The following is a 229516-nucleotide window of genomic DNA, read 5'->3' on the forward strand; positions in this document are numbered from 1 at the left end:
GGACCGGCTGTCCCGCGCGCTGGAGCGGGCCGTGCCGGGAGAGCCCGGGACCACGCCTCCCAGCCTGTAGTGGATGCCCGGCCGTGAGGAGAGAACAGGCGCGGGTTGTGTGTCGGAACCGTGTATTTCCTATGCCGCGTCAGCTGTCGTGGTGAAGGGCGGAATCGGGCGGGACCCGAATGGAAAGACGCTGCCGAACGTATGCGCGCGCACATTCCGCCGGGTTATTCAGGGTGTACCGGTTAAGGCTCCGAATTGCGTTCGAAGGCGTTCGGAACACGGCGCGTGATCCTCATGTGAGGCGCGGAGTTCCACCGAAACGCGTGTCGTGATCCTGTGACAGAGATGTGACCGGCGGGGGACGCGTGACGCATGGTGGCCACCCGGGCTTCCACCGTCGGGTCGCGGAGCCTAACGTGGCGGTCATGGCACCCATTCACCCCTCGCGTCCAGAGCCGCAGGACAGTCCGGAGAGCTATGTCGGACTGGAGGTGAGCCGCGCCGAGGAACGCGCGCGGGAGCACGGCTGGTCCTCGGTGCGCTCGCTGCCCCCCGGCGCGGTCATCACCATGGAGTACCTCGTGGGACGGCTGAACTTCGAGGTCAGGGACGGCACGGTGGCCCGCTGCTGGAAGGGCTGACCGCCCGGAGCGCGGCGCCTCGGGCCCCCCTCCGAAGAGGATCCCGAGGCGAACCCACCGGACGGGCGAAGGCCCCCTGCTCGATGAGCCGGGGGCCTTCGCTGTGCGGGGTGAGGCTGTGCGTACCGACCCCGCAGTCCTCAGCCGCCCGTCAGGGGACGGGCCGAGGTGGTCGTCGTCGCCGGGCGGGCCACCCGGTCGGCGTGCGGCGGCCGACGGCTGCCCGCCGGCGTGACGGGGGTGCGCTCCGAGCGGGCGGTGTGCGGGCCAGGAGCCAGGTGGACCGGCGCTCTGGCCGGACGGGACCCGGTGGCGCCGCGGGCAGGCATCTCGCCGCCGTCCGTGGGGGAGGGCCGCGTGGCCATGACCGGCGCGCCGACCGGCGCGGGTGCCGGAGCGGGCGCGGTGCCGCCGGCACGGGAGCGCAAGCTGTCGCGGAGCGCGAAGATCCAGGCCTCGGCGCGGGCGATCAGCGGCTCGAACCAGGGCAGCGCCAGCAGGATCAGCAGGCCCGCGGCCCAGCCCAGCAGGACGTCGCTCAGCCAGTGCGTACCCAGGTACACGGTGGTGAGGCCGACGCCCAGCGAGGTCACGGCGGACAGGGCGGAGAGCCAGCGTCTGGCCCGCGGGGTCGACGCCAGATACGCCAGGATTCCCCAGGTCACCACGGCGTTCGCGGTGTGGCCGGAGGGAAATATATCGCCGCCGAGGCCCATCTCGTTCGAGCCGATCGTGATGGCGTAGTGCGGGCCGAGACGGCCCATGCCGATCTTGGCGGCGCCGACCGTGATGTTGAGCAGCAGCAGGGACGCGCCCAGCGTGATCAGCGGGCGCAGGGTGTGCTGCCGCCAGGAGCGCCAGCCGAGCCAGGCCGTGACCATCACGGCGGTGGGGCCGCGCTGGCCCAGCACCACGTAGTAGTCGAGGAAGGCGTGGATCTCCGGCCACTGCTGATAAGGCCGGAAGAACATGACCTGCCAGTCGAACCGGACCAGCCACGACGTGATCGAGACGGCCCACACGATGGCCAGGTAGAAGGCCAGAGTCGCCGTGAAGAGCACGACCCTGTGCCGACTCATCCTGGAGACATCGATGTGGGCCGGCCGTTCCGGCTCACGGTCGAGCCGGGCGAAGACCCGGTCCAGACGGGTGAGGTTTCGTTCGGTACGCACCCAATCGACGTTACAGCGAGTGAGCTGCGTTCCAGGCCGATTCACTCTCTTTGTGATGACGATGTGATGTGGGATTCCTCTCAGGATCATGTTCATTTCCAATGAATCTCTAATCCGTGGAGTGCGGAGCCTTCAATTCCTTTGGTCATCGTCGCCTCCGGTTATATAGCGCTTATGTATTCGTTCACCGAATGATGGTGCGGAATTACCCCGCCGCTCACCGACCGCACACGGGCGGCCGGCCCGCGGCTCACGGGGGCCCGAGCCCGTCGCCGCAGGTCCGCGGACCCGCGGCACCACCGCCGTACCCCCGGGATCAGCATCGACCTGGATGGACGCACCCGGTCGGGGCCGGCGCGGTGCGGCGGCGGAGGGGAGCGGTCCGGCGCGCCGCGACGGCGCCGCGGAAGCGTGGCCGGGGGCTCCGGAAGGCCCGGATCCGGCGGGTCTCGCCCCGCCCGGCGAGCGTGGCGTACGCCACACGCCCACCGGAAGAACGTGAGAGGTCCGCCACGTGTCATCGACGGGAACTCGCGTACGCTGACGCCTCACTCGCCTTTGTTGCGTGGGCCCGGGATTCGCGGGCCGCAGCCCCCAGGGAGTCCCCACCCTGGCGGATCCGCCGAACGCGAGGGAACCTCTGGAGGTACGTACATGTCCGGGACGACCACGGCCGCTGCGCGATGCCGTCGGGAGACCGGGGCCGGTGCCAACCGCTGGGTCGTCCTCGTCGTGCTGTGCGTCAGCCTGCTGCTGGTCGCCCTCGACGCCACCGTGCTCCACGTGGCGGTGCCCGCCGTCACCGAGGACCTCAAGCCCGGCGCCATGGAGCTGCTCTGGATCGTCGACGTCTACCCGCTCGTCTGCGCCTCGCTCCTCATCCTCTTCGGCACGCTCGGTGACCGCATCGGCCGCCGCCGTGTCCTCCTCCTCGGCTACGCCCTCTTCGGCGTCGCCTCAGGAATCGCCGCCCTCGCCGACAACGCCCAGGTCCTGATCGGCGCCCGCGCCCTGCTCGGCGTCGGCGGCGCGATGATCATGCCCGCCACTCTGTCGATCCTGCGCCAGGTCTTTCCGGACCGGCGCGAGCGGGCCCTCGCGATCGGCATCTGGAGCGCGGTGGCTGCCGTCGGCGCGGCGATCGGCCCGCTGCTCGGCGGGTTCCTCCTCGAACACTTCTGGTGGGGATCGGTCTTCCTCGTCAACATCCCTCTGATGATCGTCAGCCTGCCGATCGGACGGCTGCTGCTGCCCGAGTCGCGCGGCGACGGCGACGGTCCCTGGGACGTGGTCGGCGCGCTGATGGCCGCCGCCGGCCTGTTCGGACTCGTCCTCGGGGTGAAGCGCCTCGGCGGCGGCGAGGCGCCCTTCAGCCCGTTCACCCTGGCGCCGCTGCTCGTCGGGGGCCTGATGATGGCCGGGTTCGTCCGGCGCCAGCGGCGCCGCAAGCATCCGCTGGTGGACCTGCGCATGTTCTCCCGGCCCGCCTTCAGTACGTCGGTGGGGTGCATCGTCCTCGCGATGCTCGCCCTCGTCGGGCTCGAACTGATCGCCGCGCAGTACCTCCAGCTCGTCCTCGGGCTGTCCCCGCTGGAGACCGGGCTGCGGCTGCTGCCGCTGACCGTCGCGGCGATGGCCGCCGGCCTCGCGGGCGCGAAACTGCTGCGGCGGTTCGGCCCGCGCACGATGGTCTGCTTCGGCTTCTGCCTCACCGCGGCCTCCGTCGTCACGCTCACCGCGATGGGCACACAGGACAACACCGGGCTGCTCCTGGCCGGCTTCCTCCTGCTCGGCTTCGGTCTGGAGACCACGCTCTTCGGCGCCTACGAGTCGATGCTCAGCGAGGCGCCGCCGGCACAGTCCGGCGGGGCGGCCGCGATCGGCGAGACCTCGTACCAACTGGGCGCCGGCATCGGCATCGCCCTCCTGGGCAGCGTGATGAACGCGGCGTACACGCCCGGACTGTCCTCCGTCCCCGGCGTCCCCTCCGCCGACTCGAAGGCCGCAGGTCACTCGCTGGGGGAGGCGTACGAGGTCGCCGCGCGACTCGGCGGACCGGCGGGCGGCGCGCTGCGGCAGGCCGCCCGGAACTCCTTCGTGCACGGACTCCATGTGACCTTGCTGGTGAGCGCGGCCCTGCTGCTGCTCGGCGCGGTGATGGCGCTGCGCCTGCCCCGGGTCATGGACTGCGGGCCCGCCACGGCGGCAGCCGCCCCGGACTCCGGCCCCGGCGCGGACTCCGCCCCGGGCCCGACGGACATCCCGGCCCCACGGGAAGTCGCCGAGACCCGCGTCTCCGCCTAGGGCCTGCCATGGGGACGCGGCCGGACTCGCGAAGTGCGGCCCCGGTCCTCGCGACGTGACCCGCTCGACGGGGAAGCACCCTGGACTTGCGGGACACTGCGTCGTAACGTCGGGCCGAGATCATTAACTAGCGGTGCTAGTTATCACCCCTGTCGGAGGCTGTCGTATGTCCGCGTCCTCGAAGCTCCCGCCCCTCGATCCCGCCGATCTGCTCGGGATCGACGACCTGCTGGACGCGGAGGACCTCGCCATCCGCGACTCCGTGCGGGCCTGGGCCGCAGACCGGGTGCTGCCCCACGTGGCGGACTGGTACGAGAAGGGCGAGCTGCCCGGCATCAGGGAACTGGCGCGGGAACTGGGCGGCCTCGGCGCCCTCGGCATGTCGCTTCAGGGCTACGGGTGCGCGGGCGCCAGTGCGGTGCAGTACGGCCTCGCCTGTCTTGAGCTCGAAGCGGCCGACTCCGGTATCCGCTCGCTCGTCTCGGTGCAGGGCTCCCTCGCCATGTACGCCATCCACCGGTTCGGCAGCGAGGGGCAGAAGCAGGCCTGGCTGCCGGGCATGGCGGCCGGCGAGATCATCGGATGCTTCGGACTCACCGAGCCCGACCACGGCTCCGACCCCGGCTCCATGCGGACGTACGCCAAGCGCGACGGCGGCGACTGGGTCCTCAACGGGCGCAAGATGTGGATCACCAACGGTTCCGTCGCCGGTGTCGCCGTCGTCTGGGCGCAGACCGACGACGGCATCCGCGGATTCGTCGTCCCCACGGACGCCCCCGGGTTCTCCGCTCCCGAGATCAAGCACAAGTGGTCCCTGCGGGCGAGCGTGACCAGCGAACTGGTCCTCGACGACGTACGGCTGCCCGCCGACGCCGTCCTGCCCGAGGTCGTCGGCCTCAAGGGTCCGCTCAGCTGCCTCTCGCACGCCCGCTACGGCATCGTGTGGGGCGCGATGGGCGCCGCACGGGCCAGCTTCGAGTCCGCCGTCGCCTACGCGAAGACGCGTGAGCAGTTCGGACGTCCCATCGGCGGCTTCCAGCTCACCCAGGCCAAGCTCGCCGACATGGCCGTCGAGCTCCACAAGGGAATCCTGCTCGCCCATCACCTGGGCCGCCGCATGGACGCGGGACGCCTCCGTCCCGAGCAGGTCAGTTTCGGCAAGCTCAACAACGTGCGCGAGGCCATCGAGATCTGCCGCACCGCGCGCACGATCCTGGGTGCCAACGGCATCTCCCTGGAGTACCCCGTGATGCGGCACGCCACGAACCTCGAATCGGTGCTCACCTATGAGGGCACCGTCGAGATGCACCAACTCGTGCTGGGCAAGGCGCTCACCGGACTCGACGCGTTCCGGTAGAGGCCCGTTCCCGGGACCCCGGTAAGGCAGGGCCGGTGAGCGGCCCTGCCTCAGCTCTGGTTGAAGAACCCGTCGGTCTGCCGGCCGGCGGCCTCGCCGCTGACGATCTCCGTGTTGGCGGGGGTCAGCAGGAAGACCCGGGTGGCGACCCGCTCGATGGTGCCGCGCAGGCCGAAGGTCAGGCCGGCCGCGAAGTCCACCACGCGCTTGGCGTCGGAGGGCTCCATGGCCGTGAGGTTGATGATCACCGGGACGCCGTCCCGGAAGAGTTCGCCGATCCCGCGTGCGTCCCGGAAGCTGTCCGGGGTGACCGTGCCGATCCGGCGGCCCTTCTCCTCCGCCGTCTCGGAAGCGACCTTCACGCGCGGGTCGGTGACCCAGGCCTCGCCGGCGGTCTCCTGACCCTCGGCGTAGTCGTCGTCGTAGTAACGCTCGTCATCGTTGTCGTCGACGAGGCCAAGCCAGGCACTCGCCTTGCGCACCGATCCCATGGACGCCTCCTCTCACAGCGGTCTTTCGTGCTTCCGCATACCCATGGTCGTCCATGATGCGGATGTCGCGCCAAGTGGATAGACGCCGCGCGGGGGTTTCGTGACGGTACTGGTGCACAGCCAATCCGTCGAGAGCCCGCGCCCCCCAAGGGTCCTGTGCCGTACGGCTGCTGACTGAGAGTGAAATATGATTTCTCACGGCGATCGGGTGACGGCCGGGGCGTACGGGTGAACGGGGTGGTCGATACGATGCCGCAGCCCAACGTCGTACGTGTCACGGGGGAGTGTCGTGTTCGGAATCGTCAGGCCCTGCAGTCATCGCCTCGGTGAGGGACTCAAGACGCAATGGATGGCGCATCTGTGCGGGCTGTGCCTCGCACTGCGCGGGGACCACGGCCAGTTCGCACGGGTCGTCACCAACTACGACGGCCTGCTCATATCGGTTCTGACGGAGGCTCAGGCCGAGCGCGCCACGGGATGGCGGCGCACGGCCGGGCCCTGTCCGCTGCGCGGCATGCGCACCGCCTCCGTCGCCCAGGGCGAGGGCGCCCGGCTCGCCGCGGCCGTCTCGCTGGTCCTCGCCTCGGCCAAGGTGAGCGACCACGTCGCCGACAGGGACGGCCTCTTGGCGCGCAGGCCGGTGGCGCTCGCCGCTCGCCGGGTCGCGGCGAGCTGGGCGCGGGCCGGTGCGCGGACCGGTTCGGACGTCGGGTTCGACACCGCCCTGCTCGTCGACGCGGTGGACCGGCAGACCGGGATCGAGGCGCTGGCCGGCCCCGGTACCTCGTTGCTGACCGTGACGGAACCCACCGAGACGGCCACCGCGGCGGCCTTCGCGCACACCGCCGTCCTCGCCGGCCGACCCGGCAACGCCGTTCCCCTGGCCGAGGCGGGCCGGCTCTTCGGCCGGCTCGCCCATCTGCTGGACGCCGTGGAGGACAGGGAAACTGACGCCGCGTCGGGTGCCTGGAACCCGCTCACGGCCACCGGGACCCCGCTCACCGAGGCCCGTCGGCTCGCCGACGACGCCCTGCACGGCATAAGGCTCGCCCTGCGCGAGGCCGAGTTCACCGACGGCAGGCTCGCCCATGTGCTGCTCGCCCACGAACTGGGCCGCTCCGTGGACCGCGCGTTCGGTACGTCGGGGTGCGGGCACCCCGCGGACGGCTCGCACGAGTCGGGTGATCTTCACGGTGTTCCCGGTACCCCCGGAGTTCCGGGTTCACTCGGACCGGCCGTCCTGCTCGGCCCCGAGGGCGCCTTCGGGCCGCCGCCCCAGCACGGCGGAAACCCGTACGTCGGCGGCGGCAACCCCTTCGGTGGCGGTCCGTCCGTCCAGCCTCCGAACCCCGGCAAGCGCGGATTCTGGGCGGGCTGCGCCGCCGCCGTCGGGCTGTGCTGCACCTGCAAGGTGTGCTGCGCCGACGAGTTCGAGGGCCCCTGGTCGCGCAAGAAGCGCGAAGGATGCCTGAACGACTGTGACTGCGACTGCGGTTGCTGCGAGGCGTGCCAGTGCTGTGAATGCTGCGAGTGCTGCTCGTGCTGTGACTGCGGGCTCTGAGCCCTTTCCCTGAGTGGGGTGTTGGCGCGGCGCACGGCCGGGAGTCCGGCCGTGCGCCGCCCGGGGGGTGGCGGGCGAGGCCCCGGCCCGGCGGGGGGCCCGTCGGGGGGGGGGGGGGGCCGCGGGCGGGGGCTGGTTTCGTTTGTTGCAGGGTGGGCGGGGTGTGGGGGGGGGGGGGGGCGCGGGCGGGGTGGGGGGGGGGGGGGGCGGCGGCGGGGGGGGGGGGGCGGGGCGGGCCCCCGCCGTCGTGTTCGCGGTCATGGCCCGGAACGGGCGTGAGCCCGTTCCGTGGTGCGCGAGGAGGGGAGGGGTGCGCGTGTGAAGGCGGGGGGAAGTGAGGAAACGCTGCGAAACGCCGGCGAACGCGGCGGGCGCCCGCCGGTGACGGGCGCGCAGAGGGGTCAGCTCAACAGGAAGAGGACCACACGCGACCGAAGTCGATGTAGGAGCGCTTGACCAGCCACTGCTGTGGATGCATGGGCCAAGTGGAACAGGCATCCGAGGGCACGTCAACCGACGTGAGACGGACCGCTCACAGTGCGGACACCCTTGACACGGAGGGGAAACGCCGCCGTACTCTCGTGCCACGGCCCTGCTGAGGGGCTCGGCCGTGCGGCGCCCGAGGGCGTCCGGCGCGACCTGTGTGAAGGCACCCGTGCTCGACTCGACGCATCACGGAGCCTCCGCATGTCCTCCGACACCCCTGCCCTCTCCACCCCCGCGCCGGACGAGCCGGTGTCCCCGCCCGCTGCCCCCCGGCAGCCCGGTCCCGTCGTACCGGCGCACGTCCCCGCCGCGCGGGTCCCGTTCGCGGGGGACCGGGGCGCGTCGACCGCCGGGCGCCCCTCGCTGGTGATCGTGGGAGCCGGGCCGCGCGGGACCGGACTCCTGGAACGGATCGCGGCCAACGCACCCGAGCTGTACGCCGGTTCGGGGCTGGACATCCATGTCGTGGACCCGTATCCGGCGGGTGCCGGACGTATCTGGCGCACCGAGCAGTCGCCGCTGCTGTGGATGAACTCGGAGGCGCAGGACGTCACGATGTTCACCGACGAGACGGTCGACATGGCCGGACCCGTGCTCGAAGGCCCCACGCTGGACACCTGGGCGGGCCTCGAAGGGCGGACGTTCGCCGGCCGGCCGCGACAGGGCGCCTATCTCCGGTGGGTGTACGAGAGAACGGTGGCCGCTCTGCCGCCGGGCATCCGTGTGCACCGGCACGCGTGCCGTGCCGTGCGGGTGAGCGGATCCCGCGAGGGCCGCCAGCAGGTGTGGCTGGAAGGCCGGCCCCGTCCGATCCTCACCGACACCGTCGCCCTGACCCTCGGCCACCTCGACGCCGAACTCGACCCCGAACAAGTCGCGTTGGCCGCGTACGCACGCGAGCACGGGCTGGTCCACCTGCCGCCGGACTTCACCGCCGACAGCGACCTGTCCGCCCTCGCGCCGGGCGAGCCCGTCCTGGTGCGCGGCTTCGGGCTGGCCTTCGTCGACCTGATGGTGCTGCTCACCGAGGGCCGCGGCGGCCGGTTCGAGGGCGACCGCTACATGCCGTCCGGGCGGGAGCCGATCCTGTACGTCGGCTCCCGGCGCGGCGTCCCCTACCACTCCAAGATCGGCTACGACTGGGAGGGCGAACGGCCGCCGCTGCCACGGTTCTTCGGGCCCGCCGAGGTCGACGCGCTGCTCGCCCGTCCCGACGGCCACGACTTCCGGCGGGACGTGTGGCCGCTGATGGAGAAGGAGCTGGGGTTCGCGCACTACCACCGGCTGTTCGCCGCCCACCCCGAACGCACCCGGACACCGTGGACGGACTTCGAGGAGATGTACGCCGCCGGCACCGGGGACGAGATCAGGGCGCTGGTCGCGGACGCCGTGCCCGACCCCGCCGACCGCCTCGACCTCACCGCGCTCGACCGGCCGCTGGACGGCGTGCGGCACACCTCGTACGACGATCTCCAGCGCGGACTGCGGACGTACATCGAGGACGATCTGGAGAGGCGGCACGACGCTTCCCGCAGCCCCGACCTGGCCGTCTTCCTCGGACTTCTCTCGGTCTACGGACAACTGGTCCGGCTCGGCGACATCGGCCCGTGGTGGCACGGGTTCTTCAGCTACCTGGCCTCCGGACCGCCCGGCCCCCGGCTGCGGCAGATGCTCGCCCTGTCCCGGGCCGGCATCCTGAGATTCGTCGGCGCGGACATGACCGTCACCGCCGAGGACGGGGTCTTCCGGGCGGCCGGTGCCACCGTGCCCGGCGCGGTCGTCGAGGCCCGCGCGCTCGTCGAGGCCCGGCTGCCGCACCCCACCGTCGAGCGCACCCGGGACACCCTGCTGCGCGAGCTGTACGCCGACGGAGCCGCCGCGACCCCCGAGGGACTTCTGGCCGTCGACCCCGCCGACGGACGGATCCTGGACCGCAACGGCACCCCGCACCCCAGACGCTTCGCGCTCGGGCCGCACACCGACGCGCGGGGCTCCGGCGCGTTCACCCGGCCGCGCACCGGCGGGCCGGCCTTCCGGCAGAACGACGCGACGGCCCGTGCCGCGCTCACGTTCCTGCGGGCGCTGTCCTGCCGTATCGCGGCCTGACGGCCCGTGACACGGACGTGGACCAAGGGCCGCACGGTGCGTCGCGGTCCGACGGTCCCGCGCCGTGCGCCCGCGCCGCACGGAATACACGGACACCACGGCGCGCTCGCACCTCGGGTTGGCCGAGTGCGTATGGAAGGGTTGATCACATGACGACGGACGCACCCGAGGACTGGAAGCACTGGCAGGAGCATCGCGAGGCAGCGGTCTCCGCGCCGTACGGACCGCTCTCCCTCACCGGCACCCACTGGGTCGAGGACTATCCGGAAGGGCGACTTCCGGACATCCCCGGTCTGTGGGGCGTGAAGGACGACGGGGTGGTCCTGACCGCGGTGGCCGAGGAGGGACTGACCCTCGACGGCGAGCCGTTCACCGGCGAGATCGTGCTGGGCGCCGACCACGGTCCGGCCGACGGGGCGCGGGTCGGACACGGCGACCGCCGGTTCGTGGTCCTGGTGCGCGAGGAGATGTGGGGGGTGCGCCGCTACGACCCCGCCGCGCCCGCCCGGAAGGCCTTCGCGGGCATCGAGGCGACCCCCTACGACGCGCGCTGGTCGCTGCCGGGACACTTCACCCCGTACGGCGAGAGCCGCACCGTCCGGGTCGAGAACGCCGACGGTGTCCCACGCGGACTCCCCATCGGCGGCATCCTCGCCTTCACCCTCGACGGGCAGGACCTCACCCTCCAGGTGTCGGTCGAGAGCGACGGCTCGCTGTGGGCCGTCTTCTCCGACGCCACCAGCGGGGACGACAGTTACCGCTTCCGGTTCCTGCGTCCGGCGGCGCCCGACGCCGAGGGGCGTACGACGGTGGACTTCAACCGCACCGTGCTTCCACCGTGCGCGTTCGCGGACCATTTCCTCTGCCCCTTCCCGCCGCCCGGAAATACGCTGGGCGTGGCCGTCGCCGCGGGGGAGCGCCGACTGCGCTGAGGCCTCCGGGACTCCCGAAGACGCGTGGGGATTCCGGGGCCTTCGGTTCTCTGTCGATCAACCTCCTTGGGACGTACGTAAGTTGAACGCTGCACGGCCGAAAGGCGCCCTTGCGTCCGTCGGCCGTGCCGCCGAATACTCCCCCTCAGCGCTTGTCAGGAGCACGGCTTGTCCGGAATCCGGACAGGCGGCTCCCGGCTGCGCCTCACGGGCCCCACCACCCCACGAAACGGGGGGCCCCTTACTTCCCTTCGGAGGAACGAAACGTGAGGATCAAGCGCACCACCCCCCGCAGCGGCATAGCGAGACGGAGTCGGCTGATCGCCGTCACCACCGGACTCGTCGCCGCCGCAGCGTTCGCGGTCCCCAGCGCGAACGCGTCCGACGCCCAGACGTTCAGCTCCACCCAGCTGGGCAGTGCCAAGCAGTCGGTCCTCAAGTCCGACGTCGCGGGCACCGCCTGGGCGGTCGACGCCAAGACGAACCGCGTGGTCGTCACCGTCGACAGCACGGTCTCGAAGGCGGAGATCGCGAAGATCAAGGAGGAGGCGGGCGGCAACGCCGGCGCCCTCACCATCAAGCACACCCCGGGCACCTTCAAGAAGCTGATCTCCGGTGGCGACGCCATCTACGGCGGCGGCTACCGCTGTTCGCTCGGCTTCAACGTGCACAGCGGGAGCACCTACTACTTCCTGACCGCCGGTCACTGTGGTGAGGTCGCCTCCACCTGGTACTCCAACTCGGGCCAGACCACGAAGCTGGGCACGAACGTCAGCTACAGCTTCCCGACCAACGACTTCGCGCTGGTCCGTTACACCAACACCTCGGTCGCGCACCCCAGCGCGGTCGGCAGCCAGACGATCAGCAGTGCGGCCACGCCCAGCGTGGGCACCACGGTCTACCGGCGCGGCTCGACCACCGGCACGCACAGCGGCCGGGTCACCGCCCTGAACGCCACCGTCAACTACGGCAGTGGTGACGTCGTCTACGGCATGATCCAGACCACGGTCTGCGCCGAGGGCGGCGACAGCGGCGGCCCGCTGTACGGCGGCAGCGTCGCCTACGGTCTGACCTCCGGCGGCAGCGGCAACTGCAGCTCCGGCGGTACGACCTTCTTCCAGCCGGTCACCGAGGCGCTGAGCTACTACGGCGTGAGCGTCGGCTGACCACCGCCCGACCGATGGACCGGCCCCTCGATCGACTCGTCGCCTGACGGAACCGGCACCCCCCACACCGCTTCCGCACGACAGAACGACCGCGCTTCGCACGGCGGAGCCCCCAGCACACGGACGAGCCCCCGCACGCAACCGGCGTGCGGGGGCTCGCCCTTGTTCCGTCGCCGGAGTTACCTTCGAAGCACACGCTGTGCACACGCCTGCTACGCCCACGTCGGACCCTGGGGGGCCGTGATGGTCGAGGAACTGGTGGTGGCGGGAGTCTCCGTCGCGTCCGTGGGGCTGGTCTATGTGATGGCCGGGGCCCGCGTCGTCAAACAGTACGAACGGGGCGTGGTGCTGCGGCTCGGCAGGCTGCTCCCGGAAGTGCGAGGTCCCGGGTTCACGATGACCGTTCCGTTCGTGGACCGGCTCCGCAAGGTCAACATCCAGATCGTGACCCTGCCCATCCCGGCCCAGGAGGGCATCACCCGCGACAACGTCACGGTCCGCGTCGACGCGGTCGTCTACTTCAAGGTGGTGGAGGCGGCCGACGCGATCATGCAGGTCGAGGACTACCGCTTCGCGGTCTCGCAGATGGCGCAGACGTCCCTGCGCTCGATCATCGGCAAGAGCGACCTGGACGATCTGCTGTCGAACCGCGAAAAGCTCAACCAGGGACTGGAGTTGATGATCGACAGCCCGGCGATCGGCTGGGGCGTGCAGATCGACCGCGTCGAGATCAAGGACGTGTCCCTGCCCGAGACGATGAAGCGGTCCATGGCCCGCCAGGCCGAGGCCGACCGTGAGCGGCGGGCCCGGATCATCAACGCCGACGCCGAGCTGCAGGCCTCGAAGAAACTCGCGCAGGCCGCCGAGGTGATGTCGGAACAGCCCGCCGCCCTCCAACTGAGGCTGCTCCAGACCGTGGTGGCCGTCGCCGCGGAGAAGAACTCCACCCTCGTCCTGCCCTTCCCCGTCGAACTGCTCCGCTTCCTGGAACGCGCCCAGCAGGGCGTGTCTCCCCAGCAGCCGGACCAGGCACGGCGGTCGGCGCCCCGGCAGTCCGCGCAGCCGCCGAGTCCGGACGAGCCCCGGCAGGTGGGCGAGTCCGGAGTGCCGGCCGCGCCGCCGCAACAGGCCTCCACGGCACCGTGGTCGGCCGTGCCCGAACAGTCCGCGGGAGTGCGCGAGCCGCTCGCTTCGTCCTCGGACGAGCCTCCCGAGGGGTCGAAAACAAGACAGGACTAGTCCTCACAGGCTGCATCTTCGCGATCCGCGGACAGTGTTTGCAGGGGGGATCAACACGTCGTGACCATGGGCGGTCACGACGTAGGAGGTGTACGGCGGTTGTCGTACGCGCGTCCTGAAGTCGACCTTGTGTGTCCCCTGTGCGTCTCGGAATAGTGGGCCGCAACAACTGGCATGGACGCGTCGAGACGAGAATTTCAATCGTTTCGCGGGCTCATGTCCGTACGCCTTCCGGTCCTGGAGGTCCCCACAACCTCCCGGTCCGACCCCCCACAGGAGGACGTGAGTTGAAGCACCGACGCATAACCCGGCGCCGTGCCGTCATGACGGGCGCGGGCATCGCCGCACTGGTCACCGCCGGCGTCACCTTCCAGACTGCGAACGCGAGCGAGGCCCCCACGACCTCGACGCCGCACACCCTCTCCGCGGTGGCGGCCGGAAAGCTCGCCTCGACCCTCGGCAAGGACCTGGGCACCGACGCGGCGGGAACGTACTACGACGCGTCGTCGAAGCACCTCGTCGTCAACGTGCTCGACGCGAGCGCGGCCGACGCGGTCACGGCGGCCGGCGCCAAGGCCAGAATCGTCGAGAACTCCCTCGCCGAACTGAAGGGCGCCCGTACGACGCTCAAGAAGGACGCGACCATCCCCGGTACGTCCTGGGCGACCGACCCGGCGAGCAACAAGGTCGTCGTCACCGCGGACCGCACGGTCTCCAAGACCGAGTGGGCCAAGCTCACCAAGGTCACCGACCAACTCGGCAGCAAGGTGGAACTCCGGCGCACGAAGGGGGAGTTCAAGCCCTTCATCGCCGGTGGTGACGCCATCAGCGGTTCCGGCGGGCGCTGCTCGCTGGGCTTCAACGTGGTCAAGGGCGGCCAGCCGTACTTCATCACGGCCGGGCACTGCACCGAGGCCATCTCCACCTGGTCGGACTCCAGCGGCAACGAGATCGGCACGAACGAGCAGTCCAGCTTCCCGGACAACGACTTCGGTCTGGTCAAGTACACCGGCAGCACGGCGCACCCGAGCGAGGTCGACCTGTACAACGGTTCCTCGCAGCCGATCACCAAGGCCGCCGAGGCGACCGTCGGCGAGAAGGTGACCCGCAGCGGCTCGACGACCCAGGTGCACAGCGGCACCGTCAGCGGCCTGGACGCCACCGTGAACTACGGTAACGGCGACATCGTCAACGGGCTCATCCAGACCGACGTCTGCGCCGAGCCCGGTGACAGCGGCGGTTCGCTCTTCGACGGCGACTCCGCGATCGGTCTCACCTCCGGCGGCAGCGGCGACTGCACCGCGGGCGGCGAGACCTTCTTCCAGCCGGTCACCGAGGCGCTCTCGGCCTTCGGTGCCCAGATCGGCTGACGGCCTCCCCGATCGGGCGGAGCCCCGCTCCCGCGCACACCGCGCGGGAGCGGGGCTTCCGGCGTTCCTGACGTCGTCGCTCCTGGCTCCCGGAGCGCACCGCCGCCCGCCCGGACCCGGCGAGGAAGGGGCGGGGACCGACGCGGTGTGCGCCTACGAGGGATCCGGGACCGCGGTCCCGGAGCGAGTGGCGGTGCGGGGCCCGGCGCGGAACGCGGCGGCGAGCAGCGTCACCGCGCTGCCCACCACCGCCCACGACGAGAGCACCAGCATGGCGCCGGTCATGTCGTTGCCCTTGAAGTACGCGATCGAACGGGCCGCCCAGGTGCCCGCCCCCGGCGGCAGGGCCGGTCCGATCGCCTTCCAGAAGGGCGGCAGCATCGGCAGCGGGAAGGCGCCGCCCGCGCTCGGGTTGCCCGCGATCACCACCAGCAGGATGGCCAGACCGATGCCGACGACCCCGAACAGGCCCTGCAGGGCGAGGGTGGCGGCGCCCACCGCGAAGGTGATCAGGGCGCCGAGCCCCCAGAAGGCGCAGACGGGTCCGGGCAGGGCACCCAGGATCGGGCCGACGATCACCGCGCCGCCGAGACCCCCGACGATCGCGACGAGGGCCATCACGAGGAGCCGGATCACCGCCCGTCGCGGGGTGGCGGGCCGGGCTCCCGCGCTGATCGCGAGGATCGAGGCGCAGAGGTAGCCGCCCACGCACCAGCCGACCACCAGGTAGAAGGACGAGAGACCGTCGAAGTCGTGGGCCGAGGCCCGGGCCACGTCGACGGTCCGCACCGTGCGCTGTTCGGTCGCCTCCACCGTGGTGACCAGCTTCTCCAGGGTGGTGGCGAGGACGGTGCCGCCGCCGGAGGCGACCAGCAGCGTGTCCGTGGAACTCCGGGGATCGACGATCAGGGCACCGTCGATCTCCCGGTTCAGGATCTGCTCGCGTGCGGCGGCCGCGTCGGAGACCGTCCGCGGGTCCAGCGGCTCACCCTTGACCCCCTCCAGCCGGGTGACCGTCCGCTGGGCCACCGCCTGCGGGGCGACCACTCCGAACGGGACGTCCTTGGGTTTCGGGTCGTGGAGCGCGCCCACGTAGGAGGCGATGAAGAGCAGCTGGAGCGCGATCACGCCGACGACGAGCAGCGTGGCCCTGGGGGTGACGGCGTCCTTCGCCTCGGTCAGGAAGGACGGGCTCGGGGCGGCGTCGCCGGCTGTCTGCGTCATGTCCCCACGGTCCGAGCCGGCGGGTGTTCGCGCAGGTGGGGCGGGTCCGAACGGATGTCGCACAAGAGTTCGAAAATTGGTCTATGGTGGAGACGAGGTAGTTGGGAACTAGTGTTCGAAAGTCTGTAGGGACTCACAGGTCGGGAGGTGTGCGTGCCGGGATTCACGCATCTGCACACCGCCTCCGGATTCTCCCTGCGGTACGGGGCCTCGCACCCGGAGCGCCTCGCCGCGCGCGCCTCCGAGCGGGGCATGGACGCCCTCGCGCTCACCGACCGGGACGGCCTCGCGGGCTCCGTCCGGTTCGCCAAGGCCTGCGCGAAGGCGGGCGTCCGGCCGCTGTTCGGCGTCGACCTGGCGGTCGGGGAGCCCGTACGGAGGGAGCGGCGGCGGACCCCGGTGCGCGGCGGTGCCTTCGTCGACGAGTCGGCACCCCGCGTGACCTTTCTCGCCCGGGACGGCGCGGCCGGCTGGGCCGACCTCTGCAGAATCGTTACGGCGACGCATGCCGACGCCGGGCGGAGCGGCCCCCCGCTGCTGCCCTGGCCGGACAACCACGGCGACGGCCTGACCGTGCTGCTCGGCCCCGCCTCCGACGTCGGCCGCGCCCTCGCCGCGGGCCGCCCCGACCGCGCGGCCGAACTGCTCGTGCCCTGGCGGGAGATCTACGGCGACGCGCTGCGTCTGGAAGCCGTCTGGCACGGCCGCCAGGGCACCGGTCCCGGCTCCCTGCGCCTCGCCGCCCGCACGGTCGGCTTCGCCGCCGAACAGCGGGTGCGTCCCGTGCTCAGCAACGCCGTCCGCTACGCCGACCCCGGCCTCGGTCCGGTCGCCGATGTCCTGGACGCCGCCCGCCGGCTCGTCCCCGTCGACCCCCGGCGCGAGCTGGACTCCGGCGAGGCCTGGCTCAAGGACGGGGCCGCCATGCTGGGCGCCGCCGAACGGATCGTCGAGGCGGCCGGCTTCCGCCGCGACACCGCGCACCGGCTGCTCGAACAGACGGCGGACACCGCCGCGGCCTGCCGTGTCGACCCCGAGGACGACCTCGGCATCGGCAGCGTCCACTTCCCGGAGCCGCGTCTCGTCGGCGCGGACCGGCGCACCGCCCAGCGCGTCCTGGCCTCCCGGGCGGCGGCCGGCATGGTGCTGCGCGGCTACGCGGGCCGGCACGCCTACTGGGAGCGGATGCACCACGAGCTGGACATCATCGCCCACCACAACTTCGCCTCCTACTTCCTGACGGTCGCTCAGGTAGTGGACGACGTGCGGGAGATGGGCATCCGGGTCGCAGCGCGCGGGTCCGGGGCCGGCTCCCTGGTCAACCACCTCCTCGGCATCGCGCACGCCGATCCCGTCGAGCACGGGCTGCTCATGGAGCGCTTCCTGTCCAAGCGCCGCCCGGTGCTGCCCGACATCGACATCGACGTGGAGTCCGCGCGCCGGCTGGAGGTGTACCGCGCGATCATCGGCCGGTTCGGCACCGAGCGGGTCGCGACCGTCTCCATGCCCGAGACCTACCGGGTCCGGCACGCCGTCCGTGACGTCGGCGCCGCCCTCTCCCTGGACCCGGCCGAGATCGACCGGATCGCCAAGGCCTTCCCGCACATCCGGGCCCGCGACGCCCGCGCGGCCATGGCCGAACTCCCCGAACTGCGCGAGCTGGCAGGGGAGAAGGACCGGTACGGCAGGCTGTGGGACCTGGTCGAATCCCTCGACGCCCTCCCGCGCGGCATCGCCATGCACCCGTGCGGGGTGCTCCTCTCCGACGCCTCCCTGCTCGCCCGTACGCCGGTCATGCCGACCAGCGGCGAGGGCCTGCCCATGTCGCAGTTCGACAAGGAGGACGTCGAGGACCTCGGGCTGCTCAAGCTCGACGTGCTGGGGGTGCGGATGCAGTCCGCGATGGCGCACGCGGTGGCCGAGGTGGAGCGGGCGACGGGGGACCGGCCGGACATCGACGCGGCGCCGCCGGGCGACCCGGCGACGTACCGGCTCGTCCAGTCCACCGAGACCCTGGGGTGTTTCCAGATCGAGTCGCCGGGCCAGCGGGACCTGGTCGGACGCCTGCAGCCGGCGACCTTCCACGACCTCGTCGTCGACATCTCGCTCTTCCGCCCGGGGCCGGTCGCCGCCGACATGGTGCGGCCGTTCATCGAGGCGCGGCACGGCAGGGCGCCGATCCGCTATCCGCACAAGGACCTGGAGGGGCCGCTGAAGGAGACGTACGGAGTCGTCGTCTTCCACGAGCAGATCATCGACATCGTCGACATCATGACCGGCTGCGGACGCGACGAGGCGGACCGGGTGCGCCGGGGGCTCTCCGACCCCGAGTCGCAGGGGCGGATCCGGTTCTGGTTCGCCCAGCACGCGACCGCGAAGGGGTACGACGTCGAGACCGTCGCGCGCACCTGGGAGATCATCGAGGCCTTCGGCTCGTACGGCTTCTGCAAGGCGCACGCGGTCGCGTTCGCCGTCCCGACGTACCAGTCGGCGTGGCTGAAGGCCCATCACCCGGCCGCCTTCTACGCCGGGCTGCTCACGCACGACCCCGGGATGTACCCGAAACGGCTGCTGCTGGCGGACGCGCGGCGGCGGGGGGTGCCGATCCTGCCGTTGGACGTGAACCGGTCGGCGGTCGCCCATCGGATCGAACTGGTGTCTGAATCTGGTGAGTCGGTCTCCGGCTCGGGCTCCGGCTCGGGCACCGGCATCGGCCCGGACCCGGTCGGTTCCGTCCCGGACTCCGGCCCCGGCCCGGGTTCCGGCGCCGTCGGCCGCTGGGGCGTCCGGCTGGCGCTGTCCGACGTGCACGGCATCAGCGAGGCCGAGGGAGCGCGGATCGCGGAAGGCCGGCCGTACGCCTCGCTGCTCGACTTCTGGGAACGGGCCCGGCCGAGCCGGCCGCTCGCCCAGCGGCTCGCGCAGGTCGGCGCGCTGGACGCGTTCGGCGCCAACCGCCGCGACCTGCAACTGCACCTGACCGAACTGCACCGCGGCTCCCGGGGAGTCCGCGGCGGCCAGCTCCCGCTGTCCGGCGGACGGAACACCGCCTCTGCCGGGCTGCCCGACCTGTCCTCGGCGGAGCGGCTGAGCGCCGAACTCGGCGTGCTCTCGATGGACGCCTCCCGCAACCTGATGGACGACCACCGGTCGTTCCTGGACGAGTTGGGCGTGGTCACGGCCCGCCGGCTGCGCTCGGCGCGGCACGGCGAGACGGTCCTGGTGGCCGGCGCCAAGGCGGCCACCCAGACCCCGCCGATCCGCTCCGGCAAGCGGGTCATCTTCAGCACGCTGGACGACGGGACGGGCCTGGTCGACCTCGCCTTCTTCGACGACTCCCACGACGCCTGCGCCCACACCGTCTTCCACTCCTGGCTGCTGCTCGTCCGGGGCGTGGTGCAGCGCCGCGGCCCGCGCAGCCTCAGCGTGGTGGGCGCTGCCGCCTGGAACCTCGCCGAACTGGCCGAACTGCGCGCCGAGGGCGGCCTCGACGTGGTGGCCGCGCGACTGGCCGAGCCCGCGCCGAGGACGCCGGGCGGGCGGCAGGAGCCGGGGGAGTCCCGGCAGCCGGGAACGTCCGGCGCATCAGACGACGGAGGTCCGGCCGGGAGCCGGACGATCCGGATGTCCACGGGGTACGAGATGCACCCCTGGGCCGATCTGCGCCCGGCGGGCGAAGGGCCCGCGGGGGGAAAGAAGTTGTGGCACCAGAGTCCGGGGAGTGCGGGATGACCATCCTCTGCGTACGTTTCCAACTGCCTCCGACCCACGAGGCCGCCCTGCCCCGCCTCCTCGGATTACTGGAGGAGTTCACGCCCGTCATCGAGGCGCTGCCGCCCGACGGCGCGCTGCTCGACCTGCGCGGTGCCGAGCGGTACTTCGGCCGTGGCCCCGTCGAGTTCGCCTCGCTGATCCGGGTCCGGGCGCTCGCCCTGCACGGCGTCGACTGCGTCATCGGCGCCGGTCCCGGACCGATGCTCGCGCGGATGGCGCTGCGCGACGCCGTACCCGGAGCGCCTCAGATGGTGCCCGCGGACGCGGACGCCGTCACGGAGTTCCTCGCCGACCGGCCCGTCACCGCGCTGCCCGGCGTCGGCGGCGCCACCGCCCGCACCCTGTGCGAGTACGGCCTCGACACCCTCGGCAAGGTCGCGGCCGCACCCCTGTCCACGCTCCAGCGCCTCACCGGCGCCCGGGCGGGCCGCGAGCTGCACGAGAAGGCCTCCGGAGTCGACCGCGGCCGGGTCGTACCGAACGCCGCCTCCCGCTCCCTCGCCACCGAACGGCCCTTCCGGCATGACGAGTTGGACCCCGAGCGGCATCGCCGTGCACTGCTCTCCACAGCCGAGGAACTCGGCGCACGGCTGCGCGCCCTGGAGAAGGTCTGCCGCACCCTGACCCTCACCGTGCGCTACGCCGACCGCTCCGCGACCACGCGCAGCCGCACTCTCGGGGAGCCGACCGCGCACTCCTCGACCCTGACCGGCACCGCGTACCGCATGTACGAGGCGCTGGGCCTCCAGCGGGCCCGGGTCCGCGCGATCGCGCTGCGCGCCGAGGGGCTCACGCCTGCCGAACAGGCCTCCCACCAGCTGACCTTCGACCCGGTGGACGAGAAGGTCCGCCGTATCGAGGAGGTCGCGGACCGGGCGCGGGCGAAGTTCGGCCCGCATGTGATCGGCCCCGGGACGCTGGCCGCGTGACGCCCTGAAGCGGGAGGAACGGCGGTGCGCCAGGCCCTAGTTGGCCCAGGGCGGAGTGAGGACCGAGCCGTCGGCCAGTTCCGCCCGCAGGCCGACGGAAGTGGTGACCCAGGCGGTGGCCGGCCGCCCGGAGGTGTTCTCGATGCCGAGCGCGGTGCCCGGGTTGACGATCACGGTGTCACCCGCGGTGACCTGCTCGGTCATGCCGTCGAGGGTGATCAGCAGGTCGCCGGTGAGGAGGTGGAGGATCTCCTCGCGGTCGACGGTGTGCACGGGGGCGCGGAGCCCGGCGGGGATCTCCGTGCGCCAGGCGCACAGCTCCTTGCTCCCGCTGCGCGGAGCGGCGTACGAGACGAACCGGCCGCCGTGGATCTCGTGGACGACGGCTTCCGAAGAGCGGACGACGGGCATGGGGTGCCTCCTGGGTCGGATCGGTCGGTGGGGATCGGGGTCGGCGCCGGGTCCGGACGCACGCGGGACGCGGCGAGGCCGGCCCCGGTCCGTACGGTCGGGCGGACGCCGCACATGGTCAAGCAGCTTGACTATGCGCGTTGACCTAATAGTCAAGCTGCTTGACTGATTCGTCAAGGGTGTTTCAATGCCTGCGTGCAGAACTCCGAGGCCATGGCCCTGTCCGCCGCCCTGCTCGCCACCGCCGGCGAGCTGACTCGACGCATCAACGAGGGTGTGGTCGCCCGCGGATTCGAGGACGTGCGACCCGCCCACGGATTCGCCTTCACCCGCCTCTCGGCGGAGGGGGCGACGGTCACCGACCTCGCCACGCATCTCGGGGTGACCAAGCAGGCCGCCAGTCAGCTCGTCGACGAGCTGGTCCGCAAGGGGTACGTCGAACGCCGGCCGCACCCCGAGGACGCCCGTGCCCGGCTGATCCTGCTGACCGAGCGGGGACGGGCGTGCACCCGCGCGGCGGAAGACGCGGCGGCGGACGCCGTCCGGGCGTGGGGCGAACTACTCGGTGAGGGTGACATGCGCGCGTTGTATACGCGTCTGCTGCGCATCGCGCCCTACGGTCCCATCAGGCCCGCCTGGTGACGGTTTGAAGGACCGCGACATCCTCCACCGCCTACCACTGAAAGTTTTTACTGACGCGTAACTTCACACGTGAGCTACTCGCTCGTAACTTGACGAGTGAACAGCATCCTCGTGATCCGGATCACAGGGCGTACGCCGTCGCAACTCCCTTGAGCCGCAAGGAGATCACACGATGCTGCCCTGGAACCGAGTGCTCAGACCCCTGGCCGCCCTGCTCCTGGCCTCCGCCGTCGCGGTCGTCCCCGCCGCCACGGCCCAGGCCGACTCCGCCCCCAGCAGTGGCTGGAACAACTACTCGTGCAAGCCGTCCGCCGCACATCCCCGCCCCGTCGTCCTCGTCCACGGCACGTTCGGGAACTCCGTCGACAACTGGCTGGCCTTCGCGCCCTACCTGACCAGTCGCGGGTACTGCGTCTTCTCCCTCGACTACGGCCAGCTCCCCGGCGTCCCCCTCTTCAACGGCCTCGGCCCCATCGACAAGTCGGCCGCGCAGCTTCAGGTCTTCGTCGACAAGGTGCTCGCCGCGACCGGCGCCGCCAAGGCCGACCTGGTGGGCCACTCGCAGGGCGGCATGATGCCCCGCTACTACCTCAAGTTCCTCGGCGGAGCCGCCAAGGTGAACACCCTCGTCGGCATCGCCCCCGACAACCACGGCACGACCCTGAGCGGCCTGGCCAACCTGCTCCCGTACTTCCCCGGTGCCGAGGACCTGCTGTCGTCGGCGACTCCCGGACTCGCCGACCAGGTCGCGGGCTCGGCGTTCCTGACCAAGCTCAACGCCGGCGGCGACACCGTCCCCGGCGTCCACTACACGGTCATCGCCACCAAGTACGACGAGGTGGTCACGCCGTACAACTCGCAGTTCCTGAGCGGGTCCGACGTCCACAACGTCCTGCTGCAGAACCTGTGCGGCCTCGACCTCTCCGAGCACGTGGCCATCGGGATCGTCGACCGGATCGCCTACCACGAGGTGGCGAACGCGCTCGACCCCGCCCACGCCTCCGCCACCACCTGCGCGTCCGTGTTCAGCTAGCACACAGCCGGGGGCTGACCGGCCTGAGCCGCCGGTCAGCCCCCGGAGTCCAGCGTCCTAGCGGCCGTGCCGGCCGCCCGGGGTCGCCCGGCGCCGCACCGACGCGAACAGCGTCGCGGCGCCGAGCGCCAGGACGGCGGCACCGCCGACAGCGATGTACGGGGTGGTGGAATCTCCGCCGGTCTCGGCGAGGTCGGCGGAGGCACCGGCGGCCTCGGGCCGGTTCGCCGCGGCGTCCGCCGTGGCCTCCGTGTCCTCGGCGACGCCGGCCGCCTTCGCGCTCGCGGTCGGCTCTGCCGACGTACCGGCGTCGTCGTCGCCGTGACCGCGGTGCTCCACCGTCGACTTGTCGCTGCCGTCCGCGATCTGCTCGTCCGAGGGCGCGGAGGCGGTCGGCGCCGGAGTGGTGCCGCCGCCCGCGCCGGTGCCGTCACCCGTGCCGCCGCTGCCGCCGAACGCCACGTCGGAGCACGAGTAGAAGGCCTCCGGGCTGTCCGAACGCTGCCAGACGGCGTACAGGAGCTGCTTGCCGGAACGCGCCGGGAGAGCACCGGAGAAGCTGTAGAAACCGTTCGAGGCGGTCGGATCGGTGGCCGTCGCGACGGGGTGCGTGAGGTCGAGGTCGGCCCAGGCCAGCGGCTTGGACGCGTCATAGCCGGACTTCGTGATGTAGACCTTGAACGTGCCCTTGTGCTGAGCCGTCACCCGGTACCTGAAGGTGTACGCGCCGCTGCTCACGCTCGTCGCCGGCCAGTCGGCGCGCGCCAGGTCGAGCCCCTTGAACTCCTCGCTGTTGGCGCTGCACAGCTTGCCGTCCGGGATCAGTGCCTGGTGCTGTCCGTTCGCGTCACCGATGCGGATGCCGTTCCAGTCGTAGAGCGCCTGCGTGCCGCCCGCGGCGACCGCCGCCTTGCAGGCCGCCGACTTCGGGTTCTCCGGACCCTCCGCGTAACACTGGGACACCCGGCTCACGGGGTCCCCCATCGTGCCGTGCGCCGACGCGGGCGCGGCGGCCAGCGCGGACAGGGCGAACGGGGCGATGCCGACGGCGGCGACAGCGGCGGCCTTGCGGCGTGCAGACATGAGGGAACTCCTCGAACGATCCTGATACGTGGGGCGAGCCCCGCACGCCATTGCGTGCGGGGATCCCGTGGGGGTGATCAGAAACTAGCCCCGGAAATCCGTGAAATCGCCTGCTGGGGACGGCCGATGGGGATCCTTATGGCGCTGTTAAGGCGGGGCTAACGGGGGGCTCAGGAAGGGGGGTCGGGGGGCATCGGCGCATCGGTGTGCCGGGGACCGACGGGCTGTGGGTAGCGTGCGGGGCATGACGGAGATGCCTGTGGAGCCGGGGGAGCCCGGAAGGCGTGGAGAGCGCCTTGCGGCGTTCGGGGTGCGGCGTGCCGCTGTCGGTGACGTGCCCGTCGTGCGAGCCGTGATCGACGCCGCCTTCGAGCCGTACGTCGAGCGCATCGGGGTCGTGCCCGCGCCCATGGAGGCGGACCACGCGGCCAACGTCGCGGCAGGCCGGGTGTTCGTCACGGGGGAGCCGGTGACCGGGCTGGTGGTCGTCGAGGAGCGACCGGACCACCTGTACCTCGACACCGTCGCCGTGCGGCCCGACGCCCACCGCCGGGGCGTCGGGGGACGGCTGCTGCGGTTCGTCGACGCACACGCGCGTGCCCTCGGCCTGGACGAGGTCAGGCTCTGCACGAACGCGATGATGTGGGAGAACCGGAAGATCTATCCGAAGCTCGGGTACGAGGTCGTCGAGCGGCGCGTGGACGGGCCCTACGACCGCGTCCACTACCGCAAGCGTCTCGGCTGACGGCGGCCGCGCGCCTGTCCGGCGAGGAGGCTCAGCCGTCCGGCCACCAGGTGCGCGCGATGTCCTTGCGGATCTCCGGGCGCCCGGCCGGACGTTCCTCGGCCTCGTCCCGTACACGGCGGGAGTCCGACTTCCTCAGGGGCTTCTGCACGGTCGCACGGCGCATCGCTGCCTCCTCGCGTCTACCGGATCCCGATGGTGTACGGAGGTAGACCTTTCGGGGGAGAGTTCCTCATCGGTGGCGATCTGTCTGTGGCGCCGGTCACGTCCCGCCCCGTCCGACCGCCACGGCGGGCCCCGCCGGACTGTCAGTGGCCGCTGACACGATGGGACGCATGGTGAGCGACAGCGTGACGAATCCAGGGGCGGGCGTCGACTGGGACGCGGAGTCCGCCACGTTCGACGAGGAGCCCGACCACGGCCTGCGCGACCCGGCGGTCCGCGCGGCCTGGGCGGCCCGGCTGCGGACCTGGCTGCCGGACCGGCCGGGAGACCTGCTCGACGTGGGCTGCGGCACGGGCAGCCTGTCCCTCCTCGCGTCCGAGGAGGGACACCGGGTCACCGGAATCGATCTCTCGACCCGCATGATCGACCTCGCCAGAGCCAAGCTGGCCGGCCGTGACGCGGCGTTTCTCGTCGGTGACGCGGCGACACCCCCGGTCGGCGAGCAGCGCTACGACGTCCTCTTCTGCCGCCATGTGCTCTGGACCCTGCCCGCCCCCGGGCGCGTGCTGCGGCACTGGCGCGGGCTCCTGCGTCCCGGCGGGCGGCTCGTCCTCGTCGAGGGCGTCTGGGGCACGGTGCACCCCGTCGGTCTGTCCGCCGACCGGCTGGCCGCCCTGCTCCGGCCGCTGGCCGCCGAGGCGGGCGAGGGAGCCGCGCTGCGCGTGGAGCCGTTGTCGGACGACGCACGGCTGTGGGGACACGAGGTCGACGACGAGAGGTTCGCCGTGGTGGCCACCTTCTGATCCCGGCCACCTGCCGTCACGCGCCGCCCGGCGGACCCGCGTCCGGCAGGCCGCCGGGTCGGAGCCCCTCGAGGGGCCGCCGGTGTCGGCGGAAGCCGCCTACTCCAGCAGCGCTTCGAAACCGCCCTCGCGGGCGAGGTGTTCGAGCTCGTCCAAGGCCTTCTCGGCGGCGGCCGCGGCCGCCGGGTCGGTGGTCGCCAGACCGCTCTCCGCGAACTCGTCCTCGTCCAGCCGCAGGACATCCGTGCCGTCGGCCGAGCGCCACAGGTCCAGGTCGAGATCCTCGACCACCAGCCGCCCCTCGGAGACGGTGGCGGGCCGCGTGACGTCGCAGTACCAGCCCTTCCGTACGCCCGCGGCGTCCCGGACCTCCTTCACCGCGTACCACCGGTCCCGCCAGTAGTACTCGGTGAAGACGTCGCCCCGCTCGAACCGTACGAAGCCGAAGTCCCGGGCGGTGTCTCCCGCCCACGGGGCGCGCACCACCACCCGCGTCCCGTCGTCGGCGAGCAGCTCCGCCGGGTAACTGATCTTCGTACGGCCCGCCTTGACGAGCACGATCTCCACCGTGTCAGGCGCTCCCGCCGAGTTCGTGGACATACTTCACCTCCGTGGCGCACACGTCGTAGCCGAACCACTTGTTGATCGCGAGCATCGGTCCGTTGCCCGTGTCGTTGCCGGTGAACGCCTCTCGGTAGCCGGCCGCGCGGGCGCGGTGCAGGGAGTGGTTCTTGGCGAGCTTGGCGAGACCGCGGCCCCGGAAGGCACGGGCGGTTCCCGTCATCACGGTGCCGTAGCGGGTGCCGCCGTCGGTGCGGGCCGCGCTGAACGCCGCCGGGCGGCCGTCCACCAGGGCGACGGAGGTCAGCTCGTGGTCGAGGAGCGGATGATGCCAGGTCTCCTCCAGCCAGGCCTCGTAGTCCGTGAACTCCCGCTCGACGTCGCTGGGTTCGTCGAGGAGCGTCTCCGCGTCCAGGGTGAACAGCGGGCGCGGGTCGTCCGCGAAGTCCGCCCCCGTGCGCAACTCGACGCCGGGGGGCGGGGACTGGAGCGGCGGCAGGGTGCCGTTCGCCAGGTCGAGGCGGAGGAAGTGCGCGGAGCGGGCCGAGCGATAGCCGCGCTTCTCCGCGAAGTCGCGGTTCGCCGGTGCGTCCAGCACCCAGGCGAACAGCCGGGTCGCGCCCAGGGCGGCGAGCCGCTCCTCCGCGGAGCGCACCAGCAGCGAACCCGCACCGCGGCCCGTCCGCTCCGGGTGCACATAGACGTTGACGTAGGCCTGGCCGGGCTCGGGGCTGTCGTACACGAGGCCCACCTGCGCGGTGCCGACCGGCTCGCCGTCCTCCAGGGCCAGCAACGGCTGGTAATGCGCGTCGGGATGGGCGTGCTCGACGTCGTAGACGATGGACTGCGGGGTGAAGAGCATGAAGGGGAGAGCCTCGTGACGGATACGCGCGAAGCTCGCGGCGTCCACCGGGTCCCCGCGACGCACCTCACGGATGATCAGTGTCATGGCAGCGCACGCTACGGGGAGGCCGCGTGCGGGTGCCTCTCATTTTTCCCGGGGTGCGGGACAATCGCCGGGTGACCCTGAAGATCCACATCGCAGAGGGGGCCGCGCCGTACGAGCAGGTGCGCGCCCAGATTTCCGAGCAGGCCAGGTCCGGCGCGCTGCCGGTCGGCCACAAGCTGCCCACGGTGCGGGGGCTGGCCGAGTCGCTCGGCCTCGCGGCCAACACCGTCGCCAAGGCCTACCGGGCCCTCGAGTCGGACGGGGTGATCGAGACGCGCGGCCGCAACGGAACGTTCGTGGCCGCCGCCGGGGACGCCGCGGCGCGCGAGGCGGCGTCGGCCGCGCAGGCCTATGCCGACCGGGCGCACCGCCTCGGGCTGACCGAGACCGCCGCGCTGGCCGCCGTACGGGACGCCCTGCGCGCGGCGTTCGAGAAGAACCACTGAGGCCGCCGGGACCTCCCCGGACTGCGGAGGACCGGCCGGCGTCCGGACGCCCCGGGAGCGCCGGGGTGCCCGGACGACCCAGGACTGTCCGTACCTGCGTACCTGCGTACCCCGGACTCGGCGTCCCGGAGGGGCGACGGCCGGGAGCCCCCGGGGCTGCTACAGGTACAGCCCCGCGTCCGCGCCCTCGCGCTGGTCCGGGACCGATGTCGGCGTCGTGCCCCGGCGCAGCGCGTACAGCTCGGCGAGGGTCGCGCCCTCGCGCGGGACGCCCTCCTCGGTGCCCAGCCAGCCGACCGACTCCCGGCGCGTCAGCGGTCCGACCTCGATACGGGCGAGGCAGCGGCCGGGGCGGACGACGGCGGGGTGGAGACGCTCCAGGTCCTCGTTCGTCGTGACGCCCACCAGGACGTTGCGGCCCTGGCCGAGCAGGCCGTCGGTGAGGTTGAGCAGCCGGGACAGGGCCTGGCCCGCCGTGTGCTTCGCCTCGCCGCGGATCAGCTCGTCGCAGTCCTCCAGGAGGAGCAGCCGCCAGCGTCCCTTGCCCGTGCCGTCCTCCTCGCCGATCGCGATGTCCATCAGATAGCCGACGTCGGAGAAGAGCCGCTCGGGGTCCAGCACACAGTCCACCTGGCACCAGTCGCGCCAGGAGCGGGCCAGCGTGCGCAGGGCGGACGTCTTGCCGGTGCCGGGCGGGCCGTGCAGCAGCAGGAGCCGGCCCGCGATCTCCTCGGGGGTCGTCTTCATCAGGCCGTCCATCGCGTCCGCGACCGGCGCCGTGTAGTTGGCGCGGACCTCCTCCCACGTGCCGGCGGAGATCTGCCGGGTGGTGCGGTGCGGGCCGCGGCGCGGCGACACGTACCAGAAGCCCATCGTCACGTTCTCCGGCTGCGGCTCCGGCTCGTCCGCGGCGCCGTCCGTCGCCTGGCTCAGCACCTTCTCGGCCAGCTCGACACTGGTCGCGGTCACGGTGACGTCCGCGCCTCTGTTCCAGCGGGACACCAGAAGGGTCCAGCCGTCGCCCTCGGCGAGGGTCGCACTGCGGTCGTCGTCCCGCGCGGAGCGCAACACCCGGGCGCCCGGCGGGAGCAGGGTGGCTCCGGACCGTACACGGTCGATGTTCGCGGCGTGCGAGTGCGGCTGCTCGCCCGTCGCGAAGCGACCGAGGAACAGCGCGTCGACGATGTCCGACGGCGAGTCGCTGTCGTCGACGTTGAGCCTGATCGGCAGCGCGTCGTGTGGGTTCGCAGACATGCCGCCATGATCCGTCACGCGGGCGTCCCATGCACCCGGTTTCCGCACTGCGTCGCGTGTGTCGCGTGGGGCCCGCTCTTCCGGTGTATCCCTTCCATCCTGTTACAGGGCTGTACGGCGGCAGACCTGTCGCGCGCCCGATTCCCCCCGTTACTGTTGCCCATGATGGGACGTCATGGGTGGAATTCGGGGGAACGACGGTGGCGCCTGACCGCGCTGCTCGGCGTGGGCGCGGCCGTACTCGCCCTGGTCGTGACGCTGCTCAACACCCTGCCGGGGGACGGCAGGAGCACCGCGGGCACGACCCGCGACGGGGACAAGGTGCACGGCACACCGGTGACCCCGCCCCAGACGCCCCGCCCCGATGTGGGCTGGGGGTTCACCCACACCCAGTACAGCGCCGACGAGGGCGACGACGCGGCCACCGAGCGGGTCGAGGGACTGCTGGGCCGTGACGAGGTGTCGCTGCCGCAGAACCAGCACATCATGGGCTGGGGAGCGGGCAACCCCGAACCGGCCGAGGGGCGTTACGACTTCTCCGAGATGGACAGCCGCATCGACTTCGTCCGCAGGTCCGGCGGCACCCCGGTCGTGACCCTGTGCTGCTCCCCGGACTGGATGAAGGGCGGCAAGGCCGGGGCGGACCGGACGGACTGGAGCCAGGCGTCCCTGGAGACGGCACCGGAGCCGTCGCACTTCGCGGACTTCGCCGCCCTCGCCGCGACGGTCGCCCGGCGCTACCCCGACGTACGCCACTTCATCGTCTGGAACGAGTTCAAGGGCTTCTGGAACGACAGCGAGGGCCGCTGGGACTACGAGGGCTACACCAAGCTCTACAACCTGGTGTACAAGGCGCTGAAGAAGGTGGACAAGGACATCATGGTGGGCGGCCCCTACCTGGTCATGGACAGCTTCGACCCACGCCAGACGCAGGACGCGTCCACCACGGTGAAGGGGACCTGGGGCGCCATGGACCAGCGGGTCCTCGACGCCTTCGCCTACTGGAACGAGCACAAGGCGGGCGCCGACTTCGTCGTCGTGGACGGCTCCAGCTACACCAACGACGACGAGACGCTGCCCGACGAGTTCGCGGCCACCGACAAGTTCACGGCCGTCAGCAGATGGCTGCGCGCGCAGACGCACGGACTGCCGCTGTGGTGGGCCGAGTACTACGTCGAACCGGCCGACTCCAAGGACGAGCGCAAGGGCTGGTCCGAGACCCACCGCGTCGCGGTCCAGGCGAGCGGGATGATCGCGATGGTCAGGGGCGGAGCCTCGTCCGGCTTCTACTGGAACCCGGAGAAGGAGAAGGGCGCCGGCTGCCCCGGCTGCCTGTGGACGCCGACCGACACCGCCGGCGGCGGCGGGGACCTGCCCATGTACGACCTGATCTCCCGCTTCGGCAAGGCGTTCCCGCCGGGCACGGCCTACGAGAAGGTGTCCGTCGCCGCCGACGACGTGCCGAACGTGCGTGTCCTCGCCACCGACCGGACCGTCCTCGTCGTCAACACGCGGGACCGCTCGATCAGCGCGAAGGTCGACGGGAAGCGGTTCGAGCTGGGCGCGTACGCGGTGAAGTGGCTCAGCCGCTGACCGGGCCGGCCGACGGCACCGCGACGTGAGGAAGTGGCCCGGCCGTCGTACCGGCCGGGCCACCTCACCCGCGCGCACCGCTCCCGGGCTCCTACTTCATCGTCAGGAACCGCTGCACCAGTGAGGCCAGCAGGACCGCCAGCAGCGGCAGGGAGAACCAGAAGCTGCTCTGGATCCACCGGAGTTGCCGCACACCGGGCCGCACCGCCACCCGTACGACCTCCCGTGCCGTCAGCAGCACGATGAGCGCGACCGCGGCGAGACCGCCGACGACCGACCACGGCGTCCACGTCACCTGCGGCCCGATCGGACCCGGTTCGGCCCGCGGGACCCTGCCCTCCGGCCGCTCGCGGAGCGCGTACATCGTGACGTCGTCGTTGACCAGGACCTTCCTCAGCTCCGGCCGCTCGTCGAGGTGCGTGATGAGCCGCGACTCCCACGTCGCCGAATAGCCGACGTCCAGCTGGAGGTAGACCACCTGACTGCGGTTGATCATCAGGTACGAGTTCGGGCCCGCGTCCTTGAGCGACTTGACGAGTCCGGACACCAGCACCGGGTCGGCGGGCGCGAGCGTGGGAACGTACTGCACCTTCTCCATGTCCTTGGCGCCCCACGGCATCGCGGGCGTCACGTTGTCGAGCGTGTCGTTGCTCAGCCACAGCAGCCGGGCCGTCGGATCGTCGTGCGCGTACACGTAGTTCATGGCCGTGACCTCGCCCGGCCGGATCCGCTCGAACGACTCGTTGCCCCAACGGGCCACCAGGAAGCCGCCCATGAGGAGCAGGCCCGCCAGCAGCGCGGCGACCGGGGCGAGACTCATCCGGTCCTTCTCCCGCTCCTTCGCGGTGACGCCGGTACGCGGGAACAGGGCGAGTCCGGCGAGCAGGGCGGCACCCGGCACGGCGAACATGAAGACCCGCAGCGCCATCTCGCCGCCGTACGACTGCATGCCGAAGCCGAGGAACGGGACGAAGGTCAGCACGAGCAGCGACCGCTCGCGGTACCGGTGCTCGCGCCGCCGCCACCATCCCCAGCAGGCGAAGGCCATCATGCCGCCGGCCAGCAGCACCCGCGTGTACAGCACGAGCTTGTGCGTCGAACTGCCGCCCTGGATACGGCCGGAGACCGACGTCGACACGTTGCTGCCGACGCCCCCGACACCTCCGAACAGGTCGTCGAAGTGGCCCGACCAGTACGGCTCGGCCATGAATCCGACCCAGGCCGCGACCAGGACGGCGAACAGGATGGGCAGACCGCGCAGTTCGGAGCGGCCGACGAGGACGAGGACCGCGAGCACGCCCAGCATCACGAACGGGGTGAGCTGGTGCGCCGGCACCGTGGCCGCGAACAGCCCGATCAGGACCATCAGGAGCACGGCCTGCTGGCGCCGGTCCGTCGGCTCGACCTCCGCCTCGCCCGGCCGCCGCTTCGTCCACAGCACGCGCGGCGCCCGGAACCACACGAGCAGGATCGCCACGAACACCAGGTACAGCAGGTAGGTGAAGCCCTGCGGCGAGAAGTAGTCCTGGCCCACCCAGCCGCACAGCGTGAAGAACCAGATGCCCGTCCACTTGGCGCGCCAGCTCGCCCGCATCGACCGGACCAGCAAGAACATCGGCGCCAGATAGAGGAGTTGGATGGTCATCGGCCACCAGCGGATGACCTCGGACAGATCGGAGACCCCGCACGCCTTAGCGACGAAGGCGGCCACCGCGAAGAAGCCCGGCCAGCTCCAGCGGGCGTCCAGGTCCGGCACGGCGGACCCCGTGCGGTCGATGTAGTCGAGGAAGCCGAGATGCTGCCAGGCGGTCGCGAACCGCGGATCGGTCTCGATGACCGCGGGGAGCGCGTGCAGCGACACCACCGTGGCGAGCAGCGTGACCAGCAGCAGACCCCGGTGCTCGCGTTTCATCCAGAGCAGCGAACTGAACACCGTGACCAGCAGGGCCGCCCCGATCAGCGTCGGCGGCGGGAGCACCGAGATCAGGCCCAGGCCGCCCATGTCCGTCAGCGAGTCGTCGTCGAGGCCGAACGCGGGGACCCAGTAGAGAAGCAGCGCCGAGATCAGCAGGAAGCCGAGGACGACGCCGGGCCTCGACGGACGCAGGACGCGCTCACGCCAGGACAGCGGAGGGTCGTCCGGTGGCTGCCGGTCCTCCTCCGCCCCGTCCGCCGCGACCGGGTCGGCGGCCGACGCGCCCTCCGCGGAAGCGGCCCGTACCCCGGACGCGGCACCGCCGGGTCCCTCCGTCTCGAACGGGGCGTCGACCTCCGGCACCTCCACCGGACCCAGCGAGGCCTCCGAACCCGGCTCGCGCGCCTCCACGGGCAGCCCCACGGACGGCTGCCGCTGCGCCCACGCGGGGCGGCGCTCCGCGCCCGTCCCGGTGCGCACCGCGGGTGTGCCGGTCGGCGGCGTGCCCGGCCCGGGGCGTACGTCCGGACGGCGTTCCAGGTGGTCGAGATCGATGTGCAGGCCCAGAGCCAGGGTGTCCGAGTCGAGCGGCCGGGCCGGGCCCCGCTTCGGCTCGCGCGCCGCGGCGACGTCGCGCGCCCCCAGGTCGGCGAGGTCCCCGTCCGGCGCCGCGTCCGCCGGAGGTTCGGCGGGCGGCGCGGTCCGCACGATCCTGAACAGCCTGGGTGCGGCGATCGTCACGATCACCGCGAGGCTGGAGATCTCCGCGACACCCGCGCCCGTCAGACCCATCCGGGGCAGCAGGATCACCGTGAGGCCGAGCACCAGAAGGCACAACAGGCCCTGCAGGTAGGCGAGTCCGGAGGTGCGGCTCTGCGCGCGCAGTACGGCGAAGTAGGTCTCCATGACCACCCGCAGCAGCGCTCCGACGGCGAACCAGCGCAGCAGCGGTGTGGCCGCGTGCGCGTACCCGGCGCCGAAGACGTGCAGGATGTACGGCGCGCCGAGGAACAGCAGTCCGCACACCGGCAGCATGATCCGTGCCATGCGCCTGAGCGCGGCCCGGGTGTTGGCGGCGAGCCGCGCCGGATCGTGCGACCCCTCCACCGTCAGCGAGGCACCCATGTTGATGGCGAGCAGGTTGACCGTGCCGCCTATGGTCGTGGTGATGTAGAAGTACGCGTTGTCGGTGGAGCTGACCTGCGAGGCGACGATCACCGGGACGAGATAGACCACGGCGAGCGAGAACAGCGACCCGGTGTAGTCGCCGGCGAGGAACCGGCCGATCTCCTTGAGGGAGGGCGGCTTGGTCTGGTTCTCCGTCGCCTTCACGTGCCGGGGGACCAGCCGGCGGAACACCAGGATCCCGAGCGGCACCACCGACAGGGCGATCGCCGCGACCCAGGAGACGAAGACGCCCGAGGTGGGGATGGCGGCGGCGAGGCCGATCAGCAGTGCCAGCTTCACCGCGGAGAACACCGTGTTGCCCACCGGCACCCACAGCGCGTTGCGCAGTCCCGTCAGCACCCCGTCCTGCAGGGTCAGCACCGACCAGGCGACCACCGCGAGGACGAAGCCGATCCCGTGCAGCGGGCCGTGCAGGAAGCGGTACGAGGGACCCCACAGGTTCAGGGTGAGCAGGAAGATCCCGGCGGCCAGCGCCACGACGACCGAACTGCCCGCGTACGTACGCAGAATGAGCCGGCCCGTCGCGCGCCCCGCGACGGGGATGAAGCGGGCGAGTGCTCCCGTCAGGGTCACCGCGGTGATGCCCGCGAGGAGTTTCATCGCGGCGATGGCGGCCGAGCCCTGGCCGACCGCCGACTCGGTGTAGTAGCGGGCGGCGATCAGCCAGTACCCGAGGCCCAGCACCGCGGAGATCCCGGTGTTGAGCATCAGGGCGTAGGCGTTGCGGAACAGGGGGCTGCCGCCTCCGCCGCCCGTGCGGCCTGTGCCGGGCAGACGAAGGCGGCGGCCCGGCCGCCGCTCGGGTGCCTCGGGCGCGGTGGTCGAGGCCTGGGCTGTGGTGGTCGTGTCAGACACGGGAACGGATGGCCTTCCGGCGGACCTGTCGTGCTCTTCGGACCATGGCGTACCCCTTGGTGAGGGCGCGGTCCCGGGCGAAGGTGCGGGCGATCGAACGGCCCTCGACCAGCCGCTCGAACTCCTCGATACCGGTCGTGCGGCGCACGGTCACACGTTGCAGGGCGTAGGGACCCTGGCGGCGGCGGGCGAGACCGTTGCCGACGGCGAGCGACTGGGCGAACCCGGCCGCACGCACCGAACGGCGCACCCGTGCGCTGGAGTAGCCGTACGGGTACGCGAACGAGACCGGCAGCGAACCCAGTTCACCGGCGATGATCTCCCGGCAGCTCCGCAGCTCGGACCGGAGCGCGTCGTCCGCGATCTGGTCGAGCTGCGGATGGGTGTGGCTGTGACCGCCGATCTCCACCTGCTCCCCGGCGAGTTCGCGTACCTGGTCCCAGTCGAGCATGGTGTCGAGCCCGCCCCCGGTGTCGTACGCGCCCCTGATCCACCCCGTGGAGACGAAGAGGGTGGAGGCGAAGCCGTACTTGGCGAGGGCGGGCAGCGCGTGCCGGTGCACGCCCTCGTAGCCGTCGTCGAAGGTGATGAGGACGGGGTGTGCGGGCAGCGGGGCGCCCGAGCGCCAGGCCGCCGCCAGCCGGACGGTGTCGACGGGCGTGAACCCGCGGTCGTCGAGCAGCGCCATCTGCTCGGCGAAGGCCTCGGGCGCGACGGACAGCGCCCGGGTCGCGTCGTTCGGCGTCCGCGCGACCGAGTGGTACATCAGGATCGGTACCGGTCCGTTCATGCCGCCGCCCCCTCGTCGTCCGCCCCCTCCTCGTCCGCCGCCTCCTCGACCGCCGCGACGGGGACGACCGAGAAGACGGCGCCGCTCCGGCGGGCCCGGACGCTCCCCGCGACATACCCGCCGGCCGCCGTCAGTACCCCGGCGACGATCGCGCCCGCGCGGCCGGCGCCGCCGGGACGGGCCAGGGCCGCGTCCCGCAGCCCGCGCAGCACGCCGACGGGCAGCACCCGGGTGGTGTAGCGGCGTTCCGACTCCAGTCCCTTGCCGGCGCCCACACTTCGGGCGACCAGGGCCTTGGAGAGACCTTCGGCGTAGGCCCGGGTGCGGAAGTAGCCGAACTGCTCGCGGGCCGCGGGCACCCGATGGTGGATGACCGCCCGGTCGTCGATCAGCAGGACGGCGTCCGGCCGGGCACGGGTGAGCCGGATGCACAGCTCCGTCTCCTCGCAGCCCAGCGGACGCTTGTCGCCGTCGCGGCCGATCCCGGTCGCGAAGCCGCCCGCCGCGTCGAACGCCGTGCGGCGGAAGGAGGCGTTGCCGCCGAGGACGTTGCGGACCCGGACCCGGCCCGGTGGCAGGCCCTTGTACGTGCAGCCCACCACCCAGTCGAACTCCTCGGGGAACCAGGCCGGCCGGCGGCCCGACGCCCAGACGGGCATCGTGCGGCCGCCGACGGCCATCACCCGCGGGTCGGCGTAGCCCTCGGCGAAGTGCCGCAGCCAGTCCCGCTCGGCGACGGCGTCGTCGTCGAGGAAGGCGATGACGGAGCCGTGCGAGGCGGCGATCCCGGTGTTGCGCCCTGCGGACAGACCGCGGGGACCCGCGTTGGCGAGCACCCGCACCCCTTCGGTCTCCTTGTACTCCCCGGCCAGCCGCTCCAGCAGAACGGCGTTGTGGTCGACGACCAGCAGTGTCTCCAGGGCGGGCAGGGACTGCGCCCGCACCGAGGAGACCGCCGCGAGGATGTCCTCCCAGCGGTCCTCGGTGTACACGCAGATCACCACGGAGATGTCCCGCGTTCTCAAGACACCTCTCCCCGGCCGGAGTCGAGCTGATGGGCGTGCGGTGTCCGGCGCAGCGCACGCCGGTTGGACCGCTCCTTGAGGATCACCTTGAGCACCCGGATCCCGTCCCGCACGGCGCGCAGGTTGCTCGAGCCGTGGATGCGGAGGTACTCGTGGCTGGGTATCTCCTGCACCTTGAGGCCCGCCTTGACGACCCGGATGTTCATCAGGGTCTCGACCTCGAAGCCGGTGCAGTCGAGTTCGATCTTGTCGAGGCAGTGCCGCCAGAACGCGTTGTAGCCGTAGCAGAGATCGGTGTAGCGGGCGCCGAACTTGGCGTTGACGGTCGCGCAGAGCACACGGTTGCCGAGCTTGCGGATCGGAGTCATGTCGGACGTGCCGCCGCCGTTGGCGAACCGCGAGCCCTTGGCGAAGTCCGCCCCGGACACCAGCGCGGAGACGTACGAGACGATCTCGTGTCCGTCGGCCGAGCCGTCCGCGTCGACCATGACGATGATGTCGCCGGTGCACGCCGCGAATCCGGTGATCAGCGCGTCGCCCTTGCCCCTGCCGAGCTGCTTGACGACCTTGACGTCCGGCCACAGCTCCCGGGCGACCTCGACGGTGTTGTCGGTGGAGTTGCCGTCCACGAGGACCACTTCGTGGATCCACGACGGCAGCGTCTTGAAGACGTACGGGAGATTCTCCGCCTCATTCATGGCGGGAATCACGACACTCACCGGTGGCGCGATGGCCAGGTGAGAGGAGATCGGCCGGTAGTTCGCGGCCACTAACGGATCGTCGCCCGAGATGGCTGGGCGCAGGACTGAGCTCATGAGTCTGGTCCCTCTCGTCCGGTGGACCGCCCGCCCCTGGGCGGTCCGTCTCTTTGTCCGGTTCGAAAGGGGGGTTACTCACTGACGGCATGCCGGAATGGATCTCCGTCCATGCCGGGTGAGCTGGCAAAGCTTGCCGGCTCCGAACTGAGGAGCAGGCTGCGCGGCCCGACTCGGCATACGTCTGGTCACCGAGAACGGCACCCCCCAACCGCGCCCCGCGCCGGCTTCCATCGCGGTCCTGAGCCCTCCCCTGGAGCCGCTGATGATGGACCGATGCGGGTGAGATGTACGACGGTATTGACGAATGCGTCTGTATGGCAAGACCTGGAACGAGGCCTCACCTTTTTGTTGGTTTGACCGTTACCTTGCACCTCGAACGGATTTTCCCCATCCGTTTGAGGGTCCTCGGGTGCGCCGCCGGCGCACGAGCGTGAGCAGCAGAATCAGTGAACTGAGCGCCGTCACGGCGACGATGCCGCCGGGCACCGACCAGCGGTGCACGGCGAGCATGCCCTGGGCCACCAGCATGTTCAGGACGACGGCGCCCGCGACGGACGTGAGGACGCGGCCGAACGGGTCGAGCCCGCGCAGCGCGGCCCCGATCGCGGCCGACGGCGCGGCGAGCAGGAAGAAGAGCGTGAACGGCCCGCGCAGCGGTGAGTTGGCGTCGGCGAGCGCGAGGACCGCGCCCACGGCCCCCACCGTGGTCGCGCCGCCCGCGAGCAGTGGCAGCAGGTCCCTCCCCGGGTGCTGCCGCGGCCCCTTCGCGGTGTCGGATGAGGATGTCTTGATCCGTAAGGTCTGCATTGGCGACTTTGCCCCCCGACGCGCCGGATGCCGGGCTTCAATGTGGCGCAGCGTGTCCCGGGCCGTCAAGGCGTGAAGGGGGCGCGTTCGCGGGTCTCCTGACGCAGTGGCGCAGAAGTTTTGGCATGAACACTTCCTGTCAATGCGCGTAGCTGGTACCAAAGTTGTGGCAGAGATCCTGCTAAAGGGAGGTTCCATGAGACGTTCCCGAATTACGGCATACGTGACCTCACTCCTCCTCGCCGTCGGCGTCACCCTCACCGGGGCGGCCACGGCGCAGGCACGAACGGCCGCCGCCACCGGCTATGTGGCCCTTGGCGACTCCTACTCGTCCGGTGTCGGCGCCGACAGCTACATCAGCTCCAGCGGCGACTGCAAGCGCAGCACGAAGGCCTACCCCTATCTCTGGGCGGCCGCGCATTCACCCTCGTCGTTCGACTTCACCGCCTGCTCGGGCGCTCGTACGGGTGATGTCACGGCGAACCAGCTCGGTCCCCTCACCTCCTCGACCGGCCTCGTCTCCATCAGCATCGGCGGCAACGACGCCGGCTTCTCGGACGTCATGACGACCTGTGTCCTGCAGTCCGAGAGTTCCTGCCTCGCGCGCATCGCCACGGCGAAGGCGTACGTGGCCTCCACCCTCCCCGGCAACCTCAACTCCGTGTACTCGGCGATCCGGGCGAAGGCGCCGTCCGCCCACGTCGTCGTCCTCGGCTATCCCCGCTTCTACAAGCTCAACGGCAGTTGCCTGACCGGACTCTCGGAGACCGAACGGTCCGCCATCAACGGCGCGGCCGACTACCTGGACAGCGCGATCGCGGCCCGCGCGGCCGCCTACGGATTCACCTTCGGTGACGTCCGGGGCACCTTCACGGGCCACGAGATCTGCTCCAGCAGCGTCTGGCTGCACAGCCTGAACTGGCTGGACATCGGGGAGTCCTACCACCCGACCGCGGCCGGACAGTCCGGCGGCTACCTCCCCGTCCTCAGCGGAGCGGTCTGAGCTCTCCGCCTTTCCTAAGGTGATGCGGAAGCGGAGGCTCCGTCAGTCGGGGTCTCCGTCGCACACGTGATCGTGAACGGCACCGCGTCGGACGTCGTACGGACCGGGCTCCGGACCTCCACGCTGATCTTGTTGGCGAACGTCCCGCTCGTGTCGTAGGTCGTCGCCACCACCGTCGTCTGCCGGGTCCTGCCGCCGCCCGCGGGGAACGAGAGCGTCTTCCAGCTCTTGTCGGTCACCTCGCCGGTCTCCGTGACCCATCGGTACTCGACGTCCACCGGTACCCGGCCCACCGTGAAGGTCGCCGTGAACGAGGGCGCCTCCGTGCCGGGCGGCGGGCAGGATCCCGTGTAGTCGGTGTGTCTGCCCGACACCGTCACCCGTACCGACTGGGCGGGCCGGGCGCTCGTCGCCCCTCCGCCCGTGGGCGCGCTCGCGGAGGAACTCCCGCTGCCGGTAGGGCTGGTGGCCCCGCTCCCGCTGTGGCTCGTCCCGCCGTCCGAGGCGCCGCCGTTGCCGCTCCCGCCCCCGTCGGTGGCGCTCTGTCCGCCGTTCCCGCCGCTTCCGCCGTTCCCGTCGTCATGGTTGAGCAGCGCGTACGTCAGTCCGCCGACGGCGAGCGCGAGCGCGGCCACACCGGCGATCAGGACGAAGGCCGCCGGGCGGCGACGGGCCGGCTCCGCGGTGGGGCCCGTCGAGGACGTCGTCACCGGAGGCGGACCGAATCCTCCCGACGGCGTCGGCGGGCCGGGCGGCGGCTGGTGGAACGCGCCGATCGTGGGTGTGTCGGAGGGTGGCAGCGGGCCGACGGCCCGCGTGGGGGTCCTGCCGCCCTCGGCGACCGCGCGCAGCTCCTGCTCGGCCGCGGCGGCGTTCGTCCGCGCGGCCGGATCCTTGGCCAGCAGTCCCTCGATCACGGGGGTGAGGGGCCCCGCCCGGCGGGGCACCGGCAGCGGCTCGTCGACGATGGCCCGCAAGGTGCTCAGCGGAGTGTTCTGCCGGAAGGGCGAGTTGCCCTCGACCGCCGCGTACAGCAGCACGCCGAGCGACCAGAGGTCCGACTCCGGTCCGGGCGTACGCCCCAACGCCCGCTCCGGGGCCAGGAATTCGGGCGATCCGATGACCTCGCCCGTCATGGTCAGCGCGGAACTGCCCTCGACGGTGGCGATGCCGAAGTCGGTCAGCACGACCCGTCCGTCGTTCGACATCAGGACGTTGGCCGGCTTCACGTCGCGGTGCAGCACTCCCGCCGCGTGCGCGGCCCGCAGCGCGGACAGCACCGCGGCGCCGATGCCGGCGACCCGCCGGGGCGCCAACGGCCCCTCGGCGTCCAGCAGATCGGACAGCGCGATGCCCCGGACCAGCTCCATCACGATCCAGGGCCGGCCGTCCTGGGTGGCCACGTCGTACACCGTGACGACGTTGTGGTTGGAGATACGGGCGGCCGCCCACGCCTCCCGCTCCAGACGGGCGTACATCCGCTCGATCTCGGACCCGGCAAGTCCGGCCGGGGCGCGGACCTCCTTGACGGCCACCTCGCGCTGCAGCACCTCGTCGCGAGCGCGCCACACCGTTCCCATGCCGCCCTCGCCCAGGGGCGAGAGCAGGCGGTAGCGACCCGCGATCACACGTTCACTGCCCGGATCTTCGGACACGTGCGTCCCCCATTCGCATCCGCGCGATATCTCCCCAAAAGTAGCTCAGCCGAGTACGGATGCCGCCCCCTTGAGCACCAATCCGGCCCCGAGAGCCACGACGACCGCCGCGGACCCCAGGGGCGCGGTCCGGCGGACGAACCGTACGACCCGTCCCTCGGCCCAGCGTGGACGCCTCGCCAGGGCACGGTTCATCCCGCTTCCGAGCCGGACGACGGCGAAGCCCGCGGCCGTCAGCGTCAGGGCCAGTCCGACGCCGTACGCGAGAACGAGCAGGAGGCCGAACCAGGCCTGCCCGAGGGCCGCGGCCCCCACGAGCACGACGACCGCCGACGGACTGGGCACGAGCCCACCGGCGAACCCCAGCAGGATCGTTCCGCGCAGGGTCGGGGCGATCTCATGGGTGTGGGTGAAGCCGCCGTGGGTGTGTTCGAGGGCGGGGGAGGGGCCTTCGGGGGAACGGCGGGCACGGGATCGGGGGGTGGGCGCGGACGGATGGTGGTGCTCGTGGTCGTGGTGGTGCGCGTGGTCGGGGCTCGCGTCGTGCGGGTGCGGGTGGGGCTGCGGTGCGGTCGTGACCGGGGAGTCTGCCCGCGGTGCCGCGGCGGCGTGTGCCAGAACCAGCGGGCGTTCGGGACGGCCGGCGTGCCGGTCCCGGGCGTGGGTCTCCGCTTCCAGGAGGGCGGGCTCCCGATCGTGCCGACGGGTGCGGGAGTGGACCGGGGATTGTTCATGAGCGTGCTCGTGGTCGTGTGGGTGCTCCGACCCGGGCTCGTGGGCGTGGTCGTGACCGTCCGGGTGCTCCTCGCCGACGGCGTGCCCGTGTCCGTGTCCGTGCTCCCCGCCGTGCGGGTGCGGGTGCCCGTCCGTGTGGCTGTGGGTCCGGTCGTGTCCCGGCGATCGGTGGGGCCAGGCCCTGCGCAGGAGGGTGACCCCCGCGAGGGTAACCAGGACGCCGCTCGACACGCCCAGCCAGGCGATCACGGACGGAGCCGCCGCCGAACCCGCGGTGACCAGCAGGCCGAGCGCGACGACCCCGAGGGTGTGCGTGACCGTCACCGACGCGGCCAGCGGCAGCACGTCCTTCAGCCGGGCCCGGCCGCCGCGCGCCGCCGCCGTCGCGGCCATCAGGGTCTTGCCGTGGCCCGGCGCGAGGGCGTGCATCGCGCCCAGGCCGACGGCGATGACCAGGGCCAGCGCGGCGAAGCCGAGGGTGAGGTCGTGCCGGGCCACCAGGTTGTTCAGGGCCTCGGTCCAGCGGTCGGCGCCGCGCGGCAGCACGGAGGCGGCCGGAGCGTTCCGGCGGCCCTCGACGAGGGCGGGTCCGCCGGGACGGATCCGCAGCGAGGCGGTGGCGGTGTCGGCCGGGGAGGACAGCAGGGCCTTCGGGTACGTGGTCAGCTCCGCGGACACCGACGAGCGCGGTACGTCCGACGAGGTCAGCGTCATCCGGTCGCCCCGGGCGGTGATCTCCCGCCAGCCCGGCCCGCGGTCGGCGCCCGCGCTGTGGAAGCGCACCGAGAGGCCGGCGTCCTCGCCACGGGGGAGCGGTGCGGTCGACCGGCACTCCACGCGCAGGGTGTTCAGCCCCGCCTGTCCCGGCCGCGTACGCGCGTGGCTCGCGCCCGGGGTGAGCGCGACCTCGTGCCCGGCGACGGTGACCCGGCTCCCGCGCGCGGCGCTCTCGCACCGTCGCCGGGCCCACTCCGTCATGCCGAGCCTGGCGATGTCCGGCTTCGCCTGGGTCGCGGGTATCTCCGCGAGGTCCTCGACATGGTCGACGCGCAACTCCCCGGGGGCGGCGACGAGTCCGTCGTACCGGTTGACGGTGAAGTTGCCCAGGGGATGCGCGCCCGCCGGTCCGGCGGGGATCAGGACGAGCGCGCAGGCCGCGGTCAGGGCCGCCCCGCACGCGGCGAGCAGCCGACGCGCCCTCACCGTGCCGCCTTCAGTGCGGCGCGGGCCTCTCGGGCGCCCAACGGGGAGAAGCTCGGGTTCAGTTCCAGGGCCGCCTCCAGCGAGGCGCGGGCCGCCTTCGTGTGGCCGGTGGCCCGTTCGATGACACCGCGGTGGTAGAGGAAGGACGCGTTGCGATAGCCCGTCGCCGTGGCCTCCCGGGCGTGGGGCAGGGCCTCCTTGTCGCGGCCCGAGACATGCAGGGCCCAGGCGAGCGCGTCCGCGGTGTGCACGGTGTGCCGGCGCGCCCACTCGTCGCGGGCCGCCTTCAGCGCGGCCCCGTGGTCTCCGTGGTCGGCGGCGGCCAGCGCGGTGTCGAGGTCGGCGTCGACGCCGTTCGCGCGGGCGAGGGAGACCCAGGCGTTCACCAGCGCGTACTGGTCGCGGGCCTTCTGCGCGTCACCGGTCCTGCCGCGTGCCTCGTACAGCTCGCCCAGCTCGACCAGGGGCTGCGGCAGCGGATAGCGCTGGACGACCTGCTCCATGCCCCTGATCGCCGCGGCCCGGTCGCCCCGTGCCGCCTGGGCGCGGGCCCTGCCCTCGAGCGCGGGCAGGTAGCTGTCGTCGGCCGCGAGCGCCCGTGCGTAGGAGGTGAGAGCGGAACCATAGTCGCCCTGGTTCCAGGCGAGTTGACCGAGTGCGGTCGCCACGTACGCGATGTCGCCGCGGCTCGTCGCCGTGGTGAGCGCCTGCTTCAGCACCCGTCGGGCGGTCGGCACGTCGCCGCGCAGCTCGTGGACGTAGGCGTACCGCGTGAAGACGGGAACGCCCGGCCGCCTGGAGTCGGCGAGATCGGCGGCCTTCGACGCCTCGGCGTAGCGGCCGAGTTCGACGAGTGCGTCGATCCGGGAGCAGAGGGCGCGCTCGCTGTACGGGTTCTGCTCAAGGGCGAGCTGCGCGTACTTCAGGGCGCCGGTGAAGTCGTGCCGGGCGGCGGCGAGCGCGGCCCGTCCGGCGAGCGCCGGGTCGTAGTGGGGACGCATCTTCAGGGAACGGTCCAGCGCCTGCTGCGCCTGCGGGTAGCGGGAGGGGTCGCCCTTGGTGCGGGCCTGTTCCACATAGGCCAGACCGAGTGTGGCCCAGCCGCCGAAGTCGGCGGGCTGCGTGCGGAGATGGGCCTGGAGAGAGGTGATGCTCGCGTCGAGATCACCGCTCGCCAGCAACTGCGGCGACGCCCCGGCCGCCGCCGCGGCGACGGCGGGTGTCGCGCCGCCGTCCCGGAGGGCGCCGACGCCCACCGCCCCGGCCGTCAGGGCGACCGCCAACGCGGCCGCGCAGAAGCCCAGTCGGGCCGCCCGCAGGCGGCTGGGGGAGGCACTGTTCCCGGCCGGTGCGGCCCCCACGGCGCTCGCCTCGGGCGCGGCCCTGTCGGCGTCGGGCGTCGCGTTGTCGTTCGTACCCGGGGACATGCCCTCTCCTCAAAGTCCGTGATGGAACGGGTCGTTGCTGCAAATAGGAAGGGGGGAGGCGCGGCCCGCACCGTGGGGGGTCGGTACGTGCGGGCCGCGCCGGTCGGGAGGCCGGGTCAGTAGGCCCGGTCGTACCGTCGCCGCCACCAGCGCAGGCCGGTGCCGAGGAGCAGGATTCCGGCGGCCCCCGCCGCCGCGGAGCCCGCGACGAGCACGGTGTCGGTCCCGCCGCCGGAGGCTCCGGCGGGCTGGAGCGCGTCGCCCAGCTGGCTGCGCACGTCGGTCCCGTCGGTGGTGCCCTTGGCGAGGGCGCCGCGCGAACCGGAGGTGGGCTCGGCCACGTACGGGAAGTACTTCTCGAACTTCTTGTCGTTCTTGTCGACCGCGTCGCCCAAGTCGTTCTTCGAGCCGACCAGTTCACCCTCGACGACCTGGAGCGAGGCGTCGATCACGTCGTCGGTGAGCCGCCGCCCGTTGGGGAAGCCCGCGTTGTCGCCGTCGAGCACACCGAGGCGCTTGGGGTGCATGGCCGGCTTGACCGAGGTGTTGAGGCGCAGTTCCTCCGCCGGGCGCACGTGGGGCGGCTGGTTGAGGCCCTTCACGCCCTTCAGGAACACGTCCACCAGGTCGTTGCGGGGCTCGGCCGGCGCCTTGATCTTGTAGATCCCCTCGATGAGCTTCGGCAGCTCCGGGTTGGTCACGTTCTTCAGGAACTGGGCGTCGTTCCAGGGCGCCGACGCGTTGAACTTGTCCTTGTCCTTCTGCGGGTTGACGACCTCGTTCACCAGCGGCATGCCGAGCCGGGAGACCTGCCGGTAGCTGCCGCGGGCGTCCCTGCGCTGCGTGGTGGACCAGATGCCGACGACCGGCTGTCCGGCCGACTCGCGGATCATGTCGTTCGGCACCTGCAGGGCTATGGAGTTGACGTTGTAGCCCTTGAGCGTGTCCCGCCCGACCTCGGTCAGGTTCCCGCCGTAGAGCAGGTCGAAGACGCGCAGGTCCAGGAAGAACGGGTCGTCCGCCTGGCCGGCGAACGTCGTGGAGCCGCCCACCAGCTTGTGCACGGCCTGCCCGCGCAGCTTCGCGTAGTCCGGCATCGACGCCTTGCCGACGTTCGACGGCGCGACCGGCACGTCGTCCGCGACCTTGGTCCGCGACACCAGCTTCTGGTCGTGCAGCCGCAGCAGGTCGATGTCGTACGTCTGCGTGATGTTCAGGTCGGGGTCGTCGAGGCTGGTGACCGGACCCGTGTTGTACAGGAACGTGTCGCCGTTCTTGCGGTGCGTCCTGAAGGTGTAGCGGTAGATCAACTCGCCCTGTGCGTCACCGTTGTTGTCGATGTGCAGGTCGTACTGGGCGTCGTCGGCGAACGTATAGAAGTTCGGCCCGCCCGCGGGTTCCTCGAAGGGGATCCAGTTCGCCACGATGGTCGTCGTGTCGGGCTTGTCCGGGCTCACGAACGCGTACACGTCGGTGTTGTCGTACTGGGGAGTGCCCGAGATCAGCGGGGCCTCCCGGTGGCTGGAGGCGGAGGCCGCCCCCGGTTGCAGCGCGGTCACGCCGGCGGCTGCGAGCGCACCGGCGGCCAGCGCACCGCATACGAGGGTCGCGAGAGTCCTGCGTCCCCCGCCGCTCCTGGAGATAGGTGTCATGCCGTCCGTCCTCAAGTCCAACTTGCCTGACGCACGCCATTCGGAGCGGTCGCGGGGGCGGATTGGTCGAATCTCAAACGTGTTTGCGACGGCCTGTTTCTGCGGACGGTCGAACTGCTCGGCGCCGGACTCGCGTTTTCGGCTCCCTGATCCGTAACCCATCCGGAGAGACGTTCGCTGCGAACAGGTAGGGAGGGTGCGGACCGTGCACGTCCGGAGAGGGGGACGCGTGGAGGCTGACGAGCTGCTGATACGGGTGGCCGGAGGCGACCAGAGGGCGTTCGAGGATCTGTACGCACTGGTCTCCGGACCGGTGTTCGGACTGGTGCGCCGCGTGGTGCGGGATCCCGCGCAGTCGGAGGAGGTGTCGCAGGAGGTGCTGCTCGAACTCTGGCGCTCCGCCGCGCGGTTCGACCCCGGGCGCGGCACCGCCCTGTCCTGGATCCTCACCCTCGCGCACCGCCGCGCGGTCGACCGGGTGCGCAGCGCCCGCGCGGCCACCGAGCGCGAGCAGCGGGAGGGCCGGCGCCATCACCACCCCGCGTTCGACCAGGTGGCCGAGGAGGTCGAGGCGGGACTCGAACGCGAGTGGGTCCGCCGCTGCCTCGACCGGCTCACCACCCTGCAGCGCCAGTCCGTCACCCTCGCCTACTACGACGGCTACACGTACCGGGAGGTCGCCGAACGGCTCTCGCTGCCCCTCGGCACCGTCAAGACCCGGATGCGTGACGGCCTGACCCGTCTGCGCAACTGCCTGGGAGGTGCCGCGTGAGCGTCCTCGACAAACTGCTGGGCCGCGACCTGCACTCCCTCGCCGCCCCCTACGCCCTCGACGCGCTGGAACCGGACGAGCGGCGCCGCTTCGAACGCCATCTGAGGAGCTGCGAGCGCTGCGCTGACGAGGTGCGGGCGCTGACCGAGGACGCCGTACGGCTCGCCTGGTCCACCGCGGCGGCCCCGCCGGCCGCGCTGCGCGAACGGGTCCTGTACGCCGTGCGCACGACCCCGCAGGAGCCGGCACCCCGCGACCGGACCGCACGCGCACGGACCGCCGAGCCGCCCACCCGGGCACGCTCACCCCGCTTCCGCCCGCTGCTCGCCCCCCTCGCCACGGCCACGGCCGCGGCGGCCCTCGTCGTCGCCTCCCTGTTCGCCGTGCAGGCGGCGCAGACCCGCGAGAGCCTCGACCAGGAGCGCGCCCAGGCACGTGAGATCGCCCACGTTCTCGCCGCACCCGACGCCCGGGCCACCGGTCAACGGGACGCGCGGGGGAGAGGGATCGGCGTCGTGGCGTCCGCCACGGAGCGGCGCGCCGTCGTGACACCGAGCGGACTCGGCACCCCCTCCGGAGGCCGCGTCCACCAGCTCTGGCTCATGCGCCCCGAAGGGAAACCACGTTCTCTCGGTCTCTTCGACGGCGACACGCCCCTGATCGCCGAGGGACTGAACCAGGACGCGACGTCACTGGCTGTGACCGTCGAACCTCACGGAGGGTCAGTGCAGCCCACCAGCCAGCCGGTTGTCCAACTCGCCCTGGAAACGCTTGGATTCGGAGAGTAACCGTCAACCTCCTTACAGAGAAGGTGAATCCTGTGACCGCGATACACGAGTGCCGCGAGGGAGCGATAGGGTTAGCCTGCCCGGGCCGGGTGGACTCGTACGGGTGGGGAGTGACATGGAACAGATAACAGTGCGCAGCAGGGCACGTGTCCCTGCGATCACGTGCGGGAGCAGCGCGACCAGTTCGCGCCTCGACCGCCATCTCGCGGTGCTGGGCGGTCCCGCCATACCGCAACGCGAGACGGCCGAGGCGACGTCACTGATGCGTGAGCTCACGGCGCGTGACACCGCGCACGACAGCGGCTCCAGGAGTGCACGCGTGCGGCGGGTCTCGCTGTTCGCGCCGCTCAGGCGGCTGAGCCGCTCGCTGTTCGGCGGCCGCTGAGCAGCCGTCGGCACCGGCGTTCCCCGACCCGCGCTCCGGTGACCCACCGACCCGCGCAGCGCTGCCCTTCCGCGTCCGTCATCCCCACGGCAGGCAGCGGCGCCCGGTGGTCACCACGGCCGGAGCGCGGGTCACCCACGTCCTGAGCCGTACGGTCAGCGCACCACCCCGTCCCGCCGCAGCCCGGCGACGTCCGACTCCGTCATGCCCAGCCCCCGCAGTACCACGCCCGTGTGCTCACCCAGCCGCGGGACGGCCCCCATGCGCGCCTCCTCCCCGCCCGGCAGCGTGATCGGAGGCAGCAACGCCCGCAGCGGCCCGGCCGGCGAGTCCACGTCCCGCCAACGGTTCCTGGTCGCCAGCTGCGGATGCTCGGCGACCTCCCGCACGTCCCGCAGCCGCGCGCAGGCGATGCCCGCCGCGTCCAGGCGGGCCACCGCCTCGTCGGCGCCGAGCGCGCCGAGCGCCTTCGTCACCAGGGTGTCCACGCGTTCCCGGTTCGCCACGCGCGCGGGGTTCGTCGCGTACCCCGGATCGTCCGCCAACTCGGGTGTCCCGAGGACCTGTTGGGCGAGCCGGCGCCACTCCCGGTCGTTCTGCACCGACAACAGCACCCGTCCGCCGTCCGCCGTCGAATAGACGTCGTAGGGAACGATGACGGAGTGCGCGAGACCCGTGCGCTCCGGCGGGGTGCCGCCGTGCATCGCGTGGTGCAGCGGATGGCCCATCCACTCCGCCAGCGCGTCCAGCATCGACACCTCCACCGGACCGCCCCGCCCGGTCGTGCCGCGTCGTACCAGCGCCGCGAGGACACCGGAGAACGCGTACATGGCCGCCGCGATGTCGGCCGCCGGGACCCCGGCCTTCACCGGCTGCTCGGGCGTCCCGGTGACGGACACGAGCCCCGCCTCGCACTGCACGAGCATGTCGTACGCGCGCTTGCCGGCGTACGGCCCGGACGGCCCGTATCCCGAGATGTCCACGGCGACCAGCCGTGGATGCTCGGCACACAGGGTCGCCGCGTCGAGGCCGAGCCGGGCCGCCGCCCCCTGGGCGAGGTTCTGCACGAACACGTCAGCGTCCGCGACGAGCCGGCGGACCACATCGAGCCCGCGGGGGTCCTTCAGATCGACGGCGAGGGATTCCTTGCCGCGGTTGCACCACACGAAGTGCGAGGCCAGACCCGAGGCCGCGGAGTCGTAGCCGCGGGCGAAGTCCCCGCCGTCGATCCGCTCGACCTTGATGACGCGGGCCCCGAGATCGGCGAGCTGACGCGTCGCGAAGGGAGCCGCGACCGCTTGTTCGACGGCGACGACGGTGATGCCTTCGAGGGGCAGAGGCTGTGACTGCATGCGGTGGATCATGGCTCCTCGGGAGCACCTTTGTCATGCGCCGGTGCCGACCGGCCGGACGGCACGGACCGGGCCGTGCCGTGCCGTCCGGCGTTCTCACCGCTCCCCGGCCGCGTACCGGCAGACGGCGAGCGGGAGGAACACGGCGAGCAGCACCCCGCACCAGAGCAGCGCCCCGGCGACGGGATGGGTCACCGGCCATGCGGAGCCGTGCGGCACCCGGCTGTTTCCGAACAGCTCGCGCAGGGCCGCCGTCACCGCGCTGATCGGGTTCCACTCGGCGAGCGTGCGCAGAGCGCCCGGCAGATTGCCCGTCGGGATGTACGCGTTGGACAGAAGCGGCAGCATGAACGTCACGCTGCCGAGCTGGCCGGCCGCCTCCTCGCTCCGGGTCAGCAGGCCGAGGAAGATGCCCGTCCAGGTCGCCGCGAACCGGAAGAGCAGCAGCAGGAGGACCGCGGCGAGCGCGTGCAGGGCCGAGCCCTCCACGCGCCAGCCCACCGCGAGCCCGACGAGCAGGAACGGCACGGTGCCGGCGGCCGTCACGAGCAGATCCGCGACGGCCTGTCCGAGGGGCACGGCGGCCCGGCTCATCGGCAACGTGCGGAAGCGGTCGGCCACCCCGCGGTGCGTGTCCTGCGCCGCCTGGAACATCCCGGTCATGACCCCGTTGGCGGCGGTCGCCACCAGCAGTCCGGGAACCAGGAAGGACCGGTACTGCGGCCCGGGCATCGCGAGCGCGCTGCCGAAGACGTAGCCGAAGAACAGCAGCATCGTGATCGGCATCGTCTGGGTGAGGACGGTGAGCCCCGGGCTGTTGCGCACCCTGCGCAACTGGCGGCCCAGCATCGCGCCGCCGTCGTAGGCCAGTCCGCTCATGCCACGCGCTCCTTGTCGTCGGCGGGGTCCCCGGTCAGCCGGAGGAAGACGTCGTCGAGTGTCGGCTGCCGCAGCCGCGCGTCGAGCAACGGCACGCCCGCCGCGTCCAGTTCACGTACCAGACCGGGCAGGGTCAGGGCCGGATCGGTGGCGGCGACTCCCACCGTCCCGCGTACGGCGTCCAGGACGGCTTCTCGGCCGGTCAGCCGGTCCAGGACGGCGGCCGCCGCGGAGAGCGCCTCGGGGTCGGCGACCACGACCTCCGCGTACGCGCCGATCAGTGCCTTGAGTCCGGCGGGCGACCCGGTGTGCGCGACCCGGCCCCGGTCCACCAGCGCGATGTCGTCGGCCAGTTGGTCGGCCTCCTCCAGGTACTGCGTGGTCAGCAGGACCGTCGTGCCCTCCTCCTTGAGAGCGCGCACGGTCTCCCAGACGCGGGTGCGGCTCATCGGGTCGAGCCCGGTGGTGGGTTCGTCGAGGAACAGCACGGCCGGCCGGCGGACCAGGCTCGCGGCGAGGTCGAGCCGCCGCCGCATCCCGCCCGAGTAGGTCGCGGCCGGACGGTCGGCGGCCTCGGTCAGCCCGAGGCGGTCGAGGAGTTCGGCGGCCCGGGCCCCGGTGTCCCGTATCCGGTGCAGCCGGGCGAACAGCCGCAGGTTCTGCCGCCCGGTGAGGTCGCCGTCCACCGACGCGTACTGCCCCGTGACGCCGATGCTCCGGCGGACCGCCGCGGCCTCCCGGACCACGTCGTGCCCGGCGACACGCGCGGACCCGGCGTCGGGCCGCAGCAGGGTGGCGAGCAGCCGGACGGCCGTGGTCTTGCCCGCGCCGTTCGGCCCGAGCACCCCGCAGACCGCGCCCTGAGCCACCGCCAGGTCCAGCCCGCGCAGGGCGTGGACATCACCGAACCGCTTTTCCAGACCTTCACTAAGTACACCGTACGTAGTAGCCATGGGGTGACCATAGCGCACTACGTACGGTGTACGTAACTAGGATGGTCGCGAGGTGATCGACCAATGGCAGGGCGCAACGCCGTACCCGAAGTGATCTGGGCCCGACCCGAGCGGGCGGGCCGCGGACCCCGGCCCGCGTTCCGCCGGGCGGACATCGCGGACGCCGCCGTGCGGATCGCGGACGCCGAGGGGCTGGACGCGGTGTCGATGCGGCACGTGGCGGCCGGCCTGGGCTGCGGCACCATGTCGCTCTACAACTACGTGCCGCGCAAGGAGGATCTCCACGAGCTGATGGTCGACGCCATCAGCGGCGAGCACGACATCCAGGAGCCCTCCGGTGACTGGCGCGCCGACATGCTGCGGGTCGCCCACCAGACCCGCGCCCTCATGCACCGTCATCCCTGGCTGCCCCGGCTGATGTCCCCCGTGTACGGCTTCAGCCCCAACGCCCTGCGGTATCTGGAGCACTGCCTGGTCTGTCTCGACCCGCTCGAAGCGCCGTACGGCACCAAGATGGAGCTGGTCGCGATGCTCAACGGTGTGGTCACGACCTACGTCGGCAACGAGCTGGCCACCGTCGAGCGGACCCGCGCGCTGCCCTGGACCGAGGAGCAGGAGAACGCGGCCCGGATCGCCTATCTGGGCGGCCAGGTGGCGTCCGGTGCCTATCCGCGGATGGCCGCCGCCTTCATGGAGGACGCCGGTCCGATCGACCTGGAAGCGGTGTTCGAGCGGGCGCTGGGCCGGGTGCTGGACGCCTTCGAGCCGAAGACGTGACGGGACGATCCGCCGGGCGTGCCCGCGGATCGTCGTGATGCAGGACCGGGCCCGCATGCCCTAGAGCAGCGCGAACTGCCCCTCCGGGCCCTCCTCGTGGTGGTCCAGGACGGAAGCGGGGCGGCGGGCGGTCGCCGGGGCCGGCAGGATGCCCGCCGTGTCGAGCTCGGTCCGGGTGATGGGGGAGTGGAGGCTCAGCCCGGCCTGCCGGGGGCGCAGTTCGGCGAGCAGGGCGAGCACCGTGACGAGTTCGAGGAGTTCGGACGTCCAGCCCCGCGGCCACGCGGTGGGGCCGATCGCCTCCAGGGTGCCCGCCCCGGACACCCCGGTCCTGGCCGTGAACCACTGCTCCAGCACGCGGACCCCGCCCACCTCGAAGTCCCAGGCCTCGGGCGGCACGGGGGAGATCCTGCCCTCGCCGAGGAGCAGGGCCTCCTCGGCGCGGTCGTAACGCGGGTCGAGGAGGAGCGTCCCTCCGGGGCGACCCGTGTCCGCGTGGGGAAGGCCGGTGAGCGGTACGCGGACGTACGGGCGCCGGCCGCCGGGGAGTTTGGGGCGCTCGCCGTCCCGGCACATCAGCCACAGCATCCGCTGCCCCAACTCGACGCCGTACGACCACACTTCGGGATCGGCGGTGAGCGGGACCAAGCAGCCCTCGCGGCCGGGCCGTGCGACCGCGACCGTCCAGGCCAGGACGTCCCGGGGGGCGGGGGAGTGGCCGAGCCGTGCGCCGAGGTGCTCCAACAGGCCGGGCGCCAGGTTCGGTTCGACGCCACCGGGACGCCGGTACAGAGGGCGCACCCGGCCGCCGCGGCCGGCGGCCAGCGGCAGCACGGAGGTGGCCAGCAGGGCCGGCCCGGGCGACTCCGGCACCACCGTCTGCTCGACCGCGAACACCTGGCCCTCGCCCGCCACCCGCCACAACTCGGGGCGCGCCGCGTCGATCAGCCGGTGGTCCGGGAGCAGCCAGTGCTCGTCGAAGGGCGCGGTCAGTACCCGGACGGGCTCCGGGCACGGGCCGACGTCGCGGACCAGACGGCCCGTCCCGCTCGACTGGCCCGGCAGCTGGGTGACCGCCGAGTGCGTCGTGCGCGAGCGCGTCGGACCGAACAGCGCCTCGCGGTCCGCCCCTTCGGCCTTCGCGAGGACGTCCCACCGCGCCTTCAGGGACGCCGCTTCGGGGGCCGTCGGCCACCCCCGGCCCAGCCTCGGCGGTGCGACGGACCACGGCATGAGGTCCGCGAGCAGCGGTGCGGCGTCGTGCGTCACGCTCGGCATCGTACGACGTGGGCGTCGCGCGGCGTCCTCGTACCGCATGCTCAGTGGGCGTCGAGGGTGACCGTGAACGAGAAGCGGTCGCCCCGGTAGTGGATGACGGCCACGTCCAGCGCGCGGCCGTCCTGGTCGTAGGTGACGCCGGTGTAGCGCAGGATCGGGCTGAGCAGCGGGACCTGGAGCAGACGGGCCGTCTCGGGGTCCGCGAGCCGGGCCTCGACGGTATCGGTGATCCTGCTGATGGCGACCCCCAGCACGTCGCGCAGCACCTTCGTCATCGGCCAGCGGATCAGGTCCTCCCGGTCGATGCGGTCGGCCAGGTCCGTCCTGAGATAATTACGCGCGTGGTTCGTCGGCTCGCCCGTCGCCTCGTCACCGCGCAGCCGGTGGTACGTCGCCACCTCGTCCACGTCCGGGAAGAACTCCACCAGTTCACCCGGGACCGGCCCCTTCCCCTCGTCCAGCAGCTCGGTCGACATACCCGACTGCTGGGCCACGATCGCGTCCACCGAGCCGAGCAGCCGCACGGGCGCGCCGCGCTGCGCGCTCGGCTCGATGAACGTGCCCCGCCTGCGGTGCCGGGTGATGAGTCCCTCCTCCTCCAGTTCCTTGAGCGCCTGCCGCATGGTCAGCACACTCACCCCGTAGTGGCCCGCCAACTGCTCCTCGGTGGGCAGACGGAGGGGGTCCTGGGGGGCGCGGCCGAGTATCGAGGCGCGCAGGGACTGCGACACCTGATACCAGAGCGGCAGCTTGCGGTTCAGGACGATCGAGTCCGGAGCGAAGGAGGTCACGAGGGTATCCGTACCGGTCGCGGGCGGGGAAGGCAACGGCCGGTGGCCTCAGTCGCGCGTGCGGAAGTGCCGCTGGAGGCCCCGCCACACGTCGTCGTACCCCCGCTGGAGGTGCTCGGCCCGGGCCGCCTGGGCCGTCGCGGTCACCGGCCAGCGCGTCTCGAACATGAACGCCAGCCCGTCGTCGATCTTCTGCGGCTTCAGTTCCGCGGCGCTCGCCCGCTCGAAGGTCTCCTGGTCGGGGCCGTGCGCCGACATCATGTTGTGCAGCGAACCGCCGCCCGGCACGAAGCCCTCCGCCTTCGCGTCGTACGCGCCCTCGATGAGCCCCATGTACTCGCTCATCACGTTCCGGTGGAAGTACGGCGGCCGGAACGTGTCCTCGCCCACCAGCCAGCGCGGCGCGAACACCACGAAGTCGACGCCCGCGAGGCCCGGGGTGTCGGACGGCGAGGTCAGCACCGTGAAGACCGAGGGGTCCGGGTGGTCGTAGCTGATGGAGCCGATCACGTTGAAACGGCGCAGGTCGTAGACGTACGGCACGTGGTTGCCGTGCCAGGCGACCACGTCGAGCGGCGAGTGGTCGTACGTCGCCGTCCACAGGTTGCCGCAGAACTTGTTCACCACCTCGACCGGGCCCTCGGCGTCCTCGTAGGCGGCGACCGGGGCGAGGAAGTCGCGGGCGTTGGCAAGGCCGTTGGCCCCGATCGGACCGAGGTCGGGCAGCCGGAACGGCGCCCCGTAGTTCTCGCACACGTAGCCCCGGGCGCCCGCGGCCGCTCCGCCCTCCGGCGCGCTGTCCAGCAGCTCCACCCGGAAGCGCACCCCGCGGGGAATCAGCGCGACATGTCCCGGCTCCACACCGAGCAGCCCGAACTCCGTGCGCAGCAGCAGACCGCCCCGCTCGGGGACGATGAGCAGCTCGCCGTCGGCGTCGCTGAACACCCGCTCCATCGAGGAATTGGCGTGATAGAGGTGGACGGCGACGCCGGAACGCCGTGCCGCGTCGCCGTTGCCGCCGAGGGTCCACAGGCCCGCGAGGAAGTCGGTCCCCGCCGGAGGCTCCGGCAGCGGGTTCCAGCGCAGCCGGTTCGGGTCGGGCACCTCCTCCGTGAAGGGCGCCGTACGCAGCGCGCCGTTGCCGGTGCGGGTGAACGCGGGGTGCGCGGCCGACGGACGGATCCGGTACAGCCACGAGCGCCGGTTCGACGCCCTCGGCTCGGTGAACGCGGTGCCGCTGAGCTGCTCCGCGTACAGCCCGAGGGGCGCGCGCTGCGGCGCGTTGCGGCCGTGCGGCAGTGCCCCCGGGACCGCCTCCGAGCTGTGTTCGTTGCCGAATCCGGTGAGGTAGGTCAGCCCTTCGGCCGTCTTCCTCGCGTCCCCGCTCATGATCGCTCCCTCGCGCCTGATTCCTATGCATCACCGTAGGATTCGTCGCGCGCCCGCGCAAGAGGGCGGCCCCGGGCACCGAACGGGATCGGCCACCCCCGCGCGCCGGACCGGCCGCGCCGGCGACCTTCGCCGGACGTAGTCCCCAGGACCTGCCCGCGGAGCCAAGAACCCGACTTCAGGGGGATCCGGCTGTCGGAGCCTTGTTCTACGCTCCCCGTCATGCGGTGGACGCGTGGACTGCTCACCGCACTCGCGGTCTGCGCCCTGTTCGGCGGACCCGCGGGCTGCGGCACCGGTGATGCGCACGGGCGGGAGGACGGAGTGTCGGCCTCACCCGTGGGCACGTTGCTCGACGAGGCGGACGAGGAGGGACGGTTCTACCGTGACGTGGACGAGAAGGGTGCGCCAGAGGTCGGGATCGAGATCCAGCCGGACTCCGCCGACAGCTGGGACGTGCGCCTGACCCTCCACAACTTCCGCTTCTCGCCGACGGGTGCGCGCACCGTGCCGGTCGCCGGACGAGGCACCGCCCGTCTCTACGTCGACGGCAGGACGGTCGCCCGGCTGCGCTCCACCGAGTACCACCTGGCCGGCCGGCTGGTGCCGCGCGGCACCCACCACGTCACCGCGCGGCTGTACGCGGACGACGGCACGGTGTGGGCCGTGCACGGCGAGGCCGTCGAGAGCACCGCCGACGTCACGGCGTCGACGCCCGGCTCGACACCGGATCCGGCCGGCTCGACACGGGATCCGGCCGGTCCGTCACCTGACGGGGCCGCGTCGTACCCGGGCTCCTCCTCGCCGCCGGCGAGCCCGGACGCGCGAATGAGTGGCCAGGGCACCGAGGTACGTAGTGATGAGGGAGGTTCACCGGACCCCGGCGGAAAGGCATCATGAAGAGCGTGCCCCATGCGACCTCGCTGCGCAGAGCGCCCGTACAGCGGCGCAGCGCAGAACGACTGACCCGGATCCTCGACGCCTGCGCCGACCTCCTCGACGAGGTGGGCTACGACGACCTGAGCACGCGCGCCGTGGCCCAGCGGGCCGGCGTGCCCATCGGCTCCGTCTACCGCTTCTTCGGCAACAAGCGCGCGATGGCCGACGCCCTCGCCCAGCGCAACCTGGAGCTCTACACCGAGCGCGTCACCCTGCGCCTGGAGGAGTCGGACGGGCAGGGCTGGCGGGCCGCGATGGACGCGGTGCTCGACGAGTACCTCGCCATGAAGCGCACCGCCCCGGGCTTCTCGCTCGTCGACTTCGGGAACCAGATCCCGGTGGGCGCCTCCCACGCCGAGCCCAACACCCGGGTCGCCGACCGCCTCACCGAGCTGCTTTCCGGCTATCTGGGCCGCACTCCGGACGAGAACCTCCGCCGCTGCTTCCTGGTCGCCGTGGAGAGTGCCGACAGCCTGGTGCATCTGGCCTTCCGGGTCGCGCCCGAGGGGGACGAGGGGATCATCGCGGAGACCCGCGAACTGCTGCGCGCCTACCTCGGTCGCGTCCTCGACTGACCGGGATCGCCCCTCCCCACCATGCGTACCGGTCGGTATGCTCGGCGGTGTCCGCGTGCCGTCGACGTCACCGCCCTCCGGGAGGACCCGTGTCCCGCACCTCCGGCAGTACCCCCGACTCCCGTACCGCCGTACGCGTCTGCCCCCTCTGCGAGGCCACCTGCGGGCTCACGCTGACGATCGAGGGCACCCGGGTCACCGGCGCCCGCGGTGACCGCGACGACGTGTTCAGCAAGGGGTTCATCTGCCCGAAGGGCGCATCCTTCGGAGCGGCCGACGGCGACCCCGACCGGCTGCGCACCCCTCTCGTCCGCGAGGACGGCGCACTGCGCGAAGCCACCTGGGAGGAGGCCTTCGACGCGGTCGCCGCCGGGCTGCGCCCCGTGATCGAGCGGTACGGGCCGCACGCGGTCGGGGTCGTCCTCGGCAACCCGAACGTGCACACCATGGCCGGCGCCCTCTACCCGCAGGTCCTGCTCGGAGCGCTGCGCACCCGCAGCGTCTTCACCGCCTCCACCGTCGACCAGATGCCCAAGCACGTGTCGAGCGGCCTGCTGTACGGCGACGCCAACGCGATCCCCGTTCCGGACCTGGACCGCACCGACCATCTGCTCCTCATCGGTGCCAACCCGCTGGAGTCCAACGGGAGTCTGTGCACCGCCCCCGACTTCCCCGGCCGGCTCCGGGCGCTGCGGGCCCGCGGCGGCACGCTGACGGTCATCGACCCGCGCCGCACCCGTACGGCCAAGCTCGCCGACCGTCACGTGGCCATCCGCCCCGGCACCGACGCGACCCTCCTCGCGGCGATGGCGTACGTCCTCTTCGAGGAGAAGCTCGTCGACCTCGGGGCACTCGCCCCGCACGTCCTGGGGGTCGACGAACTCCCGGACCAGCTCCGGGACTTCACCCCCGAGGCGGCGAGCGCGGCCTGCGACGTCGACGCCGGCACCATCCGTGAACTGGCGCGCGAGCTGGCTGCCGCGCCCACCGCCGCCGTCTACGGCCGGATCGGCAGCTGCACCGTCCCGCACGGCACCCTCGCCAGCTGGCTCGTGGACGTGCTCAACATCCTCACCGGCAACCTCGACCGGCCCGGCGGCGCACTCTTCCCGCTGGCCGCCACCGACCGGGCACCGCGTCCGGCGGGTCCCGGCCACGGCTTCGCGCTCGGCCGCTGGCACAGCCGGGTGAGCCGGCACCCGGAGGCGAAGGGCGAACTGCCGCTGGCCGCCCTCGCGGAGGAGATCGACACCGCGACGCCGGAAGGCAGCCCGGTCCGTGCCGTCATCGCCGTCGCCGCCAACCCCGTCCTGTCCGCGCCCGACGGACTCCGCCTCGACAAGGCGCTCGGCTCACTGGACTTCATGGTCAGCGTCGACCCCTATCTGAACGAGACCTCGCGCCACGCGCACGTCGTCCTGCCGCCGCCTCCGCCCTCCCAGGGAGCGCACCACGACTTCGCGTTCAACACCCTCGCGGTCCGCAACCAGGTCCGCTACAACCGGCCCGCCGTCCCGCTGGAGGAGGGCCGCATGGCGGAGACCGAGATCCTCGCCCGGCTCGTCCTCGCCGCCACCGGCATGCACGGCGCCGACCCGTCCGCAGTCGACACGATGGTCATCGACAACACCCTCGGCAAGGCGGTCGGCGACACCGCCGCCCCGGTGCACGGCCGCGACCCGCGCGAACTCGCCGGGGCGCTCACCGGCGAGAACGGCCCGGAGCGCCGCCTCGACATGATGCTGCGCCTCGGCCCGTACGGCGACGGCTTCGGCGCCCGCGAGGACGGTCTGACCCTGGACAGGCTGCTCGCGCACCCGCACGGCATCGACCTCGGACCGCTCGCGCCCCGGGTGCCGCAGCGGCTGAAGACCCGCAGCGGAAAGGTCGAGCTGCTGCCCGAACCGATCGCCGCCGACCTGCCGCGCCTGCGCGCCGCGCTCCGCGAACGCCCGGCCGCCGTCGTGCTCGTCGGCCGCCGCCATCTGCGTTCCAACAACAGCTGGATGCACAACGTGCCCGCCCTGACCGGAGGTTCGAACCGCTGCACCCTGCACATCCACCCGGACGACGCGGCCCGTCTCGGACTGGCCGACGGCGCCGCCGTACGCGTCAAGGGCGCCGGGGGAGAGGTGACCGCCCCGGCGGAGATCACCGACACGGTACGGCGCGGCGTCGTGAGCCTTCCGCACGGCTGGGGCCACGACCGGCCCGGCACCCGGATGAGCCACGCGGCCCTGGACCCCGGCGTCAACGTCAACCAGCTCCTCGACGGCTCGCTGCTCGACCCGTTGTCCGGCACGGCGGTGCTCAACGGCGTCCCCGTGGAACTCGCGGCGTGCCCATCGCTGTGACCTGGACTTCTGCGCTTATTGCTCGCGTGTCAACATCTTGTTAACGCTTTCGGGCGCGACCTAACGTCGTCGGACCGCCGGCCCTGGTGGGAGTTCAAGGGCGAACGTTAGGTGTCCATTCCATGCTGACCATCCTCGGCTTCAGCATGATCGCGACCTTCCTGGTCCTGATCATGCTGAAGAAGATGTCGCCGATCGCGGCGCTCGTGCTGATCCCGGCACTCTTCTGTGTCTTCGTCGGGAAGGGCGCCCACCTCGGCGACTACGTCCTCGACGGCGTCACCGACCTCGCGCCCACCGCGGCGATGCTGATGTTCGCGATCGTCTACTTCGGCGTGATGATCGACGTCGGCCTCTTCGACCCGATCGTCCGGGGAATCCTCAGGTTCTGCAGGGCGGACCCCCTGCGGATCGTGATCGGCACGGCGCTCCTCGCCGCCATCGTCTCGCTGGACGGCGACGGCTCGACCACTTTCATGATCACCGTCTCGGCGATGTACCCGCTCTACAAGCGGCTGAAGATGAGCCTCGTCGTGATGACCGGCGTCGCCGCCATGGCCAACGGCGTGATGAACACGCTGCCCTGGGGCGGCCCGACCGCCCGCGCCGCGACCGCGCTCAAGGTCGACGCGAGCGACATCTTCGTCCCGATGATCCCCGCCCTCGCCACCGGACTCCTGGGCGTCCTCGTGCTCGCGTACGTCCTCGGCCGCCGCGAGCGCACGCGGCTCGGCGTCCTGACGCTGGACGAGGTGCTGGAGCCCCACGAGGCCCACACCGAGACGGTGCTCGTCGGAGCGGGCGGCTCGGACACCGTGCCGGGCGCGGCGAAGGGCCGCACCGGAGCGGGCAAGGGAGCGGTGCGCGGCGGAGGTTCGGGCCTCGGCTCCGGCAAGGCGGGCGCTGGCGAGGGAGATACGGACCCGGGGACCGGTGAGGACCTCCAACACATGGACGAGGACGACGACTTCCAGGGGCTCGACCCGCGGCGTGCCACCCTGCGGCCCCGGCTCTACTGGTTCAACACGCTGCTCACGGTCGGCCTGCTCACCGCCATGATCATGGAGTGGATGCCGATCCCGGTCCTGTTCCTGCTCGGCGCGGCCCTCGCCCTCACCGTCAACTTCCCCCACATGCCCGACCAGAAGGCCCGCATCGGGGCCCACGCCGAGAACGTCCTCAACGTCTCCGGCATGGTCTTCGCCGCCGCCGTCTTCACCGGAGTCCTCCAGGGCACCGGCATGGTCGACCACATGGCGTCCTGGCTGGTCGACAACATCCCCGACGGGATGGGCCCGCACATGGCCCTCGTCACCGGCGTACTGAGCATCCCGCTCACGTACTTCATGTCCAACGACGGCTTCTACTTCGGCATTCTCCCGGTGCTCGCCGAGGCCGGCCACGCCCACGGCGTCTCCACCCTGGAGATCGCCCGCGCCTCCATCGTCGGACAGCCCCTGCACATGTCGAGCCCGCTCGTGCCCGCCGTGTACGTCCTGGTCGGCATGGCCAAGGTCGAGTTCGGCGACCACACCCGCTTCGTGGTCAAGTGGGCGGTGCTCGTCTCGCTGGTGGTCCTCGGCGCCGGCGTCGTGTTCGGCACCATCTGACCCGCCCGCACACGACGGCCTCACGCGCGCGCTCCCCCGAGGCCCGGAAGGACATCACCATGAGGCCCGGCGGGAACCGCGTCCGGCGTCCGGCGCCGGACCCGCTGGTCCGGCGGCCTCGGGGACGCTGTCCGGATCCGACCGGTAGACGATCGTCCGTTTCCGCCCGTACCGAACCGGCCCGTCCGATACCGGTAGGTGTCTTCCCTCAGGCATGCGCGGTCCGTTAGCTTCCGTGACTCATACGTCCCGTACGACTCGGGCGGGACGACCGACCGCGGAGCACCAGCGCCTTGCACGCCCCCGGGGGCACTTGTCATGACACGCGCCATCTCCCTGCACCACGTCAGCAAGTCGTACACGCGCGGCGTCCGCGTGGTGGAACGGCTCTCGCTGGACATCCGGCCCGGCGAGTTCCTCGTCCTGCTCGGCCCCTCCGGCTGCGGCAAGTCGACCGTGCTGCGGATGATCGCCGGCCTGGAAGAGGTCACCGAGGGCGAGATCCGGCTGGACGGGGAGTACGCCAACGAACGCGCGCCGTCCGGACGCGACATGGCGATGGTGTTCCAGAACTTCGCGCTCTACCCGAGCATGACGAGCCGCGACAACATCGGCTTCCCGCTGCGCATCGAGTCACCCGGCGAGGACCCCCGGGCCCGGGTGGACGCCACGGCCCGCATGCTCGGCATCCAGGACCTCCTCCACCGCTTCCCCAGCCAGCTCTCCGGCGGCGAGCGGCAGCGCGTCGCGATGGGACGGGCCATCGCGCGACATCCCTCCGCCTTCCTCATGGACGAGCCGCTGTCCAACCTCGACGCCAAGCTCCGCAACCACCTGCGCGCCGAGATCTCCCGGCTCACACGGGAGTTGGGCGCCACCACCGTGTACGTCACCCACGACCAGGCCGAGGCGATGTCGCTCGGCGACCGGGTCGCCGTGCTGCGCGGCGGAGTCCTCCAGCAGGTCGGCACGCCCCGCACGGTCTACGGACTGCCCGCCAACGTCTTCGTTGCCGCCTTCATCGGCACCCCCCGGATCAACCTGCTGCGCGGTGTCGTCCGGGCCCCGCTCGACGGGGCGATGACGATCAGCCTCGGCAAACAGTTCCTGCGGCTGCCCGAACCCCTCTCCCTCGACCACCAGTTGCTCCGGGTGCAGCAGGGCCGTGAGGTGATCGTCGGGCTGCGCTCCGAGGCGATCCGGCTCGCCAGGGCGTCCGACGCGCGGGCGGGCGAGGTGGCGATCACCGGCCTGGTCGAGCACGTGGAGTTCCAGGGGCACGAGGTCCTGGTCCACTTCAACACCGGGTCCCGGCCCGCCCTCGTACCGGATCTGGAGTCGCCGCGCCCGGCCCGCGGGACCCGGAGACGGCGCCGCGACGGCACCGTCCTGGACCGGCTGCGGGAGCGTGCGGGGGCGCTGAGAGCCGGACCGGTCGTGGTCCTCGACCCGCCCGGCGAGGGGGACGAGGATCCCGATCTGCCGGGACGGACGCCGCCCGAGGGCAGGCTCCCCGGCGACCTCGTCGTGCGCACCACGCCCGACATCGACCTGCGGCACGGGATGCAGGTCCCGCTCCTGGTCGACCTCGCCCATCTCTTCGTCTTCGACCGGGGAGGCGAGCGGATCTGCCCGGCACCGGCACGGCTGCCGGACCTGGACGAGTGAGGAGACACGTGAAGAGACGCCTGAAGAGCTGAGTCCTGCTCCCCCGGGGCCGTGGACCGTCGTCGGCATCGGGGTCTCGGGCGGTGCTCCGACCTCCCGGGCCGCCCTTCTGGTGGCGGGTCCCCCTGGCGCCGCAAAACTATCATCGCTAGTTTAGGGCCCGGACGACGCTGCCCCGCCCGGGAGGAACACGATGAAGGCACACGACGGCATGTACATCGACGGGGCGTGGCGCCCCGCCGCCGGACGGGACACGATCGAGGTCGTGAACCCGGTCGACGAGCAGGTGATCGGCCACGTCCCGGCCGGCACGGCCGAGGACGTCGACGCCGCCGTGCGCGCCGCCCGCGCCGCGTTCCCCGGCTGGGCCGCGACCCCGCCAGCCGAGCGGGCCGCCCGGCTGGCCGCCCTGCGGGACGTCCTGGCCGCCCGCAAGGACGAGATCGCCGAGACCGTCACCGCGGAGCTCGGCTCACCGCTCGCGTTCTCGCAGGCCGTGCACGCCGGCGTCCCCGTCATGGTCGCCGGTTCCTACGCCGACCTCGCGGCGACGTACGCCTTCGAGGAGAAGGTCGGCAACTCGACCGTCCACCAGGAGCCCGTCGGCGTCGTCGGCGCGATCACGCCCTGGAACTACCCGCTGCACCAGATCGTCGCCAAGGTCGCCCCCGCCCTCGCCGCGGGCTGCACAGTGGTGCTGAAGCCCGCCGAGGACACCCCGCTGACCGCCCAGCTCTTCGCCGAGGCGGTCGCCGAGGCGGGCGTCCCGGCCGGCGTCTTCAACCTGGTCACCGGCCTCGGCCCGGTCGCGGGACAGGCCCTCGCCGAGCACCCGGACGTGGACATGGTCTCCTTCACCGGCTCCACGGCGGTCGGACGGCGGATCGGCGCCACCGCGGGCGCCGCCGTCAAGCGCGTCGCCCTGGAACTCGGCGGCAAGTCCGCCAACGTCATCCTGCCGAGCGCCGACCTCGCGAAGGCGGTCAACGTCGGTGTCGCCAACGTGATGTCCAACTCCGGCCAGACGTGCAGCGCCTGGACCCGCATGCTGGTGCCCGCCGAGCGCTACGACGAGGCGGTCGAACTGGCGGCGACGGCCGCCGCGAAGTACGGCGACCGCATCGGTCCCGTCGTCAACGCCAAGCAGCAGGCACGGGTGCGGGGATACATCGAGAAGGGCGTCGCCGAGGGCGCGCGGCTCGTCGCGGGCGGCCCCGAATCCCCGCGCGACCAGGGCTACTTCGTCAGCCCCACGGTCTTCGCCGACGTGACGCCGCAGATGACGATCGCGCAGGAGGAGATCTTCGGCCCGGTCCTGTCGATCCTGCGGTACGAGGACGAGGAGGACGCGCTGCGCATCGCCAACGGCACCGTGTACGGGCTCGCGGGCGCGGTGTGGGCGGGCGAGGAGGCCGAGGCCGTCGCCTTCGCGCGCAGGCTCGACACCGGTCAGGTCGACATCAACGGTGGCCGCTTCAATCCCCGGGCCCCCTTCGGGGGGTACAAGCAGTCGGGCGTGGGGCGTGAACTCGGCGCCCACGGCCTCTCCGAGTACCTCCAGACCAAGTCCCTCCAGTTCTAGGAGCGTTCACGTGGTTCGCGCCGCAGTCCTTTCCGCCGTGGGTGCCCCGCTGGAGATCGCCGGGATCGAACTCCCCGACCCCGGACCGGGCCAGGTCCGGGTCCGGCTGGCAGCCGCCGGTGTCTGTCACTCCGACCTGTCCCTCTCCAACGGCACCATGCGGGTGCCGGTGCCCGCCGTCCTCGGCCATGAGGGCGCCGGCACGGTCGTCGCCGTCGGCGAGGGCGTCACCGAGGTCGCGCCCGGTGCCGAGGTCGTCCTCAACTGGGCTCCCTCCTGCGGCACATGTCACGCCTGCTCGCTGGGTGAGGTGTGGCTGTGCGCCGACGCGCTCACGGGCGCCGGGAACGTCTACGCCCGCCGCGCCTCCGACGGCAGCGACCTGTATCCCGGCCTGAACGTCGCCGCCTTCGCCGAGGAGACCGTGGTGCCGGTCTCCTGTCTGCTGCCGGTGCCCGAAGGCATTCCCCTCACCGACGCGGCCCTGCTCGGCTGCGCCGCCCTCACCGGCTACGGCGCCGTCCATCACTCCGCCCGGGTCCGGGCGGGCGAGACCGTCGCCGTGTTCGGAGTCGGCGGCGTCGGGCTCGTCGCCCTCCAGGCCGCCCGGATCGCGGGCGCCTCGAAGATCGTCGCCGTCGACGTCTCGCCCGAGAAGGAGGCGCTCGCGCGCGCGGCGGGCGCCACCGACTACGTCGTCGCCTCCGACACCACCGCACGCGAGATCCGCGCCCTCACCGGCAAGCAGGGCGTCGACGTCGCCGTCGAATGCGTCGGCCGGGCCGTCACCATCCGCACCGCCTGGGAGTCCACCCGCCGCGGCGGCCGCACCACGGTCGTCGGCATCGGCGGCAAGGACCAGCAGGTCACCTTCAACGCGCTGGAGATCTTCCACTGGGGCAGGACCCTCGCGGGCTGCGTGTACGGCAACTCCGACCCGGCACGCGACCTCCCGGTGCTCGCCGAACACGTCCGCGCGGGCCGTCTCGACCTCGCGGGCCTGGTCACCGACCGGATCGCCCTGGACGGCATCCCGGCGGCCTTCGACAACATGATCGCCGGAAAGGGCGGCCGGGCCCTGGTGGTGTTCTAGGAACTCACCGCCCCGGAGCGCCGGGACGCGCTCCGGGGCGGGTGTCAGCCCTCCTCGGGGCAGGACTTCGCGGCGGACTCCTCGTCGCACGCCGACGTCGCACGCGCGCCGGTGCCCGACGGAGCCGTGGGCGTGGCGGCCGCCGGCGTCGTCGTGCCCCCGCGCGCAGCCGCCCGCGCGGACGCCGGAACCGCCGCGGGACCCGACACCGCCGCTCCCTCCGGCACGGTCGCCGCGGTCGCCGCCGAACGCGGCCGGGACCGGGACACCGCCACACCCGCCAGGCAGAGCACGCCGCCCGCCAGCGTCAGCATTCCCGGCACCTCGTCGAGGAGCAGCCAGGACATCAGCACCACGAGGGCGGGCACCGCGTACGTCGTCGCGCCCATCCGGCTCGCGCTCGTGCGGGCCAGGGCGTACGCCCAGGTCGTGAAGGCCAGCGCGGTCGGGAAGACGCCCAGGTAGACCATGTTGAGCGTCGCCGAGACAGGAGCGTCGGCCGCGTCGTGGACGAGCTGACCGGCGAACGGCAGGCAGACCACGGCCCCGATCAGACAGCCGTACGTCGTCACCTGGAGCGCGCTCGCCCGCCCGAGCGCCGGCTTCTGCGCGACCACCCCGCCCGCGTACGCGACGGCGGCGAGCAGGCACAGCGCGACGCCGAGCACCGAGGACCCTCCGCCGCCCGACATCGACAGGCCCACGGCGACCGCGCCCGCGAACGACACCGCCATGCCCGCCAGCAGCCGGGGCGGCATCGCGTCGCCCAGCAGCCGGGAGCCGAGCAGCGCGATCAGGATCGGGCCGACGTTCACCACCAGCGCGGCCGTACCGGCGTCCACCTGCTGCTCACCCCAGTTCAGGGCCACCATGTAGAAGCCGAACCACAGCACGCCGGACACCGCGATCCCGCGCCAGGCGCCACGCGGCGGCAGCCCCTCGCGCCGCACCGCGCAGACCGCCCCGAGCACCAGCACCCCCGAGAGCAGTCGGCCGAGCGCCAGCGCGCCCGGTGCGTACGCGTCGCCCGCGCTGCGGATCGAGACGAAGGCGGAGGCCCACAGCCCGACGGTGACGACCGCCGCGGCCGCGGCGAGCAGACCCTCACGGCGATGGGGCGAGGCGGACGATCCGGCGGGGGAGGCGTTCATCATGCTCCTGAGACTAGGCGTGACGCGGTCGTCGGTCTCGCGGATATCGGACGCGGAGGCCGAGGACGGCAGAGGACGCGGCGCCGCTCCCGTGAGCGCGGGCCGCAGGGGGTTGGCGCAGTTCAGCGGAGTGCGGTCGCCCCGATGCCGAGGAGTTCCGCGAAGGCGCGCTCGCCGTCCGGGGTCACCTTGACCGCCCGGTCCGAGCCGATGCGGACGCACCAGCCGGCGTCCAGGGCGTGCCGGCACAGCGCCGCGCCCGCGGTACCCGCGAGGTGCGGCCGGCGCTCCGTCCAGTCGAGGCAGGCGCGGGCCAGCGGCCGCCGCCCGGTGCGTTCCAGGGAGATGCCCGCGCCGCCGAACCAGCGCAGACCGGCGTCGGTGAGGGCGAACCCGGTGTCCTGGCGCAGCAGTCCGCGTCCGGTCAGCGCGTCGGTGAGGGCGATGCCGAGCCGTCCCGCCAGATGGTCGTAGCACGTACGCCCGCGCGCCATCGCCGAGCCGGCGCTCGACTCCCGCAGCGTGCGCGGCCGTTCGGCGGGGCGGGGCCCGACGTGCGCCACGAGGTCCTCGACGAGCTGGGCGACCCGGGCGTCGGCCAGCCGCACATAGCGGTGCCGCCCCTGCCGTTCCTCGGTGAGCAGGCCGCCCGCGACCAGCTTGCCGAGGTGTTCGCTCGCGGTCGACGGCGCCACCCCCGCCTGCCGGGCCAGCTCACCGGCGGTCCACGCCCGCCCGTCGAGGAGGGCGAGCAGGAACGCGGCCCGCGTCTCGTCCGCCAGCAGCCCGGCCAGTGCCGCGAGCCCCGGTCCCACCGGATCGTTCGACCTCGTCATGCCGTCCAGCATGCGACACGGACACTTCGGCGGCGGCCGAAAGATCACGAGGAGCCGGCGCCGGACCGGCGGCGCACCGGGCCGAGAGGGCCACCGGGGCGCACCGGACCGGCGGGTCAGGCCTCCGGTGCCCGCCGCGCGTACTGCACCGCGAGGCCGTCCAGCAGCGCCCCGAGCCCGGTCTCGAAAGCCCGCTCGTCGATCTTGTCCTGCTGGTCGGCGAGGAGGTGCGCCTGACCGAGGTGCGGGTAGTCGGCGGGATCGTACGCGCTCTCGTCGTCCACGAAGCCGCCGGCGAACGAGCCCAGCGCGGAGCCCATGATGAAGTACCGCATCAGCGCGCCGATGGAGGTGGCCTGCGCGGGCGGCCACCCGGCGTCGACCATCGCCCCGAAGACGGCGTCGGCGAGCCGGAGTCCGGCGGGCCGCCGGCCGGGCCCGCGCGCGAGCACGGGGACGATGTTCGGATGGTCGCGCAGGGCCGACCGGTAGGAGACGGCCCAGTCGTGCAGCGCCGTCCGCCAGTCGCGGCCGTCCTCGAACATCGACAGGTCGACCTGAGCGCTCACCGAGTCCGCGACCGCCTCCAGGATCTGGTCCTTGGTGCGGAAGTGGTTGTAGAGCGAGGGACCGCTGACGCCCAGTTCCGCGGCGAGCCGGCGCGTCGAGACAGCCGCCAGGCCCTCGGCGTCCACCAGGGCACGTGCCGTCTCGACGATGCGGCCGGTGCTGAGGAGGGGCTTGCGCGGTCGGGCCATGGCGCACATAGTAGGGCTGCGTCAGGAAACTAGCAGTGCTAATTTAAATGTACGGCTTTCACGGGCCGCTATCTGTGGGGTGACTCGGCATGAACCTTGGTCTCAGCGACGAGCAGACCGCCGTCCGGCAGCTCGCCAGGGACTTCGTGCAGCGTGAGATCGCCCCGCACGTCGTCGCGTGGGACCGCGCCGAGGAGGTCGACCGCTCGATCGTGAAGAAGCTCGGCGACGTCGGTTTCCTCGGCCTGACCGTCGACGAGGAGTACGGCGGCAGCGGCGGTGACCATCTCGCGTACTGCCTGGTCACCGAGGAGCTGGGACGCGGCGACTCCTCCGTGCGCGGCATCGTCTCCGTCTCGCTCGGACTCGTGGCCAAGACGATCGCGTACTGGGGGGACGAGGAGCAGAAGCGGCGGTGGCTGCCGGGGCTCACCTCCGGCGAGTACGTCGGCTGCTTCGGCCTCACCGAGCCGGGCACCGGTTCCGACGCGGGGCAGCTGACGACCCGGGCCGTGCGCGACGGGGACGACTACGTCATCAACGGCAGCAAGATGTTCATCACGAACGGCAGCTGGGCCGACGTCGTGCTGCTCTTCGCGCGTTCCACCGACGCCCCCGGCCACAAGGGTGTCTCCGCCTTCCTGGTGCCGACCGACACCCCCGGTCTGACCCGCCGCACCATCCACGGCAAGCTCGGGCTGCGCGGCCAGGCCACCGCCGAACTCGCCCTCGAGGACGTGCGGGTGCCGGCGAGCGCCATGCTGGCACCCGAGGGCAAGGGCTTCGCGGTCGCCATGTCGGCACTGGCCAAGGGGCGGATGTCGGTGGCCGCCGGCTGCGTCGGGATCGCGCAGGCCGCGCTGGACGCGGCGGTGACGTACGCGACCGAGCGCGAGCAGTTCGGCAAGACCATCGCGCACCACCAGCTCGTCCAGGAACTGCTCAGCGACATAGCCGTCGACGTGGACGCGGCGCGCCTGCTGACCTGGCGGGTCGCCGATCTCATCGACCGCGGGCTGCCGTTCGCGACCGAGTCCTCGAAGGCCAAACTCTTCGCGTCCGAGGCCGCCGTGCGCGCCGCCAACAACGCCCTGCAGGTCTTCGGCGGCTACGGCTACATCGACGAGTACCCGGCGGGCAAACTCCTGCGCGACGCCCGCGTGATGACGCTCTACGAGGGCACCAGCCAGATCCAGAAGCTGGTCATCGGGCGCGCCCTGACCGGAGTCTCGGCCTTCTGATCCCGCCCCGGTTCGCGCCGTCCGGCTTTCGTCGGCCGGCGGCGCCCTCGCGGGTCTGAGTACGCCTCTGAGTACGACGGCGGATGTGGCCGCGGCCGCGTCCGTCGATCCTTCTCTCATGAGTGAGACACCGGTCAAACAGCAGAACACGGCCGCCTTCTACGGACAGGCCGTGGCGTCCTTCTCCGTCGCGATGGCCGCGACCGCCCTCGGCATCTTCAAGCTCCACGCCGACGCCTGGGTGCGGGCCTTCCTGGCCATCGCCGTCCTCTACCTCGTGACGTCCGCCTTCACGCTCGCCAAGGTGATCCGGGACCGCCAGGACGGCCAGCGCGCCGGCGGCCGGGTGTACGACCCCTTCGAGAAGCTCTGACCCCGCAGGTCCGGGACCGGGCGCAGGCACTAAGCGCTCGCTCAGGTTCGGGGGTATGGTGTTCACCCTGACAGTGGAGAAGGGGCGAACAGCGATGAGTACGGCGCAGGAGACGCCCGGCGGCGAGACGCAGCCGTGGGCCGAGGTCACCCCGGACGCGGCACGGCGGCTGCTCGTCGCCGCCGTGGAGGCCTTCGCCGAGCGCGGGTACCACGCGACGACGACCCGCGACATCGCGGGCCGCGCCGGCATGAGTCCGGCCGCGCTCTACATCCACTACAAGACGAAGGAAGAGCTGCTCCACCGGATCAGCCGGATCGGCCACGACAAGGCGTTCGACATCGTGCGCTCCGCGGCCGAGGGGCAGGGCACCGCCGCCGAGCGGCTCTCCGACGCCGTGCGGTCCTTCGTGCGCTGGCACGCCGGGCAGCACACGACGGCGCGGGTCGTGCAGTACGAACTCGACGCCCTCGGGCCCGACGCGCGCGCCGAGATCATCGCGCTGCGCCGCCAGGTGGACGCCGAGGTCCGCGGCATCGTCGAGGACGGCGTCGCCGCGGGCGACTTCGACGTCCCGGACGTCCCCGGCACCACGCTCGCGGTGCTGTCCCTGTGCATCGACGTGGCGCGCTGGTTCAGCGTCGACGGCCCCCGGACGCCGGACGAGGTGGGCGCTCTCTACGCCGACCTGGTCCTGCGGATGGTCGGGGCCAAGGAGTAGGACCCGGCGGACGCGTGTCCTCCGGGTCCCAGGTGCCCGTTCCTTTTCGGCGGGGTGCGGACCGGCTTCCCGGATCCGGGACGGTCCCGCGGTCTCAGAGGTAGTAGCGCGAGACGGACTCCGCCACGCAGACCGGCTTGTCGCCGCCCTCGCGCTCGACGGTGAACGCCACGGTCACCTGGACGCCACCGGTCACGTCGTCCACCGAGGTGATCTTCGCGGTGGAGCGCAGCCGCGAGCCGACCGGCACGGGGGCGGGGAAACGGACCTTGTTCGTCCCGTAGTTGACGCCCATCTTCACGCCCTCGACCGCGATCAGCTGCGGCCCGAAGAGCGGCAGCAGCGACAGGGTGAGGTAGCCGTGCGCGATCGTGGTGCCGAACGGACCCGACGCGGCCTTCTGGGGGTCGACGTGGATCCACTGGTGGTCGCCGGTCGCCTCCGCGAAGAGGTCGATCCGCTTCTGCTCGATCTCGACCCAGTCGGTGTATCCCAGCTGCTCGCCCACGGCGCTACGCAACTCGTCGACCGTAGCGAACGTCCTCGGCTCTGCCATGTCCCTGGCCTCCCGCATCTCATAGTCTAAGCGACTGCTTAGCATGCTCGGGCGGGCGGCGCATGTCAACGGACCGGGCGTGTGACGCGATGGGTAGGTTGGAAGGGTGCCCCAGATCCCCGAGAAGATCCACGAGCTGACCGTCGGCCAGCTGTCGGCCCGCAGCGGCGCCGCCGTCTCCGCCCTGCACTTCTACGAGTCGAAGGGTCTGATCAGCAGTCGCCGGACCACGGGAAACCAGCGCCGCTACCACCGCGACGCGCTGCGCCGGGTCGCCTTCGTGCGGGCCGCCCAGCGCGTCGGAATCCCGCTCGCCACCATCCGCGAGGCGCTCGCCGAACTGCCCGAGGAGCGCACCCCGAACCGGGAGGACTGGGCCCGCCTCTCCGAGGCCTGGCGCTCCGAACTCGACGAGCGCATCAAGCAGCTCGGCCGGCTGCGCGACCACCTCACCGACTGCATCGGCTGCGGCTGTCTCTCGCTGGAGAACTGCGTGCTCTCCAATCCCGACGACGTCTTCGGCGAGCGCGGGACCGGTTCGCGCCTCATGGTCGAACGCCCGGACGGCCAGGAGGCGGCGACGGCGAGGGGCCGGGCGTCGGACGGTGGGTCCGCACAGCGGGAGGAGCCGGTGGGGGACTGCCGCTGAACGTGCCGTCCCCCACCGCCTTCCGCCTCTCCTACTCGTACTCCGTCCCGCCCTTGCGGGTCAGGTAGGCCGGGCTGAGGGCCTTGGCCACCGCCCGTCCGCCCGTCACCGGGCTGTACCGCTCGACGGCCGGGCGGATCACGACCCCCTCGCGCAGGTGCAGCTCGCGGCCGGACACCGTCTCCCGGCCGGAGGCGATCTCCAGGACGCGCCCGATGGCGTACGGGCCCTCGTACAGCCTTGGCACGAGCGGGAGTTCACCTGTCAGCAGCTCCTCCGCGTCCAGCCAGCGGACCTCGCCGTCGATCTCCGCGGACACGTCGAACACGGCGTATCCGATGGCCTCGCGGCGGCCGTCGGCACCGTACGACAGGTCCTGGACGCCCGCCCCGTACACCTCGCCGAAGATGCCGACGCGGCGCGCGCCGAGTCGTTCGGCGAGCCGGGCGGCGGCCTCCGGGACACCGTGACCGCGCACGGCACGCCAGTACAGGTTGCGCGGATTCTCCTTCAGGGCGAGGGACTTGGCGCCGAAGCCCTTCGAGGAGACGTGCACGCGGTCCTCGTCCGCGAGGTAGGTGAGCAGGCAGGCCGAGCCGTGCAGCTTCTCCGTCAGGACGACAGGCTCGCCCTCGGTGAAGATGCCCGGGTACCGCTGGATGTTCTCGATGTCGACCCAGGGCAGCAGACCCGGCGCCGACTCGACGTCGCCGTCCATGGTCGGCGGGATCGGAGGCACCCATTTCACGATGCCGAGCGTCCCCGAGAAGTCCGTGCCCTCCTCGGCTGCGCGCGCCAGGTCCGTGTCCGCCAAGGCCTGCGGGCGGCACACGATGCCCTGGGACAGTTCGCCCCGCAGCCGGACCGCCCTCACCCGGTCCGCCGCGGAACCCGCGAGCCGCCCGGTCAGCCCCAGCTCCTCGATCAGGGCCGCGGGCAGCACGGACTGCTCCGGGATGTAGACGGCGTGCTCGCCGGTCCGGAACGCGTACTTGGCGACCACGGCCCGGTACAGGCCCACCTGGGCCAGTTCGAGCGCGTCGGCGTTCGGGTGTTCGTGGACGGTCAGTACTTCGGCGGTGACGCGCAGCGTCGACATCGGTTGGCTCCTCGGATCGCTCAGCCGGGTCTCATCGCCCCCAACTGTCCGTGCGGGAAAGGGCTGGAACCACCGGATTCACGGCTGCTACGGTCGCCGGCCGACCCTTCCCGAAGAGCCCGCCGTCTTCCGGGGATCTCCGCGACCGGCCCGCCCCGGCCGAGGGCGGGCCCCGACCGAGGCCGGCCTACGGCCGGACCCGGGACGCCTCGTACTGCCGGAGCCCCTCCGTCACCAGCCGGCCGTTGGACTCCGCCCGCTCCCCGTCCGGGAGTTCGAGGGTGTCCTCCAGGCCGATCCGGGTCGCGAGCCCCAGGCGTCCCGCCAGACGCAGCACCGGCCAGGCGCCGCCGTCCTCGCCGTGCAGCAGGACGGGCCGCGCGGGCCTGCCGAGCACGGCGAGCAGAGCACGGGCCGACGCCTCGGCCGTGTGCGCGGAGGTGTCCGTCACCTCGGCGAGGACCCGCAGGACCCGGGGCGAGAGCGGCGATGCCGCGAACCGGGCGGCGCCGTCCGTGCCGGACCAGATCCCCGCCTCCACGCCGATCCCGCGCTCCAGGAGGGCGGCGGCGATCTCCTCGGCGCCCGGCTCGTGCCAGTTGACCGACGCGTGGTCGGGCAGCACCGTCCACGAGCGGATCCGCTCCGCCCGGTGCGCCGGATCGGGCTCCGCCCAGGCCCCGGTGGTCACGCCGACGGTGACGCCGACCCGGGACCGGATCGCTTCGAGCGTCATCGCCAGCACCCTCGGGGACAACGTGTCCTGCCCGCACGGGGTCTTGGGATGGACATGGATGTCGGAGGCGCCGGCCGCCACCGCCTCGGCGGCGGAGCGGGCCATGGCCTCCGGATACATCGGCGCGGCGGTGCCGTCGGCCGGACAGCGCGCTCCGTTCAGACAGACCTGCACCATGCGTCCGATGATGCCGGACGGCAGGGGCCTACGGAGGATCGGGCTGCCGGACAGTTGTGGCACCGGCGACTTCCGGACACCGGTGTGACCGGGGAACCGGGTGCCTCACCGCCGATGCCGGGCACGGCGGCGCACCGGCGGACAGCACGGCCGATGTCCGCGGCGGCGGACACGGCCGACCGTCGTCGCCGGCGATCGGTCGCCGGCGTTCATGGACGCCGGCGGGGTACGGACAGGGGGTTGTCGGGAACGTGCCGGCGCCGGTTCTCCCGGCGCCGGGAACTGCGCGCCCGGCCACGGACGGTCCGCGGCCGTCGGCTCACCCGCAGTTCCCGCACCCGCCGTTCAGCCCGGCGGCGTCCCTGCCGCCCGGCCCGGCGGGGGACTCACGCCGACACGAGCAGCCGGCCGCGCCGGGCGCCGGCCAGGGCTTCCGGGGTCAGGACGGGCCGGGGCACCACGATGCCGCAGCTCGTGCAGACGGGGCCCGACGAGGGTTCGTGGGCCAGGTCGTACATCCACAGGAGGTGGCCTCCGGCGCACACCGGACAGACAGCGCCCGGCTCGCGCTCCAGCGCGGCGATCAGCCGGCGCAGCACCTCGGCGAGGGTTTCATGAGGGTGGACACGGGGGTTGTCGCACCAGGCGACGCCGAACCCGCCCCAGGTCAGCCGGTGCCAGTCGTCGACACTGCCCGGCCTGCGCAGTCCGTCGTGCTTCTCCTTCTTGCGACGCTGCGCGAACTCGACCTCGTAGGCGAGCCAGACGGAGCGGGCCTCCTCCAGCTCCTCCAGTGCGGCCACGAGCCGCACCGGATCGGGGGAGCGGTCCTCGGGACCGAACCCGGCCCGGGAACACAGATGGTCCCAGGTCGCCCGATGCCCGTAGGGGGCGAACCTTTCCAGGCACTTGCGCAGTGAGTACCGCCGCAGTGCCAGATCACACCTCGGATCTCGCACCTGTCTCGCCAGACTCCGGAAACCGGCCATCGCCTTGCACCTCCGTCACACCTTCACCTGTACTCCGGTCACTTCGGCGCCGTCTCGTACGGACGTCGCCGAATAGACGTATCGACACGCGATTCGGCTCCATCCGTTTTTCGATGACTGCCATAAGCCACCCGCCGAGTGCCCTCGGCCTGCCTCCCGTTGCTGTCAGCCGCCCGGGGGCGGCGTCCACGGTCGCGATGAATGCTCAAAACTGACGCATGTTCATCTTCAAACTCGGGGATACCGGCGGTAACGTCCGGCCCACCCCAGTCGGTAGGAGCTGACATGCCACCGAGCACCCCACGCACCACCCTGGACAGACTGAGAACTCCCCGCAGATTCCCCAAGTTCCTCAAGGCCGCTTCCCTATGCGTGCTCATTGCCGGTCTTTTGTCGCCGCTTTCCCCGGCGGTCGCCGCCGACACCTCGGCGGCCGCGACGAACGACTACTGCGGCGGTCGGTGTTCGGACATCCTGCCGCCGGGCGAGAACGGCAACGCGACCCTGGCGCAGATCCTGCTCAACCAGGCCTTCGGTACCCAGCCCGGCCACGCGGAGGACCAGCTCACTCCGTACGGCAACCTGGCCTCCGGCTACCCCGCGCTCACCGACACCAAGATCAACGACTTCTTCAACGACGCGTCCTTCGGTGTCGCCCCGGGCCAGGTCGCCTCGACCACCAAGCCCGGCGGGCGCAGTGACGTGACCATCGTGCGGGACAAGAAAACGGGCGTTCCGCACATCACGGGCACCACGCGGTACGGCACCGAGTACGGCGCAGGGTTCGCCGCCGCCCAGGACCGGCTCTGGCTCATGGACGTGTTCCGCCACGTCGGACGCGGCCAGCTGACCGGCTTCGCCGGCGGCGCCCCCTCCAACCAGGGCCTGGAGCAGGAGTTCTGGCGCAACGCGCCCTACACCGAGGCCGACCTGCAGGCCCAGATCGACAGCGCGACCAGCAACGCCGGAGCGCGTGGCGTCCAGGCCCTCGCCGACGCGAAGGCCTACCTCGACGGCATCAACGCCTACATCGACGCCTCCGACAGCGGTCGCTACTTCCCCGGTGAGTACGTTCTGACCGGCCACAAGGACGCCATCACCAACGCCGGCACCATCGACCACTTCCAGCTCACCGACCTGGTCGCGCTGGCCTCCGTCATCGGCTCGCTGTTCGGCTCCGGAGGCGGTGGCGAGGTCAACAACGCCCTCTCGCTGCTCGCCGCCCAGTCCCGGTACGGCGTCACCGAGGGCACCAAGGTCTGGGAGTCCTTCCGCGAGCGCAACGACCCGGAAGCGGCCCTCACCGTGCACGACGGCGAGAGCTTCCCGTACGGCGGCAAGCCGGACAGCGCGCAGGGCCAGGCCCTGCCCGATCCCGGCTCGGTCACCCAGGAGCAGCTCGTCTACGACCGCACCGGCAGCGCCACCGCGGCGAGCGCGACCGGTGCCTCCACCACCGCGGCGAAGACCTCGCTCACCTCGGCCAAGCGGGGAATGTCCAACGCCCTGGTGGTCAGCGGCAAGCACACGGCGAGCGGCCACCCGATCGCCGTCTTCGGCCCCCAGACCGGCTACTTCGCGCCACAGCTGCTCATGCTCCAGGAGATACAGGGCCCGGGCCTGAGCGCCCGCGGCGCCTCCTTCGCGGGCCTGAGCATGTACGTCGAGCTGGGCCGCGGCCAGGACTACTCCTGGAGCGCGACCACCTCCGGCCAGGACATCATCGACACCTACGCCGTCGAGCTGTGCCAGGACGACTACCACTACCTCTACCACGGCACCTGCACGGCGATGGACAAGGTCGAGCGGAGCAACTCCTGGAAGCCGACCGTCGCGGACGGCACCGCCGCCGGCTCGTACCGGATGCAGGTCTACCGGACCAAGTACGGCCCCGTGGAGTACCGCGCGACCGTCGGCGGCAAGAAGGTCGCCTACACCACCCTGCGCTCGTCCTACCTGCACGAGGCCGACTCGATCATCGGGTTCCAGATGCTCAACGACCCGGACTACGTGAAGAGTCCGGCGACGTTCCAGAGCGCGGTGCAGCACATCAACTACACCTTCAACTGGTTCTACGCCGACTCCGCGCACACCGCGTACTACAACAGCGGGGACAACCCGGTGCGGGCCGGTGGGGTCGACACAGAGTTCCCGGTGTGGGCGCGGTCCGCCTACGACTGGCAGGGCTGGGATCCGGCCACCAACACCGCCGCCTACACCCCCGCCTCCCAGCACCCCAACTCCGTGGACCAGGACTACTACGTCTCCTGGAACAACAAGCAGGCCAAGGACTACACGACGGCCTCCTGGGGTGACGGCTCGGTGCACCGCGGCGACCTGCTGGACGACCGGGTCTCCAAGCTGGTCGCGGCCGGCGGCGTGACCCGGACCGCTCTGGTGAAGGCCATGGCCGACGCGGCCCTCGCCGACCTGCGGGCCGAGGACGTGCTCCCCGACCTGCTCAAGGTCGTCAACAGCTCCCCGGTCACCGACCCCACGGCCGCCGCGGCGGTGGGCAAGCTGAACGCCTGGCTGACCGCGGGCGCGAAACGCACGGAGACCTCGGCCGGCTCGCACGCCTACGCCGACGCCGACGCGATCCGCATCCTGGACGCCTGGTGGCCGCTGCTGGTCAAGGCGGAGTTCCAGCCGGGGCTCGGCAACGACCTGTACACCGCCTTCGGCAGCAACCTGCCGATCGACGAGGCCCCGTCCGCCGGACACGGGCCGACCGGCTCGCACGCCGGAAGCTCGTTCCAGTACGGCTGGTGGAGCTATGTCGACAAGGACATCCGGGCGGTGCTGGGGGAACCCGTGCAGGGCGGTCTGTCGCAGAAGTACTGCGGCGGCGGCAGCCTCAGTGCCTGCCGGGACGCCCTGGTCGGCACGCTGAAGGAGGCGGCGGGCAGGACCGCGGCCGTCGTCTACCCCGGCGACGACCAGTGCTCGGCCGGCGACCAGTGGTGCGCCGACTCGATCGTCCAGCGGGCGCTCGGCGGCATCAAGCACGGCAAGATCACCTGGCAGAACCGGCCGACCTACCAGCAGGTCGTCGAGTTCACCGGACACCGGTGAGCCGGGGACCGCGCCGATAGGCGCGGTCGCACCGGACCGGGGGCGGACCGCGGAAGCGGCCCGCCCCCTTGGGCGTCATACCGACCGTCTCCCCGGACCGGCGGCCGACCGGCCCGGCCGAGAACGCGGTCACCTGTAGAGCAGGTACTCCTTGCGCGTCCGGCGGAACGCGCCGAGTTCGTCCTGCCAGGCGGCCACGACCTCGTCCGTGCTCGCGCCCGCGTCGATCATCGTGCGCACCTGCGTGGAGCCCGTCAGCTTGTCGATCCAGTTGTCGGAACGCCAGGCGAAGCCGTTCCAGACCTTCCGGGCGGTCACCAGGAGCGCGATCCCCGTGCGGACCGGGTCGTACGCCGCACGGTCGTGCACATGGATCTGGACGCCCCCGACGGTCTTGCCCTCGAACTTGGAGAACGTCGGCGCGAAGTACGCCTCTCTGAAGTACACGCCGGGCAGCCCCAGTTCACCCGCCGCCGCGGCCCAGCGCCCGTCCACGCCCTCCGCGCCGAGCAGCTCGAAGGGCCGGGTCGTGCCCCGCCCCTCCGACAGGTTCGTCCCCTCGAAGAGACATGTCCCCGAGTACACGAGGGCGGTGTCGGCCGTCGGCATGTTCGGGCTCGGCGGCACCCACGGCAGCCCCGAGGCGTCGTAGAAGTCGCTCCGCCGCCAGCCCGACATCAGCACGGTGTCCAGCTCGACGGGCTTCGCGAGGAACTCCCCGTTGAACAGCCGGGCCAGCTCCGCCACCGTCATCCCGTGCGCCTGCGCGATCGGCTGCCGGCCGACGAAGGTCGCGAACTCCTTGTGCAGGACCGGCCCGAGGGCGGCCCGGCCGGTGACCGGGTTCGGCCGGTCGAGCACCACGAACCGCTTCCCGGCGAGGCGGGCCGCCTCCATGCAGTCGTACAGCGTCCAGATGTACGTGTAGAACCGCGCCCCCGCGTCCTGGATGTCGAACACGACCGTGTCCACGCCGGAGGCCGTGAAGACGTCGGCGAGGGGCTGCCCGCTCTTCAGGTACGTGTCGTAGACGGGCAGCCCGGTCGCCGGGTCGTCGTAGCGGCCCTCGGACCCGCCCGCCTGCGCGGTGCCGCGGAAGCCGTGCTCGGGCCCGAAGACGGCGGTCAGGTCAACCCGGTCGTCGGCGTGCATGACGTCCACGATGTGCCGGACGTCGCGGGTGACCCCGGTCGGGTTGGTGACCACGCCGACGCGGCCGCCGCTCAGCGAGGCGTACCCGGAGGCGGCGAGCCGCTCGAATCCCGTGCGGAGCCGGTGGCCGGGGTTCGTGGCCGGCACGGACGCCGCGGCGGGCAGCGGGGTCAGGGCCGCGGCGGCGGTGCCGGCCGCGAGCAGTGACCGTCGGGACATGCGCATGGTGTGACCTCCGTGATCGCGGAAGGTTGGCACGTGCACGCTAAGCGTTCGCGGCTGAAGTTCGTAGACCGCCGTTCCGTTTCTCCCGTCGTGGCTCGTCACGCGACCGTCGGCGCGCGCCGGGAGCCCCTTCCCTAGTCACATACCGACTGGTTAGTCTGGCGTCGCAGCAGTGCCGTGTCGCGTCGAAGGAGACCGATGGTGGGAGCCGTGCAGAGTGCGGGAGTGGTCGTCACCGGAGCGGGAGGTGGCATCGGAGCCGCGCTGGCCCGACGCTTCGCCGCCGAGGGGGCGCGGGTCGTCGTCAACGACCTCGACGCCGCGAAGTCGAAGGCCGTCGCGGACGAGATCGGCGGGATCGCGGTGCCCGGGGACGCGTCCCTGATCATCGAGGAGGCCCGCGACGCCCTCGGCGGCAGCGTGGACGTCTACTGTGCGAACGCCGGGGTCGGCTCGGGCGGTTCCGAAGCGGCCGGCGAGGACGTCTGGGCCCTCGCCTGGGACGTCAACGTCATGGCCCATGTGCGCGCCGCCCACGCCCTCCTGCCGGACTGGCTGGAGCGCGGCAGCGGCCGGTTCGTCTCCACCGTCTCCGCCGCGGGCCTGCTCACCATGATCGGCGCCGCGCCGTACAGCGTCACCAAGCACGGGGCGTACGCCTTCGCCGAGTGGCTCTCCCTCACCTACCGTCACCGCGGGGTGAACGTGCACGCGATCTGCCCGCAGGGCGTGCGCACCGACATGCTCGCCGCCACCGGCAGCGCGGGCGACCTGGTGCTCAGGCCGACCGCCATCGAGCCCGAGGGTGTCGCCGACGCGCTGATGAAGGGGATCGAGGAGAACCGCTTCCTGATCCTGCCGCACCCCGAGGTCGCCGGGTACTACCAGGCACGCGCCGCGGACCCCGACCGCTGGATGACGAACATGAACCACCTCCAGCAGAAGTGGGAGACCACCGAGTGACCAGCTACGCCGACCGGCCCTGGGTGGCCCTGCTCAACGACGCCCAGCGCGCGCCGGTGCACCCCGCCGACACCCTGGTCCACGCCCTCCGGGACGCCGTCGCGCACACCCCGGACCGCACCGCCCTCGCCTACTTCGACGGGCGGCTGAGCTACCGCGAGGTCGACGAGCTGAGCGACTCCGTCGCGGGGCACCTCGCCGGGCGCGGCCTCCGGCGCGGCGACCGGGTGGCCGTCCTGCTCCAGAACTCCCCGCAGTTCGTCCTCGCCCTGCTCGGCGCCTGGAAGGCCGGCGCGACGGTCGTGCCGGTCAACCCGATGTACAAGGCGGGGGAGGTCCGGCACGTCCTGCACGACGCCGAGGTGACCGCCCTCGTCTGCTCCGACCGCGCCTGGGACACGTATCTGCGCGAGACGGCCGCCGACTCGCCCGTGCGGATCGTCCTGACCGCCTGCGAACTGGACCTCCAGACCCGGGGCGACACCCGCGTGCTGTCCTTCGAGCGGCTGCCCCTCGACGCGGGCGCCGACGACCTCGTGGCCGTCGCCCGGCAGGGCCACGCCGCCCCGGAGGACCGCGACCTCGGCCCGTCCGACATCGCCCTCATCAGCTACACCTCGGGCACCAGCGGCACCCCCAAGGGGGCCACCAACACGCACGGCAACATCATGTACAACGCCGAGCGGCAGCGGACCGGGCTCGCCCTGCCCGAGGCGCCCGTGTACTTCGCGATGGCACCGCTGTTCCACATCACCGGCATGGTCTGCCAGCTCGCGGCCTGTCTCAACAGCGAGGGCACGCTCGTCCTCGCCTACCGTTTCGAGGCGGGTGTCGTCCTCGACGCCTTCACCGAGCACCGGCCGCTCTACACCGTGGGGCCCTCCACCGCCTTCATGGCGCTGGCCGCCCACCCCTCGGCCACACCGGACCACTTCTCCTCGTTCGTGAACATCTCCTCCGGCGGCGCGCCGCTGCCGCCCGCCCTCGTCGAGAAGTTCCGCGCCGGCTTCGGCCCGTACATCCGCAACGGCTACGGGCTCACCGAGTGCACCGCGCCCTGCGCCTCCGTGCCGCCCGACCTGGAGGCGCCCGTCGACCCCGTCTCCGGAACGCTGGCCGTCGGTGTGCCGGGCCCCGACTCGGTCGTCCGCATCGTCGACGACCTGGGCCAGGACGTCCCCTTCGGGGAACAGGGCGAGATCCTCGTGCGCGGCCCGCAGGTCGTGCCCGGCTACTGGCGGCGCCCCGACGCCACCGCCGAGACCTTCCCGGACGGCGAACTCCGCACCGGTGACATCGGCTTCATGGACACCGACGGCTGGCTCTACGTCGTCGACCGCAAGAAGGACATGATCAACGCGTCCGGGTTCAAGGTCTGGCCGCGCGAGGTCGAGGACGTCCTCTACACCCACCCCTCGGTCCGTGAGGCGGCCGTCGTCGGGATCCCCGACGGCTACCGCGGCGAGACCGTCAAGGCCTACATCAGCCTGCGGCCGGGCACCTCCGAGGACCCCGACGCGCTCGCCGCCTGGTGCAAGGAGAGACTGGCCGCCTACAAATATCCGCGGCTGGTGGTGATCCTGCCCGAACTGCCGAAGACGGCGAGTGGGAAGATCCTGCGGCGGGAACTGCGTTCCCGCACGGAGGACTCCCAGGACTCCCCGTAGTCCGCGGGGCCGACGGCTCCCGGGGAGCCCAGCGCTTCCCGGGAACGCCCCGAGGACGACAGCGATCGATGTGAACGTACGGAAGGCAGGTGGCGGCAGTGCCCAGGACGACGGACGGTGACGGTACGCCCGTCCCGCAGCGGCTGCTGGCCGCCGCCACCCGGCTCTTCGCCGAGCAGGGCTACGACCGGACCTCCGTGCAGGAGATCGTCGAGGCGGCGGGCGTCACCAAGGGGGCGCTCTACCACTACTTCGGCTCCAAGGACGACCTGCTGCACGAGGTCTACGCGCGCGTGCTGCGTCTCCAGCAGGAGCGGCTCGACGCCTTCGCGGACTCGGACGCGCCCGTGGAGGAGCGGCTGCGGGGCGCGGCGGCCGACGTGGTCGTCACCACCATCGACAACCTCGACGACGCCTCGATCTTCTTCCGCTCCATGCACCACCTCGGCCCGGAGAAGCTCAAGCAGGTGCGCTCCGAGCGGCGCCGCTACCACGAGCGGTTCCGTGCGCTGATCGAGGAGGGCCAGAAGAAGGGCGTCTTCTCCACGGCCACCCCGGCCGACCTCGTCGTCGACTACCACTTCGGCTCGGTCCACCACCTGTCGACGTGGTACCGCCCGGACGGCCCCCTCGCCCGCCAAGAGGTGGCCGACCACCTGGCGGACCTCCTGCTCCGCGCCCTGCGCCCGTAACGAGGTCTCGCGCCGGACGGTCTGGAACCAGCCCCTCCGACGGCTGAGGAGCGGGGCTGCGGGCGCGGTGCCCCCAAGTGCACGACCGGCGGGGCGGGGCGAGAACTCCGCCCCGCCCCCGGCCGCGTCACGCGTACTTCTTGATCTCCCGGTACGCCAGCGAACGCTGGTGGACCTCGTCCGGCCCGTCGGCGAGCTTCAGCGTCCGCGCGCTCGCCCAGAGCTCGGCCAACGGGAAGTCCTGGCTCACCCCGCCCGCACCGTGCAGCTGAACAGCCTTGTCGAGGATGTCGACGACCGTGCGCGGAGTGGCGATCTTGATGGCCTGGATCTCCGTGTGGGCGCCCTTGTTGCCGACGGTGTCCATCATCCAGGCGGTCTTCAGGACCAGCAGACGCAGCTGCTCGACGGCGACCCGCGCGTCGGCGATCCAGTTCTGCACGACGCCCTGCTGGGCCAGCGGCTTGCCGAACGCCGTACGGGACACCGCCCGCCGGCACATCAGCTCGATGGCCCGCTCGGCCATGCCGATCAGCCGCATGCAGTGGTGGATCCGGCCCGGACCGAGGCGCGCCTGAGCGATGGCGAAACCGCCGCCCTCCTCGCCCACCAGGTTGGCCGCCGGGACCCGGACGTGGTCGAAGACGACCTCGGCGTGCCCGCCGTGCGAGTGGTCCTCGTAGCCGTACACCTGCATGGCACGGCGGACCTCCAGGCCCGGTGTGTCCCGCGGGACCAGGACCATCGACTGCTGGCGGCGGATGTCCGAGCCGTCCGGGTCCGTCTTGCCCATCACGATGAAGATCTTGCAGTCGGGGTTCATCGCCCCGGAGATGTACCACTTGCGGCCGGTGACGACGTACTCGTCGCCCTCCCGCTCGATGAGCGTGGTGATGTTCGTCGCGTCGGAGGAGGCGACCTCGGGCTCGGTCATCGCGAACGCGGAGCGGATCTCACCGGCCAGCAGCGGCTCCAGCCACTGCTTCTTCTGCCGCTCGTCACCGAACTGCGAGAGCACCTCCATGTTGCCGGTGTCCGGCGCGGCGCAGTTCAGCGCGGTGGGCGCCAGGTGCGGGCTGCGGCCGGTGATCTCGGCGAGGGGCGCGTACTGGAGGTTGGTGAGGCCGGCACCGTACTCGGAGTCCGGCAGGAAGAGGTTCCACAGGCCCTGCCTGCGCGCCTCGGCCTTCAACTCGCCGACCACGGCGGGCGTGTCCCACGGCGAGGCCAGCAGGGCGCGCTGCTCCTCGGCGACGGCCTCCGCCGGATAGACGTACTCGTCCATGAAGGCGAGCAGCTTCTGGCGCAGCTCTTCGGTGCGCGCGTCGAATCCGAAGTCCATGGCGGATCAGCCCTCCTGAAGGGTGGTCAGGCCGTGCTCGATGAAGACGGGCGTCAGTTCGCCGATGCGGTCGAAGCCCGCGCCGACCGTCTGGCCCTTGGTGTAGCGGTAGTGGATGCCCTCCAGGATCACGGCGAGCTTGAACCAGGCGAAGGCCGTGTACCAGGAGACCGCGGACACGTCGCGCCCCGAGCGCGCGGCGTACCGCTCGACGATCTCGGCCGCCTCCGGATGCCCGGCGGCCGAAGCGGTCGTGCTGATGGGGGAGTTCGGCAGTTCCAGGCGCGTGCTGTACATGACGAGCAGCCCCAGGTCGGTGAGCGGATCGCCGAGGGTGGACATCTCCCAGTCCAGGATCGCCCTGATCCGGTCGTCGGGCCCGATCAGCACGTTGTCGAGCCGGTAGTCGCCGTGCACGACCGTGGCCGCGGGGGAGACCGGCAGTTCGCGCCCGAGGGCCGCGTGCAGTTCGTCGATGCCCGGCAGCTCGCGGTTGCGGGACGCGTCCAACTGCTTTCCCCAGCGCCGCAGTTGCCGGTCGAGGAAACCCTCCGGTCGGCCGAAGTCCGCGAGCCCGACCTCGGCCGGGTCCACCGCGTGCAGTTCCACCAGCGTGTCCACCAGGCCGAGCACCGCGTCGCGCGTGCGCTCCGGGCCGAGCGGGGCGAGCTGGTCGGCGGTGCGGAAGGGTGTGCCCTCCACGAACTCCATGACGTAGAACGGGGCGCCGAGCACCGACTCGTCCTCGCAGAGCAGCAGGGCGTCCGGGACCGGCACGGCCGTCGGGTGCAGCGCGCTGATCACCCGGTGCTCGCGCTTCATGTCGTGCGCGGTGGCCAGCACATGGCCGAGCGGGGGCCGACGTACGACCCACCGCGAGGCGCCGTCGGAGACCGCGTAGGTGAGGTTGGACCGTCCGCCCTCGATCAGCCGGCCGGTCAGCGGGCCGTTCACCAGCCCGGGCCGCTCACGGTCGAGCAGGTCGCGCAACCGGTCGAGATCGAGACCTGGCGGGTGGTCCGGACTCATCTTTGCTCCTCAGCACACGGAAACGGGTCGTGACCATGATGCCGACCAGTCGGTATGTCGTCCAGCGGCTGTGCGAAACGTGATCGGCGTCTCCCCCGGAGTGTCCGGAACCGGGGGAGACGCCGTCGGAGCGCAGAGGTCAGTGGTCGTCCCAGTGGCCCTCGTGCTCGGCGTGCCGGTGACCCTCGTGCAGGTAGTCGACGTGGTCGCGGTGCGGGACGGCCGGGTGTCCGCAGCCCTCGCCGTGCTGGTGGGAGTGGGTCTCGTGCGCCACGTGGCCGCTCGGCTCGCACTCGTCCCAGTGACCCGCGTGCTCGCGGTGCAGGTGCCCGTCGTGCGCGTAGTCGACGTGGTCCCCGTGCCGCACCTCGGAGTGACCGCAGTCCGGGCCGTGGGTGTGCTGGTGGGTGGGGTGCTCCTGGTGAAGGGTGGTCATCGTGCTCACCTTCGGCTGGCGTGAAGTGGGTGGTCCGTCCGTCTCCGGAGCGGGGCGGAACGACACCTCAGGCTATCGCCGCGAAGGGGTGCGTATCGGGTCATTGACGTTCATTGCGAACCATGTGGCGTCCGAGGGACTGACGAACACCCGAGCCGCGTCGCGTACGCCCGCGGGGCCGGAGACCGCCTACGGTCGGCGCCCGATCCGGACGCCGGCGCTAGAACACCAAGGCGACCGCGCACACCGCGAGGACGAGCGTGCACGCCGCGGTGGCCACCGCGTGCCGGGGGGAGAGAAGGGCGGGGCCGGCCGGGCCCGCGAGGGCCAACGTCCGGATGCGGCGGTGGGCGAGAGCGAGGAAGCACAGCCACAGGACGCAGGCGACCGCGCACGCCGCGATCCCGGCCGTCGAGTCCCTGTCCTGAAGCGCCGCCTTCGCGGCGAGCACGGCGACCACGGTGCTGGACAGGGTCGTACGCCGCCAGGCGAGCCGGGTGCGTTCGGGCTGGAGACCGGGGTCCCGCTCCTCGCGCGCCGGCGGGGTCATCCGGCCCAGCCGGCGAGGACCACGACGATCATCGCGACCGCGACGACCGCCACGGCGATGCTGAGCACCGCCGGGAACCCCGACACCGGCAGATCCTCGCCGCGCCGCATCGCCCGCTCGCAGCGCACCCAGTGGTTGACGGCCCGCAGGGAGCAGAGCACCCCCGCCGCCAGCAGTGCGAGAGCGAGGCCCGCACGCCAGGCCCAGCGCAGATCCGGCAGGAACTGGTCCACCGCGAAGCCTCCGCCGATCAATGCGAGGGCGGTGCGCAGCCAGGCCAGAAAGGTCCGCTCGTTGGCCAGGGAGAACCGGTAGTCCGGTGTCCCGCCCTCCTCCCGGATCTGCTGGGGCGCGAACCACAGCCGGACATTACGCACGAGTTCGATCACGCCCAGGACCCTACCGGGAGTCCGCGACGCGCCGGTGTCGGTGCCGCCCGCTACCGTCCGGGGCCATGGACGATCCCCTGTCGCCGCCCGGCTTCGCCCCGCCCGGCTTCACCGTCGCCCCGGCCGAGCACCTGCTGCGCCTTCCCGGCTTCTGGCCCGCCTACTACGGGCCCACCTGGGACGCCTTCGCGGACGAGCCGGAGCTGTTCGGGGCGGACGGCGCGGACGTCGACGCCGCCGCGGACGCGCTGTACGGGCCGGCGGACCCGTGGCCCGCGTACCGGCTTCCCCTGGAAGGCGGCCACGTCCTGTGGATCGTCCACAGCAACCACCCGGACGACTCCAGCACGGACTACCTCATCACCCATCCCGCGTGGTCCCGCCCCGGCCACCTGGCCTCGATCGAAGGGCACTTCAGCGGACCCGGGCTGTCCTGGACCGAACTGTCGGCCGTCGCCGGCTCCGCCCCGCCGGGCGCCGAGGGCGTGCTCGACCCGGACACGCGGCTGCTGCTGTTGCTCCCGGCGTTCGGTGACGCGGGAGCGCCGCCCGAGGCGGCGGTGCGGCGGATCACCGACGCGCTGACGTCGGCAGGCATGGCCGCCGACGAGGCACGGGCCGCCGCCGGGCGATTCCTGGACCACCCCTACTGGGACGGCCCCACCTGGACGGTGCAGGGCAGGAGCCCGCTCAGCGGCACCACCGCGGAGCCGAGCCCGCTCCCGCTGTGCGACGGGCCGCGCAGCCCGCGCACCGTCCCGCTCGCCCGGGGCATCACCGCGGACCAGGAGCGCGCCCTGGCCGCCGTGCTCGCCGGCCGGCACCCCGCGGTGGGCCCGGGACGGCCGGACGGTCAGTCCATCGCCCGGTAGTCCCTGAGCCGCTCGTGGGCCGCGAGGCCGTCGGGAACCCAGGTCCAGTCCTCCAGCCTGGCCTCCACCTCCTCGTCGGTGAGGAAGTCGTGCCAGGCGACCTCCTCCACCTGCGGGTCCACCGGCAGGTCGCAGAGGACCTCGTAGACGGCGGACCACCACGTCCGGCCGGCCCCGTCGTCGTACAGGAACCGGAAGAGGGGGGTCGGCCGGGGGAGCCCGGAGACGCCGAGTTCCTCCTCGGCCTCGCGCAGCGCCGCGTCGTCGTAGGACTCGCCCGCGCCGACGACCCCGCCGACGAACATGTCGTAGAAGGAGGGGAACACCAGCTTGGTCGGGGTACGCCGGTGGACGAAGACCCGGCCCCGGGCATCCCGCGCCTGGATGAACACGCACCGGTGACGCAGCCCGCGCTCGTACGCCTCCCCCCGCCGGGACTGCCCGATGACCTGGTCGTTCTCGTCCACGATGTCGAGGATCTCGTCAGCGGCACTCATGGGCCCCATCCAAGCAGCCCCACCGCGCCGCCGGACGTCGCCGCGGTGGGGCAGAGGCACGCGTGTCCACGGCGGGGCGCGTCAGTGCGGCTGGAGGTCCCGAGAGTGCTCCGGCTCGGCCGTGCCCGAGGGCATCGCCGGGTGCATCCCGAGCAGGATGATCCCCACCACGACCCCCGCCAGCCCCGCGGCCTGCCAGGCGAGGGCGCCCGCGTCGGTGCGGAGCTGGTCGCCGAGGAAACCCACCCCGCAGACGATGCCGGCCAGCGGCTGGGCGGCGGTGAGCGCGGGCAGCGACATCCGCAGCGGAGCGGTCTCGAAGGCGCTCTGGACCAGGATGAGCCCGGTCACGCCGAGGACGAGCACCGTGTACGGCTGCCAGCCGGTGAGCAGCTCGGACCAGCCGCCGTCGCCGAACCGCTGGCCGCTCACCCGGGTGAGCGCGTCCTGCAGGCCGTACAGCAGGCCGGCGGCGGTGGCGAGCAGCACGGGTCCCGCGCTCAGCCGGGAGCGTTTCGCGTAGGTGGTCAGCAGCAGGGCGAGTCCGACCACGATCCCGATGATCAGCCAGTGCCGCAGCGGGTCGTCGATGGCCTCGCCGCCCTGCGGCTGCCCGGCGACGATGAACGCCGAGACACCGCCCGCGAGCAGGAGGAGCCCGGCCCAGCCCTGCCGGCCCAGCGGCTGTTTGGTCTGGTGGCGGGAGAGCGCCAGCGCGAAGAGGAGATTCGTGGCGAGGAGCGGCTCCACCAGGGAGACCTCGCCCTTGCCGAGCGCGATCGCGCCGAGCACCATGCCGCACACCATGAGCCCGATGCCGCCCAGCCAGCGCGGGACCCGGACGAGGTCCAGCAGGATGCGGGGGGAGAGGAAGTCACTCAAGGGGGCGTGCGAGGCGGCGTTCTGCTGGAGCACGAACCCGAAGCCCAGGCAGCAGGCCGCGCTCACTGCGAGGACCAGAACGAGAACCGACACGCTGGGTACCTCGATACATCGGGGTCGGGGGGCCACGGTGCGTTTCCCGCCGACTTTAGTGCCATGGGCCGGGGCCCGCCCCGGGAGTCCCGAGAACCAGGCGGTTGACTCGGTCACCTTTCTTGCCGAAGGATCTGACCGATCAGTAACAACGGCTGGTCGCCCGTCGTGGCCGACCACCACACTTCCAATGTCTCATCAACCAGCGACGCTGCCGATCGGTTCGTGACAAACGTCATCAAGTCGTCCCCGGGCGCCGATCCGATCCGACCAGTCGGAATGCCGAGAGGACGGGCCCATGGCCTACGACGCAGATGTGATCGTCATCGGAGCGGGCCTTGCGGGGCTCGCGGCGACCGCCGAGCTCGTCGACGCGGGCCGCAAGGTGATCCTCCTCGACCAGGAGCCCGAGCAGTCGATCGGCGGACAGGCGCACTGGTCGTTCGGCGGGCTCTTCTTCGTCGACTCGCCCGAGCAGCGCCGCCTGCGGATCAAGGACAGCCACGCCCTCGCCCTCCAGGACTGGATGGGCACGGCCGGCTTCGACCGTCCGGAGGACCACTGGCCGCGCCGCTGGGCCGAGGCGTACGTCGACTTCGCGGCCGGCGAGAAGAGGTCCTGGCTGCACGGTCAGGGCGTGCGCTTCTTCCCGGTGGTCGGCTGGGCCGAACGCGGGGGCTACGACGCCACCGGGCACGGCAACTCCGTGCCGCGCTTCCACATCACCTGGGGGACCGGACCCGGCCTCGTCGCGCCCTTCGAACGCCGGGTGCGCGAGGGCGTCGCCCGCGGCCTCGTCGAGCTGCGGTTCCGCCACCGGGTCACCGGTCTGTCCCGTAGCGCGGGCTCCGTCGACACCGTCACCGGCGAGGTCCTGGAGCCGTCCGGCGTCGAGCGCGGCAAGGCCAGCGGCCGCGACGTCACCGGCGCCTTCGAACTCCGCGCCCAGGCCGTGATCGTCACCTCCGGCGGCATCGGCGGCAACCACGACCTCGTCCGCGCCAACTGGCCCGAGCGCCTCGGCACCCCGCCCGAGCGGATGATCTCCGGCGTGCCCGCGCACGTCGACGGCGCGATGCTCGGGATCGCCGAGGAGGCGGGCGCGCGCCTCATCAACCGCGACCGGATGTGGCACTACACCGAGGGCATCCAGAACTGGAACCCCATCTGGGACAAGCACGGCATCCGCATCCTGCCGGGACCGTCCTCCCTCTGGCTGGACGCGCGCGGCAAGAGGCTGCCGGTCCCGCTCTTCCCCGGCTTCGACACGCTCGGCACCCTCGAACACATCATGCGCACCGGCCACGACTACACCTGGTTCGTGCTCGACCAGAAGATCATCGGCAAGGAGTTCGCGCTCTCCGGCTCGGAGCAGAACCCCGACCTGACCGGCAAGTCGATCCGCGACGTCATCGGGCGCGCCCGCGCCGACGTGCCCGCCCCGGTGAAGGCGTTCATGGACCACGGCGCCGACTTCGTCGTGGAGAAGGACCTCGCCGCCCTGGTGCGCGGGATGAACGCCCTCACCAAGGAGCCGCTCATCGACGAGGCAGAGCTGCGCCGCGAGATCGTGGCGCGCGACCGGGAGATCGCCAACCCGTTCACCAAGGACCTCCAGGTCATGTCCATCCGCGGGGCCCGCAAGTACCTGGGGGACAAGCTGATCCGCACCGCGAGTCCGCACCGCATCCTCGACCCCAAGGCGGGCCCCCTGATCGCCGTCCGCCTCAACATCCTGACCCGCAAGACCCTCGGCGGCCTGGAGACCGACCTCTCCTCGCGCGTGCTGACCGAGGGCGGCGACGCGTTGCAGGGCGTGTACGCGGCCGGTGAGGCCGCCGGGTTCGGCGGCGGCGGTGTGCACGGATACCGGTCCCTGGAAGGCACGTTCCTCGGTGGGTGCCTCTTCTCCGGCCGGACGGCGGGCCGCGCGGCGGCCGGGGCGGTCGGCTGAGCGGGAGCCCGCGCGGTGGGCAAGTACAGAAGCCCGCGCGGTGGGCCGAGTACGGAAGGCAGAGCGGTGGGCCGAGTGTGACACCCGTACGGAGGTCGGACATCGAGGGACGTCCGACCTCCTGAGGACGCTTCGGGACGATGGGGGCGGTGGGGGTCAACTCCGCCGCACGCCACGTCAGTTGACACGTGTAGCGAATTGGCCGGCTCTTGACTTGAACTCTGGCTGAGGGTTTGCTGTCCGTGATCACTCTCTGACGAACCGCGCCTGTGAGGTTGAGCAGCGGTGTCACCACCCCCGCCACCCCTGGGCCGCGGCCGCAAGCGTGCGGCCCAGTCGTTCGACGCCGCCCTCGACGACGCCGAACTCGTCGCCGCCCGCGCCTCGTTGAGCCAGGGTCGGTGGACCGCCGTCCGGGCCCTGCTCGCCGGGACCGGCGAGGACTGGGACCGCCGCGGACACCGCCTCACCGTGCTCGCGCAGGAGTCCGCCACCCTCGCCTGGGCCCGTGACTGGCAGCTCGCCGAACCGGAGTCCCCCGACGCGGCCGTCCTGCTCGGCTGCGCCACCGTCGAGCGCGCCCTGAACGGCAAGGAGCGCCCCGAACGCGCCCGCGACGCCTGCCGGGCCGCGGCGGCGCTCGCCCCCGCCGACCCCACGCCCTGGCTCGGCCTGCTCCTCCTGGAGCGCTCGCTCGGCGCCGAGGAGGACGTGGTCCGGCTCTTCGACGAGGTGCGCCACCGGCACGCCGACCACCACCACGCGCACCACCTGATGGTCGCGCGCCTCGCCGAACGCCGCGCGACCGCCGGCCAGGACCCGCTGCACGAGGTCTACGACTTCGCCAACTGGGCCGCCGAGCAGGCCCCCGCCGACTCGCCGCTCGCGATCCTCCCCGTCGTCGCGCACGCCGAGCGCTTCCGGGTGCTCGCCGCCGCCGGGAGCGAACCCGCCGATCCGGTGGCCTCCGGGCACTGGGTCGGACGCCGGGCCCGGCAGGTGATGAAGGCCGCCTTCGACTGGTGGCTGGAGTGGGAGCGCGACGACCACCCGCGGCGCCTCGTCGACCTCAACTTCCTGGCCCACGCCAAGACCTGCGAGGGCCGGGGCGCGGAGGCCGCCGCCCTTTTCCACCGCATCGGCGAGCACGCCACCCCGGCTCCCTGGTCCTACCCGGACCGTGATCCGTACACAGCCTTCCGTACCGCACGCGACAGCGCGCTCGGCACGGTGTGAACGCCCCCCGACGACCTGACATCCGAAAGGACGACCCCGCGATGACGACGGGCAGTTCGAGCACATCGAGTACGTCGAGCACGGGAAGACCGGCCGCCGACGAGGCCGGCATCAGCACGTTCAAGGGACAGGACCGCGCCCTGCGCGCCGGCCGCCTCGGCACGGGGGGCCTGCTGCTGTCGGTCCTCGCGGCGACCGCCCCCCTCATGGTCGTCGCGGGTGTCATGCCCACCACATTCGCGGTGATGGGCATCGTCGGACAGCCGCTGCTCTTCGTCATCCTCGGTGTCGTCCTGGTGCTCTTCAGCATCGGGTACGCCGAGATGAGCCGGCACGTCCACAACGCGGGCGCCTTCTACGCGTACATCTCCCGCGGACTCGGCGGCACCCCCGGCGCTGCCGCGGCGGCGGTCGCCCTGGTCGCCTACAGCGCGCTCCAGGTCGGCATCTACGGACTCTTCGGCTTCGAGGTCTCCGGCCTGTTCGCCACCTACCTCGACACCGAGCTGGTCTGGTGGATCCCCGCGCTGGCCGCCGTCCTCGTCGTCGGCGCACTGGCCTGGCTGAAGATCGACGTCAACGCCTGGGTGCTCGGCGTACTGCTGGTCATCGAGGTCGCCCTCGTCGTCGTCTTCGACATCGCGGCCGTCGCGGACCCCGCCAAGCAGGGACTGTCGCTGCACGCGTTCAACCCGGACACCCTCACCGGAGCCGGCGTCGGCACCGCGCTGTGCTTCTGCATCGCGGCCTTCACCGGCTTCGAACAGGCGCCGGTCTACGCGGAGGAGACCAGCCGCCCGCACATCCTGGTCCCGCGCGTCATGTTCCTCGCGATCGGCTTCGTCGCCGTCTTCTTCGCGATCAGCTCCTGGGCGCTGACGGTGGCCACCGGACCCTCCGCGATCGTCGGGACGTCCCAGAAGCAGAGCGCCGGACTGCTGTTCTTCCTCACCGAGTCCCGGCTCGGCACCACCTTCACCGACGTCCTGCACGTGCTCTTCGTGACCGGCATGTTCGCGGCGCTGCTCAGCTTCCACAACGTCGTCTCGCGGTACGCCTTCGCCATGGGCCGCGAGGGACTGCTGCCCGCCGCCTTCGGCCGGACCACGGAGTCCAGCGGCGCCCCCGGCACCGGCTCGCTCCTGCACACCGTCGTCTCCCTGGTCGTGGTCGGCGGCTTCGCGCTGGCCGACGACAAGCCGACCGGCGACCCGACCGCACCCGTGCTGCACCTCTTCACCTGGGGCGGCAACGTCGGGGCGCTCGGCGTCATCCTCCTGATGGCGGCCGCCTCGCTGTCGGTCATCGTGTTCTTCGTCCGCCGCGGCGCCGCCCGCGCCCAGGCCTGGCGCCTGGTCACCTCCGCCGTCGCCGGCGTCGCCCTGCTCGTCATCGTGGTCTACACCGTCAAGGACTTCGACGTCCTGGTCGGCACCGGTCCGGGCTCCACCCTCAGCTGGCTGCTGCCCGCCGTCATCGGGGCGGCCGCGATCGTCGGACTGGTCCAAGGGCTCGTGCTGCGTTCCCGCAAGCCCGAGACGCACGGCCGGATCGGCCTCGGCAACGAGGCGTTCCAGTTGGACAAGGCGGCCGAATCCACCTCCTGAGGCGGCCCGCACGTCCTGTTCGGAGCCCCGTGCTTCGAACAGGACGTGAGAAGAGATGACGGAACGCTGACGAGCACCCGCCACCGCTGGCCTTTTGGGGGTCGCGGGTGCTCGAATCAATGAGTGAACACTGAACGGCCCGGCGAACCGGACCCCGAGCGGCCCGACGAGCCCGCCCGTCCCGAGGAGCGCGGCAAGCCCATCGGCCGACGCGTGCTGCTCGGCACCCTCGGACTCGGCGCTCTCGGCGTGCTGACCGCGCCGACCCTCCAGCGCACCATGGAGTCCTTCCTGGCCGGCGCGTCCGAGAAGGACCCCACGGGCCTGACGGGACTGCTGCCCAACGGCGGTGGCTTCCGCTACTACTCGGTGACCTCCTCCGTCCCGCACAAGAACGAGACGAACTACCGGCTCACCGTCGACGGCCTGGTCGACCACCCCGCCTCCTACACGTTGGCCGACCTGCGCGCCCTGCCGCAGACCCGGCTGGTCCACGACGTCCAGTGCGTCACGGGCTGGCGGGTTCCCGGTACTCCCTTCGAGGGTGTCCGCCTGTCCGACCTGCTCGACGCCGCGGGCGTCCGCGCGTCGGCCGGGGCGGTCCGCTTCACCTGCTTCGACGGCGCCTACTCCGAGTCCCTGACGCTCCGCCAGGCGCGCCGCCCGGACGTCCTGGTGGCCACGCGCATGCAGGACAAGCCCCTCGGCCACAACCACGGCGGCCCCGCCCGCCTCTACGTCGCGCCGATGTACTTCTACAAATCCGCCAAGTGGCTCTCCGGCATCACCGTCACCGAGGACGTCCGTCCCGGGTACTGGGAGGACCGGGGGTACGACGTCGACGCCTGGGTCGGCCGTTCGAACGGACGCGACGATGAACCCACGAGCTGACGGCGCCCCGGACGTGTCCGCCGCCCCCGCCCCGTCCCGCCAGGTCCACCGCTTCACCCGGGCCGAACACTGGGTGCACCGTGTCACGGCCCTGCTCATGGGCGTGTGCGTGGTCACCGCGGCCTGCCTCTACGTTCCCCAGCTCGCCGAACTCGTCGGCCGCCGCGAACTCGTCGTCCGCGTCCACGAATGGGCCGGCCTGATGCTCCCGGTCCCGGTCGTCGCGGGCCTCGCCTCCCGCGCGTTCCGCCGCGACCTCGGTCATCTCAACCGCTTCGGCCCGCACGACCGCATGTGGCTGCGGGCCGCGCTGCGCCGCGACAAGCACCGGGACTCCCGCCCGGCGGCCAAGTTCAACGCGGGGCAGAAGGTCTACGCCGCCTGGATCGCCGGCGCCACGCTCGTCATGGTGGGTACCGGGCTGCTGATGTGGTTCACCCACCTCACCCCGCTGATGTGGCGCACCTCGGCGACCTTCGTGCACGACTGGCTGGCCCTGACGATCGGCATCGTCCTCGCGGGTCACATCGGCATGGCGCTGGGCGACCCGGAGGCCCGACGGGGTCTGCGCACGGGCTCGGTGAGCCGCGAGTGGGCCGAACGGGAACACCCCCTGTGGCGTCCGTGATCCGTACGGGACCCGCCCGGCGGCCGTGAGCCGCACGGCAGGACGCCGCCGCGGCTGAGGAGGGCCCGCCGGGCAGGGGGCGGGGCCGGAAGTCCGGACCCGCCCCCTGCGCCGGGCTAGACGACGAGGGACAGCAGCAGCACCAGGCTGCCCGCCACCACCGAGATGATCGTCTCCATGACGGACCAGGTCTTGATGGTCTGGCCGACGTCCAGGCCGAAGTACTCCTTCACCAGCCAGAAGCCCGCGTCGTTGACGTGGCTGAAGAAGAGCGAGCCCGAGCCGATCGCGAGGACCAGCAGGGCGGTGTGCGTGGTCGACATGTCGGCCGCCAGGGGTGCCACCAGACCGGCCGCCGAGATGGTCGCGACCGTCGCCGAGCCCGTCGCCAGCCGGATGATCACGGCGATCAGCCAGGCGAGCAGCAGCGCGGGGATCGACCAGTCCTTGGAGATGTCCAGGATCATCTGGCCCACGCCGGAGTCGATCAGGGTCTGCTTGAAGCCGCCGCCCGCGCCCACGATCAGCAGGACACCGGCGATGGGGGCGAGGGACTTCTCGACGGTCGTCGAGATGCGGTCCCGGGTGAAGCCGGCCGCGCGGCCGAGGGTGAACATGCCCACGATCACGGCGGCGAGCAGCGCGATGAGCGGTGCTCCGACGATGTCGAAGACGCGCTGCGTCATGTTCGCCGGGTCGTCGACGACGATGTCCACGAGCGCCTTGGCCAGCATCAGCACGACGGGCAGGAGCATGGTGGCGAGCGTGGCGCCGAAGCTGGGGCGCTTTTCCAGGTCCTCGGAGGCGCGCTGCGGGATCATGCGGTCGGGCGCCTGGACGTCCACCCAGCGGGCGGCGTAACGCGAGAACACCGGGCCGGCGATGATCACCGTCGGGATGGCGACCAGGACACCGAGCGCGAGGGTGATGCCGAGGTTCGCCTTGACCGCGTCGATCGCGACCAGCGGACCGGGGTGCGGCGGGATCAGACCGTGCATCACCGACAGGCCCGCGAGGGCCGGGATGCCGATGCGCATCAACGAGTAGTTGCCGCGCCGCGCGACCATCAGGACCACCGGGATCAGCAGCACGATGCCGACCTCGAAGAACAGCGGCAGGCCGATCACGGAGGCGATCAGCACCATCGCCCACGGCATGGCGCGGCCGCCCGCCTTCGCCAGGATGGTGTCGACGATCTGGTCGGCGCCGCCCGAGTCGGCGAGCAGCCGGCCGAGTATCGCGCCGAGGGCGATCAGCACGCCCACGCCGGCCACGGTCGACCCGAGTCCGCCCGAGAAGCTGACGATGACCTTGTCGAGCGGGGCTCCGGCGAACGCGCCGAGGGCCAGCGAGCCGATGGTCAGGGCCAGGAAGGCGTGCAATTTGAACTTGGTGATGAGCAGGACGATGACGGCGATGCCCGCCAGCACGGCTATGCCCAGTTGAGCGTGGCCCGCCGAGGTGATCGGTTCGACGGTGTCCGCTGCCAGCATCTCGACACTGAGTCTGGTCACGGTGATTCCCTTGCTTGTGGAAGGTCGCGGGGGAAGGTGGTGCGAGGTGCCGCTCCCGGGAGGAGGCAGCGCTGAGTCCGTCGCCGACGCTTCGCGCGCGAGGTGATGCGGCGAAGAGGAGGCGCCCGACGTGAAGGGGTGTGGTTACTGCGGCGGTGCGAGGTGCGCGAGCGCGGCCACGGTCCGCTCGGTGATCTCGGTGGGGTCGCCGGAGACGTCCACCTCGACTCCCGCCTCGTCCGCCGCCAGCGGCTGGAGCGTGGCGAACTGGGAGTCCAGGAGCGCGGTGGGCATGAAGTGGCCCTTGCGGTGCGACATCCGGTCCTCGATGAGCTCGCGGTCACCGGTGAGATGCACGAAGGCGACCCCGGGGGCGGCGGCACGCAGCCGGTCCCGGTAGCCGCGCTTGAGCGCCGAGCAGCTGACCACGCCGCCGAGGCCGGCCCGGTCGTGCGCCCACCGGCCGATGGCGTCCAGCCAGGGCGCCCGGTCGTCGTCGGTCAGCGGCGTCCCGGCCGACATCTTGGCGATGTTGGCCTGCGGGTGGAAGTCGTCGCCCTCGGCGTACGGAACACCGAGCCGGGCCGCGAGCAGCGGACCGATGGTGGTCTTGCCGGTACCGGCGACGCCCATGACCACAAGGACATGAGGGGTGGGACTGTGCTGCATCGGGCTCTCGCTGTCTTCGTCGACATCTGATGTCGACGCCACTGAAACGCATTAGGTACGACAAATTCAAGAGTCTGTGACGTATAAGTCTGACTTTTTGATTGTGGCGTCCGCCTCGTACGCTGACTTCATGACCACACGGGGCCGGGGGCTGCACGGACATGTACTGGAATCCCTCGGGCCGGCCATCACGGCGGGCGACTACCCGCCGGGAAGCGTCCTACGCACCGACGAACTCGCCCAGCGCTTCGAGGTGTCCCGCTCCGTGATGCGCGAGGCGGTCCGGGTCCTCGAGTCCATGTACCTGGTCGAGTCCCGCCGCCGCGTCGGCGTGACGGTCCGCCCCAAGTCCGAGTGGAACGTCTTCGACCCCCAGGTCATCCGCTGGCGACTGGCCGGCGCCGACCGCCCCCACCAGCTCCGTTCCCTCACGGTGCTGCGCTCCGCCGTCGAACCGGTCGCCGCCGGACTCGCCGCCCGTTACGCCACCGCCGCACAGTGCGCGGAGCTCACCGAATGCGCGCTGGGCATGGTCGCCACCTCACGCGGCCACCAACTGGAGGGCTACCTCCTCCACGACGTCGCCTTCCACCGCGTGATCCTCAACGCGTCCGGCAACGAGATGTTCGCCCGCCTCGGGGACGTCGTCGCGGAGGTCCTGTCCGGCCGGACCCACCACGAGGTCATGTTCGCGGACCCCGACCCCGCCGCCGTCACCCTGCACGTCAAGGTCGCCGAGGCCGTCCGCGAGGGCGACGCCACGCTCGCCGAGCAGCTCACGCGGGAGATCACGGTCGGCGCACTCCAGGAACTGGACATCCTGGCGCCCTGACAGGCCGGCCCCGACGGTCAGTCGAGGAACTCCCCGTCCACGTACACCCAGGCGCCGTCGGCCCGCTCGAACCGGCTGCGCTCGTGCAGCGAACCGCCCCGGTAGGAGGCGCGGAAGGTCACGGTCCCGGTCGTGTGGAACGCCGAGCCCTGCTCCGCGCCGAGGATCTCCAGGCCCGTCCACCGCATCCCGGGGTCGAACTCCACCCGGGCCGGACGCGTCCGCGGATGCCAGGTCCGCAGCAGATAGGCCTCGTCCTCCTGGACGAAGGCGCAGTACCGCGACCGCATGAGGGCCTCGGCACTCCGCGCCGCGGACTCACCGCGGTGGAAGCGCCCGCAGCAGCGCGCGTACGGCTCGGCGAGCCCGCAGGGGCAGGAACGGCTGGTCATCGCGTCATTCTCCCCGGACCCGGGCCGAGTCGGCGTTCGTGGGCGGATAGCTCGGCCGGGCCGGCAGCTGCGCGGCGGGCGGGGGCAGCGGCGGGAGCGCCCTCTCGTACAGCCACGCCGTGAAGAGGTCGTCCAGCGGCTCGGCCGCGTAGCGCGCGACGTGCCTGGTGAACACGGACGTGGTGACCACGCCGCTCCGGTGCAGGGCGGTCCAGCCGCGCAGCATGCGGAAGAACGCCTCGTCGCCCAGCGCGCAGCGGATCGCGTGCACGGTGAGACCGCCGCGCTCGTAGAGCCGGTCGTCGAACATCAGCTTGCGGCCCGGGTCGGACAGCAGCAGATCCTGCGGCTGCGCGGACAGCTTGCGGTGCGCGGCCGTCGCCAGCCGGTGGGCCGTGCGTCCGCCGGAACGCTCCGACCACAGCCACTCCGCGTACTTCGCGAGACCCTCGTTCAGCCAGATGTGCCGCCAGTCGGCGATCGACACGCTGTTGCCGAACCACTGGTGCGCCAGCTCGTGCGCGATCAGCCGCTCCGAACCCCGCGCGCCGTCCACGTGGTTGGCGCCGAACAGCGACAGTCCCTGCGCCTCGACCGGGACGTCGAGCTCCTCCTCGGTCACCACCACCGCGTACTCACCGAACGGATACGGCCCGAAGAGGTCCTCGAACAGTTCCATCATCGCGGGCTGCCGCGCGAAGTCCCGGGAGAACTCAGGGAGCAGCCGCGCGGGCAGATGCCCGGACTGGGGTACGCCCACGAGGCCCGGATCGCCGAGCAGTACCGTCTGGTACTTGCCGATCGACAGGCCGACCAGATAGCTGGAGGTCGGCGCCGCCTGTTCGTACACCCAGGTCGTCGTGGAGGCCTTCGTCGTCCGCGTCAGCAGACGTCCGCCCGCCACCACCGCGTACGCGGACGGCGTGGTGATCGAGATCTGGTACGCGGCCTTGTCGGCCGGCCGGTCGTTGCACGGGTACCAGGACGGCGCACCGACCGGCTGGCTCGCCACCAGCGCCCCGTCCTCCAGCTCCTCCCACCCGATCCCGCCCCACGGGCTGTTCACCGGCTTGGGGTTGCCCGACCACTGCACCTCGACGGTGAACGCGGCACCGGCCCGGACCGGCTTCGGCGGACGGACCCGCAGCCGGCCGCCGCGGTGCGTGTAGTGCGGCGCCTTCCCGTCGACCCGGATCCGGCCGATCCGGAAGTCCGCCAGGTTCAGCTGGAACTCGGTGAGCGCCGAGCGGCCCGCTATGGCGTTGAGCCGCGCGGTGCCGGAGAGCCGGTTCGGGGCGGGGCGGTAGTCCAGCGCCAGTTCGTACCGGTGCACCCGGTAACGGGGATCGCCGTTGGCCGGGAAATAGGGGTCCGGTCCCGCTGTCTGCTGAACGCTCACTGCTGCGACTGCTCCCTGCCCTGTGCTCGGCGTACCGCTGTACCGCCCTTCGCAGCCGACCGGCCGACGTCGTCCTCTACGAACGCCAGGCCTCGATCGGGTTGCCCAGCCAGCGGGTGTCGTCGGGAACGGACTCCGCCGCCATCACGAGCGACGCGGGACCCAGGGTCGAGCGGGCCCCGACGGTGCTGCCGGGCAGGACGATTCCGCCCGGGCCCAGGGTGGCGCCCTCACGGAGGACCACAGTATCCGTCCGCAAGATCCGGTCGTGGAAGAGGTGGGTCTGCAGGACACAGCCCCGGTTCACCGTGGTCGCGTCCTCCAGTGTGACCAGGTCCGTCTCGGGCAGCCAGTAGCTCTCCACCCACGTACCCCGTCCGATCCGCGCGCCGAGAGCGCGCAGCCACGCCGTCATCAGCGGCGTACCCGGCACCGAACCGGCCAGCCACGGCACGGCGACGACCTCCACGAAGGTGTCGGCCAGTTCGTTGCGCCACACGAAACCGCTCCAGAGCGGGTGCTCACCGGCACGGTGCCGGCCCACCAGCAGCCACTTCGCCACCACCGACACCAGGCCCCCGAGCACACCGGCAGCCAGCAGCACCGCCCCCGGGAACACCCACGCCCAGGGACCCAGCGCGCACAGCGCGGCGACGGTCAGGACCGCCAGGGCGGCCGAGCAGAACACCGGCACGATCCGGCACGCCTCCACCAGACCGCGCGCCCACAGCAGCCGGGCCGGCGGGTCGTACGTGCGGCTCTGGTCGCCGCCCTGCGCAGAGCGCGGCAGCTTCACCGGCGGCAGACCCAGGTACGAACTGCCCTTCTTCGCCTTCTTCGGCGTCGCAGACAGCACACCGACCAGACCGCCGTCCGGCACGCTGCGGCCCGGCGCCGTCATCCCGGAGTTGCCGAGGAACGCCCGGCGGCCGATCTCGGCCCGCCCGATGCGCATCCAGCCGCCCCCGAGCTCGTACGGCGCGGTCAGCGTGTCGTCGGCGAGGAAAGCGCCCTCGCCGACCGTCGTCAGACTCGGCAGCGCGAGCACCGTCGAGATCTCGGCCCCCCGCCCGATCCTCATGCCGAGCAGCCGCAGCCACACCGGCGTGATCAGCCCGGCGTACAGCGGGAACAGCGTCTCGCGCGAGCGGTCCATCAGCTGCGTGACCGTCCACGCCTGCCAGCCGATCCGGCTGTGCGTCGGATGCGTGCCCTCCCGCAGCCCGAGACTCAGCAGCCGTACGAGGACCAGGAGCAGCAGCGCGTACGCCAGACCGAAGGCCAGCGTCGCCGGCACCAGTGCGATCGCCGCACCGCGCAGCGCCGCACCGAACCCGGCGTCCGCACTCACGAAGACCCGCGCCACGAGCAGCGCCGCGAGGGCGGCCAGCACCGGAAGCGCCGTCAGAGCGAAGCCGCTCGCGCCGTACATCACACGCCAGTACGTGCCGCGCCGCGGCCGGTCCTTCGGCCACGCCCGCTTCGCCTTGCCCAGCTTGCCCGCCGGGGCACCCGCCCAGCGCTGCCCGGTCGGGATCTGCCCCGCGACCGCCGAACCCGGCGCCACCTCGGCGCGCTTGCCGACCCGGGCCCCCGGGAACAGGATGCTGCGCGTCCCGACGACGGCACCGGCGCCCACCTTCACGGCACCGATCTCCAGCCGGTCGCCGTCCAGCCAGTACCCCGACAGGTCCACCTCGGACTCCACGGCGGCACCCCGGCCCAGCTTGAGCATGCCGGTCACCGGCGGCAGCGAGTGCAGGTCCACGTCCTGGCCGACCCGGGCGCCCAGCGCGCGGGCGTACCGCTCCAGCCAGGAACCCGTCAGCGAGGTCGCGCCGGTGAACTCGGCGAGCCGCTCCGCCGTCCACAGCCGCAGATGGACACCGCCACCGCGCGGGTACCGGCCGGCCTTCAGACCGTGCAGCAGCAGCCGCGCCCCGCCCGCGGCGATCGCGAGCCGTCCCGGCGGGCTGAACAGCACGAGGGCTCCGGCACCCACCAGCCACCACGACGTGCTCGGCGCCCACGGATACGGGCCGAACCAGTGCAGCACGTTCCCGAGCGCGGCCAGCGCCACGGTCCAGCGCAGCCCGAGCAGCGTGAACAACGGCACCAGCACGAGCAGCTGGATCACCTTGGCGCGCATCGGCACCGGTGCGACGGTCCGCCCCGTGCCGTCCTCCTGGACGGACTTCTCCAGGCGCCGGGCCAGCTTGCGCAGCACGGGCTGCTGGTAGATGTCGAGCACCGCGGCACTCGGATAGCGGGCGCGCAGCCGGGTGGTGAGCTGGGCCGCCGCGAGACTGTTGCCGCCGATCGAGAAGAAGTCGTCGTCCGAACCGCCGACGGGGATGCCGAGCACCTCGCTCCACTGCTCGGCCAGCCACGCCTCGGTGCCGTAGAGCTGCTCCTTGGTGCCGCCGGTCTCCAGACCCTCCAGCGGCCAGGGCAGCGCGTTCCGGTCGACCTTGCCGGACGTCCGGGTGGGCAGGTCCCCGACCGGGGCGAGCAGCGGCACCAGCGCGGCGGGCAGTTCGGCCCGCAGCTTCTCGACCGCGGTCGCGTGGTCCCAGCCGTCCTGCGTGACGACATAGCCCACGAGGAGCTGGTTGCCGCCGCGGGCGGTCCGTACGGCGGCGGCGGCGCCCGCGACACCGGGCAGCGCCTGGAGCGCCGCGTCCACCTCGCCGAGTTCGATCCGGCGCCCGCCGAGCTTGATCTGCTCGTCCGCGCGCCCGAGGAAGACCAGCCCCTCCGGTTCGGCCCGGACCAGGTCACCGCTGCGATACGCCCGCTCCCAGCCCAGGGAGGCGAGCGGCGCGTACTTCTCCGCGTCCTTCTCGGCGTCGAGGTACCGGGCGAGCCCGACCCCGCCGATCACCAGCTGGCCGCTCGCGCCCATCGGCACCAGCTCGCCGGCCTCGTCGACGACGGCCAGCTCCCAGCCGTTCAGCGGCAGCCCGATCCGGATGGGCTCCTCGCCGGTCAGCAGCGAGGCACAGGCCACGACGGTCGCCTCGGTCGGCCCGTACGTGTTCCACACCTCGCGGCCCTCGGTCACCAGGCGCTGGGTCAGTTCGGGCGGGCAGGCCTCACCGCCGAAGATCAGCAACCGGACCTCGTTGAGGGCCTCCGGCTCCCACAGCGCGGCGAGGGTCGGCACGGTGGAGACCACGGTGATCTCCTGCTCGACCAGCCAGGGCCCCAGGTCGGCGCCGCTGCGCACCTGGGAGCGCGGCACGGGCACCAGACAGGCGCCGTACCGCCAGGCGAGCCACATCTCCTCGCAGGAGGCGTCGAAGGCGACGGACAGGCCGGCCATGACCCGGTCACCGGGCCCGATCGGCTCCTCGGTGAGGAAGAGGCCGGCCTCGGCGTCGACGAACGCGGCGGCGCTGCGGTGGCTCACGGCCACGCCCTTGGGCTTGCCCGTGGAGCCGGAGGTGAAGATGATCCACGCGTCGTGCTCGACGCCGGGCCGGCCCGCCGGCAGCTCGGAGCGGCTCCCGGCGGTCAGCTCGTGACCGGCCCCGACGACCGCGCGCACCCCCGCCTCCCCGAAGACCAGCTCGGCCCGCTCGTCCGGGTCCTCCGCGTCCACCGGGACATAGGCGGCACCGGCGGCGAGGACGCCGAGGATCGCGACGTACAGCTCGTTCGTGCCGGACGGGACGCGGACACCGACCCGGTCGCCGAGCCCGACCCCGGCCTGCGCGAGCCGCCACCGCATCGCCTCGACCTCGGCCGCCAGCTCACGGTAGGTGAGCGCGCGCCGCCCGTCGTCGAGAGCGGGCTCGTCGGGATACGCCCGTACGGAGGCGTCGAGGATGTCGACGAGCGTGCGCGGCGAGGCGGCCGGAGCGGCGGAGAAGCGTGCCTGGTCACCGAACTCCGCACGCACCTCGTCGTCGGACAACGCGACTGCGGGGCCTTGCTGGAGGGCTGCCATCGGGTCCTCACGTGTCGTTCCCGGGAGAGTCCGGGGCGCTGGTGGGCCCGCAGGTACGCCTGGGGATATTCCGGTCCAGCTCCGAGCAAGCCTGGAATTTTAGTACGACGCTAGCCCCGCGCCTGGTCATCAGCCATGCGAGGCCCTCTCCCGGGCCATCGGAACCTCTGATTCCGGTGCCCTGACGTGGAGGTATGTCAGCGTGACGAGATCTGCCCCACATCTGTCCGTGACACGGCGGACACACCGAGCGAGGGCTCCCGGCCGAGGGCCCGGCGCAACGAGTGAGGGCCCCGACCTGACGGTCGGGGCCCTCACTCCTTTGTGTCCGAGGGGGGACTTGAACCCCCACGCCCGTTAAAGGGCACTAGCACCTCAAGCTAGCGCGTCTGCCATTCCGCCACCCGGACAAGGTGTTTGTCGCGCGGGTTTCCCTCGCGGCGACAGAGAAAACATTACCAGGCTTTCCAGGGGCCCCGATCACCCCCCGTCGCCGCGTGAACGGCGTGTGACGGGCCTGGACCTGCCTTGGGGAGAGAGGGGTGGGAGAGGGAGGATGAGGGGGACCACCAGCGGCGACAGCGGGAGGAAGCAGCGTGAGCGACACCGGCACGACCAGCAGCGTCACGGGCCAGGACGAGGTCGTGGACCTCTGCCGCGAGCTGATCCGGATCGACACCAGCAACTACGGGGACCACTCCGGCCCGGGTGAGCGCAAGGCCGCGGAGTACGTCGCCGAGAAGCTCGCCGAGGTCGGACTGGAGCCGCAGATCTTCGAGTCCCACCCGGGCCGCGCCTCCACGGTGGTCCGCATCGAGGGCGAGGACCGCTCGCGGCCCGGGCTGCTCATCCACGGCCACACCGACGTCGTCCCCGCCAACGCCGCGGACTGGACCCACGACCCGTTCTCCGGCGAGATCGCCGACGGCATGGTGTGGGGCCGCGGCGCGGTCGACATGAAGGACATGGACGCGATGACGCTGGCGGTGGTGCGCGAGCGGATGCGCGCCGGCCGCAAGCCCCCGCGCGACATCGTCCTCGCCTTCCTCGCCGACGAGGAGGCGGGCGGCACGTGGGGGGCCCGGCACCTGGTCGACAAGCACCCGGACCTCTTCGAGGGCGTCACGGAGGCGATCGGCGAGGTCGGCGGCTTCTCCTTCACGGTCAACGAGAAGCTCCGGCTGTACCTGATCGAGACCGCGCAGAAGGGCATGCACTGGATGAAGCTGACCGTGGACGGCACCGCCGGCCACGGTTCGATGATCCACAAGGACAACGCGATCACCGAGCTGTCCGAGGCCGTCGGGCGGCTCGGCCGGCACAAGTTCCCGGTGCGCGTGACGAAGACCCTGCGGCACTTCCTCGACGAACTGGGCGACGCCCTGGGCACCGAGCTCGACCCGGAGAACATGGACGAGACGCTCGCCAAGCTCGGCGGCATGGCCAAGCTCATCGGCGCCTCCCTGCAGAACACCGCCAACCCGACCCAGCTCGGCGCCGGCTACAAGGTGAACGTGATCCCGGGACAGGCCACCGCCCACGTCGACGCCCGCTACCTGCCGGGATACGAGGAGGAATTCCTCGCCGACCTCGACCGCATCCTCGGCCCGCGCGTGAAGCGAGAGGACGTGCACGCGGACAAGGCCCTGGAGACCAGCTTCGACGGCGCCCTCGTCGACGCCATGCAGACCGCGCTCTCCGCCGAGGACCCGATCGCCCGCGCGGTGCCCTACATGCTCTCGGCGGGCACCGACGCCAAGTCCTTCGCGGACCTCGGCATCCGCTGCTTCGGCTTCGCCCCGCTGAAGCTGCCGCCGGAGCTGGACTTCGCCGGCATGTTCCACGGCGTCGACGAGCGGGTGCCGGTCGACGCGCTGCAGTTCGGCGTGCGCGTGCTGGACCGCTTCATCGACGCGTCGTGACGTTGACGCCGACATTCGCCCGCCCGTACGAAGATCGCCCGGCACGGGTGAATGTGACCATCAGCTCGTAGCTCTACTACTCCTTCCTCGTTACAGGTGTTGCGATCAGCTACTTGGGATCGCATTTGCCTACAAGGAGGAATAATGATCAAGAAGGTCGTCGCCGCTGCGGCTGCCACTGGTGGTCTGGTTCTCGCGGGTGCGGGCCTGGCTGTCGCCGACTCCGGTGCTCAGGGTGCCGCCGTGCACTCCCCGGGCGTCGTCTCCGGCAACGTCATCCAGGTGCCCGTTCACGTCCCCGTGAACGTCTGCGGCAACACGGTCTCCGTGATCGGGCTGCTGAACCCCGCCTTCGGCAACACCTGCTTCAACAAGTGACGTCGTGCCCCGTCTCCTGACGGGGCACCCCATGGGGTCATCTCATGAGGGTCACTTCGTGAAGGTCTGAGCTCGTCGGCCCCGGAGTGCGCGCCATGCGCTCCGGGGCCGACCTGCTTCCCGCGCACACGTCTCGTGGGCGTGCGCGTGTTCTGGATGGTCCACGTCCCAAGGACTGAGGCAGGGATACAGCTATGCGACAGGTCACCCGCAAGGGCCTGATGACCGTGGCCGCGGCGAGTGGTGTGATCGCCGTGACCGGCGTGTCCGCACACGCCGACTCGGGCGCGATCGGCTCGTCGTCGGATTCGCCCGGCGTGTTGTCGGGCAACACGGTGCAGGTACCGGTGCACGTGCCGGTCAACGTCTGCGGCAACACGGTGAGCGTGGTCGGGGTGCTCAACCCGGCCGTCGGCAACACGTGCGCGAACCTGAGCGGCCGCGGCGGCTCGTCCGGTGGCTACGGCGGATCCCACTCCGCCGGTGGCTCACAGGCCGGCGGCCACGCGACCCGGTCACCCGGCGTCGGCTCCGGCAACCACGTACAGGTGCCGGTCGACGCCCCCGTCAACGTGTGCGGCAACAGTGTCAACGTCATCGGGATCGGCAACGCGACAGCCGCCAACGGCTGCGCGAACGACTCGTCCGGCGGTCACTCCTCCAACCCGCCCGGCGGCGGCCACCCCGGCAACCCTGGTACGCCGGGCCACCCCGGACACCCCGGACACCCCGGACACCCCGGCCACCCCGGCCACCCGGGTACGCCCGGTCACCCGGGCCACCCCGGCAATCCGGGTACGCCAGGCCACCCCGGCAATCCGGGCCAGGGCCACCCCGGGCACCCGGGTCATGGGGGTCATCCGGGTACGCCGGGCCATCCCGGTCAGCCGGGTCATGGTCACCCCGGGCACCCGGGTAAGCCGGGACACCCCGGACACCCCGGACACCCGGGTCACGGGCACCACGGCCACGGTCACTCGGGCCACCCCGGTCAGCCGGGCCATGCCGGAACCCCTGGTCAGCCGGGTACGCCGGGACAGACCGGCGGTACGTCCGGGTCGGGCGGCGGCAAGCACCGGGGCGGTGTCTCGCAGGTGACGCACCTGGGCGCGCGGTCCACGGTCCAGACGCCGCAGAACGGCCCCGCGCAGCTCGCGCACACGGGCAGCGAGATGCCCATCGGTGCTGTCGTCCCCGCCGGAGCGGCCGCGCTGCTCGCCGGCGCCGTGCTCTTCCGCCGGGCGCGCTCGGCACGGGTGTGATCCCGTACGGCACAAGTGTGACCAAGACGCCACGACCTTCCCCGGTGGCGTCGCGACGGAGCGGGCCCCGCCATGGCGGGGCCCCTCCCGTTCCAGCGGTCCTACGTCACCACGTCGCCCGCACCTGGCGGATGATCCGTCGGCGCAGCCGCACCCTGCGGCTGCCGTCGCGGAGCAGACTTAGGCGGTCCAACTCCCAGTGTCCGTACTCGGCATGGTCCGTCAGCAGACGTGTCGTCTCCTTGCGGGAAACCCCGCGAGGCACATACACGTCGACAAATTCGTATTCCGGCATCGCATCTATTGTGCGGGCAGAGGCCCGGTACGGATAGCGTCTGCACTATGTCTGATGCTGTGCAGCCCACCGCTGCCGAGGTACGAGCCGCCGCCGAGGCGGTCAAGACCGCTCTCGACCGTCACCTGGCCGCGGTCGAGCGCAGGACGGGCGACGACGACCCGGCCGTATACGAAGCGTTCAACGAGCTCGCCGCCGCGGCCGAGGAGTACGACGAGCTCCTCTACGACCGATATGACGAGGTCACGCCCTTCGAGATCCCCGGCAGCGACGACACGCTGCCGCCGTACACCGGTCCGGAGGAGCCGAACGCGCTGAGCGTGGTGATCCGCCGGGACTACTCCGTGGTGGAGCCGCAGCGACTGCTGGCACAGGCCCAGCGCGTGGAGGCCGTCGAGGAGGACGGCGCCACCGCCACCGAAGGCTTCGACGCGGCGTCCGGCACCCTGCACGGGGCGCTCGGGGTTCTGTTCGGCGAGTTCGAACCGGACGAGATCGCCTCCCGGCACAAGGAGTTCGGGCTGGAGGAGGGCGACTCCACCCTGTGGGTGACCGCCGCCGACGAATCCGCCGAGCCCGGCGAATGGCTGGAGGCCCCCTTCGAGGCGATCGACCCGCAGCGCGTCGTGTGCCGCTTCGACGTCAGCGCGGTGTTCGACGACGAGTCGGACGACGAGGACATCGAGGACATCGAGGACGACCTCGAAGCCGACGCGGAGCTGGAGCCGTCGGACCCGCAGGACGCGGATCGCTGACGCCCGCCCCGGCACAGGCCTGAGGGCGGCACCTCACCGACAGGTACGGGGGTGGCGGTCACCGAACACGGTGACCGCCACCCCCGTTTCCCTGAGCTGAGCTGAGCCGGCCCGGTGACTTCTGGTGCGCCGCCGCCCGCGAGCGGGCGCAGGTCCGACGGTCACCCGGGCCGGATCCGACGGGGTGGCCGGCCCCCCGACCGAGTGGCCGCCAGGACTGGGCCCATGCGGGCCCATGCAGGCCCACGCCGGCACGACGCCCGCGTGGGCCGTCCGGTCAGCCCGCCGTCGTCGCCGGTGTCTGGGCCTTCAGCAGGGCCGGCAGACGGGTGGTGCGCGGCTTCTGCGGGACCTCCGCCACGGCGTGCTGCAACGCCTGCTCCACGCCGTGCACGACGGACAGATGGCGTTCCGCCCGTCCGAAGGCCGTGTACACCCACGGGCGGGTCAGAGTCGCCGCCGCGTCGCCCGGCAGCACCACGACCGTGGCGGGCCAGCGCAGTCCCACCGCCTGGTGCGCGGTGAGCGCCCAGCCGTGCCGCACGGTCTGCTCCACCCGCTCCTTCGGTACGACGACGGGTCCGCCCGCGCACTCCAGGTGCAGTCCGTCGGCGTCGGCCTTCACCACCCGGCCCTGCAGGACGCGGCCCGGTGTGGGGGAGTAGGCGATCCGGTCGTCCGGGTCGAAGCCCCCGAAGCGGCCGGGGCCGGGGTTCAGCCGCTCCTTGAGGGCGGTGTTCAGCGCGCGGGTGCCGACCGCGCCGCCGTGCCCTGGCGTGATCACCTGGGTCTGCTCGGTGGGGATGCCGATCGCTCGCGGCACCGAGTCGGCGACCAACTGCACCGTGCGGTGCACCGCCTCGCCGGCGTCGCGCACCGGGACGATCACGACCTCCTTGCCGGGCGCCTCCACCTGGTTGAGCTCGCCGATGCCGACGCCCGAGACCAGCTCTCCGACGGGCCCGGGGTCGGGCGTCCGGGAGGCCACCTGCGGGCAGGCGCGGGCGGCGGTCAGGTCCGCGAAGACCCGTCCGGGCCCCGCCGACCACAGCACTCCGGGGTCACCGCTCAGCACGAGGCGAGCCCCGTCCGGCAGGGACTCGGCGAGCACGGCCGCCGTCTCGACGTCGAGCTGCGGCGCGTCGAGGACGACCAGGACGTCGAGGTCCAGAGCCCCGTCAGCGTCGCGTCCCGGACCCTCGGTGCCGGAGAGCAGCCCCTCGACGGTGGCGGTGCGGGTGGCTTCGCCGTGGCCGGCGGCCTCCTGCTCGTGCCCGGCGAGGAGGTCCGCGAGACGGTCACGGCCGTCGGCGGTGTGGGCGGCGGCCCAGCCGCGCAGACCGAGGCCGCGTGCCGCGTGCAGCAGCGCCGCGACCTCGGACCGGGAGGCGTCGCCGCCGGTGTGCAGCACCAGGCCGTGGGCGGCCGCCGCGCGGATCAGCTCGCCCGCCGAACGGGGCGCGGCGCCGGCGGCCTCCTCCCAGCCGGCGGCCGAACCGTCCGCCTTGGGAACCGAGTTCATGATCCGGCCCAGTCCGTCGGAGAGGCTCTCCTCGGCCAGCGCGTACCGCTCCAGTCCGATGAGGATGCGCACCGGGCGCTCCTGCGGCTCCTCCGTGTCGTCCTGCGGCGCGGCGGGTGCCGGGTCCAGGGCGTCCTGGAAGACCAGGGCGTCGCCCTCCGCGAGCGCGGCCTGCACGGCGGCGTCCGGATCGGGCACGGCGCGCTGCGCGAGCGCGGAGATGAGCGCGGGAGCGTCCAGGGCGGTGTGCCCGGCCACGGCCGCCTGCTCCAGGAGCCACACGGTCAGCGCCCGGCCCCGACGCTCGTCGTCCGGGCCGCACTCGGCGCCGAGCAGCGCCCGCGCGAACCCGTCGGCCGGTTCGGGCCGGACCCCGGCTACTCGCAGCAACTGCCAGGGATCTTCCCGCAGTTGGCTGTCGGCGCCCTCACCCAGCGCGGCGACGACCTGGGCCGCGAGCGTCTCGGGCGCGCCTCCCTCGGTCAGCACGGCCCGGACGGCGTCGACGGCCTCCGGGGCGGCGGCGCCCGGCTGAGCGGGCTGGGCGGTGACGGGCTGCGGTCGCGGCACCGGCTCCTCGACGACCCGGCGCGGCGGGGGCGTCGACTCGCGGAAGGCGGTGGCAGCCGGCTTCTCACCGCTCTCCACGGCCCGCACGGCCGCGAGCAGGTCCGCCGCCGTGCCACTGAGCTTGGTCCCGGCCTCGATCGGCGTCTGCTTCTCGGCCTTGCGCCGCTCGATCCGCTCCCGCTCCAGCCGCTGGGCCGCCAGCTCGGCCGCCGCCTCGGACACCTGGGCGGCGGCCTCGGCCTCCGTGGGGGCTTCGGTCCCGGTGGCAGCCTCGGTGCCGGGTGCCGTCCCGGCGTCCTCGCCGTCGCCGTCGTCGCCGCCGTCCTCGCCCGCCTCGGCGTCGGCCTCCGTGTCCGTCCCCGTCCCGACGTCCGGCCCCGCGCCTTCGGGCGCGGTCCCGTCCCCGTCCCCGGAGCGCGTGCCCGCGTCGCCCGCGTCCGTGTCCTGCGGGTCGCCCGCGGTCGAGTCCGCGCCCGGCGCCTCCGGCTCCGTTTCCTCCGTGGTCTCGGGCTCCGTGCTCACAGCGTGCTCCAGTCGTGATCGGGATAGTGGTGCACCGGGGCCGACACGTCGTCGAGCGCCCGGCAGATCTCGTCAGGAAGACTAAGGGTCTCCACTGACAACGCGGCCGTGAGCTGCTGCGCGTTGCGCGCGCCGACGATCGGTGCGGCGACCCCGGGTCTGTCACGGATCCACGCGAGCGCCACCTGGAGCGGCGTCACGGCGAGACCGTCCGCCGCGATCGACACCGCCTCCACGATGCTGCTCGCCGTCTCGTCGAGGTAGGGCGCGACGAACGGCGCGAGATGCTCCGAGCCGCCCCGTGAGTCGGTCGGCGTCCCGGTCCGGTACTTGCCGGTGAGCACGCCCCGCCCGAGCGGCGAGGAGGGCAGCAGGCCGACGCCCAGGTCGAGGGCGGCCGGCAGCACCTCGCGCTCGATGCCTCGCTGGAGCAGGGAGTACTCCATCTGCGTGCTGGCCAGGCGCGTGCGTATGCCGGGCGCGGCGAGCTGCCAGGTGGCCGCCTTGGCGAGCTGCCAGCCGCAGAAGTTGGACACGCCCGCGTACCGGGCGCGGCCGCTGCTGACCGCGAGGTCGAGCGCCTGCAGGGTCTCGTCCAGGGGCGTGTGGGGGTCGTAGGCGTGGACGTGCCACAGGTCCACGTAGTCCGTGCCCAGGCGGGCCAGCGAGGCGTCCAGGGCCGACAGCAGATGGCTGCGCGAGCCGTCGAAGCGGCGCTCGGGGTCGGGCACGCTTCCGGCCTTCGTCGAGATGACCAGGTCCCGGCGCGGCACGAGCCCCTCGACGAGGCGTCCCAGCAGGTACTCGGCCTCGCCGTCGCCGTACACGTCCGCGGTGTCGACGAGCGTCCCGCCCGCCTCCCAGAACGCCTTCAACAGGTCCGCCGCGTCGTGCTCGTCGGTGTCCCGGCCCCAGGTGAGAGTGCCGAGTCCGATCCGGGACACACGCAGGCCGGTACGGCCGAGATGCCTCTGCTCCATGAACGCCGAGATTACTGTCCGGAACCGGCCGCGTGGGGGCCTGTGGACAACCGATATCCCACCGATCGCCGCACGTGACGACCCGTGGTCCGGGAGCGGCGCCGCGACGGGCGTACGCGGGCGCACGGACATCGCGTCGGCAAGAGGCCGCGAGACGTCCCGAGCGGAGTTCCCCGCAGAGTTCCCGACCGTGTTCCGGGCGGGCGCCGAGAAGGCCGAAGGTGCCGCTGCCCGGCCGGGACGCCCGCACGCTAGGGTCTCGGCCAAGGGACGTTACTGATCGGTAAGGGGAATCGGCCATGCAGCTCGGCATCAACCTCGGCTACTGGGGCGCGGGAATGGACGCGGACAATCTCGCCGTGGCCCAGGAGGCCGACCGGCTCGGGTACGCCGTCTGCTGGGCCGCCGAGGCCTATGGCTCCGACGCCGCCACCGTGCTCAGCTGGGTCGCCGCCCAGACCGAGCGCATCGACGTCGGCTCGGCCATCTTCCAGATCCCGGCCCGGCAGCCCGCCATGACCGCGATGACCGCCGCGACCCTCGACTCCCTGTCGGGCGGCCGATTCCGCCTCGGGCTCGGCGTCTCCGGACCGCAGGTCTCCGAGGGCTGGTACGGCGTCAAGTTCGACAAGCCGCTGGCCCGCACCCGCGAGTACGTGGAGATCGTCCGCAAGGCCATGACGCGCGAGCGGCTGTCCTTCGAGGGCGAGCACTGGACCCTTCCGCTGCCGGGCGGCCCCGGCAAGCCGCTGAAGCTCACCGTGCACCCGGAACGCGAGCACATCCCGCTGTACGTCGCCGCGATCGGCCCCAAGAACCTGGAGCAGACCGGCGAGATCGCGGACGGCGCGCTGCTCATCTTCCCCTCGGCCGAGCACCTGGAGGAGACCGCGGTCAAGCACCTGCGCGCGGGCCGGGAGAAGGCCGGGAAGACCATGGAGGGCTTCGACGTCTGCCCGACCCTGCCGCTCGCCGTCGGCGACGACAAGGACGTCGGCGCGCTCGCCGACATGTTCCGCCCGTACACCGCCCTGTACGTCGGCGGCATGGGCAGCCGTAAGCAGAACTTCTACAACCAGCTCGCCCGGCGCATGGGCTACGAGAAGGAAGCCGCCGAGATCCAGGACAAGTACCTGTCCGGCGACAAGGAGGGTGCGGCGGCCGCCATCCCGCACACGCTGATCGACCAGACGACCCTGCTGGGTTCGGTGGACCGCATCGCCGACCGGATGACGGCGTACGCCGCCGCCGGTGTCACCACGCTCACGCTGGCCCCGGCGGGCTTCGCCCTGGAGGACCGGATCGCCTCGCTGCGGGCCGGATCCGATGCCCTGGAGCGCGCCGGACTGGCGTAACCGGACCGGGAACGCATCCGGAGGAAGTCTGCGGCCGTGGTGGGGGCTCGGGGGTCTTCCCCGCCACGGCCGTCACGGGGAACAACGCGCCAGGGGGCCCCTTGGTTACGCGCCCCGGCCCTGTTCCCCGTCCGTCGTTCGGCGGATTTGTCCGACACATCGGTTGCCGGTGGCCCGACATCCCATTTGACTCGTTTTCTGCGGAACCCTGCGGAGAGGTGTCAGAGATGCTTTCGGCCAAGAATCTGTTTCAGGAGATCCTCGACAACGACGAGTCGTACCGGCTCTTCTGCTCTATCGCCGCGAGCGGGGAGTCACAGGGCGGCTGGGAGAACGCCAGGATCGCCGCGCTGGTCCCGGCGAGCGAACGCGACCTCGCCCCCAAGATCGCCCGCCACGGCGCCGACGAGGACAAGCACGGGCGGATCTTCAACGCCCTCATGAAGAAGCGCGGCCTGGAACCCGTCGACGTCCCGGCCGACACCGACTACACGATGCTCCTGGAACGGCACGGCATCGGCCTGGCGCACGAGCAGCTCAAGGGCGACCGGCCGCTCACCGTGCAGGACGTCGTCACCTATTTGGCCCACAGCAGGGTCACCGAACAGCGTGCCTCCGAACAGATGGACCTGCTGCGCAAGCATTTCGCCGAGCACCCCGACCTCGGGCGCGCGGTGAAGATGATCTCCAACGACGAGGACAACCACCTCGCCTACTGCCACGAGGAACTGCTGCGCTTCGCCCACGCCGGCCACGGCCGTGCGATCCAGCGGACCCTGCGGACCTGCGCCCACGCCGAGATCCGCGTCTACCGGGACGTGAGCCTCGCCGTGATGGCCCACATGGGACACATCCTCGGCTGGTCCCGCGCGAAGGCGGCCCTGCTCACCGCCGGCATCCACGCCGTGTACGCCTATGAGCGTGCCGCGGGCTGGCGCCGGATGGTCTCCCTGAAGATGCCGGCGCGGCGCGGCGCCCTCGACGGCCCCGCCACCACCGCGCCCGAGTTCGCCTGACGCCGGCGGGCCGCCGCTACAGCCACCCCCGCCGCTTGAACTGCCGGTACAGCAGAACCTCCAGCACGACCATGATCCCCACCACGGCCGGATACGACCACACCCAGTGCAGTTCAGGCATGTGGTCGAAGTTCATGCCGTAGATCCCCGCGATCATCGTGGGGACCGCCGCCATCGCGGCCCACGCGGAGATCTTCCGCATGTCGTCGTTCTGCCGCACGCTCATCTGCGCGAGATGCGCGGACAGGATGTCCGACACCAGCCGGTCCAGGCCCTCCACCGACTCGTTGACCCGCATCAGGTGGTCGTTGACGTCCCGGAAGAAGGGCTGCGCGTCCACGTTCACGAACGGCACCGTCGCCGTGGCCAGGCCCGAGCCCGAGAGCCGGGTCAGCGGCACCGCCAGCGGGACCGTCGCCCTGCGGAACTCCTGCACCTGCCGCTTGAACGCGTAGATCCGCGACGCGGTGTTCCGGGAGCCGCCCTGCTGCGGCGAGAAGACCTCCGCCTCCAGCTCCTCCAGGTCGGTGCCCAGCTCGGTGGCCACCTCCAGATAGTGGTCCACCGTGGCGTCCGCGATCGAGTAGAGCACCGCCGTCGGCCCGTGCCGCAGCATCTCGGGATCCGCCTCCAGACGGCGCCGTACGGACGCGAGCGGTGACTCCTCGCCGTGCCGCACGGTCACCACGAACGAGTCTCCGAGGAAGACCATGACCTCGCCGGAGGAGACGGCATCGCTCTCCGGCTCGTAGGCCACCGGCTTCAGGACCATGAAGAGCGAGTCCTCGTACATCTCCAGCTTCGGCCGCTGATGGGCCTTGAGGGCGTCCTCGACGGCCAGCGGATGGAGCCCGAACTCCTCGGTGACCAGGTCGAACTCCCTCTCGGTGGGCTCGTACAGGCCGATCCACACGAAGGCGTCGCCCTCGGCACGGCACTGTGCGAGGGCGTCGGAGAGGTCGTCCGGGCCCTCCGTCCGTTTCCCGTCCCGGTAGATGGCGCAGTCGACGATCACGGAGCGTATTCTCCCGTCCTTGGGGCCCTGTCGCACTCCGGTCGCCGCTGTCCACAGCGCCCGCCGGGTCCGCGAGCCGTCCGTCTACCCTGGGCCGCATGCCCACCCTGATCCTCGTCCGGCACGGACGTTCCACCGCCAACACCGCGGGACTGCTCGCCGGCTGGACGCCCGGCGTCGCCCTCGACGAGCGCGGCACCCAGCAGGCCGCGGCACTGCCCGGGCGGCTCGCCGGGCTGCCGATCGCCGAGATCGTCGCCAGCCCCCTCCAGCGCTGCCAGGAGACCGTCCAGCCGCTGCGGGAGGCCCGCCCCGAGGTGCCCGCGCACAGCGACGAGCGCATCGGCGAGGCCCACTACGGCGACTGGTCGGGCCGCAAGCTCGCCGAACTCACGGGCGAGCCGCTGATGGAGGTCGTCCAGGCACATCCGTCCGCGGCCGCGTTCCCGGGCGGCGAGTCGATGCGGGCCATGCAGACGCGGGCCGCCGAGGCGGTGCGCGAGTGGAACGCGCGCGTGGAGCGCGACCACGGCAGTGACGCGGTCTACCTCATGTGTTCGCACGGCGACATCATCAAGGCGCTCGTCGCCGACGCACTCGGACTTCATCTCGACCTCTTCCAGCGGATCTCTGTTGAACCGTGTTCCATCACCGCGATCCGTTACACCCGCTTGAGGCCATTTCTCGTGCGACTCGGGGACACCGGTGATTTCGCGTCCCTCGCGCCGCGCGAGGAACCCCCGAGCGGCGACGCCCCGGTCGGGGGCGGCGCGGGCGCACCGTGATCGTCGGCCGCAGTAGGGTGAAGCGGTCGAAGCAGCGCAGTAGTTGTCAGCAAGTTCTCAGCAGCCGATGCGGGGCGGCGCAGTCAGCCGGCCCTCATGCCGATCCAATGGAGACAGGACGTGTCCCGTCAGGTGTTCCTCTACGACCCCCCGGACCGCTTCGTGGCCGGTACGGTCGGGTTGCCCGGGCGCCGTACCTTCTTCCTGCAGGCCACCTCGGGGCCCCGGGTGACGAGCGTGGCCCTGGAGAAGACCCAGGTCGCCGCACTGGCCGAGCGGATGGAGGAACTCCTCGACGAGGTCGTCCGGCGCACCGGCGGCAGCGCCCCGGTCCCGGCGATGGCTCCCACCGAGGTGTCCGACACCGCCCCCCTCGACACACCCGTCGAGGAGGAGTTCCGCGTCGGCACCATGGCGCTGGCCTGGGACGGTGACGAGCAGCGCATGATCGTCGAGGCGCAGGCGCTCGTGGAGCTCGAGGCCGAGTCCGACGAGGACCTCGCCGAGGCCGAGGAGCGCCTGCTCCAGGACGAGGAGAACGGCCCGCCGATGCTCCGGGTCCGCCTCACCGGAGCCCAGGCCCGCGCCTTCGCCAAGCGGGCCCTCGACGTCGTCAACGCCGGCCGCCCGCCCTGCCCGCTGTGCAGCCTCCCGCTCGACCCGGAAGGACACGTATGTCCGCGCCAGAACGGATACCGCCGCGGAGCGTGACGACCGCCGAGCTGCTCGCCCGGGGCGAGCTGAAAGTACGCGGACAGATCCGTGAGGCCTCGAACGCGGTGCTCTACTGCTCCGTGTCGTACGAGGGCAGCGAGGCGTTCTGCGTCTACAAACCCGTCGCCGGTGAGCGCCCCCTGTGGGACTTCCCCGACGGCACGCTCGCCCAGCGCGAGGTCGCCGCGTACGAGGTGTCCGAGGCGACCGGATGGGGGCTCGTTCCCACCACCGTGCTGCGCGACGGACCGTACGGCGAGGGCATGTGCCAGCTGTGGATCGAGCCCTCGGCCGGCGAGGACGGGGACGGCCTGCTCGCACTCGTGGAGGGTGAGGAACCGGCCGAGGGGTGGAAGGCGATCGGCTTCGCCGAGGTCGGCGAGGGCGAGACGGCTCTGCTCGTGCACGCCGACGACGCCCGGCTGCGGCGGCTCGCCGTCCTCGACGCGGTGATCAACAACGCCGACCGCAAGGGCGGCCACCTGCTGCCCACCGGCGAGGGCCGCCTCTACGGCATCGACCACGGGGTCACCTTCAACGCCGAGAACAAGCTGCGCACGCTCCTGTGGGGTTGGGCCGGCGAGCCGCTCACGGCCGAGGCGGTGGAGGTCCTCACCTCCCTGCGGGACACCCTGGCCCCGGGCGTGCCGCTGGCCACCCGGTTGGCGGAACTCGTCACCGCGGCCGAGATCGAGGCCACGCGCGCGCGGATCGCGGCCATGCTCGCGTCCGGGAAACACCCGGAGCCCAGTGGCGAGTGGCCCGCCATCCCCTGGCCGCCGGTGTAGCGCGCGAGCGCCGCTCCGTCCGGGGCGGCGCACCGCGCAAGAGGGCCTTCCCGGCCATCTCGGGATGGCCGGTTCGTATACGGAAGTTCCGTCCGGTTAGTCTCATGACATGTATGCCTGGCCCGCTTCCGACGTCCCCGCCCTGCCCGGTGAGGGCCGCGACCTCCGGATCCACGACACCGCGACGGGTGGGCTCGTCACCCTCGACCCCGGTCCCGTCGCCCGTATCTACGTCTGCGGCATCACGCCGTACGACGCGACCCACATGGGGCACGCGGCGACCTACAACGCGTTCGACCTCGTGCAGCGCGTGTGGCTCGACACCAAGCGGCAGGTTCACTACGTCCAGAACGTGACGGACGTCGACGATCCGCTGCTGGAGCGGGCCGCGCGCGACGGCATCGACTGGGTGGGCCTCGCCGAGAAGGAGACCGCCCTCTTCCGCGAGGACATGACCGCCCTGCGGATGCTGCCGCCGCAGCACTACATAGGCGCCGTCGAGGCCATACCCGGCATCGTGCCGCTCGTCGAGCGGCTGCGGGACGCCGGAGCGGCCTACGAGCTCGAGGGCGACGTCTACTTCTCCGTGGAGTCCGACCCGGACTTCGGCAAGGTGTCCAACCTGGACGCCGCGACGATGCGCCTGCTCTCCGCCGAGCGCGGCGGCGACCCGGACCGGGCCGGCAAGAAGAACCCCCTCGACCCGATGCTGTGGATGGCCGCCCGTGAGGGCGAGCCGAGCTGGGACGGCGGCTCGCTGGGCCGCGGGCGTCCCGGCTGGCACATCGAGTGCGTCGCCATCGCCCTGGACCACCTGGGCATGGGATTCGACGTCCAGGGCGGCGGTTCCGACCTCGCCTTCCCGCACCACGAGATGGGTGCCTCGCACGCCCAGGTGCTGACGGGCGAGTTCCCGATGGCCAAGGCCTACGTCCACGCCGGCATGGTCGGCCTGAACGGCGAGAAGATGTCGAAGTCGAAGGGCAACCTCGTCTTCGTCTCCCAGCTCCGGCGCGACGGGGTCGACCCGGCCGCCATCCGCCTCGCGCTCCTCGCGCACCACTACCGGGCCGACTGGGAGTGGACGGACGCTGTCCTCACCGATGCGGTCGCCCGCCTGGAGGACTGGCGGGCCGCGGTGTCGCGCCCGGACGGGCCGCCGGCCGAGGCGCTGGTCGACGAGATCCGCGCCGCGCTCACGAACGACCTGGACGCCCCGGCCGCGCTCGCGGCGGTCGACCGCTGGGCCGCGCTCCAGCACGGCACGGGCGGTACGGACGAGGGCGCCCCCGGCGTCGTCTCGCGTGCCGTGGACGCCCTCCTGGGCGTGGCGCTGTAGCGGTTCCCCATACGGTCGGGCGCCGGGCGGAGTGATCCGCCCGGCGCCCTGTGCGTGCCGCCGTCCGCCGTCGCCGGCCGTTCCTGCTGCTACTGCTTGTTCACGATGACGGCCTGCAGCGCGTTGGTCGTCGTGTCGTAGAACCCGATGACCTGCTGTCCGAAGGCGAAGGCCTCCTGCACCTGGTCGTGCGTCACCTGGTTCGGGTTCACCAGCTGGCGCCAGCCGTTGTCGATGAACAGGTAGAGGATCGACGGCTGCCCCGGCAGGGGCGTGACGACGTCCCAGAACTTCGTGGCGATGCCGCTCACCAGCGACGCGGCCTGCACCGCGCTCGGCAGCACGAGCGGCTGCCCCTGGCCTTGCAACTGCGCCTGCTGTCCGCCGAGTTGCTGGAGCAGGTGCTGGAAGGGCTGCTGCCGGCCCATCTGCTGGAGCTGCTGCTGGAGGTGCGGCGGGATCTGCTGCTGCGGGATCTGCTGGCCCATGCCCTGCCGGCCCATGTCCTGCTGCTCGTAGGGCTGCTGGATCTGCCCGCCGAACTCCTGCTGCCCGTACGGCTGTTGCATCTGCCGGCCGAACTCCTGCTGCCCGTACGACTGCTGCGGCTGGGTCCCGAACGGCTGCTGCTGGCCCATGCCCTGCTGCGGTCCGAACTGCTGCGGGGGAGCCGTGTTCGGGCCCTGCTGGCCCTGTTGCTGCGCCTGCGGGTGTCCCTGCCGCAGGTCCTGCTGTCCCTGCTGGCTCATCTGCGGGATGGTGCTCATGCGACTGCCACCTTCCGTCAAGGGTTGGTTGCGTTCCGTTCCGTCGGTCCCGGGGGCCGGGTCGTCAGCCGGTGACGACCAGGCCGACGATCTCGTCGTCCGAGAACCAGACGCGTACGTCGGGACGTCCACCGGCGAAGGCGGACTGCACCGCCTGCGTGATCTCGGGCGACGGGTGGGCGAGGTTGCGCCAGGCTCCGGAGACGTGGAGCCGGAGCCGCGGCGGGAGTTCGGGCGGGTACGGCAACAGCTCGGCCCAGTACCGCTCGGCCCGGCCGGAGCCGACCGCCTCCGGCAGCAGCCAGGTGACCGCCGCCCTGATGTCCGGCCGACTGCCGATCCGCTGGGACGCGGGCCGATCCGGCGCGTCCTGCTGCGGGGAGCCGGTGGCCCGCAGCACCGCGCGGGCACGCTCCGGGGACATCGGTGCCTGGCCGGCCGCCTTGAGCATGCCCTGCAGCGCGGCCAGGGCACCGACCACCACCGGGGAGGCGGAAGAGGTCCCGGAGAACGTGTCCGTGTACCAGGCGATCTCCTCGGCACCGCCCTGCAGGTCGCCGGGCCGGTCCCAGGAGCCGCCGGTCGTGGTGACCTCGCGCCCCCAGCCCTGGGTGTCCACGCGGGCGCCGTAGTTGGAGAACGCGAGCCGTGACCGGTCCGGGCCGTGGTCGCGGCCGTGGGTACCGGGCGGCGGTGCGCCGGCCCCGACGAGGATCGCCCCGGAGGACCGGTTGGAGGGGTTGAACGGGTTGCGCCACCACTCGGGGAACTCCGCGGGCCGCCGCTCGTACACGCCGTCGTCGAGTGATTCGGCGCCGTTGCCCGCGGCGGCCACCACGACGATGCCCCGGGCGGTCGCGTCCTGGACGGCGGCGAAGTTGTCCGGCCACCACTCCAGCGGGATGTAGCCCTCCTGGCTGTCCCGCTCCTCGAAGTCGAACCGGGGCCCGGGGGCGTGCAGTTCGATCAGGATGATGTCACCGGGGCTCAGCCGCTCCGCCGCCGCATGGATCGCCGCCGCCGTGCCGATGCCCTGGAAGGAGGCGGCGGCGGTCACGGCGTCCGGCGCGACACCGGTGATTCCGTGCTCGTCGCGGTCGCCGCCGATCACGCCGATCACAGCCGTACCGTGGTTGCGCCAGGCGAGGTCCGTGAGCGGCGTGCCGACGACCACGCCGGCGAGCTTGGACGCCAGGTCCTCGTGCCCGAGCTGCCAGGCGCCCTCCACGTCGATGACCGTGACGTTGTGGCCCGCGCCGCCCGGGCGCTGCCAGGCCCAGTACGCGTCGATGCCCTCCGGCGCCGGACGCAGGTAGCCCTGGCGACTGGTGAAGTCCGGGGTGACGGGCGCCCCCTCCTTGAGCCGCTGGCTGTCGTCGGCGCTCCGGCCGGTCCAGCTGGCCGCCGGTCCCGAGGCCGCGGAGGCCGGAACGGCGCCGGGCTTCACGTACGCCGTGTCGATCTCCGGGAGTGCTGCGATCCGGGAGCGCAGCTCCTGGGCGCGGCTCCGCACCCCGTGCACCCGGTAGAAGAGCGCGAGGTCGGGGCCGCTCCCGGTGCCCGTCGCGGTGGACTGCCGAAGGCGCTCCTCGCTGCCGAACAGTGGTTCCAGGGCGAGCTGTTCGTCGCTGAGGAACATGTTGAGGGCCGAGACGTCGGCGCCCGCCGCCGAGCGGACGCCCTCGGCCCCGGCGCGGAGCCTGGCCTCCGGACGTGCGACGACGATCAGCTCCTGCTCGGCTCCTCGGTAGGTGAATCCCGCTCCGTCGGGCCCCGGCCCGGACGTTCCCGGGCCCTGCGCCGGCTGTACCTGGTCGGTCATCGCGTACCGCTCCCTTCGATCCCTGGGGTGCCGGTCCCTGCGTGTGCTCCGCCGTGCCGTGGCGCTGTGCCTCGCGCTGCCGCCCCGATCAAGTCCCGTTGCCGGGCGGGGCCTTCGGGGCTCAACCTGGCACGCCCACGGCGCCCCGTCCACCCCGTCTTCGCCAACTTGGTTTGAAAACAAGTTGAATGGGGAAACCTGTGCAATCCGGCTGGAACCAGATGTCACGCCGTAATCAGGCCAAATGCTGGCGAGACGGATGTCATGTGCCGGGAGAGCAGCGGTCGTTGGCGACACGACTGAGGGGCGGGGCGCGTCGTGCGCGCCCCGCCCCTCAGTCGTGTCGGCCTGTCGCTCAGTCCTCGGAGGGGTCCGACGCGTCGGAGGATCCGGAGGTGTCGGAGGGGTCCGAGGTCTCCGGTGCGTCCGCCGCTCCCGACGGACTCGGGGAGTCCCCGGAGCCGGTCGCACGCCCCCGGGTGTCGGAGCGGCTCCCACCGGTCGCCTCGTCCGTCCCCCTGCGCGGCTCGGCGTCCGGCCCGCCGTCCTGTCCCGTGTCGGACTCGGGGCGCTGCGCCATCGGCGGCCTGCCTCGTCCGCCGGGCGTGCCGGGGGTGTCGCGGAGGTACGACTCGCCGCTCTCCGTCGCGTGGCCGCCGGGCCCGGCCGCCGGGCCGCCGCCGTCCCTGCGGCGCAGGTAGCGCTCGAACTCGCGCGCGATCGCCTCGCCGGACGCCTCGGGCAGCTCGGCGGTGTCGCGGGCCTCCTCCAGCGTCTGCACGTACTCGGCGACCTCGCTGTCCTCGGCGGCCAGCTGGTCGACCCCGAGCTGCCAGGCCCGTGCGTCCTCGGGCAGCTCACCCAGCGGGATCCGCAGGTCGATGAGGTCCTCCAGGCGGTTGAGGAGGGCCAGGGTCGCCTTCGGGTTGGGCGGCTGCGACACGTAGTGCGGTACGGCCGCCCACAGCGACACCGCCGGGACGCCCGCGTGGGTGCACGCCTCCTGGAGGATGCCGACGATGCCCGTGGGGCCCTCGTACTTGGTCTCCTCCAGGTCCATCGTGCGGGCCAGGTCGGCGTCCGAGGTGACGCCGCTGACCGGCACCGGACGGGTGTGCGGGGTGTCACCGAGCAGCGCGCCCATGATCACCACCAGCTCGACGCCCAGCTCGTGCGCGAAACCGAGCAGCTCGTTGCAGAACGAGCGCCAGCGCATCGACGGCTCGATGCCGCGGACCAGCACCAGGTCGCGGGGCTTCTCGCCGCCGACCCGGACCACCGACAGACGCGTCGTGGGCCAGGTGATCTTGCGGACGCCGCCGTCCAGCCAGACGGTGGGCCGGTTGACCTGGAAGTCGTAGTAGTCCTCGGCGTCCAGCGCCGCGAACACCTCGCCCTTCCATTCCTTGTCCAGGTGTGCGACCGCCGTGGAGGCGGCGTCGCCGGCGTCGTTCCAGCCCTCGAACGCGGCCACCATGACTGGGTCGATCAGCTCGGGAACCCCCTCCAGCTCGATCACCCAGCGCCTCCTTCCGATGTGCCCTCGCGTACGCACCAACCTTACGGCGTGCCGAGGGGCCCGCTGCAGCCCCCTCGCACGGGGGAGTGAACGGATCACTGCCCCGTCCGGGGCCCGGGAACACGCCGGACCGTGTCCCGGACGACCCGTCAGTCATCCGAGCTGTACACGGTCAACTCGCCCGAGCGGCCGGAACATTGCCCTCTGGCCGGTGCAAACGTCGGATGACGGTGAGAGGTCCGATGTCCGCGCGGCGGTCCGGGCACGCTTGGCGGGACGCGGGGCACGCATGACCGTGCCGTGCCTACAGCGTGGACCTGAGCCACTGCTCCACGCTGGCGATGTGCACGGTCGCCCAGGACCGGGCCGCCTCCGCGTCCCGGTCGCGCAGGGAGGCCAGGATGGCCCGGTGTTCGTGCAGGGTGCGGCTGACCGCGTCCTCCTGGGTGAGCCCCCGCCAGACCCGGGCCCGGGTGGTGGGCCCGGACAGGCCGTCGAGGAGCGAGCAGAGCACCGAGTTGCCCGCCGACCGGACGATGCCCCGATGGAAGTCCAGGTCGGCGGCGACGAGTTCCTCCACGGACGGCTCCGGGCCCAGCTTGTCCAACTGGTCCGCGAGCGCGCCCAGTTCCTGTTCGCCGATGCGGGTGGCCGCCATCGCCGTGGCCGCGGGCTCCAGGATGCGGCGCACCGCGAGGAACTCCAGGACCGTGTCGTCGCGGTGGAAGTCGACGACGAAGCTCAGCGCCTCCAGCAGGAGTTGCGGGTCCAGGCTCGTGACGTACGTGCCGTCGCCCTGGCGCACGTCCAGGATGCGGATGAGGGACAGGGCCCGGACGGCCTCCCGCAAGGAGTTGCGGGACAGCCCCAGGTCGGCCGCCAGCTCGCTCTCCTTGGGGAGCCGGTCGCCGGGACGCAGCGCGCCGGAGACGATCATTTCCTTGATCTTCTCGATCGCCTCGTCGGTGACTGCCATGGCGGGGCCTCCTGGTGGCTCAGGATGTCCCCTCAGACATCCGATGTCTCAGGGCCCATTATGCGGGGTGCGCCGGCCCGCCCGGAGAGCGTCCGGAGACGGTGGGGCGCCATCGCCCGAGGACAGGGATCTGTGAGCCGTGAGCCGTGAGCCCTGAGCCGTGAGCCGCGGGCCGCGGGCCCGACGGGAAGGACCCGGGCACGGGTGAGGGGCGGCACCCCCCGTGGGAGCCGCCCCTCACACCCGCCGCCGGCGCCTACTTCCGGTCGAGCAGGTCCTGCACGCGACCCCGGATGTCGTCCGTGGCCAGGCCGCGGACGGTGAGTGTCGTACGGCGGCGCAGCACGTCGTCCGCCGTCTCGGCCCACTCGTTGTCGCGGGCGTAGACGACCTGCGCCCAGATCTCCGGGGCGTCCGGGTGGACGCGCTCGGCGAGTTCCGGGTTCTCGTTCGCCAGGCGGGCGATGTCGAAGGCCAGCGAGCCGTAGTGGGTCGACAGGTGCCGGGCGGTGTCGGCGCCCATGCGGGGGCCGGGCGCCGGACCGTCCACCAGGAGGCGGTGCGCGACGGCGCGCGGGTTGGCGACGCCGGGCAGCGGCATCTTCTTCGGCAGCTCGGAGATCGGCTCGAAGTCCTCACCCAGCGGGTGCCCGGGCAGCGACTCCAGCTTCTTCATGACCGTACGGCCGATGTGCCGGAAGGTGGTCCACTTGCCGCCCGCGACGGACAGCATGCCGCCGCGGCCCTCCGTGACCACCGTCTCCCGCTTGGCCTTGGAGGTGTCACCGGGACCACCCGGCAGCACCCGCAGACCGGCGAAGGAGTACGTGATCAGGTCCCGGTCGAGCTGCTGGTCGCGGATGGAGAACGCGGCCTCGTCGAGGATCTGGGTTATGTCCTTGTCGTTGACCGCGACCTCGCCCGGGTCCCCCTCGTACTCCTCGTCGGTGGTGCCGAGCAGGAGCATGTCCTCCCAGGGGAGGGCGAAGGTGATGCGGTACTTGTCGATCGGGGTCGCGAGGGCGGCCTTCCACGGAGCGGTCCGCTTCAGGACCAGGTGCGCGCCCTTGGACAGCCGGATCGACGGGGCCGCGTTCGGGTCCTCCAGCTTGCGCAGGTGGTCGACCCACGGCCCGGTCGCGTTCAGCACCAGACGGGCGTCCACGCCGAACTCGTCACCGGACAGCCGGTCCCGCAGCTCGGCGCCGGTGACCCGGCCCCGGGTGAAGCGCAGTCCGGTGACCTCGGCGTGGTTGAGGACCGCGGCGCCGGACTCGACGGCCGCGCGGACCGTCATGAGCGCCATGCGCGAGTCGTTCATCTGGTCGTCGCCGTAGACGGCGACGGCCTTGAGGTTGTCGGTGCGCAGCTCGGGCACGTCCTGCGCGGCCTTGGCCGGGCTGAGCAGGTGGCCCACGCCGTCGCCGAACGCCGACAGGGCGGAGTAGGCGAAGACGCCCGCTCCGAGCTTCGCCGCGCCGTGCGGCCCGCCCTTGTACACGGGGAGGTAGAACGTGAGCGGATTCGCCAGGTGGGGAGCCACCTGACGGGAGACCGCACGGCGCTCGAAGTGGTTCTCCGCCACCAGCTTCACCGCGCCGGTCTGCAGATAACGCAGACCGCCGTGCAGAAGCTTGGAGGAGGCGGAGGAGGTGGCGCCGGCGAAGTCACCGGCGTCGACCAGAGCCACCCGCAACCCGGACTGCGCGGCGTGCCAGGCGGTCGAGATGCCCAGGATGCCACCACCGATCACGAGAAGGTCGTACGTCGCCTTGGAAAGCTGCTCCCGGGTCTCGGCACGGCTCGGATTGGAGCCGGAGGCCGGGTGCGTACCGAGGGCAGGCACGGACTGCAGGGTGGACTGGCTGGTCATTGCGGGTTCTTACTCCTCGTCAGTTCTCGTCTTCGATCCAGCCCATGGTCCGTTCGACGGCCTTGAGCCAGCTCTTGTACTCACGGTCGCGGACGTCCGCGGCCATGTTCGGGGTCCATTCCGCGGCCCGGCGCCAGTTGGCGCGCAGGTCCTCGGTGTTGGTCCAGAAGCCGACGGCCAGACCGGCGGCGTAGGCGGCGCCGAGGCAGGTGGTCTCGGCGACCATCGGACGCACCACGGGGGCGTCCAGGACGTCGGCCAGGGTCTGCATCAGCAGGTTGTTGGAGGTCATGCCGCCGTCGACCTTGAGCGCCGTGAGTTCGACGCCGGAGTCCTTGGTCATGGCGTCGCTGATCTCACGGGTCTGCCAGGCCGTGGCCTCCAGGACGGCGCGCGCGATGTGCGCCTTGGTGACGTACCGGGTGAGTCCGGCGATCACACCGCGGGCGTCGGGACGCCAGTACGGGGCGAACAGACCGGAGAAGGCCGGCACGAAGTAGGCGCCGCCGTTGTCCTCGACCGAGGACGCGAGCGTCTCGATCTCGGCGGCGGACTTGATCAGGCCCATCTGGTCGCGCATCCACTGCACCAGCGACCCGGTGACGGCGATGGAGCCTTCGAGCGCATAGACCGGCTGCTGGTCGCCGATCCGGTAGCCGACCGTGGTCAGCAGGCCCGAGTACGAGTTGATGATCTTGTCGCCGGTGTTCATCAGCATGAACGTGCCGGTGCCGTAGGTGGACTTGGCCTCACCCTCGGCGAAACAGGTCTGGCCGAACAGCGCCGCCTGCTGATCGCCGAGCGCGGAGGCGACCGGGATGCCGCCGAGCAGCTCGCCGAGCGGGCCTCCGGTGACCTCGCCGTACACCTCGGCGGAGGAACGGATCTCGGGCAGCATGGTCATGGGGACACCGATCGACTCGGCGATCTGCTCGTCCCAGGCCAGCGTGTGCAGGTTCATCAGCATGGTGCGCGACGCGTTGGTCACGTCGGTGACGTGCTTGCCGCCGTTCACGCCGCCGGTCAGGTTCCAGATGACCCAGCTGTCCATGGTGCCGAAGAGGATGTCCCCGGCCTCGGCGCGCTCGCGCAGGCCCTCGACGTTGTCCAGCAGCCAGCGGGCCTTGGGGCCGGCGAAGTACGAGGCGAGGGGCAGCCCGGTCTGGCGGCGGAAGCGGTCCTGGCCGACGTTGCGGCCCAGTTCGCGGCACAGCGCGTCGGTGCGGGTGTCCTGCCAGACGAGGGCGTTGTGGACCGGCTCACCGGTGTTCTTGTCCCAGAGCAGCGTGGTCTCGCGCTGGTTGGTGATGCCGATGGCCTTGATGTCGTCGCGGGTGATGCCGGCCTTGGAGATGGCTCCGGCGACGACCTCCTGGACGTTGGTCCAGATCTCGGTGGCGTCGTGCTCGACCCAGCCCGGCTTCGGGAAGATCTGCTCGTGCTCCTTCTGGTCGACGGAGACGATGCGTCCGTCGCGGTCGAAGACGATGCAGCGCGAGGAGGTGGTGCCCTGGTCGATCGCTGCGATGAAGGGCCCGGCGGTGTGGGCGTCGGTCACGGTGTGCTCCGTAGCTCTCGGGTGTCGTTCTCAGGCGTGATGGCGAGTGACGGCCGTCGTGTCACTTGAAGGCGATGTTGTACAGGCCGCCGGCTATGGCACCGCCGATGAGCGGGCCGACCACCGGTATCCAGGCGTAGCTCCAGTCCGAGCCGCCCTTGTTGGGCAGCGGCAGCAGGGCGTGGACGATGCGCGGACCCAGGTCGCGGACCGGGTTGATGGCGTAGCCGGTCGGTCCGCCGAGCGAGAGACCGATACCCACGACGACCAGCGCGGTCACCATGGCGCCGAGGACGCCGAGTCCGTTGCCGTTGTCGTTCAGGCCCTGGGTGAGGATCGCGAGGACGAGGACGACGGTGGCGATGATCTCCGTCGCGAGGTTCTGCACCGCGTTGCGGATCTCGGGGCCGGTGGAGAAGACCCCGAGCACCGGGCCGGCCTTCGGCGCGGTCTTCTGGTCGACCAGGCCTTCCTCGGCCGGCTGTTCGGCGAGGATCTCCGGGTCGGTGAGATGCGCCTGGAACTGTCCGTAGTACGTGATCCAGACCAGGACGGCGCCGATCATCGCGCCGAGGAGCTGGGAACCGAGGTAGAGCGGGACATCGCTCCACTTGGTGCCGCCCTCGATCGCGAGACCGATGGTCACCGCCGGGTTCAGGTGGGCGCCGGAGACTCCGCCCGCGAGATACGCGCCGGTCAGGACCGCGAAGCCCCAGCCGAACGTGATCGCGAGCCAGCCGGCGTTCTGCGCCTTCGAGCGCTTGAGAGTGACGGCGGCGCACACGCCGCCGCCGAGCAGTACGAGTACGGCGGTACCTATGGTCTCGCCGATGAAGATGTCGGAGCTGGACACCCGCGACTCCTTTGTCCTTCGTCCAGGGGAAGCCGAACCCCGGGTCCCACCGGTGGTTCGTGCTCTCGGGAAGTGAGAGCGGTGTCGGCCCTGGCATTGCCACACTCTAACTCTTATTGCCGGTAACTGTTCGACAATGCCGACCGATGGACGGGAGTCTTGCTCTCGCGTTACCAGCTCGTCAAGAGTCCTGTTATCGAAAACACGATCGTTATTGATTGCTGTGTGCTATCGATGCGCGGTCGGCCGTCCTCGCGCCGGCGAGCGCCCGGCCCGGGGCACGGCGAAGGCCGGGAAGCATTCCGCTTCCCGGCCTCGTCCCGTACGAACCTCCCGCGGCGCCCCGCGCCTCAGAACCGCCCGGCGCCCAGGTCCCGCGACACCGCGCGGGCGCAGTCCCGGACCGCGGCGATCAGGTCCGGGCGCAGCTCCCCGTCCTGGCAGACCCGCTCCACGGCCCCGGTGATGCCCACCGCGCCGACCGGCATCCGCCGCCGGTTGTGGATCGGGGCGGCGACGGAGGCCACGCCCGTCCAGGTCTCCTCGACGTCCGCGGCGTACCCGCGCGCGCGGGTGATGTCGAGGACCCCCTCGAACTGGTCCAGCGCGCTGACCGTCCGCGGGGTGAACGCGGTGCGCTCGACCTCCAGGACCTCGCTGTGCGCGACCGGGTCGTACGCCGAGAGCACCTTGCCGAGGGCGGTCGAGTGCAGCGGCTGCATCGCCCCCACCTCCAGGACCTGGCGGCTGTCGTCGGGCCGGAAGACGTGGTGCACGATCAGGACGCCCTGCTGGTGCAGCACGCCCAGATAGACGCTCTCGCCGCTGGAACGGGCCAGGTCGTCGGTCCACACCAGGGCGCGCGCCCGCAGTTCGTGCACGTCGAGATAGGTGGTGCCGAGGCGCAGCAGTTCGGCGCCCAGCTGGTAGCGCCCGGAGGCCGGGTCCTGCTCCACGAACCCCTCCTGCTGGAGGGTGCGCAGGATGCCGTGGGCCGTACCCTTGGCCAGGCCCAGCGAGGAGGCGATGTCCGACAGGCCGAGCTGGCGCTCGCCGCCCGCGAGCAGCCGCAGCATCGCCGCCGCCCGTTCGAGCGACTGGATGTTCCGTGCCATCGCCGTGCTGCCTCCGTCCCCTTCGACCGTCGGCATGCGCCTGACCGCCACCGTTCGGCAATGTCGAACACTACCGGTCGTAGCCGGGCTCTCGCCAATGGGTGGTCGCCACATGTTTCGCCTTCTCCACACCTTCGTCACCCGCGCCACGCCCGTCCGTCCAATGGACGCCCACGACCGTTCTCCGGTGCTCCGGGCTACGCTGACGGCGTGCGCCTTCCACGAGAAGCGCAAAGCCGACAGCCGTCGCACTCCAGGGAGCACCTTCATGGCCTCGTTGCCGACCCCGTCCCTTTCGTCCGGTCCCGAGGAGGGCCGCAGGCGAACCGACGCACTCCGAGAGGCGCTCGCCACCCGTGTGGTGGTGGCCGACGGTGCCATGGGCACGATGCTCCAGGCACAGGACCCGACGCTCGACGACTTCGAGAACCTCGAAGGCTGCAACGAGATCCTGAACGTCACCCGTCCGGACATCGTCCGCTCCGTCCACGAGGCGTACTTCGAGGTCGGTGTCGACTGCGTCGAGACGAACACCTTCGGCGCGAACCACTCGGCGCTGGCCGAGTACGACATCCCGGACCGCGTCCACGAACTGTCCGAGGCCGGCGCCCGGCTCGCCCGCGAGGTCGCCGACGAGTTCGGCGCCCGTGACGGCCGCCAGCGCTGGGTCCTCGGTTCCATCGGCCCCGGCACCAAGCTGCCGACCCTCGGCCACGTCGCGTACGGCACCCTGCGTGACGGCTTCCAGGCCAACGTGGAGGGACTGCTCGCCGGCGGCGCCGACGCCCTGATCGTCGAGACCACCCAGGACCTGCTCCAGACGAAGTCCTCGATCCTCGGCGCGCACCGCGCGATGGAGGCGACCGGCGTCCAGGTGCCGCTCCTGGTCTCGATGGCCTTCGAGACGACCGGCACCATGCTGCTGGGCTCCGAGATCGGCGCCGCGCTGACCGCGCTGGAGCCGCTCGGCATCGACATGATCGGCCTCAACTGCTCGACCGGCCCCGCCGAGATGAGCGAGCACCTGCGCTACCTCACCCGGCACTCCCGCATCCCGCTGCTCTGCATGCCGAACGCCGGCCTGCCCGTCCTGACGAAGGACGGCGCCCACTTCCCGCTCGACGCGAAGGGCCTGGCGGACGCCCAGGAGAACTTCGTACGCGACTACGGCCTGTCCCTGGTCGGCGGCTGCTGCGGTACGACGCCGGAGCATCTGCGGCAGTTGGTGGAGCGCGTCAACGGAGTGGCGCCCGGCGAGCGCAGCCCGCGCCCCGAGCCCGGTGCCGCCTCGCTCTACCAGACCGTCCCGTTCCGCCAGGACACCGCCTACATGGCGATCGGCGAGCGCACCAACGCCAACGGCTCGAAGAAGTTCCGCGACGCCATGCTGGAAGGCCGCTGGGACGACTGCGTGGAGATGGCCCGCGACCAGATCCGCGAGGGCGCGCACATGCTCGACCTGTGCGTCGACTACGTCGGCCGCGACGGCGTCACCGACATGGACGAACTGGCGGGACGCTTCGCCACCGCCTCGACGCTGCCGATCGTCCTCGACTCCACCGAGGTCCCGGTGATCCGCGCGGGCCTGGAGCGGCTCGGTGGCCGCGCGGTCATCAACTCGGTCAACTACGAGGACGGCGACGGCCCCGAGTCCCGGTTCGCGAAGGTCACGCAGCTCGCCCGGGAGCACGGCGCCGCGCTGATCGCGCTGACCATCGACGAGGAGGGCCAGGCCCGCACCGTCGAGACCAAGGTCGCCATCGCCGAACGGCTCATCGAGGACCTGACGGGCAACTGGGGCATCCACGAGTCCGACATCCTCATCGACACCCTCACCTTCACGATCTGCACCGGCCAGGAGGAGTCCCGCAAGGACGGCATCGCGACGATCGAGGCGATCCGCGAGCTGAAGCGCCGCCGCCCGGACGTCCAGACCACGCTCGGCCTGTCCAACATCTCCTTCGGCCTCAACCCGGCCGCCCGCATCCTGCTCAACTCGGTGTTCCTGGACGAGTGCGTCAAGGCCGGCCTCGACTCGGCGATCGTGCACGCCTCCAAGATCCTTCCGATCGCCCGGTTCAGCGAGGAGGAGGTGACCACCGCCCTCGACCTGATCCACGACCGCCGCGCCGAGGGCTACGACCCGCTGCAGAAGCTGATGGCGTTGTTCGAGGGCGCCACCACCAAGTCCCTCAAGGCGGGCAAGGCCGAGGAACTGGCCGCGCTGCCCCTGGACGAGCGCCTCAAGCGACGGATCATCGACGGCGAGAAGAACGGCCTGGAGGCAGACCTGGAAACGGCGCTCCAGGACCGCCCCGCCCTCGACATCGTCAACGCGACCCTCCTGGACGGCATGAAGGTCGTCGGCGAGCTGTTCGGTTCCGGCCAGATGCAGCTGCCGTTCGTGCTCCAGTCCGCCGAGGTCATGAAGACGGCCGTGGCCTTCCTCGAACCGCACATGGAGAAGTCGGACGCGGAGGGCAAGGGCACCATCGTCCTCGCGACCGTGCGCGGCGACGTCCACGACATCGGCAAGAACCTGGTCGACATCATCCTGTCGAACAACGGCTACAACGTCGTCAACCTCGGCATCAAGCAGCCGGTCTCCGCGATCCTGGACGCCGCCCAGGAGCACCGGGCCGACGTCATCGGCATGTCCGGGCTCCTGGTCAAGTCCACGGTGATCATGAAGGAGAACCTGGAGGAGCTGAACCAGCGCGGTCTGTCCGCCGACTACCCGGTGATCCTCGGCGGCGCCGCCCTGACCCGGGCCTACGTCGAACAGGACCTCTACGAGATCTACCAGGGCGAGGTCCGCTACGCGCGGGACGCCTTCGAGGGCCTGCGCCTGATGGACGCGCTGATCGGCGTCAAGCGCGGTGTGCCCGGCGCGGTGCTGCCCGAGCTGAAGCAGCGCCGGGTGCGGGCCGCGGCGGACACGGTGGTCGAGGAACGTCCCGAAGAGGGCCACGTCCGCTCCGACGTCTCCACCGACAACCCCGTACCGACCCCGCCCTTCGCGGGCACCCGCGTCATCAAGGGCATCCAGCTCAAGGAGTACGCCTCCTGGCTGGACGAGGGCGCCCTGTTCAAGGGGCAGTGGGGCCTCAAGCAGGCGCGTGCCGGGGACGGCCCGACGTACGAGGAACTGGTCGAGACCGAGGGCCGGCCGCGGCTGCGCGGACTGCTGGACCGGCTCCAGACCGACAACCTGCTGGAAGCGGCCGTCGTCTACGGCTACTTCCCGTGCGTGTCCAAGGACGACGACCTGATCATCCTGGACGAGCGGGGCAACGAGCGGACCCGCTTCAGCTTCCCGCGCCAGCGCCGCGGCCGCCGGCTGTGCCTGGCCGACTTCTTCCGCCCGGAGGAGTCGGGGGAGACCGACGTCGTCGGCTTCCAGGTCGTCACGGTCGGCTCCCGCATCGGCGAGGAGACCGCCAAGCTCTTCGAGGCCAACGCCTACCGCGACTACCTCGAACTGCACGGACTGTCCGTGCAGCTGGCCGAGGCGCTCGCCGAGTACTGGCACGCGCGCGTGCGCTCCGAACTGGGCTTCGCGGGGGAGGACCCGGGCGAGATCGAGGACATGTTCGCCCTGAAGTACCGCGGCGCGCGCTTCTCGCTCGGCTACGGGGCCTGCCCCAACCTGGAGGACCGCGCCAAGATCGCGGACCTGCTGCAGCCCGAGCGGATCGGCGTCCACCTCTCCGAGGAGTTCCAGCTCCACCCCGAGCAGTCCACCGACGCGATCGTGATCCACCACCCGGAGGCGAAGTACTTCAACGCACGGTGAGCGCCCCGACGCGCTGCGACGCGAGTCGCCGGGCACACTGATCGGATAAGTCGTACACTGGTCGGTCCACCGCAGGCCGGTTGTCCCTTGCACGAAAAAGGGGCGACCGGCCTGATCGTCCCTCAAGGAGGTGCGCCAGGATGACCAGTACGGTCCCCGCGCTCGGAACCCGTACGGCCGAAGGCTCCGCCCTGCAGGCCGTTCTCCTCGACATGGACGGAACCCTGGTCGACACCGAGGGATTCTGGTGGGACGTGGAGGTCGAGGTCTTCAAGGCCCTCGGACACGTCCTGGACGAGTCCTGGCGCCATGTCGTGGTCGGCGGCCCCATGACCCGCAGCGCTGGCTTCCTCATCGAGGCCACCGGTGCCGACATCACCCTCGCCGAGCTGTCCGTGCTGCTCAACGACGGTTTCGAGACGCTGATCGGCCGCTCGCTGCCGATGATGCCCGGCGCGACCAGACTCCTCGCCGAACTGGCCGCCCACGAGATCCCCACGGCCCTGGTCTCCGCCTCGCACCGGCGGATCATCGACCGCGTCCTCGGCTCGATCGGCGCCCACTTCTTCACCCTGACCGTGGCGGGCGACGAGGTGGAAAGGACCAAGCCGTTCCCCGACCCCTATCTGCTCGCCGCCGCCCGGCTCGGCGCGGAACCGGGTCGCTGTGCCGTCATCGAGGACACCGCGACCGGTGTCGCCGCGGCCGAGGCCGCCGGCTGCCACGTGGTCGCCGTCCCCTCCGTCGCCCCCATCGAGCCCGCGTGGCGGCGCACGGTGGTCACGTCCCTGGAAGAAGTCGATCTGCCCTTTCTGCACGGGCTGATGACGGAAAAGAACTGACCCTTCACCGAGAGTGCGTCATCGGATCACTCAGTGTGCGGTGCCGAATACCGGAAATGACCTGACGGTTTCCCTGTGGTAACCGCGGGCGAGGGCTCCCCGGAATACGCAATCGGGCGGATGGCTGAATTCCGGTACTCTCCAACCGAGTTGACACTGTGACGTTCGTCACTGAACGGGGGGTCGACAGGGGGACCGACTTGTGTGTTGACCCCCCATTCGTGCGGGCCCGGCGCACCCTTGTGTCCCGATTGATGGAACGCTGCACGAATCCTTCCCGTGTCGGGTTATCGGTGCGTCCGCGCCCGGTTTCGCAGCGTGAGCGCACCGCAACTCCGGTGACTGCGGGCCGTCCTGGCGGTGCGGACTAATGTCATCGCGAGAACGTCGCCGTAACCCCGTGACCCGCCGCACCACCCCTGCATGCCGGCTCGCGGAAACTACAGCTCTGGAGAAACTCGAGCATGAACCGCAAGACTTTGGTGCTGCCGGCCGTGGTCGGTCTGCTCGCCCCGGTGCTCGCTGCGTGTGGTGGGTCCGACAGCGGGAGCAGCAGTGGCGATGCCATCGTTGTCGGCACCACGGACCGGTTCACCGCGTCGAAGGACGCCCCGGCTCCGTTCGACCCGGCGTACGCCTACGACGTCGGCACGTGGAACGTGCTGCGGCAGACCGTGCAGACGCTGATGATCCAGCCGCGCGGCGACGGCGAGCCCGAGCCCGAGGCCGCGGAGAAGTGCGGGTTCAGCGACAGCGGCAACGAGCGTTACTCGTGCACGCTGCGCGAGGGTCTGAAGTTCTCCAACGGTGACGCGGTCACCGCCAAGGACGTCAAGTTCTCCATCGACCGTGCGCGCGCCATCAAGGCCGACAGTGGTGTGTTCGCCCTGCTGTCCACCATCGACACGGTCGAGACGCAGGGCGACCGTCAGGTGATCTTCCACCTCAAGAGCGCGGACGCGACCTTCCCGTTCAAGCTGTCGACCCCCGTCGCCGGCATCGTGAACCCGAAGGACTACGAGAAGGGCAAGCTGCGCGACGGCTTCTCCGTCGACGGCTCCGGTCCCTACACCCTGGAGTCCGAGGTCAAGGACGACGCGGTCGTCAAGGCCGTCTTCAGCAAGAACCCGAACTACAAGGGTCAGCTGAAGGTGAAGAACTCCAAGGTCGAGATGCGCTCGTTCGCGGACGCCGACGCGATGGGAACCGCTCTCGAAAAGGGCGACATCGACCTGATGACCCGTTCGATGACGCCCACGCAGATCACCAAGCTGTCCAACGCCGCGGGCGGCAATGTCAACCTGAACGAGATGCCCGGTCTCGAGATCCGCTACCTGGCCTTCAACACCAACGCCCCGTCGGTGAAGGACAAGGCCGTCCGCCAGGCCATGGCGCAGGTCATCGACCGCGGTGAGCTCGTCGCCAAGGTCTACGGAACGCAGGCCGAGCCGCTCTACTCGATGGTCCCCGCGACCATCACCGGCCACTCCAACGCCTTCTTCAACAAGTACGGCGACCCGAGTGTCAGCCGCGCCAGGACCGCGCTGAACAAGGCCGGCATCACCTCGCCGGTCAAGGTCACCCTGCACTACACGACCGACCACTACGGCTCGATCACCAAGCAGGAGTTCGAGATCCTGAAGAAGCAGCTCAACGCGAGCGGCCTCTTCGACGTCAGCATCCAGGGCACCACCTGGGACAAGTTCGTCCCGGCCGAGCGCGCCAACGACTACGACGTGTGGGGCATGGGCTGGTTCCCCGACTTCCCCGACGCCGACAACTACCTGGCGCCGTTCCTCGACAAGGACAACTTCCTCAAGTCGCCCTACTCGAACAGCGACATCATCAACAACCTGATCCCGGAGTCCCGCCGCGAGGCCGACCGCCTCACCGCGTCGAAGAGCCTCACGCAGATCCAGGACATCGTCGCCGACGACGTGCCGCTGATCCCGCTCTGGCAGGGCAAGCAGTACATCGCCGCGCGCGACGACATCACGGGCTCGGAGTGGGCCCTCAACTCCTCCTCCACGCTTCAGCTGTGGGAGCTCGGCCGCGGTGTGAGCGGCTGACCGACCGATCCGACCCGGGGCCCTTCGCGGGCCCCGGGTGCACCAGTTCCAACGACAAGGCACTTGCACGTGAACATGCGCAACCAGTGGCCAGTCCTGCCGATCGTGGCGGGGCTGGCCTCCGGCCTGTTGACCGGATGCGGCTCGGACACGGGCGATTCCGGGAGCGACGGCTCCTCCGTGGTGATGGGGATGTCCGACGACGTCCTCGCCACCGACCCCGCCTCCGGCTACGACCCAGGATCGTGGCTGCTGTTCAACAACGTCTTCCAGTCGCTGTTGAGCTTCCCCAAGGGCGGTACCGAGCCCGAGCCCGAAGCGGCCGAGGAGTGCGCGTTCACGGACACCGGGACCAAGGTGTACAAGTGCACGCTCCAGGACGGTCTGAAGTTCAGCAACGGTGACCCGCTCACCTCGGCCGACGTGAAGTACTCCTTCGACCGCACGATGAAGATCGACGACTCCGCCGGTCCGGCCATCATGTTCCCGATGCTCGACTCGGTCGCGGCGCCCGACGCCAAGACCGTCGTCTTCCGCCTCAAGTACGCCGACGCCACCTTCCCGAGCAAGATCGCCTCCGGCGCCGGCTCGATCGTGGACCACCGGGAGTACGCCACCAACGGCCTCCGCAAGGACCACAAGGCGGTCGGCTCCGGCCCGTACCAGCTCGACTCGTTCGGCGACGACCGGGCGGTCTTCTCGGTCAACCCGCACTACAAGGGCACCGCGGAGGTCCAGAACTCCGGCGTCACGCTGAGGTTCTTCCACGGCGACCAGAAGGCCCTGAAGGACGCCGTCCTGAAGAAGCAGGTCGACGTCGCCTACCGAGGCCTCGCCGCCGACGACATCGCCGAGATCGAGAACGACTCCGCGAACAGTGGCATCAACGTCGTCGAGGGCAACAGCGCCGAGGTCCAGCACCTGGTCTTCAACATGAACGACCCGGTCGCCGGCAGGCTCGGTGTGCGCAAGGCCATCGCCTACCTCCTGGATCGCGACGCCCTCGTCGACGACGTCTACGAGGACACGGCCACCCCGCTGTACTCGATCATCCCGACCGGCATCACCGGCCACAGCACGTCCTTCTTCGATACCTACGGCGCCCGTCCCTCGCCGTCCAAGGCCGAGGCCGCCCTGCGCGACGAGGGCATCACCGGCAAGGTGAAGATCACCCTCTGGTCGACCCCCTCGCGCTACGGTCCCTCCACGGACCAGGAGTTCAAGGCGATCGCCAAGCAGCTCAACACCAGCGGACTGTTCGACGCGACCGTGAAGTCCGTCGCCTACGACCAGTACGAGAAGGACATCGCCCGCGGCAAGTACGGCGTGTACGTGAAGGGCTGGGTGCCCGACTACCCGGACCCGGACAACTTCACGGCCCCGTTCTTCGGCAAGGGCAACGTGCTGGGCAACAACTTCACCAACAGCACGATCACCGGCAGCCTCATCCCGAAGACGGCCGCCGAGAGCGACCGCTCCTCGACCGACGGCTCCTACGGCAAGCTCCAGGACCTGGTCGCCGAGGACCTGCCGATCATCCCGATCTGGCAGGCCAAGCAGTACGCCGTGGCGGGCGACGACATCTACGGCCTCGAGTACTGCCTCGACGCCTCGACCGTGTTCCGCTTCTGGGAGATCAAGAAGGGCTGACCTCGGTCCGACGCCGTACGCGAAGGGCGCCCGTTCCCTGTGGAACGGGCGCCCTTCGTGCTGTCCGAGCCCTCGCGTCCGCGGCCGTGCCGGCATGCGGTGCGAGCGGTCGAGCGGGAGAGGTCACTGCGCCCCGGGGCGCACCAGGCCGCTCTCGTACGCGTACACCGCGGCCTGCACCCGGTCGCGCAGCCCCAGCTTCGTCAGGACGTGCCCCACATGCGTCTTGACCGTGGTCTCGCTGACGAAGAGGTCGGCCGCGATCTCCGCGTTCGACAGGCCGCGCGCGACCAGCTTCAGCACCTCGACCTCACGGTCCGTCAGCGTGTGCAGGGTGTCCGGCACCGGCTCCTCGCCGGACGGCAGATGCCCCGCGTACTTGTCGAGCAGCCGGCGGGTGATGCTCGGCGCGAGCATCGCCTCGCCGCCCGCCACCACCCGGATCGCCTGCACCAGTTCGTTGGCCGGCGCGTCCTTGAGGAGGAAGCCGCTGGCGCCCGCGCGCAGCGCCTCCACCACGTACTCGTCGAGGTCGAAGGTCGTCAGGACGAGCACCTTCGCCGGACCGTCCCGGCCGGGGCCGGTGATCTGCCGGGTCGCCTCGACACCGTCCATCCGCGGCATGCGGATGTCCATGAGAACCACATCGGGTTGCAGCGCACGCACCTGATCGAGTGCCTGGAGACCGTCACCGGCCTCGCCGACGACCGCGAGATCCGGCTCCGCCTCCAGAATCATCCGGAAGCCGGTGCGCAGCAGCGGCTGGTCGTCGACCAGTAGGACGCGGATGGCCACGTAAGTCTCCTTCGCTAGTCCGGCCCCATTCTGCCCTGCTCGACGGGACTCGACTCGGGCGCCCTGACCGCGAGCGGATACGGCGGGGGAGTACCGCCGAATTCCGGGCACACCGCCTGGTGGTCGCACCAGCCGCAGAGCTTGGTGGGGCGCGGCCGCCACTCGCCCGTCTCCGTCGCCAGCCGGATCGCCTCCCACAGCGCGAGCAGCTTGCGCTCCACCCGCTCCAGGTCGGCGATCACCGGGTCGTACGTCACCACGTCACCGCTGCCCAGATACACGAGCTGAAGACGGCGCGGGACCACCTGCTTCAGCCGCCACACCACCAGCGCGTAGAACTTCATCTGGAACAGGGCGCCCTCGGCGTACTCCGGACGGGGCGCCTTTCCCGTCTTGTAGTCGACGATCCGGACCTCGCCCGTCGGCGCGACGTCGACCCGGTCGATGATGCCGCGCAGGGTGAGGCCGGAATCGAGCCGCGCCTCGACGAACAGCTCCCGCTCGGCCGGCTCCAGCCGGGACGGGTCCTCCAGCGTGAACCACCGCTCCACGAGCTGCTCGGCCTCGGTGAGCCAGCGCGCGAGCCGCTCGCCCTCCGGGTCGTCGGCGAACAGCTCCACGACCTCCGGGCGCGTCTCGCGCAGCCGGTCCCACTGGCCGGGGATCAGCGACTTGGCACGGGGCGCGGTCCGGTCCGCGGCCGGCGCGTCGAACAGCCGCTCCAGCACCGCGTGCACCAGGGTGCCTCTGGTCGCCGCCGCGCTCGGCTTCTCGGGCAGCTTGTCGATCACCCGGAAGCGGTACAGCAGCGGACACTGCATGAAGTCACTGGCACGCGAGGGCGACAGCGAGGCGGGCGCGCGGGCGACCGCCGGGGCCGGTCCGTCGGCGACGGGCACGACGGCCTCGCCGGCCGCGGCCACTTCTTCGGGCGCGGCGCCCTCGGTGCTCGTTTCCATGACGACAGACCTTACGGCCCGCCACTGACACCTGGTGATGCCGTTCGGATCGGTACGTCCCGTATGCGAGGGCCGCTCCTCCCGCCGGGCACCCTGCCGAACGCCGTGACCCGGTACCGAACGGCCCCGAAGACACCGCCCGCCCGGCCCCGACGGGGGCGACGGCACGGAAAACAGAGGGGGTGCCGGGGCGGAACGCGCCGCGACGGCCGCATACCATCGACCACAGACCCTCCTGCTCCGCATGATCGGGGCGGGGAGACGCTTCGAACGAGGGGACATCGTGGACGAGAGCGGCGGGAGCGGGCAGCCGCGGTCCGGCACCGGCGAGGCCGAGGGCCCCGAGAGGCCCGGAGTCCCCTCCGGCCCGGCCGCCGACGCCCGGCGCCCCGGACCGGCCGGACCCGAGACCTCCACCGGGCCGGCGCCCGCGGCCCCCGAACACGACGGCAGGACCGAGCCGGCCGACAGCGGCACGGCACCGGCCCGCCCCGAGACCTCCACCACCCGGTCCGCTCCCGGGCAGAGCCCCGCACCCTCCGCGCGAGGGGCGGAGGGCGGCACCCCGGCCCCCGACAGCCCGGGACCCGAGCCGCACGACAGCTCCGCGACGCACGCCCGGTCGCGCTCCGAGGCGGACGACGACCCCGCCGCACGCACCCGCTCCACGGCCGGGAGCGACGAGGGGAACGACTCCCCGACACCGCCCCACCCGGAGCACGGCCGACAGGACCCCACCGCTACCGGGAACGCGGCCGGAACACCGCCCGAGCACCACGACGCGCACCGCACCCTCGCCCACAGCGGCAACACGGGCGGCGGCAGCGGTGGTGACGGCAGCGGTGGTGGAGGCAAGGGCGGTCGCCCGCCCCGCCGCCGCAAGGAGCCGGGCGGCGGCCTGCTGATGGGACGGCCGTTCGGCGTCCCCGTGTACGTCGCGCCCAGCTGGTTCCTCGTCGCCGCCCTCATCACCTGGGTGTTCGGCGGGCAGCTCGACCGCGTCCTGCCCGAACTCGGCGCCGCCCGCTACCTGGTCTCGCTGTTCTTCGCGGTCGCCTTCTACGCCTCCGTGCTCGTCCACGAACTCGCCCACACCGTCGCCGCCCTGCGCTTCAAACTGCCGGTGCGCCGCATCCAGCTCCAGTTCTTCGGCGGCGTCTCCGAGATCGAGAAGGAAGCCGAGACCCCCGGCCGCGAGTTCGTGCTGGCCTTCGTCGGCCCCCTGCTCTCCCTCGTCCTGTCCGGCGTCTTCTACCTCGCCATGCTCCCCGTCGAGCCCGGCACGGTCCCCGGCGTCCTCCTGGCCGGCCTGATGATCTCCAACCTCATCGTCGCCGCCTTCAACCTGCTGCCCGGTCTTCCCCTCGACGGCGGCCGGATGCTCCGCGCGGTGGTCTGGAAGATCACCGGCAGGCCGATGAGTGGAACCGTCGCCGCCGCCTGGGTCGGACGCGCCCTCGCCGTGTCCGTCTTGATCGGACTGCCCCTGCTCACCCAGTCCTCCGTGCTCGGCGCCGCCCCCGAGGACATCAGCGGCATGGACACCGTCACCGACGCCCTGCTCGCCGCCATCCTCGCGGCGATCATCTGGACCGGCGCCGGCAACAGCCTGCGCGTGGCCCGGCTCCGCGAACACCTCCCGGAACTGCGCGCCCGTTCCCTCACCCGGCGCGCGGTCCCCGTCGAGACCAGCACCCCCCTCTCCGAGGCCCTGCGCCGCGCCAACGACGCCGGCGCCCGCGCCCTGGTCGTCGTCGACGCCGACGGCGAACCCCTCTCCCTGGTCCGCGAAGCGGCTATCGTCGGCGTCCCCGAACACCGTCGCCCCTGGGTCGCCGTCAGCGGCCTCGCCCAGGACCTCACCGACGGCATGCGCGTCTCCGCCGAACTGGCCGGCGAGGAACTCCTCGACGTCCTGCGCGCCAACCCCGCCACCGAGTACCTGGTGGTGGAGGACTCGGGCGAGATCTACGGCGTCCTGTCCGCCGCCGACGTGGAGCGCGCTTTCGTGAAGGCCATGGCCCGGCCCGCCTGACCGTCCACCGTGGTCGGTGGCCCCATCCCGGACCGGTAGGCTGTTCACATGTCCGAACCGACCGGTGCCGCCCGCAGGCGCGGGCCCTTCAAGGTCGGGGACCAGGTTCAGCTGACCGACCCCAAGGGCCGCCACTACACGTTCACGCTCGAGGCCGGGAAGAACTTCCACACCCACAAGGGTTCCTTCCCCCACGACGAGCTGATCGGCGCACCCGAGGGCAGCGTTGTCCGCACCACCGGAAACGTCGCCTACCTCGCGCTGCGCCCCCTGCTCCCCGACTACGTCCTGTCCATGCCCCGCGGCGCCGCCGTGGTCTACCCCAAGGACGCGGGGCAGATCCTGGCCTTCGCCGACATCTTCCCCGGCGCGCGCGTCGTGGAAGCGGGAGTCGGCTCCGGCTCGCTCAGCAGCTTCCTGCTGCGCGGCATCGGCGACCAGGGCATGCTGCACTCGTACGAGCGCCGCGAGGACTTCGCCGAGATCGCCCAGCAGAACGTCGAGCGCTACTTCGGGGGTCCGCACCCCGCCTGGCAGCTCACGATCGGCGACCTCCAGGACAACCTGAGCGACACCGACGTCGACCGCGTCATCCTCGACATGCTCGCCCCCTGGGAGTGCCTGGAGGCCGTCTCCAAGGCGCTCGTCCCCGGCGGCATCCTCTGCTGCTACGTGGCGACGACCACCCAGCTCGCGCGGACCGTCGAGTCGATCCGTGAGATCGGCTCCTTCAACGAGCCGACCGCCTGGGAATCGATGGTCCGCAACTGGCACGTCGAGGGCCTGGCCGTCCGTCCGGACCACCGGATGATCGGCCACACCGGGTTCCTGCTCACCGCCCGCCGCCTCGCGGACGGCGTCGAGCCGCCCATGCGCCGTCGCCGCCCCTCCAAGGGCGCCTATGGCGAGGACTACTCCGGACCGAACGCCGACGGCGGATCCGCCCGCTGACCCACCCAACGCGCTGTGGCCGTGGCCGAGTTCCCGATTGTCCCGGGGAACTCGGCCATTGTGCTTTTCCGTTGACGCCGTTCAGGGCCCCGTCAGAGGCACGCCGCGGCGACCCTCGCCAGGCGCGCCGACCGTGACACCAAGGGCGTCCGTTCCCAGGCCGCCCCGGGGCCCCTCTCCACGAGCCGTCAGGCGGTCGCGCGGGCCCACCGGTCCGCCCGGCGCGGCCCCGATCCCGGGGTGCGGCCGCCGCGCCGACGGGGCCTCTCCCCGGAGCGGGTGAGAACTCGCTCAGAAGTCCGGACCCCGCCGTTCCCCAGGACTGTGACGTGTGGCACCATGCGGGACACCCCACCCCCACCGGCACAGCCCCTCACGGGAGACACTCCTAGTGCAGCAATCCGCCGTCCCGGAACTGGCACACACGCACACCAGCCCCCTCCAGTGGGTCGCCACGGCCACCGCCATCGCCGGAGTCGTCGCGCTCTCCTCCGTCCTCCAGCCCGATGCGGCACGAGCCGCCCAGCCCGCACCCGGCGCGAAAGCGGCCGCGGCCCCCGTGACCGCCCCGAACCCCTCCGGTGTCGACTTCCCGATCACCTGCGGGCCCGCCAAGGCGCTCGTGACGAAGAAGGCCTCGGGCGACCTCGACGGCGACGGCCGCCCCGAGACCGTGGCCGTCGTCCGCTGCGACGCCGGCTCAGGAACCCCGCCCAGCGGTGTCTACGTCCTCACCCAGGGTGAGGACGCGAAGAAGCCCCGCGTCGTCGCGACCCTGATCGATCCCAAGGACCGCCTCAGCGTCACGGACTTCGCGGTCCGCGACGGAGTGGTCACCGCCACCCTGCTCGGCTACTCCTCCACCGACGTCCCGAGTTGCTGCCCGGACGTCAAGGACGAAGCCAAGTGGCAGTGGAAGAACGGCGCGTTCGTCCGCTCGACCCCCTCCGGCGCGCAGAGCGTCTGAGCCCGCCCCCGGGGCCTGACCCCTTCGCGGGGCCCGGCCGGTGCGGACAGAAAGACACCCTCCGCCCCGGCGGAGGGTGTGAGGAAGCGGACAACCGGTGACACGGAGTGCCCCACGGGTCACTCCGCGTCGGGCCCGTACACCTCGACCTTGTCCGAAACCCGACGGACGTGGATGCAGTCGCCCGGACATTCCTTCGCCGAGTCCACCACGTCACGCAGAAGCGTCAGCGGTACGGCCGTTGTGGCACCCACGGCCTGCAGCAGCTCGTCGTCACCGCTCTTCACATAGGCCAGGCCGTCGATGTCCAGTTCAAAGACCTCGGGGGCGTACTGGGCGCAGATCCCGTCGCCCGTACACAGATCCTGGTCGATCCAGACCTCAAGCGCCTCGCTGCCGGCTCCGGCCTCCTGCTGCACGGTCATTTCTCCTGCCGTTTCCTGCGTCGAGCGAACCGAAGATTGGGGAATCGGGCCAGCTCTGACGGGTGTTGAACACTTCGACCCTACCTCCGCCCGCTTCCCAATCATGTTCGGTGGGTATTCCCCTGGCGTGAGGGAGAGCGCAAGGGTGAAGATCGGACACACCCCGACAGTCTTTGTGATCTAGGGGTTTCAATCGACACCCACCCAGGTAGGGTCTGGAAGCGTCCAGCTCCCCTTGGAGGAGGTGAGGACCGTGGCAGCCCACGACGACGACATGAACCGCGGCATCCGCCCGGGAAGAGGGTCCGATGACCCCGCCGGGCAGATTGCCTACCTTGAGCAGGAGATCGCCGTCCTGCGACGCAAGCTCGCCGACTCTCCGCGGCACACGAGGATTCTCGAAGAGCGGATCGTCGAACTGCAGACCAACCTGGCCGGCGTGTCCGCGCAGAACGAGCGGCTGGCGAACACGCTCCGTGAGGCCCGCGACCAGATCGTGGCCCTCAAGGAAGAGGTCGACCGGCTGGCGCAGCCTCCGGCAGGCTTCGGTGTCTTCCTCGTGGCGAACGAGGACGGCACGGCGGACATCTTCACCGGGGGCCGCAAGCTCCGGGTGAACGTCAGCCCCAGCGTGGAGCTCCCAGAGCTCCGGCGCGGCCAGGAAGTGATGCTGAACGAAGCTCTCAACGTGGTCGAGGCCATGGAGTACGAGAGCGTGGGCGACATCGTCACCCTCAAGGAGATCCTCGAGGACGGCGAGCGCGCCCTCGTGCAGGGGCACACAGACGAGGAACGGGTGGTCCGGCTCGCCGAACCGCTCCTGGACGTCAATATCCGTCCCGGAGACGCCCTCCTCCTCGAACCCCGATCCGGCTACGTCTACGAAATCGTCCCGAAGAGCGAGGTCGAGGAACTCGTCCTCGAAGAGGTCCCGGACATCGGCTACGAGCAGATCGGCGGTCTGGGCGGCCAGATCGAGATGATCCGCGACGCGGTCGAGCTCCCGTACCTCTACCCCGACCTCTTCAAGGAGCACGAACTGCGGCCGCCCAAGGGCGTCCTGCTGTACGGGCCTCCCGGATGCGGAAAGACGCTCATCGCCAAGGCCGTGGCCAACTCGCTGGCCAAGAAGGTCGCGGAAGTGACCGGACAGGCCACCGGCAAGAGCTTCTTCCTCAACATCAAGGGCCCCGAGCTCCTGAACAAGTACGTCGGCGAGACCGAGCGGCAGATCCGCCTCGTCTTCCAGCGTGCACGCGAGAAGGCCAGCGAGGGCACACCCGTCATCGTCTTCTTCGACGAGATGGAGTCCCTCTTCCGTACCCGTGGATCGGGCGTCAGCTCGGACGTGGAGAACACCATCGTCCCGCAGCTGCTCGCCGAGATCGACGGCGTGGAGGGCCTGCAGAACGTCGTGGTCATCGGCGCCTCGAACCGCGAGGACATGATCGACCCCGCCATCCTGCGGCCCGGCCGGCTCGACGTGAAGATCAAGATCGAGCGTCCGGACGCCGAAGCGGCGAAGGACATCTTCCAGAAGTACCTCACCGAGCGCCTCCCCCTGCACCCCGAGGACGTCGGGGAGCACGGCGGCGACAGGGCGGCCACCGTCCACGGCATGATCCAGACCGCCGTGGAGCAGATGTACGCCGAATCGGAGGAGAACCGCTTCCTGGAGGTCACCTACGCCAATGGTGACAAGGAAGTCCTGTACTTCAAGGACTTCAATTCCGGCGCCATGATCGAGAACATCGTCGGCCGCGCCAAGAAGATGGCCATCAAGGACTTCTTGGAGCACAGCCAGAAGGGCCTCCGCGTCTCCCACCTCCTCCAGGCATGTGTGGACGAGTTCAAGGAGAACGAGGACCTGCCGAACACCACCAACCCGGACGACTGGGCCAGGATCTCCGGAAAGAAGGGTGAACGGATCGTCTACATCCGTACGCTCATCACCGGAAAGCAGGGCGCTGACACCGGACGCTCCATCGACACGGTGGCCAACACCGGCCAGTACCTGTAAAAAGCAGGGCGGCTGCGGGTGCCCGACGCGGGTACCCGCAGCCGACTGCTTTTCAGGTCACGGCTGGAGTACAGCAATGACGCAAATGATCTCCCCACGAGCGCAATGGCGTTCTAGGCTCTTTCGTACCGCCGAGTCGCGCAGTGCGGGGACGGGCACCGCACACGCACCGGAGCGCCAGCGGTACTTGAGCAGCGCCCCCGACCGAGGGCGCCGCCGGGCAAGGAGGGCCGCATGACCGTACGGCGAGTAATGGGCATCGAGACGGAGTACGGAATCTCCGTCCCCGGTCACCCCAACGCCAATGCCATGCTCACCTCGTCCCAGATCGTCAACGCCTACGCGGCGGCGATGCACCGGGCGCGCCGCGCCCGCTGGGACTTCGAGGAGGAGAACCCGCTGCGGGACGCGCGAGGCTTCGACCTCGCCCGGGAGACCGCCGACTCCACCCAGCTCACCGACGAGGACATCGGCCTGGCCAATGTCATCCTCACCAACGGGGCACGGCTCTACGTCGACCACGCACACCCCGAGTACAGCGCCCCGGAGGTCACCAACCCGCGGGACGCGGTCCTGTGGGACAAGGCCGGCGAGCGCATCATGGCCGAGGCCGCCGAGCGCGCCGCCCAGCTCCCCGGTGCCCAGCCGATCCACCTCTACAAGAACAACACCGACAACAAGGGCGCGTCCTACGGCACGCACGAGAACTACCTGATGAAGCGGGAGACCCCCTTCTCGGACATCGTGCGGCACCTGACGCCGTTCTTCGTCTCGCGTCAGGTCGTCACCGGAGCCGGCCGCGTCGGTATCGGCCAGGACGGACACGAGCACGGCTTCCAGCTCAGCCAGCGCGCCGACTACTTCGAGGTCGAGGTGGGCCTCGAGACCACGCTGAAGCGCCCCATCATCAACACCCGCGACGAGCCGCACGCCGACGCCGAGAAGTACCGCCGCCTGCACGTGATCATCGGGGACGCCAACCTCTCCGAGATCTCGACGTACCTCAAGCTCGGCACCACGGCACTGGTCCTCTCCATGATCGAGGACGGCTTCATCGCCGTCGACCTGGCCGTCGACCAGCCCGTCCGCACCCTCCACCAGGTCTCCCACGACCCGACCCTCAAGCGGCTCGTCACGCTGCGCAGCGGGCGCACGCTCACCGCGGTCCAGCTCCAGATGGAGTACTTCGAGCTGTCCCGCAAGTACGTCGAGGAGCGCTACGGGGCGGACGCCGACGAACAGACCAAGGACGTCCTGCTGCGCTGGGAGGACACCCTGAACCGCCTGGAGAACGATCCGATGAGCCTCTCCGGGGAGCTCGACTGGGTCGCCAAGCGGGAGCTCATGGAGGGCTACCGGAACCGTGACGGCCTCGACTGGGACGCCGCCAAGCTGCACCTCCTCGATCTCCAGTACGCCGACGTACGGGCCGACAAGGGCCTCTACAACCGTCTCGCGGCCCGCGGCAGGATCAAGCGCCTGCTGGACGAGAACGAGGTCGAGCGGGCCCGTACGAAGCCGCCGGAGGACACCCGCGCGTACTTCCGCGGCCGCTGCCTGGAGCAGTACGCGGACGACGTCGCGGCGGCCTCCTGGGACTCGGTGATCTTCGATCTGCCGGGCCGGGACTCGCTCCAGCGCGTCCCAACCCTGGAGCCGCTTCGCGGAACGCGTAATCATGTCAAGGAGCTCCTGGACCGCTGTCGCACGGCCGAAGACCTGGTCAAGGTCCTTTCGGGCAACTGAGTCCCCGCCCGGGCGGCACAGGCCGGAGGGGCGCGACAGGGTGGAACACGTGACGGACGGGAATCATCGAGGTGGCCCCCGTACGTTGGTGAAACTGCGGGGCCGATGTCGGACCCTGCTTGTAGGGTCTGATCAAGAACGTCGAACCGAGCGGGGTGAGGGTTATGGCGACCAAGGACACCGGCGGCGGACAGCAGAAGGCGACGCGTTCCACCGAGGAGGCCGAGGAGCAGACGCAGGACGCGCAGGCGACCGACGACCTCAAGGAACGCCAGGAGAAGCTGAGCGACGACGTCGACTCGGTTCTGGACGAGATCGATGACGTCCTCGAAGAGAATGCCGAGGATTTCGTGAGGTCCTTCGTTCAGAAGGGCGGGCAGTAGGCCGTCCTTTCCATCGCATCGTCGGTTCGAACCGACGATGCGATGGCGATGGCGGTGCGAGGCTGCTCGCGGCGCTCAGGTACAACCAGCCGCGGGCGGCTTTCGCCGGCAACAGGCCTCGGCCCGCTGCCGCGAAGGCGGTCGGGACCCGGCGGCGGACGCCCGGAAACGGGCTCTTCGCGATCCGCCGGAAAGCTCTCGCCATTCATGTGGATCACTGCCGGAGGACGGGTAGGGTCCGTGCCGTACTGTGCTTCAACTGCAATTCGGCCATCGGCAAGTTGGGAGATGATCCCGACGCTGTTCGTCGGGCTGCCGCCTACTTGGAAGGATCCCCGTGGAAGCCAACACTCGTAGCACCGGGCGTCTACCGGCTGCCTTCCTGACGCCCGGGTCGTCGTCCTTCATGGACTTCCTCTCCGAGCAGCAGCCGGAGATGCTCCCCGGCAAGCGTCAGTTGCCGCCGGTCCAGGGCGTCATCGAGGCGCCTCACGGGACGACCATCGTCGCCGCCACGTTCGCCGACGGTGTGGTCCTCGCCGGTGACCGGCGGGCCACGATGGGCAACGTCATCGCGCAGCGCGACATCGAGAAGGTCTTCCCGGCCGACGAGTACTCGGCGGTGGGCATCGCCGGTACGGCGGGTCTGGCCGTGGAGATGGTGAAGCTGTTCCAGCTGGAGCTGGAGCACTTCGAGAAGGTGGAGGGCGCGCAGCTCTCCCTGGAGGGCAAGGCGAACCGCCTGTCCACGATGATCCGTTCCAACCTCGGCATGGCGATGCAGGGCCTCGCCGTGGTTCCCCTCTTCGCGGGATACGACGTGGACCGCGAGAGGGGCCGCATCTTCTCGTACGACGTCACCGGCGGCCGCTCCGAGGAGCACGGCTACGCGGCCACGGGCTCCGGGTCGATCTTCGCGCGCAGCGCCATGAAGAAGCTCTACGCCAAGGGCATGACCGAGGATCAGGTCACGACGCTGGTCATCCAGGCCCTGTACGACGCGGCCGACGACGACTCGGCGACCGGTGGTCCCGACGTCGCCCGCAGGATCTACCCGATCGTCACCGTGATCACCGAGGAAGGCTTCCGCCGGCTCACGGACGAGGAGTCCTCCGAGATCGCCCGCGCGATCCTGGAGCGACGAATGGAACAGCCCGACGGCCCGCGCGCCGCGCTGCTCTGAGCCCCGCCTCCTTTTCCAGGTGATCCAGTGACTTCGACAGAAAGGGACGGGTAGCCGGTGTCGACTCCGTTCTATGTCTCACCCCAGCAGGCCATGGCGGACCGGGCGGAGTATGCCCGTAAGGGCATCGCCCGCGGCCGAAGCCTGGTCGTGCTGCAGTACGCCGACGGCATCGTGTTCGTCGGCGAGAACCCGTCCCGCGCGCTGCACAAGTTCAGCGAGATCTACGACCGGATCGGCTTCGCGGCCGCCGGCAAGTACAACGAGTACGAGAACCTCCGGATCGGCGGCGTGCGCTACGCCGACCTGCGGGGCTACACGTACGACCGCGACGACGTGACCGCCCGAGGTCTCGCCAACGTGTACGCCCAGACGCTGGGCACGATCTTCTCGTCGGCGGCGGAGAAGCCGTACGAGGTGGAGCTGGTGGTCGCCGAGGTCGGCGAGACGCCCGAGGGCGACCAGATCTACCGGCTGCCGCACGACGGTTCGATCGTCGACGAGCACGGCTCGGTCGCCGTCGGTGGCAGTTCCGAGCAGATCAGCACCTATCTCGACACCGAGCACCGTGAGGGAATGTCGCTGGCGGAGGCGCTGAAGCTGGCCGTCCGCTCGCTGTCCCGCGAGCCCAACGGCGGCGAGCGGGAGATCCCCGCGGAGCGTCTGGAGGTCGCGGTCCTGGACCGTACGCGTCCGCAGAAGCGCAAGTTCAAGCGGATCGTGGGACGTCAGCTGGCCCGGCTGCTGGAGGTCGGGGGAGCGGAGACCGCGACCGAGGCGGAGGACGCCGACGACGAGTGAGGCCCCGGCAGGGGCCTGAGGCGAGGGGCCGTTCCGGTACACACCGGGGCGGCCCTTCCCCGTTCCCGCGACCTGCCGCCGCGGGCTCCCTCCGCGGCTATGCGGGCCCTGGAGGGGCCGTGGAGCCCCGTACGATGAGGTGGACCGGGATGTCCTCCTCGGGGGGCGTGCGGCCGTCCAGGACGGCGAGCAGGGCCTTCATCCCCTGCTCGCCGAAGAGCTCGGCGTCCAGGCGCACCGTCGTGAGTTCGGGGTCGAGCGCCTGCGCCAGGGCCAGGTCGTCGAGGCCGGTGATGGAGATGTCGTCCGGGATGCGCAGGCCGAGACGCCGGGCCGCCTTGTAGGCGCCGGCCGCCAGTTTGTCGTCGTCGCAGACGACGGCGGTGGGGCGCGGGCCCGCGGGGTCGGAGAGGGCCGTGTGCGCGGCGGCCAGGGCGTCCTCGAAGGAGATGGGGGCGCGGGCGGTGCGCAGATCGGCACCGGGGACCGCGGCGAGGCGGGCGGCGATCTCGCGGGCCCGGACCTCGAAGGTCCAGGAGGGGATGTCGGCGGCGAGGTGCAGGAAGCGGCGGTGGCCCAGTTCCAGGAGGTGGTCGGTGACCTGGCGTACGCCGTCCTTGATGTCGAGGTTGACCGTCGCGGCGCCCTGGCTGCCGTCCGGGTCGCTGTCGAGCATCACGAGGGGGAGCTGGTTGCCGCGGATGGCCGTGAGGGCCTCGGCGGCCATGGAGGAGGCGATGACGCCGTCGAGGGCGGCCTGGGCGGAGCCGAAGGGGTCCCGGGCGGGTCCGATGCCCTCGGGGGAGGGGTACAGGACGACGCCGAAGCCGCGCTCGGCGGCCACCCGGGCCGCGCCGGTGTAGACGCCCGCGAAGAACTCCGTGGTGAGTGCCGGGACCACGAGGAGGACGGTGCGGGTACGGCCGAGGCGGAGGTTGCGGGCGGCGAGGTTCGGCCGGTAGCCCAGCTCCTGGGCCGCTTCACGGACCCGTTCCGCGGTCGTCTCGGAGACGCGGCCGCGCCATTTGTCGCCGAGCACCAGCGAGACCGCTGCCTGGGAGACCCCGGCGGCCTGGGCGACGTCCCTGCTCGTGGGGCGCGTACTACCTCGTGCCACCGTCGGCCTGCTCCTTCGTCTGGACTCCCGGACTGCGCACATGGTACGTATGAAAGACGACGTTATACGTAAAACTTGAGACGTCACGCGCTACGAGAAGGGCTCGACATGGCCGCGGGATACCTGGAGATCCTCAGGGCGAGGCATGCCGCCCGGCTCCTCGTCGGCACGCTCGTGGGGCGGCTGCCGAACGCCACCGCGGCCATCGCCGTCGTGCTGTTCGTCCGGGCCGAGGGGGGCACGTACAGCCTGGCCGGCGCGCTCGCCGCCGTGTACGGGGTGGCCAACGCGGTGGGACAGCCGCTGCTGGGCCGGCTCGTGGACCTCTACGGACAGCCCCGGGTGCAGTTGCCCGCCGCCGTCGTCTCCGCCCTCGGGATGGGCGCCTTCGCCTTCCTCGGGACGGACCCGGCCCTGCTCGGCTGCGCCGCGATGGCTGTGGCGGGCCTCTTCACCCCGCCTCTGGAAGGCGGCCTGCGGGCTCTGTGGCCCTCTGTGCTGCGCAAGGAGGAACAGGTGCACACCGCGTACGCGATGGACGCGGTGGCGCAGGAAGTCATGTTCACCGTCGGGCCGTTGCTCGTGACGCTGTGCGCGGCGCTCTGGTCCCCGCGGGCGGCGCTCCTGATCCTCGGCGTGATCGGCGTCCTGGGCGCCCTCTCCGTCGTCGTCTCGCCGCCCTCGCGCGCGTGGCGCTCGGCGCCGCGTGAGGCGCACTGGCTCGGCGCGCTGCGCTCGCCCGGCCTGCTGGCGCTGCTCGGAGCTTTTCTCTTCGTCGGGATCGCGCTCGGCTCGATCACCGTCGCCGCGGTGTCGTACGCCGACGGCCACGGCGGGGACGCCGTGTACGGCTGGCTCATGGCGGGCATCGGCCTCGGCGCGCTGCTGGGGGGAATGGTCTACGGGGCGCGGCGGTGGGCGGGGGCGCCGGAGCGGCGACTGCGGGTGCTGGTGGCCCTTCTGGCGGTGTGTTACCTCCCCCTGATGCTCGCGCCCGGCCCGGTCGCGATGACCGCGCTCGCCACGCTCGCCGGCGTCTTCCTGGCGCCGTGCATCGCGTGCGCTTTCGTGCTGGTGGACCGGCACGCTCCGGCTGGCACGGTCACCGAGGCGTTCTCCTGGCTCGTGACGACGTTCACCGTGGGCGCGTCGGTCGGGACGGGCCTCGCGGGGCCCGTCGTGGAGTGGGGCGGGGCGGCCCGTGGTTTCGCCGTTCCGGGGGCCGCGGGTGCCGCCGCTCTGGTGGTTCTGCTGGCCACGGGGCGGGTCCTCGCAGCTACCGGCCGGGGCGGGGTTGTTGCGGTCTCATCGGAAAATGATCCAAACCGTGCCGTCGAACCCCGTTTCAGCTCAGGGGATCGGGCGTAATGTTCAGTCATGGACCGCCGCATTTTCGGGCTGGAGAACGAGTACGGCGTCACGTGTACGTTCAGGGGACAGCGGCGCCTGTCTCCCGACGAGGTGGCGCGGTACCTCTTCCGCCGTGTCGTGTCATGGGGCCGCAGCAGCAATGTCTTTCTGCGGAACGGCGCTCGCCTCTATCTCGACGTGGGATCACATCCGGAATACGCAACACCGGAATGTGACAACGTGACGGAACTCGTCACCCACGACAAGGCCGGCGAGCGCATTCTCGAAGGACTCCTGGTGGACGCCGAACGACGCCTGCACGAGGAAGGAATCGCGGGCGACGTCTACCTGTTCAAGAACAACACCGACTCTGCGGGCAACTCCTATGGTTGCCACGAGAACTATCTGGTGGCCCGGCACGGGGAATTCTCCCGGCTCGCGGACATCCTCATCCCGTTCCTCGTGACGAGGCAGTTGCTGTGCGGCGCCGGCAAGGTGCTGCAGACGCCGCGAGGCGCCGTCTACTGCGTCAGCCAGCGAGCCGAGCACATCTGGGAGGGCGTCAGCTCCGCGACGACCCGCTCCCGGCCCATCATCAACACACGGGACGAACCGCACGCGGACGCCGAGCGCTACCGCCGGCTGCACGTCATCGTCGGCGACTCGAACATGTCCGAGACGACCATGCTCCTCAAGGTCGGTGCCACCGACCTCGTACTGCGCATGATCGAGGCGGGCACCGTCATGCGCGACCTCACCCTGGAGAACCCCATTCGGGCGATCCGTGAGGTGAGCCACGACATCACCGGCCGCCGCAAGGTGCGGCTCGCCAGCGGCCGTGAGGCCTCCGCGCTCGAGGTGCAGCGCGAGTACTACGAGAAGGCCGTGGACTTCGTCGACCGCCGCGGCATCCGCACCGGCACCGTCGAACAGGTCCTCGAACTGTGGGGCCGTGTGCTCGACTCGATCGAGGCCGAGGACCTCGACCGGATCGGTACCGAGATCGACTGGGTCATGAAGTACCAGCTCATCGAGCGGTACCGCGCCAAGCACAACATGACCATGTCCCACCCGCGGGTGGCGCAGATAGACCTCGCCTACCACGACATCCACCGCCGTCGTGGCCTCTACTACCTGCTGGAGAGGAAGGGGCAAGCCGCGCGGATCTGCAACGACTTGAAGATCTTCGAGGGCAAGTCCGTGCCGCCGCAGACCACTCGCGCGCGGTTGCGCGGTGACTTCATCCGGCGTGCCCAGGAACAGCGCCGCGACTTCACCGTCGACTGGGTCCACCTGAAGCTCAACGACCAGGCACAGCGCACGGTGTTGTGCAAGGACCCCTTCCGGTCCGTGGACGACCGGGTGGAGAAGCTGATCGCCGGAATGTGAGCCGGGTGTTCCGCGAGGGATGCGGAACGCAACGCGGGGCGCCGTACGTTTTCCGTACGGCGCCCTTCTCACGTCGTAGAGTTGCGCGCACGCCATCAACCAAGATCGACCGATACGAGGCCCCCACCGTGCGCCGACGCTCACTCCTCATCGCCGTTCCCGCCGGACTGGTCACACTCGCCGGATGCGGTGACGACGACAAGTCCGACACCGCCAAGTCCAGCAGCAGCCCGTCGCCTTCGGCCTCCGCGTCGGCTCCGCCCCCGCCGAAGATCGTCGACGGACCACTGCCGGCGATCACGGCCGGTACGAAGTTCGGGGAGAAGCCGACCGTCGCGAAGGGTTCCGGGGACCCCTCGAAGGACCTCGCGGTCAAGACGGTCATCGCGGGCGGCGGGAAGACGGTCGCGGAGAACGACTACATCCAGGCCAACTACCTGGGCCAGGTGTGGTCCACGGCGAAGGTCTTCGACAACTCCTACGACCGCAAGACGCCGCTGGTCATCCAGCTCGCGCAGGGCGGCATCATCGACGGCTGGCGCTACGGCCTGGTGGGCAAGAAGGTCGGCAGCCGCGTCGAGATGGCCGTCCCGCCGACCTGGGGCTACGGCACGCAGGGCAACGCGCAGGCGGGCATCAAGGGCACCGACACGCTGGTGTTCGTCGTCGACATCGAGAATTCGTTCAACTCGAAGAGTTCCGCGAAGGGCAAGGACGTCCCGCAGGGCGACGCCGCGCTGCCCAAGGTCGGGACCAACACCGACGGCAAGGCCCCCTCCATCGCCGTCCCGAAGGCGGACGCGCCCACCAAGCTCGTCGCGGAGTACGTCATCGAGGGTGACGGCGCGGAGGTCGCGGCCGACAGCAGCGTCCTCGTGCAGTACAAGGGCGTGCTGTGGGACGGCGGCAAGGAGTTCGACTCCACCTACAGCCGGGGCCAGCTGACGTCGTTCTCGCTCCAGCAGGTCGTCAAGGGCTGGGCGCAGGGCCTCACCGGCAAGAAGGTCGGCAGCCGCGTCCTCATCGTCATCCCGCCGAAGCTGGGCTACGGGGACAAGCCGCCGGCCGGCAGCGGCATCAAGAAGGACTCCACCCTCGTCTTCTCGGTCGACATCCTGGCGAAGATGTGACCCCCGGGATGTAAGACTGTCAGCGTTGCCTTTACGTAGACAAGCAGGAGCAAAGACGTGAGCATCGAGAAGCCCGAGATCGACTTCCCGGGCGGCGAGCCCCCGGCGGACCTCGAGATCAAGGACATCTGGGAAGGCGACGGCACTGTGGCCGAGGCGGGTCAGACCGTCACGGTGCACTACGTGGGTGTGGCCTTCAGCACGGGCGAGGAGTTCGACGCCAGCTGGAACCGGAACTCTCCGTTCCGTTTCCCGCTCGGTGGCGGGCGCGTCATCAAGGGCTGGGACCAGGGCGTGCAGGGCATGAAGGTCGGCGGCCGTCGCCAGCTGACCATCCCCGCCCACCTCGCCTACGGCAACCAGAGCCCGACCCCGGCGATCCAGCCCGGTGAGACGCTGATCTTCGTGGTCGACCTGCTCGAAGTCTGATCACAGCGGACCGGACCCGATCATCTGGGGCCCATGCCTGTCCGGGCATGGGCCCTCGGCTTTTGTCCGGACACGTCGGAGCGGTACGGTCATCGGTCGGAAGCACCATAGGGAAGGGCGTCGATGGCCATTGCCAAGGCCGAGCGGCTGATGAACCTCGCGCTGTGTCTGCTCGGGACGCGGCGGCCGCTCAGCAAGCGCGAACTCCGCGAGTCCATCGAGGCCTACCTGGAAGCCGGATCGGACGACTCCTTCAACCGGATGTTCGAGCGCGACAAGGACGACCTGCGCGAACTCGGTCTGGTCATCGAGACGGTCGAGAACCTCGACGGTGAGATCGGGTACCTCGCCCGCCGCGACAGCAACCGCCTGCCGCCCATCACCCTCGACGCCGAGGAAGCGGCCGCCCTGGGCCTCGCCGCCAAGGTGTGGCAGCAGGCCAGGCTGGCCGGAGCCGCGAGCGGTGCCCTCCAGAAGCTGCGCGCCGCCGGACTGCTCGAGGACGTCGACCCGTACGGCTCGTTCGGCGCCCTGGAACCGCACATCCCCGTTCACGAAGCGGCCTTCGAACCCCTGATGCTGGCCTGCCGCGACCGCCGCCCGGTCGTCTTCGACTACCGCAAGGCCACCGCCGCGCACCCCGAGACCCGGCACGTCGAGCCGTGGGCCCTCGAGTGCTGGCGCGGCCACTGGTACCTCGCGGGCTGGGACCGCGACCGCGGTGCCGAGCGGGTCTTCCGGTTGTCCCGGATCACCGACAAGGTCCGCGCGCGAGCCGGCCGGTACACCGCCGAGGTGCCCGACGTCGTCACCGTGCGCGAGACGGTCGCCGGCTGGGCCGGGGAGATCGCCGACCGCTCCGCGCTGATCCGGCTGCGCTCCGGCTCGGGTTACCCGCTGCGCGCCAAGGCCATCTCCGTCCGGGAACTGGGAGAGGGCTGGGACGAGTTGGAGATTCCGTACGGGCACGGGCTGGACGCCTGGCTCGTCGAGTTCGGGCCGGACGTGGTGGTCCTGGAGCCCGCCGAACTGCGGGCCGACGTGGTCGACCGGCTGCGTGCCGTGGCCAAGGGCTGAGGGGGAACGTAGGAAAGTGGCAGGAAAACCGGCCAGGCCCACGAACGCGATCGACCAGACCCGGCGCATGCTGTCCCTGGTGACGTATCTGCGCGAGCGCCCCGGCGCCCGCGTCGGCGACGTCGCCCGGGCCTTCGGGATCACCGAGGACGAGCTGATCTCCGACCTCGACGTGCTGCCGCTGTGCGGGACCAGCTTCCGCGGCGGCGACCTGCTCGACATCGACACCGACGGCGACCGGATCTGGTGGCACAACCCCGACGACGTGGCCGAGCCGCTGCGGATCGCCGCCGACGAGGCGACCGCGCTCCTGGTGGCAGCCCGCGCCGTCTCCACGTTGCCCGGACTGCGCGAGGGCGACCGGCAGGCGCTGCTCCGCGCCACCGCCAAGGTCGAGGCCGCCTCGGGCGAGGCGGCAGGTGCCAGCGCGCGGCTGTCGGTGACCTTCGAGTCCGAGGGCGGTGTCTTCGCCGACGTGGACCGGGCCATCGCCGAGCGACGCCGGCTCTGGATCCGCTACTACTCGCCGTCGCGGGACGAACTGAGCGAGCGCGAGATCGACCCGATCCGCCTGGTCACCGTCGGCCACACGTACGTCGAGGCCTGGTGCCGCCGCTCCGAGGCGCGTCGTACCTTCCGGCTCGACCGGGTCGCCGAGATCCGCATCCTCGACGAGCCCTCCGCCCCGCCCGAGATCGAACTGCGCGACCTCTCCGAAGGACTGGTGCAGCCCGCTGCCGAGGACCCCGAGGTGGTCGTCGAGGTCGGTCCCGCCGGGCGCTGGGTCGCCGAGTACTACCCGCACGACAGCGCCGTTGAGCTGCCCGACGGCGGATTGCGTATCACTCTGCGGACCCCCGACCCGACGTCGCTTCGGCGCCTCGCCCTGCGTCTCGGCGGTGACGGCCGGATCGTCGCGCCGCAGGACCTCGCGGACAGCGCCCGCAGCGCGGCCCGCGAGGCGCTCGCCGCCTACGACGTGCCGGACGGGCCCGCGGGGGTTCAGGACGGGCCGTACGAGAGGCGGGAGCAGGCGCTTTGAGCACGTTGCCGAGGTCGGGTGCGCCGGGGAGGCCGAGCACGTCGGAGCGGCCGGATGCCGTGCGCAGGACGGGATCGCTCCCCGGCACCGCGGAGATGTCGGTCGGGAACGCCTTCGCCGGGATGAGACGGGTGGTCGACGTGATGTTCAGGGCCGCCTGTCCCGACTGCCGTGCGGGCTTCGAGCTCACCCCGGGTGCCCTGCGTCTGGCCATCGGCGCCAGCAGCCGCACCACGTTCTACTCGTTCACGTGCCCCGAGTGCGGCTCCGCCGTGCGCAAGCCGGCGGGGGAGCGGATCGTCGAGCTGCTCACCGGCGGTGGGGTGCGCACCCTGCGGCTGCACTCCACCCTCTAGGGTCGACGTCATGTTCTGGCCGATGTTTGCGATCGCCGTGGGTTTCCTGGGCATCACCGTGCTCGGCGTGCTCGCCGTCCGTGTCTTCCTGGAAGCGGAGCGTCTCGGTAAGCAGGTCACCGAGGCCGCGCGCCGCATCGACCGCGCCGCCGCTGACCTGGAACAGGCCGCCGAGGGGGCCGCGCGCTCCGTGGATGCGGTATGAGTCGTTCCATGGTTGCGCAATGAGTCACTTCGGCCTGTCAACTTCGTGCTGCGGCCAGGTACGCTCAAGGTCGCGGGCCGGATAACGAGGCGCGGACCGCGAACTGGGAGTACGCACAGGGATTGCCCCGCGTTCACCCCTGAGCGTTACGATCGCTGTCACCACGACGTTCGGACACAAGTCCGACCGTTCGGACAGCACCCCGACCATGCAGCCTCGGTGAGAAGGTAAAGACTTATGTTCGGAAGGCTCGGCGCTCCCGAGATCATTCTCATCCTCGTCGTCATCATCCTGCTGTTCGGCGCGAAGAAGCTTCCGGACATGGCGCGGTCGCTCGGCAAGTCCGCCCGCATCCTCAAGAGCGAGGCGAAGGCGATGAAGGACGAGGGCAGCAACTCCGCCCCGGCCGGCCCGCCGAACACCGACGAGCAGCCCCCGGCGCAGCGCACCATCCAGGCTTCCCCCGGCGACGTGACCAGCTCGCGGCCGGTCAGCGAGCCGACGGACACGACCAAGCGCTGACGCAGGGCCGGCGACGTCCGGCTCGCCGCATGAGATGAGGATGTGGGTTGCCCAAGCCTGCCCGCAACATGGAGAAGGATCCCGAGGGGCGGATGCCCCTTGCGGACCACCTTCGCGAGCTCCGCAACCGGCTCGCGAAGGCGATGCTGGCGATCGTCCTCGTGACGATCGTCGCCGCCTTCTACTACAACGACATCATCAACTTCTTCACCAAGCCGGTCCTGGACTCCGTCGGATGTCCGGAGACCTTCGCCGAGCTGGCGAAGCAGCCCAAGAACCACCAGTGCGCGCAGATCACCATCAACGGTCTGCTCGCCCCGTTCACGCTGGCGCTGAAGGTCTCCCTGATGGCGGGCGTCGTACTCGCCTCGCCGGTCTGGCTGTACCAGCTCTGGGCGTTCGTCGCGCCCGGCCTGCACAGGAACGAGAAGAAGTACGCGTACGCGTTCGTCGGAACCGGCGTGCCGCTGTTCCTCGGCGGCGCCTTCTTCGCCTACAAGGTGCTTCCCACCACGGCGAAGGTCCTGATGGAGTTCACGCCGCAAGGCGTCGACAACCTCCTGCCGCTCGACGACCTGCTCGACCTCGTCACGCGCATGGTGGTCGTGTTCGGTCTCTCCTTCGAGCTGCCGCTGCTCCTGGTGATGCTCAACCTCACGGGCATCCTCACCGGTCGGCGCATGCTCGGCTGGTGGCGCGGCATGATCATGGGCATCACGGTCTTCGCCGCCGTCGCCACCCCCAGCACCGACCCGCTGACCATGCTGGCGCTGGCCGGGCCGATCTGGATCCTGTACTTCGGCGCGGTCGCCTTCTCGCTGTTCAACGACCGGCGTAAGCGTCGGCGCGACGAATCGGGACCGGCCGACGACGAGGCGTCCGAGCTGGACCTCACGCCCGAGGACGTCGGCGCGGTCGAGTCCGTCTCGGCCAGCCGGGCCCTGCCCGAGCAGGCGACCTCCGAGCGGGTCAACGGTTATGACGACGTGACCTGACGGAGGTCCGGAACTCGTAGGGTCAGCCTGTGACCAGCGAGATCACCCTCTTCGTCAACCCCACCGCGGGCCGCGGCCGGGGCGCCCACGCGGCGCAGCCGGCCGCTTCCGCGTTCCGGGCCGCCGGATTCTCCGTACGGACCGTGCTCGGCGAGGACGCCGCGGACGGTCTCGCCCGGGCCCGGGCCGCCGTCGCGGACGGGACCGGGGCCCTTGTCGCCGTCGGCGGCGACGGCATGGCGAACCTCGCGCTCCAGGCCGTGGCCGGAACCGACACACCGTTCGGCCTGGTCCCCGGCGGCACCGGGAACGACTTCGCGCGCGCCCTCGGCCTGCCGCTCGGCGACCCGGCCGCCGCTGCGGCCCTGACGGCCGACGCGCTCAAGGAGGACCGGCTGCGGGCCGTCGACCTGGGCCGGGTCGACGGGACCTGGTTCGGCACCGTCCTCGCCTCCGGGTTCGACTCCCGGGTCAACGACCGGGGCAACCGGATGCGGTTGCCGGTCGGCCGCTTCAAGTACGACCTCGCCATGCTCGCCGAGCTGGCCGCCTTCCGCCCCTTCTCCTACCGCCTCACCCTCGACGGCGGTGAGACACATGAGATCGAGGCGACCCTCGTGGCCGTCGGCAACGGACCCTCGTACGGCGGCGGCATGAGGATCTGCCCCGGCGCCGACCTCGGCGACGGGCTGTTCGACATCACCGTGGTCGGGAACTGCGGCCGCGCCACGCTGCTCACGGTGTTCCCGAAGGTCTACCGCGGCACCCACGTCGACCACCCCGTGGTCACCGTGCACCGGGCCGCCCGCGTCGAGCTCGTCGCCGCGGGAGTCACCGGCTACGCGGACGGGGAACCGCTGGGCCCGCTGCCGCTGACCGCGGAGTGCATACCCGGGGCCGTGCGCGTCGCGCACCCCTGAGCTGCGGGGATCCGAGGTTTCACAGGATCCGATCCGGATAATGATCGTCCCCATGTCAGTGGCTCCCGGTAGTCTCGAAAGCACGATGACAGAGGACCTCTCACCGGCCGAGCGGTACGCGGCAGCACGCAGGCGCGCTGTCGAGCAGGCCACCGCACTCGCACCCTTCCGCGAGATGTACGACTTCGGTCTCGACCCCTTCCAGATCGAGGCCTGCCAGGCGCTCGAGGCGGGCAAGGGGGTGCTGGTGGCGGCGCCCACCGGCTCGGGCAAGACGATCGTCGGCGAGTTCGCCGTCCACCTCGCCCTCCAGCAGGGCAAGAAGTGCTTCTACACCACGCCGATCAAGGCGCTCTCCAACCAGAAGTACGCCGACCTCTCCCGTCGCTACGGCGCGGACAAGGTCGGCCTCCTCACCGGCGACAACAGCGTCAACTCCGAGGCACCCGTGGTCGTCATGACCACCGAGGTCCTGCGGAACATGCTGTACGCGGGCTCGCAGACCCTCCTCGGGCTCGGGTACGTGGTGATGGACGAGGTGCACTACCTCTCCGACCGCTTCCGGGGCGCCGTCTGGGAGGAAGTGATCATCCACCTCCCCGCGTCGGTGACCCTCGTGTCGCTCTCGGCGACCGTGTCGAACGCGGAGGAGTTCGGCGACTGGCTGGACACCGTGCGCGGCGACACCCAGGTGATCGTCTCCGAGCACCGGCCCGTCCCGCTGTTCCAGCACGTGCTGGCCGGGCGCAGGATGTACGACCTCTTCGAGGAGGGCGAGGGCCAGAAGAAGGCCGTCAACCCCGACCTCACGCGTATGGCGCGCATGGAGGCGAGCCGCCCGTCGTACCAGGACCGCAAGCGGGGCCGGGCGATGCGCGAGGCCGACCGTGAGCGCGAGCGCAGACAGCGCTCGCGCATCTGGACACCGGGCCGCCCCGAGGTCATCGAGCGGCTCGACGCCGAGGGCCTGCTGCCCGCCATCACCTTCATCTTCAGCCGCGCGGCCTGCGAGGCCGCCGTGCAGCAGTGCCTGCACGCGGGCCTCCGGCTGAACGACGACGCGGCGCGCGTGAGGGTCCGTGAACTCGTCGAGGAGCGCACCGCCTCCATCCCGGACGAGGACCTCCACGTCCTCGGCTACTACGAATGGCTGGAGGGCCTGGAGCGCGGCATCGCCGCCCACCACGCGGGCATGCTGCCCACGTTCAAGGAGGTCGTGGAGGAACTCTTCGTCCGCGGCCTGGTGAGAGCCGTCTTCGCGACGGAGACCCTCGCGCTGGGCATCAACATGCCCGCCCGCTCGGTCGTGTTGGAGAAGCTCGTCAAGTGGAACGGCGAGCAGCACGCCGACATCACCCCCGGCGAGTACACCCAGCTGACCGGCCGCGCCGGCCGCCGCGGCATCGACGTCGAGGGCCACGCGGTCGTGCTGTGGCAGCGCGGGTTCAGCCCCGAGCACCTCGCCGGACTCGCGGGCACCCGCACCTATCCGCTGCGCTCCAGCTTCAAGCCGTCGTACAACATGGCGGTGAACCTGGTCGAGCAGTTCGGGCGGCACCGCTCGCGCGAGCTCCTGGAGACGTCCTTCGCGCAGTTCCAGGCCGACAAGTCGGTCGTCGGGATCTCCCGGCAGGTGCAGCGCAACGAGGAGGGTCTCGAGGGCTACAAGGAGTCCATGACCTGCCACCTCGGGGACTTCGACGAGTACATGGGCCTGCGCCGCGAGCTCAAGGACCGCGAGACCGAGCTGGCCCGGCAGGGTGTCTCGCACCGTCGCGCGGAGGCCGCCGTCGCCCTGGAGAAGCTGAAGCCGGGCGACGTGATCCACGTGCCGACCGGAAAGTACGCGGGGCTCGCGCTGGTCCTCGACCCCGGACTGCCCGCGGGCCGGTCGAACGGCCACCGCGGCTTCGAACAGCACGACGGCCCGCGTCCGCTGGTCCTCACCGCCGAGCGTCAGGTCAAGCGGCTCGCCTCGATGGACTTCCCCGTACCGGTCGAGGCCCTCGACCGCATGCGGATCCCCAAGTCCTTCAACGCGCGCTCGCCCCAGTCCCGTCGCGACCTGGCGTCCGCGCTGCGCACCAAGGCCGGGCACGTCGTCCCGGACCGGCACCGCAAGAAGCGCGCGGAGGCGGCCGACGACCGTGAGATCGCCCGGCTGCGCACGGCGATCCGCGCGCATCCCTGCCACGGGTGCAGCGACCGCGAGGACCACGCCCGCTGGGCCGAGCGCTACCACCGGCTGCAGCGCGACACCTCGCAGCTGGAGCGCCGCATCGAGGGCCGGACGAACACCATCGCCCGCACCTTCGACCGGATCGTCGCCCTCCTCACCGAGCTGGACTACCTGCGCGGCGACGAGGTCACCGAGCACGGCAAGCGGCTCGCCCGGCTCTACGGCGAACTCGACCTGCTGGCCAGCGAATGCCTGCGCGCCGGGGTCTGGGACGGACTGAGCCCCGCCGAACTGGCCGCCTGCGTCTCGGCGTTGGTGTACGAGTCGCGGGTCGCCGACGACGCGATGGCTCCGAAGGTGCCGTCCGGACAGGCCAAGGCCGCTCTCGGCGAGATGGTCCGCATCTGGGGCCGTCTCGACGCGCTGGAGGAGGACTTCGGGATCAGCCAGACGGAGGGCGTCGGCCAGCGCGAGCCGGACCTCGGCTTCGCCTGGGCGGCCCACGAGTGGGCGTCCGGCAAGGGCCTCGACGAGGTGCTCCGTGAGGCCGAGATGCCCGCGGGCGACTTCGTGCGCTGGTGCAAGCAGGTCATCGACGTGCTCGGCCAGATCGCGGCCGCGGCGCCCGTCTCGGGCGGCGGGAACTCGACGGTCGCGAAGAACGCGCGCAAGGCGGTCGACGGCCTGCTGCGCGGGGTGGTCGCCTACACGTCGGTGGGCTGAGGACTCTGAGGACTCTCCCGGGTCCGGCGGTCGCGTCCTGCGATCGCCGGACCTTTTTCGTGCGGGGGATCGGGGGGCCGGGTGCTCAGACGTCCGCGTCCGGGCGGCTCACGTAGGCGCGCCATCCGCCGTAGGCGGTGATGTCGGGCGCGCCCTCCAACGCGCCGGGCTCGCACAGGAAGCCGGGGACGTGGCTGCCGTCGGCCAGTTCGACGCCGCCCAGGGTCATGGGCCGGGGGAGCGCCGCCAGCAGGCGGCCGAGTCCCTCCGCCGGGAGGGACCACACCTCCGTCTCGACGGCGGCACCCCCCGCGCCGACGTGGACGAGACCCGGCTTCGGCGGGGTGGTGGCCAGGGCGTGCAGCCGGTACACGGGCCCGGTCGTGGTCGTACGGTCGAGGCGGGCGCCGAGCGACAGCAGCTGCGGGTTGAGCGGCTGGCCGGACAGATGCGCTCCCACCACGGCGAGGCGCGTCTCCGGTTCCAGTGACCGGGCGATCCGTGCGAGCCGTCCGTCGGTGAAGGCGGGGCCGATCAGCATCACGCCGAACGGGAGCCCGGCGGGCGTCCGTCCGGCCGGTACCGCGACGGCCGCCAGGTCGAAGAGGTTCGTGGAGTTGGTGAAACGGCCCAGGCGCGCGTTGGTGCCCAGCGGGTCGGCGGCGACGTCGGCGAGCGTGGGATGGCCGGGCGCGGTGGGTAGCAACAGGGCGTCGGCGTCGGCCAGTTCGGCGAGTGCCCGGGCCCGCAAACCGGCCAGCCGCTCCTGGTCCGCGTAGAGGCGGTGGGCCGGGACGTCGCGGGCACGGGTGATGATGCCGGCGACGGTCGGGTCGAGACCGGCACCACCCTCGGCCATCAGCTTGTCGACAAAGCCGCCCACCGCCGTGTACCGCTCGGCGACGAACGCGCCCTCGTAGAGCATCGCGGCGGCCTCGGTGAACGGGGTGAGGTCGAGAGTGCGCACCTCGGCCCCGGCGGCGACGAGCCGCTCGACGGCCTCCTCGTAGGCCTCCGCCCAGCCCTCGTCCAGCTCCCCGAGCTGTGCCGTCGGCGGGACCGCGACGCGCCAGGGTCCAGGTGCGCGCTGCGCGAGGGGCGGCAGCACGCGGGCGGAGGGGGACGCGAGGTGGGCGAGGGCCTGTTCGGCCTCTGGGAGGGTCCGGGCGAACACGGTCACGCAGTCCAGGGAGGCGCAGGCGGGGACGACGCCGGTCGTGGGGACGAGGCCGCGGGTCGGCTTCAGCCCGACGATGCCGTTGAACGCGGCGGGGACGCGGCCGGAGCCCGCGGTGTCCGTGCCGAGGGCGAGGTCGACGATGCCGAGGGCGACCGCCACGGCGGATCCCGAGCTGGAGCCGCCGCTGATCCGGGCCGGGTCCAGGGCACCTCGGACGGCGCCGTAGGGGGAGCGGGTGCCGACCAGGCCGGTGGCGAACTGGTCCAGGTTCGTGGTCCCGAGGAGGACGGCGCCGGCCGCCCGGAGCCGGGCGACCGCGGGGGCGTCGGCTCGCGGTGTGTAGGCGTAGGACGGACAGCCCGCCGTGGTCGGCAGGCCCGCCACGTCGATGTTGCCCTTGGCGGCGAAGGCCCTGCCCGCGAGCGGGAGGCGCTCGCCCGCGGCGACGCGCGCGTCCACGGCCCGGGCCTCCTCCTCGACGTCGGGCCGGGGGCGCAGGCCGATCCAGATCTCGGGGCGGTCGACGGCCTCGATCCGGGCGTGGGCCGCGCGGACTCGGGCGAGAGCGGACATCGGAACTCCTGGTACGGACCGTGGCCCGGGGGTCGTGGCGGCCCCGGGGGCCTGGGGTGACGGGTGACGGGCGGGTGCGTTCGGCTGCTCGGGAGTCTCAGGGTGCCTGGACTTGCGGCGGCGCCAGCACCAGCAGCGCCGTGCCGGCCTCGACCTGGTCGCCCGGTGAGACGAGGATCCGCTCGACCACCGCGTCCGCCGGCGCGGGCACCCTCGACTCCATCTTCATGGCCTCCAGCGCGAGGAGCGGCTGCCCGGCTGTCACCCGGGCGCCCGGCTCCACGTTCACCTGCCAGACGGACGCGGCGAACTCGGCCTCGATCAGGCGACCTCCAGTGGGGACGGTGATCTCGGCCGGCGCGGACGTGGCCGCCGGGGCGGCATCCGCGCGGGTGAACTCGCCCGCCGCCTCCCAGGCGTCCCGTTCCGCCGAGAAGGCCCCGCCTTGCCGTGAGCGGAACTCCGCTATGGACGCGGCGTTCTCGGCGAGGAAGGACTCGTACGCGGCCAGTGAGAAGGTGCCCTCCTCGATACGCGGCACGAAGCGGCCCGAGATGATGTCGGCCCGCAGCTCAAGGAGTTCGTCCGCCTCCACCGGATACCACTTGATGCGGTCGAAGAAGCGCAGCAGCCAGGGCGAGCCCGGCTCGAACGCGCCGCGCTGCTGCCAGCCCGACCACACCTGGGTCGTCCGGCCGACGAACTGGTAGCCGCCCGGGCCCTCCATGCCGTAGACGCACAGGTAGGCGCCGCCGATGCCGACCGAGTTCTCCGCTGTCCAGGTGCGGGCGGGGTTGTACTTCGTGGTGACCAGGCGGTGGCGGGGGTCGAGCGGCGTGGCGACCGGGGCGCCGAGGTAGACGTCGCCCAGACCGAGGACGAGGTACTCCGCGTCGAACACCGTGCGGTACACGTCGTCCACCGAGTCCAGGCCGTTCACCCGGCGGATGAACTCGATGTTCCACGGGCACCAGGGCGCGTCGTCGCGCACGCCCGCCATGTAGCGGGCGATCGCCTCGCGGGTGGCCGGGTCGTCCCAGGACAGCGGCAGATGGACCGTCCGGGAGGGGACGACGAGCCGGTCGCTCGGGGGAAGGGCGCGGACCGTCTCCCGTACGGCGTCCAGGAGTTGCCGCTGGGGGAGCCGGGACGGGTCGGTCCGGATCTGGAGGGAGCGGATGCCCGGGGTCAGGTCGGCGACCCCGTCGAGAGCGGCCTCCGTCACCGCCTCCATCAGCGCGTGGACCCGCATGCGCAGGGCGAGGTCGAGCTGCATGGGCCCGAACTCGACCAGCAGGTTGTCGTCGCCGCTGCGGCGGTACGTCACGTCGCCGTCCCGCGCGAGCACCCCGCCGTCGACGATCGCGGGGCGCGGCGAACCGTCGTCGGCCAGCGGCGCGAACCGCACGGTGTCCCCGGGGCGGAACTGGCCGAGCTTCCAGCGCTCCGTGCTGACCACGGTGGCCGGGCAGACGAACCCGCCGAGGGAGGGGCCGTCCGGGCCGAGGAGCACCGGCATGTCCCCGGTGTAGTCGACCGCGCCGACCGAGTAGGGCGTGTCGTGGATGTTCGACGGGTGCAGTCCCGCCTCGCCGCCGTCGGTACGGGCCCAGCGCGGCTTCGGTCCGACGAGCCGCACGCCGGTGCGGGCCGAGTTGAAGTGGACCTTCCAGTCGGCTGCGTAGAAGTCGTGGATGTCGTCCTCGGTGAAGAACTCCGGTGCGGAGTGCGGGCCTTCGACGGCCCCGATCCGCCACACGTCCGTGAACTCGGGGCGGTCGCCCGGCGGTACGGGCGCGCCGGAACCGGTGACCGCCCCGCCGTGCAGGACGTCGCCGGTGCGCAGGGCCCGGCCTCCGTGGCCGCCGAACCGGCCGAGGGTGAAGGTGGCGGCGCTGCCGAGGAAGGCCGGCACGTCCAGGCCGCCGCCGGCGAACAGTACGTAGGTGCGCAGGCCGTGGCCGCCGGGGGCGCCGATCTCCAGGACCGATCCGGCCGGTACGGTCACCGGCTCCCACTGGCCGGCCTCCGTCCCGTCCACCGTGACGGGTGCGGGCGCCCCGGTGACGCACACCGTCGTGGGGTGGGTGAACCGCAACGCCGGCCCCCGCAGGGTGCATTCGAGTCCCGGCGCGCCCTCGGGGTTGCCGAGCGCCCGGTTGCCGAGCCGGAAGGAGAGGTCGTCCATCGGGCCGCAGGGCGGGACGCCGACCTGCCAGTAGCCGGTGCGGCCCGGCCAGTCCTGCACGGTGGTGAGCGTGCCGCCGGACACGACCTCGATCCGCGGGGTGGGGTCCGTCACGGCGGCCAGGGTCGCGGTGGAGTGGGCGGCCCGTCGGAAGGCGGGCTCGGCGAGCGCGGCCCGTACCAGCCCGAGGTTGGTCTCGATGCCGTCCACCCGGGTCCTGGCCAGCGCCTCGTCGAGCCGCTCCAGGGCGTGGGCGCGGTCGGTGCCGTACGCGACGATCTTGGCGAGCATCGGGTCGTACGAGGTGGTGACCTCGGTGCCCGTCTCGATCCAGCCGTCCACGCGGACGCCGCCGGGGAACTCGACCCGCGTCAACAGGCCCGCGCTCGGACGGTGTTCACGGGAGGGGTCCTCGGCGTACAGGCGGGCCTCGACCGCGTGCCCGCGCGGCGCCCCCGGGTCCCGGACGACGGAGGACTCGCCTCGGGCCAGCCGCAGCATCCAGGCGACGAGGTCGACGCCGTAGATCTCCTCGGTGACCGGATGTTCCACCTGGAGGCGGGTGTTGACCTCCAGGAAGTAGGCCTCCTCGCGGGCGGCGTCGTACACGAACTCGACGGTGCCGGCCGAGCGGTAGTCCACCGAGGCGCACAACTCGCGCGCGGCCGTGGCGAGTCGGGTTCGTACCACTGCGGGAAGTCCCGGAGCGGGTGCCTCCTCCAGGACCTTCTGGTTGCGGCGCTGGAGCGAGCAGTCACGGTCGCCGAGGGTGACGACCCGGCCGAGGCCGTCGCCGAAGACCTGCACCTCGACGTGGCGCGCGTCCTCGACGAGGCGTTCCAGGAAGACCCCGGACGAGGAGAACGAGGCCGCCGCGACACGCTGGACCCGCTCCCAGGCATCGGTCAGTTCGGCATCCGAGCGACATGCCGACATACCGATTCCGCCACCCCCGCCCGTGGCCTTGAGCATCACGGGATAACCGATGCCTCCGGCGGCCTCCAGGGCCTCGGGGAGCCCGGTGAGCAGTTCCGTGCCCGGGGCCAGCGGCACGCCCGCGGCCCGGGCCGCCGCCCGCGCCGTGTGCTTGGCGCCGAACAGCTCCAACTGCTCCGGCGTCGGACCGACGAACACGATGCCCGTGTCCTCGCAGCGGCGCGCGAACGCCGCGTCCTCCGAAAGGAATCCGTACCCCGGGTGGATCGCCCCGGCCCCGGTGTCCTTGGCCGCCTTCAGGACGAGGTCGGCATCGAGGTAGGACTCCTTGGCGGGCGCGGGGCCGAGCCGTACGGCCTCGTCGGCGAGCCGGACGTGTGGGGCGGCGCGGTCGGCGTCGGAGTACACGGCGACCGTGCGCAGGCCCAGTTCGCGGGCGCTGCGGATGATCCGGACCGCGATCTCGCCGCGGTTGGCGACGAGCAGGGTGTCGAACGTCATGCGGGCGCTCCGATCGTCATCGCGACCGCGGTCGGTTCGAAGCCGTTGCAGGGGTTGTTGATCTGGGGGCAGTTGGACACCAGGACGATCACGTCGCGCTCGGCGCGCAGCGTCAGCCGCAGCCCGGGGGCGGAGATGCCGTCGACGATGCCGAGGGTGCCGTCCTTCTCGACCGGCACGTTCATGTACCAGTTGATGTTCGAGACGAGGTCGCGCTTGCCGAGGCCGTGACGGGCGCCCTCGGCGAGGAAGTTGTCGACACAGGCGTGCTGGGACCAGGTGTGGTGCCCGTAGCGCAGGGTGTTCGACTCCTTGGAGCAGGCGCCGCCGACCGTGTCGTGCCGGCCGACCTCGTCCTCGGTGACGGTCATCAGCGGGGTGTGCTCGTTCGACATCAGCACACTGCCCGTGGTCAGGAAGATGCCGCCCTGCGCCTGGATGGTGTCGGGCGCGCTGTAGCGGACGGTGGTGTCCCCGGCGTCGTACACCAGGAAGTCGACGGCCTGGTTGCCGTGCAGGTCGGTGACGGTCAGCGTCTCCCCCGTGCGGACGACCGTCGACCAGGCGGCGCGGGCCGGGACGGTGACGTGGGTCATGCGAGCCCCCTCGTGGCAAGGAATTCGGCGGTGTTGAGGAAGGCGCGGCGGCCCTCGGGCGTGGCCTCCCGGAGCGGATCGCCCGGCGCGGTCGCCGCGGAGCGCCAGGCCAGGACCTCCAGCGGGGTGCTCGTGTAGTCGGGGCGCGGGTCGGCCGGGTGCGGCACGTTCGCGATGAGCACGGTGACGTCCTGTTCGGCCCGGAGGGTGACGCTGCCGCCCGGGCCGGACGAGCCGGTGAAGTCCAGCGAGCCGTCCTCGCGCACCTCCACGCCCTGGAAGAAGGAGAGCGACGGGGGCAGATCGCGCGGCCCGAGCCCGTTCTTGGCGGCGGCCAGCTTGAACAGCTCCCGTCCGGCCGGGGACGCGGACTGCGGTGTCCCGTCCCCGTACCGCAGCGTGTTGCGTACGAGCGTGGAGGTACCGCACAGGGCGTCGTGCCGGCCGGAGGAGTCGCTGACCACCGAGGCCAGGACGCGGCCCTGGTCGGAGAGGAGGAGCTGTCCCTCGCCCAGATAGGCGTTCCACTGGACCTTGACGGTGTCCGCGACGTTCAGGCGCTCCCACGGACGGTCCGCGACGTGCAGCAGCAGGTGCGCGCAGGCATCGCCCGCGAGGTCGGTCAGCCGCAGTTCCGTGCCCCGGGCCAGCACCTTGTGCGTGTAGTTGCCGCCCGCCACCGTCTCCGCCCACACCAGGTGGCCCGCCTCGCAGGGCGGCGCGGGCCAGTCACCCGCGGGAACCACGGGCATGGCCTCGGCGCGGGCCCCCTCCTGGGCGCGGGCGTGGTCGCGTGCTCCGTGTGTGGTCGCTGTCGCCATCGCGGGCCTCCGGCTCCTGGGTCATTTCTGTCGCCCGACAGAAATTAGGGGCGGGGTGGGTCGGCGCCATGTCCCGTGTGTTGCCGCGCCGTTACCGGTCCCTCACGGGCGGCGTCCGGCCCGGCTCCGGGGCGCGGGGCCGTGCGGCGGTGCCCGCGGTGGGGATCCCGGCGCCCTTCCGGTGCGCGTCGCGTGTGCGAGGATCGAACGTATGGGAACGGACGGCGGGCGACGGGTCGGCAGGCCACGTGCCGCGCAGCGGCCGGACAGCGGTCTCACGCCGCGTGCCGAACTGCTCGACGCGGCAGCCGAGTTGTTCACCACCCGGGGGTACGCCGCCACCACCACCCGCGCCGTCGCCGAGCGCGCCGGTATGCGTCAGGCGTCCATGTACCACTACGTGTCCGGCAAGGAGGAGCTGCTCGCCGAGCTCCTGGAGTCCACGGTCACACCGTCGCTGGCCCTCGCCCGCCGGCTCCTCGCCGAGGACACGGCGCCCGCCGGGAGCAGGCTCTGGGAGCTGTGCCGCACCGACGTGGAACTGCTGTGCGGCGGCCCGCACAATCTCGGCGGCCTCTATCTGCTGCCCGAGGTGCGCGCCGAACGCTTCGCCGGGTTCCATGCCGTACGCGCGGAACTCAAGGACACCTACCGCCAGTTGCTGGCGGCCACCCCGGCGGGCGGCGCGCTCGCCAAGAGTGAGCTGGACCTGCGGACGGACCTCGTGTTCGGGCTGATCGAGGGCGTCATCCTCGTGCACCGCTCCGACCCGGACCGTCCGGTGTCCGCCTTCGCCGAGGCCACGGCCGACGCGGCGCTGCGCATCGCCGGAATCTGAGACCCCGAGCACCGATCACCCGTGCGAGCTGCGGTTTTCGTATGCCCGTACGCGGTCACGCACGGTGTGCGAACGGAGGCGCAGCGTGCAAATGGGGCCGAGGGTACTCCAGTCGCGAGGGCGATTTCAGGCGCTTGCTGAATATGACACAGCGATGATCCGGTCGGACTAAGCTCGCCCGCAGCGCACCGAGTTGAGATGTATTCGTGCGCTTGTTCCCAAAGGTTCCGAAGATTCAGTTTGATCCATGCCGATCCATGCCGTTTCCCCCACAAACATCCCCCACCCCCCAGCCGACCTGTCTCAGAGGGCATACATGGTGAGTGTTCAATCGCCTCCCGGTGGCCGTGAACTTCCTTACGCGCGGGTGCTGTTGCTGCCCGCGATACTGATGGCCGTGGCCACCGGCGCCGCAGTCGCCCTGGTGACGGCACCGGCGCGGTCCGCGGTCGCCCTGTGCGGCGGCTTCGCCACCCTGCTGGTCATCGCGATCGGCGGCGAGGCCGTCCGCCGCGGCCGGGTCGCCCGGGAGCTGCGGGCCGACTTCGCACGCCGCACCGCGAGCCTGGAACAGCGCATCGCCGCGCACGACCAGGAGATCGTGCACTTCACCGAGGAGATCGTCCCGCTCGCGCTCGACCGGCTGCACGGCGGGGACTCCCCGTCGGAAGTCGTGCGCACGCTGGGCCGCGACGACCCCGGCCATCGCGAACTTCCCGAGTCCCAGAAGGACTTGCTGAAAAAGCTGCTCAAGATCGTCGACACCGAGGAGTCGATGCGTGACGCCGCGCAGCGCTCCTTCGTCAACATCGCCCGGCGCGTGCAGGCCATCGTCCACCAGCAGAACAACGAACTCCGCGAGATGGAGGAGGACCACGGGCGCAACCCCGAGGTCTTCGACGACCTGCTGCGCATCGACCACGGCACCGCGCTGATCGGCCGGCTCGCCGACTCCATCGCCGTGCTCGGCGGCGGCCGCCCCGGGCGCCAGTGGCCCGAACCCGTACCGCTGTTCAGCGTGCTGCGCGGCGCGATGTCGCGCATCCTGGAGTACCGGCGCATCGAGCTGCACAACATCGTCGACGTCGCCGTCACGGGCGTCTCCGTCGAACCGCTCATCCACGCACTGGCCGAACTCCTCGACAACGCCACCCGCTACTCGCCGCCGCACACCAAGGTGCACGTCACCGCCATCGAGGTGCAGACCGGCGTCGCCATCGAGATCGAGGACGGCGGCGTCAGCCTCAGCGACGAGTCCCGCGGCAAGATCGAGGAGCTCCTGCGGCTGGCCGCCGCGGGCGTCGACCCGAACGTCATGGGCCAGGCACCCCGGCTCGGCATGGCGGTCGTCGGCCGACTCGCGCAGATGTACAGCATGCAGATCTCGCTGCGGCAGTCCGCCTACGGCGGCGTCCGCGCCGTCATCGTCGCCCCGCGCGACATGCTCACCACCGACTTCGCACCCGGTCTCGCCCACGGCATCGGAGCCACCTCCGTGACGGGTATCGACACCGGCGGGGTCGAGGGCCCGGCGCGCAAGCCCAAGAAGCGCCGCCCCACCACCGGCCCCCGCGTCCCCTCGTCGAGCGGCGACCCCCGCGACCCCCGCGAGGACGACGTCCCGGTCGTCACCGAGTGGGCGCCGAACGGTCTGCCGCAGCGCCGCAGCCGGGTCAAGGTCCCGCTCAGCCGGCGGATCGCCGAGGCACGTGCGCTGGAGGCCGCGGAGTCCGCAGGCACCGGTCCCTCGTGGGCTTCCGAGCCGGAACCGGAGGAGAAGGAGCCCGAACCCGGCCTGTGGGTCGAGGCGTTCATGAACGGCCTCAAGGGAGACCCGGACCCGACCGCATTCAGCACCGACAACCAGCCGGCCCCTGCCGAGGGCGACGACAAGGGGGACCTCAAGTGATCCAGCAGCGAGCCAACTTCGACTGGATGCTCAAGGAACTCGCCGACGGTGTGCCGGGCATCCAGCAGATCGTCGTGCTCTCCGCCGACGGACTGCGCATCGCCCGCTACGGCGGCGACCCGGACGCCGCCGACCGGGTCGCCGCGGCCTGCGCCGGTCTGCAGAGCCTCGCCGGAGCCGTCGCGGGCGAGATCCCCAACAGCGACGGCCGGATGCGCATGGTGATCATCGAGATCAACGGCGGCTACTTCTACCTGATGTCGGCGGGCCCCAACGCCTACCTCGCGGTGCTCGCCAACCAGACCGCGGAACCCGGACTGATGAGCAACCGCATGCGCGACCTCGTCGTCCGCATCGGCGCCCATCTGACGAGCCCGCCGCGGCGCAACGGGCAGACCGTATGACTCCTCCGCAACGCCGGCGGCGCGAACCCGAGGAAGGGCCCCCCGAACCCGTCACGACGGACGTCCCCCTCGCGGGCCCGGAAGGCCCCGAGGGGGAGGACGGCGAGGGCAAACCGAAGAACCCCGAGCGCCTCTACGTGCTCACGGGCGGTGGCGAGAGCGGCGACCGGGCCGAACTCGACCTCGTCACCCTCGTCGTGGCGCGCGCCGAGTCACCGCCCCCCGCCGCCCAGCCGGAGCAGTCCGCCCTGCTGAGGCTGTGCAGGGCACCTCTGTCGGTGGCCGAGCTCTCGGCCTATCTCAACCTGCCGTTCAGCGTGGTGACCGTCCTGCTCACCGAGCTGCTGGCGGCCGAACTGGTGAAGGCGCGCGCCCCGATCGTCCGTCAGGCGCTCCCCGACCGTTCCCTCCTCGAAGCGGTGATGCATGGACTTCAAAAGCTCTGACACCATCACGGGCCCTCGCGCCGAGGACCACCTCCCGCACACCACGCAGGCGGCGGTCAAGATCGTGATCGTAGGCGGCTTCGGAGTCGGCAAGACGACCATGGTGGGCTCCGTCAGCGAGATCAAGCCGCTGACGACCGAGGAGACCATGACGCAGGCCGGCATCGGAATCGACGACAACTACGGGTCCGAGACCAAGACGGCGACCACGGTGGCCATGGACTTCGGCCGCATCTCCATCACCGACCAGCTGGTGCTCTACCTGTTCGGCACCCCCGGCCAGGAACGCTTCTGGTTCCTGTGGAACGGCCTGTTCGAGGGAGCCCTCGGCGCCGTGGTGCTGATCGACACCCGTCGGCTGGAGGTCAGCTTCGACGTCATCGGCCGCCTGGAGGAACGCGGTGTGCCGTTCGTCGTCGCCATGAACGACTTCCCCGACGCGCCGCGGTACCCCGTCGAGGAGCTGCGGGCCGCGCTCGACCTGCCCGACGAGATCCCGATCGTGAAGTGCGACGCCCGGCGCAGAGCGTCGAGCCGGGACACCCTGATGACGCTGATGCGGTTCCTGCACTCGCTGGCGATGACCTCGTCGTCCGCCTGAAACGCACGGCGACGGCACCCGCACGACAACTCCCCTTCACAAGCTCTCATTTCAGCTTCGGAGCGATCATCGTGACGTCTGAATCCCACTCCCTGACCGGCACCCAGGACCCCACACCCGGCCCGCCGCCCGGCTGCCCCGCCCACGGCACCGGCCCGGGCGGCCTGCGCCGCCTCTACGGCCCCGAGGCGGAGGACCTGGGTGCCCTGTACGAGAAACTCCGCGCCGAACACGGCGCCGTCGCCCCCGTGCTGCTCCACAACGACGTGCCGATCTGGGTCGTCCTCGGGCACGGCGAGAACCTCCACATGGTCAGTACGCCCTCCCACTTCGCCCGTGACAGCCGGCTGTGGACCGCCGTCCAGGACGGCACGGCGGGCGACGACCACCCGCTGGCCCCCCACATCGCCTGGCAGCCCATCTGCTCCCACGCCGAGGGCGACGAACACCTGCGGCTGCGCGGAGCGGTCACCGGCGCCATGTCGACCATCGACTTCCGCAGCCTGCGCCGCTACATCAACCGCGCCACCCAGCGCCTGGTCAACGAGTTCTGCGAACTCGGCGAGGCCGACCTGGTCGGACAGTTCGCCGAGCACCTGCCGATGTCCGTGCTCTGCGAGATCATCGGCATGCCCGAGGACTACAACGACCGGATGGTGCAGGCCACCCGCGACCTGCTCAAGGGCACCGACACGGCCATCGCCAGCAACGAGTACGTGATGAGCGTGCTGATCCAGCACACCGCACGGCGCCGCGCCAGGCCCGAGGACGACTTCACCAGCCACCTCATCAACCACCCGGCCGGGCTCACCGACGACGAGGTGGCCCAGCACCTGCGGCTCGTCCTTCTCGCCGCCTACGAGGCCACCGCCAACCTCATCGCCAACGTGCTGCGCATGGTCCTCACCGACCCGCGCTTCCGCGCCCAGCTCAACGGCGGGCAGATGACGGTGCCCGAGGCGGTCGAACAGTCCCTCTGGAACGAGCCGCCGTTCAGCGCCGTCCTCGGCTACTTCGCGAAGCAGGAGACGGAACTGGGCGGTCAGCGCATCCGCAAGGGCGACGGACTCCTCTTCGGGATCGCGCCGGGCAACATCGACCCCCGGGTCCGGCCCGACCTGGCCGCCAACATGCAGGGCAACCGCTCCCACCTCGCCTTCGGTGGCGGGCCCCACGAGTGCCCCGGCCAGGACATCGGCCGCGCCATCGCCGACGTCGGCGTCGACGCGCTGCTGCTGCGCCTGCCGGACGTCGAACTCGACTGTCCCGAGAGTGATCTGCGCTGGCGCGGGTCCATGTCGTCACGCCACCTCGTGGACATGCCCGTGCGCTTCCGGCCCAGGCCGCCGCAGGACGTCATGCAGCGGCCCTCGGTCCGCGCGCTGCCCGTCCAGCGGCCCGGCTGGCAGGTCACCGGCGAGGGTGCGGCGCCGGCCGCGTCCGCGCCGCACCCGGCGCCCGCGCAGCCGGCCCCGGCACCCGAGCCCGCCCACCGGCTCGGCGCCTGGCAGCGCCTCGTGCGCTGGTGGCGCGGCTACTGATCCCCGGCCGGGCCCGCCGACCAGGCGTCGTACGCGGCCCACGCCTCCAACTCCCGCCCACTGACGAACCGATGGGCCCGTCCGGTGACCGGATCGGTGAACTCCAGCACCCGCGCCAGCAGTTGCAGCGGACGCCGGAAGTCACCGGCCGGCACCGGACCGGTCACCTCCGGGTAGAGCGGATCGCCGAGCAGAGGCACGCCCAACGCCGTCATGTGGACGCGGAGTTGATGGGTCTGCCCGGTGCCCGGCGTCAACCGGTAGCGCCCGAGTCCGCTGCGGTGCTCCGTCAGCTCCACCCGGGTGACCGCGTTCGGCTCGCCCGCCACCTCGCGCGCGGCCATCACCCCGCGCTCCTTCAGGATGCGGCTGCGCACCGTGCGGGGGAGGACGAGACCGGGATCGTACGGAGCCACGCCCTCGTACTCCTTGGCGATCAGCCGGTCACGGAACAGCGACTGGTACGCGCCGCGTTCCCCGGGCCGCACCGTGAACAGCACCAGACCGGCGGTCAGCCGGTCCAGACGGTGTGCCGCGCCCAGCTCCGGCAGGTCCAGCTCCCGGCGCAGCCGCGCGAGGACCGTCTCGGCCACATGGCTGCCGCGCGGGGTGGTGGCGAGGAAGTGCGGCTTGTCGGCGACCACGATGTGCTCGTCGCGGTACACCACCTCCAGCGGGAACGGCACCCGCTCCTCGTCCGGCAGCTCCCGGTGGAACCACACGAACATCCCCGGCACATAGGCGGTGGTGGCCGTCAGCGGCCGTCCGTCCTCGCCGACGAAGAGCCCCCCGGCGAGCATCGCGTCGACGACCCCGTCCCCGGCCGCGAGCCGATCCACCAGGTGCTCCCGCACGGTGGCCCAGCTCCCCTCCCACGGCAGCCTGATCCGCACGGGGTCGACCCCGTGGCGCTGCGGGAGGGGAGAGGGCGGGATCCGGGGCTTGCGTCTCACCTGGTCAAGCCTACGAGGCCGGGACCGCCGCGGCTGCCTCCGGTGCCACCGGCCGCGTCCGGTAGGCACGGTACGCCGCGCCCGCGACCAGGGTGACTCCGAGGAAGAGCAGGGTGAACCACTGGAAGTACCAGTGCCCGCCCGCCGGGTCGTACACCGTGGCGCGCGGCCACGCGAGGTTGACGGTCATGAAGAGGCCGTAGACGAGGGCGAGGGCGTTGACCGGGACGCCCCAGCGGCCGAGCGAGAAGAGCGGGGCGCCCGTCTCGTCGGTGCCGTCGGCGGTGAACTGTCCCCGCAGCCTGCGCACCAGCAGTGGACCGGTGACCATCGCGTACGCGAGATACAGCATCACGATGCAGGTGGTGCCGATGGCGAGGAACGCGTCCGGGGAGGCGAAGTCGAGCAGCAGCAGCGCGGCCGCGAGGACACCGACGACCAGGGCGGGGGCACTCGGCATACCGGTGCGCGGGTTGACCTTCGCGAGCCGTCCCGAGAACGGGAGCTGCCGGTCGCGCGCCATCGAGAAGAGCATGCGGCAGGCGGCGGTCTGGATCGCCAGGGTGGCCACCGCGATGGCCACCACCACGTCGGCGAGCAGCGCGCGGCCCACTCCGTCGCCCAGGCTGCTCGTGAGGACGTAGCTGAGACCGTCGACACCGAGGCGGCCGTCGGTGAGGCTCGGGGCGGCGAGCAGCCCGCCGAACACGATCAGGCCGCCGAGCAGGCCGGCCGCGCCGAGGGCGGTGAGGATCGTCCGGGGCGCGGTGCGGAGGGGGTTGTGGGTCTCCTCGCTCATCTCGCCCGCGCTGTCGAAGCCGATCATCACGTAGGCGGCCATGAACGAGCCCACCATCAGCGCCCCGAGCAAACCCGTCCCGCCCGCGCCGGTGTGGAAGGTGATGCCGGGGGAGCGCTCGGAGTGAGTGAGCAGCAGCACGACGATCAGGACGGCGCCGATGATCTCGGCGGTGACGCCGATCCGGTTGATCACGGACATCACCCGGTTGTCGAGGACGTTGACCAGCGTGGTGAGGACGAGCAGGGCGACACCGAGCACGGCCGCGTTGGCCGCGCCGTCCGGGCTGGTCGGGGCGGGATCGTCGCCCACGAGCTGAAAGCCGGACCAGATCGCGGGCAGCACCATCTGCAGCGCGAGCGCGGCGGCGGCGACCACCACCACCTGGCCGATCACCATGATCCAGCCCGCGAACCAGCCGAAGGAGAGGTTCGACAGGCGCGAGGACCACTGGTAGATCGCGCCGGAGATCGGGTAGCGCGCGGCCAGTTCGGCGAAGCAGGCCGCGACCGCGAGCTGGCCGATCAGGACGGCCGGCCAGGTCCAGAAGAAGACGGGACCGCCGAAGGCGTAGCCGAAGGCGAAGAACTGGAAGACCGTCGTGAGGACGGAGATGAAGGAGAAGCCGGCGGCGAACGAGGCGTACCGGCCGAGGCTGCGGTGCAGCTCCTGGCGGTAGCCGAACGCGTTCAGGGAGCGGTCGTCGGGGGACTGCGGCGGGTCGGGGCGTACGTCGGAGGGAGCGGTGGTGGTCACGGCGGCACCTGCCTTCGGCGCGAAGGGCGAACGGGATTCCTGTCGGGTGACAGAAATTAGGGAGGCCCTGTTTCGCTCGCGTGACGCGGCCGTGTCGGCGGCGGGCCGAAGTCCTCACGGGTCCGCCGAGGGTGTGGAGTCGCGTGCTCCCATCGTCCCGCCGGTGCGGATCGGGGCCCGGCGGGCACCGTCGCTCGGCGTATCGGGGGGTGGGGTGTCCGGCTTCACCGGTGCCGCGCTTTCACCGGGGCCGCGCCTTCACCGGGGTGAGCGTGGCGGGGGAGGTGCCGACGCTCGTGGTCCGCGGGTGCGCGGGAGGGGCGCGTCTCATGGCCGGGAGCGCGGTCGACGAGGCGTCAACTCACCGCGGACACGGGCCGACCCGGCGGTTCCGCGAGGTCATGGACGCCCGCCCGGGCCGCGTGCGTACGTCAGGAGGCGGCCCGCGTCGCGGTCGCCGCCTCCTGGTGCTGCCGGGTCGTGGGTGTCAGGCGGACGCCTCCTGCTCCGCCTCCACCTGGGCGTTCCACTCCCGCTTCGACGCCTGCCAGCCGTCCTCGTTGTGGCCGAGGCGCCAGTAGCCGGAGATGGACAGGCCGTCGCGCGGGATCTCACGTTCGACGCGCAGCAGCTTGCGCAGTTCCTTGACGAAGGCCGCCTCGCCGTGGACGAAGGCGTGCACCCGGCCCGCCGGGAACTCCAGGCCGCGCACGGCCTCCACCAGAGCCCGGCCGACCGGCCGGTCCCCGCGGTGCAGCCAGACGACGTCCGCGTCGGAGTCGATCTTCTGCTCCTCCTCGGGGCCCGAGACCTCCACGAAGGCACGGACGACGGATCCGTCGGGCAGCGACTCCAGGGCGGCGGCGATGGCCGGCAGCGCGCTCTCGTCGCCGGCGAGCAGATGCCAGTCGGCTTCGGTGTCGGGGGCGTAGGCGCCGCCGGGGCCCATGAAACGGACGACTTCGCCCGGCCGGACCTTCAACGCCCAGGGTCCGGCGAGTCCTTCGTCGCCGTGCACCACGAAGTCCAGGGACAGCTCGCGCACTTCGGGATCCCAGGCGCGCACGGTGTACGTGCGGGTCACGGGCCACTGCTCGCGCGGGAACTCCTCGCGGATGCGCTGCATGTCGAAGGGCTCCGGGTAGGTCACGCCCTCGGCGCCGAACAGCAGCTTCACGTAATGGTCCGTGCTGGTGCCCGTGGCGAAGTCGGCGAGGCCCTCGCCGCCCAGCACGACCCGCTGCATGTGCGGGGTCAGTCGCTCGGTGCGGACGACCGTCGCGGAGTGCGGCTTCCTGGGCTTGCGTTCCGGACGCTCTGCCATGACTGCCTCCTGGTCAACATAGTTAGGCTTACCTAAGTTAGCACTCCTTCCTGGGTGACACCTATGCGTGCGCGCCACCAGTTATGCCGGAAGGGTTCTGCTATGTCTCCAGTGTGGCGAGGAGTCGGTGCAACGATCCACCAAGGCCCCAGCGTGCCGCCAGTTCGTCCAGCGCGGCGGGGTCGCGCGGGGCGCGCGGCAGCGCCGTGTCCACCTCGGGCAGGGGCACGTCACCGGCGACCTTGACCACGGTGGGGGCCACGGCGACGTAGGGCCGCGACTCGGCGAGGCGTTTGCGCTGCGAAGGGGTCAGCTTCGCCTTCGGGTCGTCGACCGCGGCCATGATCCCGGCCAGGTCCCCGAACTCGGCGAGCAGTTTGGCCGCCGTCTTCTCCCCGATGCCCGGCACGCCCGGCAGTCCGTCGCTCGGGTCTCCGCGCAGCAGCGCGAGGTCCGCGTACCCCGGGCCGTCCACGCCGTACTTCTCGCGCAGCCAGGCCTCGTCCGTCAGCTGGAGGGTGCCGACGCCCTTGAGGGGATACAGGACGCGCACCCCCCGCTCGTCGTCGACGAGCTGGTAGAGGTCGCGGTCGCCGGTGACGATGTCGACCGGGCCGGTGGCGCGGCCGGTGAACGTGCCGATCACGTCGTCCGCCTCGTACCCCGCGACGCCCACGCGGGCGATGCCCAGCGCGTCCAGAACGTCCTCGATGACGGGCACCTGCGGCGAGAGGGTGTCCGGCACCTCCTCCTCGTCGGGGCCCGTCTCGGTCTCGACCGCCACCCGGTGCGCCTTGTACGACGGGATCAGGTCCACCCGCCACTGCGGGCGCCAGTCCGCGTCCATGCAGGCCACCAGGTCGTCGGGATGGTGGTCCTTGACCAGGCGGTCGATGAACTCCAGCAGCCCCCGCACCGCGTTCACCGGCGTGCCGTCCGGGGCCCGCACGGATTCCGGCACGCCGAAATAGGCGCGGAAGTACAGCGAGGCGCTGTCGAGGAGCATGAGTCGTCGAGTCTGCTGGGTCACGAACCGCATCATGCCGTACGCCACTGACAGTGACCTGGACCACTCTCGTGTTTGCTTTGTGTAAGCGTGGGCAGGCGCCGCCTCTGAGCGAACTCGGTTGTGCATTCAACCGTCACCAGTTGTCGGGAACGTCGTAGGTGTTCGTTCAGCCCGTTCCCCTGTCCGACCGAGAGGCACCACGTGTCATCCAGGCTTGAGGCCGACCATCTGTACAAGGTGTTCGGAAGACGACCAGAAGCGGCCGTGGAGCGGCTCCGTGACGGAGTCGACCGTGAGGAACTGCGCGCCGACGGCACCACCGCCGCCGTGATCGACGCGTCCTTCACCGTCGAGCCGGGCCAGATCTTCGTCGTCATGGGCCTGTCCGGGTCCGGCAAGTCCACGCTGCTGCGCATGCTCAACGGACTGCTGGAGCCCACCGCCGGACATGTGCGCTTCGACGGACAGGACCTGACCGGCCTGAGCGCCCGCGACCTGCGCGAGGTCCGCTCCCGCAAGATCAGCATGGTCTTCCAGCACTTCGCGCTGTTCCCGCACCGCAGCGTGCTGGAGAACGCCGCCTACGGCCTGGAGGTCCAGGGCGTCCCGGCGGCCGAGCGCAAGGAGCGGGCGACCAAGGCCCTCGAACTGGCCGGCCTCGCCGGCTGGGAGAAGTCCTGGCCCGACGAGCTGTCCGGCGGTATGCAGCAGCGCGTGGGTCTCGCGCGCGCGCTCGCCACGGACGCCGACCTGCTGCTCATGGACGAGTCGTTCAGCGCCCTCGACCCGCTGATCCGCCGCGACATGCAGGACCAGCTGATCGAACTCCAGAAGAAGCTGAAGAAGACCATCGTCTTCATCACCCACGACCTCAACGAGGCCATGCGCCTCGGCGACCGGATCGCCGTCATGCGCGACGGCCGCATCGTCCAGATAGGCAGCGCCGAGGACATCCTCGTCCGGCCCGCCGACGACTACGTCGCCTCCTTCACCCAGGACGTCGACCGCTCGCGTGTCCTGACCGCGGGCGCCGTCATGGACACCGCGACAAGGGGCGACGAGGCCGACTGCTCGTGCGAGACCGCCACGCCGGACACCTCCTTCGTGGACCTGTGCGCCATCAGCGCCCGTCTCACCCACCCGGTCGCGGTCGTCGACAAGAAGCACACCCTCGTCGGGGTCGTCCCCCGGCAGCGCCTCGTCGGCTTCCTCGGTGACGAGCAGGGCACGCCCGAGCCGTGTCCCAGCCCGCGGAACGAGGAGGTGAAGGCCGGTGCCTAGGATCCCCTTCGGCGACTGGGTCAACGACGCGGTCGACTGGCTGCTCAACCACATGGCGTGGCTCTTCGACTTCCTCAAGACCGTCTTCTCGGGCACCTACGACGGGATCGACGCCGTCCTCCAGGCGCCCCAGCCCCTCCTCCTCGCCGGCATCTTCGCCGTCATCGCCTTCTGGCTGCGCGGCACCTCGGCCGGTGTCCTCACCTTCGTGGGCTTCGCCTTCATCGACTCCCTCGAACTGTGGGAGGACGCGATGGTGACCCTCTCGCTGGTCCTCGTCGCGACGCTCATCGCGCTCGTCGTCTCGGTGCCCGTCGGCATCTGGGCGGCCCGCTCCGACCGGGTCAGCGGCATCGTCCGGCCGGTCCTCGACTTCATGCAGACGCTGCCCGCGATGATCTACCTCATCCCGGCGATCCTGTTCTTCGGCACCGGCGCCCCCGCCGGCATCGTCGCCACCCTGATCTTCGCGCTGGCCCCCGGTGTCCGCATGACCGAGCTGGGCATCCGGCAGGTCGACAAGGAACTGGTCGAGGCCGCCGACGCGTTCGGCACCACCCCGCGCAACACCCTGCTGCGCATCCAGCTTCCGCTGGCGCTGCCCACCGTCATGGCGGGCGTCAACCAGGTCATCATGCTGGGCCTGTCCATGGCCGCCATCGCGGGCATGGTCGGCACCGGCGGTCTCGGCGGCGACGTCAACGAGGCCATCGGCCAGCTGAACGTCGGTCTCGGTTCCGAGGCCGGCGTCGCCATCGTGATCCTCGCCATCTACCTCGACCGCATGACCAGCGCGCTGGGCACCCAGGTCTCCCCGCTCGGCCGCCGCGCCGCCGCCAAGCTGCGCGCCGCACAGGGTCTGAAGATCTGGTCGTACCGCCCGCGTCCCGTCGTGGCCATGGCGGGTGTCGTCGTCCTCGCCCTGGTCGCGGGCGGCATGGGTGTCTTCGGCGGTGCCGGTTCGACCTCCACCGCGGCCGACGGCGAGAACGTCGGCCAGGGCAAGAAGGTCACCATCGGCTACATCCCCTGGGACGAGGGCGTCGCCTCCACCTTCCTCTGGAAGGAGATCCTGGAGGAGCGCGGCTACCAGGTCGAGGTCAAGCAGTTCGACGCCGGCCCGCTCTACACCTCGCTCGCCCAGGGCGACGTCGACTTCGAGACCGACTCCTGGCTGCCGACCACGCACGCGCAGTACTGGAAGAAGTACGGCAAGCAGCTCGACGACCTGGGCTCCTGGTACGGCCCGACGTCCCTGGAGCTGTCGGTGCCCGCCTACATGAAGGGCATCGACTCCCTGGATGACCTCAAGGGCAAGGCCGGCACCTTCGGCGGCAAGATCACCGGCATCGAGTCCAGCGCCGGAATGATGGGCCTGCTCAAGAGCAAGGTGCTCAAGGCGTACGGGCTCGACAAGGAGTACAAGGTCGTCGACAGCTCCACGCCGGCGATGCTGGCCGAGCTGAAGCGCGCGTACGCGGCGAAGAAGCCGATCGTCGCCACGCTCTGGTCGCCGCACTGGGCCTACAGCGACTACAAGCTGAAGAAGCTCAAGGACCCGAAGGGCGCCTGGGGCAAGGGCGACGGCGTGCACACGCTGTCCCGCAAGGGCTTCGCGCAGGACAACCCGGTCGTCGGCAAGTGGCTGAAGAACTTCAGGATGACCGAGAAGCAGCTGACCGACCTCGAGGCCGAGATCAACAAGGTCGGCAAGGGCAAGCAGCAGGACGCCGTGCACGCCTGGCTGAAGAAGAACCCCGGTGTCGTCGACAAGCTCGCCCCGGTCAAGAGCGCTTCCGCCGCGGCCCCGGCCGAGGCCGGGCGCTCGCTGGACGTCGCCTGGTTCCCCTGGGACGAGGACGTCGCCGTCACCTACCTCTGGAAGAACGTCCTGGCCCGTCGCGGCTACACGCTCAACCTCAAGCAGATGGACGTCGGCCCGGTCTACACCGGCCTGGCCTCCGGCGACCTCGACCTCAACTTCGACGCCTGGCTGCCGTATGCCCAGTCCAACTACTGGGATCAGCACAAGAAGGACCTGAACGACCTCGGTACCTGGTACAAGCCGACCTCCCTGGAGGTCGCGGTCCCCTCGTACGTGAAGGACGTCAAGTCCCTCGCTGACCTCAAGGGCAAGTCGAAGACCTTCGGCGGGAAGATCATCGGTATCGAGCCGGGCACCGGTGAGATGAACCTCCTGAAGAAGAAGGTCCTTCCGGGCTACGGGCTCGACAAGGAGTACAAGGTCGTCGACGGCTCGACTCCCGCGATGCTCGCCGAGCTGAAGCGCGCGTACGCCAAGAAGGAGCCGGTCGCGGTCGTGCTGTGGTCGCCGCACTGGGCCTACAGCGAGTACAAGCTCACCAAACTCGCCGACGACAAGAAGCTGTTCGGCGAGGGCAACACGATCCGCACCATCTCCAGCAAGAAGTTCCCGGGCCAGTACCCGAAGCTCACCGAGTGGATCAAGAACTTCAAAATGAGCGAGGCCGAACTCGGCAGCCTGGAGAGCCAGATCAAGCAGAGTGGGCAGGGGCACGAGGAGGACGCCGTGTCCGCGTGGCTCAAGGAGCACCCGGACATGGTGCAGCGGATGACTCCGCAGTAGCCGCCGAGCGGTTCACCCCCACGGGTGGTGGACGGTTCACTCCGAGGGGTGGTCCTCGTCGTACGGGTCCTTTGACCCGTGGGGCGGGGGCCACCCCTCGTCGTGGTCCCGCCGCCCGACCGGGCCGCCGCGAGTCCGCACGTGCGGACGATCGGGCCCGCGACGCCGTACTGACGTACGGGAGGGATCCGGACAACCGCGCGGCGGCGGACGGCCCCGTGATGTCCGGCGAACTCCCGGCCCACGGACGCCGGTGACCGTCCGACGGACCCGACGTGTTCGCCGCCGACTCCGACGGACCGCCGCGCATCGGGCCGGCGCGGGAAGGTGCCCGTGGGCTCGCCGTTCCCCTCGCGGTGTACACCGACAACTTCCCCGCGCACGGCAGGAGTTCGGGTGCAGGCAACGCCCGTGGGTCGTCTTCGCGGGCGCCCCCGGCCGGTGTTCGGCCCCTTCGCCCTCCGCTCACGTACCGCGCCCCGAGGGGCGGGCGGGCGCTCGTTCTGGCGCGAACTGTAACCCTCACACTCCCTCGATGTGACAGCGATGTGACGGGTGCATGAAACGGTTTGCCGAACATGCGTAGGGTGCAAACAACTCATCAGAAGGAGCGGGCCGGAAACCGGACGGTTCGCGGACCGACGAGACGAGGGAGGGAGCCGGAGCGATGGGCGACCACAAAGATCAACCGCTTCGCGTGGGCGCGGCCGTGCGGCGAAGGCGCCGGGCGCTGCGACTCACCCTCGCCGTCGTGGCCGAACGCAGTGGCCTGTCGGTTCCCTTTCTCAGCCAGGTGGAGAACGAGCGGGCGCGGCCCAGCAGAAGCTCCCTGGAGAGAGTCGCCGGAGCCCTCGACACCACCGCCGCCGAACTGCTCGCCGCCGCCGACCCGGCGTGCAGCGTCGACGTCGTGCGCGCCGACGTGAGCGCCGAGTTCACTCCCGAGGCCCAGGTGCGCCCCCTGGTGCGCGGTCACCACCAGCTGCACGCCACCGAGTTCACCGGCGACCACGACGAGGGACGCGAACTCCAGCACCGCAACGACAAGTTGATGTACGTGTGCGACGGCGCCGTCGAGGTCGAGGCGGAGGGCCGCGCCCATCGCCTCGGACGCGGCGACACGCTCTACCTGACGGGCGGGGTCCGGCACCGCTGGCGCGCCACCGTGCCGGACACCCGAGTGATCGTCGTGGAGGTCGCCGACCACATCGACGCGGTGGAGGACCGGCACCGCTTCGGCAGGCGCTGACCGATGGCTCGGGGGACGACTGTCGACGCCCCGACGACGGGGGAGAGGCGGCCGAGGGACCCGCGCGTTGTGTCGCTCGTGCCCTCGCTCACCGAGGCCGTTGCGGTGTCCCTGCCGGGCGTCCTCGTCGCCGCCACCGACTGGTGCACCCACCCCGCGGGCCTCGACGTCGAACGGATCGGCGGCACCAAGAACCCCGACGTCGACGCCGTCGTACGGCTCGCGCCCGACCTCGTCGTCGCCAACGAGGAGGAGAACCGGGAGCCCGACCTGGCAGCCCTGCGCCGGGCCGGCATCGAGGTGCTCGTGACCGAGGTGCGGGACGTGCCGGGTGCCCTGCGCGAACTCGACCGGGTGCTCCGGGCCTGCGGTGCGCGCGGTCGTCCCCGGTGGCTGGACGCGGCCGAGGCCGCGTGGGCCGAGCCGCCCGCGCCCGTGCCTCGCCGCAGCGCGGTCGTGCCGGTGTGGCGGCGGCCCTGGATGGTTCTCGGCCGGGACACGTTCGCCGGTGACGTGCTCGCGAGACTCGGCGTCGACAACCTGTACGCGGCGCACGAGGACCGTTACCCGCGCGTCCCGCTCGACGAACTGACCGCCGCGGCCCCCGACCTGGTCGTCCTGCCCGACGAGCCGTACCGCTTCACCCCCGACGACGGACCCGAGTCGTTCCCGGGCACCCCGTGCGCCCTGATCGACGGCCGCCTCCTGACCTGGTACGGGCCCTCGATGGCCGAGGCACCGGAGAGGCTCGGCGGGGCGCTGCGAGCAGCCGGCCGCTGACCCGCGCGGCCGGGCTCGGCTCACGCTCGGCCCCTGAGGTCCTCCCGGCCGCCGGACCGTGGTCCCCCACAGGGAGTTCCGGTCCGGCGGCGGGTCCGTTCAGTCCTCGGGCCGCTCGGGCGCCAGCAGCTCCCGGAGTTCGTCCGTCGCTTCCCGGAGCCGGTCGGCGAACGTCCGCATCTGCGCGGCGACCGCCGACGGCGTGCTCAGGTAGAGGTTGAACCGGTCGGGAAGCAGCACGTAGGCGATACCGATGCACTGGGTGCTGGTCGATCCGAAGCCGAAGTACTGGATATTGACGGACGGCGCGGAACTCGTGCTCAGGTAGTCGTCCCGCATGGTCGACCAGCCCGGCGTCCGGTACAGCGCGGGCTGCTCGGTCACCCCGAGCTCGGCCCCCCGCCGTCGCTGGATCAGCTCCAGCTCCCACAGGTGCTGCTCCGGCACCTGCCCGGCCTGGCAGGCCTTCGCGCGCGCCACATGGGCCTCCGTGGCGGCCCGGAACGCGGCGCGCCGGGCGTCCGCGTCCGCTGCCGGGTCCTCCATCGCCGCCACGAAGGCCACCATCTCGGTGGTGACGACGCGCATCGCCTCGGTCCGCCCGTGCCGGTACTGCCGGGTGGCGATCGACTCGTACGTGGCGCCCAGACGCCCCTTGGCGCGCTGGTGGGCGAGTTGGTAGGCGGCCTGGACGAACGCGTCCGGCGAGACGCCCAGCGCCTTGGCCGCACTGCTGCCGAAGTCCGGGAACGACACCGTGCTGGTCGCGGTGTTCGCCCCGTACGCCGCGAACGCGTCGGCGGCGGAGCGCGCCTGGTCCCGCAGCGCTTCGTCCAGTTCGAACACGATCGGTTCCAGCGCCGGCAGACCCTGGGAACGGGCTCCGGACTGCCGGGACTGCTCCTCGGCAGGGGTGTCGAGCAGGGCGTCGGTGAAGGTGAGGATCGTGGTGCCGTCCAACTCGCAGTGCTCGACGTTGATGCCCGCGCGTCCGTCGGCGAAGACGACGAACGACACGGCCTTGTCGAACCAGCGGTTGCCGCGGTCGCCGTACAGCAACTGGTCACAGGCGTCCTGGACGTCCGCGGGGGCGAAGTCCTCCAGAGCGACGCAGAACAGCGCGGTCTCGACATCGTCGAGGGCCTCGGCGTTGCGGGGGTGGCAGGCGAGGAGGCGCTCCCGGGCGGCCGCCCACTCCGCGCGAGCCATGGTGGTGAGGTGGCCCGCCGAGGTGTCCGCGCCGGCCGGGTCGGCCTTCATCACGGCGCGCAGTCCCGCCTCGAGATCATCCAGGCTGTGCGGGACGCCGTCGGGACCCAGCACGTCCAGCCGGAACATGCCGCCCCGGAAGAACACCACGACGTGCCGGGCCTCGGACGGGCCCGGCCACTGCTCGGTGTAGGGGGCGCGGACGGTGTCCTGCCGCTCGCCGGGGATGCGTGTGGTGGAGAACAGGAACTTGTTCTGCACCATCGACTGAGGTGCTCCGCGCTGCACCACCGGCGGAATCCGCCCCTGGTCGAGCTGCCGCTTGTAGTTGAGGGCCCCGGCGACGAGCCCGGACGCCCGCTCCACCTGCGCCTGGTCGGAGTCCTTGAACAGGAAGAAGAAGTTGGCGTTGAGCGCGATCCGGTCCCGGCGGCCCAGGTATCGGTACGGCCAGAAGGTGTCGAGCCAGCTGTGCACGCCCTCCGTGGCGTCGTATTCCTCCAGCGCGGCATGCAGCACCCGGCCGGGGCCACCGGGCCGGAGGAAGGCGGCAACCTCCGCCTCGGTCGCCGACCGCTCTTCGGCGGTCAGCAGCGGCGTACACCAGGCGAGGAACCGCTCGCAGCTCGCGTCCAGCGTAGGCAGCGGCACGCGCGGAAGGTCGTCCTCCTGGGCGAAGGTCGCGTTGCTGGAAGCATCCTGACTGCTCTTCAACTCTGTTCTCGATTCGCATCGTTGGTACCGGTGATGTCGTACGGCCGGGAAAGGTAGAGCTGTGCGTACAGCCAGCCTTCCGCCTCCAGGCCCTGTGGATCCACTCCTGCGGCCGACATGCCGTCGAGCACGAGCGCCTGCTCCTGCGGGGAGGCGAACCGCCGCTGTCTGAACACCTCGTCGACGCGGACGGTCCGGTAGCCCAGACCCGCCAACGCGTGCTCGACGGAGTCGAACGGGAACATCCGCAGCACGAAATGCGCCATCCAGGGACGGCGGATGCCCTGCGCCCGCACGACTCGCGTGAGCGTCCGCTCGGTGACGTAGCCGACGCAGCCCGTCGAGATCACCAGGTCCGTACCCGCGAGCTGGGCGCGCTGTCGCGGTGTGGGCTCGTGCTCCTCCAGGTCGGCGTGCACCACGTCGTCGAGGAATCCGGCCTCACGAGCGTAGGACAGCGCGCTGCCGGAGGTGTCGAGGCCGACGAAGCGGATCGGGCGCGGGGGCCGGCGTGACCGGGCCAGCTCCCGGTCGCGGGCCAGCAGAGCCTCGCGGCTCTCACCCGCACGCTCCTCGTCGCCGTAGCGCGCGTACAACTCGTCCATGGTCGCGTCGTACTTCAGCAGGGCGGCGTTGATTCCGTACGAGCAGCCGATGTCCAGCACCTTCGGCACCGCGACGTGCCGGGACTCCCGGTACTCCGTGATGATCTTGGCGAAGTAGGGCTTGGCCTGCTGCGGAACGCCGTAGTCGAGCGGGCGCAGCGACCTGAAATAGGTGCGCGGATCGGGCTGGTCGTAGATGTGGTCGAGTGAGACTTTTCCGGTCACGTCGAAACGCACAGGGCTTACTCCTCCGTGGGATCGCGCAGGGGGACGGCCTACGGCGGCTGCTCGGCCCGCCGCATGATCCAGGCGACAGGCCCTAGTCCAGGAGCCGGTCGCCGCGGACCGCCCGGCCCTCCGCCGCCAGGTGCTCGTGCAGTACCCGGCCGAAGAGCTGCCGGGTCCGTTCCACGCTCCCGATGACGCCGGGACGCTCGCTGTAGGCGAAGATCGCGGAGTGGCGCGCGACCTCGCCGCGCACCGGGCTCACGCGGTGCAGCGAGTAGCGCCCCTTGAACAACTGCAGGTCACCCGGTTGCAGGGGGAGGCGCCGGGTCAACCGCTCGCCCCGGCCGTCCACCACGTCCCGGACGTCGTCGAAGTGCTCGTCCCGCGCGGTCCGGATGTTCGGGCAGTACTCGAAGACGCCGCCGTCCTGCGCCTGTTGGGTGACCATGCTCACGGTGAACTCGTTGGTGTCGAAGTGCCAGGGGTGCTCCATGCCCGGCGCGACGACGTTGAGCACCAGCCCGGAGAGCGGGTCCGCCAGCTCGTGCAGCTCCGGCAGTTCGAAGCAGCGGGCGATGAACTGCCGGAACGTCATGTCGGAGTACAGCCGGCTGATGAGGGAGTCCGCGGGGATGCGGTCCCGCGCGACGAACGCGTTGCCCCGCTCGAAGGTCCTGCGGCCCGGATGGTCCTGGGGCAGCGCCGAGTCCACGGCGATGTTGTAGACGTTCACCGTCTCGACGTCGTGGTGCGCCCGGGGGGCGATGGCCGAGCACTCCTGCCGCAGCACATCGCGCAGCGACGGGCGGACGAAGTCCGGCAGCACGGTGCAGCCGAGAGTCGCCAGGTCGCGCCGGGCACGGGAAAGCACGGCCTGTCCCGGGGCGCTCGCGAGTTCCGACAGGGGATAGCGAGCGGTGTCGACCACCTGGTCGAGCGTCAGGGCTTCCAAAGAGCGCATTCGATCCTCTCCATATGCGGGCTGCCCCTCTCGTCGGTTCCCTCGCCGGCCCGCGGTTCCGCCTCTCACGCACCCACGGACGAGCGACGCGATCCGTGCGGTCGGCCGGACCTCACGCGCGACGTTTGGGTAACTCGACTGGCTCGAAGGGGACTTGAAGTTCCCACAGCGACGCCGTGTTGTCTGTGACACGTCACACTGCCCAACTGTGTGCTCCAGCATGCCTTCGCGGGTTTCGGCACGGGCCGACCGTCGGACGGGAGTCGCGGGAGCGGCGGAGTGAGTGCGGGAGGCCGTCCGTCCGGCGCGCGAGATGCGCCGGTGGCTCCTTACGCTCGTAGGGACAGGTTTCCTTGGACCGCGTGTGACGCGGTCCCGGAGGTGACGAGCGTGCGTGCCTCACTGATCCAGCTGTCCGTGGACGCGTCGGAATCCGCCGACGAGCGCCGTCACCGGGCGGCTTCGCTGGTCCGCGGTCGGACGGGCGACGACCTGGTGGTCCTGCCCGAGCTCTGGGCGGCCGGCGCGTGGTCGTACGACCGCTGGGAGCACGAGGCCGAGAGCCTGGACGGCCCCACCGTCGAGGCCATGTCCGCCGCGGCCCGGCAGGCCGGGGTGTGGCTCCACGGCGGATCGGTCGTCGAGCGGGACAAGGACGGGACGCTGTACAACACCGCCCTGCTCTTCGACCGGAACGGCGACCTGCGCGGTCACTATCGCAAGATCCACCGGTACGGCTTCGACACCGGTGAGGCGACCCTGATGGGTGGCGGCGAGGACATCGTCACCGTGCCCACCGACGTCGGTGTCATCGGCCTCGCCATCTGCTACGACCTGCGCTTCCCCGAGTTGTTCCGGGGCCTGCTCGACGCGGGCGCGGAACTCGTCGTGGTGCCCGCCGCATGGCCCGCGGCCCGTCTCGGCCACTGGCGGCTCCTCACCCGCACCAGGGCCCTCGAGGATCAGGTCTTCCTCCTGGCCTGCTGTGCGACCGGTGAGCACGGCGGCATGCGGCAGGGCGGACACAGCGTCGTCGCCGACCCCTGGGGGACCGTCCTCGGCGAGGCCGGCACGGCGGAGGAAGTGCTGACCGTGGACGCCGACATGGCAGAGGTCGCCCGGATCCGCTCCGAGCTTCCCGTCCTGCGTGATCGCGTCCTGACCAGCCACGCGGGCGGCGGAGCAGGCGGATGAGGAGCCGACCGCGGCCGATCCGGCGGGGCGCCGAAAACCGGGGGTGCGACGCAGGAGGCCCCGTTCACCGAGGCGCAGTGAGCAGCCGGCCGCTGATCAGGCCTCGGGCGGTGCCGACAGCGGCCGTCGACCAGGTGACCACCAGCAGGGCGTAGAGCGTGACGGCGAGGATGTCGAAGGCGGTCAGGCCGGTGTGCCGGGCGAGGCTCTCCGCGCCGGTCGCGCAGGTGCCCAGGGGGAAGGTGAACGCCCACCAGGTCATCGCGAAGCCCATGCCCCGGCGGCGGGCCCGGACGACCAGGGCGACGGCCAGCGCGAGCCACAGCAGGGCGAACCCCATGACGGGGACGCCGTAGAGGACGGCGAAGAAGGCGAAGCCTCGGTCGTACGGGGCGGACAGCGCGCCCGGAGCCGCGTCGGCGAACTTGCCGGCCGCGGTCGTCGACTGGCCCAGCGGGCCAAGCACCAGGAACAGCGTCGGGGTCATCGCGAGGGGCAGCGGACCCGAGGTGACGAGCCGGGCGAACACCATCGGCAGCATCACGAGCACGGCCAGCAGGCTGAGCCCGAACAACGCGACACAGCCGAGGAGCAGCGTCTCCCGGGGCTGCCCGGCCGGCAGATGCGGCACCAGCAGCGGGCCCAGGGCGGCCGACACCATGGGAGCGACGAGCGGCAGCAGCCAGACCGGGGACGCCTGTCCGGGCTCGATCCGGTGGTGGACGACCATGAGGTACGGGACGGCCACCGCGGCGGCGAGCCCGAGCGCGGTTCCGGCGGTGAACAGGACGGTGTCCACGGCGACCGCCGCCCCTGTTCCGATCCAGTCCGCCCCGACCACCAGGGTTCCGCCGCCGACGGCGAGCAGCGCCATCGCGAGACACCCGTAGAACGGGGCCGTCGCCGGGTCGAGGAGATGTGCGCGGGCCTGGTCGGGGTGGTGCCTCCAGTGCACGGCGCGGGCGGCGAGCAGCGCCACCAGCATCGTGAGCGACAGCGCCCACACCACGGCGCAGGCCGTGCGCAGCCCCGGCACCTGGACCGGCAGTCCCGCGCCCGCCGTCGCCACGATCGCCGTGCCCATCACCGACGCGTACCAGTTGGGGCCGAGATGACGGACCGCGGCGACGGCCCGGTCCCGTGTCGCGCGGGGCGACCGCGTGGCACGGACGACGGCGCTCGCCGGGTCGGCGGAGAAGGGCTGGGCTGCGGTGACCATGACCCCACGGTCGCGCGTGCCCGGACTCCCCACCAGGGAGCTTGCACCTATGAGGACATAAGCTGAGTTTATGAGTAGCAGTGCTGAGGAACGGGCCGGACGCGGGATCGCGCACCGGGTGCCCGATCTGGGCGCGCTGGAACTGCTGCTCGCGGTGGCGCGGCTCGGGAGCCTCGGGCGCGCCGCACGCGAGCTGGGGATCACACAGCCGGCCGCCAGCAGCCGGATCCGCTCGATGGAACGCCAGCTCGGAGTGGCGCTCGTGGACCGTTCGCCGCGCGGCTCCCGGCTCACCCACGAGGGAGCCCTCGTCACCGACTGGGCGCGCCGGGTGGTCGACGCGGCCGAGGTGTTCGACGCGGGGGCGCAGGCGCTGCGGGACCGGCGTGACTCCCGGCTGCGGGTGGCCGCGAGCATGACGATCGCCGAGTACCTGCTGCCCGGCTGGCTGATCGCCCTGCGCGCCCAGCGGCCCGACACGGCGGTCTCGTTGCGCGCGGGGAACTCGGCCTCCGTCGCCGAACGGCTCCTCGCCGGGGAGGCGGACCTCGGATTCGTCGAGGGGCTCGCCGTGCCGACCGGGCTCGACGCCACCGTCATCGCGCGCGACCGGCTGATCGTGGTCACGGCACCCGGGCATCCCTGGGCGCGCCGCCGCGCGCCGCTCGCCGGCGCCGAGCTGGCGGACACGCCGCTCATCCTCCGCGAGGAGGGGTCGGGGACGCGCCAGGTGCTCGACGCCGCGCTCGGGGGGCTCGCGCGTCCGCTGATCGAGCTGTCCTCCACCACCGCGGTGAAGGCGGCCGCCGTGAGTGGCGCGGGGCCGGCCGTGCTCAGTGAACTCGCCCTCGGGGAGGAGCTGTCCGGGCGGCGGCTGGTGAGCATTCCGCTCGCGGACGTCCGACTGGAGCGTGACCTCCGCGCCGTCTGGCCCACCGGCCACCGGCCCACGGGACCGGCGCGCGACCTGCTGTCCCTGACGCGGGGCGCGTAGCCCCGGGGACGGGTAGGGCGGAGGGCCCCAAGGAAGATCGGTGGTGGACGCGCCCGTTCAGGAAGCGGCCGCGATGAGCCCCCGTACGACCCGCAGGTCGTCATCCATCTCCGGGTGCCACTGGACGCCCAGGGCCCAGGCGGGGCCGGGGAGTTCGATCGCCTCCACGGTGCCGTCCGCGGCGTAGGCGGAGACCACCAGGTCCTCCCCGAGGCGGTCCACCGTCTGGTGGTGGTGGGTCGGGACCCCGCAGGGCTCCGGTACGAGACCGCCGTACAACGTCCCCGCCACGGGTGTCACCTCGTGGAACCCGAAGACGCCGGGTTCCTTCACGTGCCCGTCGAGGTGCTGGACGAGCGTGCCGCCGAGGGCCACGTTCAGGAGCTGCTGGCCCCGGCAGATGCCCAGAAGAGGTGTGCCGGACTCCAACGCCGCCCGGATCAGGGCGAGTTCCCAGGCGTCCCGCTCATGGGCGGGCGGGCCCGTCCGCGGGGAGCGCTCGGCGCCGTAACGCGCGGGGTCGATGTCGGCGCCGCCCGCCACGACCACCCCGTCGAGCCGGGCGACCGTCTCGGCGGCCCGGGCGGGATCGTCCGGCGGCAGCATCGCGGCGAGTCCGCCCGCCCGCTGCACGAGCCGCGGATAGGCGGCCGGAAGCAGCGCCGCCTCCAGGTGCCACACGCCCCAGCGCGCCCCGGTCTCCAGATACGTACTCACACCGATCAGCGGCCTGCCCACGCGGTTCTCCCTCGGATCCGGGTCCCCACGACGCCCGTGGAAGTCAACGGAGGTCGACGGAGGTCAATGGAACGGTCTCATACCTTTTGCTGGGACGGGAGGGGGACCCGTGGGCCCTCGCGGCCGGGCCGCTCACGTCAGGAACCCGCGCAGCAGCGCCGCCGTACCCGCGCAGTGTTCGCGCGTCATCTCCCGCGCCCCGTCCGCGTCCCCGTCGAGGACCGCCTCGACGAGGGCCGTGTGCTGGCGCTGGGAGTGCTCCAGGTTGCGGACCAGGAGCGGGATGCAGTCCAGCAGGTCGTTCACGGAGGCGCGGACGGCCGCGTAGCGGGCGGTGAGCGAGGGGGAGCCGCTCAGCTCCGCGAGCGTGAGGTGCAGCAGGGTGTCCGCGCGCCGGTAGTCGGCGAGCGGCGCGTCGGCGGTACGGGCGAGCGCGGCGCGCAGCCGGTCCGCCTGCTCGGCGCCGAGGCCGTCCGCCGCGCACAGTCCGGCCGCTCCCACCTCCAGGACCTCGCGGAAGCGCAGGACGTCCTCGATGTCGACCGAGGCGACCCGGCGGCGCAGCTCGTGCTCGTCCGGCGCGTCCGCCCGCGCCAGCACGAACGTGCCGCCGTACCGCCCGCGCCGCGACTCCACCAGGCCCTGGTCCTGCAGCACCTTCAGGACCTCGCGCAGGGTGACCCGGCTGATCCCGAGCCGCTCCGCCAGCTCCCGCTCGGCGGGCAGCCGTTCACCGCCCGGCACCAGACCCAGCCGGACGATCTGGAGGATCTGCTCCAGCGCCTCCTCGAAACCGTTGCCCGCCCGCACCGGCCGCAGCACCGGCGTCAGCCGGTCCTCCGGCCCACGGCCGGCTTCCGCCCCTGTCATCCGGTCGCGCCCCCTTCCCAAGCAATGGTTCTCGGCAATACCTTATGGCTCTCGGCTGACCCAAGGAGGCTTTTCCGGTGGCAGACCGCACACCCCCGCTCGCCGTCGAGGAACTGCGCGCTCTCGTGGCGGCCGGTGAGATCGACACCGTCGTCCTGGCCTTCCCCGACATGCAGGGCCGGCTCCAGGGCAAGCGCTTCGCCGCACCCTTCTTCCTCGACGAGGTCCTGGAACACGGCACCGAGGGCTGCAACTACCTCCTCGCCGTCGACACCGACATGAACACCGTCGACGGCTACGCCATGTCGTCCTGGGACCGGGGCTACGGCGACTTCGCCATGCACCCCGACCTCGGCACCCTGCGCCGCGTCCCGTGGAACGAGGGCACGGCCCTGCTCATCGCCGACCTCGCCTGGAACGACGGCTCCCCGGTGGTCGCCGCACCCCGGCAGATCCTGCGCCGCCAGCTCGACCGCCTCGCCGAACTCGGCTTCACCGCCCAGGTCGGCACCGAGCTGGAGTTCATCGTCTTCAAGGACACCTACGAACAGGCCTGGGACACCGGCTACCGCGGACTCACCCCGGCCAACCAGTACAACATCGACTACTCCGTCCTCGGCACCGGCCGGATCGAGCCCCTGCTGCGCCGCATCCGTAACGAGATGCAGGCCGCCGGCCTCACCGTCGAGTCCGCCAAGGGCGAGTGCAACCCCGGCCAGCACGAGATCGCCTTCAAGTACGACGAGGCCCTCGTCACCTGCGACCAGCACGCCGTCTACAAGACGGGCGCCAAGGAGATCGCCAGCCAGGAGGGCGTCTCGCTCACCTTCATGGCGAAGTACAACGAGCGCGAGGGCAACTCCTGCCACATCCACCTCTCCCTCGCCGACGCGGACGGCACCAACGTGATGGCCGGCTCCGCCCAGGACCCCGGCGGCATGTCGGAGGTCATGCGCCACTTCCTCGCCGGCCAGCTGGCCGCGCTGCGCGACTTCTCGCTCCTGTACGCGCCCAACATCAACTCGTACAAGCGCTTCCAGCCCGGCTCCTTCGCGCCGACCGCCGTCGCCTGGGGGTACGACAACCGCACCTGCTCCCTGCGCGTCGTCGGCCACGGCCGGTCGATGCGCTTCGAGAACCGGCTGCCCGGCGGTGACGTCAACCCGCACCTGGCCGTCGCCGGCCTCGTCGCGGCCGGCCTGTACGGGGTCGAGCAGAAGCTGGAGCTGCCCGAGGCGTGCGCGGGCAACGCGTACACCTCCGCGTACGACCACGTGCCCACCACCCTGCGCGAGGCCGCCGAACTCTGGGAGAACAGCCCCATCGCCCGGGCCGCCTTCGGCGACGAGGTGGTCGCGCACTACCGCAACATGGCGCGCGTCGAACTGGAAGCCTTCGACGCCGCGGTGACCGACTGGGAGCTGCGCCGCTCCTTCGAACGCATGTGAGGACGACCCCCGTGCCGCACCCGTACACCTCGCCCCCGTACGACCACGAGCTCCAGGTGCTGAACCCCGCCACCGAGGAGGTCCTCGCCACCGTCCCGGCCGCCTCCGTCCAGGACGTCGCCGACGCCGTCGCGCGGGCCACGACGGCGCAGGCCCGCTGGGCCGCCCTCGCGCCGGGCGACCGCGCCCGGCTGCTGCGCCGCTTCGCGGGCGTCGTCGACGCGCACGTCGAGGAGCTGGCCCGACTGGAGGTCCGCGAAGCCGGCCACACCCTCGGCAACGCCCGCTGGGAGGCGGGCAACGTCCGCGACCTGCTCGACTACGCGGCCGGCGGGGTGGAGCGGCTGACCGGACGTCAGATCCCGGTCGCCGGCGGCCTCGACATCACCCTCCTCGAACCGCTCGGCGTCGTCGCGGTCATCGCGCCCTGGAACTTCCCGCTGCCGATCGCCGCCTGGGGCACCGCACCCGCGCTCGCCGCCGGAAACGCCGTCATCCTGAAGCCGGCCGAGACCACCCCGCTCACCGCGCTGCGGCTCGCCGAACTCGCCCTGGAGGCAGGCCTGCCCGAGCACCTCTTCCAGGTGCTGCCGGGCGCCGGACCCGTCGCGGGCGACGCGCTCGTCGGACACCCCGGCATCGCGAAGATCGTCTTCACCGGATCGGCGGCCGTGGGCAGGCAGGTGCTCGCGAAGGGGTCCGCCCTCCTCAAGCGCGTCACCCTCGAACTCGGCGGCAAGAGCCCCAACATCGTCTTCGCGGACGCCGACATCGAGGCCGCCGCGGCAGCCACCCCGATGTCCTTCCTCGACAACTCCGGCCAGGACTGCTGCGCCCGCACCCGCATCCTCGTCCAGCGCTCCGTCCACGACCGCTTCCTCGAACTCCTCGCCCCCGCCGTCGAGTCCGTCGTCGTCGGCGACCCCGGCGACGAGCGGACCCAGATGGGCCCGCTGATCTCCAAGGTCCAGCTGGAGCGCGTACGGTCCTACGTCGACGCCGACGCGCCCGGCATCCGAGGCAAGGCCCCCGAGGGGCCGGGCTTCTGGTTCGCGCCCACCGTCCTCACCGGAGTCGAGGCCCACGCGCGCGTGGCCGTCGAGGAGGTCTTCGGGCCCGTCGCCGTGGTGCTGCCGTTCGAGGACGAGGCCGACGCCGTGCGGCTCGCGAACGCCACCGACTACGGCCTGTCCGGCTCCATCTGGACCCGTGACGTCGGCCGCGCCCTGCGCGTCTCCCAGGCCGTCCGCGCGGGCAACCTGTCCGTCAACTCCCACTCCAGCGTCCGCTATTCGACCCCCTTCGGCGGTTTCAAGCAGTCGGGGATCGGCCGCGAGCTCGGCCCGGACGCCCTCACCGCCTTCACCGAGACCAAGAACGTCTTCATCAGCACGGAGGGCCCCGCACTGTGACCGAAGCGACCGAAGCAAACATCTGCCGCCGGCTGGTCGGCCGTACCGCCGTCATCACCGGCGCCGGCAGCGGCATCGGCCTCGCCACCGCCCGCCGGCTCGCGTCCGAGGGCGCCCGGGTGGTCTGCGGCGACATCGACGAGCGCAGCGGCAAGGCGGTGGCCGAGCAGGTCGGCGGGACCTTCGTCCCGGTCGACGTCACCGACCCCGAGCAGGTCGAGGCGCTCTTCAGTACGGCGTACGACACCTACGGATCCGTCGACATCGCCTTCAACAACGCGGGCATCTCGCCGCCCGACGACGACTCCATCCTGGACACCGGCCTGGAGGCATGGAAGCGCGTCCAGGACGTCAACCTCACCTCCGTCTTCCTGTGCTGCAAGGCGGCCATCCCCTACATGCGCCGCCAGGGCCGGGGCTCCATCATCAACACGGCGTCCTTCGTGGCCCGGATGGGCGCGGCGACCTCGCAGATCTCGTACACGGCCTCCAAGGGCGGCGTCCTCGCCATGTCCCGCGAGCTGGGCGTCCAGTTCGCCCGGGAGGGCATCCGGGTCAACGCGCTGTGCCCCGGCCCCGTCAACACCCCGCTCCTCCAGGAGCTGTTCGCCAAGGACCCCGAGCGCGCCGCGCGCCGCCTGGTGCACATCCCGGTCGGACGATTCGCCGAGGCGGACGAGATCGCGGCGGCCGTCGCCTTCCTCGCCAGCGACGACTCGTCCTTCGTGAACGCCACCGACTTCCTGGTGGACGGCGGCATCTCGGGCGCGTACGTCACGCCTCTGTAGGCCTGAGCCGGGTACGGTCCACAGGTCATGCGACACCGACAGAACCGACGAAACCCGCGCATTCTCGCGTGGACCCTGGCCGCGGCCGCCCTGCTGGCGGCCGCGCCGCCCACCTCGACGTCCCCACCCCCGAACTGCCCCCGACTGTCCGGGGGTTGGTACGGCGACAACCGCGCCCACCTGCAGGACGTCATCGACTCCCGCGGCACCTGCGCGGGAGACACGGGCCACGGCCGGCGGCCGGTCGCCGCCTTCGACTGGGACAACACGGTCACCAAGAACGACGTCACCGACGCCACCATCTCCTGGGCCCTCCGGCACGACGAGATCCTGCGCCCGGCACGCTGGAAGGCCACCAGCGCCTGGCTCACCGACGCGGCCGACCGGGCGCTCACCACGGCCTGCGGCACCGGTGTCCCGGTCGGCACCCCCCTGCCGACCGCCACGAACAGCCGCTGCACGGACGAGATCCTGGAGATCCGCGAGTCCGGCCGCACCATGAGCGGGACCGCCGCCTTCGCCGGCGACTGGAACCACCGGCGCACCGTCCCCCAGTACGCCTGGGTGCCCCAACTGTTCGCCGGACACACCCTCGCCGAACTCTCCTCGTACGCCCGGCACGCCCGCGCCGAGGCCCTCGCGGCACCCGTCGGCTCGACCCGCACGCTCGGCACCCACACCGTCCCCGCGTACGTTCGCTACTACGTCCAGCAGCGTGACCTCATCCGCACCCTCCACCGCGCCGGATTCGACGTCTACATCGTCTCGGCCGGCTCCGAACCCGTCACCGAGGTCTGGTCGCGCGGCGTCGGCATCGACGCCGCGCACACCATCGCGATCCGCTCCGTCCTCGACCGGCGCGGCCGGATCACCACCCGCAACCAGGGCTGTGGCGACGTCCCCGCGAACCGCGGCGCGGCCATCCCGTACATCGACGGCAAGCGCTGCTGGATCAACCAGGAGATCTACGGCGTGCGCGGCGCGGCGGCCTGGCAGCGGCAGGACGCCCGCCACAGGACCGCGATCGCGGGCGGCGACGCCGACACCGACGTCACCTTCGTCGCGGACGCCACGGGTGCGCACCTCGTCATCAACCGCAACAAGAACGAACTCATGTGCCGGGCGTACGACGACGCCGACGGCCGCTGGGTGATCAACCCGATGTTCATCGAGCCGCTGCCCCGCAAACAGGGCCTCTACCCGTGCTCCACGAGCGCCTACACCGCCCCCGACGGCACCCTCGGACCGCTCCGCAGGTCGGACGGCTCGATCGTGCCGGACCTCGCCGACACCGTGTACTGAGGGTCGCGGCACGTTTTAGAGTGCCGGGATGAGCATGACGCCACCTCCCGGCTGGTACCGCGATCCCTCGTACCCACTCGTCGAGCGCTGGTGGGACGGATCCGCCTGGACCGAACACCGGCGTCCGCCCGAGACCGTCCAACAGCCGCTCCCGGTACAGCCGGAGGCACGCCCGCCCGGGGGTGCCTCCGGCCGCGCCAAGGCCGTCGCGCTCGGCGCCGCCGCCGTCGTCCTCGTCGCCGCTATCGTCACCGGCGCCGTCCTGCTGCGCCTCGACCACAGCGGCGGAGAGAGCGCCGCGCGGACCACCCCGGCGGTCGCGTCCCCCGCGGACACCGGACCCTCGCCCACACCTTCCGGACCCTCGCCCTCGGCCGGTGACCCGTCCGTCGTCGTGGACCAGCTCAACGGCATCACCCTGCCGTTGCGGGCCGGCTGGGCCCGGCCGAAGTACGTCGCCGACCACGACGTGGTGATGACCACCCCGGGCACCTACGACTGTCCGGGCGACCCCGGCCTGTGCCGGCACGGCCAGGTCAGCTCGCGGACGGCCACGGCCACCGACGTGACCTCCCCGAAGGCCCTCGCGGAGGGCGACATCAAGGACGCGACGGACAGCGTGTACGACCGTGACCTGGTCGGCAGCAGGCCCTTCCGGGGCGTCACCTCGCACACCCTGGTCAAGACCGGGTCGGTCGCCGTCGCGGGGCGCGCCGGGTACTTCGTGCGCTGGCGGGTCAAGACCGGTGTGGGGCCCGGGGGTTACGTCGAGTCGCTGGCCTTCCCGTCCAGCGTCGGCACGCAGGCCCTGGTCATCGTCCGGTTCGCCTTCGACGCGGGCACGGACGGGCCGCCGCTGTCCGACATGGACCGGATCACCCGGGGGATCCGGTCCGTCGGCGGCACCAGCGCGGGCGGCGGCGTGGGCAGCAGCATCGGCCCGTCGGACTGAGCGAGCGGCTCAGAGGAACGTGTGTCCCTCACCCCGGTAGGTCGGCACGGTCGCGGTCACCGCGTCGCCCTCGACCAGGTGCAGTGTGTCGAACCGCTCGCACAGTTCACCCGCCTTGGCGTGCCGGAACCACACCTTGTCGCCGATGAGCAGATCGTCCGCCGGAGATCCGAGCAGCGGGGTCTGCACCTCGCCCGGGCCCTCCTGCGGGTCGTACGCCAGCCCCTCCGGGAGGTGGGGGACCGGCAGCCGGTCGGGGCCCGCCGCGCCGGACGCCGGATAGCCGCCGCCCAGCACCGTCACGATCCCGACGCCCGGCCGCCGCACGACGGGCTGGGCGAACAGCGCGGCCGGACGGCCACTGAACGAGGTGTAGTTGTCGAAGAGCCGCGGCACGTAGAGTCCCGACCCCGCGGCGATCTCGGTGACCGCGTCCTCGGCGGCCGTGTGCTGGACGCTGCCGGTGCCACCGCCGTTGACGAACTCCAGGTCGGGCTCCACGGCCCGTACCGCGCGGACCACCTCCGCGCGCCGCTGGATCAGCTCCTTGCGGGCGGTGGCCTGCATCAGCCGCACGGCCCGCGACCGCAGCGGCCGCCCCGCGACGGAGTCGCCGACGCCCGCGATGTGCCCCTCGTAGGCCATGATCCCCACGAGCTTGAACCCGGGCGCGCGCTTGATCGCCCGGGCCAGGTCCGCGACCTGGGCGGGGGAGTGCAGCGGCGAGCGCAGCGCCCCGACCCTGACCCGGCCCCCGAACAGCTTCAGCGCGGTGTCCAACTCCAGGCAGACACGCACGACTTCGGTGCCGCCCTGCCGGGCCTCGTCGATGAGCCGCAGCTGCGCCGGGTCGTCGACCATGACGGTCACCGCGGCGGCGAGCTTGGGGTCGGAGGTCAGCTCGGCGTAGGCCTTGCGGTCGGCCGACGGGTAGGCGAGCAGGACGTCCTCGAAACCCGACCTGGCCAGCCACAGCGACTCGGCGAGGGTGAAGGACATGATCCCCGCGAAGCCGTCCCGGCCCAGGACACGCTCCAGGAGGGCGCGGCAGCGCACGGACTTGCTGGCGACCCGGATCGGCTTGCCGCCGGCCCTGCGGACGAGATCGTCCGCGTTCGCGTCGAAGGCCTCCAGGTCCACGATCGCGACGGGGGCGTCGAGGTGAGCGGTGGCCCGGTCGTAGCGGGCCCTGTCGGCGGCACGGGCAGTCATGCACGCAGCCTGCCAGACTCGATTACCGCAGGGTAGGGGGACGTTCCGGGCAGATGCCCCGGGGCTTCGGACTGGTTCCCTCCGGACGCGCGTCAACCCGTAGAGTGACGCGGACGCGGGGAGGAACGACCTCGCCCCGACGGGCCCTGCCCGGGGTGACGGTCCACCGGTACGGGTATGCGTGTTCGTGGCGGGCCCCTTCCGCACAGGAACGGCCCGGATGGACTCCGCGAGGGCCGGTAGCCCGGTACGAGGAAACGGGGGGTGCATGAGCACGGAAGCGCGCCGAGCCGCCCCTCCGCCGCGCCCCTCCGGCCCACCGCCGTCCGGACACCGGCCGACCCCGCACCCGGACGAGGGCCCGGAGTCCACGGACACTCCGGCCCCCGCCGAGACGCCGGCGCCCCCGCAGTCCTCGCCCCCTTCGCCGTACGCACCACCCTCGACGACACCCGCCGCGCCCCCCTACGCACCGTCTCCGTCGTCCTTCGCGCCTCCTTACGCACCGCCTTCGGGGTACTCCGTGTCCGCGCAGGCCTCGCGCTCGTTCGCGGCGCCCGCCGCGCCCGCCGCTTCCCCGCCGGCCCCGCCGCGTCCGGCGACCCCGCCCGCTCCGGCGACCCTGCCGGACGGGACGCCGCCGCCGATGCCGGCCGGTCCGCCGCCCGTCCCGCGCGCCCGGGACGCGGAGGCACCGCCGGTTCCGACGTCCACGCCCGGCCTCTCGACGCCGCCGCGCCCGGAACGGCTTCCGGCGGGCGGCGAAGCCTGGGAGTCCGGGCGCAGCTCGTCGGCGGCCGGGAGCACGGCGCCGGGACGCGGCTACGCGCCCCCCATCGAGGGGGAGTCGTGGTCCGACGAACCACCTCCGCGGCAAGCGAAGGAACGGTCCGGCGCCCACCCCTCCTCACCCGGCCGGGGCGCCGCACCCCGAACACCCTCCGTCCCGGAACAGGGCACCGACCCCCGCCGTCCGTCCCCGGACGAGAACACCGCACCCCGGAACCTCTCCTCGACCGGCCCGAGCACCGACGTCAGGAACGCTTCGGCCCCGGACCGGGGCGCGACCTCCCGCAACGCGTCGGCCCCCGGGCGCGGGGCGGTATCCGGCGACCCTGGCTCGACCGGCCCGAGCGCCGAGGTCAGGAACGCTTCGGTCCTGGGGCAGGGCGGGACCTCCCGCAACGCGTCGGCCCCCGGGCGCGGGGCGGTATCCGGCGACCCTGGCTCGACCGGGCAGAACGCCGAGGTCAGGAACGCTTCGGCCCAGGGCCGGGGCGCGACCTCCCGCAACGCGTCGGCCCCCGGGCGCGGGGCGGTATCCGGGCGCGGGGCGGTATCCGGCGACCCTGGCTCGACCGGGCAGAACGCCGAGGTCAGGAACCCTTCGGCCCAGGGCCGGGGCGCGACCTCCCGCAACGCGTCCGCCCCCGGCCGGGGCGCGGTATCCGGCGACTCTGGCTCGACCGGGCAGAACGCCGAGGTCAGGAACCCTTCGACCCCGGGGCAGGGCCCGACGTCGAGCAATCCTTCGTCCCCCGGCCAGGGCGCCGCATCGAGGAACCCGTCCGCTCCCGGTCGGGGCGCCGCGTCCCGCTATCCGTCCTCGCCGGACGAGAGCACCGGACCCCGGGACCTCTCCCCGACCGGCCGGAACGCCGACTTCAGGACCGCTTCGAACCCGGGCCGGGGCGCGACCTCGCGCAACCCGTCGCCCCCCGACCAGGGAACCGCCCCTCGGCACCCCTCCTCGCCCGGCCAGGGAGCCGCGTCCCGGTCGCGGCAGGCCGCGCCGTACCCCGGTGCGGGGGTTCCGCCCCGTCCGCCCGGCCCGCCCCAGGGTGCGGATCCGTCCGTGCCGTCGCAGCCCGGGGGCCCGCCGCCGATGCCGGAACAGGCCCCTTCGGAGCGTCAACAGGAGCGGTACGGGCGGGAGTTCGGAACAGATCGCGCGGTGCCCCCGGCGTCGGGTCAGGAGTCCCCGCGCTTCCCGCGACTGCGTCCGGGGGCGATGATCCCGCCGCCCCCCGCGGCCACCGCACGCTTCCCGGACACGCCCCCCGCCACCGAGGACTCCCCGCGCAGCGGCCGGGTGCCCCACCCGGCCGAGCCGTCGCGGGCCGGAGCGCCAGGGCGTTCCGCCGTTCCCGGTGAGGGGCCGGCGGAGACGACCCGACGGCTGCGACCCATCCGTACGGAGAATCCCCCCACGCCCGCCGCGGCGGATCCGCTCCCTCCGCAGCCGACGGCCCCGGCTCCTCCTGCCGGAGCCCCGGGTGCGGAGCGCCCCTTCGTGTCGTTCGCCGAGCCCGAGACCTACGGGGACGCCCCCGCACCGGCCCGTCCGTTCTTCGGGCGGCCCCGGACGCGCACCGCCGCCGCCGCGGCCTGTGTCGTCCTCGGACTCGGCCTCATCGGCGGTGCCGTGACGGGGAGTTGGCTCACCGGCGACGACACGGACGCCCCCGGATCGCGCGGCGCCTTCGCCGCGGCCGGGGAACTCTGGCACAGCGTGCCCGTGGACCAGCTCTTCCCGCCGAGCGTGCGGGGCGACGGAGCGGGCCCCGGCGGCTCCGACCGCGTCTGGACACGGATCGCCGTCGCCCCGGACGCCGGCTGCGCGAACGCCTTCGACCCGCTGCTGCGCAAGGCCCTCGCCCCCGTCGGCTGCCTGCGCCTGCTGCGCGCCACCTACGTGGACGCGACCCTGAGCCACGTCACCACCGTCGGCCTGCTGTTCACCAAGGCGGACGCCGCGGCGATGACCGCGCTGAAGGCCCGCTTCGGCAAGGAGGGCCTGGACCGGCGCACCGACCTGATGCCCCGGACCTACCCCGCCAAGGGCACCCCGGCCGAGGACTTCGGCGACGCCCAGCGCGCGTCCTGGACCGAGTCGGTCCTCACGGACGCCCCGGTCGTCGTGTTCGCCGTCTCCGGATTCGCCGACGGGCGCACGGTCACCGCACCGCAGCCCGCCGCCGACGCCATGAAGCCCGAGGCGACGACCGCGCCCGCCCAGGCAGGACTCGGCCACGAGGCACAGGGGCTCGCCGACCGGGTGGAGCGGAGCCTCCGCAAGACCGTCACCCCGGCCACGGAGAAGCCGTCATGACCCGCGAGCCCGTTCCCGTCCGCGCCGCCACCGCCGCCGCACCCGCGCGGACCGCCGCGGGCCGGGCCCGCCGTTTCCGCGTCCCGGCAGCCCGTGGTTCCGGGCTCTCCCGCCGGTCCGCCGCGCTCAGTGTCCTGCTCGCCGCCTCCCTCGCCCTGGTGCCCACGGCCGCCGCCCACGCCGACGGCATACGGGCCCAGCAGTGGGGCCTCGACGCGATGCACACGCAGCAGGCGTGGCGGACGACCAAGGGCAAGGGCATCACCGTCGCGGTCCTCGACACCGGCGTCGACGCCCGCCACCCGGACCTCACCGGCAACGTCCTCACCGGCAAGGACATGGTCGGTTTCGGCGCGAGCCGGGGCGACCGTGCGTGGGCCCGGCACGGCACCGCCATGGCGGGCATCATCGCCGGTCACGGCCACGGGGCCGGCGACGCCGACGGAGTCATGGGCATCGCGCCCGAGGCCCGGATCCTGCCCGTCCGCGTCATCCTCGAAGACGCCGACCCGGCCCGCTCCAAGGCCCGCACCACCCGGGGCAACGCCCTCGCCGAAGGCATCCGCTGGGCCACCGACCACGGCGCCGACGTCATCAACCTCTCCCTCGGCGACGACTCCAGGTCCGCGCACCCCGAACCCGCCGAGGACGAAGCCGTCCAGTACGCGCTGAGGAAGGGCGTCGCCGTCGTGGCCTCCGCAGGGAACGGCGGCGAGAAGGGCGACCACATCTCCTACCCCGCCGCGTACCCCGGTGTGATCGCCGCGACCGCCGTCGACCGCTACGGAACCCGTGCCTCGTTCTCCACCCGCCGCTGGTACGCCACCGTCAGCGCCCCGGGCGTCGACGTCGTCATCGCCGATCCGGACGACCGGTACTACGAAGGCTGGGGCACCAGCGCCGCGTCCGCGTTCGTCTCCGGCGCGGTCGCGCTCATCCGGGCGGCCCACCCGGGCCTCGCCCCGGCCCAGATCAAACAGCTCCTGGAGGACACCGCGCGCAACGTGCCCTCGGGAGGCCGCGACGACGCGCGGGGCTTCGGCTTCATCGACCCGGCCGCGGCCATCGAGGCCGGCGACCGGCTCAAGCCCGAAGGCCTCACCTCGGCCGCGTACGGCCGGAAGTACTTCGGCACCGGGCCCGAGACCTCGGACGACGACGGCGGATCGGCCGACTGGGCCGGCCCCCTCGCGGGCGCCCTGGGCCTGGCCCTGCTGGCGGCGGCCGTGGTCCTGTGGCGCGGACGCAAGGGCGCGCCCCTGTTCGGTCGGCGCTAGACCGGGTCTCCCCGGATCAGCGACCGCCGGCCCGCCCGACGCGCCGCCGGGCCCTCACTTCTCCCCGGAGTCCTGGAACGCGGCGATCGCCGCCTTGGACGCCGCCTCCACCAGCGAGATCCCCTCGGCCTGCGTGGAGTTGCCGTCCGACAGCACCGCCACGAGGTAGTCGTGACCGTCGACGGTCACGCGCCCGATGCTGTTGATGTCCCACAGGCCGGTCGCGGTCCGCGGCAACCACCCGTTCTTCAGGGCCCACCGCGTGCCGTCGGCCGCGGCCGACACCCCCCACCGCTGACCTGTCGCTATCTTCCCCATGAGGCCCTGGAGATAGTTCCGGGAGCCCGAGCCGAGTTCCGAGTCGTCCCCGAACACCTGCTGCAACAGGGTCAGTTGATCGGCCGCCGTGGTCTGTGTCAGCCCCCACAGCTCGCCGTCGCCGCCCTTCGTACCGGTCAGGCCGAAGCGCTTGTTCGCGGCGTCGAGGCCGTCCGCCCGGCCGATCGCGGCCCACAGCGCGGACGCCGAGGCGTTGTCGCTGTTCTCGATCATCGTGGTGGCGTAGGCCTTCTCCTGGGCGGTGAGGTGCCGGTCCGCGTCCTGCGCCCGCAGCAGCAGCGCCGCCAGGATGTCCACCTTGACGATGCTCGCGGTGTCGAAGGTGCCGTCGCCGTACCCGGCGCTCTCCCCGGAGTCGACGTCGAGGACGGCGACCGACGCCTTCGCGCCGTCCGCTGCCTTCACCGACTTCATCGCCTTCGAGAGCAGCGCGTCCCGGTCCACCGACGGCTCCGCCACGGGTTCCACCGACGCCTCCTCACCGACCGACGGCGACACCGAGGGGAGTGCCGACGCCGACGACGCCGACGATACGAGTCCCTTGCCCTCGTGCGCATGCGCCTGTACGTACACGGTCCCGGCTCCCGTGACGCCGACGAGCACCGCGGAGGCCACCGCGGTGTAGAGGAGCGAGGTGCGCCGGACGGGCCGGGCGCGGCGCCCGCGGGATCTGTGACGGTCCATGCCGCGATGCTGGTCGGCCCGACTGTGCGCCCGGTTAGACGCGTGTTAGAGCTGTGTCAGCGAAGACTGAGAAACCCGTGAATCCGGTCACCACCGGGTTTCGGGGCCCGCACAACCGCACCAGCATCCCCCCGATAGGGTCAGGGACCGTGGCGAACAAGAACATTCCCGACTCCGGCTTCCCCGACGACGACGGCTCCGCCGATCCCCGGCTGAGCGCGGCGCTCGCCGCCTGGTCGGCGGACCGTACCGCCGTACCGCCGGTCCTGGAGGCCCTCAAGGACGCCCGGCTGCTCGTGCCGGTCGTGGCGGTCCTCGGTGAGGTCGAGGAGGACGAGAACGGGCTGCGCCACGAGAAGACCAGTGACATGGCGGTGCCGACCCTCAAGGCAGGGGACCGCACGGCGCTGCCCGCCTTCACGTGCACGGACTCGCTGGCCCGCTGGGACCCCGCGGCCCGCCCCGTCGCCGTACCCCTGCGTCAGGTGCTGGAGGCCGCGGCGCACGAGAAGGCCGACACGATCGTGCTGGACCTGGCCGGGCCCGTCGCCTTCCAGCTGACCGGCTCCGCCCTGCTGGCGCTCGCCGAGGGCCGTACGACCGCGGAACCGCTGGCCGATCCCGCCGTCGTCGAGGCGGTACGGGCCGCGGTCGCCGCCGAGCCCCTGGTGGTCCGCGCCCATCTCGGCCCCGGCGGCGCCGACGGCACCCTCGCCCTCGTGCTCGACCCTTCGGCCGCCCCCGCCGAGGCCGCCCGCGCGGTGGCCGAGCGGCTCGCGGCCGACGAGACACTGCGGGCCCGCCTGGTCCGCGGCCTCGACCTGGCACTCCTGCCGGCCGAGGCGACACCACCGGGCGAGCCCCTGTACGTGCGCCGCTGAGCGGGACGGGTCAGCCGTAGACCGGGCCCGTGTACTTCTCGCCCGGCCCCTGGCCCGGCTCGTCCGGGACGAGGGAGGCCTCGCGGAAGGCGAGCTGGAGCGACTTCAGGCCGTCGCGCAGGGGGGCCGCGTGGAAGGAGCTGATCTCGGTCGTGCTCGCGTCGAGAAGCCCGGCGAGCGCGGTGACGAGCTTGCGGGCCTCGTCCAGGTCCTTGTGTTCGTCGCCCTCCTCGGTGAGACCGAGCTTCACCGCGGCGGCGCTCATCAGGTTGACGGCGACCGTCACGATGACCTCGACCGCGGGGACCTCGGCGATGTCGCGGGTCATGGTGTCGAAGTCGGGGTTCTGGGGAGGGGTGTCACTCATGGCTCCCACGATAGGCCCCGGCGCGCACGCCCCCGCCCGCGGGAGTGTTCCCGCTGGTACGGGACGGCCGGGAGGCCGTCGGTTAGCGCGTGCCCGGCGGAACTGCTAACCTTGTGTAACGACCGGCCGGACACGTATGTGCTTCGGCCCACAAGTGGAGGCTCCGACTTCCCACCTGACTGTCCTCCGGGACGGCGGGTCACCCGGTCAGGCGGCCGCCACCGTTCCGTACGGACGGTGGAGTCGCCCGAATGTGCGCCCCGCGGTTGACGCGGCGGTGTTCCGGTAGTCCATGGAGCCCCGCCTGTGTCCCGTCAGGGGCATTTTTCATGTCCCACGACGGTTGGTCCACGTGTCATCAGAGACATACGCGGCTGTCCGCCAGACCGCCGTGTGGTGCAACCGAGGAGGATCCATCAGCACCGAGCCCCGCATCAACGACCGGATTCGTGTTCCCGAAGTGCGACTTGTCGGTCCCAGCGGCGAGCAGGTCGGGATTGTTCCGCTTGCCAAGGCCCTTGAGCTCGCTCAGGAGTACGACCTCGACCTGGTCGAGGTCGCGGCGAGCGCACGTCCGCCCGTATGCAAGCTCATGGACTACGGCAAGTTCAAGTATGAATCGGCCATGAAGGCTCGTGAGGCGCGCAAGAACCAGGCGCACACGGTCATCAAGGAGATGAAGCTCCGGCCGAAGATCGACCCGCACGACTATGACACGAAGAAGGGTCACGTCGTCCGGTTCCTCAAGCAGGGCGACAAGGTCAAGATCACGATCATGTTCCGCGGTCGTGAGCAGTCCCGGCCGGAGCTCGGCTACCGACTGCTGCAGAGGCTCGCCACGGACGTGGAGGACCTCGGGTTCATCGAGTCGAACCCGAAGCAGGACGGCCGAAACATGATCATGGTTCTCGGTCCGCACAAGAAGAAGACCGAGGCGATGGCCGAGGCCCGTGAGGCCCAGGCGGCTCGCAAGGCCGACGCGAAGGCCAACCCCGGCCGTTCGCAGAACGCCGCCGAGGGTGAGCTGGACGAGGACGAGATCGCCGAGGGCGAGATCACCGAGGCCGAGTCCACCGAGGCTCCGGCCGAGGCATCCGCCGAGGCATGATCCCAGGGCCCCCGCCCCGGGATGTCAATCGATACATATGACGTTCCACCGTGCCCGGTCCAGCGACCGGGCACCGGAACGCCACTGACGAGGAGAGAACGGCGCTATGCCGAAGAACAAGTCGCACAGCGGTGCCAGCAAGCGCTTCAAGATCACCGGCTCCGGCAAGGTGCTCCGTGAGCGTGCCGGCAAGCGCCACCTGCTCGAGCACAAGTCGTCCCGCGTGACCCGTCGTCTCACCGGCACCGCCGAGATGGCCCCGGGCGACGCCAAGAAGATCAAGAAGCTTCTCGGCAAGTGACGTACCGGCGCCTCGGCGCCGCGCACGTCTGAACCGGGACCCCATCGAATTCGGGCCGTGTGAGTCCAACCACGGCCCCGCTACAAGGAGTTAACAAGTGGCACGCGTCAAGCGGGCAGTCAACGCCCACAAGAAGCGCCGGGCAATTCTCGAGGCGGCCAAGGGCTACCGCGGTCAGCGTTCGCGCCTGTACCGCAAGGCCAAGGAGCAGGTCACCCACTCCCTGGTCTACAACTACAACGACCGCAAGAAGCGCAAGGGCGACTTCCGTCGGCTGTGGATCCAGCGCATCAACGCTGCGGCCCGCCAGAACGGCATGACGTACAACCGCCTCATCCAGGGTCTGAACGCCGCCAACATCGAGGTGGACCGCAAGATCCTCGCGGAGCTGGCCGTCAACGACGCCAACGCGTTCGCCGCGCTCGTCGAGGTCGCGCAGAAGGCGCTGCCGTCGGACGTCAACGCGCCGAAGGCCGCCTGACACCGACGCCGGCCCTCGCCGGATGTCACCGGACCCGCAGGTTCTCGCCTGCGGGTCCGTCGTGTTCCGCGCGGCAGCAACTCCCCCCGCAACGTGAAGGTGACCGCATGCCCCCCGCCGCCCCCGAGCTGATCTCCCCGCGCTCGCCGCGCGTCGTCGCCGCCCGCCGGCTCGCCAGGCGGAACTTCCGGGGCAAGGAGCGGCTCTTCCTCGCCGAGGGGCCGCAGGCCGTACGGGAGGCCGCCGCGCACCGCGCCGACGGCACCGCCACCCTCGTCGAAGTGTTCGCCACCGTCGAGGCGGCCGAGAGGTACGCCGACATCGTCGGCGCCGCCCGCGCCGCCGGCGCCCGCGTGCACCTCGCCGAGGAGGAGGTCATCGCCGACATCTCCACCACGGTCACCCCGCAGGGCCTCGTCGGGATCTGCCGCTTCCTCGACACCTCCTTCGAGGACGTCCTCAAGGCCCGGCCCCGCCTCGTCGCCGTGCTCGCGCACGTCCGCGACCCCGGGAACGCCGGCACCGTCCTGCGCTGCGCCGACGCCGCCGGCGCCGAGGCCGTCGTACTCACCGACGCCTCCGTCGACCTCTACAACCCCAAGGCCGTCCGCGCCTCCGTGGGGTCCCTGTTCCATCTGCCCGTCGCCGTCGGCGTCCCCGTCGAACGGGCCGTCGCGGGCCTCAAGGACTTGGGCGTCCGGATCGTCGCCGCCGACGGGGCGGGCGAGGACGACCTCGACGACGAGCTCGACAAGGGGACCATGGGCGGCCCCACCGCCTGGGTGTTCGGAAACGAGGCCTGGGGACTCCCGGAGGAGACCCGGGCGCTGGCCGACGCCGTCGTGCGCGTCCCGATCCACGGAAAGGCCGAGAGTCTGAACCTCGCCACCGCCGCGGCCGTATGTCTCTACGCGTCGGCCCGTGCACAGCGAGCCTCCACAGGGTGCCGCTCCGTCACCGACAGCTAGTAGGGTGACGGGCTCGGGGGCCCTCTGCGCCAGACGAGAGGTGGGGTACGGGGATGAGTGTCGGCACGGGCGGTGCGCACAGCGCGCTGCGAGCACGCGACGTGCGCGGCACCCCCGCGTCCCGGCCGGATGACGACGCCGACCCGAAGCCCGGGACCGGCGTCGACCCCGACGACCTGCCCGACGGACTCGTCGTCGCCGACGAGCACGGCCGGGTGATCTGTTTCAACGCCGCCGCCGCCCGGATCACCGCGGTCCCCGCCGCCCAGGCCCTCGGGCGCCGTCTGGAGACGGCACTGCCGCTGGAGGACCTGGAGGGACGCCGGTGGTGGCAGCTGACCGACCCCTACGGCGGCCTCGCCATCCGCAACGGCCAGCCCGAGCGCAATCTGCTGCTCCCCGGCGGCCGTGAGGTACTGGTCGCCGCCCGCTACGTACGGACCCGGCCCACCGGGCCCGTCCGCCGCGTCGTCGTCTCCCTGCGCGACACCGAGGCCCGCCGCCGCACCGAGCGCAGCCACGCGGAGCTGATCGCCACGGTCGCCCACGAACTGCGCTCGCCGCTCACCTCGGTCAAGGGCTTCACCGCGACCCTGCTCGCCAAGTGGGAACGCTTCACGGACGACCAGAAGAAGCTGATGCTGGAGACCGTCGACGCCGACGCCAACCGCGTCACCCGGCTCATCGCCGAACTGCTCGACATCTCCCGCATCGACTCCGGACGCCTCGAGCTGCGCCGCCAGCCCGTCGACATGGGCGTCGCGGTCGGCCGCCACATCCAGGCGTACGTCGCCTCCGGCCAGCCCGCCGACCGTTTCCTGCTGCGCATCGAGCAGCCGCTGCCCGGACTGTGGGCCGACCCCGACAAGGTCGACCAGGTGCTGAGCAACCTGATCGAAAATGCGGTGCGGCACGGCGAGGGAACCGTCACCATTGACGTGGCACCCTCGGTCTCCCCGCGTGAGCGGGCGGACGAGGAGGGCCCGGCGAGTGCCGTCACGTCGGTCACCGTGAGCGACGAGGGCACCGGAATCCCGGAGGAGTCCATGAACCGCGTCTTCACCCGCTTCTGGCGGGGCAGCAAGCGCGGTGGCACCGGCCTCGGGCTCTACATCGTCAAGGGCATCGTCGAAGCCCACGGCGGCACGATCACGGTCGGCCGCGCCCCCGGCGGGGGCGCCGAGTTCCGATTTACGTTGCCCGTGGGCACCCCGGCGTATCTCCTCTGACGCCGCGGCGGACCCCACGGGCTCATCCGCACGGGAGCACCGCGAGGGCGCCCAGTCCTGGGCAGGCCCCCACCCCCGTTAGACTCGGCCTTTGGCACCTTTGCGTCCTCTCATCTGCGGACGATTCGTCTCCGAGTCGGTGACGGGGCCCCTCAGCCAGCCAACCGGAAGCACGGGAAGAGATGTCGGCACCTAATAAGTCGTACGACCCTGTAGAGGTCGAGGCCTTGAAACCGGAAGAGATCGAGCGCATGCGGGACGAGGCGCTCGCCGCCTTCGCGGCCGCCGGCGACCTCGACGCGCTCCAGGAGGCCAAGGTCGCCCACACCGGCGGCACCTCTCCGCTGGCCCTCGCCAACCGCGAGATCGGCGCACTGCCCCCGCAGGCCAAGGCCGCGGCCGGCAAGCTCGTCGGCCAGGCCCGAGGCGCCGTGAACAAGGCCCTCGCCGCCCGCCAGGCCGAGCTGGAGGCCGACCGCGACGCGCGCGTACTGGTCGAGGAGGCGGTGGACGTCACACTGCCGTACGACCGTGTACCCGCCGGCGCCCGGCACCCGCTGACCACCATGATGGAGCGCGTCGCCGACGTCTTCGTGTCCATGGGATACGAGATCGCCGAGGGCCCCGAGGTCGAGGCGGAGTGGTTCAACTTCGACGCCCTGAACTTCACGCCCGACCATCCTGCCCGGCAGATGCAGGACACCTTCTTCGTCCAGGGCCCCAAGGGCACCGAGGGCGACGAGTCCGGTGTCGTGCTGCGCACCCACACCTCTCCGGTGCAGGCCCGCGCCATGCTCGACCGCGAACCGCCCGTCTACATCGTGTGCCCCGGCCGCGTGTACCGCACGGACGAGCTCGACGCCACGCACACCCCGGTCTTCCACCAGATCGAGCTGCTGGCCATCGACGAGGGCCTGACCATGGCCGACCTCAAGGGCACCCTCGACCACATGGTCCAGTCGCTCTTCGGCTCGGACATGAAGACCCGGCTGCGCCCGAACTACTTCCCCTTCACCGAGCCGTCCGCCGAGATGGACATGCTCTGCTACGTCTGCAAGGGCGAGTCCGTCGGCAACCCCGACCGCCCCTGCCGGACCTGCTCGTCCGAGGGCTGGATCGAGCTCGGCGGCTGCGGCATGGTCAACCCGCGGGTGCTGGTCGCCTGCGGCGTCGACCCGGAGAAGTACAGCGGGTTCGCCTTCGGGTTCGGTATCGAGCGGATGCTGATGTTCCGCCACAGCGTCGAAGACATGCGAGACATGGTCGAGGGCGACGTCCGGTTCACCCGGCCGTTCGGGATGGAGATCTGATGCGGGTCCCGCTTTCTTGGCTGCGGGAGTACGTCGACCTGCCGGCGACGGAGACCGGGCGCGACGTCCAGGCCAAGCTCATTTCGGCCGGCCTGGAGGTCGAGAGCGTCGAGCAGCTCGGCGCCGACCTCAAGGGTCCCCTGGTCGTCGGCCAGGTGCTCACCATCGAGGAACTGACGGAGTTCAAGAAGCCCATCCGCTTCTGCACCGTCGCCGTCGGCACCGCCAACGGCACCGGTGAGCCCCAGGAGATCGTCTGCGGCGCCCGCAACTTCGCCGTCGGCGACAAGGTCGTCGTGGTGCTGCCCGGCGCCGTCCTGCCCGGCAACTTCGCGATCGCCGCGCGCAAGACGTACGGCAAGACCTCGCACGGCATGATCTGCTCGGGCGACGAGCTCGGCATGGGCGACGACGGCTCCGGCGGCATCATCGTGCTGCCTCCGGAGGCCGAGGTCGGCACCGACGCGATCGAGCTGCTCCAGCTCGTCGACGAGGTCCTCGACATCGCCGTTACGCCCGACCGCGGCTACGCCCTGTCGATGCGCGGCGTCGCCCGCGAGACCGCCATCGCGTACGGCCTGCCGCTGCGCGACCCGGCGCTGCTCGACGTACCGGGACCGAACGCGTTCGGCTACCCGGTGCGGGTCTCCGACCCGATGGGCTGCGACCGCTTCACCGCGCGTACGGTGACCGGCCTCGACCCCGACGCCCACTCCCCGATCTGGCTGCGGCGCCGCCTCCAGAAGGCCGGCATGCGCCCGATCTCGCTGGCCGTCGACATCACCAACTACGTGATGCTGGAGCTCGGCCAGCCCCTGCACGCGTACGACCGCAGCCGCGTCCAGGGCACCATCGGTGTGCGCCGGGCCGAGCAGGGCGAGAAGCTCACCACCCTCGACGGCGTCAAGCGCACGCTGAACGCCGCGGACCTGGTGATCACCGACGACCGCGGCCCCATCGGCCTCGCGGGCGTCATGGGCGGGGCCAACACCGAGATCGACGACACCGAGGGCACCACCACCGAGGTCGTCGTCGAGGCCGCGCACTTCGACGCCATCTCGATCGCGCGCACGGCCCGCCGTCACAAGCTGGCCTCCGAGGCGTCCAAGCGCTTCGAGCGCGGCGTCGACCCGCAGGCCGCCTCGGCAGCGGCCCAGCGGACCGTCGACCTGCTCGTCCTCCTCGCCGGCGGCACCGCCGACGCCGGGGTCACCGAGGTCATCACGCCGTCCGCGCCGCACAGCATCACCATCCCGGCGAACCACCCGGACAAGGTGGCCGGTGTCGACTACGGCCGCGAGACCGTCGTCCGCCGCCTCCAGCAGGTCGGCTGCGACGTCTACGGCCAGGACGAGCTGATCGTCACCGTGCCGTCCTGGCGGCCCGACCTGACGGACCCGAACGACCTGGCCGAGGAGGTCATCCGGCTCGAGGGCTACGAGAACCTGCCCTCCACGCTGCCCAAGCCCCCGGCGGGCCTCGGCCTCACCGACCGGCAGCGCCTGCACCGCCGTGCCGGCCGCGCCCTCGCCGGTGCCGGATACGTCGAGACGCCGAACTACCCGTTCATGGGCGAGCAGGTCCTCGACCAGTTCGGCCTGGCGGGCGACGACCCGAACCGCAAGGTCGTCAAGCTCGTCAACCCGCTCTCCGACGAGGAGCCCGCGCTCCGTACGACGCTGCTGCCGGGCCTGCTCCAGGCCCTGCGCCGCAACGACGGACGCGGCAGTCACGACCTGGCGCTCTTCGAGACGGGACTGGTCTTCCACCCGCGGGCGGAGCTGCGTGTCGCCGGGCGGCTGCCCGTCGACCGCCGTCCCACCGACGAGGAGATCGCGTCCCTGACCGCCGCGCTGCCCGTCCAGCCCCGGCACGCCGCCGTCGTCCTCGCGGGCGCCCGCGAGCAGGCCGGCTGGTGGGGCAAGGGCCGCCCGGCCGACTGGGCCGACGCGATCGAGGCCGCGCGCGTCCTGGCACGCGAGGCGGGGACCGAACTCCTCGTCCGCTCCGGCCAGTACGGTCCGTGGCACCCCGGCCGGTGCGCCGAGCTCGCGGTCGTCGTGGACGGCACGCAGCGGGTCATCGGACACGCCGGTGAACTCCACCCCCGTGTGCTGAAGGCGCTGGGTCTGCCCGCGCGCACCTGCGCGATGGAGCTGGACCTGGACACGCTGGAGGAGGCGAGTTCCGGCCACCCCAAGGGGCCGAAGATCTCGACCTTCCCGGTCGCCACCCAGGACGTCGCGCTCGTCGTCGACAAGGCCGTACCGCACGCGGACGTCGAGGCGGCGCTGCGTGAGGGCGCGGGTGAACTCCTGGAGTCCATCCGGCTGTTCGACGAGTACGAGAGCGAGCAGCTCGGCGGGGACCGCAAGTCCCTCGCGTACGCGCTGCGCTTCCGTGCCGACGACCGAACGCTCACCGTCGACGAGGCCTCCGCGGCCCGCGACGCGGCGGTGGCGCTGGCCGCCGAGCGCACGGGAGCGGTGCTGCGCGGGGCCTGACGGCCCAGCAGGTCGTGCCGGGGAGCTGTGTGCCGGACCGCGGATCGTCCCGCGGCCGGGCGCACGGCTCCCCGCCCCTTTTCCAGGGGCCTCGCCCGTCCTCTCCGTGAGGCCGGGCAAGGCCCCTGCCTGCATTGATGCGGGGGCGCGCGTGTCCGAAGACACCTCACTCATTCGGGTGACATGTCCGGACGATCTGGCCCGATCGGGCGGGCGGTCGACAGAATCGGACCGGTCTCGCCGAGGCCGTCTGCGCTGTCAGGGCCTATTGGGGGGCCAATCGGCATGATCCGTATCAAGGCTGGGGCTCCCCGCGGGGCGACGCCCCCGACGCATGCACGGGAGCCGGTCCGGGCGGTCCAGGGGCCGCGGCGCCGTGGTGGCCGGCTGAGGGTGGGCTTCGCCCGGGTGCTGCGCGGGGGCGGCCCCCGTACGAGGTTCGGCCGCCGGCTCCGCCGACCCGGCCGGGGCACCGGCCTCGGCCGGGGTGGCCCTCCTGGCTCCGACCGGCCGCCGCTCCGCCGGGCCCTGACCCTCGGGCTGCCCACGGCCTGGGGCGCGCTCGCGATCTCGTACCGGATGGTCTGCCCGCTCGCGCAGCAGGACGGTCTCGGGGCCCGTATCGCCACCAGCGCCGTCTTCTTCGCCGTCGGCACGGGACTGGTGGTCCATGTCCGAGGGGCGCTGCTGCGCGAACTCCGGCAGATCCGCAAGGTGGCGGGAGCCGCCCAGAGCGTCCTGCTGCGGCCGCTGCCGCCACGGATCGACGGGCTCGGCCTCGCGGCGACGCAGCTCTCCGCCGACCGCGGGGCGGCCGTCGGCGGCGACCTGTACGAGGTGATCGCCACCGAGTACGGCGTGCGGGTCGTGATGGGCGACGTCCGCGGGCACGGACTCGGCGCCATCGGGACCGTCGCCGCCGTCCTCGGCAGCTTCCGCGAGGCCGCGCACGACGAACCCGAACTCGGCGGTGTCCTCAGGAGGCTCGACCGCGCCCTGGCGCGGCACCTGCGCGAGCGGGCCCGCTGCGAACACCCCTCGTCCGGTCTCGACACCGACAACCCGGTCGCCGAGGACTTCGTCACCGTCCTGCTGCTGGAGATCCACCCCGACGGTGAGGTGTACGCCCTCAACTGCGGTCATCCCTGGCCGTATCTGCTCGGCCCGGGCCGGGTCGCCCCGCTCGCGAACGCCGAACCCCTGCCCCCGCTGGGGCCGTTCCCGCTCCCGGCAGCACTCCCCGCCGAGCACTGCGGCCAACTCCTGCCCGGTGAGGGGCTCTTCCTGCACACCGACGGTGCCGAGGACGCGCGGGACGCCCGCGGGCGGTTCTTCCCGCTGCTGCCCGCCCTCGCGGAGGCGGTGCACGACCGGCCCGTCGTGCCGGAGGCCGTCCTGCGGGCGGTCCTGGCGGGGCTGCTGCGCCACACCGGTGGCCGGCCCGCCGACGACGTGGCCCTCCTGGTGCTGCGCAACGACCGACGGTGCGTGCCGCTGCACCAGGGGCACGGCGTCTCCCGGCACCTGCCGCACCGACGGTGACACACCGCGCCGCGCGCCGGCTCCGACGCCGTGCCGCGGGCGGCCGGACCGTCGACGCGTCCTGGCCGGACGGAACGTCGCATCCGTCCCGCCCGTGCCGACGGCGGCCGTCCGCCCCGCCACGGAGTGTCGGGCAGGCAGCCGGGCGGACGGCGCGAAGCGGGCCGCCGCACTGTACGAGGGGGAGCCGGCGGCCCGGCCGGCCTCTTGCGAGACAGCTCAGTCAACCGGCCCGCGACTCTCCGCGACAGCGCGCGCACACGATGGATACGGGTATTCGCTTCACACCCCGTGTGAAAGGGACCCGCTACGCTGACTGGCGCTGTCGGGCGCGGAAGAGGACGATCGGCGCCGTCGGCCACGAGCCCCGGGGGGCCTTCCATGCAGCCCAACACTCTGCTCGACGCGATCCTCGACGAGGCGGGCATCTCGCACGCGGGGCTCGCCGCCCACGTCAACCAGGCGGGCCGGGCGCGCGGCCTCGCCCTGCGCTACGAACACACCGCCGTGGCAAGGTGGTTGAAGGGGCAGCGCCCGCGCGGCCAGGTGCCCGACCTGATCTGCGAGGTCCTCGCGGTACGGCTGCACCGGCCCGTCACCCTCGACGACATCGGCCTCGGACTGCCCGGCGAGCCGTCCGCCCCGCACGCCACCTCGCTCTCCGGCTTCGTCGAGCGCGCCACCGCCCTGTGGCGTTCCGACGAGCAGCAGCGGCCGCACATCCTCGGCGCCCCGGCCGTCACCGGCACGCCCGCGGTGATGCCCGTCTGGGAGTGGGAGAACCCGCCGGAGGACGTGGACGTCTCCCGCGGCGGCCGCCAACAGGTCAGCATGGCCGACATCGAGATGCTCCGGGCGGCGCGGGCCCACTACGAGCAGATGTACCGCAAGGCCGGGGGCATCGCGACCCGCGCCCGGATCGTCGGCTTCCTCAACACGGAGACCGCGCCCCTGCTGCGCGGCAGCTACACCGACGCCACCGGCCGCCAACTCCACCGCGCCACCGGTGGATTGGTGGCCATCGCGGGCATCTGCGCCTACGACTCCGACGCGCACGGCCTCGCCCAGCGCTACTTCCACCAGGCACTGCGCCTGGCGAAGGCCAGCGGGGACAGGGGACTTGGCGCCTACGTGATAGCGCTGCTCGTCAACCAGTCGCTGTTCATGCGTGAGTACCGGCAGGCGGTCGCCTTCGCCGAGGCCGCGCTGCGCGCCGCGGGGCGCCACATCACGCCGGCGCTCGCCTCCGACCTCTACGCGATGCAGGCCAAGGCGTACGCACACCTCGGCGACGGCAGCAGTGCGCTGTCCTGCATTCGGCGTGCCGAGCAGGCCGCCGAGCGTATCCGGCGTGGTTACGAGCCGGACGAGACCGGCTATGTCCAGCCGGGACTGGTCAACGTACAGGTGGCGGAGGCATTGCTCAGCCTCGGTGACCTGGTGGCGGCGGCCGAGCATGCCGCGGCGGCCGTGGACAATCCGGCGCACGACCGGGGGCGGGTGCACCGTCTGGCCATGCTCAGCCAGATCGAGCTGCGCCAGGGCAACGCCGACAAGGCCGTGGAGACCGCGGTCCAAATGGCCGAACAGGCACGCGGGATGGAGTCCCAGCGGCTGCGCGACAGACTCCGTGCGGTACGCCGGCATCTGGTGAGCAGCGGCTGTGCGGGGACCGCCGAGGCCGCGGAACTCATCGACGGCGCCCTGCGCGTACCGCTGTAGGGGGCGCGTCCGCGGGCCGTGTCCCGCCGTCCGTCCGGACCCCGGCCACCCTTCCGGCACACCGTCTTCACCGTCACCGCACCGTGCCCCGACCGCTGTGAGCCTGCTGCCAGGACGCTCCTGCTGCGATATTGCCACTTACCTAGCGGAAGGTGGCAGAACTGTGCAGTGGACGAAACAGAAGGAACAAACTGTGTACGCAAACCGCTGGTTCAGCGTCAACCTCGCAGATGTGCAGCTGCCGGACGGGCGGCATCTGGATCACTTCCTGATACGGCTGCGGCCCGTCGCCGTGGCCACGGTGGTGAACGAGTCGAACGAGGTCCTGCTCCTGTGGCGGCACCGCTTCATCACGGACAGCTGGGGATGGGAGCTGCCGGCCGGCGTGGTCGAGGACGGTGAGGACATCGCCGTCGCGGCGGCCCGTGAACTGGAGGAGGAGACCGGCTGGCGGCCGGGACCCCTGCGGCACCTGATGAGTGTCGAGCCCTCGAACGGGCTCACCGATGCCCGGCACCACATCTACTGGGCCGACGAGGGGGAGTACATCGGGCACCCCGTGGACGACTTCGAGTCCGACCGCCGGGAGTGGGTCTCCCTGAAGCTCGTTCCCGACATGGTCGCCCGCGGTGAGGTCCCGGCCGCCAACATGGCTGCCGCGCTGCTGCTCCTGCACCATCTCAGGCTCGGGCAGGACGCGTTGCCCTGACCGGTGCCGCTCCGGTGTCCCGGGTCCTAGTGACCCAGAGCCTGCCAGACCGTCACGGCCAGCGCTCCGACGGCCGCGACGACGGAGACGGTGGGCAGGGGCCAGCGGGTGTGTTCGAGCGCGACGATCCGTGTGCTGAGGTCGTCGAGATCCTTGGCCGTCTGGTCGTCGCGCTGGGTGAGCAGCGCCAGTCCTCCCTCGATGCGGGTGAGCCCCACTTCGAGGGACCGGCGTAACTCCGCGAGTTCCTTCGGTGCCACGGGATGCTCGGAGTCGGTGGTCACGGGTCCGCTCCTTTCCGTAGTCGGAAATCCCTTGTCTGCGCACGGAAAGTCAACTCGCCTGGTGGACAGGTGGGGAGCGTGTGCGCGCGGCATATGCGGGCCCGGCGCGCACACTCCGTGTGAACGCCGCGGGCCCGGCACCACAAAAGGTGCCGGGCCCGCGCCCGTCCTGCTCGACCCGTAGGTCAGCGGCCTGTCGTCACTGGCCGTAGGTGTAGAACCCCGAGTTGGTCTTGCGGCCGAGGCGGCCGGCGTCGACCATGCGCTGGAGCAGCGGGGGAGCGGCGTACAGCGGCTCCTTGTACTCCTCGTACATCGAGCGTCTCGCCGGGGTGTCTGGGCGGCAGTTGGCGATCACCCTCTGACCTGGCCCCAGGTACCTTTCAGCATCTTTCCTCGGCTTTCTCGGTCTTTCGGTGGGGACCCCCCTCAGACCTCCCTCAGCGAAGGGAACTCCCTCACACCCCCCTCGGCAAAGAGCGGGTAACCACGCATCCACGGTGGCCGGTCGGTGGGAAAATGAGGGAACCCCCCTGCGCCATGAGGTGGCGCAGGGGGGTCGGTGTCCCGCCGGCCGACTCGCTTCCCAACAAACCGCCGACGGGCATCTATGGCGGCTAGAAACCGCGTTCTGCATACATCCTGTCTAACGCGTGGCCGTTGCCTGAGTCATCCATCGGAATGTCACTCGTTCAGGTGAACACGCGTTCGAATCACTCCCACTACCCGTAGCCCTGCGGCATATGGCAGAGCGCCGGAGGGCTGGGCTGATCGCGACTCAGGGGGGTGTGGCCATACTTCTGCCCACTCAGCCCCATGATCACGCAAATTAGGGTCGACCCTAATCATTTTTGATCATGGCGCGGGGAGCGTGGACGGGTGCCACGCCCCACTCCGCCCGACGACCGGGTCATCGCTCGCCGTCGCTCCGTGGGCGTCCAGATCAGGCGCGTGCGCGAGCAGCACAACCTGAGCCAGCACGACGTCTGTGGACGCTCCGGCATCGACGTCGCCACGTATAGCCGGATCGAGCAGGGCCACTCATCCCCGAAGCTCGACACCCTGATCCGCATCGCCGACGCGATCGGCGTCGAACTCGCCGACCTCGTTCGTTGAACGGAGAGGGCGCATGCGGCAGTTGGGCCCGCACTCGTAGACCTCGACGCTCAAGTCGTGCGCACCGCTCATCCCCTTCGCGATGCCGGCGGAGCGGGCGCCGCGGCGGAGCGCGGTGTTGCACCAGCAGCAGGCACGTCCGGCGTACTGCGGGCCGTTCAGTCCGCGCGCGGGCGGCGGTGGCGGTGTCCAGGTCATGCCCGGTCCGCGAGGGGAACGAGTCCGTAGGTGATCTGGCAGGGATGGCAGGCGAACCGTTTGTGGCCGATGCTCGGTCCGCTCCCGGGGCCAAGCACCATGATCAGTCGGATCTCCCGGGCGACCCCGTCATGCCACGAGCAGTAGCCGATGGCCGAAGGGGTGGTGGCCGTGCCGTGAGTCTGCGTATCGTCAGCCATGCCGACTCCAACCAGTCGTCCAAGCCCCGGGCCCTGCCAGGCCGCGGGGATCTTTGCTGTCTGGCCTCACAGTTGTCTCGCTGACGGGGCGTAACAACCGCATCCCGCGACCGTTAGGCACGGAGTACAGCTAGCGTGCGTTGCGTGCCGAACGCCCCAGGGGGTACACCGTGAACGAACCGCTGCACCGGGCCATGACCCACGCCCGGATGACCGACCGGGAACTAGCGGAGCGCGTCAGCGTTGACGCCAAAACGGTCGGTCGATGGCTCACCGAGGACGGCCGGGTCCCACGCGCCCGTCACCGCTGGGCCGTGGCAGACGCGCTCGGAGAGGAGGAAGCCGTGTTGTGGCCACAAGTTGCCAGGCAGGCGGTCAAGATCGGAGCCGACCGCGAGGTGATCTCCGTCTACCCGTACCGGTCGGCCGTGCCCGCCTCCCTCTGGCGAACCCTCATCACCCGAGCCGAGAAGCAACTCGACTTCGCCGGGTACACGAACTACTTCCTCTGGCTGGAGCAGGCACGATTCGGGACCGCACTGCGACGGAAGGCCGAGCGCGGCGCCCGCGTACGGTTCGTCGTCGGCGACCCGGACAGCGAGCTCACCCGAGAGCGCGAGCGAGACGAGAACGTGCCACTCACCCTGTCGACACGCATCCGCGTCACGCTCGCCGAGCTGGCGAAACTCGACGGCGCGGTCGACGCCCGCTTCAGCAACGGGCACGCCCAACTGAGCGTGTTCCGGTTCGACGAAGACATGATCGTCACGCCGCTGTTGCCGTACAGCGTCGGCCACGATGCACCCACGCTGCACCTGCGGCGCCACCAGGCCGACGGCATGTTCGACCGCTTCGCCTCGCACGTCGAGGAACTGTGGGCGCGCGGCCGACCCGTACGAGAGGAGCCCCATGGGCAGGCGTGACTACGAGGACGACCCGGACGCACCGCAGGCGAACAGTCTCGTGCCGGCGGCCTCGGTCGTCGTGGTCAACGACGCCGGGCGCATCCTGCTGCAGCGCCGGACCGACAACGACCAGTGGGCCCTGCCCGGCGGGAAGATGGAGCTCGGCGAATCTTTGCCCCACTGCGCGGTGCGGGAGACGCGCGAGGAGACCGGACTCGACGTCGAGCTGGTCGGCATCGTGGGCACGTACAGCAACCCGCACCACGTCTTCGCCTACGACGACGGCGAGGTCCGCCAGGAGTTCTCGATCTGCTTCCTCGCTCGGCCGGTCGGCGGCCAGATCGCCGTGTCGGACGAGTCCACCGACGTGCGCTGGTTCGAGCCGGCCGACGTCGACGCGCTGCCCATGGTGGCCAGCATCCGCAAGCGGGTTGACGACTGGCGCCACGGCACCATGCCCGCGCTGCGCTGACTCCGGACAGACGAAGGCCGCCCCCGCCCTCTCGCAAGGAGAGGGCGGGGGCGGCGATCCATTGTCAGGCGGCTGCGCGCCCCTGCCAGCGGTCAAAGATGAAGTCAGCACCCAGGGTGGTGGCGTAGGCCACCTCGTATGCCACCTTGCCGTTCGTCTCTACCTTGATCAAGAACAGGCCAGACGTCTGGTGCGTGCGCCGCGGCATGTTCTGGTTGGAGCCGAACTTCGAGACCTGCTTACGGAAGACGCCCTCGTCTACCAGCCAGTTCGTCATGTCCTTTACCGGCATGTTCAGCATGTCGGCGATGGCCGTCATCCCGATGAGCCCGTCGGCGTTCATGAACGCGTCCCACTTGCCGGCCTTGGGCTTTGCGACCGCCAGCTCCTTCTTGGTGGTGACCAGTTCGCGGGCCGCAGCGAGGTACCGCTCGGCGAGGACGACGACACCCTCGGCCGAGGCGACGTCGGGCTGGGCGGCGAGTTCGGCTTCACGCGTCTTGACCGCGAAGTACGTCTTCGCGGCGGCGACCTCCGGCTTGCGGCCGTCCCCGGCGAGGGTGACGTGGTACGCGCCGAAGCGCGTCAGGCGGTAGTCGTTGACCTTCTGCTTGCCCCATCTTCCGCCGGTGATCACTTTCGCGGCACCGCGGAAGTGATCGAGTGGGTCCAGGCCCGATGCGGTGATGGTCTGCTTGGCGCGCTCCACGACCTCTTCGAAGCGCTCCCAGCGCTCGTAGCCCATGAGCACCTGGAGATCGCGCGCGGACCATCGTTCCTCGCCGTTGTGGTCCAGAAGCATGATTCGGTCGAAAGGACTAGACCCCCCACTGTCGCCCGGGGGGAGGGCCTTGTTACTGTGCGGTTGTGCCACGGAGCTGTACCTCCTTGGTTTTTGCCCTCCGCGGGGACCCAACTCCCCGTGTGAGGGCACAAATCTGTCACCTTCGATTGCAAGGTGAGCGGCTGAGATTCAGGTTACGACACGGCCACAAACTCCTCGCGAGGTCACGTCGGCACTGGGTGCCTCGACGCCAGGGTGATCCTTAGATTCTTAACCATTGAAGATCGTTGTCGGTCGCTCGCTTGTCACTCCGTGCCATCTCCGCGCGTATACCTGTCACCTGACTGTGAGTTACATCTCGGGTGAGAGGATGAACGTTCGGCGTGTCGACCGCGTGCACGAATCACCTACCGCTATGGGGAGCGATGCGGATGCCGACGAAAAAACGGCCTCCACCGCCCGAAGGCGATGGAGGCCAGGTCATCGGTTGTCGCGCGCGGCGAGCAGCTCGGGATCCATCGGGACCAACGGCACGCCCGCGTCCCGTAGGTGGCTGTCCTGCTTGCTGATGTGGTCGAGGGCAAGGCCGAGGAGCCGCTCCGTCCGATCGGCCCGCGACCGCGACTCCCGCTCCGCCTCCTCGAGGGAGCGCATCCGCCCGTGCAGGCTCGTCATCTGCTCTTGGAACCAGCGGTACATCTCCGGCGAGACGGTCCACGTGTCGGCCGGCTGCGGCGGAGCTTCCGGTAGCCCGTCCGCCGGGATCTCCTGCACGGTCCTTCGCGTCCGGCCGAGCCAGGTTCCCCCGAGCCCGCCGAGCGTCGACACGACCACCGCCAGAAGCCCGAGCCAGTTACTCGGCTCCACGCGTCACCATCCTCGGGATGGTCAGCTCGGGCCGCGTGATGTACGCGACGATTGCGATCAGCAGCGCGTGCGACGCCCACGGGGCCACTGCGCCCCACGCCGTGCCCGACGCCCCCGTTGCGCCCCCGAGCGCGTATGCCAGGGCCCACAGCAGCGGTGGGCCCATCGCCGCGAAGACTCCGGGCAGGTCTCGGCCGGCCCGGGCCACGGAGAAGCCCAGGGCGATCAGCCCGGCGCCGATCCACAGCCAGCCCCACCCCGCCATGCACATCAGGTCGAGGAGGACCGAGATCCCGCGCACTGTGCCGTACCGGGGCTGGATGGCGATGGACGCGCCGTAGCTGATCCAGGCCAGCCCGGACGAGGCGAGCGCGAGACCGCGCCAGCCCAGCCGCCCCCAGAGCCGAGCCAGCGCGGCCCGCATCAGACGTCCGAGCGGGGAGTGTGCGGAGCCGCCCACCCGGCGACCCACGCCGCGGCCGCCGGGACCAGGGCGAGGACGAACGGCTCCAGCGCGTCCGGCATACCGGAGATCAGCGACGGGTCGTTGGTGACACCGCCCAGGATCGCCAGCCCGGCGAGGCTCGCCAGGTAGGAGACCGCTGCGCCCGCCGTGACCTTCTTCTCGATCGGAGCAGAGGGAGAAGCCATGGTGCTACCTCACTTCTTCGGGAGCTTGAGGATCTGGCCAGGCGCGATCGCGTCGGCGTCCGGGAGGTGGTTGAGGCTGGCGATCTCCCGCCAGCGGTTGCCGTCGCCCAACTTCGAGGCGGCGAGCGACCAGAGGGTGTCGCCATCGCGGACCGTGTACGTAACGGCCGGAGCCAGACGGGCCTTCACCCGAGTCCGCATCGACCCCATGGTGAAACCGCGCGGGTCGACCTTCCCGGGCTGCCACTCCAGGTGCCCGATGACCGAGCGTTCCGACCACTTGTGGTGGCGGCAGATCGCGGCGGACACCCGCTCGATGGCGAGGAGCTGCGCCTCGGGCCACGGGTCCTTACCGTCACCGAGGTTCTCGCACTCGAAGCCGTAGAAGTGCCGGTTGCCATCGGTGTCTGCCTCGTTGTCCGGCGGTAGAGCCCTCTCCGCGATGACGGCCTGGAGCACGTCGCCGTCGCCGAGGCCCGCATGGTTGGTCCGCCCGTAGCCGACCATGTAGACGGCTCCGCTCTTGGCGATGACGCCGTGGCAGAGAGGGCCTGGCAGGTCGTCGTGACCGTCGCGGCAGAGCGCGACTGTGGCCTGCGTGCCCTTGGTGACGGTGTGGTGAATCATCACGCCGTTGACCGGCCCCCACGGCCCCTTGTGGTTGCGGTTGTGGTCCTCCCAGGCGCCAACCTCGACGACCGTCAGGCCTTCGGCGCGGAGCAGAGTGGCGAACGTGGCCGCGGTGGGCGGAGTGGCCATCACGCGCCGCCAGCGTTGCTCGCGGCGAGGACAGCCCAGTTCTTCGCGTCCCACAGGCGCTCCAGGGCCCGGGTCACCTCGTCCCCGGTGAGCGTCTCGGCGAGTTGGTGCGCCAGCTTCCGGAATGGCTCGCTGACCGCTCGGAGGTGCTCGGGGAGGTGGTCGGTCCTGAAATTGGCGAGCAGCTGGGCGACGGCGGGGTGGATCTCTGCGGCCATGAATGCCTCCAAACATGCAGAAGGCCCCGGCCGGACGGCGCGGGGCACGCGAGGGGCGGGGGTGGATCAGGCAGCGGCCTCGTACTCGCCGAAGGCCCGCAGGGTGTCGCTGGTGGCCCACGTCCACGGGGAGACGGCGTCGATCAGCCCTGCGCCGGAGACGGAGCCTGCGTCGAGGCGGCCGGCTGCCATCTCGATCTCCATCGTGGTGGTGGTGGTCAGGCGGGGGCGGGCGCCCATGCGGGAGGCGATGCCGACGCTGGAGTCGGACAGCTCGCCGTAGCCGATCATCAGCGTCAAGTTGGCCGCGGCGACGGGGAGGCTGAACCTCCAGTTGTCTGCGGAGCCGCCGCCCCCGAAGTTGGTGGTGGTGCCGAACGTGATGTTGATGTTGAACATGACGGTGGTCGCGTTCACCGCGTACCGGGTGGTCATGACCGCGTTGCCGAACGACGGACTGTTCGCCCCGGTCGACGTCGTCCAGACCGGCGTCCAGTCCTGCCACGTCGCCGAGATCGACGCCAACCGGCCCTGCGTCACGATCATGCCGGGCTGCCACGGTTCATACGCCACGGAGTCTCTCCCTCTCTACAGGGCCACGACAGCGGGCCGCGCGACGCGGACCTCCGCCCCGGCCGCTTGCGCCTTGGACACCCCGTTGACCGCACGCGTGACCGTCCAGGCCTGCGGGGTCGGGACCACGAACTCGTCGAACAGGAGCTGCGGTGACACGTTGGTGACGCCGGCGAACCCGGACGCGGTGAGGCCTACGAGCCCGGAGGCGATCGGCGAGGAGACGACGGTCTCCTGCGTGTGCCACACCGCTGGCTCCAGCGTCCCGACCGGCCAGACGCGGATCTGCACCAGATGCCCGGTGAGCCGCACGCGGACCTCGAACTCGTCGCCGCCCGCGTACGTCCACGGGAGCTGCGGAGTCGTTACGCCGACCTGCGTGACGTCGCGGGTGATGGAAACGAACATCGAGCCGCCCGTGCCGAAGTGCACGCGCGCCCGGTAGTAGTTCGAGGCGTCCACGTAGCGCAGCAGCACAGACGGGATCAGGCTCGCCCCTGTCGCTACCGCGGACGCGCTCATGCGGCAGCGGACCTCGCAGTCCCCGACCGCCCCGGGCAGCGTGTGGAAGCGCACGGTCGACACGGCGGAGGCCAGTGTGACCACGCCGCGGCTGCCGTTGACCGTACGGTCCGAGTTGGAGCCGCCCGAGATCGTCCACGCCTGCCCGTCCGTCGCCGTACCCCAGCCGCCGGCCGCGACCGACCGCGTGAACGCGTCGTAGCCCCACGGCCGGATCGCGGTCGCCGACAGCTCCTCGCCGGCCACCCGCACGGCGATGGGGAACTCAGACGCGAAGGTCGGCGCTTGCCCCGAGGACGGGATCCACGGCGCCGGACCCATGAGCCCAACGGCCGGAGTGTGCACGGTCAGTGCGGTGTCCGATGCGGCGGCCGTGACCGCCAGGGTCGAGCCTCCCGGGTTCGCATCGACGCGGCCCGCGACCGAGTCACCGACGACGCCCACGGCCCACGGACTACCTGGTGCGCACACGAACGTGATCTCCCACGTACGCGTGCCGATCCGCTCCGAGTAGCCCTGCACGATGAGGTCGAGAGGGCCGACGGGGAGGTAGTCCGGCAGGTCCGTGATGCGGATGAGGTCGCCCTCAGTGATCTCGCGCACCGTGTCGATCAGTGCGGGCGCGCGATGCAGCAGGAGCGTGACCTCGGGGTATCGGTCCTCGTCGACCGTCTCCAGGTGCAGCATCCAGTAGGCCATCGGTTCGGGCTGATCGTCGCTGTACAGGTTCAGTTCGACAGCGTCGTCGTACCTGCCGATCCCATCGGGCGGATCCTGTACGGACAGGGGGCCGGACAACAGCTCGGCATGGCCCGAAGAGCCGCCAATCCGTTGGACGGTGCGGTCGTTGACGACGTCCATGTCGTCGTCCGTGGGCTCCACACGCACGAGCCCGCGCGCGGTGTAGGACAGCGTCAAGGCGGGCGTCTGGTTGTACATGGACGTCCGCGACCGGTACCGCAGGCCCAGCCGTTCGCGGTCCTCGACGAGGACGCCGCCGTCCGCGGCCTCCGCCTGGTCGAGCTGCTCCAGCAGGGTGGCCGGGCGCTGCGGGCCCATCTGCGCGGTGTCGCCCTGGATGCCCGTAACGGTGATCGGGATGCCCTCCTCAGTGCCGAGGCGGAGCATGCGTGCGGCGGCCGTCTCGCCCTGGTAGCCGCCGTCGGCGTTGTTGAAGATCGCCGAGTTGTTGGCCTGGAGTACGGCGAGGTGCCCGAAGGCGGTGCCCTCCAGGCCGGCACCAAAGGACGACTTGACGGTGGTGACGCGGCCGACGGTGCCGGCGAAGCTCCCCGACATGAAATGCCCGCCGCTTGCCGCCGCGCTGAGCCAGCCGATATCCACGTCGATGTTCGACCCGTTCTGGCGGGCGAAGACCCTGACCCTGTTCCAGCTTCCGAAGAAGTTCGGGCTGGATCCAGCGGTGCCGTTCAGGAGCAGGAGCTGCGTGCCGTCCGAGTCCAAGACCTGGAGCTGCACGTTATTCGTCTGGACCTTCACCTGGTAACGGGCGCCCGTGCCCGTGCAGACGATCTCGTAGAGCACGGCCAGGGCGACCGGCGCCGTTGGGATGAGGTTGACCAGCTCGACTTGCCACGGGCCCGTGCCGGACGCGGGC

General features: G+C 71.6%; 200 protein-coding genes, 1 tRNA gene and 2 pseudogenes (2 of these 203 only partly in view). 113 read left to right on the plus strand and 90 right to left on the minus strand.

From position 1 onward, the window contains the following. Window positions 1-70: the end of a helix-turn-helix transcriptional regulator gene (locus ACIRQH_RS18725; RefSeq protein WP_388869006.1), read on the plus strand. It extends 932 nt beyond the left edge of the window; 70 of the gene's 1002 nt are visible here — the last part of the coding sequence; its start codon lies beyond the left edge, outside the window; the stop codon is at window positions 68-70. Window positions 71-425: 355 nt separating this feature from the next. Beyond that, window positions 426-641, plus strand: a complete 216-nt coding sequence (locus ACIRQH_RS18730; protein ID WP_358820565.1) for an I78 family peptidase inhibitor — start codon at window positions 426-428, stop codon at window positions 639-641. A 140-nt stretch (window positions 642-781) separates the two neighbouring features. On the opposite strand, the gene ACIRQH_RS18735 is transcribed toward ACIRQH_RS18730, so the two are convergent. Further along, complete coding sequence (locus ACIRQH_RS18735) at window positions 782-1813, minus strand: phosphatase PAP2 family protein (protein WP_388930242.1); 1032 nt, start codon at window positions 1811-1813, stop codon at window positions 782-784. A 654-nt stretch (window positions 1814-2467) separates the two neighbouring features. Here ACIRQH_RS18735 and ACIRQH_RS18740 point away from each other — a divergent pair. Together ACIRQH_RS18740 and ACIRQH_RS18745 are read left to right on the plus strand one after the other, a co-directional pair. Beyond that, window positions 2468-4117: an MFS transporter gene (locus tag ACIRQH_RS18740; RefSeq protein WP_358820567.1), complete on the plus strand. Its 1650-nt coding sequence runs from the start codon at window positions 2468-2470 to the stop codon at window positions 4115-4117. Window positions 4118-4283: 166 nt separating this feature from the next. Continuing rightward, complete coding sequence (locus ACIRQH_RS18745) at window positions 4284-5474, plus strand: acyl-CoA dehydrogenase family protein (RefSeq protein ID WP_388869000.1); 1191 nt, start codon at window positions 4284-4286, stop codon at window positions 5472-5474. Window positions 5475-5524: 50 nt separating this feature from the next. On the opposite strand, the gene ACIRQH_RS18750 is transcribed toward ACIRQH_RS18745, so the two are convergent. Then, the gene (locus tag ACIRQH_RS18750) at window positions 5525-5965 is read right to left on the minus strand and encodes a cell division protein SepF (protein ID WP_355874554.1); all 441 of its coding nucleotides are present in this window, start codon (window positions 5963-5965) and stop codon (window positions 5525-5527) included. A 349-nt stretch (window positions 5966-6314) separates the two neighbouring features. On the opposite strand from ACIRQH_RS18750, the gene ACIRQH_RS18755 reads away from it, so the two are divergent. The 6 genes from ACIRQH_RS18755 (at window position 6315) to ACIRQH_RS18780 (ending at window position 14825) form a co-directional block, all read left to right on the plus strand. Beyond that, a complete protein-coding gene (locus ACIRQH_RS18755) occupies window positions 6315-7526 on the plus strand; it encodes a DUF5685 family protein (RefSeq protein ID WP_404226596.1) in 1212 nt (403 codons plus the stop codon). 687 nt (window positions 7527-8213) lie between these two features. Then, window positions 8214-10118 (plus strand): FAD/NAD(P)-binding protein, encoded by a 1905-nt coding sequence (locus ACIRQH_RS18760; protein WP_404226597.1) that lies wholly within the window; start codon window positions 8214-8216, stop codon window positions 10116-10118. Between the two features lie 149 nt (window positions 10119-10267). Further along, on the plus strand, window positions 10268-11050 hold the full coding sequence (locus ACIRQH_RS18765; RefSeq protein WP_388868991.1) for a DUF1684 domain-containing protein: 783 nt from the start codon (window positions 10268-10270) through the stop codon (window positions 11048-11050). Window positions 11051-11316: 266 nt separating this feature from the next. Next, complete coding sequence (locus ACIRQH_RS18770; RefSeq protein ID WP_388930246.1) at window positions 11317-12216, plus strand: S1 family peptidase; 900 nt, start codon at window positions 11317-11319, stop codon at window positions 12214-12216. A 243-nt stretch (window positions 12217-12459) separates the two neighbouring features. Further along, the gene (locus ACIRQH_RS18775; RefSeq protein WP_404226793.1) at window positions 12460-13455 is read left to right on the plus strand and encodes an SPFH domain-containing protein; all 996 of its coding nucleotides are present in this window, start codon (window positions 12460-12462) and stop codon (window positions 13453-13455) included. A gap of 287 nt (window positions 13456-13742) precedes the next feature. Further along, complete coding sequence (locus ACIRQH_RS18780) at window positions 13743-14825, plus strand: S1 family peptidase (RefSeq protein WP_388868985.1); 1083 nt, start codon at window positions 13743-13745, stop codon at window positions 14823-14825. Window positions 14826-14978: 153 nt separating this feature from the next. Here ACIRQH_RS18780 and ACIRQH_RS18785 read toward each other — a convergent pair whose 3' ends face one another. After that, window positions 14979-16049, minus strand: a complete 1071-nt coding sequence (locus ACIRQH_RS18785; protein ID WP_358819525.1) for a DUF3533 domain-containing protein — start codon at window positions 16047-16049, stop codon at window positions 14979-14981. Between the two features lie 153 nt (window positions 16050-16202). On the opposite strand from ACIRQH_RS18785, the gene ACIRQH_RS18790 reads away from it, so the two are divergent. Continuing rightward, window positions 16203-19781, plus strand: coding sequence for a DNA polymerase III subunit alpha (locus tag ACIRQH_RS18790; protein ID WP_388868979.1), 3579 nt, complete (start codon window positions 16203-16205; stop codon window positions 19779-19781). Further along, entirely contained in the window at window positions 19778-20752 is a 975-nt protein-coding gene (locus tag ACIRQH_RS18795) for a DNA polymerase thumb domain-containing protein (RefSeq protein WP_404226599.1), read from the plus strand. The genes ACIRQH_RS18790 and ACIRQH_RS18795 overlap by 4 nt, the downstream gene beginning before the upstream one ends. A gap of 36 nt (window positions 20753-20788) precedes the next feature. On the opposite strand, the gene ACIRQH_RS18800 is transcribed toward ACIRQH_RS18795, so the two are convergent. Continuing rightward, window positions 20789-21163 (minus strand): cupin domain-containing protein, encoded by a 375-nt coding sequence (locus ACIRQH_RS18800; RefSeq protein ID WP_404226600.1) that lies wholly within the window; start codon window positions 21161-21163, stop codon window positions 20789-20791. A 195-nt stretch (window positions 21164-21358) separates the two neighbouring features. On the opposite strand from ACIRQH_RS18800, the gene ACIRQH_RS18805 reads away from it, so the two are divergent. Together ACIRQH_RS18805 and ACIRQH_RS18810 are read left to right on the plus strand one after the other, a co-directional pair. Then, window positions 21359-21805 (plus strand): MarR family winged helix-turn-helix transcriptional regulator, encoded by a 447-nt coding sequence (locus tag ACIRQH_RS18805; RefSeq protein WP_404226601.1) that lies wholly within the window; start codon window positions 21359-21361, stop codon window positions 21803-21805. A 172-nt stretch (window positions 21806-21977) separates the two neighbouring features. Further along, window positions 21978-22838 (plus strand): esterase/lipase family protein, encoded by an 861-nt coding sequence (locus ACIRQH_RS18810; protein ID WP_404226602.1) that lies wholly within the window; start codon window positions 21978-21980, stop codon window positions 22836-22838. A gap of 57 nt (window positions 22839-22895) precedes the next feature. Here ACIRQH_RS18810 and ACIRQH_RS18815 read toward each other — a convergent pair whose 3' ends face one another. Beyond that, the gene (locus ACIRQH_RS18815; RefSeq protein ID WP_404226604.1) at window positions 22896-23921 is read right to left on the minus strand and encodes a lytic polysaccharide monooxygenase; all 1026 of its coding nucleotides are present in this window, start codon (window positions 23919-23921) and stop codon (window positions 22896-22898) included. 253 nt (window positions 23922-24174) lie between these two features. Here ACIRQH_RS18815 and ACIRQH_RS18820 point away from each other — a divergent pair, with 253 nt between their 5' ends. Next, on the plus strand, window positions 24175-24666 hold the full coding sequence (locus ACIRQH_RS18820; protein WP_388869091.1) for a GNAT family N-acetyltransferase: 492 nt from the start codon (window positions 24175-24177) through the stop codon (window positions 24664-24666). Between the two features lie 31 nt (window positions 24667-24697). Here the strand turns inward: ACIRQH_RS18820 and ACIRQH_RS18825 are convergent, their stop codons facing one another. Next, on the minus strand, window positions 24698-24832 hold the full coding sequence (locus ACIRQH_RS18825) for a hypothetical protein (protein ID WP_358819532.1): 135 nt from the start codon (window positions 24830-24832) through the stop codon (window positions 24698-24700). Window positions 24833-25001: 169 nt separating this feature from the next. On the opposite strand from ACIRQH_RS18825, the gene ACIRQH_RS18830 reads away from it, so the two are divergent. Next, window positions 25002-25634, plus strand: coding sequence for a class I SAM-dependent methyltransferase (locus ACIRQH_RS18830; RefSeq protein ID WP_388930308.1), 633 nt, complete (start codon window positions 25002-25004; stop codon window positions 25632-25634). Between the two features lie 99 nt (window positions 25635-25733). On the opposite strand, the gene ACIRQH_RS18835 is transcribed toward ACIRQH_RS18830, so the two are convergent. Beyond that, window positions 25734-26234, minus strand: coding sequence for a DUF402 domain-containing protein (locus ACIRQH_RS18835; RefSeq protein WP_358819534.1), 501 nt, complete (start codon window positions 26232-26234; stop codon window positions 25734-25736). Then, window positions 26206-27144: a GNAT family N-acetyltransferase gene (locus ACIRQH_RS18840; protein WP_358819535.1), complete on the minus strand. Its 939-nt coding sequence runs from the start codon at window positions 27142-27144 to the stop codon at window positions 26206-26208. The genes ACIRQH_RS18835 and ACIRQH_RS18840 overlap by 29 nt, the downstream gene beginning before the upstream one ends. Before the next feature lie 71 nt (window positions 27145-27215). Here ACIRQH_RS18840 and ACIRQH_RS18845 point away from each other — a divergent pair, with 71 nt between their 5' ends. Next, window positions 27216-27590 carry a GntR family transcriptional regulator gene (locus ACIRQH_RS18845; RefSeq protein WP_358819536.1) on the plus strand — a complete coding sequence of 125 codons (375 nt, stop codon included), beginning with the start codon at window positions 27216-27218 and terminating at the stop codon, window positions 27588-27590. A gap of 159 nt (window positions 27591-27749) precedes the next feature. Here ACIRQH_RS18845 and ACIRQH_RS18850 read toward each other — a convergent pair whose 3' ends face one another. Further along, entirely contained in the window at window positions 27750-28844 is a 1095-nt protein-coding gene (locus ACIRQH_RS18850; RefSeq protein WP_404226606.1) for a DUF5925 domain-containing protein, read from the minus strand. Between the two features lie 165 nt (window positions 28845-29009). Between ACIRQH_RS18850 and ACIRQH_RS18855 the strand changes: the two genes are divergently transcribed. Further along, window positions 29010-30437, plus strand: coding sequence for a xylan 1,4-beta-xylosidase (locus ACIRQH_RS18855; protein ID WP_404226794.1), 1428 nt, complete (start codon window positions 29010-29012; stop codon window positions 30435-30437). Between the two features lie 91 nt (window positions 30438-30528). On the opposite strand, the gene ACIRQH_RS18860 is transcribed toward ACIRQH_RS18855, so the two are convergent. The 5 genes from ACIRQH_RS18860 to ACIRQH_RS18880 all read right to left on the minus strand — a co-directional run bounded on the left by ACIRQH_RS18860 (window position 30529) and on the right by ACIRQH_RS18880 (window position 37835). Further along, window positions 30529-34395 carry a lipopolysaccharide biosynthesis protein gene (locus ACIRQH_RS18860; protein WP_404226608.1) on the minus strand — a complete coding sequence of 1289 codons (3867 nt, stop codon included), beginning with the start codon at window positions 34393-34395 and terminating at the stop codon, window positions 30529-30531. Beyond that, entirely contained in the window at window positions 34388-35185 is a 798-nt protein-coding gene (locus ACIRQH_RS18865) for a polysaccharide deacetylase family protein (protein WP_388868961.1), read from the minus strand. Before ACIRQH_RS18865 ends, ACIRQH_RS18860 begins: the two co-directional genes overlap by 8 nt. After that, complete coding sequence (locus ACIRQH_RS18870) at window positions 35182-36210, minus strand: glycosyltransferase family 2 protein (RefSeq protein WP_388868958.1); 1029 nt, start codon at window positions 36208-36210, stop codon at window positions 35182-35184. Before ACIRQH_RS18870 ends, ACIRQH_RS18865 begins: the two co-directional genes overlap by 4 nt. Then, window positions 36207-37025 carry a glycosyltransferase family 2 protein gene (locus ACIRQH_RS18875; protein WP_358819541.1) on the minus strand — a complete coding sequence of 273 codons (819 nt, stop codon included), beginning with the start codon at window positions 37023-37025 and terminating at the stop codon, window positions 36207-36209. Before ACIRQH_RS18875 ends, ACIRQH_RS18870 begins: the two co-directional genes overlap by 4 nt. Before the next feature lie 363 nt (window positions 37026-37388). Next, window positions 37389-37835, minus strand: coding sequence for a hypothetical protein (locus ACIRQH_RS18880; RefSeq protein WP_404226609.1), 447 nt, complete (start codon window positions 37833-37835; stop codon window positions 37389-37391). A gap of 196 nt (window positions 37836-38031) precedes the next feature. Between ACIRQH_RS18880 and ACIRQH_RS18885 the strand changes: the two genes are divergently transcribed. Then, the gene (locus ACIRQH_RS18885; RefSeq protein ID WP_356177195.1) at window positions 38032-38838 is read left to right on the plus strand and encodes an SGNH/GDSL hydrolase family protein; all 807 of its coding nucleotides are present in this window, start codon (window positions 38032-38034) and stop codon (window positions 38836-38838) included. A 14-nt stretch (window positions 38839-38852) separates the two neighbouring features. Here the strand turns inward: ACIRQH_RS18885 and ACIRQH_RS18890 are convergent, their stop codons facing one another. The 4 genes from ACIRQH_RS18890 to ACIRQH_RS18905 form a co-directional block, all read right to left on the minus strand. Further along, window positions 38853-40493 carry a serine/threonine-protein kinase gene (locus ACIRQH_RS18890; RefSeq protein WP_388868952.1) on the minus strand — a complete coding sequence of 547 codons (1641 nt, stop codon included), beginning with the start codon at window positions 40491-40493 and terminating at the stop codon, window positions 38853-38855. Between the two features lie 45 nt (window positions 40494-40538). Next, window positions 40539-42431 carry a sulfite exporter TauE/SafE family protein gene (locus ACIRQH_RS18895; RefSeq protein ID WP_404226610.1) on the minus strand — a complete coding sequence of 631 codons (1893 nt, stop codon included), beginning with the start codon at window positions 42429-42431 and terminating at the stop codon, window positions 40539-40541. Then, window positions 42428-43858, minus strand: coding sequence for a tetratricopeptide repeat protein (locus ACIRQH_RS18900; RefSeq protein ID WP_404226612.1), 1431 nt, complete (start codon window positions 43856-43858; stop codon window positions 42428-42430). Before ACIRQH_RS18900 ends, ACIRQH_RS18895 begins: the two co-directional genes overlap by 4 nt. Window positions 43859-43974: 116 nt before the next feature. Continuing rightward, complete coding sequence (locus tag ACIRQH_RS18905) at window positions 43975-45510, minus strand: DUF4331 domain-containing protein (protein ID WP_358819546.1); 1536 nt, start codon at window positions 45508-45510, stop codon at window positions 43975-43977. Between the two features lie 229 nt (window positions 45511-45739). Here ACIRQH_RS18905 and ACIRQH_RS18910 point away from each other — a divergent pair, with 229 nt between their 5' ends. The 3 genes from ACIRQH_RS18910 to ACIRQH_RS18920 all read left to right on the plus strand — a co-directional run bounded on the left by ACIRQH_RS18910 (window position 45740) and on the right by ACIRQH_RS18920 (window position 47455). Then, complete coding sequence (locus ACIRQH_RS18910; RefSeq protein ID WP_081223566.1) at window positions 45740-46282, plus strand: sigma-70 family RNA polymerase sigma factor; 543 nt, start codon at window positions 45740-45742, stop codon at window positions 46280-46282. Beyond that, the gene (locus ACIRQH_RS18915) at window positions 46279-47070 is read left to right on the plus strand and encodes an anti-sigma factor domain-containing protein (protein ID WP_388868940.1); all 792 of its coding nucleotides are present in this window, start codon (window positions 46279-46281) and stop codon (window positions 47068-47070) included. Before ACIRQH_RS18910 ends, ACIRQH_RS18915 begins: the two co-directional genes overlap by 4 nt. Window positions 47071-47185: 115 nt before the next feature. After that, window positions 47186-47455 carry a hypothetical protein gene (locus tag ACIRQH_RS18920; protein ID WP_358819548.1) on the plus strand — a complete coding sequence of 90 codons (270 nt, stop codon included), beginning with the start codon at window positions 47186-47188 and terminating at the stop codon, window positions 47453-47455. 155 nt (window positions 47456-47610) lie between these two features. On the opposite strand, the gene ACIRQH_RS18925 is transcribed toward ACIRQH_RS18920, so the two are convergent. The 3 genes from ACIRQH_RS18925 to ACIRQH_RS18935 all read right to left on the minus strand — a co-directional run bounded on the left by ACIRQH_RS18925 (window position 47611) and on the right by ACIRQH_RS18935 (window position 50639). Next, a complete protein-coding gene (locus ACIRQH_RS18925) occupies window positions 47611-48807 on the minus strand; it encodes a CaiB/BaiF CoA transferase family protein (RefSeq protein WP_404226614.1) in 1197 nt (398 codons plus the stop codon). Window positions 48808-48903: 96 nt separating this feature from the next. After that, window positions 48904-49686 (minus strand): ABC transporter permease, encoded by a 783-nt coding sequence (locus ACIRQH_RS18930; protein WP_404226615.1) that lies wholly within the window; start codon window positions 49684-49686, stop codon window positions 48904-48906. Further along, the gene (locus tag ACIRQH_RS18935) at window positions 49683-50639 is read right to left on the minus strand and encodes an ATP-binding cassette domain-containing protein (RefSeq protein ID WP_404226617.1); all 957 of its coding nucleotides are present in this window, start codon (window positions 50637-50639) and stop codon (window positions 49683-49685) included. Before ACIRQH_RS18935 ends, ACIRQH_RS18930 begins: the two co-directional genes overlap by 4 nt. Before the next feature lie 63 nt (window positions 50640-50702). On the opposite strand from ACIRQH_RS18935, the gene ACIRQH_RS18940 reads away from it, so the two are divergent. After that, window positions 50703-51416: a TetR/AcrR family transcriptional regulator gene (locus ACIRQH_RS18940; protein ID WP_358819552.1), complete on the plus strand. Its 714-nt coding sequence runs from the start codon at window positions 50703-50705 to the stop codon at window positions 51414-51416. 60 nt (window positions 51417-51476) lie between these two features. Here the strand turns inward: ACIRQH_RS18940 and ACIRQH_RS18945 are convergent, their stop codons facing one another. From ACIRQH_RS18945 to hmgA, 3 genes are read right to left on the minus strand one after another with little or no spacing between them, the layout of a single operon-like run. After that, window positions 51477-52694 carry a type ISP restriction/modification enzyme gene (locus ACIRQH_RS18945; RefSeq protein WP_388868931.1) on the minus strand — a complete coding sequence of 406 codons (1218 nt, stop codon included), beginning with the start codon at window positions 52692-52694 and terminating at the stop codon, window positions 51477-51479. A 41-nt stretch (window positions 52695-52735) separates the two neighbouring features. Beyond that, a complete protein-coding gene (locus ACIRQH_RS18950; RefSeq protein ID WP_358819554.1) occupies window positions 52736-53485 on the minus strand; it encodes a GntR family transcriptional regulator in 750 nt (249 codons plus the stop codon). Window positions 53486-53533: 48 nt separating this feature from the next. Then, entirely contained in the window at window positions 53534-54874 is a 1341-nt protein-coding gene (hmgA, locus tag ACIRQH_RS18955; RefSeq protein WP_404226618.1) for a homogentisate 1,2-dioxygenase, read from the minus strand. Window positions 54875-55096: 222 nt separating this feature from the next. Between hmgA and ACIRQH_RS18960 the strand changes: the two genes are divergently transcribed. The 7 genes from ACIRQH_RS18960 (at window position 55097) to ACIRQH_RS18990 (ending at window position 64695) form a co-directional block, all read left to right on the plus strand. Then, window positions 55097-55774, plus strand: coding sequence for a nuclear transport factor 2 family protein (locus ACIRQH_RS18960; RefSeq protein ID WP_388868925.1), 678 nt, complete (start codon window positions 55097-55099; stop codon window positions 55772-55774). After that, window positions 55771-56388 (plus strand): TetR/AcrR family transcriptional regulator, encoded by a 618-nt coding sequence (locus tag ACIRQH_RS18965; RefSeq protein WP_358819557.1) that lies wholly within the window; start codon window positions 55771-55773, stop codon window positions 56386-56388. The genes ACIRQH_RS18960 and ACIRQH_RS18965 overlap by 4 nt, the downstream gene beginning before the upstream one ends. Before the next feature lie 89 nt (window positions 56389-56477). Next, a complete protein-coding gene (locus tag ACIRQH_RS18970) occupies window positions 56478-58742 on the plus strand; it encodes a molybdopterin oxidoreductase family protein (RefSeq protein WP_358819558.1) in 2265 nt (754 codons plus the stop codon). A 122-nt stretch (window positions 58743-58864) separates the two neighbouring features. Beyond that, window positions 58865-60352 (plus strand): CitMHS family transporter, encoded by a 1488-nt coding sequence (locus tag ACIRQH_RS18975; RefSeq protein WP_388930323.1) that lies wholly within the window; start codon window positions 58865-58867, stop codon window positions 60350-60352. A gap of 318 nt (window positions 60353-60670) precedes the next feature. Next, entirely contained in the window at window positions 60671-62020 is a 1350-nt protein-coding gene (locus ACIRQH_RS18980; protein WP_358819560.1) for an ABC transporter ATP-binding protein, read from the plus strand. 193 nt (window positions 62021-62213) lie between these two features. Beyond that, window positions 62214-63602, plus strand: coding sequence for an aldehyde dehydrogenase family protein (locus tag ACIRQH_RS18985; protein WP_404226620.1), 1389 nt, complete (start codon window positions 62214-62216; stop codon window positions 63600-63602). Window positions 63603-63612: 10 nt separating this feature from the next. Then, window positions 63613-64695 (plus strand): Zn-dependent alcohol dehydrogenase, encoded by a 1083-nt coding sequence (locus ACIRQH_RS18990; RefSeq protein WP_358819562.1) that lies wholly within the window; start codon window positions 63613-63615, stop codon window positions 64693-64695. Between the two features lie 44 nt (window positions 64696-64739). Here the strand turns inward: ACIRQH_RS18990 and ACIRQH_RS18995 are convergent, their stop codons facing one another. From ACIRQH_RS18995 to ACIRQH_RS19005, 3 genes are all read right to left on the minus strand, one after another. Beyond that, a complete protein-coding gene (locus tag ACIRQH_RS18995; RefSeq protein WP_404226621.1) occupies window positions 64740-65849 on the minus strand; it encodes a DMT family transporter in 1110 nt (369 codons plus the stop codon). Between the two features lie 119 nt (window positions 65850-65968). Then, window positions 65969-66694, minus strand: a complete 726-nt coding sequence (locus tag ACIRQH_RS19000) for a winged helix-turn-helix domain-containing protein (RefSeq protein WP_358819564.1) — start codon at window positions 66692-66694, stop codon at window positions 65969-65971. 104 nt (window positions 66695-66798) lie between these two features. Beyond that, the gene (locus ACIRQH_RS19005) at window positions 66799-67440 is read right to left on the minus strand and encodes a TetR/AcrR family transcriptional regulator (protein ID WP_358819565.1); all 642 of its coding nucleotides are present in this window, start codon (window positions 67438-67440) and stop codon (window positions 66799-66801) included. An 89-nt stretch (window positions 67441-67529) separates the two neighbouring features. Between ACIRQH_RS19005 and ACIRQH_RS19010 the strand changes: the two genes are divergently transcribed. The 3 genes from ACIRQH_RS19010 (at window position 67530) to ACIRQH_RS19020 (ending at window position 69775) form a co-directional block, all read left to right on the plus strand. Then, complete coding sequence (locus ACIRQH_RS19010) at window positions 67530-68681, plus strand: acyl-CoA dehydrogenase family protein (RefSeq protein WP_388868902.1); 1152 nt, start codon at window positions 67530-67532, stop codon at window positions 68679-68681. A gap of 118 nt (window positions 68682-68799) precedes the next feature. Further along, window positions 68800-69054, plus strand: coding sequence for a YiaA/YiaB family inner membrane protein (locus tag ACIRQH_RS19015; RefSeq protein ID WP_358819567.1), 255 nt, complete (start codon window positions 68800-68802; stop codon window positions 69052-69054). Between the two features lie 94 nt (window positions 69055-69148). Beyond that, complete coding sequence (locus ACIRQH_RS19020) at window positions 69149-69775, plus strand: TetR/AcrR family transcriptional regulator (protein WP_404226623.1); 627 nt, start codon at window positions 69149-69151, stop codon at window positions 69773-69775. Window positions 69776-69869: 94 nt separating this feature from the next. Here the strand turns inward: ACIRQH_RS19020 and ACIRQH_RS19025 are convergent, their stop codons facing one another. After that, window positions 69870-70331 (minus strand): MaoC family dehydratase, encoded by a 462-nt coding sequence (locus ACIRQH_RS19025; RefSeq protein ID WP_388868896.1) that lies wholly within the window; start codon window positions 70329-70331, stop codon window positions 69870-69872. 106 nt (window positions 70332-70437) lie between these two features. Between ACIRQH_RS19025 and soxR the strand changes: the two genes are divergently transcribed. Further along, window positions 70438-70980, plus strand: a complete 543-nt coding sequence (soxR, locus tag ACIRQH_RS19030; protein ID WP_358819569.1) for a redox-sensitive transcriptional activator SoxR — start codon at window positions 70438-70440, stop codon at window positions 70978-70980. Window positions 70981-71011: 31 nt separating this feature from the next. Here the strand turns inward: soxR and ACIRQH_RS19035 are convergent, their stop codons facing one another. The 3 genes from ACIRQH_RS19035 to ACIRQH_RS19045 form a co-directional block, all read right to left on the minus strand. Next, window positions 71012-72079, minus strand: a complete 1068-nt coding sequence (locus ACIRQH_RS19035) for an RNA ligase (ATP) (protein WP_404226624.1) — start codon at window positions 72077-72079, stop codon at window positions 71012-71014. Window positions 72080-72266: 187 nt separating this feature from the next. Beyond that, window positions 72267-72992 carry a 3-keto-5-aminohexanoate cleavage protein gene (locus ACIRQH_RS19040; protein ID WP_388930328.1) on the minus strand — a complete coding sequence of 242 codons (726 nt, stop codon included), beginning with the start codon at window positions 72990-72992 and terminating at the stop codon, window positions 72267-72269. Window positions 72993-73378: 386 nt separating this feature from the next. After that, window positions 73379-73981 (minus strand): hypothetical protein, encoded by a 603-nt coding sequence (locus tag ACIRQH_RS19045; protein WP_358819572.1) that lies wholly within the window; start codon window positions 73979-73981, stop codon window positions 73379-73381. A gap of 285 nt (window positions 73982-74266) precedes the next feature. Between ACIRQH_RS19045 and ACIRQH_RS19050 the strand changes: the two genes are divergently transcribed. Next, a complete protein-coding gene (locus tag ACIRQH_RS19050; RefSeq protein WP_404226625.1) occupies window positions 74267-77056 on the plus strand; it encodes a penicillin acylase family protein in 2790 nt (929 codons plus the stop codon). Between the two features lie 129 nt (window positions 77057-77185). On the opposite strand, the gene ACIRQH_RS19055 is transcribed toward ACIRQH_RS19050, so the two are convergent. Beyond that, on the minus strand, window positions 77186-78433 hold the full coding sequence (locus ACIRQH_RS19055) for a DUF1343 domain-containing protein (protein WP_358819574.1): 1248 nt from the start codon (window positions 78431-78433) through the stop codon (window positions 77186-77188). A 198-nt stretch (window positions 78434-78631) separates the two neighbouring features. Between ACIRQH_RS19055 and ACIRQH_RS19060 the strand changes: the two genes are divergently transcribed. The 3 genes from ACIRQH_RS19060 to ACIRQH_RS19070 all read left to right on the plus strand — a co-directional run bounded on the left by ACIRQH_RS19060 (window position 78632) and on the right by ACIRQH_RS19070 (window position 81755). Beyond that, window positions 78632-79396, plus strand: a complete 765-nt coding sequence (locus ACIRQH_RS19060; protein ID WP_358819575.1) for an SDR family oxidoreductase — start codon at window positions 78632-78634, stop codon at window positions 79394-79396. Further along, complete coding sequence (locus tag ACIRQH_RS19065; RefSeq protein WP_404226626.1) at window positions 79393-81063, plus strand: class I adenylate-forming enzyme family protein; 1671 nt, start codon at window positions 79393-79395, stop codon at window positions 81061-81063. The genes ACIRQH_RS19060 and ACIRQH_RS19065 overlap by 4 nt, the downstream gene beginning before the upstream one ends. A 98-nt stretch (window positions 81064-81161) precedes the next feature. Then, window positions 81162-81755, plus strand: a complete 594-nt coding sequence (locus tag ACIRQH_RS19070) for a TetR/AcrR family transcriptional regulator (protein WP_355874398.1) — start codon at window positions 81162-81164, stop codon at window positions 81753-81755. A gap of 127 nt (window positions 81756-81882) precedes the next feature. Here ACIRQH_RS19070 and ACIRQH_RS19075 read toward each other — a convergent pair whose 3' ends face one another. From ACIRQH_RS19075 to ACIRQH_RS19095, 5 genes are all read right to left on the minus strand, one after another. Continuing rightward, window positions 81883-83097 (minus strand): acyl-CoA dehydrogenase family protein, encoded by a 1215-nt coding sequence (locus ACIRQH_RS19075; protein ID WP_358819577.1) that lies wholly within the window; start codon window positions 83095-83097, stop codon window positions 81883-81885. A gap of 6 nt (window positions 83098-83103) precedes the next feature. Then, on the minus strand, window positions 83104-84126 hold the full coding sequence (locus ACIRQH_RS19080; protein ID WP_358819578.1) for a phosphotransferase family protein: 1023 nt from the start codon (window positions 84124-84126) through the stop codon (window positions 83104-83106). Window positions 84127-84265: 139 nt separating this feature from the next. Further along, the gene (locus tag ACIRQH_RS19085; protein ID WP_358819579.1) at window positions 84266-84562 is read right to left on the minus strand and encodes a hypothetical protein; all 297 of its coding nucleotides are present in this window, start codon (window positions 84560-84562) and stop codon (window positions 84266-84268) included. Window positions 84563-84782: 220 nt separating this feature from the next. Further along, window positions 84783-85112, minus strand: coding sequence for a DUF202 domain-containing protein (locus ACIRQH_RS19090; RefSeq protein WP_388868879.1), 330 nt, complete (start codon window positions 85110-85112; stop codon window positions 84783-84785). Beyond that, complete coding sequence (locus tag ACIRQH_RS19095; protein WP_358819581.1) at window positions 85109-85501, minus strand: DUF202 domain-containing protein; 393 nt, start codon at window positions 85499-85501, stop codon at window positions 85109-85111. Before ACIRQH_RS19095 ends, ACIRQH_RS19090 begins: the two co-directional genes overlap by 4 nt. A gap of 65 nt (window positions 85502-85566) precedes the next feature. Between ACIRQH_RS19095 and ACIRQH_RS19100 the strand changes: the two genes are divergently transcribed. After that, complete coding sequence (locus ACIRQH_RS19100; RefSeq protein WP_404226628.1) at window positions 85567-86373, plus strand: hypothetical protein; 807 nt, start codon at window positions 85567-85569, stop codon at window positions 86371-86373. Here ACIRQH_RS19100 and ACIRQH_RS19105 read toward each other — a convergent pair. After that, entirely contained in the window at window positions 86355-86870 is a 516-nt protein-coding gene (locus ACIRQH_RS19105; protein ID WP_358819583.1) for an NUDIX domain-containing protein, read from the minus strand. The genes ACIRQH_RS19100 and ACIRQH_RS19105 overlap by 19 nt on opposite strands. 81 nt (window positions 86871-86951) lie before the next feature. Continuing rightward, on the minus strand, window positions 86952-87845 hold the full coding sequence (locus tag ACIRQH_RS19110; protein WP_358819584.1) for a DMT family transporter: 894 nt from the start codon (window positions 87843-87845) through the stop codon (window positions 86952-86954). Between the two features lie 298 nt (window positions 87846-88143). On the opposite strand from ACIRQH_RS19110, the gene ACIRQH_RS19115 reads away from it, so the two are divergent. The 5 genes from ACIRQH_RS19115 (at window position 88144) to ACIRQH_RS19135 (ending at window position 94161) form a co-directional block, all read left to right on the plus strand. Beyond that, window positions 88144-89799 carry an FAD-binding dehydrogenase gene (locus ACIRQH_RS19115; protein WP_388868870.1) on the plus strand — a complete coding sequence of 552 codons (1656 nt, stop codon included), beginning with the start codon at window positions 88144-88146 and terminating at the stop codon, window positions 89797-89799. A 285-nt stretch (window positions 89800-90084) separates the two neighbouring features. Then, on the plus strand, window positions 90085-91035 hold the full coding sequence (locus ACIRQH_RS19120) for a hypothetical protein (RefSeq protein WP_358819586.1): 951 nt from the start codon (window positions 90085-90087) through the stop codon (window positions 91033-91035). 41 nt (window positions 91036-91076) lie between these two features. Continuing rightward, the gene (locus tag ACIRQH_RS19125) at window positions 91077-92642 is read left to right on the plus strand and encodes an APC family permease (RefSeq protein WP_388868867.1); all 1566 of its coding nucleotides are present in this window, start codon (window positions 91077-91079) and stop codon (window positions 92640-92642) included. Between the two features lie 123 nt (window positions 92643-92765). Continuing rightward, window positions 92766-93533 (plus strand): molybdopterin-dependent oxidoreductase, encoded by a 768-nt coding sequence (locus ACIRQH_RS19130; RefSeq protein WP_358819588.1) that lies wholly within the window; start codon window positions 92766-92768, stop codon window positions 93531-93533. Further along, window positions 93517-94161, plus strand: a complete 645-nt coding sequence (locus ACIRQH_RS19135) for a cytochrome b/b6 domain-containing protein (protein WP_388868864.1) — start codon at window positions 93517-93519, stop codon at window positions 94159-94161. The genes ACIRQH_RS19130 and ACIRQH_RS19135 overlap by 17 nt, the downstream gene beginning before the upstream one ends. A gap of 116 nt (window positions 94162-94277) precedes the next feature. On the opposite strand, the gene ACIRQH_RS19140 is transcribed toward ACIRQH_RS19135, so the two are convergent. Both ACIRQH_RS19140 and ACIRQH_RS19145 read right to left on the minus strand, forming a co-directional pair. Beyond that, window positions 94278-95675 carry a GntP family permease gene (locus ACIRQH_RS19140; RefSeq protein WP_388868861.1) on the minus strand — a complete coding sequence of 466 codons (1398 nt, stop codon included), beginning with the start codon at window positions 95673-95675 and terminating at the stop codon, window positions 94278-94280. A gap of 144 nt (window positions 95676-95819) precedes the next feature. Continuing rightward, window positions 95820-96344 (minus strand): gluconokinase, encoded by a 525-nt coding sequence (locus ACIRQH_RS19145; RefSeq protein WP_388868858.1) that lies wholly within the window; start codon window positions 96342-96344, stop codon window positions 95820-95822. A gap of 130 nt (window positions 96345-96474) precedes the next feature. On the opposite strand from ACIRQH_RS19145, the gene ACIRQH_RS19150 reads away from it, so the two are divergent. Next, a complete protein-coding gene (locus tag ACIRQH_RS19150) occupies window positions 96475-97176 on the plus strand; it encodes a FadR/GntR family transcriptional regulator (protein ID WP_358819592.1) in 702 nt (233 codons plus the stop codon). A 17-nt stretch (window positions 97177-97193) separates the two neighbouring features. Here ACIRQH_RS19150 and ACIRQH_RS19155 read toward each other — a convergent pair whose 3' ends face one another. The 4 genes from ACIRQH_RS19155 to ACIRQH_RS19170 all read right to left on the minus strand — a co-directional run bounded on the left by ACIRQH_RS19155 (window position 97194) and on the right by ACIRQH_RS19170 (window position 103329). Beyond that, a complete protein-coding gene (locus tag ACIRQH_RS19155; protein ID WP_358819593.1) occupies window positions 97194-97568 on the minus strand; it encodes a YchJ family metal-binding protein in 375 nt (124 codons plus the stop codon). Window positions 97569-97572: 4 nt separating this feature from the next. Continuing rightward, a complete protein-coding gene (locus ACIRQH_RS19160; RefSeq protein ID WP_358819594.1) occupies window positions 97573-98967 on the minus strand; it encodes a M1 family metallopeptidase in 1395 nt (464 codons plus the stop codon). A gap of 76 nt (window positions 98968-99043) precedes the next feature. Beyond that, window positions 99044-102919, minus strand: a complete 3876-nt coding sequence (locus ACIRQH_RS19165) for a Pls/PosA family non-ribosomal peptide synthetase (RefSeq protein ID WP_404226630.1) — start codon at window positions 102917-102919, stop codon at window positions 99044-99046. A gap of 325 nt (window positions 102920-103244) precedes the next feature. Continuing rightward, window positions 103245-103329: transfer RNA gene (locus tag ACIRQH_RS19170), tRNA-Leu, on the minus strand. A gap of 186 nt (window positions 103330-103515) precedes the next feature. Between ACIRQH_RS19170 and ACIRQH_RS19175 the strand changes: the two genes are divergently transcribed. The 3 genes from ACIRQH_RS19175 to ACIRQH_RS19185 all read left to right on the plus strand — a co-directional run bounded on the left by ACIRQH_RS19175 (window position 103516) and on the right by ACIRQH_RS19185 (window position 106481). Next, window positions 103516-104841 carry a M20/M25/M40 family metallo-hydrolase gene (locus tag ACIRQH_RS19175; protein ID WP_358819596.1) on the plus strand — a complete coding sequence of 442 codons (1326 nt, stop codon included), beginning with the start codon at window positions 103516-103518 and terminating at the stop codon, window positions 104839-104841. Between the two features lie 144 nt (window positions 104842-104985). After that, a complete protein-coding gene (gene chpH, locus ACIRQH_RS19180; protein ID WP_358819597.1) occupies window positions 104986-105219 on the plus strand; it encodes a chaplin ChpH in 234 nt (77 codons plus the stop codon). Between the two features lie 194 nt (window positions 105220-105413). Next, on the plus strand, window positions 105414-106481 hold the full coding sequence (locus ACIRQH_RS19185; RefSeq protein WP_404226632.1) for a chaplin: 1068 nt from the start codon (window positions 105414-105416) through the stop codon (window positions 106479-106481). 106 nt (window positions 106482-106587) lie between these two features. On the opposite strand, the gene ACIRQH_RS19190 is transcribed toward ACIRQH_RS19185, so the two are convergent. After that, a complete protein-coding gene (locus ACIRQH_RS19190) occupies window positions 106588-106776 on the minus strand; it encodes a DUF5703 family protein (protein WP_081223519.1) in 189 nt (62 codons plus the stop codon). Between the two features lie 47 nt (window positions 106777-106823). Between ACIRQH_RS19190 and ACIRQH_RS19195 the strand changes: the two genes are divergently transcribed. Further along, window positions 106824-107531: a hypothetical protein gene (locus ACIRQH_RS19195; protein ID WP_358819599.1), complete on the plus strand. Its 708-nt coding sequence runs from the start codon at window positions 106824-106826 to the stop codon at window positions 107529-107531. A gap of 277 nt (window positions 107532-107808) precedes the next feature. Here the strand turns inward: ACIRQH_RS19195 and ACIRQH_RS19200 are convergent, their stop codons facing one another. Beyond that, on the minus strand, window positions 107809-110145 hold the full coding sequence (locus tag ACIRQH_RS19200) for a helix-hairpin-helix domain-containing protein (protein WP_404226633.1): 2337 nt from the start codon (window positions 110143-110145) through the stop codon (window positions 107809-107811). After that, window positions 110142-111125, minus strand: a complete 984-nt coding sequence (locus ACIRQH_RS19205; protein ID WP_358822532.1) for an aldo/keto reductase — start codon at window positions 111123-111125, stop codon at window positions 110142-110144. The genes ACIRQH_RS19200 and ACIRQH_RS19205 overlap by 4 nt, the downstream gene beginning before the upstream one ends. A gap of 299 nt (window positions 111126-111424) precedes the next feature. Between ACIRQH_RS19205 and ACIRQH_RS19210 the strand changes: the two genes are divergently transcribed. Further along, window positions 111425-112480, plus strand: coding sequence for an LLM class F420-dependent oxidoreductase (locus tag ACIRQH_RS19210; RefSeq protein ID WP_358822533.1), 1056 nt, complete (start codon window positions 111425-111427; stop codon window positions 112478-112480). Window positions 112481-112707: 227 nt separating this feature from the next. Further along, window positions 112708-113496, plus strand: coding sequence for a ferritin-like domain-containing protein (locus tag ACIRQH_RS19215; protein ID WP_358822534.1), 789 nt, complete (start codon window positions 112708-112710; stop codon window positions 113494-113496). A 16-nt stretch (window positions 113497-113512) separates the two neighbouring features. Here the strand turns inward: ACIRQH_RS19215 and corA are convergent, their stop codons facing one another. Continuing rightward, a complete protein-coding gene (gene corA, locus ACIRQH_RS19220) occupies window positions 113513-114511 on the minus strand; it encodes a magnesium/cobalt transporter CorA (RefSeq protein WP_388868832.1) in 999 nt (332 codons plus the stop codon). A 98-nt stretch (window positions 114512-114609) separates the two neighbouring features. Between corA and ACIRQH_RS19225 the strand changes: the two genes are divergently transcribed. The 4 genes from ACIRQH_RS19225 (at window position 114610) to mshC (ending at window position 118137) form a co-directional block, all read left to right on the plus strand. After that, window positions 114610-115296: a histidine phosphatase family protein gene (locus ACIRQH_RS19225; protein ID WP_358822536.1), complete on the plus strand. Its 687-nt coding sequence runs from the start codon at window positions 114610-114612 to the stop codon at window positions 115294-115296. 120 nt (window positions 115297-115416) lie between these two features. Further along, window positions 115417-116007 carry a DUF3090 domain-containing protein gene (locus ACIRQH_RS19230; RefSeq protein WP_081223511.1) on the plus strand — a complete coding sequence of 197 codons (591 nt, stop codon included), beginning with the start codon at window positions 115417-115419 and terminating at the stop codon, window positions 116005-116007. Next, window positions 115971-116798 (plus strand): SCO1664 family protein, encoded by an 828-nt coding sequence (locus ACIRQH_RS19235; RefSeq protein ID WP_404226636.1) that lies wholly within the window; start codon window positions 115971-115973, stop codon window positions 116796-116798. Before ACIRQH_RS19230 ends, ACIRQH_RS19235 begins: the two co-directional genes overlap by 37 nt. A gap of 109 nt (window positions 116799-116907) precedes the next feature. Continuing rightward, window positions 116908-118137, plus strand: a complete 1230-nt coding sequence (mshC, locus tag ACIRQH_RS19240; protein ID WP_388868824.1) for a cysteine--1-D-myo-inosityl 2-amino-2-deoxy-alpha-D-glucopyranoside ligase — start codon at window positions 116908-116910, stop codon at window positions 118135-118137. 89 nt (window positions 118138-118226) lie between these two features. Here the strand turns inward: mshC and ACIRQH_RS19245 are convergent, their stop codons facing one another. From ACIRQH_RS19245 to ACIRQH_RS19280, 8 genes are all read right to left on the minus strand, one after another. Beyond that, complete coding sequence (locus ACIRQH_RS19245) at window positions 118227-118904, minus strand: hypothetical protein (protein ID WP_358822539.1); 678 nt, start codon at window positions 118902-118904, stop codon at window positions 118227-118229. Between the two features lie 64 nt (window positions 118905-118968). Further along, window positions 118969-120726: a S8 family peptidase gene (locus ACIRQH_RS19250; RefSeq protein WP_404226637.1), complete on the minus strand. Its 1758-nt coding sequence runs from the start codon at window positions 120724-120726 to the stop codon at window positions 118969-118971. A gap of 355 nt (window positions 120727-121081) precedes the next feature. After that, window positions 121082-122245, minus strand: a complete 1164-nt coding sequence (locus ACIRQH_RS19255) for a PAC2 family protein (protein WP_388868820.1) — start codon at window positions 122243-122245, stop codon at window positions 121082-121084. A gap of 304 nt (window positions 122246-122549) precedes the next feature. Then, window positions 122550-123221, minus strand: coding sequence for a FadR/GntR family transcriptional regulator (locus ACIRQH_RS19260; protein WP_404226638.1), 672 nt, complete (start codon window positions 123219-123221; stop codon window positions 122550-122552). A gap of 256 nt (window positions 123222-123477) precedes the next feature. Further along, the gene (locus ACIRQH_RS19265; protein ID WP_388868816.1) at window positions 123478-125094 is read right to left on the minus strand and encodes an FAD-dependent oxidoreductase; all 1617 of its coding nucleotides are present in this window, start codon (window positions 125092-125094) and stop codon (window positions 123478-123480) included. A 19-nt stretch (window positions 125095-125113) separates the two neighbouring features. Then, the gene (gene glpK / locus ACIRQH_RS19270; protein ID WP_358817110.1) at window positions 125114-126652 is read right to left on the minus strand and encodes a glycerol kinase GlpK; all 1539 of its coding nucleotides are present in this window, start codon (window positions 126650-126652) and stop codon (window positions 125114-125116) included. A 61-nt stretch (window positions 126653-126713) separates the two neighbouring features. Beyond that, window positions 126714-127505, minus strand: coding sequence for an MIP/aquaporin family protein (locus ACIRQH_RS19275; RefSeq protein WP_358817111.1), 792 nt, complete (start codon window positions 127503-127505; stop codon window positions 126714-126716). Between the two features lie 350 nt (window positions 127506-127855). Next, window positions 127856-128620 carry an IclR family transcriptional regulator gene (locus ACIRQH_RS19280; RefSeq protein ID WP_081223503.1) on the minus strand — a complete coding sequence of 255 codons (765 nt, stop codon included), beginning with the start codon at window positions 128618-128620 and terminating at the stop codon, window positions 127856-127858. A gap of 268 nt (window positions 128621-128888) precedes the next feature. Here ACIRQH_RS19280 and metH point away from each other — a divergent pair, with 268 nt between their 5' ends. From metH to ACIRQH_RS19300, 4 genes are all read left to right on the plus strand, one after another. Beyond that, entirely contained in the window at window positions 128889-132416 is a 3528-nt protein-coding gene (gene metH, locus ACIRQH_RS19285) for a methionine synthase (RefSeq protein WP_358817112.1), read from the plus strand. 140 nt (window positions 132417-132556) lie between these two features. Further along, on the plus strand, window positions 132557-133258 hold the full coding sequence (locus ACIRQH_RS19290) for an HAD family phosphatase (RefSeq protein ID WP_358817113.1): 702 nt from the start codon (window positions 132557-132559) through the stop codon (window positions 133256-133258). 464 nt (window positions 133259-133722) lie between these two features. Beyond that, the gene (locus tag ACIRQH_RS19295; protein ID WP_358817114.1) at window positions 133723-135327 is read left to right on the plus strand and encodes an ABC transporter substrate-binding protein; all 1605 of its coding nucleotides are present in this window, start codon (window positions 133723-133725) and stop codon (window positions 135325-135327) included. Between the two features lie 69 nt (window positions 135328-135396). After that, window positions 135397-136977, plus strand: coding sequence for an ABC transporter substrate-binding protein (locus ACIRQH_RS19300; RefSeq protein WP_388868811.1), 1581 nt, complete (start codon window positions 135397-135399; stop codon window positions 136975-136977). Window positions 136978-137100: 123 nt separating this feature from the next. Here the strand turns inward: ACIRQH_RS19300 and ACIRQH_RS19305 are convergent, their stop codons facing one another. Together ACIRQH_RS19305 and ACIRQH_RS19310 are read right to left on the minus strand one after the other, a co-directional pair. Continuing rightward, window positions 137101-137772 (minus strand): response regulator transcription factor, encoded by a 672-nt coding sequence (locus ACIRQH_RS19305; RefSeq protein WP_358817116.1) that lies wholly within the window; start codon window positions 137770-137772, stop codon window positions 137101-137103. A gap of 14 nt (window positions 137773-137786) precedes the next feature. Further along, a complete protein-coding gene (locus tag ACIRQH_RS19310) occupies window positions 137787-138731 on the minus strand; it encodes a RecB family exonuclease (RefSeq protein WP_388868807.1) in 945 nt (314 codons plus the stop codon). 283 nt (window positions 138732-139014) lie between these two features. Between ACIRQH_RS19310 and ACIRQH_RS19315 the strand changes: the two genes are divergently transcribed. From ACIRQH_RS19315 to ACIRQH_RS19325, 3 genes are all read left to right on the plus strand, one after another. Continuing rightward, window positions 139015-140766, plus strand: a complete 1752-nt coding sequence (locus ACIRQH_RS19315) for a site-2 protease family protein (RefSeq protein WP_388868804.1) — start codon at window positions 139015-139017, stop codon at window positions 140764-140766. A gap of 48 nt (window positions 140767-140814) precedes the next feature. Then, entirely contained in the window at window positions 140815-141717 is a 903-nt protein-coding gene (locus ACIRQH_RS19320; protein WP_358817119.1) for a tRNA (adenine-N1)-methyltransferase, read from the plus strand. A gap of 391 nt (window positions 141718-142108) precedes the next feature. Then, complete coding sequence (locus tag ACIRQH_RS19325; protein ID WP_358817120.1) at window positions 142109-142684, plus strand: hypothetical protein; 576 nt, start codon at window positions 142109-142111, stop codon at window positions 142682-142684. Between the two features lie 119 nt (window positions 142685-142803). Here the strand turns inward: ACIRQH_RS19325 and ACIRQH_RS19330 are convergent, their stop codons facing one another. Continuing rightward, a complete protein-coding gene (locus ACIRQH_RS19330) occupies window positions 142804-143109 on the minus strand; it encodes a ferredoxin (RefSeq protein ID WP_358817121.1) in 306 nt (101 codons plus the stop codon). Between the two features lie 253 nt (window positions 143110-143362). Between ACIRQH_RS19330 and arc the strand changes: the two genes are divergently transcribed. The 6 genes and pseudogenes from arc (at window position 143363) to prcA (ending at window position 149242) form a co-directional block, all read left to right on the plus strand. Beyond that, complete coding sequence (gene arc / locus ACIRQH_RS19335) at window positions 143363-145129, plus strand: proteasome ATPase (protein WP_355865671.1); 1767 nt, start codon at window positions 143363-143365, stop codon at window positions 145127-145129. 234 nt (window positions 145130-145363) lie between these two features. Then, window positions 145364-146875 carry a depupylase/deamidase Dop gene (gene dop, locus ACIRQH_RS19340; protein ID WP_355865675.1) on the plus strand — a complete coding sequence of 504 codons (1512 nt, stop codon included), beginning with the start codon at window positions 145364-145366 and terminating at the stop codon, window positions 146873-146875. 164 nt (window positions 146876-147039) lie between these two features. Further along, entirely contained in the window at window positions 147040-147258 is a 219-nt protein-coding gene (locus ACIRQH_RS19345) for a ubiquitin-like protein Pup (protein WP_328667880.1), read from the plus strand. Between the two features lie 182 nt (window positions 147259-147440). Further along, window positions 147441-147644 (plus strand): annotated as a pseudogene (locus ACIRQH_RS19350) (endonuclease domain-containing protein); the annotation flags it as partial. Continuing rightward, entirely contained in the window at window positions 147596-148441 is an 846-nt protein-coding gene (prcB, locus tag ACIRQH_RS19355; RefSeq protein WP_388868797.1) for a proteasome subunit beta, read from the plus strand. The pseudogene ACIRQH_RS19350 and the gene prcB, both read left to right, overlap by 49 nt. Window positions 148442-148498: 57 nt before the next feature. Beyond that, window positions 148499-149242, plus strand: a complete 744-nt coding sequence (prcA, locus tag ACIRQH_RS19360) for a proteasome subunit alpha (protein ID WP_358817123.1) — start codon at window positions 148499-148501, stop codon at window positions 149240-149242. Window positions 149243-149339: 97 nt separating this feature from the next. Here the strand turns inward: prcA and ACIRQH_RS19365 are convergent, their stop codons facing one another. Further along, entirely contained in the window at window positions 149340-150359 is a 1020-nt protein-coding gene (locus ACIRQH_RS19365) for a LacI family DNA-binding transcriptional regulator (protein ID WP_404226639.1), read from the minus strand. Window positions 150360-150467: 108 nt separating this feature from the next. Here ACIRQH_RS19365 and ACIRQH_RS19370 point away from each other — a divergent pair, with 108 nt between their 5' ends. The 12 genes from ACIRQH_RS19370 (at window position 150468) to ACIRQH_RS19425 (ending at window position 162676) form a co-directional block, all read left to right on the plus strand. After that, window positions 150468-151727, plus strand: coding sequence for an MFS transporter (locus ACIRQH_RS19370; protein WP_358817125.1), 1260 nt, complete (start codon window positions 150468-150470; stop codon window positions 151725-151727). Window positions 151728-151736: 9 nt separating this feature from the next. Then, window positions 151737-153098 (plus strand): Pup--protein ligase, encoded by a 1362-nt coding sequence (gene pafA / locus ACIRQH_RS19375; protein ID WP_081223485.1) that lies wholly within the window; start codon window positions 151737-151739, stop codon window positions 153096-153098. A 128-nt stretch (window positions 153099-153226) separates the two neighbouring features. Beyond that, window positions 153227-154228 (plus strand): FKBP-type peptidyl-prolyl cis-trans isomerase, encoded by a 1002-nt coding sequence (locus tag ACIRQH_RS19380; RefSeq protein ID WP_388868786.1) that lies wholly within the window; start codon window positions 153227-153229, stop codon window positions 154226-154228. Window positions 154229-154285: 57 nt separating this feature from the next. Further along, window positions 154286-154657 carry an FKBP-type peptidyl-prolyl cis-trans isomerase gene (locus ACIRQH_RS19385; protein ID WP_358817127.1) on the plus strand — a complete coding sequence of 124 codons (372 nt, stop codon included), beginning with the start codon at window positions 154286-154288 and terminating at the stop codon, window positions 154655-154657. Window positions 154658-154780: 123 nt separating this feature from the next. Further along, a complete protein-coding gene (locus tag ACIRQH_RS19390; protein ID WP_358817128.1) occupies window positions 154781-155734 on the plus strand; it encodes a WYL domain-containing protein in 954 nt (317 codons plus the stop codon). Window positions 155735-155750: 16 nt separating this feature from the next. Continuing rightward, on the plus strand, window positions 155751-156776 hold the full coding sequence (locus tag ACIRQH_RS19395; protein WP_362978271.1) for a WYL domain-containing protein: 1026 nt from the start codon (window positions 155751-155753) through the stop codon (window positions 156774-156776). Between the two features lie 95 nt (window positions 156777-156871). After that, window positions 156872-157132, plus strand: a complete 261-nt coding sequence (locus ACIRQH_RS19400; RefSeq protein ID WP_358817237.1) for a hypothetical protein — start codon at window positions 156872-156874, stop codon at window positions 157130-157132. A gap of 10 nt (window positions 157133-157142) precedes the next feature. Then, window positions 157143-157337, plus strand: a complete 195-nt coding sequence (locus ACIRQH_RS19405; RefSeq protein ID WP_388868779.1) for a hypothetical protein — start codon at window positions 157143-157145, stop codon at window positions 157335-157337. A 237-nt stretch (window positions 157338-157574) separates the two neighbouring features. Next, window positions 157575-157859 (plus strand): Sec-independent protein translocase subunit TatA, encoded by a 285-nt coding sequence (gene tatA / locus ACIRQH_RS19410; RefSeq protein WP_388868776.1) that lies wholly within the window; start codon window positions 157575-157577, stop codon window positions 157857-157859. 47 nt (window positions 157860-157906) lie between these two features. Beyond that, window positions 157907-158854 (plus strand): twin-arginine translocase subunit TatC, encoded by a 948-nt coding sequence (gene tatC, locus ACIRQH_RS19415; RefSeq protein ID WP_358817132.1) that lies wholly within the window; start codon window positions 157907-157909, stop codon window positions 158852-158854. Window positions 158855-158883: 29 nt separating this feature from the next. Then, window positions 158884-159774: a diacylglycerol kinase gene (locus ACIRQH_RS19420; RefSeq protein WP_388868772.1), complete on the plus strand. Its 891-nt coding sequence runs from the start codon at window positions 158884-158886 to the stop codon at window positions 159772-159774. 40 nt (window positions 159775-159814) lie between these two features. Further along, the gene (locus ACIRQH_RS19425) at window positions 159815-162676 is read left to right on the plus strand and encodes a DEAD/DEAH box helicase (protein ID WP_358817134.1); all 2862 of its coding nucleotides are present in this window, start codon (window positions 159815-159817) and stop codon (window positions 162674-162676) included. Between the two features lie 85 nt (window positions 162677-162761). Here the strand turns inward: ACIRQH_RS19425 and atzF are convergent, their stop codons facing one another. From atzF to ACIRQH_RS19445, 4 genes are all read right to left on the minus strand, one after another. After that, window positions 162762-164429: an allophanate hydrolase gene (gene atzF / locus ACIRQH_RS19430; protein ID WP_404226640.1), complete on the minus strand. Its 1668-nt coding sequence runs from the start codon at window positions 164427-164429 to the stop codon at window positions 162762-162764. A gap of 97 nt (window positions 164430-164526) precedes the next feature. Then, the gene (locus ACIRQH_RS19435) at window positions 164527-168054 is read right to left on the minus strand and encodes a 5-oxoprolinase/urea amidolyase family protein (RefSeq protein WP_404226641.1); all 3528 of its coding nucleotides are present in this window, start codon (window positions 168052-168054) and stop codon (window positions 164527-164529) included. Then, window positions 168051-168650, minus strand: coding sequence for an urea amidolyase associated protein UAAP2 (locus ACIRQH_RS19440; RefSeq protein WP_388868762.1), 600 nt, complete (start codon window positions 168648-168650; stop codon window positions 168051-168053). The genes ACIRQH_RS19435 and ACIRQH_RS19440 overlap by 4 nt, the downstream gene beginning before the upstream one ends. Further along, window positions 168647-169471 (minus strand): urea amidolyase associated protein UAAP1, encoded by an 825-nt coding sequence (locus ACIRQH_RS19445; protein WP_388868760.1) that lies wholly within the window; start codon window positions 169469-169471, stop codon window positions 168647-168649. Before ACIRQH_RS19445 ends, ACIRQH_RS19440 begins: the two co-directional genes overlap by 4 nt. Window positions 169472-169682: 211 nt before the next feature. Here ACIRQH_RS19445 and ACIRQH_RS19450 point away from each other — a divergent pair, with 211 nt between their 5' ends. The 6 genes from ACIRQH_RS19450 (at window position 169683) to ACIRQH_RS19475 (ending at window position 175210) form a co-directional block, all read left to right on the plus strand. After that, window positions 169683-170309, plus strand: a complete 627-nt coding sequence (locus ACIRQH_RS19450) for a helix-turn-helix domain-containing protein (protein ID WP_358817139.1) — start codon at window positions 169683-169685, stop codon at window positions 170307-170309. A gap of 316 nt (window positions 170310-170625) precedes the next feature. Beyond that, a complete protein-coding gene (locus ACIRQH_RS19455) occupies window positions 170626-172218 on the plus strand; it encodes an ATP-binding protein (RefSeq protein ID WP_358817140.1) in 1593 nt (530 codons plus the stop codon). Beyond that, on the plus strand, window positions 172215-172622 hold the full coding sequence (locus ACIRQH_RS19460; protein WP_358817141.1) for a roadblock/LC7 domain-containing protein: 408 nt from the start codon (window positions 172215-172217) through the stop codon (window positions 172620-172622). Before ACIRQH_RS19455 ends, ACIRQH_RS19460 begins: the two co-directional genes overlap by 4 nt. Beyond that, window positions 172619-173068, plus strand: coding sequence for a DUF742 domain-containing protein (locus ACIRQH_RS19465; protein WP_358817142.1), 450 nt, complete (start codon window positions 172619-172621; stop codon window positions 173066-173068). The genes ACIRQH_RS19460 and ACIRQH_RS19465 overlap by 4 nt, the downstream gene beginning before the upstream one ends. Then, a complete protein-coding gene (locus tag ACIRQH_RS19470; protein WP_358817143.1) occupies window positions 173049-173669 on the plus strand; it encodes an ATP/GTP-binding protein in 621 nt (206 codons plus the stop codon). The genes ACIRQH_RS19465 and ACIRQH_RS19470 overlap by 20 nt, the downstream gene beginning before the upstream one ends. Before the next feature lie 71 nt (window positions 173670-173740). Beyond that, window positions 173741-175210: a cytochrome P450 gene (locus tag ACIRQH_RS19475; protein WP_388868751.1), complete on the plus strand. Its 1470-nt coding sequence runs from the start codon at window positions 173741-173743 to the stop codon at window positions 175208-175210. Here ACIRQH_RS19475 and ACIRQH_RS19480 read toward each other — a convergent pair. The 4 genes from ACIRQH_RS19480 to ACIRQH_RS19495 all read right to left on the minus strand — a co-directional run bounded on the left by ACIRQH_RS19480 (window position 175204) and on the right by ACIRQH_RS19495 (window position 180081). Continuing rightward, window positions 175204-176163, minus strand: coding sequence for an RluA family pseudouridine synthase (locus ACIRQH_RS19480; RefSeq protein ID WP_388930350.1), 960 nt, complete (start codon window positions 176161-176163; stop codon window positions 175204-175206). The genes ACIRQH_RS19475 and ACIRQH_RS19480 overlap by 7 nt on opposite strands. A gap of 10 nt (window positions 176164-176173) precedes the next feature. Further along, window positions 176174-177718, minus strand: coding sequence for an amino acid permease (locus ACIRQH_RS19485; RefSeq protein WP_404226642.1), 1545 nt, complete (start codon window positions 177716-177718; stop codon window positions 176174-176176). Window positions 177719-178205: 487 nt separating this feature from the next. After that, the gene (locus tag ACIRQH_RS19490; protein ID WP_404226643.1) at window positions 178206-179042 is read right to left on the minus strand and encodes a siderophore-interacting protein; all 837 of its coding nucleotides are present in this window, start codon (window positions 179040-179042) and stop codon (window positions 178206-178208) included. A gap of 100 nt (window positions 179043-179142) precedes the next feature. Continuing rightward, window positions 179143-180081: a 5'-3' exonuclease H3TH domain-containing protein gene (locus tag ACIRQH_RS19495; protein ID WP_404226795.1), complete on the minus strand. Its 939-nt coding sequence runs from the start codon at window positions 180079-180081 to the stop codon at window positions 179143-179145. A 171-nt stretch (window positions 180082-180252) separates the two neighbouring features. Between ACIRQH_RS19495 and ACIRQH_RS19500 the strand changes: the two genes are divergently transcribed. The 4 genes from ACIRQH_RS19500 (at window position 180253) to ACIRQH_RS19515 (ending at window position 185969) form a co-directional block, all read left to right on the plus strand. After that, on the plus strand, window positions 180253-181332 hold the full coding sequence (locus ACIRQH_RS19500; protein ID WP_358817148.1) for a glycine betaine/L-proline ABC transporter ATP-binding protein: 1080 nt from the start codon (window positions 180253-180255) through the stop codon (window positions 181330-181332). Further along, window positions 181325-183940 carry an ABC transporter permease/substrate binding protein gene (locus tag ACIRQH_RS19505; RefSeq protein WP_358817149.1) on the plus strand — a complete coding sequence of 872 codons (2616 nt, stop codon included), beginning with the start codon at window positions 181325-181327 and terminating at the stop codon, window positions 183938-183940. Before ACIRQH_RS19500 ends, ACIRQH_RS19505 begins: the two co-directional genes overlap by 8 nt. 667 nt (window positions 183941-184607) lie before the next feature. Next, complete coding sequence (locus tag ACIRQH_RS19510; protein ID WP_358817150.1) at window positions 184608-185189, plus strand: XRE family transcriptional regulator; 582 nt, start codon at window positions 184608-184610, stop codon at window positions 185187-185189. A gap of 3 nt (window positions 185190-185192) precedes the next feature. Continuing rightward, window positions 185193-185969: a helical backbone metal receptor gene (locus ACIRQH_RS19515; protein ID WP_358817151.1), complete on the plus strand. Its 777-nt coding sequence runs from the start codon at window positions 185193-185195 to the stop codon at window positions 185967-185969. A gap of 99 nt (window positions 185970-186068) precedes the next feature. Here ACIRQH_RS19515 and ACIRQH_RS19520 read toward each other — a convergent pair whose 3' ends face one another. From ACIRQH_RS19520 to ACIRQH_RS19530, 3 genes are all read right to left on the minus strand, one after another. After that, a complete protein-coding gene (locus ACIRQH_RS19520; RefSeq protein WP_388868736.1) occupies window positions 186069-187892 on the minus strand; it encodes a choline/carnitine O-acyltransferase in 1824 nt (607 codons plus the stop codon). Then, on the minus strand, window positions 187889-188734 hold the full coding sequence (locus ACIRQH_RS19525; RefSeq protein WP_388868733.1) for a class I SAM-dependent methyltransferase: 846 nt from the start codon (window positions 188732-188734) through the stop codon (window positions 187889-187891). The genes ACIRQH_RS19520 and ACIRQH_RS19525 overlap by 4 nt, the downstream gene beginning before the upstream one ends. An 82-nt stretch (window positions 188735-188816) precedes the next feature. Continuing rightward, complete coding sequence (locus tag ACIRQH_RS19530) at window positions 188817-189686, minus strand: arpA protein (RefSeq protein WP_388868730.1); 870 nt, start codon at window positions 189684-189686, stop codon at window positions 188817-188819. Between the two features lie 390 nt (window positions 189687-190076). Between ACIRQH_RS19530 and ACIRQH_RS19535 the strand changes: the two genes are divergently transcribed. Continuing rightward, a complete protein-coding gene (locus tag ACIRQH_RS19535; protein ID WP_358817155.1) occupies window positions 190077-190880 on the plus strand; it encodes a carbon-nitrogen family hydrolase in 804 nt (267 codons plus the stop codon). A 64-nt stretch (window positions 190881-190944) separates the two neighbouring features. Here ACIRQH_RS19535 and ACIRQH_RS19540 read toward each other — a convergent pair whose 3' ends face one another. Further along, window positions 190945-192099 carry a TDT family transporter gene (locus ACIRQH_RS19540; protein WP_388868727.1) on the minus strand — a complete coding sequence of 385 codons (1155 nt, stop codon included), beginning with the start codon at window positions 192097-192099 and terminating at the stop codon, window positions 190945-190947. A gap of 70 nt (window positions 192100-192169) precedes the next feature. Here ACIRQH_RS19540 and ACIRQH_RS19545 point away from each other — a divergent pair, with 70 nt between their 5' ends. Beyond that, window positions 192170-193093 carry a LysR family transcriptional regulator gene (locus ACIRQH_RS19545; protein ID WP_404226644.1) on the plus strand — a complete coding sequence of 308 codons (924 nt, stop codon included), beginning with the start codon at window positions 192170-192172 and terminating at the stop codon, window positions 193091-193093. Window positions 193094-193150: 57 nt separating this feature from the next. Here ACIRQH_RS19545 and ACIRQH_RS19550 read toward each other — a convergent pair whose 3' ends face one another. Further along, the gene (locus ACIRQH_RS19550) at window positions 193151-193831 is read right to left on the minus strand and encodes a gamma-glutamyl-gamma-aminobutyrate hydrolase family protein (protein WP_388868721.1); all 681 of its coding nucleotides are present in this window, start codon (window positions 193829-193831) and stop codon (window positions 193151-193153) included. Window positions 193832-193963: 132 nt separating this feature from the next. Continuing rightward, entirely contained in the window at window positions 193964-194701 is a 738-nt protein-coding gene (locus ACIRQH_RS19555) for a FadR/GntR family transcriptional regulator (RefSeq protein ID WP_404226645.1), read from the minus strand. A gap of 77 nt (window positions 194702-194778) precedes the next feature. Here ACIRQH_RS19555 and ACIRQH_RS19560 point away from each other — a divergent pair, with 77 nt between their 5' ends. The 5 genes from ACIRQH_RS19560 to ACIRQH_RS19580 are packed head-to-tail and all read left to right on the plus strand — an operon-like array spanning window position 194779 to window position 200603. Then, the gene (locus ACIRQH_RS19560) at window positions 194779-196149 is read left to right on the plus strand and encodes a glutamine synthetase family protein (protein ID WP_358817160.1); all 1371 of its coding nucleotides are present in this window, start codon (window positions 194779-194781) and stop codon (window positions 196147-196149) included. An 11-nt stretch (window positions 196150-196160) separates the two neighbouring features. Continuing rightward, window positions 196161-197561, plus strand: coding sequence for an aldehyde dehydrogenase family protein (locus ACIRQH_RS19565; RefSeq protein WP_388930364.1), 1401 nt, complete (start codon window positions 196161-196163; stop codon window positions 197559-197561). After that, window positions 197558-198349, plus strand: coding sequence for a 3-oxoacyl-ACP reductase (locus ACIRQH_RS19570; protein ID WP_388930366.1), 792 nt, complete (start codon window positions 197558-197560; stop codon window positions 198347-198349). The genes ACIRQH_RS19565 and ACIRQH_RS19570 overlap by 4 nt, the downstream gene beginning before the upstream one ends. Before the next feature lie 27 nt (window positions 198350-198376). Beyond that, on the plus strand, window positions 198377-199651 hold the full coding sequence (locus ACIRQH_RS19575) for a haloacid dehalogenase-like hydrolase (protein ID WP_388930368.1): 1275 nt from the start codon (window positions 198377-198379) through the stop codon (window positions 199649-199651). A gap of 28 nt (window positions 199652-199679) precedes the next feature. Continuing rightward, a complete protein-coding gene (locus ACIRQH_RS19580) occupies window positions 199680-200603 on the plus strand; it encodes a DUF2510 domain-containing protein (RefSeq protein ID WP_388930370.1) in 924 nt (307 codons plus the stop codon). 9 nt (window positions 200604-200612) lie between these two features. Here ACIRQH_RS19580 and ACIRQH_RS19585 read toward each other — a convergent pair whose 3' ends face one another. Beyond that, a complete protein-coding gene (locus ACIRQH_RS19585) occupies window positions 200613-201815 on the minus strand; it encodes an amino acid deaminase/aldolase (protein WP_388868702.1) in 1203 nt (400 codons plus the stop codon). Between the two features lie 498 nt (window positions 201816-202313). Then, on the minus strand, window positions 202314-202529 hold the full coding sequence (locus ACIRQH_RS19590; RefSeq protein ID WP_404226646.1) for a hypothetical protein: 216 nt from the start codon (window positions 202527-202529) through the stop codon (window positions 202314-202316). Window positions 202530-204108: 1579 nt separating this feature from the next. On the opposite strand from ACIRQH_RS19590, the gene ACIRQH_RS19595 reads away from it, so the two are divergent. Together ACIRQH_RS19595 and mycP are read left to right on the plus strand one after the other, a co-directional pair. Then, window positions 204109-204927: a hypothetical protein gene (locus ACIRQH_RS19595; protein ID WP_388868699.1), complete on the plus strand. Its 819-nt coding sequence runs from the start codon at window positions 204109-204111 to the stop codon at window positions 204925-204927. Beyond that, window positions 204924-206204 (plus strand): type VII secretion-associated serine protease mycosin, encoded by a 1281-nt coding sequence (gene mycP / locus ACIRQH_RS19600; RefSeq protein WP_388868697.1) that lies wholly within the window; start codon window positions 204924-204926, stop codon window positions 206202-206204. The genes ACIRQH_RS19595 and mycP overlap by 4 nt, the downstream gene beginning before the upstream one ends. A 54-nt stretch (window positions 206205-206258) precedes the next feature. On the opposite strand, the gene ACIRQH_RS19605 is transcribed toward mycP, so the two are convergent. Beyond that, window positions 206259-207227, minus strand: coding sequence for a serine hydrolase (locus ACIRQH_RS19605; protein ID WP_404226647.1), 969 nt, complete (start codon window positions 207225-207227; stop codon window positions 206259-206261). A gap of 149 nt (window positions 207228-207376) precedes the next feature. On the opposite strand from ACIRQH_RS19605, the gene ACIRQH_RS19610 reads away from it, so the two are divergent. Then, on the plus strand, window positions 207377-208108 hold the full coding sequence (locus tag ACIRQH_RS19610) for an SseB family protein (RefSeq protein ID WP_388930377.1): 732 nt from the start codon (window positions 207377-207379) through the stop codon (window positions 208106-208108). 10 nt (window positions 208109-208118) lie between these two features. Here the strand turns inward: ACIRQH_RS19610 and ACIRQH_RS19615 are convergent, their stop codons facing one another. Beyond that, window positions 208119-208475 carry a DUF1844 domain-containing protein gene (locus tag ACIRQH_RS19615; RefSeq protein WP_164371095.1) on the minus strand — a complete coding sequence of 119 codons (357 nt, stop codon included), beginning with the start codon at window positions 208473-208475 and terminating at the stop codon, window positions 208119-208121. Between the two features lie 391 nt (window positions 208476-208866). On the opposite strand from ACIRQH_RS19615, the gene infC reads away from it, so the two are divergent. From infC to ACIRQH_RS19665, 10 genes are all read left to right on the plus strand, one after another. Beyond that, entirely contained in the window at window positions 208867-209583 is a 717-nt protein-coding gene (gene infC / locus ACIRQH_RS19620; protein ID WP_358817239.1) for a translation initiation factor IF-3, read from the plus strand. Window positions 209584-209689: 106 nt separating this feature from the next. After that, window positions 209690-209884 carry a 50S ribosomal protein L35 gene (gene rpmI, locus ACIRQH_RS19625; RefSeq protein WP_073499621.1) on the plus strand — a complete coding sequence of 65 codons (195 nt, stop codon included), beginning with the start codon at window positions 209690-209692 and terminating at the stop codon, window positions 209882-209884. Window positions 209885-209981: 97 nt separating this feature from the next. Continuing rightward, on the plus strand, window positions 209982-210365 hold the full coding sequence (gene rplT, locus ACIRQH_RS19630) for a 50S ribosomal protein L20 (protein ID WP_329212826.1): 384 nt from the start codon (window positions 209982-209984) through the stop codon (window positions 210363-210365). Between the two features lie 107 nt (window positions 210366-210472). Next, window positions 210473-211333: a TrmH family RNA methyltransferase gene (locus ACIRQH_RS19635; RefSeq protein WP_388868689.1), complete on the plus strand. Its 861-nt coding sequence runs from the start codon at window positions 210473-210475 to the stop codon at window positions 211331-211333. Window positions 211334-211386: 53 nt separating this feature from the next. Next, window positions 211387-212562, plus strand: coding sequence for an ATP-binding protein (locus ACIRQH_RS19640; RefSeq protein ID WP_358817172.1), 1176 nt, complete (start codon window positions 211387-211389; stop codon window positions 212560-212562). Between the two features lie 182 nt (window positions 212563-212744). Beyond that, on the plus strand, window positions 212745-213872 hold the full coding sequence (pheS, locus tag ACIRQH_RS19645) for a phenylalanine--tRNA ligase subunit alpha (protein ID WP_388868686.1): 1128 nt from the start codon (window positions 212745-212747) through the stop codon (window positions 213870-213872). After that, window positions 213872-216376 carry a phenylalanine--tRNA ligase subunit beta gene (gene pheT, locus ACIRQH_RS19650; RefSeq protein WP_404226648.1) on the plus strand — a complete coding sequence of 835 codons (2505 nt, stop codon included), beginning with the start codon at window positions 213872-213874 and terminating at the stop codon, window positions 216374-216376. Before pheS ends, pheT begins: the two co-directional genes overlap by 1 nt. A gap of 579 nt (window positions 216377-216955) precedes the next feature. Further along, entirely contained in the window at window positions 216956-217918 is a 963-nt protein-coding gene (locus tag ACIRQH_RS19655; protein WP_358817240.1) for a PP2C family protein-serine/threonine phosphatase, read from the plus strand. A 381-nt stretch (window positions 217919-218299) separates the two neighbouring features. Next, the gene (locus tag ACIRQH_RS19660; protein WP_358817175.1) at window positions 218300-219640 is read left to right on the plus strand and encodes a transcriptional regulator; all 1341 of its coding nucleotides are present in this window, start codon (window positions 218300-218302) and stop codon (window positions 219638-219640) included. A gap of 163 nt (window positions 219641-219803) precedes the next feature. Beyond that, window positions 219804-220349, plus strand: coding sequence for an NUDIX hydrolase (locus ACIRQH_RS19665; protein ID WP_404226649.1), 546 nt, complete (start codon window positions 219804-219806; stop codon window positions 220347-220349). A 26-nt stretch (window positions 220350-220375) separates the two neighbouring features. Here ACIRQH_RS19665 and ACIRQH_RS19670 read toward each other — a convergent pair whose 3' ends face one another. Both ACIRQH_RS19670 and ACIRQH_RS19675 read right to left on the minus strand, forming a co-directional pair. Next, a complete protein-coding gene (locus tag ACIRQH_RS19670; protein ID WP_355865845.1) occupies window positions 220376-220633 on the minus strand; it encodes a hypothetical protein in 258 nt (85 codons plus the stop codon). Window positions 220634-220832: 199 nt separating this feature from the next. Next, a pseudogene (locus ACIRQH_RS19675) lies at window positions 220833-220952 on the minus strand (3-hydroxyacyl-CoA dehydrogenase family protein); the annotation flags it as partial. Between the two features lie 560 nt (window positions 220953-221512). On the opposite strand from ACIRQH_RS19675, the gene ACIRQH_RS19680 reads away from it, so the two are divergent. Continuing rightward, window positions 221513-221749: a helix-turn-helix domain-containing protein gene (locus ACIRQH_RS19680; RefSeq protein WP_404226650.1), complete on the plus strand. Its 237-nt coding sequence runs from the start codon at window positions 221513-221515 to the stop codon at window positions 221747-221749. Window positions 221750-221943: 194 nt separating this feature from the next. Here ACIRQH_RS19680 and ACIRQH_RS19685 read toward each other — a convergent pair whose 3' ends face one another. Continuing rightward, a complete protein-coding gene (locus ACIRQH_RS19685) occupies window positions 221944-222147 on the minus strand; it encodes a hypothetical protein (RefSeq protein ID WP_404226651.1) in 204 nt (67 codons plus the stop codon). Between the two features lie 170 nt (window positions 222148-222317). Between ACIRQH_RS19685 and ACIRQH_RS19690 the strand changes: the two genes are divergently transcribed. Together ACIRQH_RS19690 and ACIRQH_RS19695 are read left to right on the plus strand one after the other, a co-directional pair. Further along, window positions 222318-223070 (plus strand): XRE family transcriptional regulator, encoded by a 753-nt coding sequence (locus tag ACIRQH_RS19690; protein ID WP_404226652.1) that lies wholly within the window; start codon window positions 222318-222320, stop codon window positions 223068-223070. Continuing rightward, the gene (locus ACIRQH_RS19695) at window positions 223057-223524 is read left to right on the plus strand and encodes an NUDIX domain-containing protein (protein ID WP_404226653.1); all 468 of its coding nucleotides are present in this window, start codon (window positions 223057-223059) and stop codon (window positions 223522-223524) included. Before ACIRQH_RS19690 ends, ACIRQH_RS19695 begins: the two co-directional genes overlap by 14 nt. A 64-nt stretch (window positions 223525-223588) precedes the next feature. On the opposite strand, the gene ACIRQH_RS19700 is transcribed toward ACIRQH_RS19695, so the two are convergent. From ACIRQH_RS19700 to ACIRQH_RS19735, 8 genes are all read right to left on the minus strand, one after another. Beyond that, window positions 223589-224326, minus strand: coding sequence for a phage antirepressor KilAC domain-containing protein (locus ACIRQH_RS19700; protein ID WP_404226654.1), 738 nt, complete (start codon window positions 224324-224326; stop codon window positions 223589-223591). Window positions 224327-224788: 462 nt separating this feature from the next. Further along, window positions 224789-225175, minus strand: a complete 387-nt coding sequence (locus ACIRQH_RS19705; protein WP_404226655.1) for a hypothetical protein — start codon at window positions 225173-225175, stop codon at window positions 224789-224791. Then, window positions 225162-225599: a hypothetical protein gene (locus tag ACIRQH_RS19710; protein WP_404226657.1), complete on the minus strand. Its 438-nt coding sequence runs from the start codon at window positions 225597-225599 to the stop codon at window positions 225162-225164. Before ACIRQH_RS19710 ends, ACIRQH_RS19705 begins: the two co-directional genes overlap by 14 nt. Then, entirely contained in the window at window positions 225599-225826 is a 228-nt protein-coding gene (locus tag ACIRQH_RS19715; RefSeq protein ID WP_404226658.1) for a holin, read from the minus strand. Before ACIRQH_RS19715 ends, ACIRQH_RS19710 begins: the two co-directional genes overlap by 1 nt. A gap of 9 nt (window positions 225827-225835) precedes the next feature. Continuing rightward, window positions 225836-226585 (minus strand): N-acetylmuramoyl-L-alanine amidase, encoded by a 750-nt coding sequence (locus tag ACIRQH_RS19720; protein ID WP_404226796.1) that lies wholly within the window; start codon window positions 226583-226585, stop codon window positions 225836-225838. Next, a complete protein-coding gene (locus tag ACIRQH_RS19725) occupies window positions 226585-226803 on the minus strand; it encodes a hypothetical protein (RefSeq protein ID WP_404226659.1) in 219 nt (72 codons plus the stop codon). The genes ACIRQH_RS19720 and ACIRQH_RS19725 overlap by 1 nt, the downstream gene beginning before the upstream one ends. Before the next feature lie 66 nt (window positions 226804-226869). Then, window positions 226870-227376 carry a hypothetical protein gene (locus ACIRQH_RS19730; RefSeq protein ID WP_404226661.1) on the minus strand — a complete coding sequence of 169 codons (507 nt, stop codon included), beginning with the start codon at window positions 227374-227376 and terminating at the stop codon, window positions 226870-226872. Between the two features lie 15 nt (window positions 227377-227391). Further along, window positions 227392-229516, minus strand: the 3' portion of a protein-coding gene (locus tag ACIRQH_RS19735) for a hypothetical protein (protein ID WP_404226662.1). The gene runs 1226 nt beyond the window's last position; the window shows 2125 of its 3351 coding nt (coding positions 1227-3351); the start codon falls outside the window, past its right edge — the gene reads right to left on this strand; its stop codon occupies window positions 227392-227394.

Origin of the sequence: Streptomyces sp. NPDC102279 (genome assembly GCF_044766365.1) — a bacterium.
Taxonomy (GTDB): domain Bacteria; phylum Actinomycetota; class Actinomycetes; order Streptomycetales; family Streptomycetaceae; genus Streptomyces.

What these genes read in the sequence shown, in the direction of transcription:
- ACIRQH_RS18730 (WP_358820565.1), top strand. Translation starts at nt 426, where the DNA reads ATGGCACCCATTCACCCCTCGCGTCCAGAGCCGCAGGACAGTCCGGAG.
- ACIRQH_RS18740 (WP_358820567.1), top strand. Translation starts at nt 2,468, where the DNA reads ATGTCCGGGACGACCACGGCCGCTGCGCGATGCCGTCGGGAGACCGGG.
- ACIRQH_RS18745 (WP_388869000.1), top strand. Translation starts at nt 4,284, where the DNA reads ATGTCCGCGTCCTCGAAGCTCCCGCCCCTCGATCCCGCCGATCTGCTC.
- ACIRQH_RS18750 (WP_355874554.1), bottom strand. Translation starts at nt 5,965, where the DNA reads ATGGGATCGGTGCGCAAGGCGAGTGCCTGGCTTGGCCTCGTCGACGAC.
- ACIRQH_RS18755 (WP_404226596.1), top strand. Translation starts at nt 6,315, where the DNA reads ATGGCGCATCTGTGCGGGCTGTGCCTCGCACTGCGCGGGGACCACGGC.
- ACIRQH_RS18760 (WP_404226597.1), top strand. Translation starts at nt 8,214, where the DNA reads ATGTCCTCCGACACCCCTGCCCTCTCCACCCCCGCGCCGGACGAGCCG.
- ACIRQH_RS18765 (WP_388868991.1), top strand. Translation starts at nt 10,268, where the DNA reads ATGACGACGGACGCACCCGAGGACTGGAAGCACTGGCAGGAGCATCGC.
- ACIRQH_RS18775 (WP_404226793.1), top strand. Translation starts at nt 12,460, where the DNA reads ATGGTCGAGGAACTGGTGGTGGCGGGAGTCTCCGTCGCGTCCGTGGGG.
- ACIRQH_RS18785 (WP_358819525.1), bottom strand. Translation starts at nt 16,049, where the DNA reads ATGACGCAGACAGCCGGCGACGCCGCCCCGAGCCCGTCCTTCCTGACC.
- ACIRQH_RS18795 (WP_404226599.1), top strand. Translation starts at nt 19,778, where the DNA reads ATGACCATCCTCTGCGTACGTTTCCAACTGCCTCCGACCCACGAGGCC.
- ACIRQH_RS18800 (WP_404226600.1), bottom strand. Translation starts at nt 21,163, where the DNA reads ATGCCCGTCGTCCGCTCTTCGGAAGCCGTCGTCCACGAGATCCACGGC.
- ACIRQH_RS18810 (WP_404226602.1), top strand. Translation starts at nt 21,978, where the DNA reads ATGCTGCCCTGGAACCGAGTGCTCAGACCCCTGGCCGCCCTGCTCCTG.
- ACIRQH_RS18815 (WP_404226604.1), bottom strand. Translation starts at nt 23,921, where the DNA reads ATGTCTGCACGCCGCAAGGCCGCCGCTGTCGCCGCCGTCGGCATCGCC.
- ACIRQH_RS18820 (WP_388869091.1), top strand. Translation starts at nt 24,175, where the DNA reads ATGCCTGTGGAGCCGGGGGAGCCCGGAAGGCGTGGAGAGCGCCTTGCG.
- ACIRQH_RS18825 (WP_358819532.1), bottom strand. Translation starts at nt 24,832, where the DNA reads ATGCGCCGTGCGACCGTGCAGAAGCCCCTGAGGAAGTCGGACTCCCGC.
- ACIRQH_RS18830 (WP_388930308.1), top strand. Translation starts at nt 25,002, where the DNA reads ATGGTGAGCGACAGCGTGACGAATCCAGGGGCGGGCGTCGACTGGGAC.
- ACIRQH_RS18835 (WP_358819534.1), bottom strand. Translation starts at nt 26,234, where the DNA reads ATGTCCACGAACTCGGCGGGAGCGCCTGACACGGTGGAGATCGTGCTC.
- ACIRQH_RS18840 (WP_358819535.1), bottom strand. Translation starts at nt 27,144, where the DNA reads ATGACACTGATCATCCGTGAGGTGCGTCGCGGGGACCCGGTGGACGCC.
- ACIRQH_RS18850 (WP_404226606.1), bottom strand. Translation starts at nt 28,844, where the DNA reads ATGTCTGCGAACCCACACGACGCGCTGCCGATCAGGCTCAACGTCGAC.
- ACIRQH_RS18855 (WP_404226794.1), top strand. Translation starts at nt 29,010, where the DNA reads ATGGGACGTCATGGGTGGAATTCGGGGGAACGACGGTGGCGCCTGACC.
- ACIRQH_RS18865 (WP_388868961.1), bottom strand. Translation starts at nt 35,185, where the DNA reads ATGAACGGACCGGTACCGATCCTGATGTACCACTCGGTCGCGCGGACG.
- ACIRQH_RS18875 (WP_358819541.1), bottom strand. Translation starts at nt 37,025, where the DNA reads ATGAGCTCAGTCCTGCGCCCAGCCATCTCGGGCGACGATCCGTTAGTG.
- ACIRQH_RS18880 (WP_404226609.1), bottom strand. Translation starts at nt 37,835, where the DNA reads ATGCAGACCTTACGGATCAAGACATCCTCATCCGACACCGCGAAGGGG.
- ACIRQH_RS18885 (WP_356177195.1), top strand. Translation starts at nt 38,032, where the DNA reads ATGAGACGTTCCCGAATTACGGCATACGTGACCTCACTCCTCCTCGCC.
- ACIRQH_RS18900 (WP_404226612.1), bottom strand. Translation starts at nt 43,858, where the DNA reads ATGTCCCCGGGTACGAACGACAACGCGACGCCCGACGCCGACAGGGCC.
- ACIRQH_RS18905 (WP_358819546.1), bottom strand. Translation starts at nt 45,510, where the DNA reads ATGACACCTATCTCCAGGAGCGGCGGGGGACGCAGGACTCTCGCGACC.
- ACIRQH_RS18920 (WP_358819548.1), top strand. Translation starts at nt 47,186, where the DNA reads ATGGAACAGATAACAGTGCGCAGCAGGGCACGTGTCCCTGCGATCACG.
- ACIRQH_RS18925 (WP_404226614.1), bottom strand. Translation starts at nt 48,807, where the DNA reads ATGCAGTCACAGCCTCTGCCCCTCGAAGGCATCACCGTCGTCGCCGTC.
- ACIRQH_RS18930 (WP_404226615.1), bottom strand. Translation starts at nt 49,686, where the DNA reads ATGAGCGGACTGGCCTACGACGGCGGCGCGATGCTGGGCCGCCAGTTG.
- ACIRQH_RS18935 (WP_404226617.1), bottom strand. Translation starts at nt 50,639, where the DNA reads ATGGCTACTACGTACGGTGTACTTAGTGAAGGTCTGGAAAAGCGGTTC.
- ACIRQH_RS18940 (WP_358819552.1), top strand. Translation starts at nt 50,703, where the DNA reads ATGGCAGGGCGCAACGCCGTACCCGAAGTGATCTGGGCCCGACCCGAG.
- ACIRQH_RS18945 (WP_388868931.1), bottom strand. Translation starts at nt 52,694, where the DNA reads ATGCCGAGCGTGACGCACGACGCCGCACCGCTGCTCGCGGACCTCATG.
- hmgA (WP_404226618.1), bottom strand. Translation starts at nt 54,874, where the DNA reads ATGAGCGGGGACGCGAGGAAGACGGCCGAAGGGCTGACCTACCTCACC.
- ACIRQH_RS18960 (WP_388868925.1), top strand. Translation starts at nt 55,097, where the DNA reads ATGCGGTGGACGCGTGGACTGCTCACCGCACTCGCGGTCTGCGCCCTG.
- ACIRQH_RS18965 (WP_358819557.1), top strand. Translation starts at nt 55,771, where the DNA reads ATGAAGAGCGTGCCCCATGCGACCTCGCTGCGCAGAGCGCCCGTACAG.
- ACIRQH_RS18975 (WP_388930323.1), top strand. Translation starts at nt 58,865, where the DNA reads ATGCTGACCATCCTCGGCTTCAGCATGATCGCGACCTTCCTGGTCCTG.
- ACIRQH_RS18980 (WP_358819560.1), top strand. Translation starts at nt 60,671, where the DNA reads ATGACACGCGCCATCTCCCTGCACCACGTCAGCAAGTCGTACACGCGC.
- ACIRQH_RS18985 (WP_404226620.1), top strand. Translation starts at nt 62,214, where the DNA reads ATGAAGGCACACGACGGCATGTACATCGACGGGGCGTGGCGCCCCGCC.
- ACIRQH_RS18995 (WP_404226621.1), bottom strand. Translation starts at nt 65,849, where the DNA reads ATGATGAACGCCTCCCCCGCCGGATCGTCCGCCTCGCCCCATCGCCGT.
- ACIRQH_RS19000 (WP_358819564.1), bottom strand. Translation starts at nt 66,694, where the DNA reads ATGCTGGACGGCATGACGAGGTCGAACGATCCGGTGGGACCGGGGCTC.
- ACIRQH_RS19005 (WP_358819565.1), bottom strand. Translation starts at nt 67,440, where the DNA reads ATGGCCCGACCGCGCAAGCCCCTCCTCAGCACCGGCCGCATCGTCGAG.
- ACIRQH_RS19010 (WP_388868902.1), top strand. Translation starts at nt 67,530, where the DNA reads ATGAACCTTGGTCTCAGCGACGAGCAGACCGCCGTCCGGCAGCTCGCC.
- ACIRQH_RS19015 (WP_358819567.1), top strand. Translation starts at nt 68,800, where the DNA reads ATGAGTGAGACACCGGTCAAACAGCAGAACACGGCCGCCTTCTACGGA.
- ACIRQH_RS19020 (WP_404226623.1), top strand. Translation starts at nt 69,149, where the DNA reads ATGAGTACGGCGCAGGAGACGCCCGGCGGCGAGACGCAGCCGTGGGCC.
- ACIRQH_RS19025 (WP_388868896.1), bottom strand. Translation starts at nt 70,331, where the DNA reads ATGGCAGAGCCGAGGACGTTCGCTACGGTCGACGAGTTGCGTAGCGCC.
- ACIRQH_RS19035 (WP_404226624.1), bottom strand. Translation starts at nt 72,079, where the DNA reads ATGTCGACGCTGCGCGTCACCGCCGAAGTACTGACCGTCCACGAACAC.
- ACIRQH_RS19040 (WP_388930328.1), bottom strand. Translation starts at nt 72,992, where the DNA reads ATGGTGCAGGTCTGTCTGAACGGAGCGCGCTGTCCGGCCGACGGCACC.
- ACIRQH_RS19045 (WP_358819572.1), bottom strand. Translation starts at nt 73,981, where the DNA reads ATGGCCGGTTTCCGGAGTCTGGCGAGACAGGTGCGAGATCCGAGGTGT.
- ACIRQH_RS19050 (WP_404226625.1), top strand. Translation starts at nt 74,267, where the DNA reads ATGCCACCGAGCACCCCACGCACCACCCTGGACAGACTGAGAACTCCC.
- ACIRQH_RS19055 (WP_358819574.1), bottom strand. Translation starts at nt 78,433, where the DNA reads ATGCGCATGTCCCGACGGTCACTGCTCGCGGCCGGCACCGCCGCCGCG.
- ACIRQH_RS19060 (WP_358819575.1), top strand. Translation starts at nt 78,632, where the DNA reads ATGGTGGGAGCCGTGCAGAGTGCGGGAGTGGTCGTCACCGGAGCGGGA.
- ACIRQH_RS19075 (WP_358819577.1), bottom strand. Translation starts at nt 83,097, where the DNA reads ATGGACTTCGGATTCGACGCGCGCACCGAAGAGCTGCGCCAGAAGCTG.
- ACIRQH_RS19080 (WP_358819578.1), bottom strand. Translation starts at nt 84,126, where the DNA reads ATGAGTCCGGACCACCCGCCAGGTCTCGATCTCGACCGGTTGCGCGAC.
- ACIRQH_RS19085 (WP_358819579.1), bottom strand. Translation starts at nt 84,562, where the DNA reads ATGACCACCCTTCACCAGGAGCACCCCACCCACCAGCACACCCACGGC.
- ACIRQH_RS19090 (WP_388868879.1), bottom strand. Translation starts at nt 85,112, where the DNA reads ATGACCCCGCCGGCGCGCGAGGAGCGGGACCCCGGTCTCCAGCCCGAA.
- ACIRQH_RS19100 (WP_404226628.1), top strand. Translation starts at nt 85,567, where the DNA reads ATGGACGATCCCCTGTCGCCGCCCGGCTTCGCCCCGCCCGGCTTCACC.
- ACIRQH_RS19105 (WP_358819583.1), bottom strand. Translation starts at nt 86,870, where the DNA reads ATGAGTGCCGCTGACGAGATCCTCGACATCGTGGACGAGAACGACCAG.
- ACIRQH_RS19115 (WP_388868870.1), top strand. Translation starts at nt 88,144, where the DNA reads ATGGCCTACGACGCAGATGTGATCGTCATCGGAGCGGGCCTTGCGGGG.
- ACIRQH_RS19125 (WP_388868867.1), top strand. Translation starts at nt 91,077, where the DNA reads ATGACGACGGGCAGTTCGAGCACATCGAGTACGTCGAGCACGGGAAGA.
- ACIRQH_RS19135 (WP_388868864.1), top strand. Translation starts at nt 93,517, where the DNA reads ATGAACCCACGAGCTGACGGCGCCCCGGACGTGTCCGCCGCCCCCGCC.
- ACIRQH_RS19145 (WP_388868858.1), bottom strand. Translation starts at nt 96,344, where the DNA reads ATGCAGCACAGTCCCACCCCTCATGTCCTTGTGGTCATGGGCGTCGCC.
- ACIRQH_RS19150 (WP_358819592.1), top strand. Translation starts at nt 96,475, where the DNA reads ATGACCACACGGGGCCGGGGGCTGCACGGACATGTACTGGAATCCCTC.
- ACIRQH_RS19155 (WP_358819593.1), bottom strand. Translation starts at nt 97,568, where the DNA reads ATGACCAGCCGTTCCTGCCCCTGCGGGCTCGCCGAGCCGTACGCGCGC.
- ACIRQH_RS19165 (WP_404226630.1), bottom strand. Translation starts at nt 102,919, where the DNA reads ATGGCAGCCCTCCAGCAAGGCCCCGCAGTCGCGTTGTCCGACGACGAG.
- chpH (WP_358819597.1), top strand. Translation starts at nt 104,986, where the DNA reads ATGATCAAGAAGGTCGTCGCCGCTGCGGCTGCCACTGGTGGTCTGGTT.
- ACIRQH_RS19185 (WP_404226632.1), top strand. Translation starts at nt 105,414, where the DNA reads ATGCGACAGGTCACCCGCAAGGGCCTGATGACCGTGGCCGCGGCGAGT.
- ACIRQH_RS19190 (WP_081223519.1), bottom strand. Translation starts at nt 106,776, where the DNA reads ATGCCGGAATACGAATTTGTCGACGTGTATGTGCCTCGCGGGGTTTCC.
- ACIRQH_RS19195 (WP_358819599.1), top strand. Translation starts at nt 106,824, where the DNA reads ATGTCTGATGCTGTGCAGCCCACCGCTGCCGAGGTACGAGCCGCCGCC.
- ACIRQH_RS19205 (WP_358822532.1), bottom strand. Translation starts at nt 111,125, where the DNA reads ATGGAGCAGAGGCATCTCGGCCGTACCGGCCTGCGTGTGTCCCGGATC.
- ACIRQH_RS19210 (WP_358822533.1), top strand. Translation starts at nt 111,425, where the DNA reads ATGCAGCTCGGCATCAACCTCGGCTACTGGGGCGCGGGAATGGACGCG.
- ACIRQH_RS19215 (WP_358822534.1), top strand. Translation starts at nt 112,708, where the DNA reads ATGCTTTCGGCCAAGAATCTGTTTCAGGAGATCCTCGACAACGACGAG.
- ACIRQH_RS19225 (WP_358822536.1), top strand. Translation starts at nt 114,610, where the DNA reads ATGCCCACCCTGATCCTCGTCCGGCACGGACGTTCCACCGCCAACACC.
- ACIRQH_RS19235 (WP_404226636.1), top strand. Translation starts at nt 115,971, where the DNA reads ATGTCCGCGCCAGAACGGATACCGCCGCGGAGCGTGACGACCGCCGAG.
- mshC (WP_388868824.1), top strand. Translation starts at nt 116,908, where the DNA reads ATGTATGCCTGGCCCGCTTCCGACGTCCCCGCCCTGCCCGGTGAGGGC.
- ACIRQH_RS19245 (WP_358822539.1), bottom strand. Translation starts at nt 118,904, where the DNA reads ATGAGCACCATCCCGCAGATGAGCCAGCAGGGACAGCAGGACCTGCGG.
- ACIRQH_RS19250 (WP_404226637.1), bottom strand. Translation starts at nt 120,726, where the DNA reads ATGACCGACCAGGTACAGCCGGCGCAGGGCCCGGGAACGTCCGGGCCG.
- ACIRQH_RS19260 (WP_404226638.1), bottom strand. Translation starts at nt 123,221, where the DNA reads ATGGCAGTCACCGACGAGGCGATCGAGAAGATCAAGGAAATGATCGTC.
- ACIRQH_RS19265 (WP_388868816.1), bottom strand. Translation starts at nt 125,094, where the DNA reads ATGACCAGCCAGTCCACCCTGCAGTCCGTGCCTGCCCTCGGTACGCAC.
- ACIRQH_RS19280 (WP_081223503.1), bottom strand. Translation starts at nt 128,620, where the DNA reads ATGGCACGGAACATCCAGTCGCTCGAACGGGCGGCGGCGATGCTGCGG.
- metH (WP_358817112.1), top strand. Translation starts at nt 128,889, where the DNA reads ATGGCCTCGTTGCCGACCCCGTCCCTTTCGTCCGGTCCCGAGGAGGGC.
- ACIRQH_RS19290 (WP_358817113.1), top strand. Translation starts at nt 132,557, where the DNA reads ATGACCAGTACGGTCCCCGCGCTCGGAACCCGTACGGCCGAAGGCTCC.
- ACIRQH_RS19295 (WP_358817114.1), top strand. Translation starts at nt 133,723, where the DNA reads ATGAACCGCAAGACTTTGGTGCTGCCGGCCGTGGTCGGTCTGCTCGCC.
- ACIRQH_RS19310 (WP_388868807.1), bottom strand. Translation starts at nt 138,731, where the DNA reads ATGGAAACGAGCACCGAGGGCGCCGCGCCCGAAGAAGTGGCCGCGGCC.
- ACIRQH_RS19320 (WP_358817119.1), top strand. Translation starts at nt 140,815, where the DNA reads ATGTCCGAACCGACCGGTGCCGCCCGCAGGCGCGGGCCCTTCAAGGTC.
- ACIRQH_RS19330 (WP_358817121.1), bottom strand. Translation starts at nt 143,109, where the DNA reads ATGACCGTGCAGCAGGAGGCCGGAGCCGGCAGCGAGGCGCTTGAGGTC.
- dop (WP_355865675.1), top strand. Translation starts at nt 145,364, where the DNA reads ATGACCGTACGGCGAGTAATGGGCATCGAGACGGAGTACGGAATCTCC.
- ACIRQH_RS19345 (WP_328667880.1), top strand. Translation starts at nt 147,040, where the DNA reads ATGGCGACCAAGGACACCGGCGGCGGACAGCAGAAGGCGACGCGTTCC.
- ACIRQH_RS19370 (WP_358817125.1), top strand. Translation starts at nt 150,468, where the DNA reads ATGGCCGCGGGATACCTGGAGATCCTCAGGGCGAGGCATGCCGCCCGG.
- pafA (WP_081223485.1), top strand. Translation starts at nt 151,737, where the DNA reads ATGGACCGCCGCATTTTCGGGCTGGAGAACGAGTACGGCGTCACGTGT.
- ACIRQH_RS19390 (WP_358817128.1), top strand. Translation starts at nt 154,781, where the DNA reads ATGGCCATTGCCAAGGCCGAGCGGCTGATGAACCTCGCGCTGTGTCTG.
- ACIRQH_RS19400 (WP_358817237.1), top strand. Translation starts at nt 156,872, where the DNA reads ATGTCGGTCGGGAACGCCTTCGCCGGGATGAGACGGGTGGTCGACGTG.
- ACIRQH_RS19405 (WP_388868779.1), top strand. Translation starts at nt 157,143, where the DNA reads ATGTTCTGGCCGATGTTTGCGATCGCCGTGGGTTTCCTGGGCATCACC.
- tatA (WP_388868776.1), top strand. Translation starts at nt 157,575, where the DNA reads ATGTTCGGAAGGCTCGGCGCTCCCGAGATCATTCTCATCCTCGTCGTC.
- ACIRQH_RS19425 (WP_358817134.1), top strand. Translation starts at nt 159,815, where the DNA reads ATGATCGTCCCCATGTCAGTGGCTCCCGGTAGTCTCGAAAGCACGATG.
- atzF (WP_404226640.1), bottom strand. Translation starts at nt 164,429, where the DNA reads ATGTCCGCTCTCGCCCGAGTCCGCGCGGCCCACGCCCGGATCGAGGCC.
- ACIRQH_RS19435 (WP_404226641.1), bottom strand. Translation starts at nt 168,054, where the DNA reads ATGACGTTCGACACCCTGCTCGTCGCCAACCGCGGCGAGATCGCGGTC.
- ACIRQH_RS19440 (WP_388868762.1), bottom strand. Translation starts at nt 168,650, where the DNA reads ATGACCCACGTCACCGTCCCGGCCCGCGCCGCCTGGTCGACGGTCGTC.
- ACIRQH_RS19445 (WP_388868760.1), bottom strand. Translation starts at nt 169,471, where the DNA reads ATGGCGACAGCGACCACACACGGAGCACGCGACCACGCCCGCGCCCAG.
- ACIRQH_RS19450 (WP_358817139.1), top strand. Translation starts at nt 169,683, where the DNA reads ATGGGAACGGACGGCGGGCGACGGGTCGGCAGGCCACGTGCCGCGCAG.
- ACIRQH_RS19455 (WP_358817140.1), top strand. Translation starts at nt 170,626, where the DNA reads ATGGTGAGTGTTCAATCGCCTCCCGGTGGCCGTGAACTTCCTTACGCG.
- ACIRQH_RS19465 (WP_358817142.1), top strand. Translation starts at nt 172,619, where the DNA reads ATGACTCCTCCGCAACGCCGGCGGCGCGAACCCGAGGAAGGGCCCCCC.
- ACIRQH_RS19470 (WP_358817143.1), top strand. Translation starts at nt 173,049, where the DNA reads ATGGACTTCAAAAGCTCTGACACCATCACGGGCCCTCGCGCCGAGGAC.
- ACIRQH_RS19490 (WP_404226643.1), bottom strand. Translation starts at nt 179,042, where the DNA reads ATGGCAGAGCGTCCGGAACGCAAGCCCAGGAAGCCGCACTCCGCGACG.
- ACIRQH_RS19495 (WP_404226795.1), bottom strand. Translation starts at nt 180,081, where the DNA reads ATGCGGTTCGTGACCCAGCAGACTCGACGACTCATGCTCCTCGACAGC.
- ACIRQH_RS19510 (WP_358817150.1), top strand. Translation starts at nt 184,608, where the DNA reads ATGGGCGACCACAAAGATCAACCGCTTCGCGTGGGCGCGGCCGTGCGG.
- ACIRQH_RS19515 (WP_358817151.1), top strand. Translation starts at nt 185,193, where the DNA reads ATGGCTCGGGGGACGACTGTCGACGCCCCGACGACGGGGGAGAGGCGG.
- ACIRQH_RS19530 (WP_388868730.1), bottom strand. Translation starts at nt 189,686, where the DNA reads ATGCGCTCTTTGGAAGCCCTGACGCTCGACCAGGTGGTCGACACCGCT.
- ACIRQH_RS19540 (WP_388868727.1), bottom strand. Translation starts at nt 192,099, where the DNA reads ATGGTCACCGCAGCCCAGCCCTTCTCCGCCGACCCGGCGAGCGCCGTC.
- ACIRQH_RS19545 (WP_404226644.1), top strand. Translation starts at nt 192,170, where the DNA reads ATGAGTAGCAGTGCTGAGGAACGGGCCGGACGCGGGATCGCGCACCGG.
- ACIRQH_RS19555 (WP_404226645.1), bottom strand. Translation starts at nt 194,701, where the DNA reads ATGACAGGGGCGGAAGCCGGCCGTGGGCCGGAGGACCGGCTGACGCCG.
- ACIRQH_RS19575 (WP_388930368.1), top strand. Translation starts at nt 198,377, where the DNA reads ATGCGACACCGACAGAACCGACGAAACCCGCGCATTCTCGCGTGGACC.
- ACIRQH_RS19580 (WP_388930370.1), top strand. Translation starts at nt 199,680, where the DNA reads ATGAGCATGACGCCACCTCCCGGCTGGTACCGCGATCCCTCGTACCCA.
- ACIRQH_RS19585 (WP_388868702.1), bottom strand. Translation starts at nt 201,815, where the DNA reads ATGACTGCCCGTGCCGCCGACAGGGCCCGCTACGACCGGGCCACCGCT.
- mycP (WP_388868697.1), top strand. Translation starts at nt 204,924, where the DNA reads ATGACCCGCGAGCCCGTTCCCGTCCGCGCCGCCACCGCCGCCGCACCC.
- ACIRQH_RS19605 (WP_404226647.1), bottom strand. Translation starts at nt 207,227, where the DNA reads ATGGACCGTCACAGATCCCGCGGGCGCCGCGCCCGGCCCGTCCGGCGC.
- ACIRQH_RS19615 (WP_164371095.1), bottom strand. Translation starts at nt 208,475, where the DNA reads ATGAGTGACACCCCTCCCCAGAACCCCGACTTCGACACCATGACCCGC.
- rpmI (WP_073499621.1), top strand. Translation starts at nt 209,690, where the DNA reads ATGCCGAAGAACAAGTCGCACAGCGGTGCCAGCAAGCGCTTCAAGATC.
- ACIRQH_RS19635 (WP_388868689.1), top strand. Translation starts at nt 210,473, where the DNA reads ATGCCCCCCGCCGCCCCCGAGCTGATCTCCCCGCGCTCGCCGCGCGTC.
- ACIRQH_RS19640 (WP_358817172.1), top strand. Translation starts at nt 211,387, where the DNA reads ATGAGTGTCGGCACGGGCGGTGCGCACAGCGCGCTGCGAGCACGCGAC.
- pheS (WP_388868686.1), top strand. Translation starts at nt 212,745, where the DNA reads ATGTCGGCACCTAATAAGTCGTACGACCCTGTAGAGGTCGAGGCCTTG.
- pheT (WP_404226648.1), top strand. Translation starts at nt 213,872, where the DNA reads ATGCGGGTCCCGCTTTCTTGGCTGCGGGAGTACGTCGACCTGCCGGCG.
- ACIRQH_RS19655 (WP_358817240.1), top strand. Translation starts at nt 216,956, where the DNA reads ATGGTCTGCCCGCTCGCGCAGCAGGACGGTCTCGGGGCCCGTATCGCC.
- ACIRQH_RS19660 (WP_358817175.1), top strand. Translation starts at nt 218,300, where the DNA reads ATGCAGCCCAACACTCTGCTCGACGCGATCCTCGACGAGGCGGGCATC.
- ACIRQH_RS19685 (WP_404226651.1), bottom strand. Translation starts at nt 222,147, where the DNA reads ATGGCTGACGATACGCAGACTCACGGCACGGCCACCACCCCTTCGGCC.
- ACIRQH_RS19695 (WP_404226653.1), top strand. Translation starts at nt 223,057, where the DNA reads ATGGGCAGGCGTGACTACGAGGACGACCCGGACGCACCGCAGGCGAAC.
- ACIRQH_RS19700 (WP_404226654.1), bottom strand. Translation starts at nt 224,326, where the DNA reads ATGCTTCTGGACCACAACGGCGAGGAACGATGGTCCGCGCGCGATCTC.
- ACIRQH_RS19710 (WP_404226657.1), bottom strand. Translation starts at nt 225,599, where the DNA reads ATGCGGGCCGCGCTGGCTCGGCTCTGGGGGCGGCTGGGCTGGCGCGGT.
- ACIRQH_RS19715 (WP_404226658.1), bottom strand. Translation starts at nt 225,826, where the DNA reads ATGGCTTCTCCCTCTGCTCCGATCGAGAAGAAGGTCACGGCGGGCGCA.
- ACIRQH_RS19720 (WP_404226796.1), bottom strand. Translation starts at nt 226,585, where the DNA reads ATGGCCACTCCGCCCACCGCGGCCACGTTCGCCACTCTGCTCCGCGCC.
- ACIRQH_RS19725 (WP_404226659.1), bottom strand. Translation starts at nt 226,803, where the DNA reads ATGGCCGCAGAGATCCACCCCGCCGTCGCCCAGCTGCTCGCCAATTTC.